This window comes from Pseudomonas sp. S3_B11 (assembly GCF_054667715.1).
This window is the reverse complement of record NZ_CP162749.1, coordinates 1,084,301-1,314,986: the sequence shown is the minus strand read 5'-3', so window position 1 is coordinate 1,314,986 and position 230,686 is coordinate 1,084,301. Positions and strand designations below refer to the sequence as shown.

The following is a 230,686-nucleotide window of genomic DNA, read 5'->3' as shown; positions in this document are numbered from 1 at the left end:
GGTGATTTCGTCAAGACGTACCTACCGGACGGCTACTGAACCAGGGACGAGGCCCTGATGATTTTTAGACCAGGCTTATCCGGTCTGCTTGACGGATTAAGCGGTGCTGTACCACGCTCAGGGAGCGTGGCGGAAAGTAGAACGAGAAACCTGGCGTATAGGAAAGGCCAGGTCGGCATCAGAAAGAGGCCGCGATTGCTTGGGCGAATTGCTGGTCAGACATCAGCGGTGGCTTGTATGCCGTATGGTAATAGCGTAGTGCCTGCTCAAACTGAGCGCCGCGAATCTCGCCATCTGAGCCAATGAATGCAAGCGCGTCGGCCTTGGCGGGCTTGAAGTTTCTTGCAGCCACCTCAGAAAGCCCGGTAGTTAAAGAAAGGACAGTGGTTGGAGCTAATGTGATCATCATCATCGAGTGTTCATACGAGCCTTTAGGTTCCGCGGCTGTATAAGCGCTGATTGATACCGTGATGGCGATTACCAAGGTCTTCCATGAACCCATACTTCGATACTTCCATTGCGATCAAAGGGTTGATATCGGTGGTCGCTTTTCCAAAGCGTTTCCAAACGCAACAAAAAAGGGCCCACCTTTCGGTGAGCCCTTCTAGACCGCCCAGCAGAGCGGATTTTGTTTGGTAGGCGCGATTGGACTCGAACCAACGACCCCCACCATGTCAAGGTGGTGCTCTAACCAACTGAGCTACGTGCCTGCTGTGAGGCGGCATTCTACGGAATTCCGGAGGGGTGTCAATACCTTTTTTTCACCTAACCCTATGAATATGCAAAATATTTAATTTCGCCAAGGCAACGAAGATTTTGCGGTAGCTGGCGGCCGATTTTTATCTCGGGTAGGATCGCTGCATTCGTAAAAAATATAAAACAGAGGTTGCAGAATGGCGAACACATCCTATCCAGCGTCCTATTACGCCGCGTCGGCCAACCCGGTTCCTCCGCGCCCTGCCCTGCAGGATGACGTCGAGACGGATGTTTGCGTGATCGGCGCTGGTTACACCGGCCTGTCCTCTGCGCTGTTTCTGCTGGAGAACGGTTTCAAGGTCACCGTGCTTGAGGCGGCAAAGGTCGGCTTTGGGGCTTCGGGTCGTAACGGCGGGCAGATCGTTAACAGCTACAGCCGCGATATTGATGTGATCGAACGCAGCGTTGGCCCTCAACAGGCGCAGTTGCTAGGCAACATGGCGTTCGAGGGTGGACGGATCATTCGCGAGCGAGTGGCGAAGTATCAGATTCAGTGTGATTTGAAGGACGGTGGTGTATTCGCCGCCCTTACCGCTAAACAGATGGGCCACCTGGAGTCGCAGAAGCGTTTATGGGAGCGATTCGGGCATACCCAGCTGGAGTTGCTGGATCAGCGGCGTATTCGCGAGGTGGTGGCTTGCGATGAGTATGTGGGCGGCATGCTCGATATGAGCGGCGGGCATATTCATCCGCTCAACCTGGCCTTGGGCGAAGCGGCGGCTGTGGAGTCGCTGGGCGGGGTGATTTATGAGCAATCGCCAGCAGTGCGCATCGAGCGGGGTCCCAGCCCGGTTGTGCATACGCCACAGGGCAAGGTCAGGGCCAAGTTCATTATCGTGGCGGGCAATGCTTACCTGGGCAATCTGGTGCCAGAGCTGGCGGCCAAATCCATGCCTTGTGGTACGCAGGTGATTGCCACCGCGCCGTTGGGCGATGAACTGGCTCATAGCCTGCTGCCTCAGGATTATTGCGTCGAAGACTGCAACTATCTGCTCGATTACTACCGACTGACGGGCGACAAACGTCTGATCTTCGGGGGCGGCGTGGTGTATGGCGCTAGGGATCCGGCGAATATTGAGGCGATCATTCGGCCGAAGATGCTCAAGGCCTTCCCGCAGCTCAAGGATGTGAAGATCGATTACGCCTGGACCGGAAATTTCCTGCTGACGTTGTCGCGTCTTCCGCAGGTCGGGCGGCTGGGGGATAACATTTATTATTCCCAGGGCTGCAGTGGCCATGGCGTGACGTATACGCATCTGGCGGGTAAGGTCCTGGCTGAGGCGCTGCGAGGTCAGGCTGAGCGTTTTGATGCGTTTGCGGACCTGCCCCACTACCCCTTCCCCGGCGGTCAGTTGTTGCGTACGCCATTTGCGGCGATGGGGGCTTGGTATTACGGGTTGCGGGATAAATTGGGGTTCTGAGAACGACAACACATCACCAAAGGGCTGCTTCAGCCCAACGGGGCGGTGCGACGTTTCGCTAAATCCCCTCGCCACAAGCAAGCTCCCTCACCACGGGCTTGTTCCAATCTTTCAAATCGCAAAAACAAAAAACCCCGGTCTTTCGACCAGGGTCTTTGCTATCGACTAGAAGTAGCTTTGCAGCTTGCTTCTTAGCTTCAAGGCGTTCAGTGGGCCTCGAAGCAGATATGGCGCAGCGGACGGGACTCGAACCCGCGACCCCCGGCGTGACAGGCCGGTATTCTAACCGACTGAACTACCGCTGCGTATCGCTATGGACTTGCGTCCAGTTAACTCGTCTGATCCAAACCCTTGGGCTTGAATCTCGAACCAGGCGAACCTGCTTCGGAAAATATGGCGCAGCGGACGGGACTCGAACCCGCGACCCCCGGCGTGACAGGCCGGTATTCTAACCGACTGAACTACCGCTGCGCGTCGGTGGAGGCTTTTGACAGCTTCCGTCTTGCTTTCGCAAAACTCTCGTAAAACATGGTGGGTGATGACGGGATCGAACCGCCGACATTCTGCTTGTAAGGCAGACGCTCTCCCAGCTGAGCTAATCACCCTTTGCTTCGTTGAGGCCGCGAAATTTACGCAGGTACCGAAGCTAAGTCAATAGCAGGGTTGAAGTTTTTTCAAAACAGTTTCAAACGGCACCCGCAACCGCACTTACGTATAAATCATTTTCTTGGTCATGCCGCCGTCCACCACGAACTCCTGCCCCGTGACAAAACCGGCATTGCGCGACAACAGCCACGCCACCATTGCCGCCACGTCCTCTACCGTGCCTACCCTGCCCGCTGGATGCTGGGCGTGATCGGCGTCGGTCAGCGGCTGTGCACGACGCTGGGAGGGATCGCGCGCGTCGATCCAGCCAGGACTGACGGCGTTGACCCGGATCTCCGGCCCGAGGCTGATTGCCAGGGCATGAGTCAGGGCCAGCAAGCCGCCCTTGCTCGCCGCATAGGCTTCGGTGTCGGGTTCCGATTGCGCAGCGCGGGTCGAGGCCAGGTTGACGATGGCGCCGTTGTGAGCGCGCAGATACGGCGCGCAGTGCTTGGCCAGCAGCATCGGCCCACCCAGGTTCACCGCCAGGACCCGATTCCAATAGGCCAGGTCCAGGCTTTCCAGAGTGATGTTGTGCGGGTCGGCGATGGCCGCGTTGCACACCAGCGCGTCGAGCCGCCCGAACTGCCCGAGCACCTCGGCGATACCGGTGGCGACCTGCGCCTCGTCCGCCACGTCCATGGCGATGAACCAGGCATTGTCGCCCAGGGTCTTCGCCACCTTGGAACCGCGCTCGCGGTCCAGGTCGGTCAGCACCACCTGCCAGCCTTCACAGATCAACCAGGCAGCGATGCCCAGGCCGATGCCCCGTGCGGCGCCCGTAACCAGTGCAACCCGGCCATGAGTGCCGCTCGGCGGCGTAGCCAGCTCGATCACAAGGCCGCCAACCCGCGGGCCAGGTCGGTTTGCAGGTCAGCCACGTCTTCCAGGCCGACCGCAACGCGGATCAGGCTGTCACGAATACCCGCCGATTCACGTTCCTGGGGCGACAGGCGACCGTGGGACGTGGTGCTCGGGTGGGTGATGGTGGTCTTGGTGTCACCCAGGTTGGCGGTGATGGAAATCAACCGGGTCGCGTCGATGAAGCGCCAGGCGCCCTCCTTGCCCCCCTTGACCTCAAAGCTCACCACCGCGCCGAAACCACGTTGCTGACGCAAGGCCAGGTCATGTTGTGGATGGCTCTTGAGGCCGGCGTAATGCACTTTCTCGATGCCATCCTGCTGCTCCAGCCACTCGGCCAAGGCCTGGGCATTGGCGCAATGGGCTTTCATGCGCAGGCCGAGGGTTTCCAGGCCCTTGAGGAAGATCCAGGCGTTGAACGGGCTGAGAGTGGGACCTGCGGTGCGCAAAAAGCCCACCACTTCCTTCATCTGCTCGCTACGACCGGCCACCACGCCGCCCATGCAACGGCCCTGGCCGTCGATGAACTTGGTCGCCGAATGCACCACCACGTCCGCACCCAGCTTCAGCGGTTGTTGCAGCGCCGGGGTGCAGAAGCAGTTATCGACCACCAGCATGGCGCCCTTGGCGTGGGCGATTTCCGCCAGCGCGGCGATGTCCACCAACTCGGCCAAGGGGTTGGAAGGCGACTCGACGAACAGCAGCTTGGTATTGGCCTTGATTGCCGCATCCCAAGCGGACAGGTCCGCCAGGGGCACGTAATCGACTTCCACGCCAAAGCGCTTGAAGTACTTTTCGAACAGGCTGATGGTCGAGCCGAAGACGCTGCGCGACACCAGCACGTGGTCGCCAGCGCTGCACAGGCTCATCACCACGGCCATGATTGCGGCCATGCCGGTGGCAGTGGCCACGGCTTGCTCGGCGCCTTCCAGGGCGGCGATGCGCTCCTCGAAAGCCCGCACGGTCGGGTTGGTGTAACGCGAGTAGACGTTGCCCGGCACTTCGCCAGCAAACCGTGCGGCTGCATCGGCAGCAGTGCGGAACACGTAGCTGGAGGTGAAAAACATCGGATCGCCATGTTCGGCTTCCGGTGTACGGTGCTGACCCGCGCGAACCGCCAGGGTATCGAACGCTACGCCCTCAAGGTCGCTGTCCAGCCGACCGGCATCCCAATCCTGACTCATGCTGTCACTCCTGAAATCGGTTTAAACGCAAACCGGCCCCTCAGGGCCGGTTGGTTAATCAATTGTTGTACAGATCGATGATCGCGCTGACCGCCTGAGTCTTGGCCTTGGACGCATCGTTACGTGCGTTCTCGATCTTGTTCAGGTAGGCCTCGTCGATGTCGCCGGTGACGTACTTGCCATCGAATACCGCGCAATCGAAGTGCTCGATCTTGATCTTGCCGCCACCGACCGCTTCGATCAGGTCCGGCAGGTCCTGGTAGATCAACCAGTCGGCGCCGATCAGGTCGGCCACGTCCTGGGTGGTACGGTTATGAGCGATCAGCTCATGGGCACTCGGCATGTCGATGCCGTAGACGTTAGGGTAGCGCACAGCCGGGGCCGCAGAGCAGAAATACACGTTCTTGGCACCGGCTTCACGGGCCATCTGGATGATCTGCTTGCACGTGGTGCCACGCACGATGGAGTCGTCCACCAGCATCACGTTCTTGCCGCGGAATTCCAGTTCGATGGCGTTGAGCTTCTGGCGTACGGACTTTTTCCGTGCAGCCTGGCCCGGCATGATGAAGGTCCGGCCGATGTAGCGGTTCTTCACGAAACCTTCGCGGAACTTGACGCCCAGGTGGTTCGCCAGCTCCAGGGCCGCAGTGCGGCTGGTGTCGGGGATCGGGATGACCACGTCGATGTCATGATCCGGACGCTCGCGCAGGATCTTGTCGGCCAGTTTTTCACCCATGCGCAGGCGGGCCTTGTAGACCGAGACGCCGTCGATGATCGAGTCCGGACGCGCCAGGTAGACATGTTCGAAGATGCACGGGGTCAAGGACGGGTTGGTCGCGCACTGACGGGTGTGCAGCTTGCCGTCTTCAGTGATGTAGACCGCTTCGCCCGGGGCCAGGTCGCGAATCAAGGTGAAACCCAGCACGTCCAGGGACACGCTTTCGGAGGCGATCATGTATTCGACGCCTTCGTCGGTGTGACGCTGGCCGAACACGATCGGGCGGATACCGTGGGGATCGCGGAAACCGACGATGCCGTAGCCGGTGATCATCGCCACCACCGCATAGCCGCCGACGCAACGGTTGTGCACGTCGGTCACGGCGGCGAACACGTCTTCCTCGGTAGGCTGCAGCTTGCCGCGCTGGGCCAGTTCGTGAGCGAACACGTTGAGCATCACTTCCGAGTCGGAATTGGTGTTGACGTGGCGCAAGTCAGATTCGTAGATCTCCTTGGCCAGTTGTTCGACGTTGGTCAAGTTGCCGTTGTGCGCCAAGGTGATGCCGTACGGCGAGTTGACGTAGAACGGCTGGGCTTCAGCCGACGTCGAGCTGCCCGCGGTCGGGTAGCGCACATGGCCGATACCCATGTGACCGACCAGGCGCTGCATGTGGCGCTGGTGGAACACATCACGCACCAGGCCGTTGTCCTTGCGCAGGAATAACCGGCCGTCATGGCTGGTCACGATACCGGCAGCGTCCTGGCCGCGGTGCTGGAGCACGGTTAGCGCGTCATACAGCGCCTGATTGACGTTCGACTTACCGACGATACCGACGATGCCACACATGCGACGCAACCCCTACTTAATGGATCTGAACTGAACAACACTTACTGCGGCGTTTTGGCCATCGGCAAGAGGTGTTCCTTGAACGGTATTTCAGCGGGTACGCTGATACCGCTGGCAAGCCACTGACTGCTCCAACCCAGGATCAGGTTTTTGGACCAGTCTGCGACCAATAGAAATTGTGGCACGAGCCGGGACTCCTGCCACCACGTATCCTGCTGTACCGGCCCCAGGCTCAAGAGCCCGACGGCCACGACCACCAGCAACGCGCCACGCGCGGCGCCAAAGGCCATGCCCAGGAACCGGTCCGTCCCGGAAAGCCCGGTGACGCGAATCAGTTCGCCGATCAGATAATTGATCATTGCGCCAACCAGCAAGGTGGCGATAAACAAGATGGCACAGCCCGCGATCACGCGAGCCGACGGAGTTTCGATGTATCCGGCGAGGTACTGGGACAGCGAACCACCAAACATCCAGGCTACGACTCCCGCGATGATCCAGGTCAGCAGCGAGAGGGCTTCCTTGACGAAGCCGCGGCTCAGACTGATCAATGCGGAGATGGCGACGATCGCAACGATCGCCCAGTCAACCCAGGTAAATGGCACGGTGCAGCCTACGGACGGATAAGGCGGCGCATTTTAGCAGAGCGCAGGGCTGTCGGTAAGCTGCACGATTCAAATCAGCTAAATCGCTGTCAGCCGCGCTCTGGCTGGAAGCGCACCACAAAACCCTTGAGGTTCTGCTGGCGGCTGAGCAGATCACGCAGGCGGTCGGCTTCGGCACGCTCGATCAGCGGGCCGACAAACACCCGATTCTTGCCATCGGCGGAACGGATGTAGGCGTTGTAGCCCTGGCTGCGCAGGGTTTTCTGCAAGTTCTCGGCACTTTCGCGACTGGTCAGGCTGGCCAGTTGCACCGACCAACTGACCGACAGGCCATTGGCATCCACGCGGCTTTGCGTGGTGTCCGGCTTGGTCGTGGCGGCGGTAATCGGCTGGCTTGGGGCCGGCTTGACCGCTGGAGCGGCCGGAACGGGGGCTGGGGCTGGAGCCGGAGCGACTGACGGCTTGTTCGGTGCGGCAGGCGCAGGCGTTGCGGGTGCAGGTGCAGGCGCTATCGGCATCGACGGCGCCGATTGCTCGGCCAGCTCCTCGTCGCTCGGGACAGGTTCCTGAGGCAATGCCTGGGGCTCGGGCACCGCCACGGGTTCGACTTGCACAGGCGGCACCGAAGGCGCCTGGGGCGCGGCTGGCGCGTCAACCGTGACCTGGCGTTGCTCGTCCTGACGGGAAAACAGCATCGGCAGGAAAATCACCGCCAGGGCCACCAACACCAGGGCCCCGACCATGCGCTGCTTGTACGCCTTATCCAGCAATGCCATCTGCAGCCTCCTCCGTGGAGCGCCGGGCCAACCATTGAAGGGCCTCGGCAACACAAAAAAATGATCCGAACAGCAGGATTTCATCATCGGCCGTCGCCAGGGCGCACTGCCCTTCCAAGGCATCGGCCACGCTAGCGTAGGCTTGCACTGAAGCGCCATGGCGCTGCAAGGCTTCCTGCAACTGCGCCGCGGTACGCGAGCGCGGCGAATCCAGTGGCGTCACCGCCCAATGCTGGACACTAGCACCCAACGCCTCGACAACGCCATCCAGATCCTTGTCGGACAGCAGCCCGAACACCGCCAGGCGCCGCCCCACCACGGGCCGCCGTGCCAGGCGCTCGGCCAGGTACTGCGCCGCGTGGGGGTTATGGCCGACATCCAGCAACAGGTTCAGACGCTTGCCTTGCCAATCGAACCGACGACGATCGAGGCGCCCGACCACACGGGTCGCCTGCAGCGCCTGGACGATTTGCCCGGCATCCCATGGCAAGCCCAGCAACAGGTAGGCCTGGAGCGCCAGGGCGGCGTTTTCCATCGGCAGGTCCAGCAAGGGCAGATCGTGCAATTCCACCGGATTGCCCTGCAGGTCGCTGCCGCGCCATTGCCAGTGCTGCTCGGTCATCGCCAGGTCGAAATCCCGCCCGCGCAGAAAGAACGGGCAGTTCAATTCGCGAACCTTGTCCAGCAACGGCTGGGGAGGATTGAGATCGCCGCAGAGCGCAGGCGCGCCCTGGCGAAAGATGCCGGCCTTCTCGAAGGCCACGGATTCGCGGGTATCGCCCAGGTAATCGGCATGGTCCACGCCAATGCTGGTGACCAGTGCAATGTCTGCGTCCACCAGATTGACCGTATCCAACCGTCCGCCCAGGCCGACTTCCAGCACGACCGCATCGAGACCGGCATGGGCAAACAACCAGAACGCCGCCAGGGTGCCCATCTCGAAATAAGTGAGGGTTGTATCGCCTCGCCCGGCTTCCACCGCGGCAAAGGCTTCGCACAGCTGGGCGTCAGAGGCTTCGACGCCGTTCACCTGCACCCGCTCGTTGTAGCGCAGCAGGTGCGGCGAGCTGTAGACACCGACGCTCAGCCCCTGGGCCCGCAGCAGCGAAGCCACGAAGGCGCAGGTCGAACCCTTGCCGTTGGTGCCAGTGACGGTGATGACCCGGGGCGCCGGCTTGGCCAGTCCCATGCGGGACGCTACCGTTTGCGAGCGCTCCAGCCCCATGTCGATGGCCGATGGATGCAACTGCTCGAGGTAGGCAAGCCAGTCGCCCAGGGTGCGTTGGGTCATAGCCCGGCAGGCACTGGCGGAACCACGATCGGCTCGATCGGTGCGGCGACGAATTTCGGCGTCGGCAGACCCATCAGTTGTGCCAGCAGGTTGCCCAGGCGCGGACGCAGCTCCTGGCGATGGATGATCATGTCAATGGCACCGTGCTCCAGCAGGAACTCGCTGCGCTGGAAGCCTTCCGGCAGTTTTTCACGCACGGTCTGCTCGATCACACGCGGGCCGGCAAAGCCGATCAGGGCTTTCGGCTCGCCGACGATCACGTCGCCCAGCATCGCCAGGCTGGCGGAAACACCACCGTAGACCGGATCGGTCAGCACCGAGATGAACGGAATGCCTTCTTCGCGCAGACGCGCCAGCACCGCGGAGGTCTTGGCCATTTGCATCAGGGAGATCAGCGCTTCCTGCATCCGCGCACCGCCGGAAGCGGCGAAGCAGATCATCGGGCAACGGTTTTCCAGAGCGTAGTTGGCGGCACGAACGAAGCGCTCACCGACGATGGCGCCCATGGAACCGCCCATGAAGGAAAATTCGAAGGCCGAGACCACCACCGGCATGCCCAGCAGGGTGCCACTCATGGATATCAGCGCATCTTTTTCGCCGGTCTGCTTCTGGGCAGCGGTCAGGCGGTCCTTGTATTTCTTGCCATCGCGGAATTTCAGGCGATCCACTGGCTCCAGGTCGGCACCCAGCTCAACACGGCCTTCGGCATCGAGGAAAATGTCGATACGGGCACGCGCGCCGATGCGCATGTGGTGGTTGCACTTGGGGCAAACGTCCAGGGTCTTTTCCAGTTCGGGACGGTACAGCACCGCCTCGCAGGATGGACATTTGTGCCACAGACCTTCAGGCACCGAGCTTTTCTTCACCTCGGAACGCATGATCGAAGGGATCAGTTTGTCTACCAACCAGTTGCTCATGCTTTCTTTCTCCAGTACCGGCGGCCCGAACGCTTTGGTTCGCGGCCCCGCGTATGCCCTTGAGCTAAATTCATTGTGCGGCGAGTCGAGGGGCCGCCACGGTCAGTGCAAAACATGACCTGCGTGCAACCCAACCTTCCTCAGCCATCCCGGCAACCGCACGGCGGCTACCACTTCGCTATCGGCCCACCCGGAGGCGGCACCTGCCTGCTTTGTACAGTGCTGGTATGGACGGCGGCAGTCTGCCAGCCGTCACATTGACGACTGGCTACTGCGCACAGCGGCCATGAATGCACGAATCTTTGCAGGGTCCTTGATGCCCTTGCTCTGCTCCACACCTCCGCTCACGTCCACCGCGTAAGGGCGAACCTGGCGAATGGCCTGAGCCACGTTGTCCACGGTCAGGCCACCGGCCAGGATAATCGGTTTGTCCAGGCCTTGGGGCACCAGCGACCAATCGAACGCTTCACCGGTCCCTCCGGGAACGCCTTCCACATAGGTGTCCAGCAAAATGCCGCTGGCACCGGCGAAAGTTGCGCAACTGGCGGCAATGTCATCCCCGGCCTTGACCCGCAACGCCTTGATGTATGGGCGATGCCAGCCCTCGCAATCGGCCGGGGCCTCGTCGCCATGGAACTGCAACAAACCCAGCGGCACCGCATCGAGTATTTCGCCCAACTCGCAACGACTGGCATTGACGAACAGGCCCACCGAGGTCACGAACGGCGGCAGGGCCTCGATGATCGCCCTCGCCTGCTGCACCGTCACCGCGCGCGGGCTCTTGGCGTAAAACACCAGCCCGATGGCATCGGCCCCGGCCTCGACCGCCGCCAACGCGTCCTCGACGCGGGTGATCCCGCAAATCTTGCTGCGAACGACCGGCATGGTGGGTAAAACCTCAGGCAAATCCGTGAAAGTCCCGGATGGTAGCAAATGCTGCGGAGGGCGTCAGCCGTCGAGTTCCGAGAAGCCCGTGAGGAAATGTGGCCCGATGTAACGCTCCGGCAGCTCGAATTCATCGCGATATTCGACCTGTACCAGGTACAAGCCAAACGGGTGCGCCGTGACGCCACCGGAGCGTCGGATGCGACTGTCGAGCACTTCCTTGATCCACTCCACCGGCCGTTCGCCAGCACCAATGGTCATCAGCACGCCGGCAATGTTGCGCACCATGTGATGCAGGAACGCGCTGGCGCGGATGTCGAGCACGATCATCTTGCCGTGACGGGTCACGCGCAGGTGATGCAACTCTTTGATCGGCGACTTGGCCTGGCACTGGCCGGCACGGAAGGCGCTGAAATCATGGACGCCGACCAGGTATTGCGCGGCCTCGGCCATGCGCTCGACGTCCAGCGGGCGGTGATTCCAGGTGATTTCTTCGTTCAGGTGCGCCGGGCGGATCTGATCGTTGTAGATCACGTAGCGATACCGCCGGGCGATGGCCTTGAAGCGTGCATGAAAGTGCGCCGGCATCACCTTGGCCCAACTGACGCTGACATCGTGGGGCAAGTTGATGTTGGCGCCCATCACCCAGGCCTTCATCGAGCGCTCGGCCTGGGTGTCGAAATGCACCACTTGGCCGCAGGCATGCACACCAGCATCGGTACGACCGGCGCAATGCAGCGACACGGGCGAGTCGGCGACTTTGGACAGGGCGTTTTCAAGGGTTTCCTGCACCGTCAATACACCGGAAGCCTGGCGCTGCCAGCCACGATAGCGCGAGCCTTTGTATTCAACGCCCAAGGCGATCCGGAAAAAGCCGTCGGCCGCCATTTCGGCGGCCGGGTTGTCTATGTTTGCCAAGAAATTACAGCCTGCTGAGGTACGCAAAGGCGGGCATTATAAGGCCGATGGCTTGGGATGCCAGTCCGACGGGTGATCCTGTGTTGAATGAGCTGACGCTATCGCGAGCAAGCTTTGCTCCCACCACCCCCCTGTGGGAGCCGAGCTTGCTCGCGATAGCGGTGGGTCAGCTTGCATTGATGTTGAATGTACCTTGGTCATCGAGAGCAAGCTTTGCTCCCACCGCAAATCCCCTGTGGGAGCGAGCCTGCTCGCGATGAGGCCAGTCCAAACACCCGCAAATCCCGCCACAAACAGAAACGGCAGCCTCACCGGCTGCCGTTCTTGTATAACCACTGACTCAAGCCAAGCGCGACAACATCTCCTGCGCTTCGCTCTTCTGGGTGGCGTCGCCTTCGCTGAGGACTTCGCCGAGGATGTCGCGGGCGCCGTCGTTGTCGCCCATGTCGATGTAGGCCTGGGCCAGATCGAGCTTGGTCGCCACTTCGTCGGTACCGCTAAGGAAGTCGAAGTCCGGCTCGTCTTCAGCACCGACCAGGGCATCTTCGGCGGTAAACGTCGGCTGGCCCAGGCTGTCGGACAGGCGATCCAGCTCGGCGTTTACATCATCCAGCTCGGACTCGAAGGCATCCTTGGGCGCATCGTGCGCGTCCATTTCGTCAGACAGGGACAGATCGAAGTCCGCCGGCAGTTCGAGATCGTCGGCTGGGGTGTCAGCCAAGGCTGGCGCTTCAGTCGCAGGCAAATCCAGGCCCTTGAGATCGTCGCCCAGGTCCAGCAGGAAGTCTTCGTCGTCGAGCGCCGGGATCGGGGTCGGCGCATCGGCGCCCAGGTCCAGGTCGAATTCCGACAGGTCGTCCAGGCTTTCGTTGGCTTCAGTCTGCTGCTTGAGCACCGACTCGAAACTCAGGTCGTCGTCTTCCGGGAACGCGTCCAGCTCAGCGACAGGCTCTGGCATCGGCGCAGCCGGGGTCGTTTCCAGGTCATCCAGGCTCAGGTCGAAGGCGCTGTCCAGCTCTTCGTCGGTCGGTGTCTTGTCTTCCAGCAGCTCCTTGACGTACTGCGCGTCCAGCTCTGCTGCCACTGTCGCGGCGGCCAAGCCTGCCGAGGTGGCGATCACCATGGCCGGGAAACGGCTTTTCAGCTGTTCGACCTGGGCGAAGTTTTCGCCATTGGCCACCAACTGGCGTTCCTGGGCGACGAAGGCGTCGCGGTCGCCCTGCTGACCGTAGACTTCCATCAGCTTCAGGCGCAGGTCGCTGCGCTGGGGCTCGGCCTTGATGCCTTGTTCAAGCAGGTCGGCGGCCTGGTTCAAGCGGCCGCGATCGATATGGGACTGGGCCTGGGGCAGCACGTCGTCGGAGCGCTCGGCAGCCGGAGCCACCAATGGCGCTGCGATAGGCGGTGTGACCACCACAGGCGCAACCACTGGAGCCGGCTTGGGGACTGGCGCAGGGGCAGGCACGGGTTTTGGCTCAAGTTTTACGCTTGGCGGCGGAACATCAATGCCCTCGAAGCTGCTCGGGGGCAGATCGAGCTCCGGGGAGAAGTCAGCCTCCTCCTCGAGGGCCCGGGCCATGCGCAAGTGTTTTTCCGCTTCCTGCTGGGCCTTGCGGCGACGGGCGAGCAACAACAGCAACAACAGCAGGAGCAGCGCGCCGCCGCCAATCAATCCCAGCAGGATCGGATTGGTCAGCAGGTCGTTGTATTTTTGCTCGTTGGACGCGGCAGGCGTCGGCTCGACCGGAGTGGCAGGCGGCGTCGCTTCCGGGGCTGCCTCTGGCGCAGGTGCAGCCGCCGGGGCCTGTGCCGCTGGCGCAGGAGTCAGCTCTGCGGACATTGCAGGAGGTGCCTCGCCAGCAGGAGGAACGGCGGCACCTTCGGCCTGCATCTTGGCCAGTTGGTTGTTCTTCAGCTCGATCAGGCGCTGCAGTTTGTCCAGTTGGCTCTGCAGATCCGCCATGCGGCTTTTCAGTTCTTCGTTATCCCGGCGAGCCGAGTCGAGGCTTTCCTGGGTGACTGCAAGCTTGTTGGTGAGCGCCTGGGCATCGCCGGCAGCGCCCTTGCCCTTGCCGCCCGCCTTCGCTGAGTCAGCCGACACCAGGCTCAAGTTGTCGCGGCCGGCAGCCTGTGCCGGCGCGCCGTCACCACGGCCACGCTTGGTAGCATCCAATTGCTGCTTGCCAGCACCCGCCACGCTACGACGACCCGAGCGCCAGGCGGCGTTCTGCGCAGCCACTTCAGCGATGGCCTGGGGTTGCGGCAATGCAGTGCTTTGCACCGGGTCCGGCAGGCGCAATACCTGGCCGGTCTTGAGCAGGTTGATGTTGCCGTTGATGAATGCGTTCGGGTTCAACGCCTGGATCGCCAGCATGGTTTGCTGGACCGATCCACCGTTACGCACCTTGGCGGCGATTTCCCACAGGGTATCGCGCGGCGTGGTGGTGTATTGCGAAGGCTTGGTCGCCCCGGTGACCGGCGTGGACACCACCTGAGGCGGTTTCGCCCGGGCGGCGTCGGCGGCCTGTGGCGAGAATTTGGAAGGATCGAGCAATACGCTGTAGTCGCGCAGCAGACGGCCGTTGGGCCACATCACCTGCACCAGGAACTTGACCATCGGTTCAGACAGCGGCCGGCTGGACGTTACCCGCAGGACGCTCTTGCCATTGGCGTTGATCACCGGGGTGAAGCTCAGGTCATTGAGAAAGGCCTGGCGGTCGACGCCGGCCTTGGCGAAGTCATCGGGCGAGGCCAGGCTCGGCACGACTTCGGCAGCGGTCAGTTGCTGGACGTCGAGCAACTCGATCTCGGCGACCAGAGGCTGGTTCGGCGTCGACTTCAGGGTCAATTCCCCGAGCCCGAGCGCTTGCGCCATACCGGAGGACAGCGCCGAGGCGGCCGCTATTGCTAACACCAGTTTGCGAACTTGAACCATAGCCTCTTCCTTTGTTTGAACATTCCTCGGCCAGCGAGAAGGTATTGATGCCGCTGCCGTAAGGCATTACGCGCAGCCCCGAAGCGACGGTGCGCGCGATCATTTCACTCATGCCCCGGGAAAGTCCCCCAGAGGGATGTTCGCCTTCAGCATTCCGACCAAGCATAGCGCCCAGCTAGAATCATTCGACAAATTGATGCCAAGTATCTTTTACAGCAAGTCTTTTATCAACAACTCAGCCACCTGCACCGCATTGAGCGCCGCGCCCTTGCGCACGTTATCTGACGTCAGCCACATATTTAGTTCCGCCGGATCGTCGATCCCACCGCGCACACGACCAACGTAGACCACATCCTGCCCCACCGCATCGCCCACCGCCGTCGGGTAATCGCCCGCATCCACCAGCTCGATACCGGGTGCCGCTTCCAACGCCGCGTTGACCTTGGCCAGGTCGATGGGACTGGCAGACTGCACAGTCACGCTAAAGCTATCGCCAAAAAACACCGGGGCTTGAATGCAAGTTACGGAAATCTTTAACAAAGGTTGATTCAGCACCTGGCGCAACTCGCGGACCAGGCGCTTTTCCAGCTGCGTATGGCCCTGCTCGTCCGGGATGCCGACCTGGGCCAGCAGGTTGAACGCCATCTGCCGATCAAAGAATTTCGGCTCCAGCGGACGGGCGTTGAGCAGCTCGGCGGTCTGGCGCGCCAATTCGCTCACGGCCACGCGGCCCTGGGCCGACACAGCGAGGCTGGCGGTCAGGCTGATGCGCTGCAAGTCCAGGCATTCGCGCAGCGGCGCCAGCACGACCGCCAAGGCCGTGGCCGAGGCGCTGGGGCTACCGACCTGCAACGGCTTGCTCAAACCGGCGAGCACCTGGGCGTTGGCTTCCGGCACGATCTGCGGCGCCTGTTCGGGCGGCAAGGCGCCGGACAGGTCAATCAGCGCACAACCGGCCGCCGTGGCCCGCGGGGCGGAACTCAGGGTCACCGCCGGGCCGGCGGCGAAGAACACCAGTTGGACTTTGCTGAAATCGAACTCGTCGACTTCGCGCACCCGCACGTTTTTGCCGCGGAACATCACCGAGCTGCCTGCCGATTCGCTGCTGGCCAGCAGGTGCAGGTTGCCGACCGGGAAGTCCCGCTCTTCGAGAATCTGGACGAGGGTTTCGCCGACAGTACCGGTGGCGCCGATCACGGCAATATCAAAGGACTGGCTCATGGGTCTACCTCAGGTAAAACGTGGGGAGCGGCACTTTACCGGGTGGTGGGTATGCAGGCAATTGGCCGGAGGCTTTGCAGTGCCTGGGCTGGCCTCATCGCGAGCAAGCTCGCTCCCACATGGGGTCTTCAGTGGCCACAAAACCTGTGGGAGCGAGCTTGCTCGCGATGAGGCCAGCCCTGACACACAACCGCCCCCCAATAAAAAACCCGCACCTCTCACAAGGCACGGGTTCTTTCACAGCAGCAATCGATCAACGCTCGAGCAGGATCCGCAGCATGCGACGCAGCGGTTCGGCCGCGCCCCACAGCAGTTGGTCGCCGACGGTGAAGGCGCCGACGAATTGCGAACCCATGTTGAGCTTGCGCAAACGACCCACCGGTACGTTCAGGGTGCCGGTGACCTTGGTCGGGCTCAGCTCCTGCATGCTGATTTCGCGGTTGTTCGGCACCAGCTTGACCCAAGGGTTGTGCTGGCTGATCAACCCTTCGATGTCGGCGATCGGCACGTCTTTGTTCAGCTTGATGGTCAGCGCCTGGCTGTGGCAGCGCATGGCGCCGATGCGCACGCAGATACCGTCCACCGGGATCGGGCTCTTGAAGCGACCCAGGATCTTGTTGGTTTCGGCCTGGGCCTTCCACTCTTCACGGCTCTGGCCGTTAGGCAGTTCCTTGTCGATCCAAGGGATCAGGCTGCCAGCCAGCGGTACGCCGAAGTTCTCGGTTGGGTAGGCATCGCTGCGCATCGCCTCGGCGACCTTGCGGTCGATGTCCAGGATGGCGCTGGCCGGGTTGGCCAGGTCATCGGCGACGGCGGCATGGGTGGCGCCCATCTGCTTGATCAGCTCACGCATGTTCTGCGCGCCGGCACCGGACGCTGCCTGGTAGGTCATGGCGCTCATCCACTCCACCAGACCGGCTTCGAACAGGCCGCCCAGACCCATCAGCATCAGGCTGACGGTGCAGTTGCCGCCGATGTAGTTCTTGGTGCCCGCGTCCAGCTGCTGGTCGATGACCTTGCGGTTCACCGGGTCGAGGACGATCACCGCGTCGTCCTGCATGCGCAGGCTGGAAGCGGCGTCGATCCAGTAACCCTGCCAGCCGGCTTCACGCAGCTTGGGGAAGACTTCGCTGGTGTAGTCGCCGCCCTGGCAGGTCAGGATCACGTCGAGCGTCTTGAGCTCTTCGATGCTGTAGGCATCCTTGAGCGCACCGGTGTCCTTGCCCACGGACGGGCCCTGGCCACCGACATTGGAAGTGGTGAAAAACACCGGCTCAATGAGATCGAAATCCTGCTCTTCCAGCATTCGCTGCATGAGCACGGAACCGACCATGCCGCGCCAACCGATCAGACCTACACGTTTCATCGCAACTACACCTATACAAAAGTGGGCCACCGTCGAAGCGGTGGGCCCGAAAGATTACAGATTCCGCAGCGCGGCGACTACTGCATCGCCCATTTGCTGCGTACCGACTTTGGTACAACCTTGCGACCAGATATCACCAGTGCGCAAGCCCTGGTCCAAGACCACGCTGACGGCTTTTTCGATCGCGTCGGCGGCATCGTTCAAGTTGAAGCTGTAGCGCAGCATCATCGACACCGACAGGATGGTCGCCAACGGGTTGGCAATGCCCTGCCCGGCGATGTCCGGCGCCGAACCGTGGCACGGCTCGTACATGCCCTTGTTGTTGGCGTCCAGGGAGGCCGACGGCAGCATGCCGATGGAACCGGTGAGCATCGACGCTTCGTCGGACAGGATGTCGCCGAACATGTTGTCGGTGACGATCACGTCGAACTGCTTCGGCGCACGCACCAGTTGCATGGCGGCGTTGTCGACGTACATGTGGCTCAGCTCGATGTCCGGGTAATCCTTGGCCACCTGCTCGACCACTTCACGCCACAGTTGGCTGGAAGCCAGTACGTTGGCCTTGTCCACCGAGCACAGTTTCTTGCCACGCACGCGAGCCATGTCGAAGCCAACCCGGGCGATACGGCGGATTTCGCTTTCGCTGTACGGCAGGGTGTCGTAGGCCTGGCGCTCGCCATTATCCAGCTGACGGGTGCCACGCGGGGCGCCGAAGTAGATGCCGCCGGTCAGCTCGCGAACGATGAGGATATCCAGGCCAGCAACGATTTCCGGCTTCAGGCTCGATGCATCGGCCAGTTGCGGGTAAAGAATCGCCGGACGCAGGTTGCCGAACAGGCCGAGTTGCGCGCGGATCTTCAGCAGGCCACGCTCAGGACGGATGTCACGTTCGATCTTGTCCCATTTCGGGCCGCCCACGGCGCCCAGCAGCACGGCATCGGCTGCACGGGCACGGTCCAGGGTTTCATCGGCCAGGGGCACGCCGTGCTTGTCGATGGCTGCGCCGCCGATCACGTCGTGGCTGAGTTCGAAGCCCAGGCCGTACTTGTCGTTCGCCAGCTCCAGGACCTTGACCGCTTCGGCCATGATTTCCGGGCCAATGCCATCACCTGGGAGAATCAGAATCTGCTTGCTCATGCTTTCCTCGTTTGCTCTGTCGGCACACGCCTGGGCTTTGTACCCAACGCCTGGCCGGGAAAAATGCTATCGCTCGGCCCACAGCACCAGTACATCTGTACTGAACGAACCATCGGCCTCAATTTCAAAATATTCACGCACTTCGTCACCCATCGAGCGCTGCAGCTGGAGAATCGCCGCCCGCATCACCTCGGGGGTGCGCATGCGCTCGACCCAGGAACGATATTCCAGGCGCAGGCGTTGGCGCGAGGTGCTGCGGGTGTGCAACCCCGCTTCGCTGACCTGGCGCAACCACTCGCCGGCAGAATAATCGCGCACGTGGCTAGTGTCGCGCAGCACTTCGACGCTTTGCAGGTACGTGTCCAGCAACGGCATGCCAGGCGACAGGACGTCGATGAACGCCACCACCCCGCCCGGCTTGAGCACCCGGCGCACTTCTCGCAAGGCCAGGCCCAGGTCGCTCCAATGATGCGCCGAATAGCGGCTGAACACGAAGTCGAACTCAGCGTCGGCGAACGGCAGGCGCTCAGCGGCGCCGCATACCGTGCCGATATTGCCCAGGCCACGCTCGGCAGCCGCCGTGGCGACCACGTCGAGCATCTGCTGGGACAAATCATAAGCCACCACTTCACCGGCCAGCGGCGCCACGTGGAAACTCACATGGCCGGCGCCGCACCCCAGGTCCAGCACCCGGGCATCGCCACGACCGGCCAATGCAGCCTGTAGCAGCGCGAATTCAGCGCCCTGGGCGTGCACGGCACTGCTCAGATAGGCCGAGGCCTGTTCACCGAATTGCTTTTGTACAACCTGACTGTGGGCGGTGCTGGTCATGGGGACTTCCTTTTGGTGTTGTGTTGCCTGGGCGGGCCTCATCGCGAGCAAGCTCGCTCCCACAGGGAATTTTTGGCGTTCACAAAACACCTGTGGGAGCGAGCTTGCTCGCGATAGGGCCGGTACTGCCTACATCAATCCATCAAGCATCGCGAAACAACCAAGGCTGGCTCGCCCGGTGCTTGGCCTCGAACGCGGCAATCGCCTCGCCGTCCTGCAAGGTCAGGCCGATGTCATCCAGGCCATTGAGCAGGCAATGCTTGCGGAACGCGTCGATCTCGAAACCCAGTACCTTGCCGTCAGGACGGGTCACGGTCTGGGCGGCCAGGTCGATCTGCAGTTGATAGCCGGGGTTGGCCTCGACCTGCTGGAACAGCTCATCCACGTCAGCATCGCTGAGGATGATCGGCAGCAAGCCGTTCTTGAAGCTGTTGTTGAAGAAGATGTCGGCATAGCTCGGCGCGATGATGCTGCGGAAACCGTACTCTTCCAGGGCCCATGGCGCGTGCTCGCGGCTCGAGCCGCAGCCGAAGTTCTCACGGGCCAGCAACACGCTGGCGCCCTGGTAACGCTCGGCGTTGAGCACGAAATCCTTGTTCAACGGCCGCTTGGAGTTGTCCTGGTACGGCTGGCCGACATCCAGGTAGCGCCACTCGTCGAACAGGTTCGGGCCGAAGCCGGTGCGCTTGATGGACTTCAGGAACTGCTTGGGAATGATCTGGTCGGTGTCGACGTTGGCACGATCCAAAGGCGCGACAAGACCGGTGTGCTGGGTAAAAGCTTTCATGCTGCGCTCCTTCAGATCAATTCGCGGACGTCGACGAAACGGCCGTTGACAGCCGCCGCCGCGGCCATGGCCGGGCTCACCAGGTGCGTACGGCCACCGGCGCCCTGACGGCCTTCGAAGTTACGGTTGGAGGTGGAGGCGCAATGCTCGCCCGACTCCAAGCGGTCCGGGTTCATCGCCAGGCACATCGAGCACCCCGGCTCACGCCATTCGAAACCGGCTTCGAGGAAAATCTTGTCCAGCCCTTCCGCTTCCGCCTGGGCCTTCACCAGGCCCGAGCCCGGCACCACGATGGCCTGCTTGATGGTCGAAGCAACCTTGCGGCCCTTGGCGATCACTGCCGCAGCGCGCAGGTCTTCGATCCGCGAGTTGGTGCAAGAACCGATGAACACGCGGTCGAGCTGAATATCGGTGATCGCCTGGTTGGCGCTCAAGCCCATGTATTTCAAGGCGCGGACGATGGAGTCGCGCTTGACCAGGTCCATTTCCTTGGCCGGATCCGGTACGTTCTGGTCCACCGCCAACACCATCTCAGGCGAAGTGCCCCAGCTGACTTGCGGCTTGATCTGCGTGGCGTCGAGCTCGACCACGGTGTCGAACTTGGCATCGGCGTCCGACACCAGGTCTTTCCAGGCCTCGACCGCCATGTCCCATTCCGCGCCTTTTGGCGAGAACGGACGGCCCTTGACGTATTCCACGGTTTTTTCATCGGCGGCCACCAGGCCAACGCGGGCACCGGCCTCGATGGACATGTTGCAGATGGTCATGCGGCCTTCGACGGACAAGTCGCGGATCGCGCTGCCGGCGAACTCGATGGCATGGCCGTTACCACCGGCGGTGCCGATCTTGCCGATCACCGCCAGGACGATGTCCTTGGCGGTCACACCAAACGGCAACTTGCCCTCGACGCGCACCAGCATGTTTTTCATTTTCTTGGCGACCAGGCACTGGGTGGCGAGCACATGCTCCACCTCGGAGGTGCCGATGCCATGGGCCAGGGCCCCGAAAGCACCGTGGGTCGAGGTGTGCGAATCGCCGCAGACCACGGTCATGCCAGGCAAGGTCGCGCCCTGCTCCGGGCCGATGACGTGGACGATGCCTTGGCGCACGTCATTCATCTTGAATTCGACGATGCCGTATTCGTCACAGTTATCGTCGAGGGTCTGGACCTGCAAGCGCGAGACCTGGTCGGCAATGGCTTCGATGCCGCCCTTGCGCTCCGGGGTGGTCGGTACGTTGTGGTCCGGGGTCGCGATGTTGGCATCGATGCGCCAAGGCTTGCGCCCGGCCAGGCGCAGGCCTTCGAAGGCTTGCGGCGAAGTCACTTCGTGGATGATGTGACGATCGATGTAGATCAGCGCCGAGCCATCGTCGCGCTGCTTGACCAAATGCGAATCCCAGAGCTTGTCGTAGAGCGTTTTGCCGGCCATCAGACGGTTCCTCATCAGCTTGTTTCTATGCCCCGGGCCTTGAACGAATCAATAACCCCTTGGCTTGTGAGGCTGATCCTATGGGGTTACATTAAATAACTCAAATTCATATTTTTCATACTTTGCATAACCAACTGGAATTCGACCGGAACCGCCATGGACCTCGCCAACCTCAATGCCTTTATAGCCATCGCCGAGACGGGCAGTTTCTCCGGCGCCGGCGAACGCCTGCACCTGACCCAGCCGGCTATCAGCAAGCGCATTGCCGGCCTCGAGCAACAACTCAAGGTACGCCTGTTCGACCGCCTTGGCCGTGAAGTGGGCCTGACCGAGGCCGGCCGGGCCCTGTTGCCACGGGCCTATCAGATCCTCAACGTGCTGGACGACACCCGCCGCGCCCTGACCAACCTGAGCGGCGAAGTGACCGGGCGTCTGACGCTCGCCACCAGCCACCACATCGGCCTGCACCGCCTGCCACCGTTATTGCGGGAATTCACCCGACGCTACCCCCAGGTGGCGCTGGATATCCAGTTCCTGGATTCGGAAGTGGCCTACGAAGAAATCCTCCATGGCCGGGCGGAACTGGCCGTCATCACCCTCGCCCCCGAACCCCACACGCTGGTACGGGCCACGCCGGTGTGGGACGACCCCCTGGATTTCGTGGTCGCCCCGGAACACGCATTGCTGGAAAACGGTGCGGTCAGCCTGGCGGACATTGCCTTGCATCCGGCGGTTTTCCCGGGGGGCAACACGTTTACCCATCACATCGTGCGACGGCTGTTCGAAGCCCAGGGCCTGATGCCGAACATCGCCATGAGCACGAATTACCTGGAAACCATAAAAATGATGGTCTCCATCGGCCTGGCCTGGAGCGTCTTGCCGCGCACCATGCTCGACGAACAGGTGGCGCGCATTCCTTTGCCGGGCATACAACTCAGTCGCCAGCTAGGCTATATCTTGCACACCGAACGGACGCTGTCGAACGCCGCACGGGCTTTCATGGCCTTACTGGACGCACAAATCGATTTGCCAGGGACAAGGGCATAGGTTGTGCCGCGCCTGTAGGGCCTGAAGCCTGTGCTTAACGCCCAACCCCGCTCAAGGCTCGCGAGATAATGCCCAAACCCGCTGACCACCTCCCGCCCATGCCACGCATCCAGGCGCTCGACCCGAAACGGTCCGAGCAGAGCTGGGACAGCGCGCCGCAGTTGCTGGCCGCCCTGAACGGTGCGCGGCTGGGGGCCTGGTCGTGGGACATCGAGACTGGGAAGATCAGTTGGTCCCGAGGCACCCAGGCCCTGTTCGGCTTCGATCCGCGCCAGCCATTGCCAGCGGATGTGGATTACCTGGACCTGTTGCTACCCGAAGACCGAGCCAAGGCCCTGCGTGCCTTTCATGCGGCAGTGGCCGGGGCGCCGCTGGAACAGGCCATGCACCACCGCATCGTCTGGCCCGATGGCAGCCTGCACTGGCTGGAGATCAGCGGCAGCGTGCTGCCCGACAAGCACGGTCGCCCGCGCATGATCGGGGTGATCCGTGAAATCACCCATCAGCGCGAGCGGGAACAGGCGCTGCGCAGCTCGGAAAAACGCTTTGCCACGCTGTTTCACCTGAGCCCGAACATGGTGCTGTTGACCCGCCAGGAAGACGGGATGATCAGCGAGGCCAACCAGTATTTCGAAAGCCTGTTCGGCTGGCCGCTGCACGATGTGATTGGCCGCACCACCCTGGAACTGGGCTTGTGGGTCGACCCCGGGCAACGGGTAAAACTGCTGGAGGCCATCAAGGCCAGGGGCGAACTGGCTAGCATGGAGGTGGAGCTGCGGGCCAGCAACGGCCAGATCCACACCGGCCTGCTCAGCGCGCAGAAAGTCGAACTGGAGGGCCAGCCCTACCTGTTGAGCACCTTCCTCGACACCACCGAGCACAAACTCGCCGAACAGGCCCTCAAGGACAGCCAGGAACGCCTGGACCTGGCCCTCGACTCCGCGCAACTGGGCACCTGGGACTGGCACATTCCCAGCGGCATGCTCTACGGCTCGGCCCGGGCCGCGCAACTCCATGGCCTGGAGCCCAAGCCGTTCCACGAATCGTTCGATGCGTTTTTCGAAGGCGTCCCCACGGAAGAACGCAACAACATGCGCAATGCCTATCGCAGCCTGCGCGAAGGCCCGGCGGGCAACTATCAGTTGACCTACCGCGTGCAACTGCCGGACGGCAGCTCGCGCTACCTGGAAAGCCGCGCCCGCCTCTACCGCAACGACGACGGCAGCCCCTTGCGCATGGCCGGCACCTTGCTCGACATCACCGACCAGGTGGAGCGCGAGCAGAGCCTGGCCGCCTCGGAGGAGAAATTCGCCACGCTGTTCCAGGTCAGCCCCGACCCCATCTGCGTCACCCACCAGGACAGTGGCCGGTTCCTCGAGATCAACTCCAGTTTCACCCAGACCTTCGGCTGGACCGCCAGCGACGTGATTGGTCTCGACGCCGACGAAATCGGCCTCTGGGATGCCTCGGGCAGTAGCCTGCAACGCATCGAACGGGTGATCCGCGAACAATCGCTGAGCAATGTCGCCATCGTCGTTCACCATAAGAACGGCCAGCCATTGACCTGCGTGATTTCCAGCCGGCAGATCAACGTCGGCAACCAGCCCTGCATCGTCACGACCTTGCGCGACATCACCCAGCAACAACGCTCCGAAGCCGCCCTCAAGGCCAGTGAAGAGAAATTCGCCAAGGCGTTTCATTCCAGCCCCGACGCCATCACCATCACGGAACTCGAAAGCGGTCGTTACCTCGAGGTCAACGACGGCTTCTGCCGGTTGACCGGCTACCGCGCCGACGAAGTGATCGGGCACACCGTCTACGAAGTGGGGATCTGGGCCGAAGAAAAACAGCGGGCCGCCTTGCTGGCCGAGCTGCATCTCAAGGGCCGCGTAGTCCACCAGGAGATGCTCGGGCGCAATAAACGGGGGGAAATCCTTACGGTGGAGGTGTCAGTCGAGCCTATCACCCTCAATGAAACCGCATGCCTGCTGCTGACCGCCCGGGACGTGAGCCTGTTGCGCAATGCCGAAGCCCAGATCCGTCACCTGGCCTACCACGACCCATTGACCAACCTGCCCAACCGGGCCTTGCTGATGGACCGGCTGAGCCAGCAGATCGCCCTGCTCAAACGCCACAACCTGCGCGGCGCCCTGCTGTTTCTCGACCTGGACCACTTCAAGCACATCAACGACTCCCTCGGTCACCCGGTGGGCGACACCGTGCTGAAGATCATCACCGCGCGCCTGGAAGCCAGCGTGCGCCTGGAAGACACCGTCGCACGGCTGGGTGGCGATGAATTCGTGGTGCTGCTCAGCGGCCTGGAAGGCTCGCGCAACGAAGTCAGCAAGCAAGTGCGGACCCTGGCCGACACCCTGCGCGAACTGCTTTCGGAACCGATGTTTCTCGATGGCCAGCGACTGCAGGTCACGCCGAGCATCGGTATGGCGCTGATTCCCGACCACGGTTCCACGCCCACTGATTTGCTCAAGCGCGCCGACATTGCGCTGTACCGCGCCAAGGACTCGGGGCGCAATACCTCGCAGATGTTTCACACCACCATGCAAAAAGCCGCCAGCGAACGGCTGCGCATGGAGACCGACCTGCGCCTTGCCCTGGCCCGTGGCGAGTTCAGCGTGCATTTCCAGCCTCAGGTCGATGCCCGGGACAACCGCATCATCGGCGCCGAAGCCCTGGTGCGCTGGCATCACCCGGAGCTGGGCGCCCAGTCGCCCAACGAATTCATCAAAGTGCTGGAGGACAGCGGCCTGATCCTGGAAGTCGGGACCTGGATCCTCGATGAAGCCTGCGACGGCTTCAAGCAACTGATCGCCAAGGGCAAGATTGATCCCCAACAATTCAGCCTGTGCGTGAACATCAGCCCACGGCAATTTCGCCAGAGCGACTTCGTCGAACGCATCGAAAATAGCCTCGTCACTCACGGCCTGCCCTTCTCCCTGCTGAAACTGGAGATCACCGAAGGCATCGTGATCCAGAACCTGGAGGACACCATCGCCAAGATGCGCCGGCTCAAGAAACTGGGGGTGAGCTTTGCCATGGATGATTTCGGCACTGGCTATTCGTCGCTGACCTACCTCAAGCGCCTGCCGGTGGACACACTGAAAATCGACCAGTCGTTCGTGCGCGACGCCACCAGCGACCCCAACGACGCCGAAATCATCCGCGCCATCGTCGCCATGGCTCGTAGCCTCAACCTGATCATGATTGCCGAAGGCGTGGAGACCCTGGAGCAATTGCACTTCCTGCAGGGGCTTGGTTGTCATTTGTACCAGGGTTATTTGCATAGCCGGCCGTTGCCGCTGGAGGCGTTTGAGCGGTTGTTGCCATAACTTGGAACACGGGGCCTTTGTGGCGAGGAGGTTTTATGTGGGAGCAAAGCTTGCTCGCGACTGCAGGCGACCCGGTTTCTGAAGGACCGCATCGCTTTTATCGCGGGCAAACCTTGCTCCCACAACCCCCTTGCCACAATTAATCTTCCACTGATCTCCACAATGAAAAAGGGCGCCATTTGGCGCCCTTCTTCATTTACGCTGCATCAGTTTTGCAGCGCGGGTTGCTGCTGCGCTCCGTTGATCGGGATGCGCTTGGCCTTGGCCTCTTCCGGGATCACCCGCAGCAGGTCGATGCTCAACAGACCGTTGCTCAGGCCGGCGGACTTGATCTCGATATGATCGGCCAACCGGAAGGACAGCTTGAACGCACGCTGGGCGATGCCCTGGTGCAGGTAGGTGACGCTGTCGTTACTGGCTTCACGCTTGCCGCCACTGATGGTCAGCACACCTTTTTCCACTTGCAGGTCCAGGTCTTCTTCCTGGAACCCGGCGGCGGCGACTACGATGCGGTACTCGTCATCACCATGTTTTTCCACGTTGTAGGGTGGATAGCTGCTGCCCGGCTCGTTGCGCAGGGCGGTTTCGAACAAATCGTTGAAACGGTCGAAACCTACCGAGGAACGGAACAGCGGGGCCAGCGAAAATGCAGTACTCATGATTCAAATCTCCTGAAAAATTCAGCAAGTTTTTTTGTCTCCGCGACCCGAATTCGGCATCGCGTAACCCCTATCTAGGGACTGCCAAAAACTTTTCAAGAGCTTTTTCTGAATTTTTTTCAGGCCGCCTCGGTGCGCTGCACCCCCAGCAGATGGCCAACCGCGTCCAGGTCGGTTTCCCGGCGCAAAGCGGTAAACAGCGCCACCGCTTCTGGGTAATTGCGGGTCAGCATCGCCAGCCACTGCTTCAACCGGCCCGGGGCCTGGCGCGGTGTCAACTGCCCGACCACTTGCACCCAGAAGTCCTGGAGCATCGGCTGCAGCTCGGCCCAGGACATCTCGACCACGTCCTCACCGGCCCGGGCGGCGGCGATCTGCCGGGCCAGGTCAGGACGGGAAACGAGACCACGACCGAGCATGATGTCTTCGACACCGCTGATTTCGCGGCAACGGCGCCAATCCTCGACGCTCCAGATATCGCCATTGGCGAACACCGGCACCTTGACCACTTCCTGCACCCGGGGAATCCACTCCCAGTGGGCCGGAGGCTTGTAGCCATCGACCTTGGTCCGCGCATGCACCACGATGTGCGCCGCGCCGCCTTCGGCCAGTGCCGTGGCACACACCAGCGCACCGTCCGGGCTATCGAAACCCAGGCGCATCTTGGCGGTGACCGGGATGTGTTTTGGCACCGCACGGCGCACGTGCTCGACGATTTCGTTGAGCAGTTCCGGCTCCTTGAGCAACACCGCCCCGCCCCGGGATTTGTTCACGGTCTTGGCCGGGCAACCGAAGTTCAAGTCGATAACCTCCGAACCCAACTCGCACGCCAGCGCCGCGTTTTCCGCCAGGCACACCGGATCGGACCCGAGCAACTGCACCCGCAGCGGCACACCGGCAGCCGTCTGGGCACCGGTCAGCAACTCAGGGGCGAGCTTGTGGAAATAGGCCGGCGTGAGCAGGCGGTCGTTGACACGGATGAACTCGGTGACACACCAGTCGATCCCGCCAACACGGGTCAGGACATCCCGCAGGATGTTGTCGACCAACCCCTCCATGGGCGCCAGGGCAATTTGCATGGAAACACACACTCGAACGAAAAAACGTGCGGCAGTTTACCGGATTTTGCCCACAACATCGGAGTCCACCACCAAACCCTGTGGGAGCGAGCTTGCTCGCGATGACGATGGATCAGTCGGTGAGGACCCCGGATGGTTTCAACGCAGGACCATAACCTTCGATGAATTCCGGCGGCATGCGCTTGGGCCTGCCGGTGGACAATTCGATGCAGACGAAGGTGGTCTGGGCCCGCAGCAGCGTGGTGTTGTCGCTGGGCCGAATCAGCTGGAAATGCCGGGTCATCTTCAACCGCTGGTCCCAGTCGACGATCCAGGTCGCCAATTGCAGTTCGTCGCCTTCATAGGCGGCTGCCAGGTAATCGATTTCATGTCGCACCACTGCCATGGCCCGGTCCAGGCGCCGGTACTCCACCAGATCCAGGCCCAGGCGCTGGGAATGGCGCCAGGCACAGCGCTCGAGCCAGCTGACGTACACCGCGTTGTTGGCGTGGCCCAGCCCGTCGATGTCTTCGGCATTTACCTGAAGATCAATAATGAACGGTGTTGCGCGATCCCAGCCCATGCCCCTCTCCTGGTCGAATTTGGATCGGGGCAGTGTACCGGATCCGAGCTGGACCGCTATCGCGAGCAAACTCGCTTCAAGCCGATTGCCGCGCTTGCAGACTGCGCCCGGCCAGCAGTGATAACACCCCATCAATGACACGAGGATCGGCCAGCACCCGCTGGTGCCCGCCCTGTGGCAGTCGCAGCAAACGACTGTCGAACCAGGCTTCATGGATCAACTGCGACTCCCTCACCGAAACCGATGTGTCGTCCTCGGCATGGACAATCAACCCCGGCACGTCCAGCTGGTAATGCGCTACATCCATCTTCGAAGCGGACATGCCCACATCGCTTTCCACCTGGCGAATGAACGCCGAACGCGCCTTGGGCGGCAAGCCCATCATCCGGGAGAAACCGCGCAATACCCCAAGGATGCGGGCGGGTGCGGCGATGCTGACCAGCGTCTCGGTACGCAACCCCAACTGGACAGCCAACAGGGCACTGGCGCCGCCCATGGAATGCCCGATCACAGCCTGCAACGGCGGCAGCTCAGCGGCGGCTTCGAGCATGGCCCTGGCAAACAACAGGACATTCGCCTCGCGACCCGGTGAACGACCATGGGCCGGACCGTCCAGCGCCACCACCGTGTAACCGGCGTCAACCAGGGCCGTGATCAGCGCCGCGAACTGAGTCGGCCGCCCTTCCCAGCCATGCATCAGCAAGACTGCCGGGCCTTTGCCCCAGCGCAAGGCCGAAAGACCGAAGCGCAAGGTGATACGCTCGGACGAGGCCAGCAGCGGCAGTTCCCAATCCCGCGGCGGCAAGTTGCGCGGGCGCATGAACAGCGAGCGCATCTGCTTGGCCACCAAGCGCGGAGCCACCCAACCAAGCGTGCCATTGACGCTACGAATCCAGCTCAGCCTGTTCATCGCTCATCTCCAGGGCTCGCGCCTCAGCTCATCGCACCGCCGACTTGGCGGCGCGCAGCAAACGATCCGATAACTCTCCAGGGCCCAAGGCCCGTGCCAGGGCCAGACCGCCTACCATCAAGGCGATGTCGGCCAGGGCCTTGTCGGCGTCCTCCGGGCTGGCCGCCAATTGCGCGACCATCAACTCGATGTGCTCATTGAGCACTTCACGAAACGCATCCGGCAGCCGGCCGAGCTCGCCGACCGATGCTGGGATCGGGCAGGCGTGTTCGGTGGAGTCACGGTGCTTGCGTGACAGATAGAACGCCGCCACCAGAGCGCGCCGCTCTTCGCCTGTCAGCTCGCCGTCCATGTCGGCGATCAGGCCGCGGCGCCGATTGAGCAATTGCTTGAATGCCTCCAGCATCAAGGCGTCCTTGCTTTCGAAATGGGCATAAAAACCGCCCACCGTCAGCCCGGCCGCGCCCATCACCTCGCCCACGCTCGGCTCAGCCGGCCCACGCTGGATCAGCGCATCGCTGGCGGCCTTGAGAATGCGTTCACGGGTTTGTGCCTTTTTATCGCTCATCGTCGCCTCCGAATATTACGATTGAAATATTATTCCTATAATAATTTTCCGCAAGCGGAAATTTGACCGCTGGTCAGAAGTCTATTTTCAAGGATAAGGGAATTGGCCGAACGCCAGACAAACAAAAGGGCCATTCAAGAATTGAATGACCCTTATAAAATCCCGCAGAGCGGGTAATCGTGGCGTCCCCTAGGGGACTCGAACCCCTGTTACCGCCGTGAAAGGGCGGTGTCCTAGGCCACTAGACGAAGGGGACACAAACCTTCTGACTTGATCAGTGCTGAGAACTGATCGATTCAAGGGCGGTGTGGCCAGACCTTGAACCTGTAATTGGTGGAGCTAGACGGGATCGAACCGTCGACCTCTTGCATGCCATGCAAGCGCTCTCCCAGCTGAGCTATAGCCCCAGATTTTTCGCCTCGCGGCGGAGTGACATCTTGCAACATCGCTTCTGTAAAACTGGCGTCCCCTAGGGGACTCGAACCCCTGTTACCGCCGTGAAAGGGCGGTGTCCTAGGCCACTAGACGAAGGGGACGCAAACCCTTCTATACAACTGATCAACGCTGAGTGTTGATCGCTTCAAGACCGGTGTGGCCAGGCCTTGAAGTGTAAATTGGTGGAGCTAGACGGGATCGAACCGTCGACCTCTTGCATGCCATGCAAGCGCTCTCCCAGCTGAGCTATAGCCCCTCATCGCTGAGGACGGGGCGAATCTTAAGGGCGTATCGGAGGGCTGTCAAATTTATTTTCAACAAATTTGAAAATTTTTTGCCGGGATAACAATCACTTACCGACAAACCCCGGAAAACCGGGGTATGTCCTGCCTCATTGAACGCTTACGCGATCGCGCCCAGCAGTTTTTCCCACTCCTTGTTTTCCTTCTTCGACACACCACCGAGCAGATCGATGGCCTGGCGCAGGCGGAAACGGGTCAGGTCCGGCCCGAGGATTTCCATCGCGTCGAGCACCGACACCGAGCTGGCCTGGCCGGTAATGGCGGCGAACATCAGCGGCATGGCATCGCGCAGTTTCAACTCCAGCGACTCGACCACGGCCTGGATGGTCGCGGTGATGCTGTCCTTCTCCCACTGACGCAGGCTTTCGAGCTTCCACAGGATCAGTTGCATCAACTGGCGCACCTGGTCGCCCGAAAGCTTCTTGGATTCGAACAACTTCGCATCCGGCGTCACGCCACCGGCGAAGAAGAAGCCGGCCAGCGGGGCGATCTGGCTGAAGGTCTCTACCCTGCCCTGCACATGGGGAGCGATCTTCATCATGTACTCAGGGTTCAATGCCCACTTCTGCACACGTGCGGCGAACTCTTCCACCGGCAGGTCCCGCAACCACTGGCCGTTGAGCCACGACAGCTTCTCGACGTCGAAGATCGGCCCGCCCAGGGACACGCGCGACAGGTCGAAATGCTCGACCATTTCCTGCAGCGAGAACTTCTCGCGCTCGTCCGGCATCGACCAGCCCATGCGCCCCAGGTAGTTGAGCATCGCCTCGGGCATGAAGCCCATGCGCTCGTAGAACGTCACCGAGGTCGGGTTCTTGCGCTTGGACAGCTTGCTCTTGTCCGGGTTACGCAGCAGCGGCATGTAGCACAGCTGTGGTTGCTCCCAGCCGAAGTATTCGTAGAGCAGGATCAGTTTCGGCGCCGATGGCAGCCATTCTTCACCACGCAGGACGTGGGTGATGCCCATCAGGTGATCGTCGACCACGTTCGCCAGGAAGTACGTCGGCAGGCCGTCGGTCTTCATCAGCACTTGCATGTCCATGCGATCCCACGGGATCTCGACGTCGCCACGCAGCATGTCCGGCACCACGCAGACGCCTTCGGTCGGCACCTTCATGCGGATCACATGGGGCTCGCCGGCCGCCAGGCGACGGGCGACTTCTTCCTTGGACAGCAGCAGCGCCCGGCCGTCGTAGCGCGGGGTTTCGCCACGGGCCATTTGCTCGGCGCGCATCTGGTCCAGCTCTTCAGCGGTGCAGAAACACGGGAACGCATGCCCCATGTCCACCAGTTGCTGGCAATACTGCTGGTAGATGTCACCGCGCTCGCTCTGGCGATACGGACCGTGCGGGCCACCGACGTCCGGACCTTCGCTCCAGTCGATTCCCAACCAGCGCAGGGCGTCGAAGATCTGCTGTTCGGACTCGCGGGTCGAACGCAACTGGTCGGTGTCCTCGATCCGCAGGATGAACTCGCCGCCATGCTGCTTGGCAAAGCAATAGTTGAACAAAGCGATGTAGGCGGTGCCGACATGGGGATCGCCAGTGGGCGAAGGCGCGATGCGGGTGCGGACGGTGGTCATGGCATGTCTCGGAAAGAATATAAAAGCGAAGATCAAACAGGGGGCGAATGGTAACAGGCGATGGCGGGCGGGCTCCAGTGAGAGCGGGATTTGTGTGGCCAGTCGTCAGACCGAGTCGCGCCCATCGCGAGCAAGCTCGCTCCCACAGAGACCGCGACTCGGTCCAAATGTGGGAGCGAGCTTGCTCGCGATGAGGCCCTTAAAACCGCCAAAAAACCTCAGACAGTCAGCAACCGCTCACGCAACTTGCCAATCTCATCACGCAACTGCGCCGCTGCCTCGAACTCCAGGTCCCGGGCCAGCTGGTACATTTTCTCTTCCAACTGCCGGATGCGCTTGGTGATTTCGCTCGGCGAGCGCAGTTCGGCCTCGTAACGGGCGCTCTCTTCCGCCGCCTTGGCCATGCCCTTGCGCTTCTTGCTGCGCGAGCCGGGCACGGTGGCGCCTTCCATGATGTCGGCGACGTCCTTGAACACGCCCTTGGGGGTAATGCCATTGGCCAGGTTGAAGGCGATCTGCTTGTCGCGACGGCGCTCGGTCTCACCGATAGCCCGTTCCATGGAGCCGGTGATGCGGTCGGCATACAGAATCGCCCGGCCATTGAGGTTACGTGCCGCACGACCGATGGTCTGGATCAACGAGCGCTCGGAACGCAGGAAACCTTCCTTGTCGGCGTCGAGAATCGCCACCAGCGACACTTCCGGCATGTCCAGGCCTTCACGCAGCAGGTTGATGCCCACCAGCACGTCGAAGGTGCCCAGGCGCAGGTCGCGGATGATCTCGACCCGCTCCACCGTGTCGATGTCCGAGTGCAGGTAGCGCACCCGCACGCCATGGTCGGCCAGGTAGTCGGTGAGGTCTTCGGCCATGCGCTTGGTCAGCGTGGTGACCAGCACCCGCTCTTCCACCGCCACGCGCTTGGAGATTTCCGAGAGCAGGTCATCGACCTGGGTCAACGCTGGGCGAACCTCGACTTGCGGGTCCACCAGTCCGGTCGGCCGCACCACTTGCTCGACCACGCGACCGGCATGTTCGGCCTCGTAGTTGCCAGGCGTGGCCGAGACAAAAATCGTCTGCGGGCTCACGCTTTCCCATTCGTCGAAGCGCATCGGCCGGTTATCCAGCGCCGAGGGCAGGCGGAAACCGTATTCCACCAGGGTTTCCTTGCGCGAACGGTCGCCTTTGTACATGGCGCCGACCTGGGGCACGCTGACATGGGACTCGTCGATGACCAGCAAGGCATCGGCCGGCAAATAGTCATACAAAGTCGGCGGCGGCGCGCCCGCCGGACGGCCCGACAGGTAGCGCGAGTAGTTTTCGATGCCGTTGCAGTAGCCCAGCTCCAGGATCATCTCCAGGTCGAACCGGGTCCGTTGCTCCAGACGCTGGGCTTCCACCAGCTTGTTGTTCGAACGCAGGTATTCCAGGCGCTCCTGCAACTCGACCTTGATCCCTTCGATGGCGTCCAGCAGGGTTTCCCGGGGCGTCACATAGTGGCTCTTGGGGTAGAAGGTGAAGCGTGGCAACTTGCGGATCACTTCACCGGTCAGCGGGTCGAACGCCGAGAGGCTCTCCACTTCATCGTCGAACAGCTCGATGCGGATCGCTTCCAGGTCCGACTCCGCCGGGTAGATGTCGATCACATCGCCACGCACCCGGAACGTCGCCCGGGCGAAATCCATGTCGTTGCGGGTGTACTGCAAGTCCGCCAGGCGCCGCAGCAAGGCGCGCTGGTCGAGTTTGTCGCCGCGATCCACGTGCAGCACCATCTTCAGGTAGGTTTCCGGGCTGCCCAGGCCGTAGATACACGACACGGTGGTGACGATGATCGCGTCCTTGCGCTCGAGCAAGGCCTTGGTCGCCGACAGTCGCATCTGTTCGATGTGGTCGTTGATCGAGGCATCTTTCTCGATGAAGGTGTCCGACGACGGCACGTAGGCCTCGGGCTGGTAGTAGTCGTAGTAGGAAACGAAGTACTCCACGGCGTTATTGGGGAAAAACGCCTTGAACTCACCGTACAGCTGCGCCGCCAGGGTCTTGTTCGGCGCCAGTACCAGGGTCGGGCGCTGAATCTGGGCGATCACGTTGGCGATGCTGAAGGTCTTGCCCGAGCCGGTCACACCGAGCAGCGTCTGGTGCGCCAGCCCGGCCTCGATGCCCTCGACCATCAGGCGGATGGCTTCCGGCTGATCGCCGGCGGGCTGGAAGCGGGTGACTAGCTGGAATTCAGACATGACATAACCTCTGGATTCACCCCTGTCGGCCAGCCGACAGGAACGAGAAAGACCGAAACGACTGATGTCGCCCGAGGAAAAAACTGGAATGCACACAATGTGGAGGTGAAAGCCTTCGCTTTCAAGACGAACGTCCTACACGCCTTGAAGACTTTGACGCGGCGAGAGGACTAACGGTCGAAAAAAATCGTAAAAACTTAGCGTAAAAACCGAATCGCCTGTCGCCGTGCCGGGTGATGGCCTCTATACTAGCTCCCCGTTTGTGCACCGCTCTAGTGCATTCGGCTGGAGCGCCACACCTCCCCTCACTCTCCATTAGAGCCGCGCAATAATGAGCCTGTTTTCCGCTGTCGAATTGGCACCCCGCGACCCCATCCTGGGCCTCAACGAAGCTTTCAACGCCGACACCCGTACCAACAAGGTCAACCTGGGTGTAGGTGTTTACTGCAATGAAGAGGGGCGTATTCCACTCCTGCGCGCGGTTGTCGAGGCCGAGACGGCTCGCGTGGCTCAGCACGTTTCCCGTGGTTACCTGCCGATCGACGGCATTGCCGCCTACGACCAGGCCGTGCAGACCTTGCTGTTCGGCAAGGATTCGCCGCTGATCGCCTCCGGTCGCGTCATCACCACCCAGGCCGTGGGCGGCACCGGTGCACTGAAGATCGGTGCAGACTTCCTCAAGCAACTGCTGCCTGACGCTGTCGTCGCCATCAGCGACCCAAGCTGGGAAAACCACCGCGCCCTGTTCGAAACCGCCGGCTTCCCGGTGCAGAACTATCGCTACTACGACGCCGCCACCCACGACGTGAACCGCAGCGGCCTGCTGGAAGACCTCAACGCCCTGCCCGACCGCTCGATCGTTGTGCTGCACGCCTGCTGCCACAACCCGACCGGCGTGGACCTGAGCCCGGAAGACTGGAAAAACGTGCTGGCCGTGGTCAAGGCCAAGAACCACGTGCCGTTCCTGGACATGGCCTACCAGGGCTTCGGCGCCGGTATCGACGAAGACGCGGCGGCCGTGCGCCTGTTCGCCGAGTCGGGCCTGACCTTCTTTGCCTCCAGCTCGTTCTCCAAGTCGTTCTCCCTGTACGGCGAGCGCGTCGGCGCCCTGTCGATCGTCAGCGAATCGAAAGAAGAAAGTGCCCGCGTGCTGTCCCAGGTCAAACGCGTGATCCGCACCAACTACTCCAACCCACCGACCCACGGCGCCAGCATCGTCGCCGCCGTGCTCAACAGCCCGGAACTGCGGGCCCAGTGGGAAGCCGAACTCGCCGAAATGCGCCTGCGCATTCGCGGCATGCGCGTCCAGATGGTAGACATGCTGGCCAAGGCCGCACCGCACCACGACTTCAGCTTCGTCGCTCGCCAGAGCGGGATGTTCTCCTACTCTGGCCTGACCGTTGAACAAGTGACGCGCCTGCGCAACGAGTTCGGCATCTATGCCCTGGACACCGGCCGCATCTGCGTGGCCGCGCTGAACCAGAACAACATCGAAGCGGTGACCAAGGCCATCGTCCAGGTGATCTGACGCCCTCGGCGCTGGATGAAAAACGGGAAGCCATTGGGCTTCCCTTTTTTTGGCCTGATGCTTCTGTGGCCTGCTTCTGTGGCGTGGGAGCAAGCTCTCATGGAACAAATTGCAACCATGTGATTTTAAGGCTGAAAATACATATCGATCGTTCCCACGCTCCTGCGTGGGAATGTCGCCAGGGACGCTCCGCGTTCCGCTTCTGGAGTGTGACGCAGAGCGTCACGGAATGCATTCCCACGCAGAGCGTGGGAACGATCAAAAACAGATATCTCGTGGACGTCGCTCTAGTTCCCTGCGCGACAGCGCAGCGTCGAAGACGTGGCGGGGACTCCCTCGTCACAAGAGCACCGGGCACGACACACTCGCTGAAGCTACAGCTCCGTCGCCCGCTGGCTCGCCGCATCGTCATAAACGACATACAACGACTCGGCCACCTGGCTCTTGATCGCCTTGGTGCTTTCCAGCCCCAGGACAAAGCCCTCGGCCTTGCCACCGGCGCGGTTCAACTCTTCGGCAGTGCTGGCCTGGGTGATGGCATCGTACAGTTTCTCGGCATGAGGCCCCACGCCCTTGGGCAGGCTGATCTGGGCGGTACTCACAAGAGCACCTCGGCGCGTCGGGCACTGAGAAGGCGTAACAGGTGGTTCATGGCGAGTACCTTAATGTCGGCGAATGGCCGGCAGTGCATCCTGCCACTTCCGGGCGACCATGGTAGTCCTCTCCTGCCCTGGCGGTAACTGCCAATCGTTGATTGACCGTCAAAGGGCACCGGGAATGCGCCGTCCGGCAATGGACGCTTGACTTCTCTTTTCCAATCAGTAACATACGCGCCATTCCGCGATAGCTCAGTTGGTAGAGCAAGTGACTGTTAATCACTGGGTCCCTGGTTCGAGTCCAGGTCGTGGAGCCAGACAGCAACAAACAAAAGCCCCTGAATCGAAAGATCCAGGGGCTTTTTTGTGGGTAAAAAATAGACTAATGGCCGTATAAGCCTGGCCGAGGTCGCTGCCGGAACAATAATCCGGCGCCAAAAAGGCATTATGGTCCGGATCCTGCTTTCTTTTTTCCAACAACCCAAGCTGTCACATGAGCGTCATGACCGGGCCGCAAACTGGCTCTGTCCGCCAACAACAGCTTCATAAAAACAAGGACGAAGGTATGCCCACACAAAACCCTCATCGTATCGTCGGCCTGTGCACCTCCAGCAAGGTGTACAACGTGCTGACCGAACTCAAGCAACTGGAAGGCCACCGCAGCGCCAAGTTCCTTTCCCTGCTGGCGGAAAACCTGGTGCGCAAGGGCCTGCTCAACGAGCAGGAAGTGGTGCACATGCTCGATCTGGTCGTCGATTGAGCGGCATCGATTCCTACTATTGAGCCGGTTGATTTTTCGTTACCCCCACTGAGTCGTAAGGTAACCCCATCGATTGATGGAGGTTTCCCATGCCCAAGGTTCAAATCATGTCTGTCATTGGCAGCGCAGTCCCCGCCCCACTCCGGGAGCTCGGGTTGCTGGCCTGCTGGTATCTGGTGCAAGACGGCGTGACCATCAGCGGCCCGCTGACTTCACTGCCCGCCGCCCAGGCCCTGTCGCAACGTATCGGCCCGTACCTGCTGAGCGCCTAGGCTTTATACGAAAAGTGCCTGCGCGACTTTTCATACAAAGCCTAAGGCAATTGCACCCGCGGCGTGGTTTCGACGAACAGGGCCCAACTCGACATGAACAGCGCGGCGATCAGCGGCCCGATCACGAAGCCATTGAGCCCGAACACCGCCAGCCCGCCCAGCGTCGAGACCAGCACCATGTAGTCGGGCATCTTGGTGTCCTTGCCCACCAGGATCGGGCGCAGGAAATTGTCCACCAGACCGATCACGAACACCCCGAACAGCGTCAGCACCACGCCCTGCCAGATCGCCCCCGAGAGCAGGAAATACACCGCCACTGGCGCCCAGACGAGGCCCGCCCCCACCGCCGGCAATAGCGACAGGAACGCCATCAGCACCGCCCAGGGCAACACCGTCGGAATCCCCAGGATCCAGAAGATCAGCCCCCCCAGCGCACCTTGGCTGATGGCGACCAGCAGGTTGCCTTTCACCGTGGCGCGCACCACCCGGTTGAATTTCAACTGCAGGCGGCGCTTCTGGTGTTCGGCCAAGGGAACGGCCGTGCGCACCTTGCGCACCAGCTCCGCGCCGTCGCGCAGAAAGAAGAACAGCAGGTAGATCATCACGAAGAAGCTGACCAGGAACTGAAAGGTCCCCTGCCCGAAACTGAAGGCCTGGGTGGCGAAGAACTCGCTGCCCTGCATCGCGCTCTTGACGATCTTGTCGCGCAAGCCGTTCAGGTTGCCCAGGCCGAAGCGGTCCAGCAGGTGCTGAAAGTACGGCGGCAAGGCATCCTTGAAGCGGGCCAGGTAATCGGCAATGTCCAGTTCTCCACTTTCCAGGCTCTTGTACAGCGCCGCGCCTTCCTGGACCAACAACGTACTGATGATGATCACCGGCAAGATCGCGCAGACCACACAGATACTCAACGTGAACAACGAAGTGACATTGCGGTGCCAGCCGAACTTCAACTGCAGGCGGCGCTGCATCGGCGCAAAGACGATGCCCAGGATCACCGCCCAGAACACCGCGCCGTAAAACGGCAGCAGAATCCAGATGAAGGCGATGGTGACCAGCACCAGGAGCAACATCTGGGCTTTGTTTTGCAGCATCTTTCGATTCATCAGCTTTCCATGTCCAAAGGCGGGATAAACATTAGTCCGCCAGGACGCGCCGGAGTGCCTTCGCGTTTGCCCTGTGCCTTTGATCCAGATCAATATGGCCTGGCCGAGCATGGGCTACCCTCGCCGCCTTTTGCGATCCGACGCCATCATGACCCTCGCCGCCCCCGAACTACTGGCCCCCGCCGGCACCCTGAAAAACATGCGCTATGCCTTCGCCTACGGTGCCGATGCGGTGTATGCCGGTCAGCCGCGCTACAGCCTGCGGGTGCGCAACAACGAATTCGACCATGCGAACCTGGCCTTGGGTATTGCCGAGGCCCAGGCCATGGGCAAGCGCTTCTACGTGGTGGTGAACATTGCCCCGCACAACGCCAAGTTGCGCACCTTCCTCAAAGACCTCGAACCGGTGATCGCCATGGCGCCGGACGCGCTGATCATGTCCGACCCGGGGCTGATCATGCTGGTGCGCCGGCATTTCCCGCAGATGCCGATTCACCTGTCGGTGCAGGCCAACACGGTGAACTGGGCGAGCGTCGAGTTCTGGCAGCAGCAGGGCTTGAGTCGGATCATCCTTTCCAGGGAACTGTCCCTGGAGGAAATCGCCGAGATCCGCGAGCAGGTGCCGGCCATGGAGCTGGAAGTGTTCGTCCACGGCGCGCTGTGCATGGCCTATTCCGGGCGCTGCCTGCTGTCCGGCTATTTGAACAAGCGCGACGCCAACCAGGGTAGTTGCACCAATGCCTGTCGCTGGAAATATTCGGCGCAACCGGCGGTGGAAAACGCTGTGGGCGACATTGTGCAGACCTATCAACCCGAGCCGACCCTGGGCCTTGGCGCGCCCACCGACCAGGTGTTTTTGCTTCAGGAAGCCAACCGCCCGGGAGAATCCATGCCGGCCTTCGAGGACGAGCACGGCACCTACATCATGAATGCCAAGGACCTGCGAGCCGTGCAGCACGTCGAGCGCCTGGCGCGCACGGGCGTGCATTCGCTGAAGATCGAAGGCCGGACCAAGTCGCACTTCTATTGCGCGCGCACCACCCAGGTGTATCGCCAGGCCATCGATGACGCGGTGGCGGGCCGGGAATTTGATCGCAACCTGATGACCGACCTGGAGTCCCTGGCCCAGCGCGGCTACACCGAAGGTTTTCTAAGGCGCCATGTGCACGACGAATACCAGAACTACCAGAACGGCAGTTCGGTGTCGGAGCGCCAGCAGTTCGTCGGCGAACTGACCGGCGAACGGCGCGAACGCCTGGCCGAAGTGCGGGTGAAGAACCGCTTTGGCCTGGGCGATCACATGGAACTGATGACCCCCAAGGGCAATTTCCACTTCGACCTGCATCAGTTGCAGAACGCCAAAGGCCAGGGCATCGAGGTGGCACCGGGGGATGGGCACGTGGTGTACGTGCCGATTCCCGATGCGGTGGATCTGCGGTTTGGGTTGTTGATGCGCGATGTGCGTGAGCCATAGCCCCTGTGGGAGCGAGCTTGCTCGCGATGGCGGTGCGTCTGCCAAATGAATGTTGGCTGATCCAACGCTATCGCGAGCAAGCTCGCTCCCACAGGGTTTTGTAGCGGTTTGCACCTGTGAAGCACGGCAGGAACTGCCGAAGGCTGCGATCCTTCTTTCTCGATAAGACCCGGTTGCCCAGGTGAAAACATCTGGATCGAGAGCAAAAGATCGCAGCCTTCGGCAGCTCCTGCTGCGATGGGATCAGATCCGGAACTGTCCTACCAGCTTGCCCAGGCGCTGGCCCAGGTCGGCCAGGCTGCGGGAGGTCTGGGCGCCGAGTTGGGTTTCGTCGGCGACGCTGTCCACGGCCACGGCGATCTGATGCACGCTGCGGTTGATTTCCTCGGCCACCGCGGTCTGTTCTTCGGCAGCGCTGGCGATCTGGGCGTTCATCGAGTTGATGGTGCCGATCAACTGCGCCATGGTGTCCAGGGAGGCGCCCGCCTCGTTGGCCCGTTCCGAAGTGCCCTCGCCAGCCTCACTGGAACGGCGCATCGCTTCCACCGCCGCATGAGTGCCTGATTGCAAGCGATCGATCATGCCCTGGATTTCCTGGGTGCTCTGCTGGGTCCGGCTGGCCAGGGCCCGCACTTCATCGGCCACCACCGCAAACCCACGCCCCGCCTCGCCGGCACGCGCGGCCTCGATGGCGGCGTTGAGAGCCAGCAGGTTGGTCTGCTCGGCAATCGAACGAATCACCCCAAGCACGCTGACAATCGAAGCCACGTCCTGCTGCAGGCTGTCCAGGGACACGCCACTGCTGCGGATATCGTTCACCAACGCATGAATCTGCTGGATGCTGCCGGCCACCACGCGCTTGGCCGACTGTCCTTCCTCGTCGGTCTGCTGGGCCGCGACGGCGGCGCCTTGAGCGCTGCGGGCGACTTCCTGGGCAGCCGAGGACATCTCGTTGATCGCCGTGGCGACCTGATCGGTTTCGTGGCGCTGGCGTTCCATGGCCTGCTCGGAGCGCTGGGCCTGCTCGGAAACTTGCGTCACCAGCCCGGTCAGTTGCGAGGTCATGTCGGTGATCTGCCGCACCAGGCCGTGGATCTTGTCGACGAAGCGGTTGAACGAACCGGCCAGTTGGCCGAGCTCGTCCTGGCTGGTGATGGTCAGCCGACGGGTCAGGTCGCCCTCGCCCGCGGCGATGTCGTCGAGGTTGTCCTTCATCAGGTGCAGCGGCCGCAGGATCGTGTTGGCGAGCACCAGGCCCACCACTGCAATCACCAGCAACACCACCGCGGCGATCCCGACGATGCTCAATATCACGCCTTGCAGGCGATCGTGGACCTTGGTTTCCACCAGCGCGACCTGGGCTTCGATGCCGTCCAGGTTGACCGAGCTACCGACTGCCAGGTCCCACTTGGACAGGTATTCGGTGTAGCCAAGTTTGGGCACCAGGTCTTTGCTGCCGGGCAACGGCGAGCTGTATTCGAGGTAGTGAGTCCCGTCCTTGGCGACTTTCACCAGGTCGCGGTTGACGTAGACTCCGTTCGGGTCGCGGTTGTCCTTGAAACTCTTGCCCACGCCATCGGGGCTGTTGGCCTTGAACAGACGAATGGTCTCGGAGTCGTAGCCGAAGAAATAGCCATCCTTGCCGTAGCTGATGTTCGACAGCAGCTTGATCGCCTGGGCGCGCGCTTCATTATCGCCAGGCGCGGCGGCATCGTAGAGCGGCTTGATGGCGGTCAGGCCCACCGCTACGTAGTTCTGCAGCGTGGCCTTGGCCTCGCTGAGCAGGCGCTCGCGGGTTTGCTGGACCTCTTTGCTAGCTTGCTCCTTCAAGATGAAAGCCGTGGTCAGGCTGATGATCACGGCGGACAGCAATACCGGCAGTATCGCAAGGGACAGGACTTTAGCCTTCAGGCTCAGGCGCATGCTGTTCACTCTTGTTGGTGTTATTGGCGTGGTTAGCTGTATTAACGGCACCGCGCGGCAAAACTGTAGGACAAGGTGAACAGGGTCTAAGAGAAGGGTCGATCTTGAGGGCCCCTTCGCGAGCAAGCTCGCTCCCACAAGGATTGGTGGTGTCCACAACTCTTGTGTTCACACCGATCCACTGTGGGAGCGAGCTTGCTCGAGATTGAGGTAACTCGGTATTGAGGTTACAAGACCATCGCCGCCACCCAACCAAACACCAGCAGCGGCAGGTTGTAGTGGATGAAGGTCGGGACCACGGTGTCCCAGATGTGATGGTGCTGGCCGTCGATGTTCAGGCCCGAGGTCGGACCCAGGGTCGAGTCCGACGCTGGCGAGCCGGCATCGCCCAGGGCGCCGGCAGTGCCGACGATGCAGACGATCGCCAGCGGGCTGAAGCCCAGTTGCAGGCACAGTGGCACGAAAATCGTCGCCAGGATCGGCACCGTGGAAAACGACGAGCCGATGCCCATGGTCACCAGCAGCCCCACCAGCAACATCATCAGCGCGCCAATGCCCTTGTTGTGGCCAATCCAGGCCGCCGAAGACTCCACCAGGCTCTGGACTTCGCCGGTAGCCTTCATCACTTCGGCGAAGCCTGAGGCCGCGATCATGATGAAGCCGATCATCGCCATCATCTTCATGCCTTCGGTGAACAGATCGTCAGTCTCGCGCCAGCGCACCACCCCCGACAGTGAGAAAATCAGGAACCCGACCAGGGCACCGATGATCATCGAGTCCACCAGCAACTGCACCGCGAACGCCGCCGCCACCGCAAACCCGGCCACCATCAGGCTCATTGGGTTGTAGTTCACCTTCACCTGCTCGACCCGGGCAATTTTCTTCAGGTCGTAGACGCGCTTCTTGCGGTAGGAGAACAACGACAACAGCAGGCCAAACACCATGCCCAACGCCGGAATGCCCATGGCATGGGTGACGTTGATGCCGCTGACGTCCACACCGCTGCGGGCGATGTTGGCCAGGAGGATTTCGTTGAGGAAGATATTGCCGAAGCCCACCGGCAGGAACATGTAGGGCGTGATCAGGCCGAAGGTCATGACGCAGGCGATCAACCGGCGGTCCAACTGCAACTTGGTCAGCACATAGAGCAGCGGTGGCACCAGCAGCGGGATGAAAGCGATGTGGATCGGCAAAATGTTCTGGGAGGCGACCGCGACCGTTCCCAGCAGACCGATCAGCACCCATTTGACGCCCGAGCCACCCGCGGCATCCTGGCGATCCACCAGGGCCAGGGCTTTGTCCGCCAGGGCGTGGGCCATGCCGGACTTGGCAATCGCCACGGCGAAGGCACCGAGCAAGGCGTAGGACAACGCCACCGTCGCACCGCCACCCAGGCCGGCGTTGAACGCCTTGAGCGTTGCCTCGACTCCCAGGCCACCCGTCAGGCCACCCACCAACGCACCGATAATCAGCGCGATCACCACATGCACGCGGGCCAGGCTGAGCACCAGCATGACGCCAACCGCGGCAATTACTGCATTTATCATCATTACCTCAAAGCACAGCGATGGAAAGCCACCGGACAAAAAGGTCGCGACTTTGCAGCAAGCGGCGGCAAGCTGCAAGGGCCGTGGGGCGGGTTTTCAAGTCTCGCCCCCCTGTATGAGGGGGATTTGTGGGAGCAAAGCTTGCTCGCGATGACGTTGTCACCTACAACACCTGTGCTGGCTTTAAAAATGCTATCGCGAGCAAGCTTGCTCCCACAGGTTCGCCCCACATACAGGCGGTGCCATGAATAGCTGTCAGCGCTTGGGCAACTCGATCACCACCTTCAACCCACCCCACTCGCTGTCGTCCAACGCCAGCAGGCCGCCCCAGGTGTCGACGATGTCCCGCACGATGCCCAGGCCCAGGCCGTGTCCATCGGTCTGTTCATCCAGCCGCGTGCCGCGGCTGAACACCTGGTCGCGGCGATCCTTGGGGATGCCCGGGCCGTCGTCTTCCACGGCCAGGCTGAACCCGTCGGCTGTCTCGGTCATGGTCAGGCGCACTTCGGCATCGGCCCATTTGCAGGCGTTGTCCAGCAGGTTGCCCAACAGTTCCAGCAGGTCTTCACGATCCCACGGCAGGTGCAGGCCTGGCGGGGCGACGTAGCTCAGGTGCAGGTGTTCGCCGTGGATCATGTTCAACGTGGCCAGCAACCCCGGCAACTCGGCGTCGCAGTCCAGGTGCGCGCCGGGCAAGGCATCGCCGGACAAGCGGGCGCGGTTGAGTTCCCGGTTCAGGCGCTGGCGGACCTGCTCCAGTTGCTCGAGCAACAGTTTGCGCAACTCGGGATACGGATCGAGCTTCTCGTTCGACGCCAGGCTTTGCAGCACCGCCAGCGGGGTCTTCAAGGCATGGCCGAGGTTACCCAGGGCGTTGCGCGAACGCTTGAGGCTGTCCTCGGTGTGGGCCAGCAGATGATTGATTTGCGCCACCAGCGGTTCCAGCTCCCGTGGCACCTGTTCGTCGAGTTGCGAACGCTGCCCGCGCTGCAACTGGGCAATCTGCTCCCGCGCCCGGTCCAGCGGACGCAAGGCGCGGCGCACGGTGATGCGTTGCAGCAACAGAATCAACAGCAACCCCGCCAACCCCAGCCCGAGGCCGATCTGCTGCATTCGACGGAAGCTGTCACGCACCGGTGTGTAGTCCTGGGCCACGCTGATGGAAATCGCCTGGCCCAGCCGTCGATAGTCGGTGCGCAGCACCAAGAGCTTCTGGCCCTCAGGCCCCAGTTGCAGGTTGCTGTGCAGGCCCGGGTGGTCGAGCCGGGGCAATTCCTGGTCCCACAGGGAACGGGAGCGCCAGTGCACATCGGCAAAATCGATGCGGAAATAGTGCCCGGAAAACGGCCGCAGATAGGCCGGCGACAGGCGTCGCTCATCCAGCTGCAAACCCTGCGGGCCTCGCACCAGGGCCACCAGCAGGTTTTCGCTGTCGTTGCGCAGCCCGGCTTCCAGGTAACGCTGCAAGCCCAGCTCGAACAGCCATAGACTGGTCTGTGCCAGGACCAGGCCGACCACCACCATCACACCGATCAGCCCCAGGCTCAGGCGCCGCTGGATGGATCTCACTGCGCCTGCCCGCCGAACAGGTAACCCTGGCCGCGACGGGTTTCAATCACGCTGCGTCCCAGCTTGCGCCGCAGGTGATTGACGTGGACTTCCAGCACGTTGGAATCGCGCTCGGTCTCACCGTCATACAGGTGTTCGGCGAGATGGCTTTTGGAAAGGATCTGCTCGGGATGCAGCATGAAATAGCGCAACAGGCGGAACTCGGCCGCCGTGAGCTGGATGTCGGTGCCGTCGCGGACCACGCACTGGCGGCTCTCATCCAGGTGCAACCCGGCCGATTTCAGCGTCGGCTGGTTGACCTGGCCGTGGGAGCGGCGCAGCAACGCCTGGATCCGCAACTGCAGCTCTTCAGGATGAAAAGGTTTGGTCAGGTAATCGTCGGCCCCGGCCTTGAGCCCTTCGATGCGCTCGGCCCAGGACCCGCGTGCGGTGAGGATCAGCACCGGCGTGGCCAGGCCGCCGGCACGCCATTGGGCCAGCACGTCGAGCCCCGGCACGCCCGGCAGGCCGAGATCGAGGATGATCAGGTCGTAGGGTTCGCTGCTGCCCTGATACACCGCGTCGCGACCATCGGCGAGCCAGTCGACGGCGTAGCCCTGACGTGCAAGCCCCGCCATCAGTTCGTCCGCCAGGGGCACGTGATCTTCCACCAGAAGCAGGCGCATCAGTCTTCCTTATCTTTGAGTAAGCGGCCGGTCGCGGCCTCCAGGTCCAATTCGCGCACGACGCCCTCGGTGTCCAGCAGCTCGACCTCATAAATATAGACGCCGTGTTTTTCCTCCAACTCGGCTTCCAGCAGTTTGGCCCCGGGATGCAGGTCCAGCGCCTGTTGCAGCAGTTGCTCCAGCGGCAAGATCACACCCTGCTGGCGCAGTTGCAGGGCCTCGTCCTGATCCAGGTCCCGGGCCACGGCCAGCGAACAGAACGCCAGCAGCGCCAGCGCCCATCGACTATGGGTGCGCAGATTAAGCTTCATTACGTATCCTGATGATTCTTGAGCACCTTGCCGTTGGTGGCGTCCAATTCCAGATCCCACTCAATGCCCTTCGTGTCGCGCAGATCCACCTGGTAAATGTACTTGCCGTACTCTTCGTCCAGCTCGGTATCGGTCAAGGTGGCGCCAGGGTGTTCGGCCAGGGCAGCGGCATTGAGTTTTTCGAAGGACAGAATGGTACCAGCGTCTTGCAGTTTGCGGGTTTCGTCGTCATCAAGGTCTCGTGCGTGAGCCAGGCTCGTGCCGAGGGCCATGAGGGTCGCGATGAAAAAGGCAGTCAGGCGGTTCATGGGTTGTCTCCTTTTTATAATCTTCAGCGGGGGGACTGTATCGGGGTGAACTTAACTGAAACTGAATCGCCATCATGGAACCCACATCAATGTGGGAGCGAGCTTGCTAGCGATAGCAGTCTGTCAGTAGACATTGAAGTGACAGTTCCACCGCCATCGCGAGCGAGCTCGCTCCCACAGGGTTTTGTATCGTTATAATCAGCCGCTTACCCGTATTCGAGACCGGTATGACCGCCATCCACATCAAGTTTCCCGCGCTCACCCTCAAGGCCGGCCCGCGTGCATTCGGGCGGATTCGCCAGGCCGGCTTGAACGCCGCCGACGTCGGCATCCTGCCGGGCGCTGCCGGTGGTCCGAAGGCCCTGGGCATCCAGGGGCTGGACCTGGCGCTGTTCGGCGAATGGCTGCCCGCCGCGCCCCGGGAGCGCTCGCTGATCGGGGCCTCGGTGGGTGCCTGGCGCTTCGCCAGCGCCTGCCTGCCGGACGCCGCCGAGGGCATCCGGCGCCTGGGCACCTTGTACAACGAACAAAGCTTCGCCAAAGGCGTGACCATGGCCGGGGTCAGCCAGAGCTCGCAACGCATGCTCGATGATTTGCTCGACGGCCGCGACGCTTCGATCCTCGATAACCTGCAATACCGGCTCAACATCATGGTGGTCAAGAGCCACGGCCTGCTGGCCCAGGATCATCGCGGCCGACTGGGCCTGGGCTTGTCGTCGGTGATCGCCGACAACCTGCGAGGCCGGGCACGGCTGTCGCGGCATTTCGAACGGCTGATCATCCATGACCCGCGCCTGGCCCCGCCCCTGCATCCGTTGAATGACTTTCCGTCGCGCTTCGTTCCGTTGGCCGCCGGCAACCTGCGCCAGGCCCTGCTGGCCTCAGGCTCGATCCCGATGGTCATGGAAGGCGTGCGCGACCTGCCGGGTGCCGGTGCCGGCACCTACCGCGACGGCGGTTTGCTGGACTACCACCTCGACCTGCCGTACAGCGGCGAGGACATCGTGCTGTACCCACACTTCACCGACCGGGTCATTCCCGGCTGGTTCGACAAGGGCCTGCCGTGGCGCCGGGGCAACGTCGATCGCCTGCAAGACGTGCTGTTGCTGGCGCCGTCCCGTGAATACCTGGCGCGCCTGCCCTACGGCAAACTGCCAGACCGCAACGACTTCAAGCGCTTCATGGGCGATGACCCGAGCCGCCGCCAGTACTGGCGCACGGCGATGGACGAGAGCCGCCGGCTCGGTGATGAGTTCCTGGAGCTGACGGCCAACGGCGGGTTGGGCGAGCGTTTGCTGACCCTTTAGTCAGCACGGTCGCGCAACGCCGTTATCAAACTGATAAACTCCGCCGCCTGCCTCGCGACCGATATCTAAAGAGCCCGAACCTGTGGAAATTTTCAAAGAGTTTACCTTCGAATCCGCCCACCGCCTGCCCCACGTGCCGGACGGCCACAAGTGCGGCCGCCTTCACGGCCACTCGTTCAAGGTGGCGATCCACCTGAGCGGCGACATCGACCCGCACACGGGCTGGATTCGCGACTTCTCGGAAATCAAGGCGATCTTCAAGCCGCTCTACGAGCGCCTGGACCACAACTACCTCAACGACATTCCTGGCCTGGAAAACCCCACCAGCGAGGTCCTGGCCAAGTGGATCTGGAATGAACTGAAGCCATTGCTGCCGGAACTCAGCGCCATCCGCATCCATGAGACCTGCACCAGCGGTTGCATCTACCACGGCGAATAACACCTGTGGGAGTCCGCCTGTGGGAGCAAAGCTTGCTCGCGATGAAGATGACACAGCCTCTCTGGAACCGAGGCGCCTGCATCGCGGGCAAGCCTTGCTCCCACAAAATCTAGCGCCACCATTGGGGTTACCCTACCCCGTCAGCATTGGCCTATGCTTGGTCCCCTGAGCCATTTTCAGGGAGTATCGAGCATGACCCACTGGCCGCTGGATCAGGTTTACGACTTCACCGGACACCCCATCCGCTACGCCATCCACGGCGATGGCCCGCCGCTGGTGTTTGTCCACGGCACGCCCTTCTCTTCCTACGTGTGGCACCGCATCGCCCCGCTGTTCTTCGCCACTCACACGGTGCATTACTTCGACCTGCTGGGGTATGGCCAGTCCGCGCAGCCCGATGCCGATGTGTCCCTCGGCGTGCAGAACCAGTTGCTCGCCCAACTGCTGGAGCATTGGCGCCTGGATTGCCCGGACGTGGTGGCCCATGACTTTGGCGGCGCCACAGCCCTGCGCACGCACCTGCTCAATGGCAAGGACTACCGCAGCCTGACCCTGATCGACCCGGTGGCCCTGTCGCCCTGGGGTTCACCCTTTGTCCAGCATGTACGCCAGCATGAAGCGGCGTTCAGCGGCCTGCCCGACTATATCCAGCGGGCGATCGTGCCAACCTATATCCGCGGCGCGATCAAACGGGACATCCCGGACGCAGAGCTGGCGCCCTACGTGCAGCCGTGGCTTGGCGAGCCGGGCCAGGCGGCGTTCTACCGGCAGATTGCGCAGATGGACGAGCGCTATACCCGCGAAGCCGAGGGTCTATACCCGACCGTACGCTGCCCGACCCAGATACTGTGGGGCGAGGATGACCAATGGATCCCCATCGAGCGCGGGCGGGCCCTGCACAAGCTGATTCCAAGTGCACAGTTCCACCCTGTTCCGAACGCCGGGCACCTGGTCCAGGAAGACGCGCCGGAGGCTATCGTCGCGGCGGTGTTGCGATTCCTGGCGTTGCCCCCCTCAACCTGAAGCACACCGCATTCCCCCTGTGGGAGGCTGGATCATCGGCAATGAGAGCTGTGTTCCAACTTGAATCACCGCCGCACCGCTTTCGATCCCTTCGCCCACCCAATCCCAAAGATTGTCTATAAATAACCTCGCGATCACTCGCTTGGCACGGCCGCTGCAAGCTTGCGACATCCCTCATCCGCAAGGACCGCCACATGACTCAGAACGATCCGGGCAATGACTATCCCTTGAGCGAAGTCCCGATGCACGCTCGCAAGGGCCTGGCCTCCACGGCCATGGTGCTGCTGGGTTTCACCTTTTTCACCGCCACCATGTTTGCCGGCGGCAAGCTGGGGGTGGCGTTCGGTTTTGCCGAAATGCTCACGATCATCGTCATCGGCAATCTGCTGCTGGGCCTCTACGCCGCAGGCCTGGGCTACATCGCCTTCAAGAGCGGGCTCAATTCGGTGCTCATGGGCCGCTTCTGTTTCGGCGAGGTGGGCAGCAAGCTCAGTGACTTGATCCTGGGGCTCACGCAGATTGGCTGGTACGCCTGGGGCACGGCGACTGCCGCGGTGGTGCTGGGCAAGTATTTCGAATTGAGCGAGGGCACCGTGCTCGGGTTGATGGTGCTGTTCGGCCTGGGCTTCTGTGCCACGGCCTACATCGGCTATCGCGGGCTGGAAATCCTCTCCTACATCGCCGTGCCGGCGATGATGTTGCTGTTGATGCTGTCGATGTGGGTCGCGACGGTGAAGGTCGGCGGCCTCGACGGCTTGCTAGCGATAGTGCCGACGGGCAGCCTCGACTGGTCCACCGCCATCACGCTGGTGTTCGGCACCTTCGTCAGCGGCGCGACCCAGGCGACCAACTGGACGCGATTCTCCCGTTCGGCGAAGGTCGCGGTGCTGGCGAGCCTGATCGGCTTCTTCCTGGGTAACGGCCTGATGGTGCTGATCGGCGCCTACGGGGCCATCGTCTATCAGCAGCCGGACGTGGTCGAGGTGCTACTGTTGCAGGGCTTCGCCATGGCAGCGATGGCCATGTTGCTGCTCAACATCTGGAGCACCCAGGACAACACCATCTACAATTTCGCCGTGGCCGGTTGCAACCTGCTGCGCACCCGCCGGCGCAAAACCGTAACCCTGGGCGGTGCGGTGATCGGCACGCTGCTGGCGCTGCTGGGCATGTACGATCTGCTGGTGCCATACCTGATTCTGCTGGGCACGGTGATCCCACCCATCGGCGGGGTAATCATGGCCGATTTCTTCTTCCGCTGGCGTGGTCGTTATCCGCGCCTGGCCGAGGCGCAACTGCCGGCGTTCAACTGGCCCGGGCTGTTGGCCTATGGGGTTGGCACCGTCGCGGCGTTCAATTCGCCATGGGTCGCGCCACTGGTAGGAATCGCTGCCGGCGCGCTAACGTATGTGCTATTGATCAGCGTAATGGGTACTCGCACCGCTGATGCGCCCCTACAAGACCTCTAAAGGATTCGCCTGATGCACATCATCAACGCCCGTCTGCGTAACCGTGAAGGCTTGCATGAACTGCACCTGGAAAACGGCCTGATCGCCAACATCGCCCGCCAGACCGAGGCACCCAGCCTCGGCCCGGAAGACCTCGATGCCGGCGGCAACCTGGTGGTCCCGCCCTTCGTTGAACCGCACATTCACCTGGACGCGACCCTAACTGCCGGCGAACCGCGCTGGAACATGAGCGGCACGCTGTTCGAAGGCATCGAGTGCTGGGGCGAACGCAAGGCCACCATCACCGAGGAAGACACCAAGACCCGCGCCAAGAAAACCATCCAGGCCCTCGCCGCCCATGGCATCCAGCATGTGCGCACCCACGTCGACGTGACCGACCCCGAGCTCACGGCGCTCAAGGCGCTGCTGGAGGTGCGCGAGGAAAGCCGTCACCTGATCGACATGCAAATCGTCGCGTTTCCCCAGGAAGGCATCGAGTCCTATCGCAACGGCCGCGAGCTGATGGAAGAAGCCATCCGCATGGGCGCCGACGTGGTGGGCGGCATCCCCCACTTCGAGTACACCCGCGACCAGGGCGTCAGCTCGGTGAAATTCCTCATGGACCTGGCCGAGCGCACCGGCTGCCTGGTGGATGTGCATTGCGACGAAACCGACGACCCGCACTCACGTTTCCTCGAAGTGCTCGCCGAAGAGGCCCGCAGCCGCGACATGGGCGCGCGCGTCACCGCCAGCCACACCACGGCCATGGGCTCCTACGACAACGCCTACTGCGCCAAACTGTTCCGCCTGCTCGGGCACTCGGGCATCAGCTTTGTCTCGTGCCCGACCGAAAGCATTCACCTGCAAGGGCGCTTCGATAACTTCCCCAAACGCCGCGGTGTCACCCGGGTCAACGAACTGCTCGAAGCCGGGATGAACGTGTGCTTCGGCCAGGATTCCATCGTCGACCCGTGGTACCCGCTGGGCAACGGCAACATCCTGCGGGTCCTCGAAGCCGGCCTGCACATCTGCCACATGCTCGGCTACCGCAACCTGCAAAGCGCCCTGGACCTGGTCACCGACAACAGCGCCAAGGCCATGGCCCTGGGCGAGCGCTACGGCCTGGAACCCGGGCGCCCGGCGAACCTGCTGATCCTGTCGGCAGACAGTGACTACGAAGTGATCCGCAGCCAGGGCTTGCCGCTCTACTCGATACGCAACGGCCAAGTGCTGATGAAGCGGCAGATGCCGGTGGTGGAGTTTGCGCAGCAGTTGAACTGAATAGCGGTGGGTCAGTTGCATCCAGGTTGGATGTACTGCCGCCTTCGCGAGCAAGCCCGCTCCCACAAGGGGATCCTCAGTGGACATGAATGTTGTGTCCAACACCGATCCACTGTGGGAGCGGGCTTGCTCGCGAAGACGGCATCGGCCACACCGCAAAACATCCAGAAAACGCTACGACACAAGCCGCGCCGTCCCAAACAGCCTGACCCGCACCAACTCACCCGCCTCTTCTTCCAGCAAAATCGGCGCAGTGCCCCCCGGCATCACCACACTCACCGCCCCCGCCTGCACCCAGCCCACCCGCCACGCCGCACTGGCCACGGCACTGGCGCTGGTGCCCGAGGAAGCCGTGGGTCCCTCACCTCGCTCGAACACCCGGGCCGCGATTCGCCCTTCGGCTTCGTGCCAGGCCCATTGCAGATTCACCCCCCTCGGGCACGGGACGCCGGCCCCACCGGGCGCCGCATAAGCAATCCGAGTCAGGCTTTGCGACAGCGCCGCAGCACGCATCTGCGAATTGCCCGGCAACGCCTCGACACCCGCCACCAGCGTCACGCAATGAGGATTGCCGATACTCACGAACTGGCTGTGGCCCCACGCTGGGTTCAACTGGTGAAGCGCCGCCACACGGCTGACATCGCACTGGTTGAACAGCACGCTCTCGACCTCCTGGGCGCCAACAGCCTGGACCCCGAACAACGGTTTGCCCAGGTCCAGCCAGAAGCCTTGAACGCCGTCGAACTCAGCGGCACGAACCGAGGTTTGCAACGGTGACAAGCCGTCGGGTTTATCGTGATGAACCTGCAGCACACACTCCCCCGCGCCCGGCATCAAGCCCTGCGCTTGCAACGCCTGGGAGAAAATCGTCAGGCCATTGCCGCTGCGCTCGGCCAGAGTGCCGTCGGTGTTGACGATCAACAGATCAAAAGGCGGTTCGCTCTGGAACGGACCGATCAACAGGCCGTCACTGCGATGGGCCTTGGCGTCCGGCGGCGCCTCATCCGGTGCCCAGGCGCAGAACGCGTGCACGGCAGCCGTTGCCCAGGACTCACGTGCCTGGGCAGCCTGGACGGCTGACTGGGGCAGACCAATGCCGTGGTCACGGACCTGCTGCGGTGAAACGACTCCATAGATATTGCCGCGCGCGTCGTAAAACTTCGTCATGGACCAAACCCGGTATCAGCCAGCAGGGGCCGGTACTTTATGCTGGCAAAGGCTGTGAGAGCAAAGCCTGCACGTTGGCCGGCACCTTGGGGTCGCAGTGCGGTCAGTGGATATGCAAGCATAGGCCCCTACCCGCCGCACCGCACCACACCGCCCGAAAGCCAAGGACGTTTCATGACTGCCATTACGCCCCCGCCCACCTTTATTCCCGGACGCCTGGAACAGATGTCCACCCGCATCGCCTATCTCATCGCCGGCATCGGCATCGCCGCCTGGGCGCCGCTGGTGCCTTACGCCAAGGTGCGGGCGAACCTGGATGAAGGCACCCTCGGGTTGCTGCTGTTATGCCTGGGGGTCGGGTCGATCCTGGCGATGCCGATTTCCGGCGCGCTGGCGGCGCGGTTCGGCTGCCGGCGGGTGCTTAGCGGCGGCACGATTCTGATCTGCCTGGCGTTGCCGTTGCTGGCGACGATGACCTCCCTGCCCTGGCTGGTGGCCGCATTGTTCCTGTTTGGCGCCGGGCTCGGCACCGTGGACTCGACCGTGAACCTGCAAGCGGTGATTGTCGAGCGGGCCAGTGGCAAGACCATGATGTCGGGTTTCCACGGCATGTTCAGCCTCGGCGGGATCATTGGCGCGGCGGGTGTGAGTGCCCTGCTTGGCCTGGGGCTTTCGCCGCTGGGAGCGACGCTGGTGGTCAATGGGGTGCTGCTGGTGGCGTTGTTCAAGGCTGCGCCGCACCTGCTGCCCTACGGCAGCGAAAGCTCGGGACCGGCGTTCGCCATTCCCCACGGCGTGGTGCTGTTTATCGGCATCCTGTGCTTCATCGTGTTCCTGGCCGAAGGCGCGGTGCTGGACTGGAGCGCCGTGTTCCTGACCACCGAACGCGCAGTGGATACCGCTTATGCCGGACTCGGTTATGCCGCCTTCGCGCTGACCATGACCGTCGGCCGGCTGACCGGCGATTCAGTGGTGCATCGCCTGGGGGCCAAACGCGTGATCATCTATGGCGGATCGATCGCGGCAGCCGGATTCCTGTTGGCAACCCTCGCACCGATGTGGCAAGCCGCACTGCTGGGTTATGCGTTGGTGGGCGCCGGGTGTTCGAACATCGTGCCGGTGCTCTACACCGCCGTCGGCAAACAGACCTTGATGCCAGAGGCCATCGCTGTTCCGGCCATCACCACCATCGGCTATGCCGGCATCCTTGCCGGCCCGGCGCTGATCGGCTTCGTTGCCCATGGCAGCAGCCTGAGCATTGCCTTCGGGTTGATTGCGATATCGCTGGTGGCGGTGGCGGCCAGTGGCAAAGTGTTGAAGGTCTGAGGCCTCCACGGACCTGTGGGAGCAAGGCTTGCCCCCACAGGTTCACCCCCACAGGTATTTTTCTTCTGATTACGCCTCAGGCATCTTGCGAAAGCCCACTGCCAAGCGGTTCCAGCCATTGATGGCGTTGATCGCCACGGTCAGGTCGACCATTTCCTTGGGGCTGAAATGCTCGCTCAACAGGGCATAGTCCGCGTCCGGGGCATGGGTGTCGCTCAGGCGGGTCAGGGCTTCGGTCCAGGCCAGAGCGGCGCGCTCACGGCCGGTGAAGAACGGCGCTTCACGCCAGGCAGTCACGGCGTACAGCCGACGCTCGGTCTCGCCGTCCTTGCGGGCATCGGCGGTGTGCATGTCGATGCAGAAGGCGCAGTCATTGATTTGCGAGGAGCGCAGCTTGACCAGCTCCAGCAGGGACTTCTCCAGGCCCAGCTTCGAGACGGCGGTTTCCAGGGCCAGCATGGCTTTGAAAGCGTCAGGGGACGCGGTGTAGAAATCGATGCGCGGTTGCATGGTGAACTCCAGAACAATTGGGTGTGGCGCTACGTTAGCCGTGCAGTGGCGCGGTACAAATAGCCAATTGTTGGGAAGTTCGGGTGGCCAATGGGAGACCGATGCTGATCCTTTGAGAAGAACACGAATCTATCGTGGCGAGGGGATTGTGGGAGCAAGGCTTGCCCGCGATGGGTGCGATGCAGTCCTTCAGAGATCGAGGCGCCGGTTTCGCGAGCAAGCTCTGCTCCCACACAGCGAGGGAGCGGTGCTTGTCGTTCAGATACGGTTCAAGCCCGATTGCGCAACCACTGCAGGAAGCGTTTCTTGGCGACCGGCTTGGGGGCTTCGCGGGTCAGGTTCTGGGCGAGGTGCATGCGTACGTCCAGCAGGTTTTTCATCGCGTCGTTGATGTCGCGACGGGCTTCGAGGCAAGGCTTGAGGTAGCTGTTCTCGATGCGGTACAGGGTGCAGAAAGTCTTGGCGGAAAAATTCGCCAGCGCCGCCTGCTCGGCGACGATCCCGGCTTCGCCGATCACCTCCCCCGGCCCCATGCGCCCGCCCTCGAGTGGCTGGCCGTTGCGCATGAGGGTCACGCTGACCACTCCGGACTCGATGATGAACAGATGATCGCTGACCTCCCCGGCCGCCAGGATCACATCACCCGCACGGAAGGTCTGCAGGGTCATGTTCTGGCTGAAGGTATCTTTCTCGTCCTGGCGCAAGGTAGAGAAAATGTTCGAGCTTTCCAGCAAGGCCCTGGGTCGCGACACCTCCTGGGGCACCGCGCTTTCACTGGTGGACAACAGGCTCACGCCCGACGCCTGCAAATGCCGGAACGCCAGGTCGAACAGTTGGTTGCGCACCGTGCGTTTCTGGGCCATGGAGGCAACGAACCCGCTGATCTCGTACTCCGCCCCGCCACTGCCGCTGCTTTTGAGCGTCACGCAGGGGGCCGGGACGGCGAGCAAGGAACGACAGCCGATCATCGCCCGCTCCAACGCGTCGATCACGGTTTGTGGCCGCGCGTGAGGGCTGACCTGGATACTGATGGACAAACCATGGACGTCGCTGGGTCGACTGAAGTTGATGACCTTGGCCTTTGCCGCCAACGAGTTGGGGATCACCGCCATGCTGCCCTGGGAGGTCTGCAAGCGCGTGGCTCGCCAGTCGATGTCAGTGACCCGGCCTTCGGTGCCGTCGATGGAAATCCAGTCATCGAGCTGATAAGGCTTGGTGGTGTTGAGCACGATCCCGGAGAACACGTCGCTGAGGGTGCTCTGCAAGGCCAGGCCGACGATGATCGCCATCGCACCGGACGTCGCCAGCACGCCTTTGACCGGCAAATCCAGCACATAGGCCATTGCGGCGATGACGGCGATCAGGAAAATCACCGCGCCGAGCAAGTCCTGCAACAACCGCCCGGTATGGCCGACCCGTTGCATCATCGCCGCGCCGATCAGCACCGTCAGGGTTCGCGCGGCAAACAGCCACCAGGCGATCTGCAGGCCGGTCGCGGCCAGGTGCCGCGGCACATCCTCGACCCACTGCGCCGGGACCATGGGGTTGAGGCCTTCGTTGAACAGCAGCACGCTGAACAGCGAAAAAATCACCAGCCTTGCGCCAACTTTCCAATAGATCCGATCCGCACTGACCAGGCGCCACATCAACAGGTCGAGCACCAGCAGCGCCAGGGAACAGAGCAGCGGGTGCTCGGAGATCAGAGACAGCATCGGGACAGCTCCAGGAAGGCGATTGGCGAAGATTGGCACAGAATGACCACGCTGTAGAGCTCCTCACAAAACTCCTGTGGGAGCGAGCTCGCTCGCGATTGCGGTGTATCAGCCAATGACTCATCGACTATCAGACTGCTATCGCGAGCAAGCTCGCTCCCACACAAGCTCGCTCCCACACTGGGTTCTGGGTGGCTGTTGTTTCGCGTCAGTCGTCCATCCGGCCAAAACGCCCGGAGTGGAAATCGTTGAAGGCCTGGTGGATTTCCTGCTCGCTGTTCATCACGAACGGACCATGGCCGACGATGGGTTCGTCGATCGGCTCGCCACTGAGTAGCAGCACCACCGCGTCGTTATTGGCTTGCAGGCTCAATTGGTCGCCAGCCCGGTCGAACAGGGCCATCTGCCCGGCCTCGACCCGTTCGCGACCATTGGCCTGGACCGAGCCTCGCAAGACCACCAAGGCGGTGTTGTGGCCTTCGTGCAGGTCGAGAATGAGGTTTTTCCCGGCATTCAAGCGGATGTCCCAGACATCGATAGGCGTGAAGGTCCTGGCGGGGCCTTGATGCCCTTCGAAGCGCCCGGCGATCAGGCGCAGACTGCCGGCGTTGTCTTTCAGGGCGATGTTCGGAATGTCGCCCTTGAGGATCGTCTGGTAGCCGGCCGGGGCCATCTTGTCCTTGGCAGGCAGGTTGACCCACAACTGGACCATCTCCATGAACCCGCCCTGCCGGGCGAAGGCTTCGGAGTGGAACTCTTCGTGGATGATGCCGGACGCGGCGGTCATCCATTGCACGTCGCCGGGACCGATCTTGCCGCCGCTGCCGGTGGAATCACGGTGCTCCAGTTCGCCCTGGTAGACGATGGTCACGGTTTCGAAACCGCGATGCGGGTGCTGGCCGACGCCACGACGCTCGGTGGTGGGCGTGAATTCAGTCGGGGCAGCGTGGTCCAGCAGCAGGAACGGGCTGACGTGCTTGCCCAGGTTGTCATAGGAAAACAGCGTGCGAACCTGGAAGCCATCGCCGACCCAATGGGGCCGCGGACTGGTGTAGAGGCCGATGATGTTTTTCATGCTGTGTCTCCAAAAATCAGGCGCTGCGATTCAATGGACACAGCTTAGAACCGACACCTTTGCAGCACTAGACTGCAAAAACCGGCCTTAGCGTTCTATTTAGAGAACAGCGATCAAAAAACTGTGGGAGCGAGCAGGCTCGCTCCCACATTATTTGGTGTAACTCATTCAAAGGTGATTGCGCTTGGCAAACTCCGACAGCCCCACCAAGGATTTCAGGCCGAGCTTTTCCAACAGCCGAGTCTTGTAGGTGCTGACGGTTTTTGGGCTCAGGAACAGGCTTTCGGCGATGTCCTTGCCGCGCATGCCCATGGCCAGCATGCGCAGGATGGACAACTCGCGGGCGGAGAGGCTTTCCAGGGCCTGCTGTTCGCTGCGTTGCTGAAAATCCAGCCTGACGGACATTTGTGGAAAATAGGCATAACCGGATTTCAAGGCCTGGATGGCCTTGGTCAGTTCCTTGAGGTCGCTTTTCTTGGTCACAAAACCTCGGGCCCCGGCCGAGATGCAGCGGTTGCAGAAGTGCTGCGCATCCTGGGAAGTGAACACCAGCACGCTGCATTCAGGGAACTGGGCCATGATCCAGACCAGCAGGTCCAGGCCATCGAAACCGTTCATCACCAGGTCGAGGATCACCAGGTCCGGCGCGCACTCCTTGATGAGGGCCCTGGCATCAGCCGTGCCGCTGGCGTCCCGGATGTGGGTGAACGCCTCATTCTGGCAAATAAGCCGCAGCGCCCCTCGTATGACAGGGTGGTCATCCACGATCAACACGTCTTTCAAGGCAATTCCCCAGGTCATTACAAACGGCACCGGCGCCATGACTGCACCGGACTCTTGCACAAGCGCCAGGTCCTGCCACCTGTCAGATCCGACAGTGCAGACCAGCGGTCTTCCTCAGCGTCCACGGCCCTGCCTGAGGGCACGCGTCCACGGTTGCAACGACTCACTGGCTTGAGGGTCGACCCGCTCCATCAGGCGCCGCAGGGAGGCAAGGTCAGGCAGTGGCGCCTGGCTCAGGTGCATGCTCGATCGGCGCGCGACAGGCACCGGCGACAGGCTGGCCGGTTGCGCGTTGTAAATCATCCCGTGACGAACCTGTGGGCTATAGATAACAAAATCGTGCAAGTCCAACGCCCCGCTTGCCAGCCCGGCATTGACGACAATCAGGTCGAAGGGCTCGCTGCCGTACTCCACCAGCGTCAGCAACTCTTGCACATGGCTCACGGGGACAATCCGGAAATAGCCCTGTTGATTGAACAGGCGCTCCAGCACGATTCGATGAGCATGGTGTGGGTCGGCAATCAAGATACGGAGTGCTTTGTTCGGCATGGCAAGCTTTCCAATAGCAACGCGCCAGGTAGAAACCGGCTCAAGAACATTAAGGGTCGTCAGGCTAGAGGAAGCTTTTGAAAGACGATGTAGGACTATTCCTAAAATGAAGCCAGACGAAGCCCTTGTTAGGTCTTCAGTTGTTCCGCCAGGTGCTCGATGGCTTGGCGAATATCTTCCACGGCTTGGGCGAGCAACAACGTGTCGTCGCCCCGACAAGCGTTTTCCAGCGCTTCGCAGGCGGCGATCAGGCGTTGCGCCTGAACGATCCGCGCTCCACCCTTGATCCGGTGCGCCAGGTCCGCCAGGCCCGGCAAGTCTTGTCGGCTGGACAGATGCAACAGTCGCGCTAGATCGTCGGCATTGCTGCTGACCAGTTCTTCCAGCAGTGCCCTGATGGCGGTCGTGTCGCCGCCGGTCAGTTGTTCCAGGCTGGTCAAATCGATGCCGTCGTCGGGCTGAGGCGCCCCCACGTCCGGCGTGACCGAAGCCAGGCACGCGTTGAGCGCCCGAAGACTGATGGGTTTGAACAGGCAATCGTCCATCCCGGCGTCGGCGCAGCGGTCCTTTTCCTCAGGTTGGGCATTGGCCGTGAACCCCAGGATCACCCCGGGCGAGAGGTTTTGCGCATGCTCTTCGTCGCGAATGGCCCGCGCCAGTTCATAGCCGCTCATCAAGGGCATGTTGCAATCAGTGATGACCACATCGAAGTGCTCGCTGCGCCAGGCGTGCAGACCTTCGACACCGTTCTGCGCTTCCTGGACACGATGGCCCAGGTAGCCCAGTTGCTGGGACAGCAACAAGCGATTGGCCGGGTAGTCGTCGACCACCAGGATACTCAGCGCCCGGCCCGGCACCAGCGCCTCGGCCTCGACAGGCGGCGCGGTCGGCAAGGCATCGAGCAGGGGCAGGTCCAGCAGGATCTCGACCTGCGTGCCCGCCCCCGCCGCGCTGCGCAATGTCAGGGTGCCGCCCATCATTTCGCACAACGTGCGGCTGATGACCAACCCCAGCCCGGAACCGCTGCGGGCCGACTGGGTCGTGTGGGTGGCCTGGGTAAAGGGGCTGAACAGGCGACGCTGGTCCTCAGGCGAAATCCCGCAGCCGGTGTCCTCGACTCGCAGGCAAATACCCAGGCGCCCGTGTTCAATGTCCGGCTCGCCGCGCACACTCAAGCGCACCTCACCCTGGTCGGTGAACTTGATGGCGTTGCTCAACAGGTTCGAGACGATCTGCTTGAAGCGCAACGGGTCGATCAACACGTCACGGTTGACCCCGGCGTCCAGCACCCGTTGCAAGCGCAGGTGTTTCTGCCGGGCCAGGCCCTCGAAAATCCGCGCCACCGACTCGGTCAATTCGTGCAGATTGGCCCGTTGCGGCGCCAGCGACAGCTTGCCCGACTCAATGCGAGCGATGTCGAGGATGTCGCCGATCAAGTCCAGCATGCCATGGGCGGCCCCCGACGCGACCTCGATGGCGAACCGGTCCACGATGCCTTGGTCGGCTTTTTTCAGGGCCAGTTCCAGCAGGCCGATCACCGCGTTCATCGGTGTGCGGATCTCATGGCTCATGGTCGCCACGAAGGTGGTCTTGGCCCGATTGGCGTCGTCGGCGCTTTCCTTGGCGACGCGCAATTGCTCCAGCAGGCGCCGCAGGTAAATGACCCAGCCCAAGGTCACCAGCAACAGCAGCGCAGCGACAGTGAACCCCTGGAGAATCGTGGTGCGGTTGCGCAGCCAGTAACTGTCGTCGATCACTACCTCACTGCGCCAGCGGTTGGTCAGCTCGTCCATCTCTTCGGGAGAAATGCTCAACAGCGCCTTGTCGAGAATCGAGTAAAGCTCCAATGCGCCCCGGTTCGTCGCCAACGCAACGCGCGCGGGCAAGGTGCCGACAGTACTGGTGACCTGCAGCTTGTCGCGATACTGGCGGGAGATCATGTAGCGGGCGCTGATCAACGGATTGACCGCAGCGTCCGCCGTGCCGGCGGCGACCATGGCCATGGCGTCGGCGGTGTTTTGTGCCGTCACCAACTGCACGCGGGGGAACTGCTCCAGCAGGAACTCGCGCAACACGCTGCCGCGCACCAGCGCCAGGCGCTTGCCAGCCATCTGGTCCAGGGTTAGCGGGCCCTTGGCCCGAGCGGGCACCACAAGCACGAACGGATTCGTCAGGTACGGTCGGGTAAAGCGCAACTCGTCTTCGAGTTCGGTGCTGGGTATGGCGGTCGCCAAGACATCGGCCTTGCCGCTCTTGATCTGGCCGATCAAATCGTCAACCGAGCCGCCACGCTGCACATCGAATTTCAAACCGGTGCGCAAGCTGATCCTCGCCAGCACATCGGCGCCGATGCCGCGCAAGTGGCCCTGTTCATCGAAGAACGTCAGCGGCAGGAAGTTTTCGTTGGCGGCGACTTTGATCCGTGGGTGGGCATCCAGCCAGCGCTGCTCCTTGACGCTGAAATGCAGTGCCTGCTGCCCTGGCAGGCTCACGCCGCCGGCACTCCAGCGCCGCAGGATGCTCATGTGTTCGCTGGCGGGAATGGCTTGCAGCGCGGCATTGATGATGCGCAACAGGCGCGCGTTGTCGCGACTGACCGCGAAGGCGAACGGCTGCACTTCCATGCGCGAGAAATCGGCCAGTTGAATATTGTTCAGGTAATTCTTGCTGATCAGGTAGTTGGAACTGATCGAATCCCCCAGATAAACGTCGGCCTGACCAAACGCCACGGCACCGATGGCGCTCAAGGTCGAGGGGAACAACCGCAAGGAAGCCTCGGGATAAAACGCCTCGACCGTCTCCGGCGGCAAGTAGTGATACAGCATCGCCACGCGCTTGCCCGCCAGGTCGGTGGGCAAGTCCTGGCTGTCGTCGATGCGGGCCACGAGGGTGGGCAGGTCATCGGCATAGGCCTGGGACATCGCCAGGTCCCGATCGGCGGCTTCGAAGCCGTTGGCGGTGCCGAGCATGTCGATCTCACCGCCGCGCAGGGCCTGGAGCGATTCGGCACGGGATGGATAGCGCTGGACCTGCACCTTGACGTGCAGGAGTTGCCCGAGCAATTGCGCATAGTCGGCGGTCAGGCCTTCATAGTCGCGACCATTGCCGGTGATGCTGAACGGCGCGTAGTCCGGCGCCGAGGCGCCCAGTTGCAACGGGCCCTTCTGGCGCAGCCAGGTCCAGTCGGCATCGTCCAGGGACACCGAATAATCGCTCACATTGGAGCGCCCGAGCACCTGCAGCGCCTCGGGGGCCGCGCCCACCGGTGGCACCACACTCAATGAGCCCAGCAACAGCGCCACCAGGCCTGTGCGAAGAAGCAGCATCATCTGGTCAGGGTGTTTCGCTTGGCGTAGTCGGCCCGGCGCACCGTCGACTGCACATTCAGTCAGGGTGGACCGGCTGAGGGGTTCAGACTGCCAATACGAGGGAACAGCGAACCGAGCCTTTCAAACAGCAGGAGGCTGTGAAGTGAGTGTAGGAAGTTTCTGAAGAATTTCCTGCGAGTGACCCAAGGCCAGGCCTATGACCTGTGGGAGCGAGCTTGCTCGCGATGGCGTCAGTTCAGCCAATATTGAAGTGACTGACACTACGCCTTCGCGAGCAAGCTCGCTCCCACAGGGCCTATACGGCGGCGAGCAACTGATCGCGCACCGGACGCGCCTGCCCGCGATTGTTCCCGTGCTCATACAGCGAGCCGGCGATTTCATCGGCGCGCACCGGCAGGATTGACAGCAAGGTGTCGCTCAGGCCATGGCTGGCCTGGCAGAAGCCCTGCATGTAGATCGCCGCCTTGCAGCGCTCGTCGGTGATCAGCTTGTAGTTGCGATCCACCTCGAAATCCCCCAGGTACTGAGCCAGCGGCTCCAGCAGGGTGCGGTGCATCTGCCGCTCGTAACCGGTGGCCAGCACCACGGCGTCATAGCGGCGCACGGTCAGTTCCCCGGTGGCGTTGTTGCGCACTGCCAGCTCCACGCCGGCGTCGGTGGCCGTGGCCGTGGCCTTCTCCACCGTCGTGAGAGTGCGGAACGCATGACGGGCGATGCCGGAGACTTTCTGGCGATAAAAAATCCCGTAGATGCGTTCGATCAGGTCGATGTCCACCACCGAATAGTTGGTGTTGTGGTACTCGTTGACCAGGCGCTCGCGCTCGCTGTGGGGTTGCTGGAACACCAGGTTGGTGAACTCCGGCGAGAACACTTCGTTGACGAACGGGCTGTCGTCCGCCGGCTTGAGGGCCGAGCCGCGCAGGATCATGTCGACCTGCACCGAAGGGAAGCTGTCGTTGAGGTCGATGAAGGCCTCCGCCGCGCTCTGCCCACCGCCGATGATCGCGATGTTCATCGGCTGGCCCTTCACGCACGGCTGGCTCGCCATACGCGCCAGGTACTGGGAATGGTGGAACACCCGCGCGTCGTCCTTGAACGCCTTGAACGCCTCGGGGATGCGCGCCGTGCCGCCGGCACTGACCACCAGCGCACGGCTGCTGCGGACCAATTCTTCGCCCTGGGCATTGCGGGAAATCACCCGCAGCGCCTCGACCTGCTGGTTGTGCAGCAGCGGTTCGATGCGCAGTACTTCTTCGCCATAGCGACTCTGCTCGGTGAAATGCCCGGCCACCCAGCGCAGGTAGTCATTGAACTCCATGCGGCACGGGTAGAAGGTGCCGAGGTTGATGAAGTCCACCAGGCGGCCATGGTGCTTGAGGTAATTGACGAACGAATACGGGCTGGTCGGGTTGCGCAGGGTCACCAGGTCCTTGAGAAAGGAAATCTGCAACTCGCTCTGGGTCACCAGGGTGTTGCCGTGCCAGCGGTAGTCGGCCTGCTTGTCGAGGAACAGCACGTCCAGCTCGCCCTGGACCGACCCGCGCTCCTGCAGCGCGATGGCCAGCGCCAGGTTCGAGGGGCCGAAACCGACGCCGATCAAGTCGTGAACGATGGGCGATGCAATTGCCTGTGTCATGTCCAGTGTCCTCTGGAAAAGCCCTCAACAGGGCGCGAAAAGCCTGGGGTGACCTGCCCAGCGTTTAGGGGGCCAACAAGTCGTGTGTTGAGAGGAACGAGGACAATGAAAAAAAATTTACCGCGAGGCGACCGGCGTGGGCAGATTAATGCGCGTCCCACTGCCGCACGCGAACGCGGCAGTGCTTCATGGCGTTGACGATGTGTTTTTCCACCAGCGCCCGGGAAATGCCCAGGCGCTCGGCGATTTGCGGGTGGGACAGGCCTTCGAGCTTGCGCAGCAGGAAGCTCTCGCGGCACAGCGGCGGCAGCTCGGCCAGGGCACGCTGGAGCATGTCCAGGCGCTGGCCGTGGTCGAGACTGGAATGGGGCGACGGGGTGAAGAAGCGCTCTTCGCTGTCCAGCACCTCCAGGGATTCGACCTGGCGCAGGGTATTGCGCCGATGCCCGTCGATCACCAGGTTCAATGCCGTGCGATAGAGGAACGCCCGGGGCTGTTCAATGGGGGTGTCGCTGGCGCGCTCCAGCACCCGTACATAGGCGTCATGCACCACATCCTCGGCCGCCTGGCGGTTGCCTAGCCTGGCGTTCAGGAAACACACCAGCTCGCGATAGTAGTTTTCCAACATGACTCCCGTGCGCAATGGCTGCGACCGCTATCCGTGCCCACTCGGCATGCCCGGGACAGGCAATGGCACGATGGTGGCAGATTCAATCGCGTAATTTATAGTAATTCTCATATAGATTTAAAGCTTTGGTTTGTATCCGGGCTGATTCATTCATTTGCAGTGGCGCCGAGAACCGCTGTTGTGGCGAGGGAGCTTGCTCCCGCTCCTACAAGTGTTTCACACCAGTAAATTCCCGCCCGGAACGCTCGTTTACCAGAACAGCCTCCCGTCCCTGCCCTTCCTGGGACGGGCCCGATATCACCGGCCGGAACCCCGCATGAAACGTCCCCGCCCTACCCGACGCGCCTGGCTTCTCACCTTCGCTCTGCTTCCGGCCGTGGCCTTCGCCGCGTGGCAAGCGGTCGCGCCAAGCCGGGCGCCCCTGGTCACCGCGCCCGTCACCCGTGGCGATATCGAAAACAGCGTCACCGCCCTGGGCACCCTGCAACCGCGGCGTTATGTCGACGTCGGCGCCCAGGCGTCCGGGCAGATCCAGAAGATTCATGTGGAAGCCGGCGACGAGGTGCGCGAAGGCCAGTTGCTGGTCGAAATCGACCCATCCACACAAAAAGCCCGGCTCGACGCCGGGCGTTTTTCCATCGAGAACCTCAAGGCCCAGCTCCAGGAACAGCGCGCCCAGCACGACCTGGCGCAGCAGAAATCCCGCCGCCAGCAGCAACTCAAGGCCGGCGGCGCCACCCGCGAGGAAGACGTGCAGACAGCCCAGGCCGAAGTGCGAGCGACCCAGGCACGCATCGACATGTTCCAGGCGCAGATCCGCCAGGCCCAGGCCAGCCTGCGCAGCGACGAGGCTGAATTGGGCTATACGCGCATCTATGCGCCGATGAGCGGCACCGTGGTCGCCGTCGGTGCCCGGGAAGGCCAGACCCTCAACGCCCAGCAGCAAACCCCGTTGATCCTGCGCATCGCGCGCCTGTCGCCGATGACCGTCTGGGCCGAAGTTTCGGAAGCCGACATCGGCCACGTCAAACCGGGCATGACCGCTTACTTCACCACCCTGGCCGGCGGCAGTCGGCGCTGGAGCAGCACCGTTCGCCAGATCCTCCCGGTGCCGCCACGTCCGCTGGAAGCCAGCCAGGGCGGCAGCCCCAGCGGTGGGCGCAGCGGCAGCGAACGGGTGGTGCTCTACACCGTGTTGCTCGACGTCGACAATGCCGACCGCGCGCTGATGACCGACATGACCGCCCAGGTGTTTTTTGTCGCCGCCCAAGCCAACGACGTGCTGACCGTGCCCATCGCCGCCTTGCAGGACACCGGCCAGGTGCGGGTGCTGGCCGACAATGGCGATGTCCAGCCACGCACCGTTCGCACCGGCGTCAGCGATCGGCTGCGCACCGAAATTGTCGACGGCCTGAGCGAAGGCGACCGGGTGCTGATCGGCCCGGCCAGCGGCAGCGGAGGCTGAATGAACGCGCCCCTGATCGAACTGCGGGACATTCGCAAGGCCTACGGCGGTGGCGACAGCCCTCGGGTGGAGGTGCTGCGCGGCATCGACTTGGCCATTCACGCAGGGGAATTCCTGGCGATTGTCGGGGCGTCCGGCTCCGGCAAATCCACCTTGATGAACATCCTCGGCTGCCTCGACCGCCCCACCAGTGGCGAGTACCGTTTCGCCGGCGAAGACGTCGCCAATCTGGGCAGCGATGAACTGGCCTGGTTGCGGCGCGAAGCGTTCGGTTTCGTGTTCCAGGGCTATCATTTGATCCCCTCTGGCACCGCCCAGGAAAACGTCGAGATGCCGGCCATCTATGCCGGCACCTCGGCCGCCGAGCGCCACGCCCGGGCCTGCGCCCTGCTTGAGCGCCTGGGCCTGGCCAGCCGCACCGGCAACCGCCCCCATCAATTGTCCGGAGGCCAGCAGCAACGAGTGTCGATAGCCCGGGCATTGATGAATGGCGGCCACATCATCCTCGCCGACGAACCCACCGGCGCCCTCGACAGCCAGAGCGGCATCGAGGTCATGGCCTTGCTCGACGAACTGGCGAGCCAGGGCCACGTGGTGATCCTGATCACCCACGACCGCGAAGTGGCGGCCCGGGCCAAGCGCATCATCGAGATCCGCGACGGACTGATCATCAGCGACAGCGCCAGCTCCTTGCCGAGCGAGGTGCCAGCCAACCCAAAGGCACTGCAAGCCGTGGACCTGCGCCAGCGCCTGAGTGCCGGCAGCGAACACAACGGCGCCTGGAAAGGTGAGCTGGTGGACGCGGTACAAGCGGCGTGGCGGGTCATGTGGATCAATCGCTTTCGCACCGCCCTGACGCTACTGGGCATCGTCATCGGCGTGGCCTCGGTGGTGGTCATGCTGGCCGTGGGCGAAGGCAGCAAGCGCCAGGTCATGGCCCAGATGGGCGCCTTCGGCTCGAACATCATCTACCTCAACGGCACCGCGCCAAACCCGCGCGCCGCCAAGGGCATCATCAGCGAGTACGACCTGGCCGCCCTCGCCGTCCTGCCCGAGGTGCAACGGATCATGCCGGTCAACGGTGCCAACGCCAGCGTGCGTTTCGGCAACCTCGACCACGCCAGCTATGTCGGCGGCAACGACACCAATTTCCCGAGCATCTTCAATTGGCCGGTGGCCGAGGGCAGCTACTTCAGCGAGGCCGACGAACGCGGCGCCGCGGCAGTGGCGGTGATCGGCCACAGGGTCCGGCAGAAACTGCTCAAGGATGTCGCCGATCCCATCGGCCGCTACATCCTGATCGAGAACGTGCCGTTCCAAGTGGTCGGCGTACTGGCCGAAAAAGGCGCCAGCTCCGGGGACTCCGACGCCGACAACCGTGTGGCGGTGCCCTACTCCGCCGCCAGCGTGCGGCTGTTCGGCACGCGTCATCCCGAGTACGTGGTGATCGCCGCCAAGGACGCGGGTAAGGTCCAGCAGGCCGAGCAAGCCGTCTCGCGGACGCTGTTGCGCCTGCACGACGGCAAGCAGGATTTCGAACTGACCAACAACGCCGCGATGATCCAGGCCGAGGCGCGCACCCAGGGCACGCTGTCGCTGATGCTCGGCGCCATCGCCGCGATTTCACTGTTGGTGGGTGGCATCGGCGTAATGAATATCATGCTCATGACCGTGCGCGAACGCACCCGCGAGATCGGCATCCGCATGGCTACCGGCGCCCGGCAGCGCGACATCCTGCGCCAATTTCTCACCGAAGCGGTGATGCTCTCGGTGGTCGGCGGGCTCGCCGGTATCGGCCTGGCCCTGCTGGTGGGCGGCGCGTTGCTGCTGGGCAATATCGCCGTGGCCTTCGAATGGCTGGCGGTGTTCGGCGCCTTCGGCTGCGCCCTGGTCACCGGCGTTGTCTTCGGTTTCATGCCGGCCCGCAAGGCCGCCCGCCTCGACCCGGTCGCGGCCCTTACCAGTGAATGAACCCCACGCTATGAAAGTCCACCTGACCCTCCTGGCCGCCAGTCTTTTACTGGTGGCCTGCGGCACCCCTTTGTCGGCACCAGACAGCGGCCTCCAACCGCCACCGGCCTGGCAGAACCTCGATACGCCCGGCGCACGAGCGGATAACCAGCAATGGTGGACGCACTTCGGTAGCCCGCAATTGAACCGCTTGATCGAGCAAGCGCGCCTGGACAGCCACGACCTCGCCGCTGCCATGGCTCGGGTGCGCCAGGCCGAGGCCAGCGCGGTGATCGCCGGCGCGCCGTTGCTGCCAGCGGTCACGGCCGGGCTCAACGGCAATCGCCAGCAATTGTTGCGCGGCAAGGGCTACAGCCAGCTGGATGTGGATCGGAACAACCGCACCATCGATTACTACGACGCCAACCTCAGTGCCACTTATGAGCTGGATTTCTGGGGCGGCAAACGGGCGGCCCGGGACAGTGCGTTGAAGACGTTGTCGGCCAGCCAGTTCGACCGCGCGACGGTGGAGTTGACCCTGCTCAGCGGCGTCGCCAACAACTACACCCAGGCCTTGTCCCTGCGCGAGCAACAGCGCATCGCCGAACAGAACCTGGGCAACGCCCAACGCGTACTCGATCTGGTGCAGACCCGCTACGACGCCGGCAGCGCCACGGCCCTGGAACTGTCCCAGCAAAAAAGCCTGGTGGCGGCCCAGCAACGCCGCTTGCCCCAGGTGCAGCAACAGGCCCGCGAAGCCTTGATTACCCTGGCGACGCTGCTGGGGCAACCGGTGCAGTCGGTCACACTCGACGACGACAGTTTCGACCGCCTGCACTGGCCGGCCATCGACGCTGGCGTGCCCAGCCAATTGCTAAGCCGCCGCCCGGACATCGCCGCCGCCGAAGCCCGCCTCGCCGCCGCCCAGGCCGACATCACCGTCGCGCGCGCCGCCATGCTGCCCAGCGTGACCCTGGGCCTGAGCCTCGCCACCGGCGCCGACATCGCCGACCAGTTGCTGCGCAACAACGTCTACAACCTCGGCGCCGGCCTGGCCGCGCCGATATTCAACAATGGCCGCCTGAAGGCCGAACGAGACAGGACCATCGCGCGCCAGGAGGAACTGCTGGACCTCTACCGCGCCGCCATCATCAACGGCTTCGCCGACGTCGAAAAAGCCCTGAACGGCATCAACGGCCTGGACCGCCAACGGCAGTGGCAAAGCGAAGAACTGCACCAGGCCCAGACCGCCTTCGACATCGCCCAACGCCGCTACCAGGCCGGCGCCGAAGACCTGCTTACCGTACTGGAAACCCAACGCACCCTCTTCGCCGCCCAGGACATGAACGTGCAATTGCGATTGGCGCGGGTGCAGGCGAGCGTGGCGTTGTACAAGGCGTTGGGTGGGGGTTGGCAGGTCATGTAGGCCTTTACATTTCGATCGTTCCCACGCAGAGCATGGGAACGATCGGGTCGCGGGGGGCTGTGAAGATCGTTCCTCACGCTCCGCGTGGGAACGCAGCCAGGGACGCTCCGCGTCCCAAAGAGCCGAACGCAGAGCGTCCGTAGAGGCGTTCCCACGCAGAGCATGGGAACGATCGGGTCGCGGGGGCTGTGAAGATCGTTCCTCACGCTCCGCGTGGGAACGCAGCCAGGGACGCTCCGCGTCCCAAAGAGCCGAACGCAGAGCGTCCGTAGAGGCGTTCCCACGCAGAGCATGGGAACGATCGGGTCGCGGGGGCTGTGAAGATCGTTCCTCACGCTCCGCGTGGGAATGCAGCCAGGGACGCTCCGCGTCCCAAAGAGCCGAACGCAGAGCGTCCGTAGAGGCGTTCCCACGCAGAGCATGGGAACGATCGGGTCGCGGGGGCTGTGAAGATCGTTCCTCACGCTCCGCGTGGGAATGCAGCCAGGGACGCTCCGCGTCCCAAAGAGCCGAACGCAGAGCGTCCGTAGAGGCGTTCCCACGCAGAGCATGGGAACGATCGGGTCGCGGGGGCTGTGAAGATCGTTCCTCACGCTCCGCGTGGGAATGCAGCCAGGGACGCTCCGCGTCCCAAAGAGCCGAACGCAGAGCGTCCGTAGAGGCGTTCCCACGCAGAGCATGGGAACGATCGGGTCGCGGGGGCTGTGAAGATCGTTCCTCACGCTCCGCGTGGGAATGCAGCCAGGGACGCTCCGCGTCCCAAAGAGCCGAACGCAGAGCGTCCGTAGAGGCGTTCCCACGCAGAGCGTGGGAACGATCAGTCAATGGTGTTCATCCAGTTAGGAAGGGTTAAACCGGTTTGGATTTGAGATTGCGCGCATACCACGGCCGCGGCGGCACGCGGCGGAACAGTTCGGAGAGCTTTTTGTCATCGCTGCCGAAGGTGATGCGCAGCGCCAGTTTCATGGTTTCCGGGTCCATTTCCACCGAACGCCCAACCTGCAGCCCCGGCGTGGTGCTGCAACCGTGGGTATCCGGGCCTAGCCAAGGGTCGGCGATTTCGACCCAGCGGCCCGGGGCAAACCAAGGCACGCCGTTGACCTGAAGCCGGCTCACTTCCCCCGGGTGGAAACGTTCGTGGGCACGGAACCAGTCTTCGAGGCGGTCGTCGATCCAGCCATGGAAGGCCCAGAACACCGGGTTCACGTGGGAGGAAAACGGATCGCCGAGAAAGTCGTTTTCCGGTGCGAACCAACGCTGGGCGAAGTCCGACGGGTCGCGGGCGAACGGTACCGGGTGGCCGTTGGACGGGTCGCGTGGCACCGAAGCCCAGCGCATGTGCAGCCAGTCGTGCAGGCCCAGTTCCACTTCCGAACCAAACTGGCCCAGGGTCAGCTTCGACAGGTAGCGCGGGTCGCGGTAGCGTGATTCCCAGACCTGGAAATTGCTGTGGTACGTCTCAGCGGTCTTGATGTCGCTGACCCACTGGGCGTACTGCTCGTCTCCCCTGGCCAGCCAGGTCGGCGGCAAGGCCGTGCCATCGTGGTTGTCGAGATAGCGGGCGAACCCAAGGCGATCGCGCTCAAGCTCCGGTTGCGGCAAGGGGAAGTGCGGCCACGACGGCAGCGGCTGGAACGAACGCGCCGTGCCGAGCATGTGCCGGTGCATGAAAAAGAAGTCCACGCCCGAGCCGTTGCGATCCTTGCGCTTGCCGCGAGCATCACGCTCCTGGTCCCGAGGCCCAGGCTGCCAACCGATGCCGCGCAGGGCGTTGCGCTTGTCCTCGTCCAGGGTGTGCCATTTGTCCCGGGTGGCATGCCAGAGCTGGTGGAACAGCCGATGCTCGGGCGACACCAGCCAGGCCAGCAGCGCCGGGCTCAGCGGCGTGCGCTCCCGAGCCTCGGGGAAACGCCGCTTGAGGGCGATGAAATGATTGTCCTGTTCAGGCAGCGCCAAGGGACGGTCCAGGCGCCACACACGACCACTGAGGGTGGCGCTTCCGGCATTGCCAAAGCTGGCCCAGACTTCGTCCAGGGTCATGGTGAATTCATAGTCCGGCGCGTTCTGTCGAGCACTCATCAGCCGCCAGCTCAGTTGCTTCGGGTCGGTGCCGGCCAGGTCGCCCAACACCCGATAACGCGGCTCGTCGGCGCCGCGCAAGCGTTCGGCGCTGTCGAGGTAGCCCACCAGGCCACGGCCCCTCTGGCCGATATCGAGGAAGAGCTGCAGATCGTCCTGGGGCAAGCCTTCAAGGCCGGCGTCGCGGCCGGTGAAACGGATCGTCCAGATGCCCCGCAGCGTATCGGCCCGACGCTGGCCCGCTACGTCAGCCACGTCGAACGAGGCCTCGCCGGGGGTGATGCTCGGGTCCGGTCGGGTCAGTTCGCGATGCCCGTAATACACCGCAGGCACGGCGGCACCGGTCAGCGCCAGGCCTGCCATGAACCATCGTCGAGAAATCGTCATTGCCTTACCTGTGTTCGGCCCTGGAGCGGGCTTTATCCAAGCTAGAACGATGGGGGGGCTGACAAATTTATAGGGGCTGTTACGGCCTCATCGCGAGCAGGCTCGCTCCCATAGGGGAGCTGAGTACATTCGGCAGAGGCTGGTCAGCTGAAAGGTCGCCTCGCGAGCAAGCTTTGCTCCCACAGGTGAAACCCATTGCAATTGCACTGTGGGAGCAAAGCTTGCTCGCGATGACGGCCCCGAGGGCGCCTAAATTTCCCCGCCGATCACTCGTTCTCCCCAGATAGCAAAGGCCCCCGCGCCTGTCCTTCCAAGGCGAACCTGACTGAGATCGGCAATGACAACACCTCGTTCGAAAAAGGCTCTTTTCATCGGCCCGCCCCTGGCCCTGGCGTTGGCCGTCGGTGCTGGCGTCGCGGCTTGGGACCATTGGTGGCGGGACAACCCCGGCTACCCGGTCAAGGTGATGAAAGAAGCCAGGGAACTGCACGAACGCCTGCTGTCCTTCGACAGCCACATCACCGTGCCGCTGGATTTCGGCACCGCTGGCAACGAAGCCGACAAGGACGGCAAGGGTCAGTTCGACCTGGTCAAAGCCAACCGCGGCCACCTGTCCGGCGCGGCCCTGACGGTGTTCGGCTGGCCGGAGTTGTGGAACGGACCCAACGCCCCGCACAAGCCCACCGCCGGCTTCGTCGAGGAAGCGCGCAACCAGCAGGAAGTGCGCTACAAGATCATCACCGGCATGGTCCGCGACTTCCCCAACCAGGTCGCCATCGCCTACACCCCGGATGATTTCCGCCGCCTGCACGGCGAAGGCAAGTTCGCGATCTTCATCAGCATGCTCAACGCCTATCCCCTGGGCCACGACCTGAACCTGCTGGACCTGTGGACAGCGCGGGGCATGCGCATGTTCGGCTTCAGCTACATCGGTAACAACGACTGGGCCGACTCCTCGCGTCCACTACCGTTCTTCAACGATTCGCCCGACGCCCTCGGCGGCCTGTCGGATATCGGCAAGCAAGCGGTGACGCGCCTGAACGACCTGGGTGTGATCATTGACGTGTCGCAGATGTCGACCCAGGCCCTGGAGCAAGTCGCGCAACTGAGCCGCACGCCGCTGGTGGCCTCCCATTCGGCGCCACAAGCGATGGTGGACATTCCACGCAACCTCAGCGACAAGGAAATGCAACTGATCAAGGCCAGCGGCGGCGTGGTGCAGATCGTCGGCTTCTCCCAGTACCTGCGCCCGCTGACGCAAAAGACTCGGGACAAACTCAACGCCCTGCGTGAGCGTTTCGACCTGCCGCCACTGCCCAACCTGGCGATGGCGCTGATGCCCGGCGACCCGATCATCGCCGCCTGGCCGGAACAGAAATTCGGCGAATACGCCGGCCAGCTCTACGGCATCCTCGAAGACGAACCCAAGGCCAGCCTCAAGGACCTGGGGGACGCCATCGACTACACCGTGCGCAAGATCGGCATCGACCACGTCGGCATCAGTTCGGACTTCAACGAAGGCGGCGGTGTGAAAGGCTGGGAGAACGTCGGCGACATCCGCAACGTCACCGCCGAACTACTGACCCGCGGCTACTCCGAAGCCGACATCGCCAAACTGTGGGGCGGCAATTTCCTGCGGGTCTGGGACCAGGTCCAGAAAGCCTCCCGCCCCGCCATCGCCTCGACCCAGAAGACCGTCCAGCCATGAATGAACGTCGCACTTTCCTGAAGCAGGCCGGGATCCTCGCCGCCGGCCTGCCCCTCGCCGCCAGCCTGCCCACGGCCAGCGCCGCTCCTCTGCCGCCGCTGCCGAAAAATAAATGGGCGCAACTGCGCTCGCTGTTCAACCAGGACCCGGACTACCTGCACTTCTCCAATTTCCTGGTCACCACCCACCCGCGCCCGGTGCGCGAGGCCATCGAAGCACACCGCGCCGCCCTGGATAAAAACCCGGGGCTGCTGATGGACTGGGACCTGGGCGTCACCGAAGAACGCGAGGAAAACGTCCGCACCTGGGCCGGCCGCTACCTGCAAGCGACGCCCAAGCAGATCGCCCTCACCGGCAGCACCACCGAAGGCCTGTCGATGATCTACGGCGGCGTCCATGTGGCAGCCGACCAGGAAATCCTCAGCACCGCCCACGAACACTACGCCACCCACACCATTCTCGACCTGCGCAGCCAAAGGACCGGAACACGGGTACGCAAGATCAAGCTGTTCGAGAACGCCCACGACGCCAGCCACGAACAAATCCTCACGGCCATCGACCGCAACATCCGCCCCGAAACCCGGGTGCTGGGCATGACCTGGGTGCATTCGGGCAGCGGCGTGAAACTGCCGATCGACAAGATCGGCGCCCTGGTGGACAAGCACAACCAGGGCCGCAGCGATGAGCAGCGAATCATTTATGTGGTGGACGGCGTGCACGGTTTCGGCGTCGAAGACCTCAGTTTCCCCGAGATGAATTGCGACTTTTTCATCGCCGGCACCCATAAGTGGATGTTCGGCCCACGCGGCACGGGCCTGGTGTGCAGCCGCAGCGAAGAGCTCAAGTACGTCACGCCGATCATCCCGACCTTTTCCGAAGCCACGGCGTTTTCCACGGTCATGACCCCGGGGGGCTACCACGCCTTCGAGCATCGCTGGGCGGCGGACGAGGCGTTCAAGTTGCACCTGCAACTGGGCAAGGCCGAGGTGCAGGCGCGTATCCATGCCCTCAACAGCTATCTGAAAAAACAGTTGGTAGCACAACCGCAGATCGAGCTGGTCACGCCGCTGAGCCCAGACCTGTCCGCCGGCTTCACCTTCTTCCGGGTCAAGGGCCGCGAGAGCGACGAGGTGGCCGCCTACCTGATGAAGAACCGCGTGATCGCCGATGCCGTGCATCGCGATGCGGGGCCGGTGGTCCGTACTGCGCCGGGGCTGCTCAACACGGAGGCCGAGATCGATCGCTTCATGGGGTTGCTGGGCAAGACACTCTGAACCTGACTTATCGAGAGAGATGGATGAACAGTTTTTCGCTGAAGCTATTCCCGGCACTGGCCCTCGCCGCCCTGCTGCCCTCCGGCGCCCAGGCCTCGCAACCGGGCCAGGTCTTTCGCGACTGCAAGGACTGCCCGGAAATGGTCGTGCTGCCCACCGGCACCTTCCAGATGGGCACCCCGGAAAACGAAGTGGGACGCGAGCCCGACGAAGGCCCGATGCACCCGGTGACGTTCGCCAAGCCGCTGGCGATCAGTCGTTTCCAGGTGCTCAAGGGTGAATGGTTCGCCTACCTGCGCGACACCGGCTACACGATGCCCGACGGCGACAAACGTCCCGGTCGCGCCTGCAAGGCCGGCATCCCGGACTACCAGGGCAGTGACCCGCGCAAGCAGTACACAGACCGACATCCGGCGGTATGCATGGATTTCGCCGAGGCCAATGCCTACGTGGCGTGGTTGTCGAAAAAGACCGGTAAACAGTACCGACTGGTCAGCGAGTCCCTGCGCGAATACGCAGCACGCGGCGGCAGCGCCGACCCGTTCCCCTTCCCGTTCGATGACGGCAAGGACTACAGCATCGCCCAGCACGCCAACACCTACGGCGCGGCCGACGGCTACAACTTCACCGCTCCGGCCGGCAGCTTCGCACCCAACGCCTTCGGCGTGTACGACATGCACGGCAACGTCTACGAGTGGACCGCCGATTGCTACAACGAAAACTATGTAGGCGCCCCGAGCGATGGCAGCGCCTGGCTCAGCGGTGATTGCAAGGCACGCCGCATCCGCGGCAACGACTGGGGCGAAGCTCCGGTGTTCTCCCGCTCGGGCAATCGCAACGCGGTGTACCCCGATGCACGGGGCGATTGGCTGGGATTTCGGGTGGCGCGGGATATGTAGGCGCCCCAAGTGGGAGCAAAGCTTGCTCGCGATGCAGACACCTCGATTTAACAGGGAACCGCGTCGCCTTCATCGCGGGCAAGCCTTGCTCCCACAGAATAAATTCCCCTCCTCTCAAATCGTTCTAAAGAGGGGCACAACCCAATCCAGCGTGCCTTCGCCCTAAAGCCCTCCCGGCGAACACCCGCGATGGCCTTCGCCCTTTTCATCAAGCAGGGAAACCTCCATGAGCCAACCAACACGCGGAGTGATCAATGAACTGTTCACCCTGCTCAAACCCTTCAGGCTGATTGTCGTAGGCTCCATCCTCTTGGGCATGTTGGGCGGCCTGAGCATCACCGCGCTGCTGGCCACCATCAACGACACCCTGAACGCCGCCGTCACGCCCACGTTCCAGATGCTGATGAAGTTTGCCGGCCTCTGCGCGGCGGCCCTGCTGACCTCGATTCTTTCCGACATCGGCACCAACCACGTCGGCCAGAACATCATCGCCGAGCTGCGTAAATCCCTCGGCAAGAAAGTGCTGCTGGCGCCCATCGAACAGATCGAGCGCTTTCGCAGCCATCGGCTCATCCCGGTGTTGACCCACGACGTCAACACGGTCAGCAGTTTCGCGTTTTCGTTCGCGCCACTGGCCATCGCCTTCACCGTGACCCTCGGTTGCCTGGGTTATCTGGCCTACCTGTCGCTGCCGATGTTCTTGTTGCTACTGGTGGCTCTGGTGATCGGCACGGTCGTGCAATACGTGGCCCGGGCCCGCGGCATCCGGGGCTTCGAAGACGCCCGCGAGGCTGAAGACGCGCTGCAGAAACACTACAGCGCAATCGCCGCCGGAGCCAAGGAACTGCGCATCCATCGCCCACGCCGCCAGCGCATGTTCAGCCAGCGCATCGAAGCCACCGCCGACTACATCTGCGACACCAATATCCGCTCGGTCAACACCTTCGTGGTGGCCAAGACCTTCGGCTCGATGCTGTTTTTTGTGGTTATCGGCCTGGTGCTGGCCCTGCAATCGCTGTGGCTGGGCACCGATAAGGCCGTGCTCAGCGGTTTCGTGCTGGTGCTGTTGTACATGAAGGGCCCGCTGGAATACCTGGTGATGACCTTGCCGGTGATCAGCCGGGCGAACATTGCGTTCAAGCGCATCGCCGAACTGGCCGAACAGTTTTCCTCACCCGAACCGCACCTGCTGCTCAATGACGAGCGCGTCGCCAAGCCGACGATCCAGCAGCTTGAATTGCGTGACGTGCATTACGCCTTCCCGGCGGTCGACGGCAGCCAAGCCTTCGCCCTTGGACCGGTCAACCTGTCTATCACCCAGGGCGACATTGTGTTCATCGTCGGCGAGAACGGTGGCGGCAAGACCACGCTGATCAAGCTGCTGCTGGGGCTCTATGCCCCCCAGGGCGGCGACATCCTCCTCGATGGCGAGCCGGTGCTGGCGGCCCAACGTGACAATTATCGCCAACTGTTCACGACGATTTTTGCCGATTACTACCTGTTCGATGAACTGGTCCAGGGCGATCACCAAGTGCCTGAAAATGCCAACCGCTACCTGGAACGCCTGGAAATCGCCCATAAGGTCAGCATCCGCGACGGTGCCTTCAGCACCACCGACCTGTCCACCGGCCAACGCAAACGCCTGGCGCTGCTCAACGCCTGGCTGGAAGAACGCCCGGTGCTGGTGTTCGATGAATGGGCCGCTGACCAGGATCCGGTGTTCCGCCGCATTTTCTATACCGAACTGCTGCCGGAACTGAAGGCGCTGGGCAAAACCATCATCGTCATTTCCCACGACGATCGTTACTTCGATAACGCCGACCAACTGATCCGGATGCAGGCCGGTCGGGTCGTCAGTGAAAAGGTCCCGGCAGCCTTTGCCTGAGCCTGCCCGACGCAATGCTGTTTACCGCGAGAACACCATGAACGAACTACTAGATGATGATCTGCTGACGCTGCTGCTGGAGGATGTCGCTGGCGACAGGCACGAAAGCTCCCGCCGGCTGAACCGCGCGCCCTTGTCTTTTGCCCAGCAACGCTTGTGGTTGGAGCAACAGCGCGACCCGACCCGTTCGGCGTACAACCTGCCACGCGCCCTGCGGCTGACGGGCGAACTCAATGCCGGCGCCCTGGAGCAGGCACTGAATCGCGTCATCGACCGCCACGACATCCTGCGCACCGCGTTCATTGAAATCGACGGCGCCGCGAGCCAGGTGGTCGAGTGCAACGTTTGCCTGACCCTGCACCGGGATGACCTCGGCACGCTCGACCAGCCGGCACGCACCCTGGCGCTCTCACAGCGCATCGAGCAGCATGCCCGGCAACCGTTCGATCTCACCCAGGCGCCGCTGATGCGGGCAACGCTGCTGCGGCTGCGCAGCGACGAACATGTGCTGTTGCTCAACATGCATCACATCGTCTCCGATGCCTGGTCCAACACGATCCTCATGCAGGACATGACCCAGGCCTATGCCCAGGCCTTGCTCGGCGATCCGTCAGCGCTGCCGCCGCTGCCCATGCAATACGCCGACTACGCCACCCATCAGCGAGGCGAGTACTTGCAGAGCGCAGCCTGCCAGCGCAGCGGCGAATACTGGAGCAATTACCTGGGCCACGACCTGCCCACGCTGGAACTGCCCCAGGATTTCCCCCGCGCCACTCGCCAGCAACCGATGGCCGGACGCGTGCATGTGGCGCTTGCCCCGGCAATGGCCCAGGCCCTGGAAGCATTCTGCCAACGCCAGGGGCTGACGCCTTTCGTGGTGGCGCTGGGTGCCTGGCAATTGTTGCTGGGCCGCTACGGCAACCAGAACGACTTTACCGTCGGCGTCCCCAACGCCAATCGCAACAGCCATGAAAGCCAGGACCTGGTGGGGTTTTTCGTCAGCAGCCAGGTGTATCGGGCGCGGATCGACTCGGCCCGCAGCGTGTTGGGGTTTCTCCGGGATCTACGCGCGCAGTCCCTCGCCGCGCTTGAACATGCCGACTACCCGTTGGAGCTGATCCTTGATCAGTTGCAACGTCCCGGCGTACAGGGCGCCAACCCACTGTTCCAGGTCTTGTTCAACTGGCGCACCGGCACGCCCGCACTGCCGGCGCCGCCCCGAGGTCAACTGACGCTGGAATTTCTCGATACCGGTGACAGCCAGGCCAAGTTCGACTTGTCGCTGGATGTCGACTATTCACAGCAGCAGATCGTGGCGACATTCGAATACCGCCGTGATCTCTACCGCGCAGACACCATCGAGCGCATGGCCGAGCACTGGCAGAACCTGTTGCGGGGCCTGATCGAGACGCCCGAACGCACCCTCGGCGAACTGCCATTGCTCAACACCGATGAACAGCGGCAAACCCTGGACCACTGGAACCGCCAGCCGACTCGACTGCATCGAGGACAGTGCCTGCACCAATTGATCGAAACCCATGCCGCCGCCACGGGCGACGCCATCGCCCTGACCTTTGAAGGGCAGCACATGAGTTATGCCAAGCTCAACCGACAAGCCAACCAATTGGCCCATCGGCTGATCGCCCAAGGCGTCGGGCCCGACGTATTGGTCGGCATTGCCGTCGAGCGCACGCCGCAGATGATCATCGGCCTGCTGGCGATCCTCAAGGCCGGCGGTGCCTACGTGCCACTGGACCCGTCCTACCCGGCTGACCGCCTGGCCTACATGATCCAGGACAGCGGCGTCACGCAGATCCTGACCCAGGCCCACCTGCGTGAATCGCTGGCGCTGCCCGCTGGCATCAACTGTTTGTTGCTCGACCCCGTCGCTGTCGATGGCGACTATCCCGAGCACAATCCTGACGTGCCGATGCACCCGGATAACCTGGCGTACGTGATCTACACCTCAGGCTCGACCGGCCAGCCCAAAGGCGCGTTGCTCGCCCACCACAACGTCAACCGATTGTTCCAGGCCACGGACCACTGGTTCAGCTTCGATCAGCAGGACGTCTGGTGCCTGTTTCATTCCTATGCCTTCGACTTTTCCGTGTGGGAGATTTTCGGTGCCCTGCTGCACGGCGGTCGACTGGTCATCGTGCCCCACGCCGTGAGCCGTTCGCCGGAGGATTTCTACGCCCTGCTTTGCCAGGAAAACGTCACGGTGCTCAACCAGACGCCCTCGGCATTCAAGTCGTTGTTGCAGGTCGCCTGCGCGCCTCGCCAGCCTCTCGTCCACCGGTTGCGTCAGGTGATTTTTGGCGGCGAAGCAATTGATGTGCAGAGTCTGCGCCCCTGGTTCGAACGGTTCGGCGACCAGGCGCCGCAGTTGATCAACATGTATGGCATCACCGAGACGACGGTGCACGTCACCTGGCGACCACTGTCGATGAATGACTTGCACTGCGAGGCCGCGAGCCCTATCGGCGAGCCTATCGTCGACCTGTCCTGGTATCTGCTCGACGCGCACCTGAACCCGGTGCCCAAGGGCTGCATCGGTGAGCTGCACGTTGGCCGGGCCGGCCTGGCCCGCGGCTACCACCGGCGCGCCGACCTGACCGCCACACGGTTTATCCCCGATCCGTTCGACCCTATTCCGGGTGGACGCCTGTATCGCACCGGCGACCTGGCACGCTACCGCACCGACGGCAGCATCGAGTACATCGGACGCCTGGATCATCAGGTCAAGATCCGTGGATTCCGCATTGAACTGGGCGAAATCCAGGCTCGCCTGCAAACCCTGCCGGCGGTGCGCGATGGTGTCGTGCTGACCCATGAAGGCCCCGGCGGCCTGCAACTGGTCGCCTACGTGATCGCCACGCAACCGGCCACGGCCGAGTTACGCGAAGGTCTGTTGACCGCGCTCAAAGCGCAGTTGCCGGACTACATGGTGCCCAGCCATCTGCTGTTCATCGAGCACTTGCCGCTCAATGCCAACGGCAAGCTTGACCGCAAGGCCTTGCCGGAACCGGACGCCTGTCTGTGGCATTCGAATTACCTGGCGCCCCGCACACAGTTGGAAGAAGCCCTGGCGCAGCTCTGGCAACAGTCCCTCAAGGTTGAGCGCGTGGGGATCAATCACAGTTTCTTTGAACTGGGCGGGCATTCGATCCTGGCGATCGAGCTGATTGCCCAACTCAAGGCCCGCCTGAATATCATCGTGCGGCTGCAGGAGTTGCTGGCCAACCCGAGCGTCGCCGAGCTGGCGCTGTTCATTTCGCAAAAGCACCGCGAACAGACCCCATGTCTTGTCCCCTTGAACACCACCCCCACCGGCGCGCCGCAGTTGTTTTGCCTGCATCCCAGCGGTGGCATCGTGTTCTGTTACCAGCCGCTGGCGCGCAAACTCCAACCTCGGGCGCGCACCGTTGGCGTCATGCACCGCGGCTTCAGCGAACCCCACGCAGGGCCTGAAGCCTGGCGCGAGATGATTGCCGATTACAGCCAGGAAATCGTCACGGCCCAGCCGCAAGGTCCCTATTACCTGATGGGCTGGTCGTTGGGCGGCGCCATCGCGCTGGACATCGCCGCGACGCTGGAAAGCCAGGGCCACACCGTGAGTTTTCTCGGCTTGGTGGACAGCACGATTCCTGAACACCTGTACCCGGCGACGTTGTCGCGTCATCGGCATTTACCAGGCGCTGAACAGGCCGACCCGGCCTCTCAGGATCTGCTGGAGGCCATCGAATATTTCGACCTGCTGTTTCCGACCCTCACCGAACGCACGGCGGCTTACCGGCAAGAGCACCCCGCCAGCACGGTCCAGGCATTCCATGAATGGGCCACCCGCCAGATCGAGCCGGGGCGAGGCGATTTGCTGTCAATCGTGCAGAGCGTCAAGGATGAAGTCATGAACGCCCAGGCGTTCTCCGTGCATGATCGGTTGCTGGAGGCTTTTGAGGGGTTCAGCTTCAAACCGGTGCGGGTACGTCCCAGTTGCTGGTGGACACAGGCGGAGAAAACCCCGGGGGAACTGGCATTCTGCGAAGCCCTGCTCAAGGAATACAGCCTGACGGGTGAGTTGCAATGCTCGGTGCATTCTCCGTTGCGTCATCGCAGTATGATTTTTGATGATGTGTTGCTTGATTCGCTGGTCGAGGTTTTTTTGGCCAGTACGATTGAAGGGGAAAAGCACTTAGGGTAGGTGTGTATATCCGTTTCTTCGGTAACGGCGGCTTAGGGTTCCGCCCTTATGTATGGACTCGCCTCCACTGTCTACCCGCTTTTCAACACTGCTACCCGGCTGCATCTATGTATAAGGCCTATTCGAGGAAGCCCATCTTTGGCTTCTGGCCAACATTGGTTGAGCTCGCGGTATGCCGATTACGTTCAGGCCTCGAAGGCCGGTAAGGGCGCAGGCATCGTTCCGCGACGGTCTGACCTGGGGTCAATGTTTTCTAGCAGGGGCTGGAGCGCTTTACGCCCCGGTGGCAGAACTCTGGTGATCTGTAACTTGTCGCAGCCGGCCGGCCTTAGGCCGGTTGGCTGTGATAAGTCTGGTCATTCTGTAGCAGCACCCAGATGATTCGTAGGTTGCGATTCGCTAGTCGTACCGCCGCTTCCTTACGTCCTAGCCGACTCAGCCAACGTTGCAAGCGACGATCGTCGGGCTGCTCAGAATCAGGACGTAGGTGCCTCAATACGGCGTGAGCACCCTGAACCATCAGGCTACGTATGTAACCATCGCCTCGTTTGCTCATCTTGCCCAGGCGAACCTTCTGCCCACTGCTGTTCTGATCGGGCACCATGCCAAAGTAGGCGGCGAACTGGCGTGCATCGGCAAAACGTTCGGGTTCGGTCTGCTTGGCTAGCATCGCTGTGGCGATGATCGGACCGACACCGCGTACCGTCATTAACCGTCTGGCGGTTTGATCCTGGTTCGCAGCGATCTCCAGGCGACCGGTCAATACGTTGATCCGCTCGCCTAACTGGCGCCATTCGCCCAGCAGCTCGTCGATGAGTTCGCGCAATATGTCTGGCAATGGTTGGGTGGCATCCTCCAGTATCCGAGGTAGGGTTTGACTGATAGCAACATCACCTTGTGCCAAGGCAACACCGTGTTCCATCAATAGCCCGCGCATCTGGTTACTCGTAGCTGTACGCCGACGCACATAACCCTGCCGGGCACGGTGTAATGCCTGCATGGCCAGTGCTGCAGCACTTTTGATGGGCACCGCTGTGATTTTGGTGTCCCGTCCCGCCCGTAAAATGGCCAGCGCATCGTTGCGATCATTTTTTGCGCCACTGCGGTGGTCGGCCACCAGCTGCGCCGGAAGAACTCGCGCCAGATTACCCTGCGCCTGCAGCTGTCGTGCCCATGCTTGAGCGCCGGGGCCGGTTTCCATCAGTACAACGATGTTTGCCGGCAGCTTGCGCAAGAATGCGTGGAAGGACTCACGCGACTTGATGCGTTCTTCATAAAGCACCTGGCCAAGAGCATCTTCGCCTACGACCTGAAATACCTGCTTGGCTAGATCGACTGCCACTGTCGTACAGGTCGACAGATCGGTTGAAGACAGGGACTGTTTAAGCGTCGTATTCTTTTTCATGGACTCGCCCTCGCTGTCGTTGGCTTCTTAGACTGCCACCGCGGCGCATTGACGCCTCGGCGTGGGCGAGTCCATCTAATTACGGCGGCTCACTTTTGAAAAGCCCGGAAGCCGGCCCAGTCAAAAGTAAGCAAAACGCTACATGCCCCACCACTTGGTGCCTCGCCTAGGCTCGGCATGCCCTCACTCCGGCATTGCTCCGTGGGCCGCCGCGAAGGGCCATCCATGGCCCAGAGTGTGTAAAAACCGATAAAAACATCGTCGGCACGTAGTGCCGACAGGTGTTGGCCAACTGATTAAAACCTGAAGCGTTCCTGTAGCTCCAAGCGGCCCCTACGAACGCTAGCAAGGCTTCATAGCTTGACTAACGGGGCAAAACGGCAGGCTTTCAGGCCGCCAGCGCCTTCATCAGACCCTGCGCACCAAGGATTTTCATCACTCTTTTCCAATTGTAAGCGAGCACATTCAAGCTCATTTCAGTACTGACCCCAGCCAGCCGCCGTGTCAGAAAATGCGTCGCTCCCATCCATTGCTTCAGCGTCCCGAAGGGATGCTCGACCGTTCGCTTGCGGATGATCATCATCTGCGGCTCATTGTTCAGCCGGGCCTGCATTTCCTCCAGTACCGCCTCATGTTCCCAGCGCCGAACTTTTCGCTCTCTGGCCGGTGTGCATTGCGCCTTTATCGAACAGGCTCGGCAGTTGGAGTGCCAGTAAACGTCCAGCTTCTTGCCCTTGTCGACGTAAGCGTTGCGCCAGATCAGCACTTGCTTGGCGGGGCAGACGTACACATCTTTTTCCGCGTCGTAAACAAACTCGTCATTGCCGAAGCGACCATCAAATTTGGCCCGCGAGCTCAGCGTTTTCGGCACATAAGCTGTGATCCCTGCCTCATGACAGGCCAGGATTTCTGCGCTTTTGTAATACCCTCGGTCCGCCACTACTGACAACGATTCGCTTTGCATCGCCTCACGGGCCTGCTGGGCCATCGAGCTAAGCTGATCACGGTCGTGACCGACATTGGTCACCTCGTGCGCGACGATCAAATGGTGTTTGGTATCGACTGCTGTCTGCACGTTGTAGCCCACGATGCCATGACCGCTCGTCATCATCATCGAGCGCGCGTCCGGGTCGGTCAGCGAGATCTGTTTGTCCGGCGATGCTTCAAGCTGTATTTCAATCGCCTGAAGCGCCTTCATCTGCTCCTTCAATTTGGCGATTTTCTCTTCCAGGCCGCCTTTGGGCCCTGAAGACTTGTGCTCTTCCCGATCAGCCTCATCCAGCGCCTTCAGATAACGGGCAATGCTTGATTCGATCTCTTCCATCCGGCGCTTCAGCTTGGCGCTGGTGAAATTGCGGTCGCGGTGGTTCACCGCCTTGAATTTACTGCCATCGATGGCAACGAAATGTTCCGAGAAAAGCCCCAGCTGTTGACACAGTACGACGAACTGCCGACAGACTCCTCGAATGGCCTTTCCGTTGTCTTTGCGGAAGTTGGCGATGGTCTTGAAATCCGGCATCAGGCGACCGGTCAGCCACATCAGCTCGACGTTGCGCTGCGCCTCGCGCTCAAGGCGCCGGCTTGACTGGATACGGTTGAGATAGCCGTAGATGTAGATCTTCAGCATGACTGCAGGGTGGTAAGCCGGTCGGCCCGTTTTAGCGGGGACAGCGCTGTCAAAACCCAAGCTGATCAGGTCGAGCTCATCCACGAAGACATCGACAACGCGCACCGGATTGGTGTCGCTGACGTAGTCGTCCAAGCTCTCGGGGAGCAAGGTAGTTTGATCTCGGTGTTCACCTTGGATGAAGCGTTTCATGGGCAGCCCTTGCGATGAAGTCCTGGGAGAATCATAGCAAGGTTGGCTTCGAGTTTTTACACACCCTGGGCCCAGCGCGGCTATCCCGGCATCCATGCCGGGATGCCCACTCCGCAATGCCTGCGTTCGGCCAGCGTGGTTAACGGGGCGCCGAGATCAACGTCCAGCGCGAGGCGGCCTAGTAGCCGACCTGGCTCTCCCGGTCGTACGCCCATCAGATCTGCTTGAGCAGAATCTGTGGGAGCAAAGCTTGCGCGCGAGGCGGCCTTACAGCCGGCCTGGCTCTCCCGCTCGTACTCCGATCCCATTGTGGGAGCGAGCTTGCTCGCGAAGGCGTCGGCACAGCCAACATCACAGCAAACTGATCCACCGCTTTCGCGAGCAGGCTCGCTCCCACATGGGGCTGGCGGGTGTTCACAGCATCCCCACACGACACAAAAAACCTGTGGGAGCGGGCTTGCTCGCGAAGGCGTCGGCTCAGCCAACATCATAGCAAACTGATCCACCGCTTTCGCGAGCAGGCTCGCTCCCACATGGGGCTGGCGGGTGTTCACAGCATCTGCACACGACACAAAAAACCTGTGGGAGCGGGCTTGCTCGCGAAGGCGCCGGCACAGCCAACATCACTGCAAACTGACCCTCCGCTTTCGCGAGCAAGCCCGCTTGTGTCTTGCGCTGCGATTAGACTGAAGGTGAGAGCGGTGGGCGGCAAGCTGAACGCCCGAAGTGCTTAAAGCACGTGTGGGAGCCCATGCTGCCACTCACCTCTCCACTCTGGTCATTGAGCCCGAACAGTTGAACGAGCCCACCTCGAACAGTTACAAGCGTGGGCCAAGCCAGAGCGCTCTCACCTTGAGTGTAAGAGGGTTTGGCTATGTTTTCCTATCCAGCAGGTATTGATGTTTCCAAAGACAGTCTTCAGGTTCAGGTTGATCTGTTAGATGTCGGGGTGAGTTGCCCTAACGCCGAGGGTGATTTTCCTGGATTAATTGGTTGGCTACTGCTCCATCAGGTCGGTCGCGTGTTGCTGGAAGCCACAGGCGGTTACGAACGAAACGTCATGAAAGCGCTTCAGGCTGCAGGCTTTGAGGTCATTCGGATCAACCCTTGCCGTGCCAAGAACTTTGCCAAAGCAATGGGACAACAAGCTAAAACCGACCCGATAGATGCGCGCCTCCTGGCACAATTTGCAGCGGTTATCAAATCTGCTAACAGCCGGGTCACAAGTGCCGAACAGGACGACTTACGCGCACTGGTCCAGCAACGGGAAAACTTTGTTCAGCAAAGAGATGACGACAAGCGCAGACTTAAAACGGCCTCGTCTGAGGCAGTCAAACCCGCGTTGCAGAGTCATATCGACTATCTATGTGAAGCCGTTAAGCTGATAGAAAAATTGATCCGTCAAAGCGCTGAAAGCCTGGACCGTGAAAAAGTTACTCGTCTGCGCTCGGTCAAGGGGATCGGTCTCGTTACGGCGGCTAGTGTAATGGCCTATCTTTCAGAGCTCGGCGAGGTTGGCCGGCATCAGATCGCTGCATTAGCAGGTATCGCCCCCTACAACGACGATAGCGGTACGCACAAAGGCAAACGCTACATCAGTGGCGGTAGGTTCGCCGCCAGACGCGCTCTGTATATGGCCTGCTGGTCTGTGATCAGGTTTCAGCCTGACTTCAATGCGCGGTATAAGGCGCTGCGCGAGAGAGGTAAATGCGCCAAGGTTGCGCTCATCGCATGTATGCGAGTCTTGTTGGTACGTCTAAACGCAATGATCCGGGAGGGTTCTGAGTGGAAGGGCCGCATCGCCTGAATTGTGATTATGGGAATCCCCTTCAGACTTGCATAGCCCAGAGCTGTGGGAGCCTCGCTGTCCCTGGAAAAGATGGCTAAATAAATCATCCAAGACAGTTGCTCCCACATGGGGTTGGCGGGTGTTCACAGCATCTGCACACGACACAAAAAACCTGTGGGAGCGAGCCTGCTCGCGATGACGCCAGCACAGCCAACATCACTGCAAACTGAACCACCGCTTTCGCGAGCAAGCCCGCTCCCACAGGAGAAACGCGGTCTCACCAAGAACCAGGCCGGCTGTTAGGCCGCCTCGCGGTGGACGTTGATCTCAGGCGCCCCGTTAACCACGCTGGCCGAACGCAGGCATTGTGGAGTGGGCACCTCGGCATGGATGCCGAGGTAGCCGCGCTGGGCAATGGATGGCCCTTCGCGGCGGGCCCACGGAGCAATGCCGGAGTGAGGGCACACCGAGCCTAAGCGAGGTGCCGAGTGGTGGGGCAAAAGCGCTTTGGTTACTTTCGCCTGGGCCGGCATTCCGGCTTTTCGAAAGAGACCCGCTGTAAGAGCCAGCCCTTTCAAGGTCTTTTGGCTTTAGCGGCCTTGAGCACCCGATCCGTCGACACGTGAGCATTCGCGGCTTTGCCTTCCAGCCACTCTTTGGATTTGGGCACCTTCGGGCCCCGTTTGCTCTTGGCGACGGCTTTGGGTAAGACGTTTTTCGCCAGCATCAGTAGGTACGGGGCCAGCCCATCTTCGGGGATGGGGATCGATAAGGGCTCTGGCGGCAAAGCAATCTGCATGCCCTCATATCCGCTGCGTACCTGTACCGTCAGGTGGAAAATCGATGCGTCCCAATCGTCGGGCACGGTCTGGCGATGGGCCTGTTCAACGCTGCGCTTGAGCACGGCCAAGACGTTGTAGGCCAGCACCGCCGACGCAAATCCCAGCAGGGCCGCCTTAGGGTTGCCCAAGGTTCGGATTTCACTGTCCAGCACCGATTCCAGGCGCTGGAACATCCCTTCGATGCTCCAGCGACGGCGGTACAAGTCGGCGATTTGCTCCGCACTGATCGAGTCGGGCAAGTTGCTCCAGAACAACAGCCTGGTGTCGCCAGATTCGGTCGGGGCTTGCAGGGTCAATTCGATACGCCGCCACTGGCGACCACCTTGAACTTCGATGATTTGCTCGCGCACGCTACCTGCCGCGACCGCGACAGGCTCCTGCCAGTCGCTTTCCTTAAGCAGGCGTGGATGCTTGCTCGGCTCACGAATGATGAAGCACGCCCCGGTATCTTCGCAGGCCGTCATGACGGGGAGCGTGCAATACAGTCGATCAGCCATCCACAGCTGCCCCGCACAGGCCTTTTCCAGCAAGGGCAGCACGCTGATGCGCTCGCTGGCGTAGGCATCCTCACAGGGCTGAAGATCGACGACCTGGTCCAGATCGGGGTCGTAGACCACGACGGAAAAACCAGGCCGGGCGGCGCCACGCTCACGGCGCAAAGCGCCCAGGCGTTTTTCGCTAGAAGGCAGGTGGTTGCCGTCGACGACCCGCAGTTGCCAGCCAGGCAAAATGGCTGAATGTCCCAGCTCTTTTATCGTTGGGGCCAAGCGCTCTGCGCTGCCGGTGATCAGAGCGCGCAACAGCGCAGGCTCTGTCCGGCTGATCTTGTCATACAGCGCCGCCAAACTGACAGGAAGGTCTTCCATCTGCCGCGCAGCGGCATGCAGTGAAGGCCGCAAACCCAATGAAACAAGGGACATCAGTTCAACGATGGTTGAGAACAATAGCTCACGCGGGTACTGCCGTTGACGATGTTCTTCGAACATCTGATCGATCCATTCGGCAGGAACAACCTGCTCCAGAATCACTCTGGTCATGACACTGGCCGGTGCTTTTTTCTCAAACCGCGCTAGAACTTCTGCCCACATCGCTTCTGTCACCCTGACTGAGTTTTGTGGGATTTTATCAAAGACCTTGAAAGGGCTGGCTGTAAGAGCGGAACCGCCAGTAGCCACTACCGAAGAAACGGATATGCCCCCTCCCCACGCCCAAAAAAAACGGCGCCTCCCAATTCCTGAAAGAAGCGCCGTTTTTCCAAGTGAACAACATTACGCACAAGACGTTTTTCTAGTTCTCGCGCAAATCAGAACTGCGGTTTGTAAGTCACGCTGAACATCAGATTGCGCGGATCACCAAAGTTGTTGTTGCCATTGAGCTGGTTGTAAGCGGACGTTATGTACGTCTTGTCAAACAGGTTGTTGGCATTGACCGCCAAAGCGATTTCCGGCGTCAGCTGATAGCCGACACGGGCGTTCCATACGGTGTAACCCGGGATTTCACGATCATAGTCGTAAACCATCGTGTGGCTTTGGGTGGTGAAGCCCAAGCCGGTGCTGACACGGCTCCAGTCGCCAGTGAGCTGGTAGTTGCCCCACACCCGCAGCATGTGTTTCGGCGTCCAGGTGCTGTAGATGCTGCCTTCATTGCTCGGATCCTCCAGGTACTTGGTGGTGTTGTAGGTGTAACCCGCAAACAACTGCAGATTGTCCATCACTTCACCACTGATTTCGGCGTCGATCCCCTGGCTACGCACTTTGCCTGAGGCTACCGAGCAACCCGAGCCACCACACCCCGAACCGCCGTCGTTGATCGCACGGTTCTCATGGTCGTAGCGGAAGACAGCCAGGGAGGTATTGACCCGACCATCCATCAATTCGCCCTTGAGGCCGACTTCATAGTTGCTGCCGACTATCGGCTTGAGCACCGAACCGCCGGCGTCCCGATTGGTCTGCGGCTGGAACACGTCGGTATAACTGGCATACACGGCCCATTCACGGCTCAGGTCATAGATGATACCGCCGTAGGGCGTGACCACTCCGGTTTCAGTTCCGGTGCTTGGCGTGTTGGTGACAATGCCGTTGGCCGCGGTTTCGGTTTTCGACTTGTAGCTGAAGTCATACCAACTGACCCGGGACCCCAGCACCAGCGTCAAGTCGTCGACCGGCTTGACGCGCCAGGTGCCGTACACACCTTTCTGGCGGATATCGTATTTGCTGAGGGTACCCTGGCCGCCCGGGCTATTGATCAAACTTTCATAGCTGATGTCCGGACGGTCATTGTTCAGATCGAAGATGGAGTCGCTGGTGTTGTTGAAGGTACGGGCGTAGCGATCATCCGTCTCCAACTGAGAGAAGTTGCCGCCCAGCATGACTTCCTGCTCCATCGACAAGGCTTCGAACTTGCCAGTCAGGTTCATGTCCAGACCAGCCTTCGTGGACTGGAAATCGGTCACGAAGTCGGCATATTGCACGCCACTGCCATCCGCCAAGAGACCACCACCCCTTTGGACTCGCTGGTTTTTCGCCTGGTTGTCTTCGGTCATGTACACGGCACCGACCTTGAAGGCCCAGTTGTCGTTGAAGCGATGCTCCAGATCGGTGTAGTAGGTGGTGACATCGATTTCTGACCGGTTCCAGCGCGCGCCCGTGTAAGTCGAACGCGACACGTCCGGCATCGAACCGTCGGCGTAGCGTGGCAGGCCACGGATGTTGCCGCGCGATTCGCCGTTGGATTGGCTGACCGCGAAGCCCAGGGTGGTGTCTTCGTTCAGGTCGACGTCCAGCGCGCCGTACAGCGAATGGGTCTTGCTCCACGCATGGTCGACGAACGAGTTGCTCTGGTCTTCGTCGACCACGATGCGGCCACGGATGTTGCCGGCTTGGTTCAGCGGGCCGCCGGCGTCCAATTGCAGGCCGTAGTGATCCCAGGAGCCGGCCTTGCCGGTCAGGGTCACGGTCGGTGCGTTCTGGCCACGCTTGCGCACCAGGTTGACGGCACCACCGGGGCTGCCAGTGCCTTGCAGCAGGCCGGAGGCGCCGCGCATGATTTCCAGGCGGTCGAAGAAGATCAGGTCCTGGGTCGCCCAGTTGCCCAGCGAATAGTTGTTACGCAGGATCGGCACACCATCGTATTGCCAATCGTCGATCTGGAAACCGCGTGACGACAGGATCATGCCCTGGCCGACGCCCTGCAGGCCGACGATGCCGGTGGTCTGGTTGACGGCGTCCTTGAGGCTGACCAGGTTCTGGTCATCCATCTGCTTGCGCGTCATCACGGTGATCGACTGGGGAATTTCCTTGAGGGTGTGGGTGCCCTTGCCGATGGTCACGGCGTTACTGGTGTATGAGTTGCTGCCTTCGGTGGTAGCGCCCAGCTCCTGTGCATTGACGGTGGTCGCGCCCAGTTCAAGGACTTCACTGGCGGAGCCGCGCACCAGCATCAAGGTATTGCCCTCGACGCTGTAACGCACGCCAGTACCTTTGAGCAGTTCGGCAATGGCCGCCTGCGGGCTCATCTTGCCGCTGACGCGGGTGCTCTTCAGGCCGGCCATATCAGCAGCGTTGTAGATCACTTGCTGGTTGGTCTGCTGACCGAACGCTTGCAGTGCCTGCGGCAGCGGTTGCGCAGGAATGTTGATGCTGACGTCTTCAGCCATCACCTGAGCGCTGAGGGGCAGTACGCAGACCAACCCCAGACCGGCCAACACCCGCCGCGAACGCAGGCCGCGGGACATGACGAGTGCCTTGAACAGAGGTTTCAACTCATGAATGGATGACATCGTGCTCTCTATTATTGGTAGAAGTAAAAGTCCATGGGGCCGAAGGGCCCGCCGCTCGCCAGCACACGTGAACCCGCACGGTCGATTGCCCCAGGGCAATGTCAGTGCATGGTCGACCGGCCCCTCCCCGGGCACGGTCATCTGGCTGGACGACGGCGAAATCTTTGCTGGACAAACCCGGTGCCTGGACGTCCTGCCCGACCCGATTTGCCCACATACCTAAGTAAGACGCAGCACTTGGCAAAAACCGGAATGAGTTTATTTATCATTCGCGAAAAAGATTAAAAAAAAGGCCGTCGCTGTTGGGCGACGGCCTTTTGTTTCGTGTGATGTCAGTTGCTTTGCGCAGCCCTGGCAGCTTGCAGCTGCCGAGCCTGTTCGGTCAGGCGGAGCTTTTCCTCGGGGCTCATCGCTTCCATGCGCAGGCGGACCTGGGCCATTTTCTCCAGTTGCCCCGGACTGCTCTCTAGCGCCCGCAAGGCCAGTGCCAGCGACGCCACGGTCGGATGATCGAAGACCAGGCCCGGATGAATTTCGCACTGCAACAACTTGCGAATACCGGCCACCAACTTGATCACCAGCAACGAATGACCTCCGGCGGCGAAGAAGTCGCGATCGATGCCCAATCGCTCCAGCCCCAGCAACTGCGCCATGCGTGCGGCGAGCAATTGCTCCAGCGCATCGCGCGGCGCGGCGTCTTTGTCATCCGTTGCCGCACCCGCCAACTGCTGCAATGCCTTGCGATCGATCTTGCCGTTGACCAGTCGCGGGAACGCTTCGATCAGCTGCATGTGCTGGGGCACCATCACGCTGGGCAGGCGGGCGCTCAACCCGGCACGGACGGCGTCCAACACGCCCGTCGCGCTACCCGGCTGTGCCACGATAAAGGCCAACAGTCCCTGCTCGACCGACGTCGCCGGCAGCACCAGGGCTTCGGCCACCTGCGGCATGCGCAGCAGCACCGCCTCGATCTCCGCCAGTTCAATACGGAACCCGCGCACCTTGACCTGCTGATCACGCCGACCGTACAGCTGGATCGCCCCATCCGGGCGATACCGCGCCAGGTCGCCGGTGCGATATAACCGCTGCGCCGGATCAAATGGACTCTGGATGAACGTCTGCTCATCGGCCTCGGCATGCAGATAGCCCCGGCACAGCTGCGCGCCGCCCAGGTACACCTCACCCAGCACGCCCACCGGCGCCAAGCGCAGATCGGCGTCCAGCAGGTAAACCTGGTTGTTGCCCAGCACCTGAGTCAGCGCCGCACAATCGCCGACCGCGCCGTGCAGCGACAACGGGTGAATCATCACCCCCACCGTGGCTTCGGTCGGCCCATAGTGGTTGAACACGCGACAATCGCTGCGCAACCGGGCGATGCGCTCGATCAACGTCGCGGGGATCGGCTCGCCGCCCAGGATCAGCGTAAGCGGCAGTGTCGCCTGCTCACTGTCGAGCAACGCCGCAAGGTGCGACGGCACGATTTTCAGGCAGTCGATCCGTTGCTGCTGCACGTACTGGGCAAACAACGCGCCGTCCTGCATCTGCTCATCGCTGGCCACATGCAGGGTGGCGCCATTGAACAACGCACCAAACAACGCCGTGTTGCCCAGGTCTGCCGCCACGGTGGAGCTGAAACCGACGTTTTTGCACTGCGCGAGCCCCAGGGCCTGACTGGCCTGGGCGGTGTAGTTGAGCAATTGCCGATGCTCGATCACCACACCTTTGGGCACCCCGGTAGAGCCGGATGTAAACAACACGTAGGCGATGTCGTTGCCTTTGGTGGCGAGCACCGGCAAGGGCGCTGCCGACTGACTGAGTTCAGCCAATGTCAGCGCCTTGTACGGCTGCCCCTGCCAGGCCGGCAGGTGTGTCGCATCGGTGAGCAATACAGCCGCGTCGGCCTGTTGCAGCATCAACGCCTGGCGCGCCTGGGGCCACTGCACATCCAGGGGCAGGTACGCCGCCCCTATGCGCCAGCTCGCCAGCATTGCAATCACCAGTTCCGCCGAGCGCGGCAACGCCAGCGCGACAATCGCCCCCTGGCCCAGACCTAGGTGCTTGAGGCCCTGCGCCACACGGTCGACCCGGGCTTGCAACTGGCCATAGCTCAAGTGCTGATGGGCGTCGGTCAGGGCGATGGCGTCCGGCGTACGAATCGCCAGCTCGGCGATGCGCTGCGGCAGATAACGGCCATCCGCCAATGCCTGCATCGGCGGATTGATCGCCCGCAAGCGCTGCTCTTCGCTGCGACTGAGCAAATCGAGCTGCGCCAGTGCGGTTTGCGGGGTGGCAAGGATCGACGCCAACAGCACGCCGTACTGTTCCAGCACGACGCCGGCCGAGGCGAGCGAATAACGCGAACCGGCGTAAGACAGATTGACCGCGGCAAGCCGCTGGGCATCGTCCAATTGAACCTGTAACAACAACTCGAACGCATCGGCCTGCACAAGCGTTGGCTCCGGCGCCCAGTTCAGGTCGCCACTGCTCCGGGCACCGCTCGCCTGCCCCAGGGTAAAGCCATAGGCCGGGCGTGCGTCAGGCGCCAGGTCCGGGGTCCAGTATTCCTGCCAGGTGCGATGGGCTTCGAGGCCCGCCGCCAGTTCGCTCAACCACTCGCTGAACGCCACGCTGGCGGGCAACGAAACGCAAAGCGGCAGGGTTTTCTCGAATACGCCCATGGCATTGGCGAAGTATTCATAGTCGCCACGGCTGTCATGGCGCACGCCGACCAGCGCCTGCTCAAGCCCGCTCAAACGTCCCAGCAACACCCACCAAGCGCCTTGCAGCAGCGTGGCAAGCGGCTGGCCGAGCTGCTCGGCCAGACGGTACAAAGCGTCACGCTGGGCAGGATCCAGCGTCAGCGACACGCACGCAGCGCCTGCACCGGTTTCACTGCCGGCGCTGCGTGCGGCCAACCACGGCGTGGCGATGTCCGTCTGCACGCCGTGCAGGTGCTGCTGCCAGTAGGTGCGTCCGGTGGCGGCATCTTCATCCAGCACCACCTCACTGCGCCATTCCAGGTATTGGGTGAACTCGCCCGGCGCGTCTTCCACTCCCTGGATCCCGGCGCAGGCTTGCTGCACCTGCTCAAGCAGCAGATTCAGGGACGGCCCATCGGCACTGTAGCGGGCGATGCCCAGCACCAGTTGCCATTGCCGTGGCGCCAGACGATAAAGCCCGGCCTGGAGGCTTTCCGATTCGCCGAGCACAAAAGCGCGACCCATCGAGTCCTTGATCTGCGCCTGGATGTCCTCGGCCCGTTGCTCGCTGGCCTGTACTGTCAGCGGGAAGCGAACGGCGCTGGCGGCGGCCTGACGCCAACCGTGGAAACCGGCGACTTTGCCCAGCCGCGCCAAGAGCATCGGCTGCTGCGCCAGCAGCGTATCGAACGCGACCTGCAAGCGCTGCGGATCGAGATCACCGTCGATCACCACGTTCAGCCAGCGCAACGCCTCGCCACAGGTCGCCGTGGGCGACAGTTGTTCGAGCAGCATTTGTTGCTCGGGCGTCAGCGGGAAACTCGGGTCCTGTTGATCCATCGTTACTTCGTTCATGCTCCGGTTTCCTCCAGATTGCGCCTGCCCTGAATCGCGTGCCCGGCACTGGCCGGGTTGTCCAGCGCGTTACGGTCGTACATATCGCCCATGGCTACCACGATCTTGCGCTGGCCCTCGAACGGGTCGCGGGCGTGGGCCACCAGCATGTTGTCCAGCAGGATCACATCACCTTTTTGCCAGTCAAAACGCACCGCACAGGCTTCATACAACTCACCGATACGCGCCATCACCTCGTCCTCAATCGGTGTGCCGTCGCCGTAATACACATGCCGAGGCATGCGCTCCAGGCCGAACATCGACAACAGGTCCTCCCGCACATCCGGGTCCAACCAATAGATGTGATGCAATTGCACCTGGTTGAAGAACGACTTCTCTCCGGTGATCGGGTGCGTGATGATCGCGGGCCCCGGTGTGCGGGTCTGCAACTCGTCGTTATCGAGCCAGCGCCATTGGATGCCGCCCGCCCGACAGCGGGCCTCCACTTCAAGGCGGTCTTCGGTCTTGAAGAAGTGCTGCCACGACACGTCGAGTTTGTCGGTGAAGGTGCGTACGTACAGCAAGCCTTTGTCTTCGAACTTCTCGCGAAGGTCCGCCGGCAATCGTTCATACATCAACCGGCAATCCACCACCGGGGTCGCGCCGCCTACCGGTGCGGCTTGCTCGCAATAGAACATCTGCTTGCGCGGCCAGCGGTCCTGATGGGAGCTTTCGTTGTGGAACAGGATCATCTTGCGCTCGGGATACGGCGTGGAACGGTAGGTGTTCTTGCCGCCTTCTTTCTTCGGCAGGTCGCCGTACTGACCATAAAGCCCTGGCTGTACCGCTTCGGCGAAGGCTTCAAAACCCTGGATACCGTCCAGCTCGAAACCGCGGAACAGAATGCCCGCATGTTCGGCCAGCTTTTGCTCGATCAGTGGCCGGTTCTGCTGGATCCACTCGATGACATCCAGATGGGGCTCGCCCGGCTCCAGCATCAAGGGAAAGCGCTGCGGTGCAGCCACCAGTGATTCACGCACCCGCGCCGCACGAGGCTTGGCGAGGGGTGTCACGGAACGCTTGAGAAACTTGCCCAGTTTGTCGGCCTTGGGCCCCGGGACGGTGGCAGGCGTGACGGCCGCCGCCATGTTGTCGACTGGCATGCTGATAGCTCCCAATTGAATGTCCTGATCAGCGACGATCTGTTCCAACAGGGCTGTCCAGGCCTGAATCAGGTGCTGGATGCGCTCATGTCCGAACAAGGTTGTGGCGAATTGCCAATTACCGCGCAATTGCCCTTCTTCTTCGTCAACGAACAACGCCATATCGAATTTAGAATGGGTCTCGAGCGCCGGCAGCAATTCCACGCTCAACCCGGTCATGGAGCGGGTGCGCACCGGCACGTTGTTCATCACGAACAACACCTGGAGCAACGGGTTCATGCCCTTGTGTCGCGGTACGCCCGAGGCTTCGACAATCTGGTCGAACGGCAAGTCCTGATGCTCCAGGGCGCCGAGCAGGTTGTCCTGGGTCTGCCCCAGGAAGCGCGAGAACGTGGCCGCAGCGTCGAAGCGCGAACGCAGGGGCAGTACGTTGACGAAGAAACCGATCAGCCGCTCCAGCTCAGGCTGTTCACGACCTGCCACGTCGGCCCCGACCACCAGGTCTTGCGCGCCGCAGAACCGATGCAACAACACCTGGAAGGACGCCAGCAGCGTGCTGTACAGCGTGACACCGGCCTCGCTGGCTAACCGGCGCAAGGCCCCGCTCAGCGCGGTGGAAAGCCGGAACTGCAGCGCATCGCCGTCGTAGGACGCCGTCTGGCCCCGGGGGCTGCTCAGCGGCAAGTCCAGGCGCCCTTCGTAGCCGCCGAGCCGGTGTTTCCAGTACTCGGCCTGGCGCGCCAGCACGCCCTGCTCCTCCAGCGCCTGTTGCCACAGCGCGAAGTCATGGTACTGAACCTCCAGGGGTGGCAGCGGCATCGGTTCACCCTTGAGGGATGCCTCGTAGACCTGCACCAGTTCGTTGATCAACAGCCCCATCGACCAACCATCGGAGATGATGTGGTGCATGGCGTACAGCAACACGTGCTCCGTCGGCCCCAGGCGCAGGATCCGCCCGCGCAACAGCGGTGCCTGTTCCAGGTCGATGGGGATGCGCGCGTTTTCCAGCGTCGCTCGGGCCACCTGTTCCTGCTGGGCACTGGGCGACAGGCCAGCGAGGTCGATCACCGGGAAGTCCAGTTGCACCTCATCGGCAATCAGCGCCAGCGGATCGCCTTCTTCGTCCTGGACATACGCGGTGCGCAGTACGTCATGACGGCGAGCCACATCGGCAAAGCTGCTCATCAGGTGCGCCACCGACAATTCGCCGCACAGGCGCAGCGCCATGGGCATGCCATAGGCCGACGTACCGCCGGACAATTGTTCGGCGATCCACAAACGTCGCTGCACCAACGACAGCGGTGCCGAACGTCGCGGACCATGGGCCTTGAGCCGGACCTCATGGGAGTCGCCCGCGCGGACTGGTCCATCGGCAGTACCGGCCATCAGGACCGCCAGCGCCTTGAGCTGCGGATGATTGAACAAGTCACGCAGGCTCAGCGGATAGCCTGTCAGCTTGCGCAAACGCGAGACCGCCTGGGTTGCCAGCAAGGAGTGGCCGCCGCGTTCGAAGAAATGGTCGTTACGACCGACCTGCTCCACTTCCAGCACCTCTTGCCAGATACCGGCGATCTGTTGCTCCAGTTCGCTGACGGGCGCCTCGTAACCGCTTTGCGACAACCCGGTCTCCACCGCCGGCAAGGCCTTGCGGTCGAGCTTGCCGTTGGGGGTCAGGGGCAGTTGTTCGAGGAACAGCAGGTGCGCCGGGATCATGTAGTCCGGCAGGTGTTCGCGCAGGGCGGCCTTGAGTTCATCGCGCAGGGCGCGTTGGGCTTCGGTGGCATTCAGGTTCAGCGTCGGGACGACCACGTAGGCCACCAGTTGCTGACCGCCCGGGGCGTCCTGGGCCAGGACCGCGACGTCACGCACCTCGGGCTGTTGCAGCAGCCGCGATTCGATTTCTCCCAGTTCGATACGGAAGCCGCGGATCTTCACTTGATGGTCGATACGGCCGACGTACTGCAAATTGCCGTTGGCCTGATAACGGGTCAGGTCACCGGTGCGGTACAGGCGTTCGCCGGTTGTGGAGAACGGGTTGGGCACGTATTTTTCGGCGGTCATCGCCGCGCGGCCGAGGTAACCACGGGTGATGCCCGCGCCGCTCAGGTACAGCTCCGCCGAGACGCCTTGGGGCACTGGTTGCAGGTCGGCGTCGAGCAGGTAGCTGGCGGTGTGCTTCAGGGGCCGGCCGATGTTCGCCGTGCCGCCGGCGGTGCGGCGGGTCCAGGTGGAATAGGTGGTGTCCTCGGATGGACCGTAGAGGTCGTAGACATGCGCTATCCCTTGTGGGAGCGAGCTTGCTCGCGATGGCGCCCTTTCAGTTAGCCGATCATTGATTGACCCACCACTATCGCGAGCAAGCTCGCTCCCACAGTTGGCATCTGCGTACAGATTGTCGACCAGGCTTTGCTTCAGGGGCTCTCCAGCCAGGTTGATGATGCGCACACTGGCCGGGATCTCATCGCTGCGTAGCAACGCGGCAATCGCCGAGGGCACGGTGTTGATCAGCCGCACCTGATCGCGGGCCGGCAGTTGCGGCAGTTCCAGGGCATTGCGCGCGATGATCAGCGAACCGCCGTTGGCCAGGGTCACGAACAACTCCCACACCGACAGATCGAAACACACCGACGTGGAGGCGAGTACACCCTGGATGTCATCCCGGCTGTAGACGGATTTGGACCAGTCGATCAGCGCCAGCACGTTGCGATGGGCAATCGCCACGCCCTTGGGCTTGCCGGTGGAGCCGGAGGTGTAGATGACGTAGGCGAGGTTGTCTGGCGTGACGCTGCTGTGCGGTGCGCGCAATGGATAGCGTGAAAGATCGAGCTGGTCGAGCATCAGTACTTCGGTTTCAGCCGGCACACTCAGCGTCGCCGCCACCGCTTGCTCAGTCAGCAACACCCGCGCACGGCTGTCGTCGAGCATGTAGGCCACGCGCTCAACCGGGTAATCCGGGTCCAGCGGCACGTAGGCGCCACCGGCCTTGAGCACTGCCAGCAAGGCGATCAGCAGGTGTTCGGAGCGCGGCATCGCCACGCCGACGCGCACTTCCGGGCCCACACCCAGTTCGATGAGTTTATGAGCCAGGCGATTGGCGCGACCGTCGAGCTCGCTGTAGCTCAGTTGGGTGTTGGAGAAAGTGACGGCCAGGGCATCTGGCATGGCTTCAACTTGACGAGCAATCATCTGGTGGATGCACAACGCTTGCTCGAACGGCGTGTCCAGCGGGTTCCAGTCATGGACCAGGCGCTGATGCTCATCGAACGCCAGCATCGACAGTTCACCCAGGCAGCGCTCGCCATGGGCCGTCATCTGGCCCAGCAACTGGGCCAGATGCGTTGCCAATCGCACCACGGTGGCGGGTTCGAAGCTCGCCCGCTGGTAGCTCATGTGCACCGACAATTGACGGTCCAGGCCCACCAGCAGAGTCAACGGGTAGTTGGTCTGTTCCTGGGTGAGCGGCGGACCAAAGCGCAAACCGTCCGGCGCGCCCTGCTCCAGGGCCTGGGCAATCGGATAGTTTTCGAACACCAACAGGCTGTCGAACAGCGCTTCCCCGCCCTGCCCGGCCCAGCGCTGGATGTCCAGCAACGCGGTGTGCTCGAATTCGCGCAGCGCCAGGTTTTGCGCCTGCACCGCTTGCAGCCAACTGTCCAGGGACTGCCCGGCCTGTGGGTTGGCGATCACCGGCAAGGTGTTGATGAACAGGCCGATCTGCTGTTCGATGCCCGGCAGGTCCGCCGGACGACCGGCCACCGTCGCGCCAAAAGCCACGGTGTCTTTGCCGGTGTAACGCTGCAACAGCAGCAGCCACGCGGCCTGCACCAGCGTGTTGACGGTGACTTTCGAGGCACGGGCGAAGGCTTCCAGGCGTCGGGTCAGCGTCTCGTCCAGGATCTGCACATGGTCGCCATAACCGGTACCGGCCTGGGCCGGTGGTGCAATGACATCGGCCAGCCGCGTCGGGGCCTCCAAGCGTTGCAGCACAGGCGTCCAGAACGCTTCGCTGGCCACCGCATCCTGGCGTTGCAGCCAGGCGATGTAGTCCCGGTAGCGGCTGCCCGATGCGACGACAGGTTGGCCGCTGTAGCGTTGCAGCACTTCGCCGAGTAATTGCGAGTTGCTCCAGCCGTCCATCAGGATGTGATGGCAGGTGTAGATCAAGTGGTAGCGGTCCTCTGCCACGCGTGTCACTACCAGGCGCAGCAAGGGCGCCGACTCCAGTTCGAAACCCTGCTGGCGCTGCGCCAGGGCAAGGGAGTCGAGGTCCTGGGACAGTTGCGCACTGGCGCGCCAGTCATGGAACAGGAAGGCAACGTCCAGCTGTTTGTGCACGACCTGCAGGGCACACTTGAACTCACCTTCCCAGACGAAACTGCTGCGCAGCACTTCATGGGCGTCCATGGCCGCCTGCCAGGCCTGGCGGAAGCGCTCGACGTCCAACCCTTCGACATCCACCCGCAGCTGATTGATGTAGCTGCCGGCCTGTTGCTCATACAACGTATGGAACAGCATGCCTTGCTGCATGGGCGACAACGGATAAATGTCTTCGACTTGCCGGGGCGCCAGTGGCAACGCGTCCAGCTCAGCCTGGGTCAACCCGGCCAGCGGGAAGTCCGACGGCGTGAAGCCTTGGTGCGGTGCCTGGCAGCAGTGCTCGATCAGGGCCTGCAACTCTCGGCCATAGTCCAGGGCCAGCGTCTGGATCGTCGATTCGTCGAACATCTGCGTGCTGAACGTCCAGTCGATACTCAGTTCGCCGGCGTAGACACTGCCATTGAGGGTCAACCAGTTGTCCAGCGGCGCCAGCGGGCTCTGTGGTGCGCCCGCCGATTCGCTGGCCGGGATAAACAAGCCATCGGCATCATCGGCGAATGCGCTGTCGAACTGGCCCAGGTAGTTGAAGGTAATGCGTGGCACAGGCAACGCCTGGAGGGTACGACGGGTCTGCTCATCCCCCAGGTAGCGCAGCGCACCGAATCCGAGCCCTTTGTCGGGTATCGCCCGCAATTGCTCCTTGATCGCCTTGAGCGAATCCCCTGCGGTGACAGCCGGGGTCAAGCGTACCGGGAACAGGCTGGTGAACCAGCCGACGCTACGACTCAGATCCAGATCATCGAACAACGCCTCACGGCCGTGCCCCTCCAGCTGAATCAAGGTCGAGGCGTCGCCGGACCAGCGGCCAATCACCCGGGCCAGAGCCGTCAACAACAGATCGTTGACCTGGGTTCGGTAGGCCGCCGGCGCTTGCTGCAAGAGTTGTCGGGTCTGGTTTTTATCCAGCCGCGTCTGAACCTGCGCCCCATGGCACCTGCGCAGTTCGCCCTCGGGCCGGTCGCAAGGCAAATCGGCGCGAGCGCCCTGCAGTTGCCCTTGCCAATAGGCTATTTGAGCCTGTAACGCCGCACTGCCGGCATGCCCCTGCAACCGTTGCGCCCAAGCCTGGGTGGCACTGGTCTTGGCGGGCAGTTTCAGGGCCTGGCCGGCCTGCAGTTGTTGATAAGCCTGTTGCAGGTCTTCCAGCAGAATGCGCCACGACACTCCGTCTACCACCAAGTGATGGATCACCAGCAACAGCCGCTGGCTGCCATCGGCCAGGCTCGCCAAGACCCCGCGCAACAGTGCGCCGTTCTGCAGTTCGAGACTGCGCTGGGCTTGTTCGGCCAACCGTTCAAGCGCCGCAGCATCTGCCACCTCGGCGGTCCACAACAGCGGTGAGCGTTGCCAAAGCCCCTGTTGCTCGGCGAGGCTTTGATGGCGAGCGGTCCAGGCGTCGTTCTCACGGGTGAAGGCCAGGCGCAAGGCATCGTGGTGGGCAACCAATGCCTGCAACGCCTGCTCCAGATGAGCGGCGTCCACTGGCCGCAGCCCTTTGAGCAGCACCGATTGGTTCCAGTGATGCGGCTCGGCCATGTCCTGTTCGAAAAACAGTTGCTGGAACGGCAGCAACACCGCGTCGCCCGTCACCGGGCCCTGGTCGATGCCCGGGCCGCTGTCCCCCTGGTTCGCCACGCTGGCGAGGCCCTGGATGGTCTGGTGGACGAACAGATCCTTGGGACTGAAATGAATCCCGGCCTGCCGCGCCCGGCTGACCATCTGGATCGAGATAATCGAATCGCCCCCCAGCTCGAAGAAGTTGTCACCCACCCCCACTTGCTCGCGTCCGAGCACGCTTTGCCAGATCGCGGCCAGGGTCTGTTCGAGGGCGGTGATCGGTGCGATGTAAGCCTTGGGGCTGGCGCTGATATCGGCTTTGGGCAGTGCCTTGCGTTCCAGTTTGCCGTTGGGGCTGACGGGCATTTTTTCCAGCCACACCCAGTGCTGCGGCACCATGTAGTCGGGCAAGGACTGGCTCAAATGGTCCTTGAGGCGACCTTGCAGCGCCTGGCGGACGGTGTCTTCGGCGCTCAGCAGTTCAGCGCGGGCTGGCACCAGGTAGGCCACCAGCAAGGTGCCGTCCTGGGCGATGACGACGGTTTCGCGCACCTCGGCGTGCTCGGCCAGGCGCACTTCGATTTCCCCCAGCTCAATGCGCAGGCCACGGATTTTCACCTGATGGTCCATGCGCCCGGCGTATTCAATCACGCCATCGGTGCGATAGCGCGCCAGGTCACCGGTGCGATACAGCCGCTGCCCCGTGCCGAAGGGGCCGGTCACGAAGCGTTCGGCGGTCAGCGCCGCGCGTCGATGGTAACCCCGGGCCAGGCCCTCGCCCGCCAGGTACAGCTCGCCCGTCACACCGACCGGCACCGGCGACAATTCATCGTCCAGGATGTAAGTACCCAGGTTGGCAATCGGCTGGCCGATCGGCACGCTGTCGCGACCGTCCTGGACACAGGTCCAATGGGTGACGTCGATGGCTGCCTCGGTCGGACCGTAGAGGTTGTACAGGCTGGCGTTCGGCAGTTTGGCGAACACCTGCTGCTGCGCATCCACCGGCAGGGCTTCGCCGCTGCACACGATCCGCTTCAGGCTGGTGCATTGGGCCACGTGTGGGTCTTGCACAAACGCCTGCAACATCGACGGCACGAAGTGCAACGTGGTGATGCGCTGCGCGGTGATCAGCTCGATCAGTTGCGTCGGGTCGCGATGAGCGCCCGGCGCGGCCACCACCAGCGTCGCGCCGGTCAGCAGCGGCCAGAAGAACTCCCACACCGATACGTCGAAACTGAAAGGCGTTTTTTGCAGCACGCTGTCCGTGGCATCGAGCCCATAGGCCTGCTGCATCCAGCACAGCCGATTGACCAGGGCCGAATGACGATTGCCCGCGCCCTTGGGCTTGCCGGTGGAACCGGAGGTGTAGATCACGTAGGCCAGGTTTTCAGCGTCAACGTCGACGCACGGATTGGCATCGCGACCTGCTTGCAGCCCGTCCTCGGGCTGATCCAGCACCAGGCAGCGAATGGCCTCCGGAACGGGCAACGCGTCCAGTAGATGGCGCTGGGTCAGCAGCAGGCCGATGCCACTGTCGTCGAACATATAGGCCAGGCGATCCCGTGGATATTCAGGGTCCAACGGTACGTAGGCACCGCCGGCCTTGAGAATCGCCAACAGCCCCAGGACCATTTCCACGGAACGCTCGACGGCGATACCCACCAGCACATCCGGGCCGACACCCTGATCGATCAACCGATGCGCCAACCGGTTGGCCCGGGCGTTGAGCTCGGCGTAGGTCAGGCGTTGCTCGCCGAAAACCAGCGCCGGGGCGTCCGGGGTCCGCGACACCTGCTCTTCGATCAAGCTGTGCACACTGCGATCGAGCGGGTATTGGACTGCCGTGGCGTTCCACTCCACCAGCATGCGCCGACGTTCGTCAGCGTCCAGTAGCGCCCACTGCACAACAGGGCGATGCAGGTCCTGCACCAAGCCTTGCAACAGGTTGAGCCAATGCTGGCCCATGCGCTCGATGGTGGCCGGCTCGAACAGATCCGTGGCGTAGGTCAGGGCCGCGTGCAGGCCTTGGGCGCTGTCGCTGGTGTCCAGGCTCAGGTCGAACTGCGCGGTGCGCTGCGCCCAACCCATAGGCTCGATGGCCAGGTCCGGCAAGGCAGTTGTCAACGCCGTGTCGGTTTCGTTGCGATGGTTGAACATGGCCTGGAACAGCGGGCTGTGACTCAGGTTGCGTTGCGGTTGCAGGGCATCGACCAATTGCTCGAACGGCAGATCCTGGTGCATCTGCGCCGCCATGGCCGTCTGCTTGAGCTGTTGCAGCAAAGCGGCGCCGGTCAAGTCGCTGTGGAATTCGGCTCGCAGCACCTGGGTATTGACGAAAAACCCGATCAATCGCTCGGTTTCCAGGCGCTGGCGGTTGGCAATCGGCACCCCGACGCGAATGTCGGCCTGGCCGCTGTAACGGTGCAACAACGCTTGGAAGGAACCGAGCAACAGCACGAACAACGTGATGTTTTCCCGGCGGGCCAAGGCTTTGAGGGCGTCGTTCAACGCGCGATCGAGCACGACCGGCAACCGTGCGCCGCGCATGCTTTGCTGAGCCGGACGCGGATGGTCGGTGGGCAGTTCCAGCAGCGGCTGTTCATCGCCCAGTTGTTCGGTCCAGTAGGCCAGTTGCCGGTCCCGTTCACCGGCAGCCATCCATTGCCGCTGCCAGACGGCGTAGTCGGCGTATTGCACCGCCAGGGCTGGCAACTGCGCGGACTGGCCCTGGATGAACGCCGAGTACAGGCTCATCAGGTCATCGACCATCACCTGCAACGACCAGGCGTCGGCAACGATGTGATGCAGAGTCAGCACCAGGATGTGCTCTTGCTCGCTCAGCGCCAGCAGGCCGACGCGCAACAGCGCATCGTTCAGCAGATCGAACGGGCGTTGCGTCTGCTGCTCGATAAATGCCTGGATACCGGCCTCGTCATCCACCGCCAGACGCTGCTCGACGAAGTCGACCTGCCCCTGGGCACGCATCACCTGACAGGTCCGGCCATCGTCTTCGACGAAGGTGGTGCGCAAACTTTCGTGACGCTCCAGCAGCGCTGCAAAGCTTTGACGCAGGGCGCCTGTATCCAGCGCACCGCGCAGCCGCAGCGCCGTCGGAATATTGTAGGCGGCGCTGTCGGGGTCCATTTTCCACAGGAACCATTGGCGTTCCTGGGCAAAGGACAATGGCAACGGCTTGTCCCGGGGTACCGGCACCAGCGCCAACGGTTGCTCACCGTGGCCGGCGTCGAGGGCCTGCACAAAATCCTGCAACGTGCTGTGTTCGAACAGACTGCGCAACGGCACCTCGATATCCAGCGCCCGACGGACCCTCGACACCACTTGGGTCACCAGCAACGAATGTCCGCCCAACTCGAAGAAGTTGTCCACAAGCCCGACACGCTCGAGCTTGAGTACCTCCTGCCAGATCGCCGCCACCTGTTGCTCACGCGCACTGCCGGGCGCCACATAGGCACGTTGCAACTCGCTGGCATCCGGGGCCGGCAACGCCTTGCGATCGACCTTGCCGTTGGGCGTCAACGGCAGTTGCGCGAGGAACAGCAGATGCGCCGGCACCATGTATTCCGGCAATTGCGCCTTGAGCGCGGTTTTGAGCGCGGTGCGCAATGAGGCCTCGGCATCCGCTTGTGGCACTGCGTCAATGGGCACTACATAGCCCACCAGTTGCGCGCCGGTCGGGCCTTCATGAGCCACCACCACGGTTTCCCGCACACTGGCCTGGGCCAGCAGCGCCGCTTCGATTTCCCCCAGTTCGATGCGCAAGCCGCGGATCTTGACCTGATGGTCGATACGGCCGATGTACTCCACTACGCCTTCAGCCCGATAGCGGGTCAGGTCACCGGTGCGGTACAGGCGCTCGCCCGTTGTGGAGAACGGGTCCGGCACAAAGCGTTCGGCCGTCAGGGCCGGACGCTGGAAGTAACCGCGGGCCAGTCCGTCGCCACCGATCAGCAATTCACCCGGCGCGCCAGGCGGGTTGAGCGTCAGGTCGCTGCCGACGATGTACAGCGCCGTGTTGTCCAGGGGTTGGCCAAGGAACGGACGGCTGTTTTCAGGGCTCAGCGGATGCACCGCCGACCAGATCGTGGTTTCGGTCGGGCCATAGAGGTTCCAGACCTTCGGTGAAAGCGCCAGCAGCCGTTGCGCCAACTCAAGGGGCAACGCCTCGCCGCCGCACAGGAAGGTGCGACCTGCCAGCAGCGCAGATTGTTCATGATCCAGCAACATGCGCCAGCTCGAAGGGGTGGCTTGCAGCACCGTCACGTCGTGCCGTTCGATCAGCGCCAGCACCGCCTGCGGATCCTGGTGTACGTTTTGGCCGGTCAGCACCACGCTGGCCCCGGTCGACAGCGGCCCGTAGATCTCCAAGCCAAAAATATCGAAGGAAAAGGTGGTCAGCGACAGCATGCGATCGCTGGCCGTGAGGCCTGGCTGGGCGATCATGCTGGAGACGAAATTGCTCAGCGCGCCATGGCGCACCATCACCCCCTTGGGTTTGCCGGTGGAGCCGGAGGTGTAGATCACGTAAGCCAAGTGTTCGGCGCTCAGCGCCACCGCCGGGCAGCTGCGCGGGGCCTCCTGCAGGGCAGCATCCGGCTGATCCAGCAACAGGGTTTCGAGCGTTGCCGGGATCGGTAATCGAGCCTGCAAACGGGCCTGGGTCAGCAGCAGTTCGATACCGCTGTCCTGGATCATGTAGGCCAGGCGATCCTCAGGGTACGCCGGGTCCAGTGGCACGTAGGCGCCGCCGGCCTTGAGGATCGCCAGCAGGCCGATAATCATCTCGGCGCTGCGCTCCAACGCGATCCCCACCGGCTGGTCAGGCGTCACGCCCAGGACAATCAAGCGGTGGGCGAGCTGGTTGGCGCGTGCATCCAACTGCCCGTAGGTCAGGGCCTGCCCATCGATCGTCAGCGCCAGCGCATCGGGGCTGACGCGGGCCTGTTCGGCGATGCGCTGGTGTACACACGCCGTGGAGCCATGATCAACCATACGGTGCCAATCTTGCTGCGTCAGACGCTGCTGGGTGGCATCGAGCAACGGCAACTCGCCGATACGTTGCTGCGGTGCATCGACGATGCCTTGCAGCAGGTTCTGCCAGTGACGGGCCAGGCGTTCGATGGTCTTTGGTTCGAAGAGATCGGTGGCGTAGGTCAGCTCCGCGAGCACACCCTGCCCGGTTTCATACGTGCCCAAGGTCAAATCGAACTGGGCGGTGTGCCCTTCCCACACCAGGTCCTCGATGCTCAGCTGCGGCAATTGCATCTGCCGGTCCTGGGTGTCGCTGGCGGTCTGGTGGTTGAACATGACCTGGAAGATCGGGCTGTGACTGAGGCTGCGCTCCGGCTGCAGGGCCTCGATCAACTGTTCGAACGGCAGGTCCTGATGAGCCTGGGCGGCCATGGCCGACTGCTTGACCTGGGCGAGCAGGCGGTCGAACGGCAATTGCCCATCGACATCGGCGCTGAGCACCTGGGTGTTGACGAAAAAGCCGATCAGGCCCTCGGTTTCGACCCGGTTGCGGTTGGCCACCGGCACGCCGACACGGATCTGCGGCTGGCCGCTGTAGCGGTGCAGCAAGGCCTGGAACGAGGCCAGCAACACCATGAACAGGCTGGCCCCTTCGCGCTGGGCCAGTTGCTTGAGCGCGGCGCCCAGTTCCGGCGCCAGGTTCAAGTCCAGGCGTGCACCACGAAAGCTCTGCACGGGTGGGCGCGGATGATCCAGCGGCAACTCCAGCACCGGCTGTTCGCGGCCCAGGGTCTGGACCCAATAGGCCAATTGTCGCTCGCGCTCACCGGCTTCGAGCCAGTGGCGCTGCCAGATCGCATAGTCGGCGTACTGCACGGTCAGTTCCGGCAAGACCAGGGACTGGCCGACGGTGTCGGCGGCGTAATGGCGCACCAGTTCGTCCACCAGCACCTGCATCGACCAGCCATCGGAAATGATGTGGTGCTGGATCAGCACCAGCACGTGGTCGTCCTCGGCGATGTTCAACAGCGAAACCCGCAGCAACGGCCCTTGGCGCAGGTCGAATGGGCGCGCGCTCTCGCGCTCGACGAACGCCTTGATGCTGTCGTCCTGGCTGAGCGGCGAACCGACGGGCAACGCCTCGACCGTGATGCGCAGGGGCATTTGCCGGTGAATGACCTGCACGGTCTGCTCGCCGTTCTCGATGAAGGTGGTGCGCAAGCTCTCGTGGCGCTCGACCAGGGCGTTGAAGCTGCGCTCCAGGGCCGCTACGTCCAGCCGTCCTTTGAGGCGCAAGGCACTGGGGATGTGATAGGCCGAGCTGTGGGGGTCCATCTGCCACAGGAACCACTGGCGCTCCTGGGCATAGGACAGCGCGATCTGTTCGAACCCGGAGCGGACCTCGGGGATCGGCAGATTGGCCGGCGAGACGCCCTCTTCGAGCATCTTTTCCAGGTAGAGCTTACGTTTGTCCAGCGGCAGAGTGATAAAGCGCTTGGCAATCCTCAAAGCAACACTCTTGTCCATCAGACTTCCTCCATTTCATCAAGCAGGGCTTCCAGCTTGTTCAGTTTCTGTTCATCGATCGGCCCGTCCCCGGTGTCGAGTTGCGCGACAAATTCCCCCAGGACGGGGTGCTGGAAAATCAGTTGCGGGGTCAGCGTCAACCCCAGTTCGAGCGCCATGCGCGAGACGGCATTGACCGCCAGCAGCGAATGGCCGCCCAGCTCGAAGAAGTGATCGTTCAAACCCACGCGTTCCACCGTGAGCACCTGGGCCCAGATCGCCGCGACCTGCTGTTCAAGTGCACTGGCCGGGGCGACATAACCGGCCTGCAACAGACCGGTCTCCACCGCCGGCAAGGCCTTGCGCTCGAGCTTGCCGTTGGGGGTCAGGGGCAGTTGTTCGAGGAACAGCAGGTGCGCCGGGATCATGTAGTCCGGCAGGTGTTCGCGCAGGGCGGCCTTGAGTTCATCGCGCAGGGCGCGTTGGGCTTCGGTGGCATTCAGGTTCAGCGTCGGGACGACCACGTAGGCCACCAGTTGCTGACCGCCCGGGGCGTCCTGGGCCAGGACCGCGACGTCACGCACCTCGGGCTGTTGCAGCAGCCGCGATTCGATTTCTCCCAGTTCGATACGGAAGCCGCGGATCTTCACTTGATGGTCGATACGGCCGACGTACTGCAAATTGCCGTTGGCCTGATAACGGGTCAGGTCACCGGTGCGGTACAGGCGTTCGCCGGTTGTGGAGAACGGGTTGGGCACGTATTTTTCGGCGGTCATCGCCGCGCGGCCGAGGTAACCACGGGTGATGCCCGCGCCGCTCAGGTACAGCTCCGCCGAGACGCCTTGGGGCACTGGTTGCAGGTCGGCGTCGAGCAGGTAGCTGGCGGTGTGCTTCAGGGGCCGGCCGATGTTCGCCGTGCCGCCGGCGGTGCGGCGGGTCCAGGTGGAATAGGTGGTGTCCTCGGATGGACCGTAGAGGTCGTAGACATGCGCTATCCCTTGTGGGAGCGAGCTTGCTCGCGATGGCGCCCTTTCAGTTAGCCGATCATTGATTGACCCCCCACTATCGCGAGCAAGCTCGCTCCCACAGTTGGCATCTGCGTACAGATTGTCGACCAGGCTTTGCTTCAGGGGCTCTCCAGCCAGGTTGATGATGCGCACACTGGCCGGGATCTCATCGCTGCGTAGCAACGCGGCAATCGCCGAGGGCACGGTGTTGATCAGCCGCACCTGATCGCGGGCCGGCAGTTGCGGCAGTTCCAGGGCATTGCGCGCGATGATCAGCGAACCGCCGTTGGCCAGGGTCACGAACAACTCCCACACCGACAGATCGAAACACACCGACGTGGAGGCGAGTACACCCTGGATGTCATCCCGGCTGTAGACGGATTTGGACCAGTCGATCAGCGCCAGCACGTTGCGATGGGCAATCGCCACGCCCTTGGGCTTGCCGGTGGAGCCGGAGGTGTAGATGACGTAGGCGAGGTTGTCTGGCGTGACGCTGCTGTGCGGTGCGCGCAATGGATAGCGTGAAAGATCGAGCTGGTCGAGCATCAGTACTTCGGTTTCAGCCGGCACACTCAGCGTCGCCGCCACCGCTTGCTCAGTCAGCAACACCCGCGCACGGCTGTCGTCGAGCATGTAGGCCACGCGCTCAACCGGGTAATCCGGGTCCAGCGGCACGTAGGCGCCACCGGCCTTGAGCACTGCCAGCAAGGCGATCAGCAGGTGTTCGGAGCGCGGCATCGCCACGCCGACGCGCACTTCCGGGCCCACACCCAGTTCGATGAGTTTATGAGCCAGGCGATTGGCGCGACCGTCGAGCTCGCTGTAGCTCAGTTGGGTGTTGGAGAAAGTGACGGCCAGGGCATCTGGCATGGCTTCAACTTGACGAGCAATCATCTGGTGGATGCACAACGCTTGCTCGAACGGCGTGTCCAGCGGGTTCCAGTCATGGACCAGGCGCTGATGCTCATCGAACGCCAGCATCGACAGTTCACCCAGGCAGCGCTCGCCATGGGCCGTCATCTGGCCCAGCAACTGGGCCAGATGCGTTGCCAATCGCACCACGGTGGCGGGTTCGAAGCTCGCCCGCTGGTAGCTCATGTGCACCGACAATTGACGGTCCAGGCCCACCAGCAGAGTCAACGGGTAGTTGGTCTGTTCCTGGGTGAGCGGCGGACCAAAGCGCAAACCGTCCGGCGCGCCCTGCTCCAGGGCCTGGGCAATCGGATAGTTTTCGAACACCAACAGGCTGTCGAACAGCGCTTCCCCGCCCTGCCCGGCCCAGCGCTGGATGTCCAGCAACGCGGTGTGCTCGAATTCGCGCAGCGCCAGGTTTTGCGCCTGCACCGCTTGCAGCCAACTGTCCAGGGACTGCCCGGCCTGTGGGTTGGCGATCACCGGCAAGGTGTTGATGAACAGGCCGATCTGCTGTTCGATGCCCGGCAGGTCCGCCGGACGACCGGCCACCGTCGCGCCAAAAGCCACGGTGTCTTTGCCGGTGTAACGCTGCAACAGCAGCAGCCACGCGGCCTGCACCAGCGTGTTGACGGTGACTTTCGAGGCACGGGCGAAGGCTTCCAGGCGTCGGGTCAGCGTCTCGTCCAGGATCTGCACATGGTCGCCATAACCGGTACCGGCCTGGGCCGGTGGTGCAATGACATCGGCCAGCCGCGTCGGGGCCTCCAAGCGTTGCAGCACAGGCGTCCAGAACGCTTCGCTGGCCACCGCATCCTGGCGTTGCAGCCAGGCGATGTAGTCCCGGTAGCGGCTGCCCGATGCGACGACAGGTTGGCCGCTGTAGCGTTGCAGCACTTCGCCGAGTAATTGCGAGTTGCTCCAGCCGTCCATCAGGATGTGATGGTGGGTGTAGATCAGGTGGTAGCGCTGCTCGTCGAGGCGCACGATCACCAGTCGCAACAGGGCCGGCGCACCCAGGTGCAGTTGCTGGCGTTCGCCATCGGCCAGGGCCTGCAAGCTCTGATCGCGCTGTGGATCGGCCCGCAGGTCATGCAAGCTGTAAGGCAGCGCCAGGTGTTTACTGACCACCTGCACCGGCCCCGGCAAATCCCCCTGCCAGACGAACCGCGTGCGCAGGATGTCATGGGCGTCCACCGTTGCCTGCCAAGCCTGGCGGAAGCGTTCCGGATCCAGCCCCTCGACGTCCAGGCGCAGTTGGTTGATGTAATCGCCGCTGACGTCACCGTAGACCGCATGGAACAACATCCCCTGCTGCATCGGCGACAGCGGATACAGGTCGGCGATCTGCGCCGTCGCCACCGGCAGCCCATCCAGTTGCTGCTGGTCCAGGCTCGCCAGGGGGAAGTCCGACGGCGTCACAGCGCAATGCCCGTCGTCACAGCAATGCTCGATCAGCCCTTGCAGCTCATGGGCGTAATCGTCGGCCAGGGCCTGGACGGTGGCTTCGTTGAACACCTCGCGGCTGAAGGTCCACCCCAGGTTCAGCTCGCCGCCGAACACCTGCCCGTTCAGGGCCAGGACATTGGACAGCGGCGCCTCGGCGTTCAGCTCATCGCCGGCCGACTCGCTGGCCGGCACGAACAAGGCGCCGTCGGCCTCATTGAAACTGGCGTCGAACTGGCCCAGGTAGTTGAACGTCAGGCACGGTGTCGGCAGGCGCGCCAAAGTCCCCCGCACCGCGTCATCGCCCAGATGGGCCAGGACCCCAAAGCCCAGGCCCTTGTTCGGAATCGCCCGCAGTTGTTCCTTGATCTGCTTGAGGGAATGCCCCAGGTCCGCCACCGGCGTGAGCCTGGCCGGGTACAGGCTGGTGAACCAACCGACGGTGCGGGTCAGGTCCACGTCTTCGAACAAGGCTTCACGGCCATGGCCTTCGAGCTGGATCAGCGCGCTGTCGGCGCCGGTCCAGCGCACCATGACCCGGGCCAATGCGGTGAGCAGCAGGTCATTGACCTGGGTGCGATAGGCCTTGGGCGCATCTTGCAGCAACTGGCGAGTCAGTGACGCATCGAGTCGGCTGCGCACGGTCAGCGCGAGGCGGTTCTGCTGGCCTCCCTGTGGATTGTCCATCGGCAACTGCCCATCGACGCCATCGAGCTGCGCCTGCCAGTACGCCAGCTCTTCCTGCAACGGCGCGCTGCCGGCATAGCCTTGCAGGTGCTCGGCCCAGGCCCGTGCCGAAGTGGTTTTGGGCGGCAACTGCAAGGCCTGGTCGCTGGACAACTGACGGTAGGCGCTTTGCAGATCCTCGAACAGAATCCGCCACGACACGCCGTCCACCACCAGGTGGTGAATCACCAGCAACAGCCGCTGGCTGCCATCGGCCAGCGTCGCCAATACCGCGCGCAGCAGCGGCCCGTCTTGCAGGTCCAGGCTGCGTTGCGCTGCGTTGGCAAGGTTTGCCAGGGCCTGGGCATCTGGCACGTCCGCCAACCAGAGCAGGTTTTCGCCGTGGCTGGCTGGCGAACGGTAACGTGCCTGCCAACCCTCGCCCGCGTCGGTAAAGCTCAAACGCAGGCCATCGTGATGCACCACCAGCGCGTTCAAGGCGTGCTCCAGCACCCGCGCATCGAGTCCTTGTGTCGGCTTGAGCATCACCGCCTGGTTCCAGTGCTGACGCTGCGCGATCGCCTGTTCGAAGAACAGCCGTTGTACCGGCAACAGCGCTAACTCACCGGTGACCGGCCCTTGATCGACGGCTTGGGTGGTTTCGCCCAGACGTGCCACCGCCGCCAGCGCCTCGATGGTCTGGTGCTGGAACAAGTCCTTGGGGGTGAAATGGATGCCGGCCTGACGTGCACGGCTGACCACCTGGATCGAGACGATGGAGTCACCGCCCAGTTCGAAGAAATTGTCCCGCAGGCCCACTTGCGCGAGCTTGAGCACATCCTGCCAGATCGACACCAGTTGCTGTTCCAGCGTGCTGCGCGGCGCCATGTAGGTTTGCTGCAATTGACTGACGTCAGGCTTGGGCAGGTTCTTGCGGTCGAGCTTGCCGTTGGGGGTCAGCGGCAGGCGTTCGAGCACTAGCAAGTAGGCCGGGACCATGTGCGCCGGCAACGTCGCCTTGAGTTGTCCACGCAGGTGCTCGGCGAAACCCTCCCGCACCGGTTCATCGGCCACCACATAGGCGACCAGGCGCTTGCCGCTGCCAGCGGCGCCTTCCTGGGCCACCACCACCGATTCACGCACGCTGTCCAGGGCTTGCAGGCTGGCTTCGACTTCACCCAGTTCGATGCGGAAGCCGCGGATCTTCACCTGGTTGTCGATACGGTCCAGGTAATCGAAAGTGCCATCGGCGCGTTGGCGCACCAGGTCGCCGGTGCGGTAGAGCAAGCCGCCGCTGCAGCTGAACGGGTCGGCGACAAAGCGCTCGGCGGTCAGGCCCGGACGCTTCAGGTAACCCCGCGCCAGCCCGGTGCCACCCAGGTACAGTTCGCCGGCCATGCCCTGGGGCAGCAGGTTCAAGTCGGCGTCGAGCACGTAGGCGCTGCGGTCGCCGATGCGGCTGCCGATGGGTGCATAGGCGGCGCCACAGGTCACGTCACGACCGGCTTTCCAGATCAATGGGGTGACCACGGTTTCGGTCGGGCCATAGCCGTTGATGATGAAGTCCGGATCGAGGGCGCGCTTGACCCGTTCGAAGCTGGCGTTGGGCACCGCATCGCCGCCGAAGCAGTAGATGCGCACCTTCGGCGGGTTGCCCTCGCGCTCGGCGTGCTCGGCCAGTTGTTGCAGGTACACCGGCGGGAACGCCACTACCGTCACGCCGTGCTCGCGCATCGCGTTGTAGGTCTGTTCCGGGGTCCACAGGCTGTCGTCGCGAATCAGCAGCGAAGCACCGTGGGTCAGGCTGGTGAGCCAGCGTTCATGGGCACCGTCGAAGGCGAACGACATGAAATGGAATTCGCAATCACTGTCGCGCATCTCGTAGCGCTCGCCGATGGCCTGGCAGTGCATCGCCAGCGGACCATGGGCCACGCTGACACCTTTGGGGTTGCCGGTGGAACCGGAGGTGTAGATGACATAGGCCAGGTTCTGCGGATCGATACGCACGGCTGGGGCGTTGCTCGGTTGCAGGCTCAGGTCCAGGCGATCGAGTTCCAGCAACTGGGCGGCGCCTGCCAGGGGCAACTGCGCCGACACTCGGGAGTCGGTGAGCAACAGCGCCAGCCCGGAATCTTCCATCAGGTACGCCAGGCGTTCGCGTGGGTAACTGGTGTCCAGCGGCACATAGGCCGCGCCAGCCTTGAGCACTGCCAGCAGCGCGACGATCACCCCTTCGCTGCGCGGCAGGGCCACACCAACGCGGGTTTCCGGCCCCACGCCACGGGCAATCAAGGCGTGGGCCAACTGGTTGGCGCGCCGGTCGATGTCGCCATAGCTGAAACGCTGGCCGTCGAAGATCACCGCCGTAGCCTGGGGCTTTTGCGCCGCCAGATGGGCGATGCGCTGATGCACGGCGATGCCGGTCGGGTACGGCTGCGCAAGGTTGGCGGCCTGTTGCCGGGCCTGTTCCTCGGCGCTGACCAGGGCGATTTGCCCCAGGTTGCGCACCGCCGACTCGGCGAAGCGTTCCAACAGCTGCAACAGATGCGCGCTGATGCCTTCGATGGCCGCAGGGCTGAAATGTGCCCGGTCAAAACTGTAGTGCAGCGCCAGGGTCTGGCCGAGGGTCACGGCCACGCTCAACGGGTAATGGGTTTGCTCCAGGTGAGTGACTTCGCCAAACACCGCGCCCTGCCCGGCACCTTCTGCCAGGGCCTGGGCAATCGGGTAGTTCTCGAACACCAGGATGTTGTCGAACAGCGCCTCGCCGCCCTGCCCGGCCCAGCGCTGGATGTCCGCCAATGGCGTGTGCTCGAATTCCCGCAAGCTGAGGTTCTGCGCCTGCACGGCTTGCAGCCAGGCACCGACCGACTGGTCCGGACGCGGCGCGGCGATCACCGGCAAGGTGTTGATGAACAAGCCAACCTGTTGCTCGATGCCCGGCAGATCCGCCGGACGCCCAGCCACGGTGGCACCGAAGGCGACGCTGTCATGGCCGGTGTAGCGTTGCAGCAGCAACAGCCACGCCGCTTGCACCAAGGTGTTGAGGGTGACTTTCTGTTGGCGGGCGAATTGTTCCAGGGCCTGGGTGCGAGAAGCGTCCAGGGTCTGGAAATGGTCGCCGTGGCCGCTGTGGATTTCGCCGACGGATATGACGCGCGCCAACCGGGTTGGCTCTTGCAGGGCTGCCAACTGGTCGGTCCAGAACGTCTCGCTCAGTTGAGCGTCCTGGCGTTGCAGCCAGGCGATGTAGTCGCGATAACGCCCGACATTGGCCTTGGGCAAGCGACCGCTGTAGCGCTGCAGGACTTCGCCGAGCAGTTGGGCGTTGCTCCAGCCGTCCATCAGGATGTGGTGATGGGTGTAGATCAGGTGCCAGCGCTCGGCCTCGGTCTGCACCAGCACCAGGCGCAGCAATGGCGCCTGGGTCAGATCGAAGCCCTGGCGGCGCTCGGCCTCGGCGCGCTCATTCAAGGCCTCGGCGAGGTGATCGCGCCCGCGCCAATCGAGGGCCGTGAACGGCAACTCGACTTGTCGACGGACGATCTGCAACGGCTGCTCAAGATCGCCCTGCCAGACAAAGCCGCTGCGCAAGATTTCGTGGGCGTCGAGGGTGGCCTGCCAGGCGTCAGCGAAGCGCTGGGCATCGATGCCCTGGACGTCCACCCGCAACTGGTTGATGTACTCCCCCGCCGCCTGCTCGTATAAGGTGTGGAACAGCAAGCCCTGCTGCATCGGTGACAGTGGATAAAGGTCGTCCAACTGCCCGGCGGGCACCGGCAGGCTGTCGAGTTGTGCCTGGCTGATGCGTGCCAGGGGAAAGTCCGATGGCGTGGCCTGCGGCGTTTCCAGCGCGCAGCAGTGTTCGATCAACGCACCCAGTTCGGCGAGGTAGTCAGCGGCCAGTGTCTCGATGGTCTGGTGCTTGAACAGCCGCTCGCTGAAACCCCAGTTCAGGGACAGCTCACCGCCGTAGACCTGGCCTTCCACCGTCAACCAGTTCGCCAGCGGCGCCCGGGCATGTTGCGCCGCGCCACTGCCTTCGCTGGACGGCACGAACAGCGCGCCGTCGTCGAACTGCCGGTCGAACTGGCCCAGGTAGTTGAAGGTGATACGCGGTGCCGGCAAGGCCGCCAGTTCGGCACGCACTTCAGGTTCGCCCAGGTAGCGCAGCACGCCGTAGCCCAGGCCCTTGTCCGGGACGGCGCGCAGTTGTTCCTTGATGGCCTTGACCGAGGCACTCAACGCCGGCGCCGGGCTGAGGCTGACCGGGAACAGGCTGGTGAACCAACCGACGGTACGGGTCAAGTCAACGCCATCGAACAGGTCTTCGCGGCCATGGCCTTCGAGTTGGATCAGCGTGCTGCCCTGGCCGGTCCAGCGGCAGATCGTACGGGCCAGCGCGGTCAGCAGCAGGTCGTTGACCTGGGTGCGGTAGGCCTTCGGCGCCTGCTGCAGCAGTTGACGGGTCTGTTCGGCGTCCAGGCGCACCTGGACCTTGCGCTCGTCACGGGCCTCCAGCAGCCGCTCGGGGTAATCACACGGCAAGCCGTTGCCCGCTGGCGCATTGCCCTGGGCGCGCCAGTAATCGAGGCTGTCCATGAAGCCATCGAGATGCCCGTGCAGGTGCGCGGCCCATTGCCCATAAGCGCTGGTTTTGGCCGGTACCTGGATCGCCTGACCGGCCTGCAATTGGCTGTAGAACTGTTGCAGATCGTCCAGCAAAACACGCCACGAAACACCGTCCACCACCAAGTGATGAATCGCCAGCAGCACGCGCTGGCTGCCATCGGCCATGTCCACCAGCAAGGCCCGCAGCAGCGGCCCGTCTTCCAGGTCGAGGCTGCGCTGGGCGTCGTCGCACAAGGCGTTGAGCTGTTCCACCGACGTTGCCTGGCGCTGCCACAACAGGCTGACCGCCGACGGCTCGGCATAGGCTTGCTGCCACTCTCCGTTCACTTGGATAAAGCGCAGGCGCAGGCTGTCGTGGTGCTCAGTCAAACGGGCCAGGGCCGATCCCAATGCCACGACGTCGAGGCGCTCGCCAGGCACCAGCAACAGCGACTGGTTCCAGTGTTGCCGCTCGGGAATGTCGCGCTCGAAGAACCAATGCTGCACCGGCGTCAACGGCACCGCGCCGCGCGCCAGGCCCTGATCGATCCCATGACTGTCACCCTGGCGCGCTACCAGTGCCAGGCTGCGCAGGGTCTGGTGTTGAAACAGCGATTTGGGATTGAGCACGATCCCGGCCTGCCGCGCACGGCTGACCACTTGCATGGAGACGATGGAGTCGCCGCCCAGCTCGAAGAAGTTGTCTTCCAGGCCGATGCTGTCGAGGTTCAGCACGTCCTGCCAGATCGCCGCGAGGGCTTTTTCCAGCGGACTGCTGGGCGCGACAAATTCGCGTTGCTGCTCGCTGCCATCAATGGCCGGCAATGCCTTGCGGTCGAGTTTGCCGTTAGGTGTCAGGGGCAGTTGTTCGAGGAACAGCAGGTGCGCCGGGATCATGTAGTCCGGCAGGTGTTCGCGCAGGGCGGCCTTGAGTTCATCGCGCAGGGCGCGTTGGGCTTCGGTGGCATTCAGGTTCAGCGTCGGGACGACCACGTAGGCCACCAGTTGCTGACCGCCCGGGGCGTCCTGGGCCAGGACCGCGACGTCACGCACCTCGGGCTGTTGCAGCAGCCGCGCTTCGATTTCCCCCAGTTCGATACGGAAGCCGCGGATCTTTACCTGATGGTCGATACGGCCCTGGTATTCGAGCACGCCATCGGCGCGGTAACGGCTCAAGTCCCCGGTGCGGTACAGGCGTTCGCCGGTTGTGGAGAACGGATTGGGCACGTATTTTTCGGCGGTCATCGCCGCGCGGCCGAGGTAACCACGGGTGATGCCCGCGCCGCTCAGGTACAGCTCTGCCGAGACGCCTTGGGGCACTGGTTGCAGGTCGGCGTCGAGCAGGTAGCTGGCGGTGTGCTTCAGGGGCCGGCCGATGTTCGCCGTGCCGCCGGCGGTGCGGCGGGTCCAGGTGGAATAGGTGGTGTCCTCGGATGGACCGTAGAGGTCGTAGACATGCGCTATCCCTTGTGGGAGCGAGCTTGCTCGCGATGGCGCCCTTTCAGTTAGCCGATCATTGATTGGCCCCCCACTATCGCGAGCAAGCTCGCTCCCACAGTTGGCATCTGCGTACAGACTGTCGACCAGGCTTTGCTTCAGGGGCTCTCCAGCCAGGTTGATGATGCGCACACTGGCCGGGATCTCATCGCTGCGTAGCAACGCGGCAATCGCCGAGGGCACGGTGTTGATCAGCCGCACCTGATCCCGGGCCGGCAGTTGCGGCAATTCCAGGGCATTGTGCGCGATGATCAGCGAACCGCCGTTGGCCAGGGTCACGAACAACTCCCACACCGACAGATCGAAGCACACCGAAGTCGAAGCCAACACACCCTGAATGTCATCGCAGCTGTAGACGGATTTGGACCAGTCGATCAGCGCCAGCACATTGCGATGAGCAATCGCCACGCCCTTGGGCTTGCCGGTGGAGCCGGATGTGTAGATGACGTAGGCGAGGTTGTCTGGCGTGACGCTGCTGTGCGGTGCGCGCAATGGATAGCGTGAAAGATCGAGCTGGTCGAGCATCAGTACTTCGGTTTCAGCCGGCACACTCAGCGTCGCCGCCACCGCTTGCTCAGTCAGCAACACCCGCGCACGGCTGTCGTCGAGCATGTAGGCCACGCGCTCAACCGGGTAATCCGGGTCCAGCGGCACGTAGGCGCCACCGGCCTTGAGCACTGCCAGCAAGGCGATCAGCAGGTGTTCGGAGCGCGGCATCGCCACGCCGACGCGCACTTCCGGGCCCACACCCAGTTCGATGAGTTTATGAGCCAGGCGATTGGCGCGACCGTCGAGCTCGCTGTAGCTCAGTTGGGTGTTGGCGAAGGTCACCGCCAAGGCATCTGGCATGGCTTCAACTTGACGAGCAATCATCTGGTGGATGCACAGCCCTTGGTCGAACGGCGCGTCCACAGGGTTCCAGTCATGGATCAGGCGTTGGTACTCATCAGCTTCAAGCAACGGCAACTCAGCGACGAGCGCGCGGCTGTCGGCAACCATGCCTTGCAGCAGTCGCGTCCAGTGCCGGGCCATGCGCTCGACCGTGGCGGCGTCGAACAGATCGTTGGCATAGGTCAGCGCCGCGTGCAGCTTGCCGGCCTTTTCCCAGGTGTCGAGGGTCAGGTCGAACTGCGTGGTGCGGCTCTGCCATTCCAGCATCGACAACTCCAGCCCCGAGGCCGTGCGAATACTGGCGATGTCGGCCACTTGCGGCTGGTGGTTGTACATCACCTGGAACAGCGGCGTGTGGCTGAGGCTGCGCTCCAGTTTCAGGGCTTCCACCAACCGTTCGAACGGCAGGTCCTGATGGGCCTGGGCGCCGAGGGCCGCTTCCTTGACCGTGCGCAACAACTCATCGACACGGGTCTGGCCGCCGAGCTCGGTGCGCAATACCTGGGTGTTGACGAAGAAACCGATCAGCCCTTCGGTTTCCGCGCGGTTGCGGTTGGCGATGGGCACGCCGACGCGGATATCGGTGTGGCCAGTGTAGCGATGCAACAGTACGTTGAACGCGCCGAGCAGGAGCATGAACAGGGTGATGTTGTGCTGCTGGGCGGTGGTGCGCAGTTGCTCAGCTAGCGCCGGCTCCACGGCAAATTCAAAACGCGTGCCGCGATAGCTGGGCATCGCCGGGCGCGGGTGCTCGATGGGCAGTTCCAGCACGGGGTGTTCATCGCCCAGTTGCGCCTGCCAATACGCCAGTTGACGCGCCTGCTCACCGGCCTCCAGCCAGCGCCGCTGCCACAGGGCATAGTCGCTGTACTGGATCGGCAAGTCGGCCAGTTGCGGCGCCACGCCCGCTTCATGGGCGTCGTAGCAGCGGATGAACTCGTCGATCAGCACATTCATCGACCAGCCATCGGAGACGATGTGGTGCAAGGTCAGCAGCAGCACATGTTCCTGTTCATCGAGCGTGAGCAATTCGACCCGCAGCAAAGGGCCGCTGGACAAGTCGAAGGGCCGCATCGATTGTGCTTCGGCGGCCCGGCGCACCGCCTGCTCGCGTTCGGCAGCCGGCAAGGCACTGAAGTCCTTGCGCCCGATCGCCAGTGCCGTGCTGGAGGGCACTTGCAGGAGGCTGTCGTCGGCCTGGCGCTGGAACACCGTGCGCAGGGTTTCATGCCGGGCCACCAGGCTGGCGAAAGCTTGCTCCAGCGCCGGCAGGCTCAACGCGCCCTTGAGCCGCACCGCTCCCGGCAGGTTGTAGGCGCCACTGCCCGGCTCCAGTTGCCAGAGAAACCACATGCGCTGCTGGGCATAGGACAAGGCCTGGCGATCCTCGTCCTCGACGCCCTGGGGGATGGGAAAACCGCTGAACTCCACGCCCTCCTTGTCCAGCGCGACCAGGAACATCCGGCGCTTTTCCAGGGGCAACCCGATAAACCGGCGAGCAAGTTTCAAGGCGTCTTCAGCATTCATTTCTGGGATATCCGGAATCAGTGGGCACAAGGCACAAAGGCAAGTCGTCCCTATAAAACGAATGCAGACCGGAAAAATTAGCGTTTGAGAATTTGTGTCAGGAAGAGAGGTTCTGATCGTTCCCACGCTCTGCGTGGGAACGCATCCGGTGACGCTCTGCGTCACACAGAGGACGCAGAGCGTCCGGGGCGGCATTCCCACGCAGGAACGTGGGAACGATCGTCACGGGCTCAGTGGATCAGGCGCTGATGGCCAACCCATGCCGCCTATGATGCACGCTCAACTGATCCTTGATCAGCCGCAGCACCTTGGCCTCGTGCTCATGAATGAAGAAGTGCCCACCGGCCAGCATGTCCACCGAAAAGCTGCCCGTGGTTTCCTGGCGCCAGCCAATCAGTTGCTCCGTGGTGGCCTTGTCGGTGGTGCCGCCGAGCACATGCACCGGGCAGTTGAGCGGTGGTCGCAGCCGCGGCTGGAAACGTCCGCACAGCAGGAAGTCGGCCCGCAGGACCGGCAAGGTCAGGGCCATCAGCTCTTCATTGGCCAATATCTCTTCGCTGGTGCCGTTGAGGGTGCGCAGTTGCTCGATCAGTTCAGCGTCGGTTTTCGGCTCGGCGAAACCGCGGTCATAGTCGGCGCGCATCGTCGGCGCTGCGGTGCCGGACGCAAACAGCGCCACCGGTTCCGGGCAGCCGAGCTCACGCAGGGCATGGCCGATCTCGCAGGCCAGCAGCGCGCCCAGGCTGTGACCGAACAAGGCGTAAGGGGCCTGGAGCGTCGCGGACAATTCCCGCGCCAGTTGCATCGCCAACAGCCCCATGTCGGTGTGCAGCGGCTCGTCGAAGCGCGCCCCGCGCCCCGGCAGTTCCACCGGCTGCACGTGCAGCCATTGCGGCAACTTGCGCCGCCAGCGGCTGTACACCATCGCGCTGGCGCCGGAATAAGGCAGGCACAGCAGGGTCAGTTGGGTCACTGCGGTTTTCTCCGATCGGTCGTGTAAAGAAGATAACGAAATCGTAACCCACCGATTTAGTCAAAACCGTGACGTTCGCTACGAGATGACAGCACCTTGTGGGAGCAAGGCTTGCCCGCGATGAACGATAACGCGGTTCATCTTCCCACCCGACCTTATACTGGCGATACCTCGAACACTGCACCACACAGGAGAACGCCATGGGCTGGTCCGCCAAGCAATACGTCGCCTTCGAACAGGAACGCACCCGTCCGTCCCGAGACCTGCTCGCCGCCATTCCTCCCACCCAGGCCGGCTCGGTGATCGACCTGGGTTGCGGCCCGGGCAATTCCACCGAGCTGCTGGTGGAACATTTCAACAGCGCCACGGTGCGCGGCCTGGACAGTTCCAGCGACATGGTCGACGCCGCACGCAAACGCCTGCCCGCCGTGGCGTTCGACACCGCCGACATCGGCCAATGGGATGAACCCGGGCCGTTCGACGTGATCTTCGCCAACGCCGTGCTGCAATGGCTGCCCGACCACGCCACCCTGCTGCCCTCGCTGGTGGGCAAACTCGCCCCCGGTGGCAGCCTGGCGATCCAGATGCCCGACACCCTGCACCAGCCCTCCCACCGCCTGATGCGGGAAATCGCAGCAAGCGGGCCTTGGGCCAGCCAACTGGCCGGGGCGGCTGATTCTCGGACCGAGGTGGAGGACGCCAGCACCTATTACGCGATCCTCAAACCCCACTGCAGCCGCGTCGATGTGTGGCGCACCACCTACCATCACCCCCTGGCCGGTGGCGCCGCAGGCGTGGTGGAATGGTTCAAGGGCAGCGGCTTGCGGCCGTTTCTCGACCCGCTGGATGAGACGCAACGCGAGCAGTATCTGGCGCAGTACCTCAAGGCGATCGAACAGGCTTATCCCACCCTGGAGGATGGAACGGTGCTGCTGCCGTTTCCCCGGGTGTTCATGGTCGCGACGCGCTAGGGCGACGGTCGATGACGCGGCGACGGGGCCTAAATTTCTGCTCCAGGCCCTCGTTACCTGCTAAGACCAAAAACCCGCAAGAGTGACCGCCGTGGACCTGCAAACCATCCTGGGCAAGCTGTTCGCCAATGCCGGCGCCGTAGGTATCGAAGGCGTCTTCCAATTCGTGTTCGGCCCGCACCAGGCCTACTGGTCCGAGGTCAAGGCCAGCAGTCGCACCCAGGCCGGCCGCCACAGCAGCCCCGACGTCACCATCGAGGTGGCGGAAAAGGACTTCCTCGGGATCATGGCGGGCCTGGCCAATGTCGAGGAACTGTTCGCCAGCGGGCGCCTGAAGATTGGCGGCAACATGGGCCTGGCGACGCTGCTGCCGCAGATCATCGACCATGCCCGACATGGCGGTGGCGTGGTGGAAAAGGTCGACATGAACAAGCGCTACCCCACCCCGTCGCGCTTCAGCGAAAAACTCACCGCCAGCCTGCCGACCCAACGCAGGGTGGAGCGTCGTCCCCGCAGCGAGCTGTCGGTACAGGAGTTTCAAGCGCGCTATCTGCCCCACGGCATTCCGCTGGTCATCAGCGATGCCTTGCAGGACTGGCCATTGTTCAAGCTCAGCCGCGAAGAATCCCTGGTGCATTTTGCCGAGCTGCAAGGCATCACCCGCCACGGCGACTACGTGAAGAAGACCTTCTCCACCGAGCGGGATTTCCGCTCCACGTCCATGGCCGACTTCATCGCCTCCCTCGACAGCCCGGCGACCAAGGGCGCCGACGGCGAACCACCGGCCTACATGGGCAACAACATCCTGCCGGCGCAACTGATGGAGCAGATCAAGTACCCGCCCTACTTCGACGCCTCACTGTTCATCCCACCGCGCATCTGGATCGGCCCCAAGGGCACCCTGACGCCGCTGCATCGCGACGACACCGACAACCTGTTCGCCCAGGTCTGGGGCCAGAAAACCTTCACCCTCGCCGCGCCTCACCACCGCGAAGCCCTGGGCACCTGGTCCACTGCGCCCCAAGGCGGGTTGGACGGCTGTGATTTCAACCCGGACGCGCCGGACTACCAACGCTTCCCCCACGCCCGCGACGTGACCTTCATGCGCGTGACATTGGAGGCTGGGGATTTGCTGTTTTTGCCGGAAGGTTGGTTCCATCAGGTGGAGTCGGTGTCTACGTCGTTGTCGGTGAATTTCTGGGTGAATTCGGGGCGGGGTTGGTAACAGCCGGTCTGAAGCAACATTCTTTGTGGCGGGGTAATTGTGGGAGCAAGGCTTGCCCGCGACGAAGGCAATGCGGTCTTTCAGAAATCGAGTCGCCTGTTTCGCGAGCAAGCTATGCTCCCACAGTCCCCTTGCCACAGGTTTGTGTTTGAATCTGGAATATGAAGACCGCTTCACCCAAATGAACTCTGCACGCCTCACGCCAGTCAGCAGGTAAGGCCCTCAATTCAAGGTGCTAGACCATGCAGATATCCCTCGCCCGACAGGTTGCCCTGGTCACCGGCGCCAGCTCCGGCATTGGCGCAGGCGCGGCCAGGGCGTTGGCAGATGCGGGTGCCGCGGTGGTACTCAACTACCACTCCAGCGCCGGCCCGGCCGAAGCGCTGGCCCGTGAAATCAACGCCACCGGCGGCCGCGCCATCGCCGTCGGGGCCGATGTGTCGAAGGAGCCGGACGTCGAACGGCTGTTCGCCCAGACCCTCGAAGCGTTTGGCGCGCTGGACATCCTGGTCGCCAACTCCGGCCTGCAAAAAGACGCCGCCACCGTCGACATGACCCTGGAAGACTGGAACACCGTGATCGGCACCAACCTCACCGGCCAGTTCCTCTGTGCTCGCGCCGCGCTGCGAATTTTCACCCGCCAGGGCATTCGCCGGGGCGTGTCCCAGGCCGCTGGCAAGATCATTCACATGAGTTCGGTGCACCAGCGCATTCCCTGGGCGGGCCACGCCAATTACGCTGCGTCCAAGGGCGGGGTCGATCTGCTGATGCAGAGTCTGGCCCAGGAAACCAGCCACCAGCGCATCCGCATCAACAGCATCGCCCCCGGCGCCATCCGCACGGCCATCAACCAGGATGCCACCGAGGGCGAGCAGGGACAGAAACTGCTGGAGCTGATTCCTTACGGTCGCGTCGGCGATGTGGAGGACGTCGCCAACGCGGTGGTCTGGCTGGCCTCGGACTTGTCCGATTATGTGGTGGGCACCACGCTGTTCATCGATGGCGGGATGAGCCTTTATCCGGGGTTTCGCGGCAATGGCTGATCATGACGAACCGCAAAGCCCCATCGAGAACCACGGCATCATCGGCGACATGCGCAGCGCCGCGCTGATCAACGACCGAGGCAGCGTCGATTTTTTCTGCTGGCCGGAATTCGACAGCCCATCGATCTTCTGTTCGCTGCTGGATACGCCCGAAGCGGGGATTTTCCAACTGGCCCCGGACCTGCCGAATGCCCGTCGCCAGCAGATCTACCTGCCCGACACCAACGTGCTGCAAACCCGCTGGCTGAGCGACGGCGCCGTGGTGGAAGTCACCGACCTGCTGCCCATCGGTGACAGCGAGGATGATTTACCGGTGCTGATGCGCAAGGTGCACATGACCGTCGGCAGCGCGACGTTTCGCATGCGCTGCGCCGTGCGGCATGACTACGCCCGGGCCGCCACCACGGCGCGCCAGGACGCTGCCCACATCTGTTTCGAGGCGCCGGGACAACCGAGCCTGCGCTTATGCTCCGATCAGCCCATGACGCTGGACGGCAATGCGGCGGTGGCCGAGTTCACCCTGACGCAGGGCCAGAGCGCCGAGTTCCTGCTGGGTGGCATTGACGATCCGCGCCTTCAGGACGATGTCAGCGCGATCTGCCTGGAACGCACCCTGGCGTTCTGGCGCGGCTGGATCGCTCAGTCCACCTACCGGGGACGCTGGCGGGAAACGGTCAACCGTTCGGCCCTGGCGCTGAAGCTGCTGACCTCGCGCAAACACGGCGCCATCCTCGCCGCCGCCACCTTCGGCCTGCCGGAAACCCGCGGCGGCGAGCGCAACTGGGATTACCGCTACACCTGGATCCGCGACGCCTCGTTCACCGTCTACGCGTTCATGCGCCTGGGCTTCGTCGAAGAAGCCAACGCCTACATGCGCTGGCTGCGTGGCCGGGTCAGCGACTGCCGTGACCAGCCGATCAAACTCAACATCCTCTACGGCCTGGACGGCAGGCTGGAACTGCCCGAAACCGAGCTGCCGCACCTGAGTGGCTTCGGCAACGCCCGACCGGTACGCATCGGCAACCTGGCCTACAAACAGGTGCAGTTGGACATTTTCGGCGAGCTGATGGACGCGGTGTACCTGGTCAACAAATACGGCGAAGCCATCTCCCATCAAGGCTGGAAACACACCGTCGACGTGGTCGACCAAGTGTGCAAGGTCTGGCAGGACAAGGATGTGGGGATCTGGGAAATGCGCGGCGACAAACAGCATTTCCTGCATTCGCGACTGATGTGCTGGGTCGCCGTGGATCGCGCCATCCGCCTGGCCGAAAAACGCTCCCTGCCCGCCCCGTTCGCCCGCTGGGACGAGACGCGCCAGGCCATCTACCAGGACATCTGGACAAACTTCTGGAACGACGAACACCAGCACTTCATCCAGCGCCTGGGCAGCACCGCCCTGGACGGCTCGATGCTGTTGATGCCGCTGGTGCGCTTCGTCAGCGCCCGCGACCCGCGCTGGCTCTCGACGCTCGACGCCATCGAAAAAAACCTGGTGCGCGACGGCATGGTCTATCGCTACCGCAACGACGATAGCCCCATCGACGGCCTCAGCGGCATCGAAGGCTCATTCGCGGCCTGCTCATTCTGGTACGTCGAATGCCTGGCCCGCGCCGGCCGCGTGGAAAAAGCCCAGCTGGAATTCGAACAACTGCTGCGCTACGCCAACCCGCTGGGGCTGTACGCCGAAGAATTCGACAGCCACGGCTACCACCTGGGCAACACTCCCCAAGCCCTGACCCTCCTGGCGCTGATCAGCGCGGCGAGCTTCCTGGATCGCAAGTTGAGCGGGGAGAAAACTCATTGGCAGCCGTGAACCGGGCTGCCCTTCAGACTGAGCACAGTCCCTGTGGCGAGGGAGCTTGCTCCCGCTGGGTTTGTGATCGTTCCCACGCTCCCACGTGGGAACGCCGCCAGGGACGCTCCGCGTTCCGCTCTGGAGGGTGACGCAGAGCGTCACGGGATGCATTCCCACGCAGAGCGTGGGAACGATCATGGTGTACTGGCTATTGTGTCGACTCAGCCAGTTCGAGGTCATCCAGCGCACGATTGGCCAACAACTTGGCCAGCCCGATCAACTGCTGAATCCCCAGCGCAACATGCCGCACCAGTGTGATGAGGGAATTTATCCCGCTGGGCTGCCCCCTGTAGGAGCTGCCGAAGGCTGCGATCTTTTGATCTTTCACTTGAGACTCAAGGGGCTGGGGAAAGATCGCAGCCTCGTTGCACTCGACAGCTCCTACACAACTCCTACGGCCCCATTTATCACCACGCCCCGTTAAGAAGTTGCCAGCCCCCCAAACCCCTCCTAAGATCGATGCTCTCACGGGTGCAGCGGAGCTGCCCGATAAAAACCCGACTCAAGGATCTGACATGACCCATATCAAACGCCCCATCACCACCCCACCCCGAACAGGCCTGACCCGCGAAGACCTCTGGGAGGGCCAGGACCGGGGCCTGATCAAATGCTGGGAAATCGGCCGCGACCGCGGGGTGAAGTTTCCCGAACTGGCGCAACGCTGCCTGGCCGGTGAATTGCCTGTGCTGGGCTGGAAAGGTGGCGTCAGCCGCAGCCTGAAGAAAAACGAAAAATTCGGCTGCCTCAAGTACCTCGCCCAATGGCAGGGCCTGCGCGGTGAAGACCTGGACATCGACCTGACCCAGGAGCGCACCCTCACCTGTTCCAGCACGAACATGATCGTGACGTTTACGCCGGATCGGGCCAAATACGTGAACCAGGAACCCGCCTGATCGCAATCGGGCAATGCCGGAGGCCAACATGAACCTCGATCCCAAGGTCAACTTCGCCGTGACGCCGCTGTTACGCATCGCCTACGAAGAACACGGTCCCGCCAGCGGCGAACCCATCATCCTGCTGCACGGTTTTCCTTACGATCCCAGGGCTTTCGATGAAGTCGCGCCCGCCCTGGCCGAGCGTGGATACTGGGTCATCGTGCCCTACCTGCGCGGCTACGGCCCGACCCGGTTCAACAATCCGGCCATCTTGCGCTCCGGCCAGCAAGCGGCACTGGCCCAGGACCTGCTGGACCTGATGCACGTACTCTCCATCCCTCAAGCGACGCTGTGCGGCTACGATTGGGGCGGTCGGGCGGCGTGTATCGTCGCGGCGCTGTGGCCCGAGCGAGTTCGCTGTCTGGTGACGGGCGACGGCTACAACCTGCAGAACATCCCACGTTCCAAGCAGCCGCTGGACCCGGAAACCGAACATCGCCTGTGGTACCAGTACTATTTCCACACGGCGCGGGGTGTCGAGGGCCTGACCCGGAACCGACGTGAACTGTGTGAATTGCTCTGGCGCCTGTGGTCACCGACCTGGAAACGTGGCGCCGAACTGTATCCCCTCAGTGCTGCGTCGTTCGACAACCCGGACTTCGTCGACGTGGTGATCCACTCCTACCGTCATCGCTTCATGTACGCGCCGGGCGACCCGACGCTGGAGTGGATGGAGGAACGGCTGGCGGCACAACCGGCCATCAGCGTGCCGAGCATTTCCCTGTGCGGTGCCGACGACGGCGTGGGGCCAGCGCCGGAACACGATGAAGACGCCGAACACTTCACAGGTTTTTATGAGCGCCGCGTGCTGGCCGGTGTCGGCCACAACATCCCACAGGAAGCCCCCGAGGCCACGCTCAAGGCATTGCTGGAACTACTTGAGGGCTGACGGCGAACCGCTCGCGATAGGCCTGTGGCGTCACCCCCATGGCCCGCAAAAAGCTGCGGCGCAAGGTTTCCTCACTGCCGAAGCCACACTGCGCCGCCACCCGCTTGATCGACACAGCGGTGTCGGACAACAAGCGGCGAGCGGTTTCCACGCGAATCAACTCCACCGCCCGCGCCGGAGTCTGGCCGGTGTCGGCGCGGTAGTGCCGCACAAAGCTGCGTTCGCTCATGCCGACCTTGGCGGCCAGGCTCGACAGGCCCAGGTCACGGGTGAGGTTTTCGGCGATCCAGGCATGCAGGTCATCAAACCGACTGCCTTGCTTTTGCAGCGACAACGTCACGCTGAACTGCGATTGCCCGCCGGGACGCTTGAGGAACACCACCAGGTGCCGGGCGACCTCCAGCGCCACCGCGCGGCCCAGGTCCTCCTCCACCAGCGCCAAGGCCAGGTCGATGCCGGCCGTGACCCCGGCCGAGGTCCAGACCGGGCCATCGTTGATGAAAATCGGGTTGGGTTCGACCCGCAATTGCGGATGCTGCTCGGCCAGTTGTTCGCAGCGGGTCCAGTGCGTCACCACGCGCCGCCCGTCCAGCCAACCGCTGGCAGCCAGCAGGAACGCCCCGGTGCACACCGACGCCACCCTTCGCGAACGCAGGCCGTGCTCTTTGACCCAGGCCACCAGCGCCGGATCCTTCGCCGCTTCGTACACGCCCCAGCCACCGGCGATCAACAGCGTGTCGCTGCCTTCGCTCGGCAGCGGCTCGGCTAACAGCGCCAACCCTGCCGAGGACATTACCGCCCCGCCCCCCACAGCGATGACCGTGGGCGTGTAGGGCAACGGCAGGCCTTGCTGGCGAGCCAGGTCGTTGGTCGAGGCAAACACTTGCAAAGGCCCGGTGACATCCAGCACTTGCACGTTGGCGAAGGCCAGCACATGAACGGTTTTCGGTGGGTTGGGCATATTGGCGTGATTCGTGGGTTTATTGGCGTATACGCCAGAGCCTACGGATCTAAAGTAAAACCGTCCACCCCTCGGGCATCATCCAAAGGAGCACGCGACATGACGCTGCAGATCGGTTTGCTGTTATTCCCCCAAGTCCAGCAGTTGGACCTGACCGGCCCTTATGACGTACTGGCCTCGTTGCCAGACGTGAAGGTCCACCTGATCTGGAAGGACCTGGCGCCGGTCACTGCCAGCACCGGGCTGGTGTTGTTGCCCACCACCACGTTCGAGGACTGCCCGAAGCTCGACGTGATCTGCGTCCCCGGCGGGACCGGCGTCGGGCCTCTGATGGAAGACGAGCAGACGCTGGCCTTCATCAAGCGGCAGGCCGCCGAGGCGAAATACATCACGTCCGTGTGCACCGGTTCGCTGGTGCTGGGTGCGGCGGGCCTGTTGCAAGGCAAGCGCGCCACCACCCATTGGGCCTATCACAGCCTGCTGCAAACCCTGGGCGCGACACCGGTCAAGGATCGCGTAGTCCGCGATGGCAACCTGCTCACCGGTGGCGGCATCACGGCCGGGGTCGATTTTGCCCTGACCCTGGCCGCCGAACTGTTCGACCAGGACACCGCCGAACTGGTCCAGCTGCAGCTCGAATACGCCCCTGCCCCACCGTTCAACGCCGGCAGCCCGGACACTGCACCAACGCGCGTCCTGGAAGAAGCCCACCGGCGTACCGCAGAATCGTTCCGGGTCCGCTCGCAGATTGCCCAACGTGCTGCGGCGCGGTTGGAACTGGTGTAACGCTAAGTCCCAACCAGGCATGACTGTGCTGTGCTGTGCTGTGCTGTGCTGTGCTGTGCTGTGCTGTGCTGTGCTGTGGGAGCAAAGCTTGCTCGCGAAACAGGCGCCTCGATTTCTAAAAGACCGCATCGCCTCTATCGCGGGCAAGCCTTGCTCCCACCCAGCCAACCGTGGATTCATCACCCTTCCTGGCAATACAACACCATCCCCGCGTGATACAGCACCCCCTCACGAAAATCCCCATCGGCGGTGAAACCGGTGTCGTCGTGGTATTCGATATGGTCGTCCTGCAACCAGTAGTCGCCCTGGTACGCACTCTCACGCAAACCCCGCGCTTCGTCATAGCGTCCGCCCGGCAGCAGCCGATGGCGAATCACGCCATCAGCCGTCACCCACAGGCCGACAAATTTGTCCTGGTCTCCAAAGGCCTTTCTCATGGGACATCTCCTGTCAGGTAAAACGCGGTTCAAAACGGGCTGGCGGTGGGGCGCACGATCAGTTCGCTGACGTCCACATCCGCCGGTTGTTCGATGGCGTAGGCGATCGCCCGGGCGATGGCTTCGGCCGGAATGGAGATCCTGCGGAACTCGCGCATTTCGGCACGTCCACCTTCATCGGAAATGCTCTCGGCCAGTTCCGATTCGGTCACGCCAGGGGAAATCACCGTCACGCGCACATCTCCCCCGACTTCCTGGCGCAAGCCCTCGGAAATCGCCCGCACGGCAAACTTGGTGGCGCAATACACGGCGGCAGTCGGGCTGACGGCGTAGGCGCCGATGGACGCGATGTTGATGAACTGGCCGCTGCGCTGGCGCTGCATCAGCGGCAAGCCGGCGGCGATGCCGTGGAGCACGCCACGGATGTTGACGTCGATCATGCGGTCCCACTCCTCGACTTTCAGCGCCTCGAGCTTGGAGAGCGGCATGACCCCGGCATTGTTGATGATCACGTCGACCCGACCGAACCGCTCGACAGCAAAGTCGATCAGGTGCTGGACATCGTCGCGGCGGGTCACGTCCACCGCTTTGCAGACCGCTTGCTGGCCGGCGGTTTCGAGTTCCTGCACCAGCGTTTGCAAACGATCGATGCGCCGGGCGCCAAGCACGACACGGGCACCGCGAGCCGCGAGCAACCGCGCCGCCGCTTCACCAATCCCGCTGCTGGCGCCGGTGATGACCACTACTTTGTTTTGAATATCTGACATGATGGTTTCCTCGTCTGGATGTGTTGGCCCCGGTGGGAGCGTTTTGACAGGTCCAGATTAGGGAACCGACCGAGGTCGGGGTTAGCCGGATCCTCCTGCGCACTTGCACGATGCTGTGGCGATAAAGCCGACTCTGGCCGACAGCCGTGCAATCGGCTTTACTAGCGCGGTCCACTCAATTTGGCCTGGGAGATTGATCGGCATGTCGGTATCCACGTCCATCCACATCGCGCCAGACGACGGCGTCAGCCAGCGCCGCACCGAATTAGCGAGCCTGATGAAGCGCTTTGCGCCGGAATATGGCGTCCACCCTACGGCCATCGAGGCCTTGCACCTGATCCGTAGCGACCAGCCGACCGAAGCCCTGCACACCGTGCACAAGCCTGGTTTATGCGTGATTATCGAGGGGCGCAAGGAAGTGCGCCTGGCGGACGAATGCTACGTGTATGACCCGCTCAATTACCTGGTCGTCTCGGTGACCCTACCGCTGGCCGGCCAGGTGATTGAAGCCAGTCCTGAACGCCCCTACTTGTGCATCCGCCTCGACATCGACCCGGCACAGATCTGCCGCCTGATGGCCGACGCCAGCCCTATCGGCGTGCCGGCCGAAAGAACCGGACGCGGGTTGTTCCTGGACCGTATCGATGCGCCATTGCTCGACGCGGTGTTGCGCTTGCTGCGACTGTTGGACAGTCCGGACGATATCGCCACCCTCGCGCCTTTGGCCCAACAGGAGATTTTCTACCGACTGCTACGTGGCGCCCAAGGCCAGCGCTTGCACGAAATCGCCATTCCTGACACCCAGACCCATCGCATCAGCCGTGCCATCGAGTGGCTCAATACCCATTACGCCGAACCGTTTAGCATCGACAGCCTGGCACAAATGATCAATCTCAGCCCTTCGGCGCTGCATCACCGCTTCAAAGCCGTGACCGCCATGAGCCCGCTGCAATATCAGAAACAACTGCGCCTACAGGAAGCCCGACGGTTGCTGTTGGCGGAGAACAGCGACGTTTCGTCAATTGGCTACAAGATGGGGTATGAAAGCCCTTCGCAGTTCAGCCGTGAATACAGCCGTCTATTTGGCGCCTCCCCGAGCAAGGATATCGCTCGTTTGCGCGCCCAGGCGCTGCAAGCCAGTAGCGCCTGATCCTGCACACAAACAGGATCAGGCAAAACCAGGGCAGTATCCGTCTAACGCCCGCCCCCGCCTCGCCCCTAATCTGAACCCATGCAGCAAGACAACCATCGCCGCTGCAACGGGTTCAGCAGATCACGACATCTGAACGACCCGGCACTCAACCCTTGATATGACCGGAGTCTTTACCATGAAAACGCTCAACACCTTGATCGCCGTTACCACCTTCGCCCTGAGCGCCAGTGCGTTTGCCTTGCCGAGCCAGCAGCAGGACCGTTTCTTTACCCAGGCTAGCGATTACCAGCAGCCTGTGGCCGCTGATGGTGCGGATCGGACGCCTGGGGGCCAGACCCTCGCTGCCGATGGCGCGGACCGGACGCCTGGGGGCCAGGCTCTCGCTGCCGATGGTTCCGACCGCACCATGACCCGGCGGTTGGCATGATCAGGCCACTTTTTCACAGACGAAAAAAACCCGCCTAGGCGGGTTTTTTGAGGACCAATTTGACTTCCTGTCCGGCATTCCATGCCTGGTCCAATCATCCATGACCCCGAGCACTCCCTGTACCCAGTGGATGAACATAGATTAGGCCCATCGGCATCTTGGAAAAAGACGAGAAAGCAGCAACGGCGTGTAAGCGTTTCGCTATAGGACCTTCCCGGATTTTTTGCGGGCGAAAAAAAACCCGCCGAAGCGGGTTTTTCCAAGACCATTACGACTCCCTGTCGATAGCTTTCCTTGCAAGGTCGATCGTCCCTGATCCTGAGCACTTTCTGTGCTTCAGTGGATGAGTCCAGATTACGCCTCGGATCCAAAACGAAATAGACGACATAGCTACCATCTCGTGTAAGACATTCGCTATACCGCTCCCCTCCGAAAACCCTTAGCCCCTCAGCAGCCCCCGATCAAGACTTGCTCAGGAAGGCTTCAATATTGGCCATTTGCTCGTCCCAGCCACGGCTGTCCATGCGAAAAGCCTTGAGCCGGCGAGCCTCGGGAATGTTGTTGAAACCCGACTCCACGACTTTGAGCAAGGTACCGCCATCCATGTCTTCGAGTTCGAATAGCACCCGGGTTTCGGACTCTTGAGAGTAATCCACCTGCGGCTCGACAGCGTAAGGATGCCAGCGAAACGAGAACACCCGCTCAGGCTCCACCCGCTCCACGGCTACGTCCCAGATGAGATGCTCGTAACCTGGATAAGTGATTTGCCCCTGGGTACGCTCCCCTGCCACAAACCGTTTCCCCTCAAGGGCGACACCGAACCATTGGCCGAAAGCTTCGGCATTGGCCAGGGCTCGCCAGACGTGAGAGCGCGGAGCCTTGAGCAGGATCTTTCTTTCAATGCGGTCGGATGAATGCATGAGTCACCTCCTGTGTTTCAACAGTAGGCTTGTAAGACCACAAGGCCAACCAGAAAGTTGTATCAGGATCACCTTCTCTAAAACTCTATGGAGCGATGTAAACTCACCCGGCGTTTTCACCCTCCTCAAGGAGAGACCAAACATGTCCCCGCGCTTGCTTCTGGCCCTGATGCCGCTGCTTTTCGTCACCGCTGCTCAGGCCGACGACTGTGCCGACGCCACCACTCAAGGCGAAATGAACCAATGTGCAGCCAAAGAAAACAAGGCCGCCGACAACGAGCTGAACAGCTTGTACAAGCAGATCACGGCACGCCTGAAGGACAATCCGGAGGCCAAGCAGATGCTGGTCAAGGCGCAGCGTGCCTGGATAGGCTTCCGTGACGCCGAATGCAATTTCTCCGCCTCCGGGGTCGAGGGCGGTAGCGTCTACCCGCTGATCTACAGCAACTGCATCACCACCCAGACTAAGGCCCGGGTCGAGGCATTCAAGAACTATCTCAAGTGCAAGGAAGGGGATCTGAGCTGCCCTGTACCCGAGGCTTAAGGGCCGGATGCAAAAAAGGACGACCTCTACAGGTCATCCTTTTTTGGCCAACGATTTTTATTTCAGGCAAAAACAAAACCCCTACCTGCGTCAGCAGATAGGGGTTTCGGAATTTAATCTTGACGATGACCTACTCTCACATGGGGAAACCCCACACTACCATCGGCGATGCATCGTTTCACTGCTGAGTTCGGGATGGGATCAGGTGGTTCCAATGCTCTATAGTCGTCAAGAAATTCGGGTACTGAGTCGTGGCCAGTTGGCCTCGCTTCAGCAAATTGGGTATGTGATAGCTTCGGTGTTTTGTGAGATTCGAACTTTCGGTTCGTTTCGTCTTCACACACCGCAATCTGGTCTCTTTGCCTTGGGCTTGGAGTTACAAATTGCTTGGGTGTTATATGGTCAAGCCTCACGGGCAATTAGTACAGGTTAGCTCAACGCCTCACAGCGCTTACACACCCTGCCTATCAACGTCGTAGTCTTCGACGGCCCTTCAGGGGACTCAAGGTCCCAGTGAGATCTCATCTTGAGGCAAGTTTCCCGCTTAGATGCTTTCAGCGGTTATCTTTCCCGAACATAGCTACCCGGCAATGCCACTGGCGTGACAACCGGAACACCAGAGGTTCGTCCACTCCGGTCCTCTCGTACTAGGAGCAGCCCCTCTCAAATCTCAAACGTCCACGGCAGATAGGGACCGAACTGTCTCACGACGTTCTAAACCCAGCTCGCGTACCACTTTAAATGGCGAACAGCCATACCCTTGGGACCGGCTTCAGCCCCAGGATGTGATGAGCCGACATCGAGGTGCCAAACACCGCCGTCGATATGAACTCTTGGGCGGTATCAGCCTGTTATCCCCGGAGTACCTTTTATCCGTTGAGCGATGGCCCTTCCATACAGAACCACCGGATCACTAAGACCTACTTTCGTACCTGCTCGACGTGTCTGTCTCGCAGTCAAGCGCGCTTTTGCCTTTATACTCTACGACCGATTTCCGACCGGTCTGAGCGCACCTTCGTACTCCTCCGTTACTCTTTAGGAGGAGACCGCCCCAGTCAAACTACCCACCATACACTGTCCTCGATCCGGATAACGGACCTGAGTTAGAACCTCAAAGTTGCCAGGGTGGTATTTCAAGGATGGCTCCACGCGAACTGGCGTCCACGCTTCAAAGCCTCCCACCTATCCTACACAAGCAAATTCAAAGTCCAGTGCAAAGCTATAGTAAAGGTTCACGGGGTCTTTCCGTCTAGCCGCGGATACACTGCATCTTCACAGCGATTTCAATTTCACTGAGTCTCGGGTGGAGACAGCGCCGCCATCGTTACGCCATTCGTGCAGGTCGGAACTTACCCGACAAGGAATTTCGCTACCTTAGGACCGTTATAGTTACGGCCGCCGTTTACCGGGGCTTCGATCAAGAGCTTCGCGTTAGCTAACCCCATCAATTAACCTTCCGGCACCGGGCAGGCGTCACACCCTATACGTCCACTTTCGTGTTTGCAGAGTGCTGTGTTTTTAATAAACAGTCGCAGCGGCCTGGTATCTTCGACCGGCGTGGGCTTACGCAGCAAGTGCTTCACCCTCACCGGCGCACCTTCTCCCGAAGTTACGGTGCCATTTTGCCTAGTTCCTTCACCCGAGTTCTCTCAAGCGCCTTGGTATTCTCTACCCAACCACCTGTGTCGGTTTGGGGTACGGTTCCTGGTTACCTGAAGCTTAGAAGCTTTTCTTGGAAGCATGGCATCAACCACTTCGTCACCCAAAAGGTAACTCGTCATCAGCTCTCGGCCTTGGAATCCCGGATTTACCTAAGATTCCAGCCTACCACCTTAAACTTGGACAACCAACGCCAAGCTGGCCTAGCCTTCTCCGTCCCTCCATCGCAATAACCAGAAGTACAGGAATATTAACCTGTTTTCCATCGACTACGCTTTTCAGCCTCGCCTTAGGGACCGACTAACCCTGCGTCGATTAACGTTGCGCAGGAAACCTTGGTCTTTCGGCGTGGGTGTTTTTCACACCCATTGTCGTTACTCATGTCAGCATTCGCACTTCTGATACCTCCAGCAAGCTTCTCAACTCACCTTCACAGGCTTACAGAACGCTCCTCTACCGCATCACTTACGTGATACCCGTAGCTTCGGTGTATGGTTTGAGCCCCGTTACATCTTCCGCGCAGGCCGACTCGACTAGTGAGCTATTACGCTTTCTTTAAAGGGTGGCTGCTTCTAAGCCAACCTCCTAGCTGTCTAAGCCTTCCCACATCGTTTCCCACTTAACCATAACTTTGGGACCTTAGCTGACGGTCTGGGTTGTTTCCCTTTTCACGACGGACGTTAGCACCCGCCGTGTGTCTCCCATGCTCGGCACTTGTAGGTATTCGGAGTTTGCATCGGTTTGGTAAGTCGGGATGACCCCCTAGCCGAAACAGTGCTCTACCCCCTACAGTGATACATGAGGCGCTACCTAAATAGCTTTCGAGGAGAACCAGCTATCTCCGAGCTTGATTAGCCTTTCACTCCGATCCACAGGTCATCCGCTAACTTTTCAACGGTAGTCGGTTCGGTCCTCCAGTTAGTGTTACCCAACCTTCAACCTGCCCATGGATAGATCGCCCGGTTTCGGGTCTATTCCCAGCGACTAGACGCCCTATTAAGACTCGCTTTCGCTACGCCTCCCCTATTCGGTTAAGCTCGCCACTGAAAATAAGTCGCTGACCCATTATACAAAAGGTACGCAGTCACCCAACAAAGTGGGCTCCCACTGCTTGTACGCATACGGTTTCAGGATCTATTTCACTCCCCTCTCCGGGGTTCTTTTCGCCTTTCCCTCACGGTACTAGTTCACTATCGGTCAGTCAGTAGTATTTAGCCTTGGAGGATGGTCCCCCCATATTCAGACAAAGTTTCTCGTGCTCCGTCCTACTCGATTTCACTTCTAAGATCCTTTCGCGTACAGGGCTATCACCCACTATGGCCGCACTTTCCAGAGCGTTCCGCTAAAATCAAAGAAGCTTAAGGGCTAGTCCCCGTTCGCTCGCCACTACTAAGGGAATCTCGGTTGATTTCTTTTCCTCAGGGTACTTAGATGTTTCAGTTCCCCTGGTTCGCCTCTTGCACCTATGTATTCAGTACAAGATAACCATCTTATGATGGCTGGGTTCCCCCATTCAGACATCTCCGGATCAAAGTCTGTTTGCCGACTCCCCGAAGCTTTTCGCAGGCTACCACGTCTTTCATCGCCTCTGACTGCCAAGGCATCCACCGTATGCGCTTCTTCACTTGACCATATAACCCCAAGCAATCTGGTTATACTGTGAAGACGACATTCGCCGAAAATTCGATCTGGCTCTAAGAGCCACTCACAAATTTTACCTTAGCCTGATCCGTTACCAGTGAAAGTAACGTCCAGTCTATCTTTCTATCACATACCCAAATTTTTAAAGAACGAACTAGTCAAAGACTAGAAATCAACATTCACCATCGAACCGATGGAATGCTCATTTCTAAGCTTTATACAATCGAAGCAGTAGTGGTGGAGCCAAGCGGGATCGAACCGCTGACCTCCTGCGTGCAAGGCAGGCGCTCTCCCAGCTGAGCTATGGCCCCGTATTTCTACAGGCGTTTCCCACACAAAATTGGTGGGTCTGGGCAGATTCGAACTGCCGACCTCACCCTTATCAGGGGTGCGCTCTAACCAACTGAGCTACAGACCCAATTTCGGGCTGCTTCTTTCGTCTTCTTCAATGAATCAAGCAATTCGTGTGGGAGCTCATGAAGCAGCTGCGGTCGTCGATTAAGGAGGTGATCCAGCCGCAGGTTCCCCTACGGCTACCTTGTTACGACTTCACCCCAGTCATGAATCACACCGTGGTAACCGTCCTCCCGAAGGTTAGACTAGCTACTTCTGGTGCAACCCACTCCCATGGTGTGACGGGCGGTGTGTACAAGGCCCGGGAACGTATTCACCGCGACATTCTGATTCGCGATTACTAGCGATTCCGACTTCACGCAGTCGAGTTGCAGACTGCGATCCGGACTACGATCGGTTTTGTGGGATTAGCTCCACCTCGCGGCTTGGCAACCCTCTGTACCGACCATTGTAGCACGTGTGTAGCCCAGGCCGTAAGGGCCATGATGACTTGACGTCATCCCCACCTTCCTCCGGTTTGTCACCGGCAGTCTCCTTAGAGTGCCCACCATAACGTGCTGGTAACTAAGGACAAGGGTTGCGCTCGTTACGGGACTTAACCCAACATCTCACGACACGAGCTGACGACAGCCATGCAGCACCTGTCTCAATGTTCCCGAAGGCACCAATCCATCTCTGGAAAGTTCATTGGATGTCAAGGCCTGGTAAGGTTCTTCGCGTTGCTTCGAATTAAACCACATGCTCCACCGCTTGTGCGGGCCCCCGTCAATTCATTTGAGTTTTAACCTTGCGGCCGTACTCCCCAGGCGGTCAACTTAATGCGTTAGCTGCGCCACTAAGAGCTCAAGGCTCCCAACGGCTAGTTGACATCGTTTACGGCGTGGACTACCAGGGTATCTAATCCTGTTTGCTCCCCACGCTTTCGCACCTCAGTGTCAGTATCAGTCCAGGTGGTCGCCTTCGCCACTGGTGTTCCTTCCTATATCTACGCATTTCACCGCTACACAGGAAATTCCACCACCCTCTACCATACTCTAGCTCGACAGTTTTGAATGCAGTTCCCAGGTTGAGCCCGGGGATTTCACATCCAACTTAACGAACCACCTACGCGCGCTTTACGCCCAGTAATTCCGATTAACGCTTGCACCCTCTGTATTACCGCGGCTGCTGGCACAGAGTTAGCCGGTGCTTATTCTGTCGGTAACGTCAAAACACTAACGTATTAGGTTAATGCCCTTCCTCCCAACTTAAAGTGCTTTACAATCCGAAGACCTTCTTCACACACGCGGCATGGCTGGATCAGGCTTTCGCCCATTGTCCAATATTCCCCACTGCTGCCTCCCGTAGGAGTCTGGACCGTGTCTCAGTTCCAGTGTGACTGATCATCCTCTCAGACCAGTTACGGATCGTCGCCTTGGTGAGCCATTACCCCACCAACTAGCTAATCCGACCTAGGCTCATCTGATAGCGCAAGGCCCGAAGGTCCCCTGCTTTCTCCCGTAGGACGTATGCGGTATTAGCGTCCGTTTCCGAGCGTTATCCCCCACTACCAGGCAGATTCCTAGGCATTACTCACCCGTCCGCCGCTCTCAAGAGGTGCAAGCACCTCTCTACCGCTCGACTTGCATGTGTTAGGCCTGCCGCCAGCGTTCAATCTGAGCCATGATCAAACTCTTCAGTTCAAACATCTTTGGGTTTTGAGAAAACCCTAAACTTGGCTCAGCAATCGTTGGTTACATCTTTGATTTCTCGCGGAGTAACTTGTGATGCTGATAATCTGTTGACTAGCAGTCTGACTCCACAAGCACCCACACGAATTGCTTGATTCAGTTGTTAAAGAGCGGCTGGCTGAGTCTTTCGTCTCAACCGAGGCGCGCATTCTACAGCGCCCCGTGTATCTGTCAAGCGGTTATTTTAAGAAGTTTTCAAAGTTTCCTTTGCAACTTCAACCACTTGCGCTTCCGATCTCTCGTTAGCGGGAGGCGAATTCTACAGCGTTACTCGCTGCTGTCAACACCTCTTTTTCACCGCTTTCGACCGAGAAGATCGAACCGCTGATAGAGCCAAACAACACCGCTCTATCTGCTCCTTCCGGGCTTCAATGAACTGAAGCCCAACACCTTCGAAACCTACTTAACTCATTGAATATCAAGGAGTTTTCCGTTTCGACTGCGCCGGAAGTGGGGCGAATTATAGACTCCCAGAATCTGCCGTCAACCCTTAATTTGATTTTTCCATCTTTAGCCCGACACGACACTTAAATCTGCCCGGTATATAGACGGAATCGCTGCATATGCGCAATATACTGCTCAAAACAGCCCCCCGCCTTTATTCTGGACGACACTTCGTAATGACGCCCCCTCCACATCGCAGCCTGGCCTCCACCCTGTACCCGGTTGCCCTGCTATTAATAGCCATGGCTTCCATCCAATCAGGAGCCTCCCTCGCCAAAAGCATGTTCCCGGTAGTGGGCGCACAGGGCACAACGACGCTGCGACTCATTTTTGCCAGCCTCATCATGCTGTTATTGCTACGTCCCTGGCGCGCCAAGCTCACCGCCCAATCCCTGCGCACTGTGATCGTTTATGGAATGGCACTGGGCGGCATGAACTTTCTCTTCTATATGTCGGTTCGTACCGTTCCACTGGGCATTGCCGTGGCACTGGAGTTCACCGGGCCTCTGGCAGTCGCCATTTACGCCTCGCGCCGGGCAATCGACTTTCTCTGGATCGCCCTGGCAGTCGTTGGCCTGCTTCTGCTTATACCGACCGGAGCGACCAATGCCGGTATCGACCTGCTTGGAGCCGGCTATGCGCTAGGCGCAGGTTTCTGCTGGGCGCTGTACATCCTGTTTGGCCAGAAGGCTGGCGCGGACAATGGTGTGCAAACCGCCGCACTGGGGGTGATGATCGCCGCCCTGTTCGTCGCACCGATTGGTATCGTGCACGCGGGCGCCGCATTGCTCACACCGAGCCTGATTCCAATCGCCATCGGCGTCGCCATTCTGTCTACGGCCCTGCCCTACACCCTGGAAATGATCTCCCTGACCCGAATGCCAGCCCGCACTTTCGGCACGCTGATGAGCGTCGAACCGGCAGTCGCGGCCCTGTCGGGGCTGGTCTTTCTGCAGGAGTACTTGTCCTTGGCCCAATGGTTAGCCATTACCTGCATCATCCTCGCGTCGGTCGGCGCAACGATGACCATGGCCAACACTGCGAAACCTGCCGTCGCGGCAGATTGAAGCAGGATTTAACGAAGGTCTGGTATTTGCCACGCATTTAGGCCATGTTTAGACCGGTAACCCAATGTCAAACATGGATTTTTCATACAGGACGTCATGAACGCTTCAAGCAAGAGCGAACACAATCGTACGTGGACACAAGATTCACGACGATTATAAGGACAGGAATGAAACGAATTTTGATACTGATCGCCGTACTTGCAGTAGCGGGCTGTGCGGCAACATCGAAAACTGAAGTCAAACGCGGTAAAAAAGGCCTGCACATCAACTGCTCCGGCCTATCCTCATCCTGGGATCAGTGCGCCGCCAGCGCCGCCAATTCATGTGCTCCCAAGGGTTACAAGGTCATTGCCAAGTCCGGCGACGTCGTCGAGGAACCCGGGGACTATCCCTTCGGGCTCAATCCCGCTGGCTATACCAGCCGCAGCATGATCGTCATTTGTAAATAGGTCACGTCAGTCGAGCCCTTGCTCGGCCATTCGGCGCCTAATCTCCTCATGACTGGACTTGAGGACGTCACGCTGGACCTGCGGCGTGACCAGCATCCGCGCAACTACCAATGCTCCCACGCATTGAGACAGGATGGCCCAGGCCAGACTATCGCTTCCCAATATCCGCGCCCAGCTTTCGTGCAAACGACAGATCCACGTTTGCGCCGTCTCCCTCACCTGGACATCCGATCGCGCGATCTCGGCCCCCAGCACTGGCAACGCACACCCTGCATCGGGCTGCTCAACATGGCTCATGCTCAAGTACTGCTTGAGGCAGCGCTCCAGCTTCATTGAGTCCATGGCACCGTCGCCACTCAGACGATCCAGGCTTTGGGCCAACTCCCGCTCGACAATGGCCTTGAAGAGCTCATCCTTCGATGAGAAGTGGCTATAAAACGCGCCGCCGCTCAACCCGATCGCTTTCATCAAGCCATCGACACCGACCGTGGAGAAACCCGACTTCTTGGCGGAGACGGCACTGCTGGCGAGCAGTTTCTCGCGGGTTTCCATTTTGTGATTGGCTGAATATCGCATGGCCCTGCCCCTGATTGCTTATCTTGACGCTTGTCGGATCTTAGCATAACGTCCGTTTAGTTAACGATCGTTTACCAATGAGGCTGACCATGAATAACAATAGAGTCGTACTGGTTGTTGGCGCGGGCGACGCCGCGGGTGGCGCGATTGCCAGACGCTTTGCACAGGAAGGTTTTGTTGCCTGTGTTACTCGCCGCAGCGCCGACAAACTCGAACCCCTGGTGGATGGAATTCGTGCCCAAGGCGGCGAAGCCCACGGGTTTGCCTGTGATGCGCGTAAAGAAGACGACGTGATCGCACTCATCGAGCAAATCGAGAACCAGATCGGCCCGATCGAAGCCTTTGTGTTCAACATCGGCGCCAACGTCCCCTGCAGCATCCTCGAAGAAACCGCGCGCAAGTATTTCAAGATATGGGAAATGGCCTGTTTCTCAGGCTTTCTCAATGCACGGGAAGTGGCCAAGCGCATGGTCAAGCGCCAGCGCGGGACGATTCTGTTTACCGGGGCAACGGCGGGATTGCGCGGCGCTTCGGGGTTCGCCGCATTCGCGGGCGCCAAACATGGCATACGGGCACTGGCCCAGAGCATGGCCCGTGAGCTGGGGCCGCTGAATATTCACGTGGCCCACGTGGTGGTGGACGGCGCCATCGACACCGACTTCATCCGCGATAATTTCCCGGAAAAATATGCCACCAAGGATCAGGACGGCATCCTGAACCCTGAACACATCGCCGACAATTATTGGTACCTGCACAGCCAACCCCGCGACGCCTGGACCTTCGAGCTGGACCTGCGGCCCTGGAGCGAACGCTGGTAACCCCTCCCCTCACAACAACAAGAGAGCAGATTCCATGAGCAAATCGGTGGAGTTTTACTTCGATCTCGGCAGCCCGACCACTTACCTGGCCTACACCCAGTTGCCGACGCTGTGCGCGCAGACCAACAGCCAGTTGATCTATCGTCCGATGTTGTTGGGCGGCGTCTTCAAGGCAACCGGCAATGCATCACCGGCGACAGTGCCGGCCAAGAACCCTTACCTGTTCAAGGACCTGAATCGCTTCGCCAAACGCTACGGCGTCGCCTTCAAGTTCAATCCACACTTCCCCATCAACACGCTGCAGCTGATGCGCGCGGTGACTGGCATGCAGTTGCGCCAACCTGAACGCTTCGAGGCCTTCATCGATTGTCTGTTCCGCGCCTTTTGGGTGGATGGCCGCAACCTCAACGACCCGACGACTGTCGCAGCGGTCCTGAACGAGGGCGGTTTCGATGCCGACTATGTGCTGGCATTGACGAACGACGAGCAGGTCAAGCAAGCACTCAAGATCACCACTGAAGAAGCCATCGCACGGGGCGTGTTCGGCGCCCCGAGCATGTTTGTCGGCAACGAGTTGTTCTTCGGCCAGGATCGGTTGGACTTCGTCCGTGAAGCCCTCGCCTGATCCTCTACTTCAAATCGCTATCGTTCGCGTGTTGAGCCATTGCAGTGCGTCACCGTCCAGCCACGGGCTCAAGCGACGCTGAACCTCGGCGTGGTAGGCGTTGAACCAGTCTTTTTCGTCCTGGGTCAGCAGCGAAGGTTCCAGGCAGCGGGTGTCGATCGGACAAAGGGTCAGGGTTTCGAACTCAAGGAACTCGCCGAACTCGCTGCTTCCGGCGTCACGGTTCAACACCAGGTTCTCGATGCGCACACCCCAGCGACCGGGGCGATAAGTGCCCGGTTCGATGGAGGTGATCATGCCCGCCTGCATCGCCGTTTGCGGCGCGGCAGCGGCTTGATAGGCAATCACCTGCGGGCCTTCGTGGACATTGAGAAAATAGCCGACGCCATGACCTGTGCCGTGGCCGTAATCCACCTGCTCCGCCCAGATCGGTGCACGGGCGATGGCATCCAACAACGGCGAAAGAATACCCCGCGGGAATTTGGCCCGGGACAGGGCAATCACGCCCTTGAGCACGCGCGTGCAATCACGTTTCTGCTCAGTGGTGGGTGTGCCGACCGGCACCATGCGAGTGATGTCAGTAGTGCCCCCCAGGTACTGGCCGCCGGAATCGATCAGCAACAGGCCATCACCTTCGATGACCGCATGGGCTTCTTCCGTGGCGTGGTAATGAGGCATCGCGCCGTTGGCGTTAAAGGCGGCGATGGTGTTGAAACTCAGGGAGACGAAGTCCGGCCGGCGCGTGCGGGCGGCGGTCAGGTGTTCGTCGATGGTCAACTCGGTGATGCGCTCGCGACCCCAGGCCCCTTCCAGCCAGGCGAAGAACTCACAGAGCGCCGCGCCATCCTGCTCCATGGCCCGACGGATGTGTTCGGCATCGGCCAGGCTTTTGCGAGATTTGGCCAGCGTCGTTGGATTGAGCCCTTCGACCAGCTTCACGCCGCTGCCCAGGTTATCCAGCAAACCGACCGTCACCCGCGCCGGATCGATCTGCAAGCTCGCGCCGTCCGGCACTTCGCGCAACGCGGCGGCGGCTTCGCTGTAATCGCGCAGGGTCACGCCGTCCTGTTCAAGAACGGCACGCAGCGCTGCGTCAACCTTGTCCAGGGCCACGAACAGCGTTGCCTGTTGCTGGCTGATCAAGGCAAAGGAGACGAACACGGGGTTGAACGACACATCCGCGCCGCGCAGGTTGAACAACCAGGCGATGTCATCCAGCGTGGCGATGAAATGCCAGTCGGCACCACGTTCCTTGAGGGATTCGCGCAGCTTGGCGAGTTTCTCGACCCGGTTGACGGTCGCCTGGGGTGGTAAATGGGCATAGACCGGCTGATCCGGCAAGCTTGGACGATCGCTCCAGGCCTCCTGGAGCAGATCGATGTCGGTACGCAACCGCGCGCCGCGCTCCGCAAGCTTGCCACCCAGGGTTCGAGCCGACGCGACGGCCATGACCGCACCGTCAACGGCGACCACCCCACCCTCAGGTGTTTGTTCGGCCAGCCAGTCCAAGGGGCCGGGCTGGCCAGGAATGAGCTTGACCAGCTCGATACCACTGCCCTCCAGCTCCTTGGTGGCCTGCTCCCAATAACGGCTATCGGCCCAGACGCCAGCGAAACTGCCGGTCACGATCAAGGTGCCCACCGAGCCGTGGAAGCCCGACAGCCATTGCCGTCCCTGCCAATAGCCCGGCAAGTATTCAGACAGATGCGGGTCGGCTGATGGCACCAGCAGCGCATGAATGCCCTCTCGGCTCATCAGTTGGCGGATTTGGGCCAGGCGCTGGGGAACCAGTCCATGGGGCAAAGGCTCGGTGCTCATTGTTTCTCCTGCTCATTGATATTGTTGTTCGATGCCGAAGACGGCTTATGGAGTCGTGACCCAGAACGCCGGCGCAGTCGCGCACGCTGCCTGGATCAACCGCACCGCCTCGTCGATATCCTGTTCAGTGGTAAAGCGGCCCAGGCTCAAGCGAATGGTCCGCCCGGCCGCACGCGCATCGTGCCCCAGGGCGAGCAGCACGTGGGACGGGCTGTTCTGCGCCGAATTGCAGGCCGAGGTCGCGGAAAATGCAATCGATGCGCCCAACGTCGCCGGGTTGAACTCACCTTCGTTGAAGGTCAGGCTCAGCGTGTGGGGAATCCGGCGGCTCGCACTGCCGTTTATACGCACACCGGGCAAGGCCAGTAGCGGCTCAAGCAAACGATTGCGCAATCGGGCGATTTTAGCGAGTTCTTCGTCGAATGCCCCGCCTGCCAGTTCGAATGCGGCGCCCATGGCTGCGATCTGGTGGGTCGCCAGGGTCCCGGAGCGCAAACCGCCTTCATGGCCTCCGCCGTGAATCTGTGCCGACAGCCGTGGCCGGGCACGGTCGCCAACGTAGAGCGCCCCGATGCCCTTGGGGCCGTAGATCTTATGCGCGGAAAAAGACATCAGGTCCACCGGCCAGCGAGACAGGTCGATCTGCACCTTGCCGGCGCCCTGGGCTGCGTCCACATGAAACAGCGCACTGTGCTCGCGAACGATCTCGCCGATGGCGATGACGTCGTTGACGGTGCCCAACTCGTTGTTCACCAGCATCAGCGACACCAGGAACGTGTCTTCGCGCAACGCGTCACGAACCGCTTGCGGGCTGATCAGGCCCTCGGCGTCCGGCGCCAGCCAGGTCACCGCGACGCCGCTCTCTTCGAGCTGGCGCGCCGTATCGAGAATCGCCTTGTGCTCGATCAGACTGGTGATGACATGGCCGGCGGAACCGCCACGCGCCTGGGCCACCCCTTTGAGGGCCAGGTTATTGGATTCGGTAGCACCGGACGTCCAGACAATCTGTTCGGGCTGAGCCCCGACCAGTTGCGCCACCTGCTGGCGGGCACGCTCTACCGAGCGCCGGGCCTCCTGGCCGAAGGCATGGGAACTGGAAGCCGGGTTGCCAAAGTTGCCGTCAAAGCCCAGACACTCGACCATGACCCGGATGACCCGCTCATCCACCGGCGTGGTGGCGGCGTAGTCGAAATACAAAGGACGTTTATTCATAGGAAACTCGCAGAGCCTGCTCCGGGATCAGGCGCCCTCGTTGGGTTCGAGACTAGCAATACCTGATCAAAGACCTTAAAGAAGTCGGACTTCGTTTAAAAGTGCGTAGGAACGCTCCTGAACAGCGAGCTTAGCAGGCATCGCGGCGAAGCTCAGCCCTCAACTGATGCTTTCGAGCAACAATGGATACAGCGAAGCGACCAACAGCAGCGCCATGCCCCAGTTGAACACGCGCAACCAGCGACGATCACGCAACAGGTTGCGCAACAGGCTGCCGCACACTACCCACAGGCTCACGCTTGGCAGGTTGATCAGGGCAAACACCGCCGCAATCACCAACACGTTGAAGAAATACCCCTGGAGTGGCGTGTACGTACTGATGGCACCGATGGCCATGATCCAGGCCTTGGGATTGACCCATTGGAACGCCGCTGCGCCCCAGTAGCTGATCGGCGTATTGTCCCCCGCCTGGCTTTCCGAAACCGGACCGGAGTGGGCGATTTTCCACGCCAGGTACAACAGGTACGCCGCGCCGATGTAGCGCAGCGCGGTATAGAGCAGTGGATAAGTCTGGAACACCGCGCCCAGGCCAAGGCCCACCGCCAGCACCAGGGAAAAGAAGCCGCAGGTAATACCCAGCATGTGAGGAATGGTGCGGTTGAAACCGAAATTGACACCCGAGGCCAACAACATGGTGTTGTTAGGGCCAGGCGTGATCGAGGTCACCAGGGCAAACAGGGCGAAGCCCAGCAGCAGGTCAAGCGAAAGGGTCATTTCAAGTCAGTCCATCAGGGCGGTCAGTCAAGTCATGACCCTACCCCACGCCTTGGCGCAAACCCACGGACAGTTGGGCAAAACTTTAAGCGGTACAGTCCCTCAGCTTGACCGGCCTGGCTGTTGCTCGACCCGCTCGGCACTCATCTGGCCCTGATCGTCGAAACCCACGTTTTTCTGCGACGAACCGAGCAACTCGGCTTTTTTCGCGTGGTACTCATCGAACGAGAGGCCGCGACGATTCAAGGCTTCAAGAGCCAGTTCGCGGGTCTCGTCGGCGGTGTAGGGACGCAGCTCCGGGGAAGAACTGGCGCAACCGCCCAGGAGAGTGGCGGTCAACAGCAGCAAAACAACAAAGGTACGGTTCATGGCAAGTGTCCGGTGTTCTGGAGTTGGGCGATGAACAAAGGCTACCCGCCAGCCCTGCGCCGCAGAAATCAACCCTCTCGATAGTGGCTATTGCCTTTGCGGATCAGCCGCCGCATTCAGTCAACCAACTGGCAATGCAGCGCGTGGTCCAGGCTGCGCTCGATGTTGCGCAGCACTTGGAACGAGCCGAACGTCACGGCTTTGGCTCGATGAGCCTGGATCAGCCGCCAGAAATCCTGCTCGCCACTTTCGAAGCTTTGAAGCGCCGCCTCGCCTGCCTCGCGGGTTTGCCACTGCAAATAGTTGAGCACCCGCCGACCATCCTCGCTGGCCTGGATACTGGCATTCAGGAACCCCTGGTGATCCCGAGCCAGGCGCTCGGTCTGTTCCGACAAGGCGGTTACCAGCGCCTGCTGCCATTGAGGCTCGATATCGAATTCCATCAACTGGGTGAAACTGCGATTGTTCCTTGGTGATTGCATGAACGGTCCCCTCTGCACGTAAGGCGGATCTTGCGATCCGAACGCGTGCAGGGTAAAACCTCAAGTTAACTAGAGGTCAAGCAGTGAATTGAGGCGATGACGCAGATCGATGTCCACAAGGAACTTACCGTTGGCCAAGTGGCCGCACGCAGCGGCGTGGCGGTCACGGCCCTGCACTTCTATGAATCCAAGGGGCTGATCAAAAGCACGCGCAACCAGGGCAATCAACGTCGCTACTCACGGGCAGTCTTGCGCCGCGTGGCGCTGATCAAGGTTGCCCAGCGCCTGGGCATTCCCTTGGCGGAAATCGGCGAGGCGTTGAAAAACCTGCCGGACAACCGTGCGCCAACGGCCGCCGACTGGCAGACCTTGTCGGCGCAGTGGAGCCGGGACCTGGACGAGCGCATCAACCAATTGATGACGCTGCGCGATCGACTCAACGGCTGCATCGGCTGCGGATGCCTGTCGATGGAGGCTTGCCCGCTGCGCAATCAGGGCGACGTGCTAGGCCAACAGGGACCGGGGGCGCATCTGCTGGAATAGTCGTGAGACGTTCGTCGGGCCGAGGGCCTGTATACGGCTGCTGGCCTATAGTGGATGGGCGCAAAACCGACGAAGACTCTCTTCGCCTCCCATAACAACAAGGAGAACCGTCATGGGCGTCAAAGCCATTCCCGAAGGTTTCCACAACATCACGCCCTACCTGGGCATTCAAAAAGCTGCCGAAGCCATCGATTTCTACAAAAAAGCCTTCAATGCCACCGAGGTCATGCGCCTGGCCATGCCCGACGGCGGCATCGGGCATGCCGAACTGCGGATCAACGGGTTTCCGATCATGCTCGGCACGCCTTGCGACCAGGGCCCGCTGAGCAACCCGGACCAATCGCCATCGGTCGGCCTGCATTTATATGTCGAGGACGTGGACAGCGCCTTTGCCCAGGCCATTGCTGCCGGTGGCACAGTGATTTCCGAGGTCAAGGACCAGTTCTACGGCGATCGTACCGGCACCTTGAAAGATCCCTATGGGCATCTCTGGTTCCTGGCGACGCACAAGGAAGATCTGAGCCAGGAACAGATCGAGCAACGAGCCAGGGAGATGTTTCAACAAGGCTGACGTACCATTGCTCCCGCGGGGTTACGCCCCGTAGGAGCTGTCGAGCGCAACGAGGCTGCGATCTTTCCCCTGACACTTGAGTCTCAAGCGAAAGATCAAAAGATCGCAGCCTTCGGCAGCTCCTACCACGCGAAACATTTTCTTTCATCTTCCTCTTCGGGATTTCCATCGCTCGTTCGTCTTAATTAGATGCAGTAGGCCGCGTCGGCAAAAGCCACGGTCTGCTTTTTTGCGGTTCACGGTATTGCGAAGCCCGTAATACCGAACCTTTCATCGAATCAAGACGTTCAATCATGTCGAAGAAGTCCCGCTCCAAACTCTGGTTCCTGGTCCATAGCTGGCTGGCATTGCCCATCTGGTTTTTCGTGCTCATCGTTTGCGTCACGGGCACCCTCGCGGTGGTCAGCCAGGAGATTGTCTGGCTGGTCAACCCCGAGATGCGCGCCAGCAAGCCCTCGGACGATGCCCAACTGCTCAGCTATGACCAGGTGATCGCCGCGATCAAGCACGCCCAGCCGCAAACCCAGGTGCAAGGCATCGTCCGCCCGGACGAGTCGCACTTTGCGCTGGAGGTCAGCGTGACCTACCCCGACGGACGCCCCGACAAGGTCTACGTCAACCCCTACAGCGGCGTCATCCAAGGCTCGGCGCCGACGTTCAACTTCAGGGGATTTACCCGAGCCCTGCATGGCTGGTGGCTGGTGCCGTTCACCAATGGCTACAGCTGGGGCTGGTACCTGGTGTCCTTGTTGGGGCTGCCGTTGCTGGCCTCGTTGGTGACCGGGCTGGTGGTCTACAAGCGTTTCTGGAAAGGCTTTTTCCGTCCGACGCTGCGGATCCGCCACGGCGCACGGATTTTCTGGGGGGATTTCCATCGGCTCAGCGGCATCTGGTCGATCTGGTTCATCGCGGTGATTTCCATCACCGGCACCTGGTTCCTGATCGAAGCCTTGCTATCCGACAATCAGATTTCCATTTCCAGTGCGCCAGTCATTCCGGTGGTGGCGCGTGAAAGCGTTCCGCTGTCGGCCGATGGTCTTGCTCCGCCGCAATTGAATCTGGACCGGGCCATTGAAATCGCCCAACAACGCATCCCGGGCCTGGAAGCGAGTTTCGTCAGCCTGCCCGGCAATGCCTACAGCCATCTGGAAATCGGCGGCCGCGGCTGGTATCCGCTGATGTTCCAGACCGCCACCATCAACCCCTACAACGGCGACGTCGCTGCCTCACGGCTGCTGTCCGACCGCACGACGCTGGAATTCGTTACCGAATCCATGCGTCCGTTGCACACAGGGGATTTCGGCGGCATCTGGATCAAGCTCATCTGGTTTTTCTTCGGTTTGGTCCTGAGCATGATGGTTCTCAGCGGGCTGCTGATCTGGACCAAACGCACGGCCCTGGCCACCGCCAATGCCCTCAAGCGCAGCCAGAAATCCTCCCGTGAAACCCGCATCGCGCAGGCATTGCAGCCGTTGGTCCACCGTGAGTCGTCGGAGGGCAGCCTGTGAATCCGTCCAATACCACTTCATCACCGTCACGCCTGAGCCTGTTCTGGCACAAATGGCGCTTCCACCTCAACGTGCTGTTGTTGCTGATCCCCCTGGGGTTCATGCCCAAATATTTATCCGAAGCCGCACTGTTTCGCGGGGACGCCGGGCTTGGCGAGCGGGAAGTCGGCGAAGTCCAGGTCGGTCCCTGGAGCCTGCGCCTGGCGGAATTTCGCAACGAAGCCCCACGTGTCCAGGGACCTGCCGGGCCTATGAAACATTTCAACGCGGCCCTGTGCGAACGCTGTATCGGCGAGGTCAAGGCCACCTACCTGCGCGTCGGCAAACCTCGCAGCCTAAGGGCCGCCGGGGTGATTTTCTTCGGCTCGCCCTATCGCATGAGCGCTTTGTTGCCGGTCCCGCCAAAGACCCAGCCCGATGCCGAACTGTGGATAACCCTCGAGGGTTGGGACGGTTCGATGCACCAGGTCTCCATTCCCCTGAGCCAGGCCTCCCCGGCCACCGTCGCCTGGCTGAAGAACCAAGGACCCAAACCATGACCCTCCGCGCCTTATCCAACGGCCTGGCGTTGCTGTTCTGCGCAGGCGCAAGCACCAGCGCCCTGGCCCACAACCCGATGTGCGAATGCAAGGCCATCGACGCCGAGCAGATCCAATGTACCGGCGGTTTTTCCGACGGCAGCGGCGCGCCCGGAGTGACCCTGGACGTGATCGGCTATGACGAGACCATCCTCGTCCCGGGCAAGCTCGGCGCCGATTCGAAGCTGACCTTCAAGAAGCCGGACGCTGAGTTCTACGTGCTCTTCGACGCCGGCCCCGGCCACGTTGTGGAAATCGACCAAGCCGACATCGAGGCCCCATGACCAACACCACGACTCAAGTCATCCGCCCCGCTGGCGCGGGCCATGAAACCCTGTATGTGTTGCTGCTGTGCCTGGTCATCGTACTGGTCGCCGGGTCCGTGGTGGCCTGGCATGGCAAAGCCGAAGACACCACGCACCTGGCCTCGAACCAACTCGACGCCCGCCGCGACCTCAGCCCCGCCGAGCAGGGCATCTACGCCGACCTGCGGGTGACCCTGGATGAAATCCGCTTGCTGCGCGAAGACCAACCCACCCTGCCCGGCCCGCAAACCCTGGCCGAAGAAGGCTTCGCGCCGTTCGCACAGGACGCCAGCGCTGTCAGCCGGGGCGGCCACGCCTGGCAGCAGCTGCAGGACCAGGCCTACTTCGGCGCCAGTGCCAACTCTTCCGTCGCAGGTTCGTTTCTGATGCGCATCGGCGAAACGTCCGACGCCGCACCGGACATCTGGCTCAACCGCAGCAATGGCCTCGCGACACCTACCGCGCTGGACGACGCCGCTTTGTCCGCCGCCGGCTGGCAACAGATCGTCGCGCAATTCGATGCCGGCGTGACCCGCCAGCACCGGCACTGATCCCACGCCTTCATTCGAGAGAAGACCGTTTGCCCATGCCTATTGCATCCCAACGCCGCCCCTTGCTGCGCCTGCTGTCGATCGGCCTGCTGGCCTGCCTGTTTACCTCGCAGGCGTACGCCGAAACAGCCAAGCGCCTGCGCATCGGCATCACCCTGCACCCTTATTACAGCTATGTAGCCAACATCGTCGGCGACAAGGCCGAGGTCGTGCCGCTGATCCCGGCCGGTTTCAACCCCCATGCCTATGAACCACGGGCCGAGGACATCAAGCGCATCAGCGGTCTCGACGTGATCGTGCTCAACGGCGTGGGCCACGACGACTTCGCCGACCGCATGATCGCCGCCAGCGAAACCCCGAACGTGAAAGTGATCGAGGCCAATGAAAACGTGCCCCTGCTGGCCGCCACCGGCACGGCGGCCCGTGGCGCGGGCAAGGTCGTGAACCCGCACACTTTCCTGTCCATCAGCGCCTCCATTGCCCAGGTCAATAACATCGCCCGGGAGTTGGGCAAGCTCGACCCGGACAATGCCAAGGCCTACACCCAGAACGCCCGCGCCTATGGCAAGCGCCTGCGGCAGATGCGCGCCGCCGCCCTGGCGAAGCTGACCCAGGCCCCCAATGCCGAGTTGCGGGTCGCCACGGTGCATGCCGCCTACGACTACCTGTTGCGCGAATTCGGCCTGGAAGTGACCGCCGTGGTCGAGCCGGCCCATGGCATCGAACCGAGCCCCAGCCAGTTGAAGAAGACCATCGACCAACTGCGCGAGCTGGACGTGAAGGTGATCTTCTCGGAGATGGATTTCCCGTCCACCTACGTCGACACCATCCAGCGTGAATCGGGCGTGAAGCTGTATCCGCTCTCACACATTTCCTACGGCGACTACAGCCCCGAGAAGTACGAAAAGGAAATGGCCGGCAACCTCGATACCGTGGTCCGGGCCATCCAGGAGTCTGGCGCATGACCGTCCAGGAAACCCTCACCCTGCACCGCGTCGGCCCCTTGATTGAGTTCGCCGACGTCAGCCTGAACCTGGGCCGCACCACCATTCTCGACAGCGTGGCGTTTCAAGTGGAGCCCGGCAGCATCCATGCCTTGGTGGGCCCCAATGGTGGCGGCAAGAGTTCGCTGATCAAGACGTTGCTGGGGCAGATGCCGCACCAGGGACGCCTGAGCCTGCAATGGCCGGGCGAGCCCGGTGTGATCGGCTACGTGCCCCAGGCGCTGGAGTTCGACCGGGGCCTGCCCATGACGGTGGACGATTTCATGGCGGCGATGTGTCAGCGGCGGCCGGCCTTTCTCGGCTTGAGCAAGCATTACGCCGGCGCCATAGGACAGGCCCTGGAGCGGGTCGGCATGCCGGACAAGCGCAAGCGGCGCATGGGCGCGCTGTCCGGCGGTGAACGCCAGCGGGTGTTGCTGGCCCAGGGGTTGATTCCCTCGCCGCAATTGCTGGTGCTGGATGAACCGATGTCGGCCCTGGATGAGGCCGGCATCCAGGTGTTCGAGCAGTTGCTGCAGGACTGGCGCCAAGCCGGGATCACCGTGCTGTGGATCGAACATGACCTGGAAGCCGTCGGGCGCCTGGCCGACCGTGTCACCGGCCTGAACCGCCGGGTGCTGTTCGACGGCCCGCCCCGCCAGACCTTGACTCCAGAACGCCTGCTGACGCTGTTTTCCACCCATCCGCGCACGAACGGGAGCGCTGCCTGATGAGTTATGAAGCCTTTCGTCTGATGGTCCAGGGCTGGGCCTCGTCCGGTTACCTGCCCGAAGCGCTGGCCTATGGGTTCGTGGTCAATGCGTTGCTGGCCGGGTTGTTGATTGGCCCGGTGCTGGGCGGTCTCGGCACGCTGGTGGTGGTCAAGCGTTTCGCGTTTTTCTCCGAGGCGGTGGGCCATGCGGCGCTGACCGGCGTGGCCATCGGCATCCTGCTCGGCGAACCCTACACCGGGCCTTACGGCAGCCTGTTCGGCTACTGTCTGTTATTCGGCATCCTGCTCAATTACCTGCGCAACCGCACCGGCCTGGCGCCCGACACGTTGATCGGCGTCTTCCTGTCGGTGTCCCTGGCCCTGGGCGCCAGCCTGCTGTTGATCCTGGCGGGCAAGATCAACGTGCACATCCTGGAGAACGTGCTGTTTGGTTCGGTGCTGACGGTCAATGGCAACGACCTGCTGGTGCTGGCGGTGGTCGGCTCATTGGTGATGGCCCTGGCCTTGCCGCTGTACAACCGCATCATGCTCGCCAGCTTCAACCCGCAACTGGCGGCGGTGCGCGGGGTGGCGGTCAAGACGCTGGACTACTTGTTCGTGATCCTGGTGACGCTGATCACCGTGGCGGCGGTGAAAGTCATCGGCGCCATTCTGGTGGGCGCGTTGCTGGTGATTCCGGCTGCGGCGGCACGCCTGCTCAGCCAATCATTGAAAGGCTTTTTCTGGTGTTCAGTGCTGATCGCCACCGCCAGCACCTTGTGCGGGATTCTCGCGCCAATTGTGTTCGACCTGCCGATCCCGTCCGGCGCTGCGATCATCCTGGTGGCCGGCATCGTCTTCGCCCTGAGCGCCATCGCCCGCGGTGTCGTCCCCAGCCTCAAAGGGAATCTTGGATAAATGGTTTTTTCATTGCGACAACTGACCCTGGCCGTCGCGTTATGCGGCGTGGCTGTTACTTCGTCATTCGCCAGCGAAAAGGTCCGTCTGCTGGCATCGTTGCCGGTCACCTACGGATTGGGCGAGGCCTTGCTCAAGGGCACCGAGGTCAGCCTGGAGCGGGCCGCGCCCGCCAATTTGCCCGGCACCCGGCAGAGCGCCTACTTCAGCGGCCGTGGCGCGCCGACCTTGAGCAAACTGGCCAGCGATGCTGACGGGGTAATCGGGCTGCGCTCGCTATGGCCGGACGATCCGCTGTACCCCATGGCGCGACGCAGCAATATCCGCATCGTCGAAGTCGATGCCGCGCGCCCGGTGGACGGTGCCCTGCCCGGTATCGCCGTGCAACCGGGCATGGCCGACGGCCTGGCGAGCCAGCCGTGGATGGCCAGCCATAACCTGGGTCGCATGGCCGACGTGATCGCCGCCGACCTGGTGCGCCTGGCCCCGGCGGACAAACCGAAGATCGACGCCAACCTGGCGGCCCTCAAGCAGCGCCTGCTCAAACTCAGCGCCGACAGCGAAAAACGCCTCGCCAGCGCCGATAACCTCAGCGTGGTCAGCTTGAGCGAGCATTTCGGCTACCTGATCAGCGGTCTCAACCTGGACGCAATCAGCACCGATGTCCGGCCCGACGCCGAATGGACAGACGAAGCCCTCAAGCAGTTGAGCGCGACGTTGAAAGACAATGACGTCGCGCTGGTGCTGCATCATCGCCAGCCCTCGGATGCGCTGAAGGCAGCCATCACAGAGGGAGGAAGCCAATTGCTGGTGTTGAGCACCGACGGGGCCGATCCGGTGGCGGAGCTGGAAAGTAATGTAGGGCTGGTGGTCACCGCACTGACCGGAGGCTGACAGCAGTCCCCTGTGGGAGCGAGCTTGCTCGCGATGAGGCCAGCCCATCCAACATTGATGTCGGCTGACACACCGCCATCGCGAGCAGGCTCGCTCCCACAGGGTTCAACTCAGCTCAGGGCTTGCCCTGGCACCCGCACAAACCCTTCCATCAACACCCGCGCGCTGCGGCTCATGATGGCTTTTTTCACGGTCCATTCACCGTTGACCTGACTGGCCTCGGCGCCGACGCGCAGGGTGCCGGACGGGTGGCCGAAACGCACCGCGTTGCGTTCGATGCCGCCGGCCGCGAGGTTGACCACGGTGCCAGAAATCGCCGCGGCGGTGCCGATGGCCACCGCTGCGGTGCCCATCATGGCGTGGTGCAGCTTGCCCATGGACAGCGCCCGCACCAACAGGTCAACGTCCCCGGCCGCGACGGCTTTTCCGCTGGATGAAACGTAGTCCGCCGGCGGCGCGACGAACGCCACTTTCGGTGTGTGCTGGCGCTGGGCGGCTTCGTCCAGGTGCTTGATCAAGCCCATGCGCAAGGCGCCGTGGGCGCGGATTGTTTCGAACATGGCCAATGCCTTGGGATCGCCATTGATGGCGCCCTGCAATTCGGTGCCGGTGTAACCAACGTCCCGGGCATTGATGAAAATCGTCGGGATCCCGGCGTTGATCAGCGTCGCCTTGAAGGTGCCAACACCGGGCACTTCCAAGTCGTCCACCAGATTGCCGGTGGGAAACATCGAGCCGCCACCGCCCTCTTCCTCGGCGGCCGGGTCCATGAATTCCAATTGCACTTCGGCCGCCGGAAAGGTCACGCCGTCGAGTTCGAAGTCCCCGGTTTCCTGCACCGCGCCGTCGGTGATCGGCACATGGGCGATGATGGTCTTGCCGATGTTGGCCTGCCAGATCCGCACCACGGCCATGCCGTTCTGTGGGATGCGACCGGCGTCCACCAAACCACTGCTGATAGCGAATGAACCGACCGCCGCCGACAGATTGCCGCAGTTGCCACTCCAGTCCACGAACGGCTTGTCGATGGACACCTGGCCGAACAGGTAATCGACATCGTGGTCGGCCCGGGTGCTCTTGGACAGGATCACAGTCTTGCTGGTGCTGGACGTCGCGCCGCCCATGCCATCGATCTGCTTCTCGTACGGGTCGGGGCTGCCGATCACCCGCAGCAACAGGGCATCCCGTGCGGCGCCTGGGACGCTGGCCGCTTCGGGCAGGTCTTGCAGGCTGAAGAACACGCCTTTGCTGGTGCCGCCACGCATATAGGTAGCGGGTATTCTGATTTGCGGTGCGTGAGCCATGATGCTCCTCAAGCGGACACGCTGGGTGTCCGCAGCTGTGGTTTAAACGGCAACCGCCGATTCAAGGAAGTCCTGGGCAAAGCGTTGCAGCACGCCCCCGGCTTCATAGATCGACACTTCTTCAGCGGTATCGAGGCGGCAGGTCACCGGCACTTCGACGCGCTCGCCGTTCTTGCGAGTGATGACCAGGGTCAGCGTCGCACGCGGGGTGCGCTCGCCGATCACGTCATAGATTTCGCTGCCATCGATGCCCAGGGTCTTGCGATCGGTGCCGGGCTTGAACTCCAGCGGCAACACGCCCATGCCCACCAGGTTGGTGCGGTGGATGCGCTCGAAACCCTCGGCGGCGATCGCCTCTACACCGGCCAGGCGCACGCCCTTGGCCGCCCAGTCCCGCGACGAACCCTGGCCGTAGTCGGCGCCGGCAATGATGATCAGCGGCTGCTTGCGCTCCATGTAGGTCTCGATGGCTTCCCACATGCGCATGACCTTGCCTTCCGGCTCGACCCGGGCCAGGGAGCCCTGCTTGACCTTGCCGTTTTCCTGGGCCATTTCGTTGAACAGTTTCGGGTTGGCGAAGGTGGCGCGTTGCGCGGTCAGGTGGTCGCCACGGTGGGTCGCGTAGGAGTTGAAGTCTTCTTCCGGCAGGCCCATTTTCGCCAGGTATTCACCCGCGGCGCTGTCCAGCATGATGGCGTTGGACGGCGACAGGTGATCGGTGGTGATGTTGTCCGGCAGCACCGCCAGCGGGCGCATACCCTTGAGCGGCCGCGCACCGGCCAGCGCGCCTTCCCAATACGGCGGACGACGAATGTAGGTGCTTTGTGGGCGCCAGTCGTACAGCGGCGTCACTTTCGGCCCGGTGTCTTCCTGGATGGCGAACATCGGGATGTACACCTGGCGGAACTGCTCGGGTTTCACCGAGGCCTTGACCACCGCATCGATTTCTTCGTCGCTCGGCCAGATGTCCTTGAGGCGGATTTCCCGACCGTCCACCATGCCCAGTACATCCTTCTCGATGTCGAAGCGGATGGTCCCGGCGATGGCATAAGCGACCACCAGCGGTGGCGAGGCGAGGAACGCCTGCTTGGCGTACGGATGGATGCGCCCGTCGAAGTTGCGATTGCCCGACAACACGGCGGTGGCGTACAGGTCGCGGTCGATGATTTCCTGTTGGATCACCGGGTCCAGCGCGCCGGACATGCCGTTGCAGGTGGTGCAGGCGAACGCCACCACGCCGAAGCCCAATTGCTCCAGCTCTTTGGTCAGGCCCGCTTCATCCAGGTACAGCGCCACGGTTTTCGAACCCGGCGCCAGGGACGACTTGACCCACGGCTTGCGGACCAAGCCCAGGCGGTTGGCGTTGCGCGCCAGCAGGCCGGCGGCGATCACGTTGCGCGGGTTGCTGGTGTTGGTGCAACTGGTGATGGCGGCGATGATCACCGCACCGTCAGGCATCTGCCCGGGCACATCGTCCCACAGCCCGGAAATGCCTTTGGCAGCCAGATCCGACACCGCGACACGGGCGTGTGGGTTGCTCGGACCGGCCATGTTGCGCACCACCGACGACAGGTCGAAGGTCAGGCCCCGCTCGTATTGCGCGCCCTTGAGCTTGTCAGCCCACAGGCCTGCCTGCTTGGCGTAGGTCTCGACCAGTCGCACCTGGTCGTCTTCACGGCCAGTGAGCTTCAGGTAATCGATAGTTTGCTGGTCGATGTAGAACATCGCCGCCGTAGCGCCGTATTCCGGGGCCATGTTGGAAATGGTCGCGCGGTCGCCCAAGGTCAGGGCACTGGCGCCTTCGCCGAAAAACTCCAGCCAGGCACCGACGACTTTTTGCTTGCGCAGGAATTCGGTCAGCGCCAGCACCATGTCGGTGGCGGTGATACCCGGTTGCAGCTTGCCGGTCAGCTCGACGCCGATGATTTCCGGCAGGCGCATCCACGAGGCGCGGCCGAGCATGACGCTTTCGGCTTCCAGGCCACCGACGCCAATGGCGATCACGCCCAGGGCATCGACGTGCGGCGTGTGGCTGTCGGTGCCCACGCAAGTGTCGGGGAACGCCACGCCGTCACGCTGCTGGATCACCGGGGACATTTTTTCCAGGTTGATCTGGTGCATGATCCCGTTGCCCGGCGGAATCACGTCGACGTTCTTGAAGGCCTTCTTGGTCCAGTTGATGAAGTGGAAGCGGTCTTCGTTGCGCCGGTCTTCGATGGCGCGGTTCTTGGCGAAGGCTTGCGGGTCGGAACCACCGCTTTCCACCGCCAGGGAGTGGTCGACGATCAGTTGGGTCGGCACCACCGGGTTGACCTGCGCCGGGTCACCGCCCTGCAAGGCGATGGCGTCGCGCAGGCCAGCCAGATCCACCAGCGCGGTCTGGCCAAGAATGTCATGGCACACCACGCGCGCCGGGAACCACGGGAAGTCCAGGTCGCGCTTGCGCTCGATCAGTTGCAGCAGCGACTCGCCCAGCGTGGCCGGGTCGCAGCGCCGCACCAGGTTCTCCGCCAGCACGCGGGAGGTGTACGGCAGGCCGTCGTAGGCGCCAGGGCGAATGGCATCCACCGCCTCACGAACGTCGAAATAATCCAGCGAAGTGCCGGGCAGCGGTTTGCGAAATTCTGTGTTCATCGTCAGGACTCGGTCACGGTGGTTTCAGAAGGGTTGGCGCCGGACTTGAAGCGCCCCTGGCCACTGTGGGAGCGAGCTTGCTCGCGATAGCGGTGTATCAGTCGACATTAGTTGAATGTCAGTACGCAATCGCGAGCAAGCTCGCTCCCACAGGGTTTCGGGGGTATCCAGTTCCTGCGGCTAGAACCCTCCAGCTCAGCGTTGTTCGATTGGCACGAACTTGCGCTGTTCGACGCCGGTGTATTCGGCGCTCGGTCGGATGATGCGGTTGTTGGCGCGTTGTTCGAACACGTGGGCGGCCCAGCCGGTCAGGCGCGAGCAAACGAAGATCGGCGTGAACAGCTTGGTCGGGATGCCCATGAAGTGGTACGCCGAGGCATGGTAGAAATCGGCGTTGGGGAACAGTTTCTTCTGCTCCCACATGGTCTTGTCGATGGCTTCGGAGACCGGGAACAGCACCGTATCGCCCACTTCATCGGCGAGTTTTTTCGACCAGCCCTTGATCACCTCGTTGCGCGGGTCGTTGTCCTTATAGATCGCGTGACCGAAGCCCATGATCTTGTCCTTGCGCGCCAGCATGCCTAGGGTGCCTTCGATGGCCTCCTGCGGTGAGCTGAAGCGCTCGATCATTGCCATCGCCGCTTCGTTGGCACCGCCATGCAACGGGCCGCGCAGCGAGCCGATGGCGGCGGTGATGCAGGAGAACAGATCCGACAGAGTGGAGGCGCAAACCCGGGCGGTGAAGGTCGAGGCGTTGAATTCGTGCTCGGCGTAGAGGATCAGCGAAACGTTCATCACCTTGACGTGCAGCTCGCTCGGCTTCTTGCCGTGCAGCAGGTGCAGGAAATGGCCGCCGATGGACACTTCGTCGGTCACACACTCGATGCGCTGGCCTTCGTGGCTGAAGCGATACCAGTAGCACATGATCGCCGGGAACGCGGCCAGCAGGCGGTCGGTCTTGTCGTGCTGCTCGGAAAAGACTTCCTCGGGTTCCAGGTTGCCCAGGAACGAGCAGCCGGTGCGCATGACGTCCATCGGGTGGGCGTCGGCGGGGATGCGCTCCAAAACCTCTTTCAAGGCTTGGGGCAAGTCCCGCAACTGGCGCAGTTTACCGGTGTAGGCGTCCAGCTGTGCCTGGGTCGGCAGCTCGCCGTACAGCAGCAGGTAGGCCACTTCTTCAAATTGCGCATCCGCCGCCAGGTCGCGAACGTCGTAGCCGCGATAAGTCAGGCCGGCGCCCGACTGGCCTACGGTGGACAATGCGGTTTGCCCGGCCACCTGGCCGCGGAGCCCGGCGCCACTGAGTACTTTTGCTTCGGCCATTTGCTGTCTCCATTTTCTTGAATTTGTAGGGGAGTCGCGCCTTACTTCTTCGCCGCGAACAACGCATCGAGCTTCTGCTCGAAGGTGTGGTAGTCGATGCGATCGTAAAGCTCCATGCGGGTCTGCATGGTGTCGATGACATTCTGTTGCGTGCCGTCGCGGCGGATCGCGGTGTAGACGTTCTCGGCCGCCTTGTTCATCGCGCGGAAGGCCGACAACGGGTAGAGCACCAGGGACACGTCGGCACCGGCCAGCTGTTCGGTGGTGTACAGCGGGGTCGCGCCGAACTCGGTGATATTGGCCAGGATCGGCGCTTTCACGCGGCTGGCGAACAGCTTGTACATCTCAAGCTCGGTGATGGCCTCCGGGAAAATCATGTCGGCACCGGCCTCGATACAGGCCGCGGCGCGGTCCAGGGCTGATTCCAAGCCTTCCACCGCCAGGGCATCGGTACGGGCCATGATCACGAAGCTGTCATCGGTACGGGCATCGACGGCGGCCTTGATGCGGTCGACCATCTCTTGCTGCGAGACGATTTCCTTGTTCGGACGATGGCCGCAACGCTTGGCGCCGACCTGGTCCTCGATATGAATGGCCGCCGCGCCGAACTTGATCATCGACTTGACCGTGCGCGCCACGTTGAACGCCGAGGAACCGAACCCGGTGTCCACGTCCACCAGCAGCGGCAGGTCGCACACGTCGGTGATACGGCGCACATCGGTCAGCACGTCATCCAGGCCGGTGATGCCCAGGTCCGGCACGCCGAGGGAGCCGGCGGCCACGCCGCCGCCCGACAGGTAGATCGCCTTGAAACCGGCGCGTTTGGCCAGCAGCGCGTGGTTGGCGTTGATCGTGCCCACCACTTGCAGCGGATGCTCGATGGCGACCGCATCGCGGAAACGCTGGCCTGGCGTGCTCTTGCTGGAACTCATGACTCACCTCGTTCAGTGGCGGCGCTGTCCTGGAAATGACGCGCAATGTTGCGTTTGGACGCACCGATGTGCCGGCGCATCAATAATTCAGCCAGTTCGCCGTCACGGTCGGCGATGGCGTCTAGAATCCGGTGGTGCTCGGCGAAGGCCTGGCGCGGACGGTTAGGCGTGGTGGAAAACTGGATGCGATACATGCGCACCAGTTGGTACAGCTCGCCGCACAGCATTTGCGTCAGGGTGCGGTTGCCGCTGCCCTGGATGATCCGGTAATGGAAGTCGAAATCGCCTTCCTGCTGGTAATAACCGACACCGGCCTGGAACGCCGCATCGCGTTCGTGGGTTTCCAGCACCCGGCGCAGCTCGTCGATTTCTTCCAGGGTCATGCGTTCGGCCGCCAGGCGGCAGGCCATGCCTTCGAGGGATTCACGGATTTCGTAGAGTTCCAGCAGCTCGGCATGGCTCAGCGACACCACCCGGGCACCGACGTGAGGCACACGCACCAGCAGGCGCTGGCCTTCCAGGCGATGGATCGCCTCGCGCAGCGGCCCGCGGCTGATGCCGTAGGTGCGCGCCAGCTCGGGCTCGGAGATCTTGCTGCCAGGGGCGATCTCGCCTTTGACGATGGCGGCCTGGATACGTCGGAAGACGTTCTCGGAGAGGGTCTCCGAATCGTCCTGGGCCATCACCGGGGGTTCGAGCTGATCGAGCATATTGTCGACACCTTTAAAAACAATATGGCAAAAACTAACCAATAGCGACGTTAACGTCAAAGAAAAAATCAACATTGTCGACAATCGTCTAATAAGCCCATCCGCCATAACCGCTCGTTTGAATGCGTCGTAGCGTCCGGCCAGCGGTGGCGTCAGAAAACCACCGTGCTAGAATGCCGCGCGATTTGCCGCTCTCCTTTTATAGGGAAGGCTGCCCAGGGAGCTTGTGCAGTAATGCCAGGGCCTGAACCGATAAACGGAACGCTGCGCACCAGGATCTATGACACTCAAGCCCTTCACCGCTGCTCTTTATTTCATGTGCCTGCCGGGGCTTGCCGTGGCGGGTGAAAAAACCGTGTACGGCCTCAACGAATACGCCGCCCTGCAGGGCATCGACCTGGAGGTCGCCGCCAAGCTGGACACCGGCGCCAAGACCGCGTCCCTCAGCGCCCGGGACATCAAGCGTTTCAAGCGCAATGGCGAGTCCTGGGTGCGCTTTTACCTGGCCATCGACGCGGCCCACTCGCACCCCATCGAACGTCCGCTGGCCCGGGTCAGCAAGATCAAGCGCCGCGCCGGTGACTACGACCCGGAAGAAGGCAAGAAATACACGGCCCGGCCGGTCATCGAACTGGACATCTGCATGGGCTCGGCCCTGCGCAGCATCGAAGTGAACCTGACCGACCGCAGCGCCTTCCAATACCCGTTGCTGATCGGTTCCGAGGCGCTCAAGCGCTTCGACGCGCTGGTCGACCCCAGTCTTAAATACGCTGCCGGCAAACCCGCCTGCGCCAATGCCGCTCAAACCGCAGAGTAATTCCAATGCGCTCCCTTACCCTCCATCTGAAAATGCTGATCGCCATCCTGGTGGTGCTGGGCCTGTCGGTGACGGCCTATCAGATTTTCGTGCTCGGCATTCCGGTCACCGAAGACGCCACCGACGACTTGTGGAACATCGACGCCAAGGTCGAGTTCGTGCCCAATGCCAAGGACCCGGTGAAGATCCAGATGTTCGTGCCACCGCTGAGCCGCGACTATGTGAGCCTCAACGAGAGTTTCATTTCCAATAATTACGGCGTGGCGGTGAACCGGGTCGACGGTAACCGCAAGGTGACGTGGTCGGCCCGTCGCGCCAAGGGCAACCAGACCCTGTATTACCGCCTGGTGCTGACCAAGCGCTACAGCGCCGAGAAAACCAAGGTCAAGGGCCCGACCTTCCGCGACAGCATCGCCGTCGAAGGCCCGGAGAAACTGGCCGCCGAAGCCCTGCTCGCGCCGATCCGCCAGCATTCGGCCGACGTCGAGACATTCATCAGCGAAGCGATCAAGCGGGTCAACAACCTCAACGACGACAACGTCAAGCTGTTGCTGGCCGGCGACCCTTCCTCGGCCAACAAGGCGCGCATCGTCGAACTGGTGCTGTCCATCGCCCACGTGCCGGTGGAAAAGGTCCACACCATCCGCCTGGTGGCCGAGCAGCCGCAGACACCTGAGCTGTGGCTGCGCAGCTTCAACGGCACCGACTGGCTGTATTTCAATCCGGACACCGGCGAACAGGGCCTGCCCACCGACCGCCTGCTGTGGTGGACCGGCGATGAAAACCTGATCACCGTCGATGGCGGCAAGAAAGCCACCGTTACCTTCAGCATGAACAACAGCGAAATGAACGCCATTCGCCTGGCCAAGCTGACGGACGAGAACACCGACGCCAACTTCCTCGAATACTCGCTCTACGGCCTGCCGCTGCAGACCCAGCAAACCTTCATGATCATGGTGATGATCCCGATCGGCGTGCTGGTGATCCTGATCCTGCGCAACCTGATCGGCCTGCAGACCCTCGGGACTTTCACCCCGGTGCTGATCGCCCTGGCCTTCCGCGAGACCCAACTGGGTTTTGGCATCATCCTGTTCACGGTGATCACCACGCTGGGCCTGTCGCTGCGTTCGTACCTGGAGCACCTCAAGCTGCAGATGCTGCCAAGGCTCTCGGTGGTGCTGACGTTCGTGGTGGTGCTGATCGCCGCCATCAGCCTGTTCAGCCATAAGCTGGGCCTGGAGCGCGGCTTGTCGGTGGCGTTGTTCCCGATGGTGATCCTGACCATGACCATCGAACGCCTGTCCATCACCTGGGAAGAACGCGGCGCCGGCCACGCGATGAAAGTCGCCATCGGCACCCTGTTCGCCGCGTCCCTGGCGCACCTGATCATGAGCGTGCCGGAACTGGTGTACTTCGTGTTTACCTTCCCGGCGATCCTGCTGATCCTGGTGGGCTTCATGCTGGCCATGGGTCGTTATCGCGGCTACCGCCTGACCGAGCTGGTACGGTTCAAGGCCTTCCTCAAGGCAGACTCCTGATGTTCGGCTTCTGGAAGACCTGGAAGGCCCTGGAAGCCCGGGGCATCATGGGCATCAACCGGCGTAACGCCGACTACGTGCTCAAGTACAACAAGCGCAGCCTGTACCCCATCGTCGATGACAAGATCATCACCAAGGAACGGGCCATCGCCGCCGGCATTCATGTGCCGGAACTGTACGGGGTGATCTCCACCGAGAAGGAAATCGACAAGCTCGACGAGATCATCGGCGGACGCACCGACTTCGTGATCAAGCCGGCCCAGGGCGCTGGCGGCGACGGCATCATCGTCATCGCCGACCGCTTCGAAGGCCGCTATCGCACGGTGTCCGGCAAGATCATCAGCCATGAGGAAATCGAGCACCACGTCTCCAGCATCCTCACCGGCCTGTACTCCTTGGGTGGGCACCGTGACCGGGCGCTGATCGAATACCGCGTGACGCCGGACCAGATCTTCAAGAGCATCAGTTACGAAGGCGTGCCGGACATCCGCATCATCGTGCTGATGGGCTATCCGGTGATGGCCATGCTGCGCTTGCCAACCCGCCAGTCCGGCGGCAAGGCCAACCTGCACCAAGGCGCCATCGGCGTGGGCGTCGACCTCGCCACCGGCCTGACCCTGCGCGGCACCTGGCTGAACAACATCATCACCAAACACCCCGACACCACCAACGCGGTGGACGGCGTGCAACTGCCCTACTGGGACGGTTTCATGAAGCTGGCCGCCGGTTGCTATGAACTATGCGGGCTGGGCTACATCGGCGTCGACATGGTGCTGGACCAGGAAAAAGGCCCGTTGATCCTGGAATTGAACGCACGGCCAGGCCTGAACATCCAGATCGCCAACGACTGCGGCCTGACCTTGCGCACCCACGCGGTGGAAGCCCACCTGGAAGAACTCAAGGCCCGCGGCGTTACCGAAACCGTGGAAGAACGCGTGGCGTTTGCCCAGGCGTTGTTTGGGCATATTCCGCCGGTTGAGGGTTGAGGCTACCCCCTCTGTGGCGAGGGGATTTATCCCCTCGCCACAGAGTGTTCACACCCAAATATCTTCGATAACCCCATACTTGCCCATCTCCGACATCCCTCTAGGAGCAAATCCTACAGAGGGATTACAATCGCTCCCCCGCCTGAACGGCTGACCTGCCCCGCCCATGCCAACCTGCTCCGTACACCCGCTGCCCTACCGCGCCAACCCCGCCGAGTATTTCGCGGCGATCCGTCATGCCCCTGGCAGCGTGCTGCTCGACAGTGGCCGGCCGAGTGCCGAACGTGGGCGTTACGACCTGCTCAGCGCCTGGCCATTGGTGCAACTGGCGGTGTTGCCGGACGAAAGCGGTAGCGATTTCCTGCAACGCCTGCGTATTCAGCTGACGCTGCTAGGTGACGCGGAACTTCCGACCACGGTGCAATTGCCCTTTGCCGGCGGCCTGATCGGCTACTTGAGCTATGACTTCGGCCGACACCTCGAAACCTTGCCTTCCCACGCCAAGGACGACCTGCAACTGCCCGACGCGCGTTTTGGCGTGTACGACTGGGCGCTGGTCAGCGATCACCAGGCCGGCACCAGCCAATTGGTGTTCCACCCTCATTGTGGCGAAGGCGAACGCCAGCGCCTGATCGCGCTGTTCAGCCAGCCGACCGCGGCATCCGTTGGCGTCTTCAGCCTCGAAGGACCGATGACCCCCGACCTCAGCGCCGAAGCCTATCGACAGGCCTTCGAACGTATCCAGGCGTATATCCAGGCGGGTGACTGCTACCAGGTCAACTTTGCCCAGCGCTTCCGCGCGCCCTGCCAGGGCGATGCCTGGGCCGCTTACCAGGCGCTGCGGACGGCGTGCCCGACGCCGTTTTCCGGCTTCCAGAGCCTGCCCGATGGCGGCGCGGTGCTGAGCCTGTCCCCCGAACGCTTCGTCAAGGTCAGCGAAGGCCAGGTGGAAACCCGGCCAATCAAGGGCACCCGGCCCCGCGGCACAACACCCAGCGAAGACGCGGCCCACGCCGCCGAGCTGCTGGCCAGCCCCAAGGACCGGGCGGAAAACCTGATGATCGTCGACCTGCTGCGCAACGACCTGGGCCGCACGTGCCGCATCGGCTCGGTACGGGTGCCGGAGTTGTTCAGCCTGGAAAGCTACCCGAACGTGCATCACCTGGTCAGCAGCGTGACCGGCGAGTTGGCTGTGGGTAAAGACGCCCTCGACCTGATTGCCGGCAGCTTTCCCGGCGGCTCGATCACCGGCGCGCCGAAAATCCGCGCCATGCAAATCATCGACGAACTCGAACCGACCCGACGCGGCCTGTATTGCGGCTCGTTGCTGTACCTGGACGTGCGCGGGGAAATGGACAGCTCCATCGCCATCCGCAGTCTGCTGGTCAAGGATGGGCAGGTATGCTGCTGGGGCGGCGGCGGGATTGTCGCGGACTCGGATTGGGAGGCCGAGTATCAGGAGTCGATTACCAAGGTGAAGGTGCTGCTGGAAACCTTGCAGAACCTCTGAACAAGTCCCAGGCCTGACACAAGACCTTGTGGGAGCGAGCTTGCTCGCGATTGCGTTGGGTCAGCAGCCTTTGTGCTGGCTGATGCACCGCTATCGCGAGCAAGCTCGCTTGTATGTTTAGACTTGAAGGGGTGGGCGGGACTAAAAGCTCGATTCCGACTCTAGCCAGTACGGACCGTGGGAGACTTCTCGTCCCGCCCTTTCTACCCAAAGCGCCAATAAGGAATTCATCGGTAAACCGACGATAGAGACAAGCCAGCGCAAAGGTAGACCCCCGACAAGCACCTAAACCCTAGCTCCGAGGATTCGTCATGACAATCCTTACCTCGCAGACGGTTGTTGGTATCGATATAGCCAAGGCCGAAATTGTTGTTTATCGCTCTGATCTGCAAGCCATCGACACTATCAAGAATGATCGAACAGCCCTCAAGCGCTGGCTAAAAACGTTGCCCACCCAAAGCGCTCTTGCCGTTGAAGCCACCAATATCTATCACCTGGATACCGTCGAGCTGGCTCACGCGATGGGTCATCAGGTCTATGTCGTGGATGCTTACCGGGTGAGCAACTATCGTCGCGGCATCGGCCAAAGAGCTAAGAACGATCCTTGTGATGCCCGTCTGCTGGCGCGTTATTTGACCAATGAACAGCACGAGCTGCGGCTCTGGAACCCGCCACCGAAGGCTTACACGACATTAAAAAGCCTGCTTCATCGGCGCGCGACGCTGGTCAAGAATCACGCCGGTCTTATGTTGAGCTGGGCCGACGAACCCTTGTTAAAAAAAGCGCTGATTGCTCAGCAAAAAGCGTTCAAAGAGGCAATTCAGGCCATCCAGAAGTTGCTACAAAAAGTTAGCAAAGAGTCGGGAATTGAGGCGAATATCGACCGCTGCAAAGCCATCGAAGGCGTTGGTGAACTGGTCGCAACTGGGTTGGCGACGAGTTTTATGCGAGGTGATTTTGCGGACAGCGATGCATTTATCGCGTTTTTAGGGATGGACCTGCGGGTCGATGATTCTGGAAAAAAGAACGGTCCCCGATACCTGAGCAAAAAGGGGGATCCAGAAATACGCCGATTAGCTCATATCGCTGCAATGACGGCATGTCGCTCGCCTAGATGGAAACCGTTTTATGAGTCGTACCTGGTCAGAGGCTTCTCAAAAACCCAGGCATTGGTGGTGCTTGCTCGCAAGCTCTGCCGGGTGGCATTTGCCTTGATGAAAAATCAGAGCGAATACCAGCCGAAGCCTATGTTGCAGGGTTGCCCTGCAACATAGAATCTCCCACAGGTTTTGTACCTACAGTAATGGCGTCTGTTACAGGCTCAGGCTGCGGTTCGAAGCCTTGAGGAATTCCTGCTTCAACTCGGCAAAGCTGTGCACCGCCGGGAATTGCGGGAATTCACGGATCACGTTTTCAGGCGCATGGAACAGAATCCCCGCATCGGCTTCGCCCAGCATCGTAGTGTCGTTGTAGGAATCCCCCGCCGCGATCACCCGGTAGTACAGGCTCTTGAAGGACAGGACCGACTGGCGCTTGGGATCTTTCTGACGCAACTGGTAGCCGGTCACCCGCCCGCTGTCATCGGTAATCAAGCGATGGCAGAGCAACGTCGGGAAGCCCAACTGGCGCATCAACGGCTGGGAAAATTCGTAGAACGTGTCGGAAAGAATCACCACCTGGAAGCGCTCACGCAGCCAGTCGACGAATTCGATGGCGCCGTCCAGCGGCTTGAGGGTGGCGATGACTTCCTGGATGTCGGAAAGCTTGAGGCCGTGTTCATCGAGGATGCGCAACCGTTGCTTCATCAGCACGTCGTAGTCGGGAATGTCCCGAGTGGTTGCCCTGAGGGAGTCAATCCCGGTTTTTTCAGCGAAGGCGATCCAGATCTCCGGGACCAGTACACCTTCCAGGTCGAGACAGGCAATTTCCACAAGACACTCCCATTTTTTCTGATGTTTATCGGTTGAGCGAACAAAAGGCTTGCCGACTCTAGCCATTCGTCGAAGCCTGCGCAACGCACAGGAACGCGCCAGCCCCGACAGCTTTTGTTACCATCAGCCCCATATAGAGCGCCCAGCGCCACCGACCTGTAGGAAACCGCCCTGATGAGCCCATCGTTTGACGTCGTGGAACTCGCCACGACCTATGCCAACAAGTCCCCGCAGGACATCCTCAAACTGGCCTTCGCCGAATTCGGCGACGAGCTGTGGATATCCTTCAGCGGCGCCGAAGACGTGGTGCTGGTGGACATGGCCTGGAAACTGAACAAGAACGTCAAGGTGTTCAGCCTCGACACCGGCCGCCTGCACCCGGAAACCTATCGTTTCATCGACCAAGTGCGCGAGCACTACAAGATCGACATCGAGCTGGTTTCGCCGGACTACACGAAACTTGAACCCTTCGTGAAGGAAAAAGGCCTGTTCAGCTTCTACAAGGACGGTCACGGCGAGTGCTGTGGCATCCGCAAGATCGAACCATTGCGGCGCAAACTGACCGATGTCCGCGCCTGGGCCACCGGCCAGCGCCGCGACCAGAGCCCCGGCACCCGCAGCCAGGTGGCGGTGTTGGAAATCGACACGGCGTTTTCCACTCCGGAGCGTACCCTGTACAAGTTCAACCCCCTGTCGCAGATGACCAGCGAAGAAGTCTGGGGTTACATCCGCATGCTGGAGCTGCCTTACAACAGCCTGCATGAACGCGGTTTCATCAGCATCGGCTGCGAGCCCTGCACCCGCCCGGTGCTGCCAAACCAGCACGAGCGCGAAGGCCGTTGGTGGTGGGAAGAAGCCACGCAGAAAGAATGCGGGCTGCACGCCGGTAACATCATCGCCAAATCCAAGACCGTCTAAGCGTCCGCCGCACCCTGTACACAAAAATGTCACTACAAGTGGCATTTTTGTGTGCACTTATTACGTTACTGCCCCCAAAGGTTACACACACCTTCCCGCCTCGCCTGCCCTTCCAACTCCACTGGCGTTCGCCAAAAAATAAATACCTGTTTAAACGGTCAGTTTTAAATCACGGTATTTCAGTTAGTTACTCAACGATCATAACGAAACGAAATTAGTGCTTCTTCGAATAGATCCGTAAGTGGCATAGATCTGGCTTTAGTCGACACATGTTTTGTATACAACTTATATAAAACATACACACACTTTAGATCCGCAAGCCTGAAGCGCCCTATCCCGTACAGGCTGCAGATGCCCCGTAATCAATGATGCTCGCCCGCCGCGACGAAGATTTGTCGAGCTCCGCGCTCATGCACAGTCATCGCTGCGCCGAGAATCAGGAGCCTGCCGGAATGCGTACAAGTCTCTCCAATAACATCGCGCTGGATCTGCCCTCCACCACCACGGCCCTCGACGACAACACTGCCGCGTCCCTGGCCCTGAGCCCGAGGCTGCACAACAAAGACCTGGCGCCGACCAAGGCCGAAGGTCGACGCTGGGGTCGCTACAGCATCTTTGCCCTGTGGACCAACGACGTGCACAACATCGCCAACTACTCCTTCGCCATCGGCCTCTATGCCCTGGGCCTGGGTGGCTGGCAGATCTTGCTGTCCCTCGGGATAGGCGCGGCGCTGGTGTATGGCTTCATGAACCTGTCCGGCTACATGGGCCAGAAAACCGGGGTGCCGTTCCCGGTGATCAGCCGGATCAGCTTCGGGATCCATGGCGCGCAGATTCCGGCCTTGATCAGGGCGGTCATCGCCATTGCCTGGTTCGGTATCCAGACCTACCTGGCGTCGGTGGTGTTCCGGGTGTTGCTGGTGGCGATCCACCCGAGCTTCGCCGACTACGACCACGACTCGATCCTCGGCCTGTCGAGCCTGGGCTGGGTGTGTTTCGTGGCGATCTGGTTCGTTCAACTGGTGATCCTGGCCTACGGCATGGAAACAGTGCGCCGCTACGAAGGTTTTGCCGGGCCGGTGATCCTGGTGACTGTCGCCGCCCTGGCCGGTTGGATGTATACCCAGGCCGACGCCACCATTGCCTGGTCGATCCGCGAACCGCTGACCGGAGGCGAGATGTGGCGCAATATCTTTGCCGGTGGCGCGCTGTGGCTGTCGATCTACGGCACCTTGATTCTCAATTTCTGCGACTTCGCCCGCTCCTCGCCGTGCCGCCGGACCATCGTCGTCGGCAATTTCTGGGGCCTGCCGGTGAACATCCTGGTGTTTGCCGGGATCACCATCCTGCTCTGCGGTGCGCAGTTCCAGATCAATGGGCAAATCATTGAAAGCCCGACCCAGGTGATTGCCTCGATCCCCAACACCTTCTTCCTCGTGTTGGGCTGCCTGGCCTTCCTGATCGTCACCGTGGCGGTGAACATCATGGCCAACTTCGTCGCCCCGGCCTTTGTGCTCAGCAACCTGGCGCCCAAATACCTGACCTTCCGCCGCGCCGGGTTGATCAGCGCCGCCATTGCCGTGCTGATCTTGCCGTGGAACCTCTACAACAGCCCGCTGGTGATCGTGTATTTCCTGTCCGGCCTCGGCGCCCTGCTCGGGCCGCTGTACGGCGTGATCATGGTCGACTACTGGCTGCTGCGAAAAGGCCGCATCAACGTGCCGCAACTGTATAGCGAGGACCCAAACGGGGCGTATTTCTACAGCAATGGAGTCAACCTGCGGGCGGTGGCAGCGTTCATTCCAGCGGCGCTGATCGCGATCATCCTGGCGCTGGTGCCTGGTTTTGACAGCGTTTCACCATTCTCCTGGCTGATTGGCGCTTCGATTGCAGGGCTGCTGTACCTGATCATCGCCAAGCGCCAGCCGTACTACGAGGACGTCAGCGGCGAATCCATCGCTGTGGATAACGTCAATCATTGATTGCTCAAGCGGCCCGCCAGGTTCGGGCCACTTATTTTTATGTGTTAAGGAGGACAGCTCATGCGAATTCTCGTGGTCAACGTCAACACCACCGAATCCATCACCCAGGCCATCGCCCGCCAGGCCCAGGCCGTCGCCGCCCCGGGCACCGAGATCGTCGGGCTCACGCCGCATTTCGGTGCCGACTCCATCGAGGGCAATTTTGAAAGTTACCTGGCGGCCATCGCGGTGATGGACCGGGTGATGTCCTACGACCAGCCGTTCGACGCGGTGATCCAGGCCGGTTATGGCGAACACGGTCGTGAAGGCTTGCAGGAACTGCTCAACGTGCCGGTGGTGGACATCACCGATGCCGGCGCCAGCACCGCCATGTTCCTCGGCCACGCTTACTCGGTGGTCACCACCCTGGACCGCACCGTGCCGCTGATCGAAGACCGGCTCAAGCTGTCCGGCCTGTTCGACCGCTGCGCCTCGGTACGGGCCAGTGGTTTGGCGGTGCTTGAACTGGAGCAGGATCCGCAACGGGCGATTGAAGCCATCGTCCAACAGGCTGAACTGGCAGTGAGCCAGGACAAGGCCGAAGTGATCTGCCTGGGCTGCGGCGGCATGGCCGGGCTCGACGAGCAGATCCGCCAGCGCACCGGCGTGCCGGTGGTCGATGGGGTGACGGCGGCGGTGACCATTGCCGAAGCGCTGGTGCGGCTGGGGTTGTCGACGTCGAAAGTACGCACTTACGCGACGCCTCGGCCCAAGACCATCATTGGCTGGCCGGGGCGGTTTGGGCGGTGAGTTCACGGTTTTTAGACTGAGGTGCCCCCTTCGCGAGCAGGCTCGCTTGTATGTTTAGACTTGAAGGGGTGGGCGGGACTAAAAGCTCGATTCCGACTCTAGCCAGTACGGACCGTGGGAGACTTCTCGTCCCGCCCTTTCTACCCAAAGCGCCAATAAGGAATTCATCGGTAAACCGACGATAGAGACAAGCCAGCGCAAAGGTAGACCCCGACAAGCACCTAAACCCTAGCTCCGAGGATTCGTCATGACAATCCTTACCTCGCAGACGGTTGTTGGTATCGATATAGCCAAGGCCGAAATTGTTGTTTATCGCTCTGATCTGCAAGCCATCGACACTATCAAGAATGATCGAACAGCCCTCAAGCGCTGGCTAAAAACGTTGCCCACCCAAAGCGCTCTTGCCGTTGAAGCCACCAATATCTATCACCTGGATACCGTCGAGCTGGCTCACGCGATGGGTCATCAGGTCTATGTCGTGGATGCTTACCGGGTGAGCAACTATCGTCGCGGCATCGGCCAAAGAGCTAAGAACGATCCTTGTGATGCCCGTCTTCTGGCGCGGTATTTGACCAATGAACAGCACGAGCTGCGGCTCTGGAACCCGCCACCGAAGGCTTACACGACATTAAAAAGCCTGCTTCATCGGCGCGCGACGCTGGTCAAGAATCACGCCGGTCTTATGTTGAGCTGGGCCGACGAACCCTTGTTAAAAAAAGCGCTGATTGCTCAGCAAAAAGCGTTCAAAGAGGCGATTCAGGCCATCCAGAAGTTGCTACAAAAAGTTAGCAAAGAGTCGGGAATTGAGGCGAATATCGACCGCTGCAAAGCCATCGAAGGCGTTGGTGAACTGGTCGCAACTGGGTTGGCGACGAGTTTTATGCGAGGTGATTTTGCGGACAGTGATGCATTTATCGCGTTTTTAGGGATGGACCTGCGGGTCGATGATTCTGGAAAAAAGAACGGTCCCCGATACCTGAGCAAAAAGGGGGATCCAGAAATACGCCGATTAGCTCATATCGCTGCAATGACGGCATGTCGCTCGCCTAGATGGAAACCGTTTTATGAGTCGTACCTGGTCAGAGGCTTCTCAAAAACCCAGGCATTGGTGGTGCTTGCTCGCAAGCTCTGCCGGGTGGCATTTGCCTTGATGAAAAATCAGAGCGAATACCAGCCGAAGCCTATGTTGCAGGGTTGCCCTGCAACATAGAATCTCCCACAGGGATTTTTGGCGATCACGAAATGTGTGGTCGCTACAAAACCAGTGTGGGAGCGAGCTTGCTCGCGATTGGGGCCAACTCGATTCCAAGCCCGACTCAAACCGCACTGAACCGCCGCGCCAACCCCTGCTCGGCAAACTGCTCGATGATGAAATCCACAAACGCCCGGGTCTTGCCCGGCAACAGTTTGTGTTCGGCGTAGTAGATGGAGATGTTGCCATCGTCGACATACCAGTCCGGCAGCACCCGCTGCAGCGTCCCGTTTTCCAGGAAGGGAACGGCGATCGGCATGCTCACCAGGCCGATGCCCAACCCTTGGGCGGCGGCCGCGCAGTCGGCTTCCGAATCACTCATGGTCATGCGCGTCTTGAGCGTCAGCGGGCTGTGTTCCCGATTGCGGCTGGTCAGTTGCCAGGAACGCACGCGCCCGGTCTGTGGTGAGCGAATCAGGATGCCTTGATGCAGTGACAGATCTTCCGGTTCTGTCACGGCGGCATGCGCTTGCAGATAGTCCGTTGATGCAACCAGCACCCGATGAGCCACCGTCAACTTGCGCGCCACCACCCCCTGGGGCAGCTCGAAACCGCCGCCGATGGCGGCATCGAAGCCCTGGCCGATCAGGTCCACCTGGCGATTATCGAAATGCCAGTCGGGGTTGATCGCCGGATAACGTCGCAGAAACTCCCCCAGCAACGGCACGACATACAATCGACCGAACGCCGTGCCCATGCTCACTTTCAGCGTCCCCGCCGGTTGCCCGCCGGCGCTGGCCAGGTTGGCGACGGCGTTCTGGATGGTGTTGAAGCTGCTACCGACTTCCCCCAAGAACAACTGGCCGGCTTCGGTCAGCCTCAGGCTTCGGGTGCTACGCTGGAACAGGCGTACGCCCATTCGCGCCTCCAGCTTGGCGACGCTTTTACCCACCGCGGCCGGGGTCACGCTCAGACGTCGCGCCGCCTCGGCAAAGCTGCCGACTTCGGCACTGCGCACGAAGCATTCGATACTGTTGAAGGTCTCCATGAGCCTCACTCTAAACTTTTGGTTTAGACAGACTATAGCAATGACGGTCTACACAGCCCACGGCACCTTCTTGATACTCGCCCCATCACCGCGGCATCTCGCCCCGGCACTTTTTGGAGATCATCATGAGTAACCAAGCACTGAGCGGTAAAGTCGCCTTGATCCAGGGCGGTTCTCGCGGCATCGGCGCCGCCATCGTCAAACGCCTGGCAGCAGAAGGCGCCGCCGTAGCCTTCACCTACGTCAGCTCTGGCGCAAAATCTGAAGAACTGCAGAACAGCATCACCGCAGCAGGCGGCAAGGCCCTGGCGATCAAGGCCGACAGCGCCGACGCCGAGGCCATCCGTAACGCCGTCGCGGCCACCGTCGAGGCTTTTGGCCGATTGGACATCCTGGTCAACAATGCTGGCGTGCTGGCGATAGGGCCGCTGGATGAATTCAAACTCGAAGATTTCGACCAGACCCTGGCCATCAACGTGCGCAGCGTGTTCATCGCCACTCAGGCCGCTGCGCGGCACATGGGCGAAGGGGGCCGGATCATCAACATCGGCAGCACCAACGCCGACCGCATGCCCTTCGCCGGCGGCGGGCCCTATGCCATGAGCAAGGCCGCGCTGGTGGGCCTGACCAAAGGCCTGGCCCGTGACCTCGGCCCACGCGGCATCACCGTCAACAACGTGCAGCCCGGCCCGGTGGACACCGACATGAACCCGGCCGACAGCGAATTCGCCTCCAGCCTGATGTCGCTGATGGCTGTCGGGCGCTACGGCAACGTCGATGAAATCGCCAGCTTCGTCGCCTACCTGGCAGGGCCGGAAGCCGGTTACATCACCGGCGCCAGCCTGACCATCGACGGTGGTTTCGGCGCCTGATACAGGCATGAAAAAACGCCGGTCATGGCTTTAACCATGACCGGCGTTTTGTTGTGTAGCGCGATGGGGTCAGGCCCACTCCAACTCCGGCAGACCGCAAAGGCTGGGCTGGAACATTTTCAAGGAGCGAATGATCCCGTCGGCGTGGGCGTACTTTTCATCCGCCATGGCCGAATCCGGAATGGCAATGGCGGTCATGCCGGCGGCTTTCGCGGCAGTCACCCCGAACGGCGAATCCTCGAACACCAGGCAGTCGCGCGGCTCGACACCCAGGCGCCGGGCAGCAGTGAGGAAGATATCCGGCGCCGGTTTCGCCGCGCCGACCTCAGGATCATCCGCCGTCACGATGAAGTCGAACAGCGCGAACCATTCCCGGTGCAAGGTGGTTTTCAGTGCGAACGTGGGGCTCGACGAACTGGTGCCCACCGCAATCGGAACGTTGTGGGCCTTCAAATGCCGCACCAGTTCCTCGGCGCCGGGCATCCCCAGGGCATGAGGAAAACGCTCGCGCATCAAGGGCTCGCGGATGACCAGGAACTCTTCGGGGGTGATCGGCAATTCCAGCGCCTGAACGACGTAATTGGCCAGGTCCGTGGCCCCGCGCCCGATGATGTTCTGTTTGACGCTCCAATCGAACGTGCGCCCGTAGCGCTCGGCGATGATGGACGTGACCTCGGTGTAGATCCCCTCGGTGTCCAGCAACAGCCCATCCATGTCGAAAATCACAGCCTTGATCGGGCCAAACTCTTTCAGGGGTGCATTCATCGCATCTGATCCGTTATCAACACAACATTCCAGGGATGGCTCAGGTGCGGCCAGGGCAGCGTGTTCGCCTTAAAGGATTCAGCAGGATAACGAAGGGGGCTTGGAACCGGCAATGGGAAATCTATGGACGGGGTCCGTGACGAGGGAGCTTGTTCCCGCTGGGTTGCGCTCTGTAGGAGCTGCCGGAGGCTGCGATCTTTTGATCTTTCGCTCAGGACTCAATTGACAGGGGAAAGATCGCAGCCTCGTTGCACTCGACAGCTCCTACGGTGCAACCGAGCGGGAGCAAGCGCCCTCGTCACAAAAGCAGATCGATGCCGGATGATGGTGGGACGGCTATTGGCCCGAGCTGCCAGAGCCCGAACCACTGGCACCACTGTCGCTGGTACCGGTTCCTCCGTTGGTCCCACCGCCGGCGTCGGCACCGCCCATCGTGCTGCCTCCACTCATCGAACCGCTCCCGGTGCCGGGACTGGTGCTACTGCCGTTGGCATCGCCGCCGTTGCCGCCGCTCACGGAGCCCGGGGGCAAGGCGTTACCGTTGGCACCGGAGTTGGAGCCGGCCTCCATTTCTGAGGAAGGGGGCATCCCGCCCTTGTCCACGGGGGGCGTGCCGCCCGAAGATTCTGCCAAGGCAGCCAGTGAACTGAGCGAAAGAATCCCGGCGAGTGTCAGCGCTGTCATGTTGGACTTCATCATGGTGAGTCTCCTTTTCAAGATCCTTACCTGATGTGTGGCACGCGTGGCGGGACGATGGTGCCGCTGAATCGACAGACGGACCTGCGATCAGCTCGGCTTGCCGGAGGCATCGTCACCGGCGATGTCCGGGTCATCCGGGGTCGCTTCGACATCCTCATCGTCGCTGGGTACTTGCTCGACGCCCGCATCGTCATCGGGTGGACGCTGGTCGCGGCTCAGGGAGTTGGTGGGCGAAGGCAGCGGGTATTCCGGGGTTTCATCTTCCTCGATCAAGGGAACCTGGGCGTCATCCATCAGGGAACCGGGGTCTTCATTGCCCGGGTCATTGACCACAGGTGCGCCCGAGGAGTCTTGTTCTTCCTGGCCTTGCGTTTGCGGCGTCATGGTACACCTCGCAATTGTTGATGGATGTATGAGTTCGAAGCGGGGGGATGGCAATCGTTCCGGAGATTTTGATTTGCCGTTTTTTTTGGGGGGGGCAGGTTGGAGTGTATATCCGTTTTTTTGGTAACGGCGGCTTATGGTTCCGCCCTTACGGCGGGTCACTTTTGAAAAGCCCGGAAGCCGGCCCAGTCAAAAGTAAGCAAAACGCTTTTATGCCCACCACTCGGCACCTCGCTTAGGCTCGGTGTGCCTGAACACAAGCATTGCTACGTGGGCCACCGTGTGGCGGCCTGATAGCCGACCTGGTTCTCCCGGTCATACACCCATCACATCTGTGGGAGCAAAGCTTGCTCGCGATGGCGGTGGCTCAGTCACATGGATGTTGGGTTTGCTGGCCTCATCGCGAGCAAGCTTTGCTCCCACAGGTGATCTCGGGTGTTCATGAGTTCTATGTTCACTGCGGCCCAATGTGGGAGCGAGCTTGCTCGCGATGGCGGTGGTGCGGTTGCATAGCGGCTGGAGCTGTCTGTTGCGCTTGCTTTGGGCATCAAAAGAAGCAAAAAAAAACGGCGCTTCCCATTTCTGAAAGAAGCGCCGTTTTTTCCAGATGAACAGCATCACGGCACAAGGCCGGGTCTATTCATCCAAGCATCCGCTTAACGATGCTTTCTCTTGTGCTTGTACTTCTTGCCACTGGAGTGACGGTCGTTGTCATTGGACAGGTTGCTGCCCAACGCGCCGCCCGCCGCGCCGCCGATGCCTGCGCCGATGGTGGAGCCGGTCGAGCCGCCCAGACGGTTACCGACAACCGAACCACCAGCCGACCCCAAGCCACCGCCAATGGCCGCTTCGGTGCGGCTGCCCTTGCGAGCGCCTACGGCACTGCCGGCTGCGCCGCCAACGCCCGCGCCAATCGCGGCGCCGGTGCTGCCGCCCATCTGCTGGCCGACCACGTTGCCCAATACACCGCCCAGACCACCGCCGACCGCGGCGGTACCGTCGCCGGCAGCCATCGCGCCCTGGGCAACCACCAACCCCAGTACCAAGGTGGACAAAGTCAAACGCATGATAGAAACCTCAAAAATGCCGCATCGGGGAGAAATGGCCGGTGCGCGCGGGCGCGAGTTTACGCCAGACAGCGTCAGCCATGATGGTTGGACAACAAAACGGGGGTTTATTTTATGACATGTCTAGTCCTGAAATAGGTTTACACCTGTTTCAGTCTCAAAACGCCCGATGCACCGCATCGGGCGTTTTGTATTTCAGGGACAGATGAGGTCGCTTACGGTTATAGGTTTCTATCGATTCCTCAACCATGCGCTTGGCTTGGGCAAGGTCTTTGGGACGGTGTAAAAGAAATTCTGTTTTCAGAATCCCATTCACTCGTTCCGCTAGAGCATTTTGGTAGCAGTCGTAGCCATCAGTCATCGAACACCTGACGCCATGTTTGGCGTGCAGCTTTTGGTAGAGATCAGAGCAGTATTGCGAGCCCCGATCTGAGTGATGTACCAACGGTTGATTGGTTCTTCGGTGGCGAAGAGCTTTCGTCATCGCCCGGATGACTGACTCGGTATGCAGGCTTTCATGCACGTGATGGCCGACTATTTTGCGCGAGAACGCATCAGTGACCAGACTTACGTAAGCGACGCTTTGCTCGGTCGGTAAGTAGGTTATATCCGCCACCCAGACCTGTTCCGGGCCGGTCGCAGTGACCTGGTCAGGGCCGGGCTTGAGCCGATTCGGATGTCGACGGAAGCGATGATGGCTGTCGGTCGTCTTGTGATAAGCGCGTTTGCGTGGGACCAGTTGTCGATGATCCCGCAAAATATCGAACAACCGATCTCGGCCTACCGTTTGCGTCAGTTCAGGTTCGGATTGCATAAGGCCATGCAGCTTGCGGGTGCCCAACCGGGGCATTTCAAGGCGTGTCTCCAGCACAAACCCCAGCACCTTTTGCGCGTGGCTGGCTTGTGCGTCGTAAGCTCGATTGCGCTTGTAATACGCCTGCCGTGAGATACCCAGAAACTGGCAAGCCCTGGTGACACTCAGGCCTTCGATTTGCCCTTGGGTGAGGACTTGCCGGATCGCTTTTTTACGACAGAAACACCGTAATCGTTCTTTAGTACGTCAACGACAGCTTCAAAAAATTGGGCTTTCTGGTTGGAAAGGGCCAGCTTTTCCTCCAGCTCCTTGATTCGCTGCTCTGGTGTCAGCGGCAAATTTGGCTCGGCCATCGGTCGGTTCCTCTGGGCACGAATGGAGGCGCCTTGGCTCCAGTCCTGCCGTCCATGCTTGCGTAACCACACCAACACAGTCGACCGGCCCTGGATCCCATAACGCCGTTGAGCCTCTTTATAACTCAGTTCGCCCTTTTCAACCTGATCGACGACCGCCAATTTAAAGCTCAGCGTGTAATCACGCTGACTGCGCTTTTTTCCTGAATCCATTGGTTCCCCCTGAGGATAGGTCAGAAGGTGTAAACCTTATTCAGGACGAGACAACAGGCAAAAAAAAGCCCGCTGGGGAAACGGGCAGGTACTGCTTTCTAACGGATGAGCTGAGAGTACGTACCTGCTTGTGAAAGAAACGTGAAAGTAAATGCCAGTTGAGAAAAGATGAAAAATATTTATGTAGAGAGGCCCCTGAAGCGGAACGCGGAGCGTCCCTGGCGACGTTCCCACGCAGGAGTGTGGGAATGAAAAAAACGATCAAAAAAAAAGGGCTGCTATGCAGCCCGGCGGGAGCAAGCTCCCCTACCACGATCCGCCGTCACTTTCTGACCGGGACCCTGGGCAAGAACTTGGCCTTCTCCCCTCGCTGCACTTTGGCCACCTTCGTCCTGATGGACTTGATCGGCTCGTCACCGAAGTCCGCATGATAGGCCGACTGGCCACACTGCAACCCTTCATTGATCGGATACGCGGCAGTGTTCTCCTCGCTATACGGTGCTCCCATTGCCTTTCCCCTTCATCGAGGCCCATACCGGCAACAACCGGTTGCCTGACAATATCGACCTTCACGACAATGAGACTAGTCGGTCATCAACAGACTGTTGATTCAACAAAGCCCTTGGCCGACGAATGGAACTCACTGTTTCAAAAAGGAAACACTCATTCAGCCCCCAATATAGTCCGGTTTAGAACCCGGGAAACCTGATCCGCAGAATAGGGCTTGGACAAGAATTCAAAGCCCTCATGGCCGCTGTGGGCCAACTCTTCGCTGTAACCAGAGGTCAGCACCACAGGTAAATCCGGGCGCCGCTGGCGCAGTTCCCTGGCCAGGGCAATGCCGCTGATCCCCGGCATCACCACATCAGAAAATACCGCGTCGAATGCCATCGCATCCGGACCGACCATTTCCAGCGCTTCTTCGGCGTTGGTCGCCCAGGCAGTTTCGTAGCCCAGGTCCTGAAGGATCTGGTTGGCAAAACGCCCCACCTCCAGGTTGTCTTCCACGATCAACACCCGACACTTGCCCTTTTCCGGCAGCAGGTGGGTGAGTTCTTCCTTGACCGGCTCGTGGTTTTTCTCGGGCGCCACTTCTGGAAGGTACAAGGTGAACACCGTGCCCTCGCCCACCACGGTCGAAACATCGACGTTGCCACCGGACTGCTTGGCAAAGCCAAACACCTGGGACAAGCCCAGCCCCGTGCCCTTGCCCACTTCCTTGGTGGTGAAGAAGGGTTCGAAGATGTGCTCGAGCACTGGCGAGTCAATACCGGTACCGGTGTCCGCCAAGGCAATGGCAGCAAAGGATTGCCCGGCCCCGGCATGACCACGGATCGGCGGCATGCCACCGCCGCAACTGAGCCGAAGCCACAGCGTACCCTGGCCATTCATGGCATCCCGGGCATTGAGGGCCATGTTGATCAGCGCGGTCTCGAACTGGCTCAGATCCGCCCGGATGTAACAGGGCCGATCGCACAACTCGACATGGACCTGGATCCGCGCCCCGGTGACGGTTTGCAGCATGTCCCCCAGGCTCTGCACTTGCTTGCCCACGTCGATGACTTGCGGCTTCAACGGCTGGCGTCGGGCAAACGCGAGCAACTGGCTGGTCAACTTGGAGGCGCGCTCCACGGTTTCGGACACCGCCGTCATGTAGCGCTGCCGACGCTCCTCGGACAGGCTGGGCATGCGCAGGAAGTCGACCGAAGAACGAATGATGGTCAGCAGGTTGTTGAAGTCATGGGCCACGCCGCCGGTGAGCTGGCCGATGGCTTCGAGCTTTTGCGATTGGCGCAGCGCCGCTTCGGTCTGTTTCAAGCGCGTGGTGCGCTCCTCGACCCGTTCTTCCAGCGTCGCGTTCAATTCGGCCAGGGCCGCCAGGCCTTCGCGCACGGCAGCGTCGGCACGGGCACGCTCGATGTGGGCCCAGGATCGCTCTGTGACTTCCATCAACAGCGCCAGGTCGTTGGATGACCAGACTCGCGGCGTTTTATCGTGGATCGCCATCAGCGCGGTCAATCGCCCGCCCTTGATCAACGGCACGCAGATGGTGGCCGCGATGCCAATGGCCTGGAACGTCGCCGCTTCCTCCGGCGCCAGCTCCTTGAGGTTATCGTTGATCACCAGCGGCTTGCCAGTTCGCAGGTTAGTGACCGCCAGTCGGCCAAAATCAGCCAGTCGATAATGCCCAAGGATATGCGGCGACCCCACCCTGGCCCAATCACCACGAATGGTGAAGCCGTCCTCGTCCTCATCCATGTCCGCGTAGGCACAGTTGGACAGGTTCAGGTGCGCCGCCAGGATCCGTGTGGTGGCTGCCATGATGCTCTGCGGGTCGGTGGCGTTTGCCACGGCATTGCCGATGGCATCCAGCACGGCCAGGCGCTGGGTCATGAACACCGTGGACGTGGTCTCGGTGACCGTATCCAGCATGCCCACGACCTTGCCGAACTGGTCACGGATGGGGCTGTAGCAGAAGGTGAAATAAGCCTGCTCAGGACCGCCGCCGCGCTCGATGACCAGGGGGAAGTTCTCTATAAAGGTCGCTTGCCCATCGAAGGCGCCCTGCACGATCGGCCCGATATCGCTCCAGACCTCCTGCCAAACCTCATTGAACGGCCGCCCCAGCGCCTCGGGCTTGCTGCCGAGGATCGGCAGGAACGCATCGTTGTACAGCGTGATCAGGTCCGGCCCCCATACGATGGCCTGGGGAAAATGCGAGGCGAGGCTCAGCGCCACGGTGGTCTTCAATACATCGGGCCACTGGGCAGGCGGCCCGAGCGGCGTGTCCTCCCAAGGATGGCGGCGAACCCGCTCAGCCATTTCTCCATAGCTCTGGAGCCAATCTGTCATTGCGTTCGATCCTTCTGAGCCGCCAATACCAACGAGGGGAAAAGCTTGTGACCCCAAGCAGGGCCGTATTATCCCGCGCCGGGTGGGAATGCGCGATTGGATTGTGGGACGCATCGGGGGGCAAATGGGGGATGAAAGGCGAAAATGGGGGTGGGGCTACAGAAAGGTCCTACATATCGTTGGGAATTGGCCTGCCTATCCATCTATTGCGTCGTTTTTGTGGGGGCGTCTGTCTATAGTTTTGCCGTCGCCCAGATGGCGACCGGGTTTGGCGACCCGCAGTGGGCAAAACTATCCAGTGGAGCTTACTTATGAATCAATACATGGGCCTTACCAGCAACGCCGACGACCAACCCCTCTACGTCGATACCACCGCCCCGCTGCACATCCTGCTCGACTCAGCAGCCTACCAAATCCGTGCCGCCACCCAATTCCTGGAGAATTTGGCGATGCGCGATGAACAGACCATCGACCCCGCGACCTTGCAAGATCTGGCGCAGCTTTGCTGCATCCCACTGCGTGATGAGTGCGACGTGATGGATGTGATTGCCCGAAGATTAGATACGGCACCGGTAGGCTCCACTCTATAAGCATGCCCGCCAAATAAGCCTGCAAGCCGACAACCTGTGGCGAGGAGTCCCCGCCACGTCTTCGACGCTGCGCTGTCGCGCAGGGAACTAGAGCGACGTCCACGAGGTATCTATTTTTGATCGTTCCCACGCTCTGCGTGGGAACGCATCCCGTGACGCTCTGCGTCACTTTCCAGAAGCGGAACGCGGAGCGTCCCTGGCGACATTCCCACGCAGGAGCGTGGGAACGATCGATATGTATTTTCAGCCTTAAAAATCACATGGTTGCAATTTGTTCCATGAGAGCTTGCTCCCGCTTGAACGGCGTTGCACTCGACAGCTCCTACAGAGCCCCTGACTCATCAAGGGCTGGTGGTCCCACTTTGGTTTGCATACTAGCCTTCCAAAGGTCCGCACAAGGAAGTCGAAAAAACCATGCCTGACCACAAACAACTCCACCAAGACGGCTACGCCCTGCTCCGTCAAGCAATCCCGACCGAGTGGCTGGCCGACCTTCGTGCCGTGTTCGATGCAGGTGTGCGGCCGTCGGACCAATGGCCAGTGCCCCGCGGCATGGACTGGCGCTATTCGATGTTGGACGATGATTCGAAGATTCAGGCCGTATGTCGTCTACCCCAGCTACTGGCGGTGGCAGGTGAGTTGATCGGCGAGCGATTCTTTCTCTCCCAAGTGGAAGGACGCGAGCCCCTGGCGGGTAACGGCCACCAACAACTGCACCGCGACTTGTCAGCCCAGCGCCCAGGCGACATCGCCATCGCCCTGGCTTTTTTCGACGACTACGGCCCCGAGAACGGCGCGACACGGATCGTCCCCGGCAGCCATCGACCTGAGCCAGGCGCCCCACCCTTCGACTTCAATGACGAGTCCCGTGCCGTACAGCTTTCAGGCTCTGCCGGTGACATCCTGGTGTTCGATGTCGACCTGGTGCACGCGGGTAGCCTGAACGTGATCGGCGCACGCCGTCGTTCCATTCTGGTCAGCTATTTCTCGGAGTCGCTCTACGCGTCACACCTGGAAACCGTGGCGCTGCGCAATATTCGTATGGACACCAGCGACCGATTCGCACCGTCGGAGTTTGCTTTCGGGGGCTAGGTTTTTAGTCGATAAAAGTTATGCGCAGCGGTTCGAATCTGAGCTTTAATGCCCGTGCTTATCGACCCCATCATTCGTCTAATCAAGGAAGAAACGACATTGAAAACAGCTTTCGGCGCCCTGTTGTTGGCTTGCCTGACGACCATCGCATTTGCTGACGAAAACCCCATCGGTTTCCAATCTTCCACCCTGGATCCGCACAATGGCCGCGCACTGGAGATGGTCGTTTGGTACCCCAGCGCAACCACCGAAACCGCGCAACTGATCGCCGATAACGCGGTGTTTGTCGGCGCCTCTGCCGTGCGTAACGCGCCGCCCACTGCCGGCGAACATCCATTGGTGGTGCTCTCCCACGGATACCGGGGTAACTGGAGCAACCAGATCTGGCTGGCCAGTGCCTTGGCCCAGAAGGGTTACATCGTCGCCGCCATCAACCACCCCGGCAGCACCACCCATGACCGCAGCCCGCAAGCAGCGGCGCAGTTATGGCTGCGGCCCGTCGATCTGCGTCGGGTCATTGATGCGGTCACGACTCAACCTGAAAAATTTGGCCGGGTCGCCAATGGACGAATTGCAGCCGTGGGCCATTCACTCGGCGGCTGGACCGCCCTGGAAATCGCCGGCGCTCGCTTCGACCCAGAGCGCTTCGCCCAAGACTGCAAAGCCCATTCGCAGTTATCCAGTTGCACCGTTTACGAACAGATGAATCCCGCCAGCACCGCTGAATCAAAGGCCGAACTGGCCGCCGATTGGCGTGATAAACGCGTCACTGCGGTGGTGACATTGGACCTGGGCCTTTCACGGGGCCTGACCGATAAAAGCTTGGTCACGCTGCCTGTCCCCGCCCTGGTGATCGCGGCCGGTGTACCGTCGCGAGAGCTTCCCGCCGAGTTGGAATCTGCCAACCTGGCCAAGCGCCTACCCCAGGCGTCAAGCCGCTATGTCGAGATCAAAGACGCAAGCCATTTCAGCTTCATGTCGATGTGCAAACCTGGTGCGGAGGGGATGCTCGAAGAGGATGTGCCGGGGGATGGGATCATTTGTCGAGATGGTGATGGTCGTGCTCGTGGGGTGATTCAGCAGCAGGTTGCATCGCTGATAGCGGAGTTTCTGGCGCAGCCACCTACAGACAAAAAAGGCAGTTTGTAACCGGTGGTACTGACTCGCTGCGGCTTAACGAAAATGCCGTGGTAGGCATTTGGCATTCATGGAGGATTCTGATCGATGGCACGCGTGGGTTTGATACTGACACCCGGTTTTGCGGACTGGGAATATGCTTTCATCGCTGGAACCGCGTCCCCTTTTTACGGGATCGACGTCAGGTTTTTCGCTCCTGCTACGGGGCAGTTCCGCTCACAGGGTGGATTGGCCGTAACGGTTGATAGCAGTTTGCAAGAATGCCTGGACTGGAAACCGGATGTTGTCGTCGTCATTGGTGGAATGGTCTGGGAACGTGCAGAAGCACCCGATATTCGCGACTTTCTTCAGGCTAGTCGATCAAGTGGCGCGACAATTGCCGGAATCTGCGCAGGAACCCTGGCACTTGCCAGGGCGGGGCTTCTCGACACCGTTCCTCATACCTCGAACAGCGCCGACTTCTTGCAAAAGAATGCCGTGGGTTATGAAGGAAATGAGTTTTATCGAAGCAGCCCAGTAGCTGTGGTTGCGGACCGCATCATCACTGCTCCAGGCCCTGCCCCCGTGAGCTTCACCTGCGCAGTGTTCGAAGGTGCCGGGTTATCTTCAGAGATCATTGCTCAGTTCAGGTCGATGTTGGCGGCGGAACATGGGTAAGCGCGTCGCCCTACGTGAGCGTCTGTCAAAGTCACGTGCCCGACCCGGCCGGATTCGTTTTATGGAAGTAAAAGTAAATCCCCCTTTTCCATCCCTTTTCCCACAGGCATGCTCGGCACATTAAGCCCGACTTTCACACGGTCCAGCGCCACGATTGTCTTGAACCAGGTAACGTTGGAATTTTCGGCAAACAATCGCCGCGCCAACGTCTGGTATTCGTTCATGCTGGCAACGGTTAATACCAGGACGAAATCCACTTCGCCGGTGACGTAGTAGCACTGCTGAACTTCGGGCACCGCGAAGTGTGCCTTCATCGCCTCCAGTGCCTCGATGCTGGTGCGCTCTGCCATCACTTCCACAATGATCGTGATCGGCCGTCCTACCGCGGTGGGATCCACGATGGCTACGTTGCCCGTGATGACGCCCCCTGCCTCCATCCGCTTGATGCGGCGCTGAACGGCGGCCGTGGAAAGATTGACCTGCTCGGCCATGAGGCGCAGCGGCATCGTGTTGTCGCGCTGGACGAGGTCCAGGATGGCACGGTCGAATTTGTCCAACGATTCAAGTGCTGCGTCGTTTTTGGCCATGGCAAACCCGTGAGAAATTTTCTCGAAAACTAACAGAAAACCGCGCCCCTTTATCTAGCCAAGAGAAATATTATCTTGCCAGCAGTCTGCGTACGCAGCCTTAGTCGCAACACACACAGGATATTATTGGCATGCTCGCACTGTTCCATCTTTCCCCTGTCCTGTTGGTTACAGCCATGCTTGTCGTGCTGCGCCGGCCCCCCATGCACGCCGCCATTGCAGGCACTGCATTGGTCCTGGTGCTCTGGCTCGCCGGCGCTGCAGACGCGTGGCGCCTAGGCAGTATGGTGGCCGCCGCTCAAGATACGGCCGTGCTGTTTGCAAGTACGGCTTTCGTGATCGTTCCAGGTCTGGTCTTCGTGATTTTTATCGAGCGCATGGGCGTCAACCTCGCGCTTAGCCGATGGGTGCAGTCACTGGGGCTTGGGCGCGGCGATCAAGTAGTGTTTATCGTTCTTGGACTGGCACCGCTGCTCGAAGCGATGACCGGCTTCGGCGTGTCGTTGATCGCCACGGTGCCCCTGCTGCTCAGTCTCTTCGAGCGTCGGATCGCGCTACGAATAGCACTGACCGGCATGGCAATCATGCCCTGGGGAACACTGGGCCTGGCATCGGTCATTGGTGCTTCGTTGGTTCACTTGGACGCAACCGCGCTGGCATCGACCTCGGCACTGACCAGCGCACCGGTTTTTTTGGTCCTCAGTGCAATCGCGCTATCTCTTGCAGGCGTTCGTGACTCGCGGGAATGGAGGGCGTTGGGGGCTTTCTGGCTGCTGTTTGTTGGCGTGCTTTACAGTGCCAGTCGGTGGCTGGGGCCGGAAGTGGCCGGCGTGGCCGCGGGCCTGGTGACGGCCGCAGCGGTACTCTCTGCTGGGCTGTGGCGCTTGCGCCGCAACGATAGCGAGCGCGGTGCAGTGCAATGGCCGCGTCAGGCATGGCCGTATCTGGTGCTGATTGTCTGCATTGTCGCATTGAAGATGGTGTGGGCGATCACCTCCTGGCAGGATCACTGGGTTGTACAGGGCGCTCAGGTCACCTGGAAGCCACTCTCCTCACCAGGCCTGGCACTGGTTCTGGTGCTGATCGGACTAGGGGTTCACACGCGCCACACACAACGCCAGACAGCACTCGACGTCAGTATGCCTGCTGCGCTGGTGGCGCGGGCGAAGCGACCACTGTTGACCATTTTCTTCTTCCTCGCGATGTCGCAGATGATGGTGAAGGCCGGCTTCCTCGCGGGCTTGATGCAAATGCTGGCGGGCCTGTCGCCCGCCGCCGCGACGTCGCTGGTTGCCCTGTTTGGCGCGCTGTCAGGCTACATGACGGGGTCGAATGTTGGCGGCAACGCGATCTTCATGCCGGCCATCGCGATGTTGCCCGAATCCTCTCGCCTGTTGTTGGCTGCCGTCCAGAACAGCTCGGCAGGGCATGCAGCGCTGGGTTCGCTGTCGGTTGTCATGCTGATCCTGGGACTTGCCAAGACCCAGGCCAAGGAGGAAGGCGAACTGGTAAGGTTTGGCTTCACGCTGGTCTGTCTCAATACCGCGTTAGTCGCGTTGGGCGCGGTGTTGCTGAGTGGATGGTTTGGATAGCAGGGTATTTGCAGATGAGCACCTCTTTCTGCACTTTTTCCAGTCCCCTTTTTTCATGTCTCTTTCCCAATAGTTTCTGACTTAACTATCCTACGCCTCCACCCCAAACGGATTCGCCACGATGTATCTGCGTTCAAGCTTATTGTGCCTGTGCCTTTTCAGCAGCCTGAGCCAGGCCGCTGTCAACTGTTCGGCCCTGGCGGAAAAGATCTCCGGAACGGTGCCTGAGTTTCATCCGTCAGTGCAAGGCAAGGTCATTGGCACTGGGCGCCTGCATTTCCACGAAGCGCCAGATGAAGCCTGTGCCAATAAAAAGATTTTCGTAATCCCCGGCGACTCTCTCACCGTTTACTCCAGCCTTGAAGACGAATCATGGCTGGAAGTGAACTTCATCGCCAAGAGCGGCGACGACTATACCGGTTGGGTAAAGGCTGATCGGGTCGAGATTGGCGCACCTTACGGAGCGCCAGCAGACGATGCCGACGACGCGCCGGCGGGTGATGCTCAATAATTATCTTTTTCATTTTTGAAGTGCAGGAGAAACGATGACGGGTTCGCCAGAAGAAAACGGTCTATTCCCGGCCAGCCCACAGGGCGACCTCGACGCAGTTGATGGCACGGATTTCGACGCCTGGGCTCGCGTCTGGGCCAAGCTTGGCGTCGAATGCACGTCACGAGAGACGTACGAAGAACTCATTCGACATTACTGCGAGCCGCATCGCGCTTACCACACCCTCCAGCACCTGAAGGAATGTCTTCAAGTACGCCGATTCGTCAATGCGGCCTGCCAGGCCCCCGCCGAAATCGACCTCGCGCTGTGGTTCCATGACGCGATCTACGACCCCCTTCGCAGCGACAATGAGCTGCGCAGTGCGCAATGGTTGGACGACGTGGCACGTGATAGTGGCCTGGGCGATGAAACACGACGCAGGCTTTACGACCTGGTGATGGTGACGCGACACGACGGCGCCCCGAATTCGGCAGACGAAGCGGTGTTGGTGGACACGGATCTGGCGATCCTTGGGGCATCGTTCGAGCGGTTCGAGGAATACGACCAGCAAATTCGCCGCGAGTACCAGTTTGTGCCGCTGCCGGTGTACCGCCAAAAGCGGCGCCAGGTCCTTGAAGGCTTCCTGGCGCGCGGGCGGATCTATACGACCGCAGCGTACTTCGACGCATTCGAGCAGCAGGCACGCGCAAATCTTGCACGCGCCATCAAGCGTCTCGATTGAGGACTGGATTCAAGCGGCGAAGGGATAACTTACTCCCCGTCCCGCACCTGCATCAGCGCAAATCCCAGCAGATTCAAGCCTTTCCACAGATTCGGATTGTTCGCATCCGCGTTGTCCTGTGCGAGCCCTATACCCCAGATGTTATCAACCGGGCTGGCTTCGACAATAACGCTCGAACCGGTTTGTAGAAGGTATTCGTTCAACTGCGGATTCTGAGAGAACTTGGCCTGGTTCGCTCGAACGACGATGTCGTATCGGTGTTGCAGCCAAACCTTATCATTGAAGCCGCGCACGTTGCGGCCCAGTGCCTTGGCGGCATTAGGAGTAGGAGCGCGGAGCACCTGCGCACGAATGTCCTGATCGCCGAACAAGGCCGCTTTCTCGGCCATCATGAAGTGTTCGGCTGTCGGGTAATGTTGCCCCTCGACAATGAACCCGGCCTCGAACCATTGGCTGAAGCACGAAGCCGTAACAGCATTTTTGCTGCGCTGGTGCCCCCAGAAAAACGTAAACTTCAGATGTTCTCCAGAGTTGAAACGGGCGCACAGTTCTTTCACATGTTCAGAGTCGTTCAATGAGATGTCCTTGCTGACTGAAGATCGAAGTTACAGCTACTGTGCTGACCAAGGCCGCTTCGTGTCTATAGCGCCCACTTGCATCGCTCATAGCTTATCGAAAGTTAACATTGTTGCCTGAAGCCTTAGGCAAGACAGCCAAGATAATTCTGCTCGAATCAATAGGTCGTCTTTACCTATTTCTCTGCTTCCAGATGAAGGCCGGCTTTATCTGGAAGCATCGCCAAAATCCGCAGTCTTTAAAAAAGCTACGAACGCCCGTAAAGCTGCCGATTGGTGGCGACGACTTGGGAAGTAGAGGTAAACAGCCTCCAGGGGACAAGACCGGAATTCATCCACCCAATCAGTCTTCAAATCAACCGATCCACAACCCTCGCATTCCACAATTCCCGATACCGCTCCCGCCACCCCGGACTGCCCTTATCCAACCACTCCAACGTCGCCTCAATACTCTCAGGGCTAATGATGAAGTGATTGATATGCTCCTCGATCCGCTCTTGCGATAAATGCAGAGAATCCAGATAGCCATTGAAAGAATCCGCCAGCACCACGTACTCATCACCCTGCTGACGGCGACCGGTCCAGGCAGGTAGGCCCGCCACCATCGCCGCCACGTCCTGGCGCCCTTCCCGCAGGTCCAGCAGCAAGATACTCGCGCCGCCGTCGCGACCGATCGGCAACAATCCCGTTGCGGGGAAACCGGGCTGGGCCCGCAGTTGCTCCAGTTCAAAGGGGTTGGATTCATATTCTTTGTCCGGGTCCAGCCCGTACAGTGAAAAACTGAGCAGTTCCTCATCGCCATTGGCCAGGGTCGCCAGCACATCGTATTCCACATAGGCGCCGTTGCAGGTCTTGAGGAATTGGCGATAGTCGTCCGGCAAGCGAGCCCCCAGGCTGGCTTCCAGTTGCGTGATGGCACGCTCGGTGGCGCCTTCACGGGTGTCTTCGAGGATGAGTCCGCGGTAGTCAGTCATTGATGTCTCGAAAAAGGTATTGGGTCCTGGAGGTCTTGAAACACGCCGCGCCGCACAATCAGTCCGACACTTTGATAACAAGTGCTCCGCTTACTCGCTCGCCAGATGTCTCTCGATCAGCCTCGCCGCCTCATCTGCGTGAGTGAAGCCCAGGCTGTGATCGGCGCCAGGAAAAACGTGCAGTTCAGCGCGGGACAACAGCTGGGCAAGGTACTGGCCAACACGAACGGGGCTGATCGGATCAGCGTCGCCCCAGAGCAGCAGGACCGGCATGCGCAACTCGATCAAGCGAGACGTGAGGTCGGTGCGGTCGTCGAGAAACCAACTCGGCAGTGTCGAGTTGGCCGCCGCAAAATCCGGGCGCCAGTCGTGTGCGCCCAGCGCCGACATGTCCACCCCGCCCGAGGTGACGGTCAGCACGAGGTGGGTGATCAGCTCAGGGCGTTCAAGTGCTGCGAGCACAGCGACGATACCGCCCATGGATTGCGCCACCAGCGCTGTGGGTCGGTCGATCTCGGCCAGCACACGCGCCACCAGGTCACTCATGCCGGTCACGTCAGGCACAGGCGGCGTGTCTCCAAAACCGGGCCAGCCGATGTGTACTTGCTGCGCCGGGTGGGCCAAGCGTTCAGCGACCGGATGCCAGAACTGGGTGTTGCCCGAGGCGCCGGGCAGGAAGATGAGTTTGGCGGGGGATGCGGTCACGGGTTCGTCCTTGAAGATGGGATTGAAAGAGTCAGCAGGAGGCCAAAGGGATACCGCCAGGTTCGATGACCGGCTCCAGCATCACACCACACTCGCCCGATACAGGCTGCTCATATGCCCAACGCCCGCCGCCTGCAAACGACTCACCAGATCCTCCCGCGCCGCTCGCCCTCCCGAACGCACGTACTCCAGCTCCGCCGCCGTAATCAATACCACCGGCACCAATCTGACCGGGGACAAAGGCATGTCATCCAATTGGGTAGGGAAATCCGGTTCCGGGGCGCCGAGCAGAACGCCGGTGGAGTCGTCATCGGTCACGAAGAGCTTGGGCAGTTGATCGCCCATGTGGTGCGATTGGCTGAGCCCTGGCAGTTCAAGGGATAGCGTCCCGTATTGGTCGAGTTGGTGGGTGATGCCGCCAGCGTCGGCCACCGTTTTGGCGACGTGCTCCAGCAGCTCGAAAGCCCAGCTGCCTTTGAAAGGATCGACCTCCCCCACAGGACCATAGGCGTGCTCGGGGATATCCGCGGTTTCGACGAACAATTCCATCTCGAAGCCGTTGCCCATTCCTTCCGTATCATCGAATGGATCGGACAGGCCTTCAGTGGCGAGAATGATCGTGTCGCCACGACGAACCACGCGGTAGGCCTGGCGGGTCGAAGGCCAGTAAGGGCCGCCGGAAAAGGTCGGGCTGATCAGGTAGGCAAGGACATCCCGCTCGACCGTGCCAACAGCGCTCCAATGACGATCCAGGCACGCTGCGCCGGCTTCCCGGACGGCCAGATTGGCGGCTTCAGCCTCGGTCAGGTCGCCAAGCTCGTGGGATTGCGGCGCGGGCTGGTCGTCTTGGGTTTCAGGGGCTTTCGATGAACCGAAGAGCTTCTTGAAGAAATTCATGGGCGTTCCTTGCTGGATTTTCGCTCAACCTCGCCTGCGTCAGCACTCGCTGATCCGATGGCAGGCGTTGGGCGCATTGTGCCGTGTTGGCGTTGATATGAAAACGCGGGCAGGCACTTGCGGGCAGTTTCAACGAAAGGCGTGACAATCAGGCTATACACCGTCAAGTAACGCTGATGGTCCTGTTCTCCGGTGCCGAAACGCAAGTGCTCAGGCTGCGTGCTGGTGACATAGAGCGTGCCGAACATCCAGTCCCACAGCGACAGGTTGACGCCGAAATTGCGGTTGAGATGACGCGGTGCATCGCTGTGGTGGATCTGGTGCTGGGCCGGACTGTTCAGCACATGCTCCAGCACCGGACCAAAGGACAGCCAGACATGGGTGTGACGCAGGTTGGCCGCCAGGCTATTGAAAATGAACACCAGGTACGTCACGCCGAACAACGTGTAGCGGCTGATCTCACCACCACTGGCATACCAGAAGCCACCCGCGAAAAGACCCAGGCAGGCGGTGATGCCGAGCTTCTCGACGATTTTCTCCACAAAATGCATCCGACTCGCGGTGGCCGGCACCAGCACGGGCGCCGAGTGATGCACCTTGTGAAACGCCCAGAGCCAGCGCGAATGAAACGCCCGGTGTGCCCAGTAGTGGACGAAATCCTTCACCAGGAACACCCCCAGCCCATAAAGCAACGCGAGCGAAAAATTCTCACCGAGGCGCGGACGCGCGCCCCAGAGGTTGCTGAAAAAAGCCAGGTAATCCCCGGAGCGCAGGATGTACGGATCGACCAGATGAACAATGGGCAACACCAAGGCAATCTTGAGAATCGCCCGGACGAAGTAGTAGCGATAGTCCAGCAACGCCGAACGATGCAGGTACACCCCACGACCACCGATGAATTGCCAGAACGAACGAGCGTCAGTCAGGCGGCGGTGTTTTCTGAAACGGAACAGGCCATAGGCGACACCGTAGGAAGCGCAGAGAAACAGGACTCCGAACCGACCGTTCAAGTTGAAGATGTCGAGGAACTGCTGGGTGATGGGGGCGATTACCCATGCGCTCAGGTGTTGATAGACAAGGGAAAACGCATCCACGAAATACCGGCCTCTGTCGAAGATGCGGTATTGTAAATCAGTCGCGTTGGGATGGGCTTGGGTTTTCAGGCATTTCTGGCGGTAGCCGCTCAAAAGGATCTAGGGGCGGCCCGTTCTACCGCGACGCATATGGATGAGTGCGGTTCTACGACTGTCTGGAGAAACTCGCTCTTCAACAGCGAAGGGCAAAAAGCCCAGCTTTGGATAAAGCAGCAAGCCTGCCGTGTTTTCATTGAAACACGATACCTGCACCTCAGTGGCGTCATAACGGTCGAACGCCAGGGCCGTCATCGTTTCCACAAGAAAGGTTGCAACGCCTTTACCTCGTGCCTCTTGGGCAACGATGACATTGCCGATACAGCAAACTCCACCTGTTTCAGCCCGATAGAAGTTAGCAAAACCAACGACACGGTTCCCAGCCTCGATGACCGTCGAATCGAATCGTTGAGCGATGGCGTCAGACAGCTGAGCCTCAGTCAGAGGGTATTGAGCTTTCGGGAACATATAGAACAGTTCCCGAGCGTCCTGCGCAAAGCTGCAGAGGGTCTTGATGTCATCAGCCTTCACTGGCCGGCTTTGCAATATCATTGGGCGTCCTTGAGATCTATGCGCTTGGTGCCTTGGCTCACCTGATTTTGCTCAAACATCTGTCGGGGCGCCAGGACCGGACCGATTCCAAAAGGATGAATATGACATTGACGGTCGAACGCTTGGTCAGGATGGCAATGACCAATCCAATCAACGCGCAGATCACCTCGCGCTTACCTTCACTCGGGTTGAATCAATGCATGCTCACGGCTGGCTGCCTGTTCCAAGCCGTCTGGAATCATCAGTCGCAACGGCCACCGGCTTGGGGCGTAAATCCCTGCTCCAGGATAGAAACGCCTACCAACTCAAGCTTGACTCATCGTCCCCGAAAAACTCGCCTCCACCGGCCCGATAAGAAAGACCGCGCCCACGCCATCCCAGCGAACCGTCACACACCCGCCATCACATTCAACCTCGACGGTGCTGTCCAACAAACCACGACGAATCCCATTAACAACCGCGCCACACGAGCAAGAACCTGAACCCAGCGCGACCCCAGCACCGCGTTCCCAGATGCGCAACCGAATATGCGTGCGATCAATGATCTGGACAAAATGAACGTTGGTCCTGAGTGGGAATAGCGCGTTGGTTTCGATGGCCGGGCCGATGGTCGCGATATCAACGCTGGCCAGGTCATCGACAAAATAGGTGCAGTGCGGATTTCCCATGCTGCATGCGGCTGGACTGCCGGCAAGTGGCAACACAGCGGTGTCCAGTGCTTGCGCCAAGGGAATGTCCGACCAGTCGAAAAGCGGCGCACCCATGTCGACGGAAATGTCGCCGGTTGAGGTACGCTCGCACGTGAGCAGACCACGGTTGGTGCGTAGCGCTACCGAAGCAACATTTGCTTCGCGCATCAGCATATCCGCCGCTCCCCGTGTTGCGCTACCGCAAACGTCCAGCGCGGAGCCATCCGCGTTCCAGAACATCACGCGCGCATCGGCATCGTCGCAATCGAGCAACACCGCGAGTTGGTTGAAGCCCACGCCCAAGTTCCGATCCCCCATTCGCTGGGCCATGGCACTCGTCACCGGGTTGGCCGAATTTCGCGAATCGACAATAACGAAGTCATCGCCATTGGCATGCATCTTTTGAAAGTTCAGCGGCATGCAAACGCCCTGCTGGAGATGGAAATGGAATTACCGTCGGGTCCTTGGCGTTGGCGAAAGAGTAACCGTCCGCCCTGTGCGTAGCGCCAAACTTCAGGCCTTGGGCCAGGCACTTTGCCTTGAAACCCTCGACATCCTGGAGATCAAAGACAAGCTTTACGGTAACTTGCCCTGTTTTAACGGCCTTCCCTGCCGGGTGAACCATCAGGATCGCGCCACCGTTTGCAGGGCTCAATTCGGTGACGCGGTCATCGGTTTTTCTTTCACTGGTAAAACTGAAATGACGCTCATAAAAATCGCAGGTCGCTTGAACGTCCCGGACATACAGCATGATTCGATTGAGTGACGGTTGCATGTGTTCTTCCTTGATCAATGTCGACGATGAAACTCATGATGACGAAGCTTGATTCCGTTCAATGCGCTCCAGGTTTGGCCTTCCTTTCAAGCCACGCGTCACGCGTCATCTCCCAGACCTCCTTGAGCAACACCCCACAGACAAAATCCCCTTCCTGCGTCCCGATCAGGCGCATGCCTTCGTGCTCCGAAATCCTGCGCGAAGCAAGGTTGCCCACTGCCTTGGGCACTTGCATGACAGGGCGCCCCAGCGCTTCAAACCAATAGGCATTGATCACTTCACAAGCCTCGCGCATGTAACCCTTTCCCTGCCATTGCGGCGCCAGCCAGAAGCCACGGTTGTTGCCGGGCTGGTCGTAGAGGCTGATGCTGCCGATGCTCTGTGTCGGCTCTTCGGCAATACGGATCATCCAGTGCCACTCGCGTCCGGCTGCCATAGCGGGGAGCGCATGGTCGCGCACGTACGTCAGCGCGCCGTCATCCGGGTAAGGCCAGGGCACGCGGCTGTCCAGGTAACGGACCACTTCCCAATGGGGAAATAGCTGTTGAATTGCCGGTGCATCCGTCAGCTCAAGAGGTGTGAGGATGAGGCGGCGGGTCGGGAACGTGGGGGTGGGGCTCATGATGAAACTCCTTTTTCAACGTTATGGCGTCCTTGGAAACCCTCCACGCTAAAAGTTATCCGTCGCCCTGCACAGTTTGCTGTCCTCCAAGGATAAAGGGGGAAGCTCGGTCGTTTTCACGGACAGTTGCTTGAGGGTCACCGTGCACTTGTATCGCCCCGCGGCGTCCAGCTGGTAGTCCGCCCCTGCTTTAGGGACAAAGCGGAACATGTTGTAGCATTGAGCACCTATGTAATGAAACGCGATGGGCTGCCCGGCAGGCACCAGCAGCTCAGTCATTACCGTGGAAGATGAGTGTTTGTCGTCATCCGGCATACCCAGGCTTTCGCCGTTGCGATTGGCGTAGCCATCGCGGAACGCCACCATGACACCCGCGCCCGGCAGGCGGAAGTCCACACAATCGGACTTGGGTACAGCCCTGACCATGCCATCGCTGATCACCCGCAAGCGCGCGGTCTCGCCACCGTCAGGCGTTGAGTAAGGGGTGGAGAAAGAGCGGACATCCGACAGCGCTCCACAGCCGGTGAGCAGGGTCAGTAAGGTGAGGCTCCAGGTATATCGCAGGACGCGGGACGTAACGCGCGGAAAAATGTCAGTTCGGGAGTTGAGGGGGCGTGGCGATTGGCTCACGATGATGCTCCGTGCGGGTCAGATATCCATGGCCAACGGCGGTCGAGAGGAACGCGATGCCAGCGCGAGATTTTATAGAGGGTTCGGGGATTGGCTGCAATGGCCGATGTATCGGGCCGCGTATCATCCTGAGCTCCCGTGGATCGACAACCAACCCGGCCCCCTGATCAGCAGATAATTGCCCTACCCCTTGTCCGGCTCTTTGGCCGTCTTTCTGCGACCCTTCGAAGTCACTACTTTGTATTCACCGGCACCGGCCTCTTCCACTGAATATGCGATCAAAGAATCCCCGTGCAAAAGGTAATGAGCTGAAGTTTTACTGACGGAAAGAGGGACAGTTTCGATATGAGCCGCCACCTTTGCTGAAGTCGCGGTCAAGAAAGCACTCGGCTCCATCGCAAACCGCTCCGCCAGCGCATACGCCATCTTGTGGCTGATAGGCCTATCGCCATTGAGCACTTTGGACACCGCCGTTTTATCACCGATCTCAGGGAGGTCTGAACCGGTGAGCCCGAGCGTCTCCATCAGATCCTTGATCAATTGCACAGGCGTGCAGGTCGCCTCAAAAGCGGCATTCGACTCGCGAAACTGTTCGCAGTTGCGCTGGTAGGCCAGGATTTCGTCCTCGAGCTCAACGAGAATTTTCTCCTCAGTCTTGCTCAGTTCGCGCCCGTCGGTGAGCGCATCGAGCAGGTCGGTCGCACGCTCATAGTCGGCAGGGGTCTTGATGCCATGCACAAACTCACCGCGCAGGCGATCCAGTAACGCATGTAGCTCGCCAAGCGTTGCGATCACGGTTTGAAAGTCGTTCCGGGCTGCGCTCATCGTCTTACCCCTTTGTTTCTTGCATACCAGACGTTGGCAACGTCGTAATCGGCATGCGTGTAGATGTGTTTGACGTAGATCTTCTGCCGGGTGTAGTTGACGCCACCTATCACCCTGAGATTATTGCCGCCTACGTCGATCACCACCCAGTTCATTGCGGCTCTGGGCTTGAACAAGTCGACACCGTGCGTACCGAAAAGCTTTTGCAGGTCCGCGAACGCTTTGGGGCGCGCCATCCTCAAAATGCGCAGGCATCGATCAAGCCCGGCCTTGTCGTTCGGGTACAAAATCGCAGCGTCGTCAAAACGTGATGGCGTGAGTATATCCATGGGCTTCCTTGTCTTTGAGCCGATGGTACTCTGGTTGTGTTTTTTAACAACAACGATTTATTGGCAGCAGAGGGACTCATACAGTGGCAAGCAGGCGATTTAGCCGGCAGCATTGGGCCAAATGGGCTTATCACCTACACATCCCGAGACAAAAACATGAACCCTGTCGACTCGAACCGCCTGAAAACCTGGCAGGCCCTTTCCTCGTTCTTCCTGGATACCGAGATCGACGACCTGACCTACAACTACATCGCTCGCGTAGTCCTTGAAACCAATTATTCGCCAAAGGAAATCCACAGCATCCTGTGGAATGAAGTGTTCCCGGTGCTCGAAGCGAACCTCAGGTCCGTGGCGGGTGAATGGGCGGGATGGACGGATGAGTGGCTGCTGGAGCACATCAGTGCAAGTGATGAGCTGGAGCCCAGGAAAGGCCGCGGCAGCATTGCCAAGGAGATTGCCAGGTGTTGGAGCCAGGTCGCGACGCGGCTCCCACCCGGATACGACTGATGCAATTGCATCGCCACCTCAAGCTTCCCTGAAGTGGCCAACCTTCACCCCGTCACACACCCCTGCGGCACCTTCCCAGCAAAACTATCCACCAGACTCGCCACCACCATCTCCCCCATCCGCGTGCGGGTCTGCAACGTCGCGCTCGCGCGGTGGGGTTGCAGCACCACCTGCTCATTGCCAAACAATGCCTCGGGCACATGCGGCTCATCGACAAACACATCCAGCGCCACACCGGCGATTTCACCAGCGGTCAGCGCCGCCACCAGGTCGGCCTCGTTGACCAGTTTGCCCCGGGCCACATTGATCAGATACCCGCCCTGGCCCAAGGCACGCAGCACCTCGGCATCGATGATGGCTTCAGCCTTGTCGGCGGCGGCCGCGAGGATCAGGGCGTCGCTGTCGCGGGCCAGTTGCTTGAGGTCGGCGACGAAGGTGTGGCTCACGTCACTCATGGGCTGCAAGTCGGTGTAGCTGATCGAGCACCCGAACGCGGCGGCGCGGGTTGCCACGGCGCGACCGACCCGGCCCATGCCGACGATGCCGATGCGCATGCCGGACACCTGACGGGCCAATGGCAGCGGGGCCAGTGGCGTCGGGCTGTGGGGCCATTGGCCTGAGCGCACGTAACGGTCACCGGTGCACAGCCCGCGACACACGGCAATCAATAGACCAATCGCCAGGTCGGCGACATCTTCGGTCAGCGCGCCGATGGTGGCCGTCACGCGGATTCCGCGATCCCTGGCGTAGGCCAGGTCCACGGCATCGGTACCTACGCCGTTGACCGCCACTACTTCCAGCTTGGGCAGTTGGGCCATGAGCGCCTGACTGATGCCGGTATGCCCGCCAGTAATGACACCGCGAATATTGGCCCCGTGTTCTTGCAGATAGGCTTGTTTGTCGGCCTGTTCGAAATAGCGCCGCACCGTGAACAGCTCGTTGAGCCGGGCGTTGATTTCAGGGATCAGGATCGGGCTGAGTTGCAAGACTTCTGGCTTCATGTAGACCTCGTAACAGAATAAAAAAGACTGGCTCAACCGCGACCGGCAAACGGCATGGCCGTGGCCATGACGGTCATGTTCAGGACGTTGGCCGATAACGGCAGGCCGGCGATGTAGCGCACCGCGTCGGCGACGTGCTTGACGTCCACCATCGGTTCCACCGCGATGCTGCCGTTGGCCTGGAGTACGCCCTTGGTCATGCGCACGGACATCTCAGTGAGGGCGTTGCCGATGTCGATCTGGCTGCAGGCGATGTTGTATTCGCGTCCGTCCAGGGCCAGGGATTTGGTCAGCCCCAGCACCGCGTGTTTGCTGGCGGTGTAGGCGCTACTGAACGGTCGTGGGGTGTGGGCCGAGATCGATCCGTTGTTGATGATCCGTCCGCCCTGGGGCTGCTGCCGGCGCATCAGGCCGAAGGCGCCACGGGCGCAAAGGAAAACGCCGTTGAGGTTGGTGTCGATCACGTTTCGCCACTGCTCGAACGTCAGCTCATCCAGCGGCACGGCGGGCGCGTTGACCCCGGCGTTGTTGAACACCACGTCCAGGCGTCCGTAGACCTCGGCGATGGTTGCAAACAGCCCATCGACACTGACCGGGTCGCGCACATCAGTGGGCACCGCCAAGGCTTCGCGACCCTGGCTGGCCGCCAACTCGGCCAATGCCTGCAAGGGCTCTGGCCGGCGGCCGGCCAACACCAGTGTGTAGCCGTCTTCCATCAGGCCCAGGGCCACCGCACGGCCAATCCCGCTGCCGGCGCCAGTCACCAAAGCCACTTTCAATGTGTTGGACATGTGGGTTCTCCTTTCTCGAATTCAGTAAGACAAACGCGGACCGACGCGCATTTCCAATTCGCCAATACCGTCGATGCCAGCCGTGATGACATCACCCGGCTGCAACACATCAACGCCTGACGGACTGCCGGTCATGATCAGGTCGCCGGCCCGCAACGCCACCGATTGGGAGATGCGGGCGATCACTTCACTGACCGACCAGATCTGGCTGTCGAGGCTGTCGCGCTGGCGCTCCTGGCCGTTCACGTTCAACCACAACTCGCCATCGGGGTGCCCCGCCCGGGAGACCGGCACGATGGCGGTCATTGGCGCGGCGCCGTCGAACACCTTGGCGCCCTCCCATGGCAAACCGTTGCGCTTGGCCATGCGCTGGACATCACGCCGGGTCAGATCCAGACCCGCCGCGTAGCCCCATACATAAGCCAACGCCTGGCTCTCAGGGATGTTGGCGCCGCCCTCACCGATGGCCACGACCAATTCGATTTCGTGGGCGAACTCCTCGGTCACCGATGGAAACGCCACCTCACCGGCCGCTTCCACCACGCAGCTGGCAGGCTTCATGAAAAACACCGGTGGCACTCGGGATTCACCCTGGGTATCAGGCCAGGGATAGTTGCGGCCAACGCAAAAGACCCGGCCGACGGGAAAACGCTGCGGGGTGCCGACAACCGGCAAGGTCACTGGCAGGTCCGGGGTAAAGACATACTCGGGCATGTTCATCCTGATAAAAGTCCTGTTGGAAGCGTCAGCGTACGGCGGCAATCCCTGGCGAAGTTGGAGGAATGCCGCCTCGTGTTGGAGAAAAACGGTTTTTTCCGGGCTCAGCGCGCCTTCAGTTCAATGCGATACAAACGGCCAAGCAGCAACGAATAGGACAAGGTGCCGATCAGCGCCACGCCACCGATGAACCAGAAGGCCAAGGCGAATGAGCCGGTCTTGTGGACGATCGCGCCAATCACGATGGGGGTGACAATCCCGCCGATGTTGGCCGCCAGGCTGGTGATCCCGCCGGTCAGCCCGATCAGTTCCTTGGGCGCCACTTCCGACACCGCCGCCCACGAGGACGAAGCGATGCCCTGGGCAAAGAAGGCAACCGTCAGCACGGCGATGCAGATCACGTTCGAGTCGGTGAAATTCACCAGGACGATGGACATGCCCAGCATCGACCCGACCACCAACGGCAACTTGCGGGCAAAGGACAGCGAGTAGCCGCGACGGATCAGCAGGTCGGACACGATCCCGGCGAGCAGGATGCCCACCGTCGCGCCCACGAACGGCAGCACAGCGAAGATCCCCGCCTTGATCATGGTCAGCTGACGCTCTTCGATCAGGTACGTGGGGAACCAGGTGAGAAAGAAGTACAGCGCCGACGTGCTGGCGAACTTACCGATGCAAATCGCCCAGACCTGCCGATAGCTGAACAGCTCGGCGATCTGCCGCCAGTTGAAGCGGGTACGCTCCTGACTGCTCTTGACCAGCCCTCCCCCGGCTTCGATGTACTTGAGTTCTTCCTTGCTGACTTTCTTGCAGTTCATCGGGTCGCGATACAAAAACAGCCAGGCCACACCGAAGACGATGCCGAGTGCGCCGGTGCTGTAGAACACATGGCGCCAGTCATAAGTGGTCGCCAGCCAGAGCAGCGCACCGGTAAACAGCGCCGTGCCCAAGTACTGGCCGCACACGTAAATGCTGCTGGCCAGGCCCCGTTCACGCGCCGGAAACCACACCGTGACCGCCCGGCTGTTGGCCGGAAAAGCCGGCGCTTCCATTGCGCCGACGGCCAGGCGCAGACCGAACAGCGAAGCGAAGCCCGTGGCCAAGCCCTGGCACACGGTGACGGTCGACCAACTGATCAGCGACACCCCGTATGTGAACCGGGAACCGAAGCGATCGGCAATGAAGCCGGCGGGCACCAGTGCGATCGCGTAGGTCCAGGCAAACGCGGAAAAAATCAGGCCCATCTCGATCTTGTCCAGGCCCAGGTCCTTGGCGAGGAACGGCGCGGCAATCGAGATATTCACCCGGTCGATGTAGTTGATGATCGTCGCGATCAGCAGCAGCGACAGCATGAACCAGCGCCGCCGTGACGGCAGGCGTTCTGGTACTGCGGCGTCCCGGGCGCCGGCAACCACCGGTGCTGCGGCGGTCTGGGAGGTGTGGGAATTCGACATGAGTGGACCTCGTTATTGTTAGAAGCGTCGAAATGTTTACGAGCAGCCGAAATCAATGCCCTCGATGCCGGGGCAGAACAATCGCTACAGGAATGAAAGGTGCGAACAGCCGATGTCAGGTGTTCGAAGAGACCTTGCAACAGGATCTGTTGCAGGAGCGGTCGGGAGGGTCAGCGAGAAGCAGGAACAGGTTCATGATGTGCGCACCTTTTGATTGTTTTTGGATGGAGGGTCGGGTTGCGTGGCTCAACAGTGGTCGTACAACAAATCAAAATCAACTGAGCTGTTAGATCATTTTTCCCGTTTAAAACCGCGTCCAAGGAACCTGTCCAAAAAAATCAGATTGGTGAATTTTTTCATATTCTTTTTAAGTTCAAGTTAACTATTTGTTTTTAAAACATAAATTAACAAAGCAGAATTTATCATTCTTGGACAAGCGCCCTACATTTTCGAGAGACAGAAAATTCACGCCAACGGCCTCGTCATCGTATGACTTCTTGAAAGTCATCCAGATACACCGTCACAATCGTCATCACCGCCATGCACCGCAAAGGATTCCCTGGAGATGTCATCACCGAGCCGAGTCCCTACCTATGTCATGCAGCAACGCAGCGAATTGACGGATTTCTACATTCGCGACAAAAAGGGCCGGCGCGCCGAAACCAGCCCGCATCGCCACGAGTATTTCCAGATCCAGATCAACCTCGGTGGCGACACCGTGCAACACATTGGCAACGTCGAACGTCCGTTCCCGCGCAACACCCTGGCCTTCATCCTGCCCCACCGCGTGCACGTGATTCCGCACCCGGCCGAGAGCAACTTCATGGTGATCAATTTTTCCCAGACCTTCCTGCTGCCGCATCTGCAGTGCGACCCGATGGACCTGGAAGAAGTCTCGATTCTGCTGGCGCCGGAACTGTCGCCGTTCCGTTTCCAGGAACATTTGGACTTCATTCTGGGGGATGAGGATTTCGCCAAAGCCTGCGCGCTGATCGAGCAGATGCGTGGCCTGGACCAGAACCGTCAGTTCGGCACCCGCGAGATGCTCAAGGGCTTGTTGCTGCAACTGATCGGCAGCGTCTGCGCCTTGTACGCCGAGCCGCTCAAGCGCCTGGCCGAAGAGAACGCCGCCGAAGTCAGCCGACGCGATGCGCTGGGCCGGATGTCCGAGTACCTGCGCAAGAACATCGCCGACCCCGACCTCAACCTGATCAAGGTGGCCGCGGCGACTTACCTGTCACCGACCTACCTGACCCACTGGCTGCGCAAGGAAATTGGCAAGACCTTTACCGAGCTGGTGCTCGAACGTCGGATGCATGCGGCGCGCAATTACTTGCTCAACGGAACACGGCCAGTGGGCGAAGTGGCGAGGTTGTGCGGGTTTGCCGACGAGGCCTATTTTTCCAGGCGTTTTCGCCAGATACACGGACAGCCGCCGGGGCAGTTCAGGCGGCAGCAGTTGAACCCGGACAGTCCGCAGTTGCCGTTGAATACATAAGCCGACAATCGCGGATACGGGTCACCGCAAGATCAACACCGCGGCCACCGCAATCACGGCCACCACGCCAAAGACCATCCGCGCGATCCAGGGCGCGGTGAGCCAGACGCCGGTCACCCCGGCAATCTGCCCCACGTTCTTTTCGGTCAGGCGGAAACTCGGCTCCCGAAAAGGATTGCCGCAATGTGGGCAGGCGTAGGCCTTGTCGGAAATTCTGGAAGCGCATTCAGGGCAATCGATCAGACTCATGTGCGACCTCAGGGAGAGACGAACTTGGGGTACTGACAGAGACCACGCATCTCCAGTTTTTGTTCTGAATCGAGTAAACCTTTTGCAGAGCACACTACGCAAAAGCGAACTGCTTCACAGCCAACAAGATAGTCCAGCCACTACTGTGGGGGTTCTACGCGCCGGATAAGATCGTTCAGCACGTAAGTGTCCAGAAAGGCTGTGACTTCAATGATCTGACCATTCTTGAAGGTCATGTGCCACAGGTAGGTGTTGTTGTAGGGTTTGCGATCAAGCGCCATGGCTGTTCCGTTCCACAGAACAACCACGACATCATTCTGAGCAACGATGCTCTGCACCGTGGGGACAATCGGTGTTGCCAGTCGCGCGGTAATCGGCCGCACGACTTGGGCCAGCTCAGCCTTGCTGTTATAGACACCGGAAACAGGACTCGTCCCGGCCACGGTCCATTTCGCATTGGGCGCCAGCAGATCGAACACCGTGCCTTTGCCCTGCTGCCAGTGAGTGAACGCCTGGCGGACCAGCGTCGCATTCGCGTGCGGGGTGTTTTCCGAAGCCCAGACGTTGTTCGTAAAAAATATTAAAGACAGTGCAAGCGCCTGGACGCGCCAAGCGAAATTCATCCATCTGGTCATGATGTCCTCTCACAGCAATGCAGTTGATAAGACGCTCTTCCAGGAGAACCTTAACGGCATGTGCCCAGAAACCTTTGCCCGATACTGCTGTGAGGTTGCCTGATACTATTCAGTGGCGAGGTTCCACGAGCAGCCGTTCATCAAGCAATTTGCCGTGCCTTTCTGTCTTCAGTCTTCAGTCTTCACGACCTTCTTGCACCTGTGCTCAAACTCCCACCCCCACCGGGAAGCTATCGCCCCACGCCAGCGGAGAGTATTTCATTCCGAGAGAGAGAGGCTGGTTTCCAGAATCGCCAGGCCAGCCAGCGACTGACACTCAAGGCCCAGGCAAAAAGAGCGATCAATCCGACACTAAGCAGCATCCCATTCACGCCCGTGCTGCTGATGAGCTTGCCGGCGATAAAGGGAAACCCGAATACGCCAATGAAGTAGGACAGGCTGAAAAGCAGCAGTGCTTGTGCGGTCAGCCCGGGTGGCGCCTCGTTGGCAGCCAAGCCATTAATGACCGAATAGTTGAGACCATAACCGACCCCAAGCAAGGCGGCGGTCAACCCATAACTCAGACTGTCATGGACCCACACACCGAACCCCGTCACGGCGACCAGCATCAGCGTGGTCAGCAGGCAAGAAGTCGCGAAAGGGTCACGGCTGACCACCCACCCGGCAATCAACAACCGACAAACGATAGCCGACCCCATGAAACCGATGAAAAACAGGGAGTAGTCAAGCCCCTGACTGGCTGCATAACTGGTCTGGAAACTGCCCAGGCCACCGAAGATCGCGCCCCCCAGCCCCACCATCAAAATGGACAACGCTGAACGTGAGCGCAGCACATCCGTCGCCGATCTCAGCCCCATCCGAGCCTTATCGCCAGACCGGCGCTCCACTTCGGCAAAGCCCGTTCTCAGCCACCAAAAATACACCCCACCCAGCAATGCCGCGGCGGCGGCAAAGAAGAAAGCCGTCTGGATGGGTAACCCAACGGAACTGGCCAACTTGCCTGAAAGCGGGCCACTACCGATCCCCGTCAACATGCTGCCCGACAAAAGCGCGAAGCAATGAGTCCGCCTGGCTGGCTCGACCATCGCTGCGACCATGATGGGCCCAACCGTGTAAAACAATCCCCACCCGATCCCCAGCATCAAACCGCAGGCCAACAAACCGATGCCAAGACCCGATAGCAGCGCAAACCCCATGGATGCAATGACCAGAAATACAGCGCCAAGGGCCATGCACAGTGCAGCGCCTACGCGCTGCATCAAATGCCCCGAGGCGACCACCGCGACCAGGGTACTCGTCATGGCAACGGCAAAGACCTGCCCTGCATCGCGCTCAGTTCCCCCCAGGGAGGACACCAGCAGCGAGACCAGGAAAGTGGCGCCATAAGAAATGGACAGAAGGAAACTGGCTACGCAAAACAGGCCGAATCGATTGGAGGGCCTGCCGTTGGAGAGCGGTGGCATCGGAGTTTTCCCACGCGTTGAACAGGCCGTTTTGTAGCACGGCTACATGGGGGGATAGTCATTTGGGTGGCGGAGTCAAGGTTAGGAAATCCACACCTTTTGCGCTGCCGGCGTATCACCTGGGGGCCATTGCCCCTATCGTCATTTTTTCAGACGGCAGAAACCACAAAACCCCTGGTTTTCTTGGAAAACCAGGGGTTTTGTGTGTATCGAATTTGGCGGTGAAGGAGAGATTCGAAACTACCCGTTCGCAGTTTTCGAAGCCAAAGCCCCCGGTTTACAGGGGCTGCAGCCCGGCGGTGCGCGCAGAATCTGTCCCATGGCAGTCCCATGGCTTAAATGCATCTGGTTGCAAAAAACGGTCACAACAGGCGTTTTGAACGATTTATGTTGAGGCATGGGAAAAGGGTAATATTGGTAATACGCTCATAGAAAACAGATAAAACCCTTATAATTCAATAAGTTGCTAGACATTCAGAAAGGTAATAACTTAGTAATATTTAGGTTAGGTCATTACCTTTTTTCGTAGTAATTCCTCACGCCACCAACCCCCAACAAAACCGGGCACTTCGGCAAATATTACCTTTGCCATTACCAAATATTACCCCTTAAGGTAATAGGCTAAACCCACGGAATACGCGGGCTACTGACCAGTGAAGGGCTTTCCTAACCCAAATTACCCTTCTCCCGCCCCTGGTTCCAAAATAGCCATCAGATAGGTGTGTCCTGAAGCTGGGGCCTAGTCTGTGGATTCACGATAGGAGTCTTCGCATGGCGCATGAATATTCGCTCTCAGATGTGCTTGAAAGGATGAATGAAAATCAGCTGGCCCTTGAAGCAGCCGTGATGGAACTCACGCTCCGCCTTGAGCAACAAGGCTCAGTAGAAGCAGGCGATAACGTGCGAGCCGCCTTAGAGACGATTGGTGAGAACGCCGGGCATATCAAGCAAGGCTTGGCCCGCCTCAAAAGGTTAGAAGCCGATCAGGATAGTGACGGATTGTGAAATGCCCCTGGCTCTCTGAAACCCGCATGGTTTCTGGTCTATGGCAGCTTTTCCATTCAATCGAAAGTGGCCGGGGACTGTGAGAAAATAGATTTGCCTCGTTTCGGAAAACGACTACTTTCCTAGAATTTTCTCCTTTCTGGTCAATGAATCCGGGGAAGTTGCCCTTCCACTCTGCTCACGATAACTCGGCATCGTTTTGTAACCACGTTGCATTTTTTCGCAAAGCTTTGCACTTTGTGAAATTGCCATTTACCCCTGTGAGCCCACAGCGGGCCTGGGCTGCGTCCCTGATTGCACCATCCTCGACCTTTGCACAAAAAACAGACGTAAAGCCCGTCGGCGGGAGGGGGATAAGTGCTTTTCCATTGATTTTTTCTTCCAGGAGCAGCGTTTAACGCGTCGTTTCGTCGGCTGCTCTTTAGCCAGCAGAAACTGACCGTATACTGTTTGCATATACAGCATATTGAGAGATCACTATGAATGCGGACACTGCTCCCCTTGCTTGGACTACTGCGATCTGGTGGGCGCTCCTGCGAGACCAGGAAGCATTACTACGCCGTCCAGGAACTCACCATAAGCTACTGAGTGAGGGCGCTCAGGAGCTGCTGAAGGCCGAACAAATAAATTCGGCCGAGCTGTGCGACTTCCTTGAGTTAGCTGATGCAGCTTTGGCCTATGCCATAGAGGCACTACACGATAATGACGGCACCGAATCTGAGGAGCTGTGATGCGAATGCTGGTAACCCCTATGCGCCGAAAAGGCGTGGCCTTAACGCCGGAAGAGCGCGGCAATTACAACGCTATCAGGGGCGATGTACGGGTTGGTTCCGAAAGTCGCAGAGAGCTTGGTAGAAGTGCAACCGTTGCAAAGCTATTCGATGGCTTCACCACAAAAAACCAAGGCCTGCCCGAGCTGCTGGACGTAACCTTGGCAGGCATGGCTCCAGCAGGTTTCGTACTCAGTGGAGTTGAGATTATCGATGGCTGCGCTTATGCGCAGTCCTGGTGGTGCAGATTGGCTTAGGAAAGAGCAAACTCAGCTGGTGGACTTGCGTCGCCTGCACTGGAAAGGACGCCCCCCTCGAATACGTTCAGGAGTTCAAGAAGTGTATTTATATCGAGACGAGGCGGAACGCCTTACAGCGGAAATGCGGGAAGGGCTGGGCACAGCTCTACGAAACATCTCAGATCAATTATTGGAATTTTTAACGGATAACGATTGGGCTATGGTCATAAAGCTTCATGCAGCGATCGAAGCGACTATAACCCAAGTGATATTAGCTCATACAAATCAAGAAGTACTCCGCCCAATAATTGAGCGCCTACCCCTTTCAGATAATCAAACCGGAAAGGGTCGAATAGCGGTAGAGCTTGAGCTAATTACAAAAAGCCAATTTACATTTCTTAGAAAGTTTTCTGAACTTCGAAATAGCCTAGTTCACAGGGTTGAGAATATAGGATTTAACATTGTCGAGTATTTCGAAAGGATGGATGGAGCTCAAAAAAAATCTTGGCGAAATGCGATTGCTTGGCAGGAAGGCGGTACCAAACATGAAGTATTGTCAGATATGTTGGATACAAATCCAAAAGTTGCGATTTTTCTTTCAGTTTTCACAATGATTACGTTGCTAACGGTCACAGAGCAAGAACGACTGGTGCACCGAAAAATGGATTTTTTGTCTGAGCGCACTATGCGAGAACTTTTCGCAGAAGATAGATCAGGGGACGACAATGCTAAACTTACTATGTAAGTCGCGCCACCTAATTGGCCAGCCCTTCTATAATAAAAAGCGCAGATCATAAAATGGGACCGACAATCACAGAGGGCTTATTAAGAGACTTTATCGCAGAGGAAAATAGTGCTTTTTTAAGCTTCATAGAAAATAGTAAAAGTCACGGCCGCTGGTTGATTTCCTCCGACTTCTGCATGGATGACCCAACGTACTCTACCAAAACATGCGCCGTAAGCATCATTCCTTTAGACGAACATCCGCAAGATATATCGGATCGTATAGGCTCCGCCATACCAAAAGATTTAAAGAAGACAAAAGTCATCACCTCCGAGACCATTGAATTATTCAAAGATGAGCGTATGTTCCACTTTGTTTTCATCCTGAGTGGTCATCGAGAAATAATTTCTCAATCGAGCGAGCTTGAAAAGCTAGAAGCAACTAGAGCTTACATATTAAAAATAGTTGACTTTTTAAAGGAAAAAAATTGCCCACCCACAATACTTAAACCCTTCAAAAGTCTTTTGGAAAAATCCAAAGCGAAAAAATTTAATGTCGATCTATTTTCTGACATGATTGCCATATCCTCTATATTAGGTTTTATTTCAGCAGCGCTAATACGTCAAGGCGCTAATTTGATTGGTTTATTTCCAGACCGAGACTGTGTAACTGACTGGTGCGATGGAATATATTCCGATTTCGTTCAGATGTATGTCGGCGGCGTGCTTGAGTCAGTCGAAGGAAAAAGCTATCAATACGAAATAAAAAGGGCGATAAACGGATCATGGCTCGATAGTTTCGTTAGGCTACCTGATTTCCTTGCAGGCGTTATAGCTGGATGGGACCTAGCTAACAACACCATCATAGGAGACAAGCGAGAAAAACTTTTTATGGCAAACATAGTTGATGCTAAAAACATCAAGCTAATACACCTGCTTTATGATGGCGAGTTTCATTTAGAACACGTGACCGCAACAGGACGCTGAACAAAAAAATTTAAAAGCAAGGAGAGCGATATGCGATTTGCGATAATTAACGGGTTAAGATCCGAAGCTACCTCTAAGGCAAGAGGTGTTTGTGGCTTTTGTCAGGGCGAACTAGTAGCCCATTGCGGAAAATATAAAATTTGGCATTGGGCCCATAAAACTCTCGCTGTTTGTGATCGCTGGTGGGAAACAGAAACAGATTGGCATAGGGACTGGAAAAACAATTTCCCTAAAGACTGGCAGGAAGTTATTTTGCAAGATCCCAATACTGGCGAGCGACATATTGCTGATGTTCGCACTCCTTTTGAGGTGGTTATAGAATTTCAGCGTTCTACCATTGAGCCAATGGAAGTGAAGGCCAGAGAAAATTTTTATAAGAAAATTGTATGGATCATTGATGGTACGAGAAACGAAATGGATGTGGCTAATTTTCGCATGTCCTTATCACCTGTTGACGAAAATGCATTTGCCACATTCTATTGGTTTAGTCGAAGCAAGCTATTTCATCGTTGGTATACGAACAAGCCTGTTTTTATAGACTTCGGTGATTCTGGGTTCTGGCGTGTATGTAGGTTTGATCCCGTTAAAAAGACAGGAATATTACTGTACGTGGACAGAGGATTGTTTATTGAAGCATTAACCTGCGGTTCATCAGACTTTAGCAAAAATGGTGGACCTGCTTCGTAATGGCATTAGCTTGACGGTGTAATCCATGTCATTGCGTAATAGGTTTGACTAACTGGGCGAGTTTAAAGGATTGCACTGCCTGTGAAGTGAATGCAGCAGCATTAGATGGAATAGGCGTTGCCCCGTGGGTATGCGCAGCAAGCTGGTTATTCATTTCCTGCAGCAGATCAAGCATATCGCACACAATTCTGAACAGGTTCACTTCATCAGAGCCAATCCAGTTTTTCGGCGCCTGCAGGCGCTGACTTACCTTCGCCACACTTCGTCGCAGCCCCTGGATCTGTTCGTACATGTCGCCGCCTACCGTGGCGCTGTGCTTCTGCCCAACTACCAGGTTCAAGTCCCGCCCGGTTGCCTGATGAAAATCATCCACAGCCGCCAGACTCGCAGATCCACCCGACAGCAACTTGAGCGCCCCCAGCGCCTCAATCGTTTTCACCCCACCCACGGACTCGCTTGAATGATCATCCACCGTCCTGGTGTGGCTCTGGAACCGCTCGCGGTTATCCAGGGCTTCGACTTCCCGCTCAATGGCCTTGTCCTGGATCTTGCCATCAGTCTGGCGTAGCCAGTTGCCGTCCGCGTCCACGCGCTGCTGGGCTGCATCACTGTGCTGCCAGACCTGGTCGCCTTTTGGCACCTTGGGCATGCTCAGGCCGTGCGGGAGGATCGTTTGAATGTAGGGCTTGTTCGGCAGGCCATAGGCGAAGCACACCACCACCTGGGTGCCTTCCTCCGGAAACGCATAGATCCCCATTTCCTCGCCACCGGTGGGCAACGGCAACGGAACGCCGGTGAGCTGAGGTAACAGCGGATCCGGCTCCCCATCTGGGCCCAGGACTTCAATATCCACGGCATAGCGCGGCCGGAAGTCGTCGCAGATCCCGGCGCCGGCCGGCGCGTCGGCCACGGCGATAACCCGGGCGAAGCGCGGCAGGTGGTAACCGCCAGTCAGTTCAGGGAATTGCCGCTCTACGCTGCGGCGGATTGCGTCTTCCATCGGATGGCCATCTGGTCATTGGCGAGCGCCACGCTGGTGACGCGCTCGCCGTTGTTAATCGTTGCACCTGGTCGAAGTCCTGGAAGGGCCGCGACCATCGCGCTCTGGTTGCCCTGGTAGCCGTCGAACAGCTCCGTTGGGATTTGTAGCGGTGCCCGTATGCCGAAAAAGCTGTCGGCCCAGCTCCCCACGAACACTTCGCCATTGCCCTGTTGGTGCCAAGTAAAGTCGGGGATCCCGAACACCCGAGCCAGACTGTCCATCGCTTGGTAACCGGCGGCCAGGCTGTAGAAATATGACGCCTTGATGCCGGCGTATGGCCGATCAGGCACCCGAAAGCGCAGGCCGGTCTGCTCGCTGATCTCGGCAAGCACGGCACGCAGATCGACGTGGCGCAGGTTCATCGGCAGCGGGTTGGCCAGCACGGCGGTCAGCTCCCGGCAGAACAGCGTCTGCTCCACCGCGTTGGCGGCGGTGCAACGCTCGATGTAGCCGATGAAGTGGCGCTGCAGCGTGCTTTGGTTGTAACCAATATCCAGCGTCACCAAGCCTTTGAGCGCCGCACTGGACTGCACCGTGAAGTTCGCCCGGCCCGGGCTGGTGGCGTCCAGCCGGACGTCTTCCTTCACCAGGGCGATCGGCGCGCCGTTGATGGCCAGGACCTTGTGCAGCTTCAATTCTGCTCACTCCCGCCCAGCCACTTATCCACACGGCCCAGGACCTTTTCAAAGCCGCTCAGCGCAGGGTTGTCACTCGTTGCACCACCGCCGTCGCCTACCGCGTCACCGGGTGCGCCCTGGGCGTCAACCTTGTTGCTGGCGCGCCGGCTTTCGACCTTCTCCGGATTGGATTCGCGCTCGCTCAGCGTGAACTGGACAAGCCAGGCCTTAAGGCTGTCGGCCTCCCGGGCGCTGACGCCTTCGGAAAACTCCACCTGGCGCACGCCGAAGGCCTCGGCGGTGTCGTTGACGATCCGGTACAGGTGCAGCTGGCCACCGCCGGCCGTGGCTTCGGCCAGGCGCATCAGATCGGTCAATTGCACCCGATCGACAAACGGAATCATCAGCGAGACGGTGAGCGTCTTGGGCTTGAAGCCCTTGTGCGCCTTGTCGGTGTTGCTGGTCTGGCCCGACATGTCGCCGCTTTCGATACGCAGGTTGGCCGTGACCTTGAGGTTTTTCCCCTGGACTTTTTGCCCGTCGAGCAACAGCGTCATAGGCCCACCAACTCCTGTACAAAACTCAACCCGGTTTTGCTGCCCACCAGCAGCAGGCCGGCGCACTGCACCCATTCATGCCCTGGAGCGTCGCCGGCGAGCAATTGGCGGCGCAGTTCGCTGCTATTGCCTGGGCCGATCAATCGCGCCCGCATGCTGATGTCCGGGTTTCCTCCGGCCAGCAGATTCTTGAGGTCGCTCAACTGCTGATCGCGCCCCTGCTGCTGGGCGCCTTTGCGGGCAGCGAGCGCGGTCAGATCGTTCAACGGCGAGCTGTCGGCGGCATAGCCCTCCAGGACGGCCAATTGGCCCGCCATGGACTGCTTGGCGGCCTTGACCACCGTGCAACGCTCCAGTGGCAGCGTCTGCCAGCGCGGGAGCGGGCCGGGGTTGGGGATCTCCCATTTCTCGCTTTCCAGCTTCACCAGGTGTTGCGCACGGCGCTCGGTGCGCACCAGGTCGGGGATCGGCAACAAGGCATTGAACCGTGACAAGCCGCTGGCCAGCTGCTCCAGGCGTGTGCCCAGGAACAGGATCGACAGTGCGTATAGCGAACCGGCCGGGCGACCGTCGTCGGTGACGTCTTCCAGTTTTTTGCCCAGGTGCTCCAGGACGTTCGGCGCCGACAGGAAGCGTTGATAGCCTTTGCCCTGGCCGATGCCGCTTTGAAATGGAGTCACCACCAGACACGCAGGGGCCTGGCCCAGTTGTTCGGTGAGCGCAGCGCGACCGGCTGCAATGGCCCCTCGTGCCGCGCCGCCGACCGGCCCTGGGCTGGTGGTAGCCAGGCCTTGCAGCCCGGCCAAGCGCTGGGCGGTACTGGCCAGCTCGCCGCCGGCCAGGTTCTTCGCGGCGGCAAGGCCGCCCATCCACTGTGTGGCCTGCTCCGGCCAGCGCATCGTCACCGGTGCCCAAGTCATGCCGGCGGCGTCCAGGTGATGAGCTTCAAGGCTTTCAGGTCCTTCTCTGCCACAGCCTTGGCAACGGCCTGGCGCAAGGTGTCGGCGTGCTGCAACGCGGACTGTCTGAAACGCACCAGGTCATGGCTGACTTTCTGCAATTGGGCGATTGTGTGCGGTCTGAAAGCCTTCACCTGGTCCACGTCGTAACAGGGGTAAACATCATCTACGCCCAGCAACACCTGGGCGTTCAGGTTCACCTGGTCATCGATGGCACTGCTGTAGCGGTAAACCTCGCCCAAGGCGCTGGAGGCGAAACCGCCGGCGATGTGGGCGCCGCAGCCGGCGCTGATCGCCTGCAGCGTTTGCTCCTGCAGTGTGGCCAGCACGGCGTCGATATCATCGACCCATTCACCGTCTTTCCAAATCTGACTTATCCCGGGCTTTTTCATCGTGTAACCCGCCGGCACCGGTTCGAAGCCCTCCAGGGTACGGGGCTCCCCGGTTTCGATGCTGTACACAACCACACCGCCGAAGTGGTCCACCAGTTGCCAGTCTCGACCACTCCACCAGGCGGCCTTATGTTCAGGGACCGCCGGCGGTGGAATCTCCACGCACCCGCCGGGGATCATGTACACGCCCGGTTCCAGGGGCGATTCTTCAGCGGCCACAGCGCCAATGAAAATGCCCAGGTGGTCAGTTTGATAGACAAGTTTGTCGGTCATAGTCGATCTCAATATTTGATGCAGAAAAGAAGGGCCATGTTCTTCGGTCGGGTTTCTGTGCCGCCGGTAGCCGCGACCGTCAGGGCGTGGGTATGTCCACCTGCAGCCCCGATCGCGACGTTATGCGCATGTGAACCAGCTGCAGCCACGGTGACGTTGTGAGCATGTGCGCCAGCAGCAGGCAGCGCGGTTACGGGCCTGTTTGGATGGGCCTGCCCTTCCTCGACACCGCCGTTAACGTTGATCAAGGCGCCGACTCCGTTACCGGCGTGCGTGTGTTCGCCTTGGGTGTCAGTCGATGCGGTGTGCGTGTGTTGGCCCTGAGCATCCGTCGATGCGCTGTGGACATGGTTGGCTACGGCAGCGGCCGAAGCGGTATGCGTATGGGTTTGCAGCATCATGTCCTGGAAGGTGCCGAACGCTCGGCCCGCATCGATGCCACGTCCATCGTCCCAGCCCCGGGGAAACAACCCCCGCATGTCGGGCAGGTTGAACGTCGTCGAGCCGTCACCCGCGCCGTAATAGGTAGAAAGCCTCTCGAAGAGCTTTGTGAAGGTAGTCCGAGAAATCGCTGCACCGTTGCACTTGAGCCAACCTGCCGGTGCGGCACTCATGGCGAAGGCCGCGACCATGCCCACCATAGGCTCGCCGATTTGCTGATTCAGTTTGTTCAGTGCTGCCGTAGTGGCCAGGATCTGGCTGCTGTTGCTTGCGGGGTCGTCGCTTTTGGCATTGGGCAAATTACCCAGGTCCACGTCCTCTTTGGTGGTCGCCCGGGCGCGCAACTGCGCATAGTCACCGTTGCGCGCCGCCAGGTACTGAATCAACGGGCCGGGGACGGGCTCCGTCATTCTCATATCGACGATGTTGGTTGAGGAAACAAAGTTGGCGATCTGTACGCAGTAATGGCGTGCGCCGGCGGCGTCGGTATAGTCCGACTGGTCGCCATAGGCCAGCTTCCAACTGGTCACACGGTCGTTCAGCTGGCGTTCCAGGCAAACGTCCAGCCAGATTTTTCCCGACGGGATGATGCCGCTGATCGGTAGCGGTTTGTCCAGGACCACCCGGATGCCTTCGATGTAGGCGGTGCCTGGATTCAATTGGTACTCGCCCACAATCCTTGTGAAGGCCAGCGAGCTGCCAAAAAAACAGGCGCGGCCGTACAGCTCGCGATTGTTCAAGCGCTCGCGCTCATCGATGCCGGCCAGACGCACCGTAAAGTCATGCTGCCAGGTGCTGGCATCGATGGTGATGCCGGTCAAAGCCATGGCGCCGTCAAAGGCCAGCAGAAAGTTTCGGGTGACGTTGTTACCGATCTGCAGTGGCGGCACGTTTTTGCGTTTCTGCTGCAACGGCACGGTGGACACGGCACACAGCACTCCGTCCTCGTCCTCCAGGCCGATCCAATTGAAATTCCAGTCGCCGACGTCCGACCCCAGCTGCGCGCTGTACACCACCTGATTAGGGTTCACGTAGCCGGCGTTCTGCGCGGGAATGTTGTAGACATGAACGATCTGCGCCGCCGGCGGCTTGCCAGCAGCGCGATCAATCGGCGCGGCAGGGTCCAGCCCGGGCACATTGGCGAAGATAAATTTGCTGATGATCAGCGGCTTTCTTTGGCTTTGCTTCAGGGCTATTTGGCTTTCGCCGGCCAGGGTGATATTGGCGCTCACGGTACGGTCCTAGAGGCTGGCAACCAGCGTTTGCTGGTCGTCGTTGAAGTCCACCACGGCGATTTGTAGGGCCATGGGGGTGATGGTCACGAAGTCATAGCGTCGGCATGTTCGGCCGTACTGCTGGATCAAAACGCGCAGCAATTCGGGGTTGAGCGACAGCTGCGTGTTGCTGAACTTGAGCTGGATAACGTCCCAGTCCCGGTCGGGTTGACGCTCCTCGATCTCGACGTAGCCCACGCCCAGGCGCTCGAAAATACGCTTCATCCCCGCGGTACTGCCGGCGTCCACGGAGTTAATGAAGGCGTATTTCACTCGCAGGCGGAACAAGGCCTCGGGCTCGCCTTGAAAGCGCGTGACATCGCGCTGCCAAGCCCACAGGTCGAGGATGCTCATGTGGCAGGTGTCAGGATCGATCTGCGAATAAGGCCAGCGCAGCCAACCGGTGACGGTTTCCCACCAGGCCTGGGCGGCCTGAGTGAGCTTGGAAAGCTCGGTGCCTTCAAGCCAGAACGGCAACTTGAGCTTGATCAAAGGATCACCACTTTCAGGCTCTGCAGCCGGGGGATCGACAGCCCGCTGACGATATCCCCCATGGGCACAAACTTGACGGACTCGATACCCCGGAACTGCTCGTGCAGCTCCTGCGCCAAGCGGCTGATACTGAATCGCGATTGGGGATAAGTGAGCGTGGGCTGGTAGTCCCGAGGCGTGCTTTCGCGGAATGCGGCTCGCACAAATAATTCGATTTCGTGCGTGAGGTCGGCGATCTGCGCCGGCGTCTGGTTGGCAAAGGGCCAGACGTTTACCTGAAAACTGATCATTTGTTCAGGCATGACCATGGCCAGCAGATCGTCGCCATGGCCGTGGTTGCCCTGGTCGCGGATGTGCGCATTGATCTGGTCCAGGTAACTGCTGGCCGGTACGCCGGCATCGAACAGCACATAGGCGTTTGCGCTACCTGGTCCGCGTGGTGCGCCGTGTTCGAAGTAGACACCATCCGGCCGTACGCCCGGGAAAGCGGAAATCATGGCGCGATAAACGGCATCGGTGTGCCACTGGTTCACCGCCGAGAACTGGTTGCGCACCCGCAGGCGCAGCTGGTCGTTGGGCTCCGGATCTGCACCAGGTGATTCCAGCCAGCCGTCGCTGTTGACCACCTGGACGATGCCCGGTACCGGGACCGGCAAGATGGCGTAGTAACCAGGTGCAAGGTTAAAACCGCTGCCAGATTCGAGCGCCTCCACCGGCACTTCAAGTTGGAGTTGCCCCTGCTGGAAGGTCGCGGCGGCGGTCGTAATGAGCTGGTAAACGTTGCCGTTGATCGCGGCTGACTGCACCACAATGCCTTTTTCCAGATCCATCACGCCGTCAGGTGTGGTCCGCGTGAAGAGGACTTTGCCTTGGGCTTTAGTTGCCCCTTTGCGTTCGACGTTAACCGCCCAAGCCAGCGTGTCCAACCAAGCGTCTTCCGCTGTTTTGACAAAGAAGTTGGGCAGGACAGTCAAGCACAGGAAATCCAGCAGCCAAAGCACCGGTTTGGTGACCAGGGCCGTCATCACCCGCCAGAACGGCGAATAGCTGCTGGTGTTGGCCACCTTGGCGCCCTGGGCTTCGACTTCCTTTTCCCAGGCGGCTTTCAGGCCAGCCTCCGTGGTCGGGATGCCCGTTTCGGCGATCACCTTTTTAAAATCGACGCTCACAGACTTACCTCAATCGATCCGAATTTCAGAGTTTTGGCCGTGACCAAGTAGACGCCAGGCTCCTCCTGGGTAATGCGTGCCGTGCCCGGCACCAGGCGTTCGTCGTCCTCCACCAACAGCTCCAGCTGCTGGATGCAGTCGCGTTGACGCAACCGATCACGCTCGGCAACCAGGACGACCAGAAGCCCGCTGTCGCGGATCATGTGGGCGATGTCCTGGGCAATGCAGGCGCGGTCATCGATCAGTTGCGGCTGGCGCGATGGATCCAGGGCCAGGTCGTTGTCCACAATCAACAGATCCACGTACTCGCTCATCCGCCCACCGCCATGGCCACCATGTTTTCCATTTCCAGCGGCGTCATTGCCTTGCCGGTGTGGATATTCACGTTCTCCACATGCGTGCCCTTGTTCTGGTTGCTGCTGTTGTTCTGAATGCTGGTCAGCAGCCCACCAGGGGGCACCGCTGCCGGGCGCGTCGGGGAAAGGCTGGGGATGGCCGCGTTGATGGTCTGCTGGGCTTTCTGCGCGGCGTTGGCAGTGTCTGCGGCGTTGGACGCTGCATCGACGCCGGGCACCTCGGGCATGCCCCCGAAGCGCGCTTCGATGTTCACGCCCGGGATACTGTTTAGCAGCTCGATCACGCCGTTCACGGCCTGGGTGAAAATGCTGACGATGCTGTCCCAGGCGGCCCGGGCCATGCCTGACCAGCCGCCCATGGAGTCGAACCAGTCGGAAAGCTTCTGGAACTGTTCAGCGACGAATTGAAAAGCGGCCGTGTTCATCAGCGCCGTGGTCCATTCGTCCCAGTAGGAGACGGCCGCGACGACGATCGCGACCAGGGCCACGATGGCGACCACAATCCATACCACCGGGTTGGCCAGCAGCGCCGCATTGACCAGCCAGATGGCGCCCTGCCAAAGCAGCATGGCGCCGCGCACCAACGCCAGGCCGGCGCTCAAGGCATAGATCACAGTCATGTAGGCCAGGATCGCCAGCTTCTGCAGGACGAAGCCGGCGACGGTGCGCAGGTTCAGCAACTGGACGACCTTCCAGACCGACACCAGGCCCATCCAGGTCATCCTGGATACCCCCACCACCACGGTGAGCAATGACATGGCCGCCACGATGCCCATGATGGTCAGTGCCGTGATGCCGATAACGCGGGTGATGTTGGGGAACAGCTGCGACCAGCGCACCAGGGTCTTGCCGATCTCGATCATGCGGTTCATGAACGGCGTGAGCACCGGAATCAGCACCTGGCCGAACACCACGCGCATGACTTCGACCAGGGACGCCCACTGTTGCCATGGATCGACCATGGCCCTGGCCATGTTCTCGGCGTTCTCCAGGCCGCGCACCTTGCCCAACTGCTCGATGCCGTTGCGCAACCGGCTGGTGTCCTTGGCCAGTGCGCCGATCACCTGGGCGCCTTCGCCGCCGAAGGCCTCCAGCAACTTGGCCCCGGCCGAGGCGCTGGTTAGGTCGCCGAACTTGCCCTGGAGCTTGTCCAGGATGGTCATCATGGGCAGGATCTTGCCCTGCTGGTCGGTGAACTTGATGCCCAGTTTGTCCGAGGCGGCACCGATGTTTTCGAAGAATGCCTTGTAGCGTCCGCCGGCATCGCCGCCTTCCATGGTGCTGCTCAGGGTGCCGATCACCGCCATCTGTTCGGCCAGATCCACGCCGGCCGTCGTGGCGATTGCACCGGCCTCCTTAAACGCGTCCTTCATCGCTGCGCCGCTGGTGCGAAACAGCTGTACCGCCAGCGCCGTCTGGCCTCCCAGCCTTTCGACCCATTCACCCTTACCCATCGCATCGGCTTGGGACTTCTGCAGGTTGTAGAGGGTGCCGACGTATTCGCCCATGGTTTCGGCATCGGTCTTGGTGGCCTTGGCCAGCAAGTTACTGGTGTTGGTGAAAACGGCCAGTTGGTTACCGGCCAGGCCCTTGATGGCGCCCTCGATCAGGTACGCCGAGGCCACGAACTCCTGGGCGTTCTCGCCGTAGTTCACCGCGAACTCCAGGGACTTGGCATTGAGCGATGACAACGCATCTTCGGCCACGCCCAACGATCGGACATCGCCCAGGGCGCGGTTGACCTCCAGGGCCGGCTCCATGGACTCACGGATCCCGACCACGCCCGCCGTCAGCCCACCCAAGCCCAGGCCGATGGTCTTGATGTGCTTTTCGCTTTGGTCGGCCAGCTCGGAAAAGCCCATCTTCACCTTGCCCAAGGGCGCGGTGACTTTGTCTTGCAGGCTCAGGATGAAAGCCAGGCTGGCGCTACGGTCTGCCAATGTCGTTACCCGTTCAGCGCAAGAGCAATGCCGTTAGCCACGGCAAACTCCATGCGTCTCCAGTGTTCGTCCTCCAGCCACTTGGCCGTTCCCATCGCCTCCGGCGTGGGTTCGGCTCCAGGTAGCCAGCGGTTCGTCAGGGCCATGAGCTGGCCCAGGCCGTTTTCGCTCAAGCGCTCAGCGTGCTCGAGCGCTTTTTTACGATCACCTCAACGTTGGGGGCGTACTCCTCAAGGAGCGCGCCGGCGAGCTGCATCACCATCACCGGGTTGGCCAGCAAGGGTTTCAGGACGGCCTTTTGTTCCTGCAGCACGGTCGTCATCAGCAGGTTGTTGCCCGGGGCGACTTTGTTGGTCTGGGTCAGGGCGTTGAAGTACTTGGTCACGTCAGCCGGGGTCAGGTTGAAAGTGAATTCCTGTTCGCCGATTTCCAGAGTGATTTCGGTGTTCTGTTGGCTCATGGGGTGGATCTCTTGTTGAGTTGGGTTGAGGTGTTGGCCTGGTGTGCCGGCGATCGCTGGCAAACTCCGGCGGCGTATTGCTGCAGGCCGAGAATCATTTGCCGGCTGAGGGCAAGCTGATCTCGGAGGGTGAAATAATCCGGTCGAGCGTCTGCAGCGAGTTCGGGGCCTCCTGCATCAGCCACGCGGGTGGCGCCGGCGGCGGTGGGCACAGATCCGGACGCGGGACAGGTGGCGTTGACGCGCAGCCGCTGACCGCCAGTGTCAACAGCACGGCGAAGACGTTCGTTTTCAGTAAGTGCATGGTTCAGTTCCGTGGTGTTTCGTTGATCGATCGCGTCCCGCTCGGCGAGCCTTTCCCCCCTGATGCGAGCTGCTTCTCGCAGGCCGACGACCTCCGACTTCAGGCCCTTCAAGTCTTTCAGTGCTTCGTCGCGCTGATCCACAACCCGGATAAACCAATACAAGGGCACCATAGCGGTGATCAGCATCACGATCAGGGCGAGTCGAAAAGGTGGGATCGTCATTTCAGGCACAGCTCCATCTCGGCCAGTCGGCGGTTGTGCAGGCCTTGAATGAACCGCTTGCGGCCCTGGGCGTCGGTGACAAACGACCAGACAGGAGTTCTCCCATCCGGCGCCCAGGCCAGCGCCCGGCAGCCGGCAGCGATGCGGCCGGCGTTGATAAGTCCTACGGCCCGACTGGCGCAGGTGCTGGGCGTACCGACGTTGTGCGCGTGGCTACTCAAGGCATCGAAGGTGTTCTGGTCCACGTCCAGATTGGTGATGCAATCAGCCAGCTGCAGCTGCCCCTTGCTGATCACCAGTTGCTCCACCTCGGCGCACCGCTCGGGCGACCAGTAGTCGCCGACCACCACCGGAAAGGGGCTGGTGTGGCGAGTGATGCCCTTGCAGACGGTGGGCAGCCCACCGGCCAGCTTGTCCGCGTAGACGGTGTTCTGGCCGTTGCCTTCCCAGGTGCCCAGGAAGACCACCAGCGGGGCGCTGGCGAGCGCCAGGGCACCGGCCTGGATCTTTCCGCGAAGGCTCATGGGAACCACACCCGCAGCACTGCCGGCACGACCATTTGCAGTGCAGCGCCGAGCAACGTCAGGATGGTCAGCAAACGGCCAACCTTCGAAGCGATGTCATTCACCGCCACCGTCAGCGTCTGCTGGCCGGCGTTGAGTTCCGAAAGCTGGCCGGCCATGTGTTCAAAGCCTTGTTCCAGCTTGGTGACGCGCGTCGGTACGGTTTCGTGGCGGTCTTCCAGCTCACTCAATCGGTGTTCGATCACGGCCATCTTCTGTTCCATCGATCCGAGGCGAACGGCTTCAGTGGTCATGTGCGCTTACTCTTTTCGTGGCCGGCCTGGCAGGGAACGCAGCGGGTCATGCCGCCCAGGGCTTGCCGTGCAGGCGGGATCTCGTTGTCGCAGTCTTGGCAGTGGGTCAGGCTTGGCCCGACCGGCCGAGGCTGGCGCAGCTGGGCTTGAATCGCCTGGTCACGTTGGCGCTGCTCCAGCTCCTGGGCGCGGTCGAACCAATCCACCATCAGCGCAGCCCCTCGATCTCGGCAGCGTCGAGGTACGGAACGCCGTTGATGTGGATAAAGTCCGGACTGGTGACGTCGAACGGCACCTTGTGCTTGGCCTTCTCGCCGCCCTTCGGATCAATCGCCAACAGGCTGGAAATCTTCACCTTGCAGCCGAACGCCTCCACGCGCAGTTCTTCGTCCTCCCCGGCCTTGGCGAAGAACACCGCGTCAAAGGGCTTCAGGGCGCGGAAACTGCCCGCCGATCGCGCCGCGTCGATCAGCAGATTGAAGTTGGTGGTATCCAGTTCGAACTCGCCGGCGGCGGCCACGTCGCCGTCCACGGTGCCATCGGGCACGCCCCGGGTTTGTGCCACGGCCGAGTTGTCGGTGATATCCAGGGTGCAGTTCTCGACGTGCAGCGACAGGTCGCCCAGGCTCACGTCGAAGTTCTTGCCGCCAATCTTTGCCATGGCGCGTTACTCCGTTTTGTCGGTGGAAAGATCCAAGGCGATGTTCGCCGTGAGGTCTTTCGGGCAATTGAGGGGTTTGAGCTTGATGTAGGCCGCCACCTTGGTTTTGCTCAGCCAGCTCAGCACCAGGTCGCCGTCCTTCGGCGGCTCGATGTCGCCGGGGAACACTTCGCCATTGAACGTGGTGGACTTGGCCATAGCGCGCAGAGGGGCCATCAGCTGGTTGGTGTTGACCGCCATGCTGTTGGGCGTGCTGTTCAAGCGGCGATCGGCTACCCGGCGAATCAGCAGTGGCCGGATCAGGCGAGCGGCCTTGTCGGTGATGCGCAGGTATTCCACGACCTGGAAGTCACTGGCAGGGGTGTCGAGCATGTTGCCGTCGCCCCAGTACACACCCTGGTAGTCCGGGTAGGTCTGCGAAACGGAATACCGGGCGCGGTCCAATTCACTGCGCACGGCCGAGGGCAGCGGTACCTTGTCGCCGTCGATCGGCACTGGGCCGAGCCCCAGCACCGGGCCGGTGGCCACGCGCATCGGGCTGTCGGCAACACTCACAGCAGCATTGGCCAGACGTCCGGCCAATATGCCCAGATCATTGCCGTGCAGTTGCGGCACCGGCAGGACACGCGGCGCTGCCACATTGGCCACCAGGGCTTTCTGCTCGGCGACGTACTGGGCCCAGGTCTGCTCAGCGGTGATGCCGGCAGTGGCGGCCATCACAAACACACGGCGCCCGTAGGTATTGTTCAAGGCAACAGCGGCATCGTGCATGGCCGTGAATTCGGCCGATGTGGTCACCGGCTTGGTGATGATCACCGCTTCCGCCGAGATACCTTGCTGCTGGGCTTTCTCCAGGGCTTCGGACCAATTGCCTTCGGCGCCGATCGGGGCCGCCACACAGGCCCAGCGCTGGCCACCGTTGAGGCGTGCGGCGTTGATTTGGGTTTTCAGGTCGCTTGCCGGAATGCCCAGGGCCGTGTCCAGGTCGCTGTCGGTGTTCAGCGGGATGAACTGGCCGACGTTCTTGCCGGCGGGGCCAATGAAAAGGAAGTAGCGCTCAATCTCTGTTACGGCACCCTGGCCCAGATTGAGATTATCGACGGTGACTTGACCGAGTGCCATGCAATGCCTCGTTAGCGGGGTGAAGTTAGGATTTGTTGCAACACCTGGTTGATCAGCAGGCTGGTGTCGCGTTGGGTGTTGGCGCCGATGAACTGGCGTTTCGGCAGGGTGATTTCCCAGCTCTGCGCGCCGCTGGACTCGTTGCGTTCGTCGTCCAGGATGCGGATCAACAGCCCGGCCTGGGCGTAGTTCACATGTTCCTGGATCCACGCCACGGACGGTCGGGACAGCGTCTTCTTGCCAGCCTGGCGCACACGAAAGCCCAGCCGGCGCAGGCGCTTGGCCTGCTTGTCGGTGGCGGCCAGGCCCGGGGCGGTCTTGTTCCAGCGGCGCATCTGCGCGGCAGTACGGCGCTCACTGACGCCGTTGTGCTGCTGAGTCGCGACCCAACGGGTCAGGGCGTTTTTCCAGCCCAGCTCCGCCTCGTCGGCGCTCAACCGGGTGACCACCATCAGCTTGGCCAGACCAGCTTCCATCTTCTTTTTGCCCTTGCCGTCACCCTTGCGCGGGGCGAATGGGGAGCCGTCCAGGTTCTGCTGATCGCGCACACGCTTGCGGCTCATCGTCCGCACGCGCTTGGTCACCTGGTTGAGCAACCGGCGGCGCAGTTTCGGCGGCAGGCTCAGCAACGCCAGTTGCTCGCGCACGCCGAGTTGGCCGCGTACGTCGAGTTCGAACGTGCTACGCCCGGCCATCGGTGGCCACCTCGCCGCGCTCAGCGATCCACAGATCAAAAGGAACGAATGCCCAGGTCTTGCCGAAGGCCTGAATCTCGCCGGCCGGGTCCTCAGCCAGGTACTGCGGTTCGACAAACTCCAGGGTGAGTTCCACGTCGAACAGGTCATTGTCCAGGGGCTCGACGGCGAACAGCGGCGCCGGCAGTTCGTGCCGATCGCGGTCCGGGTCGTGGGTTTCCAACCAACTGCCGACCAGGGCCATCAGCCGTGCCGGATGGTCGGCGAAGCGCTCCAGGATGATCGCGGCGCGGTAGCGCATATCGCCCAGGTGCATGCCGTCCAGGTCGGGTTTCCAGACCAGGTTAAGCGTGACCTGCTCCGTCCAGCTGTCGAGCTGTTCAGGCTCGACCAGGCGACGTTCCAGCAAGTAGGCGGTCAGGCTTTGCAACTTGGTCATAGCAGCGCCGCCGTGATGCGGCCACGACCCTGCAGAGCACGGACGGCCTGTTGGCTGAAAGCCAAGAAGGTTTCGGCACGCTCGGGCGCTTCCTTGCCGGTGTTTTCCGCGCTTTCACGACGGGTGACGGTAGGAAATTGCGGCAGCGAGTTACCCTTGGCGCGGCAGTACACCGCGCGTTTGTACAGCTTCACCTGAAAGGCACGTTCCGGCAGCAGCGTGGAATCCGCGGACTCGACACACGTAATACCGTTGGCCTGCCAGCGGGCTTTGCACTTGGTCAGGTCCGTATTGACCTCGACCATGGCAGTGTTCAACGCGTCGACCAGCAGCTCGACCAGGTACTCCGCCGGCAGGCGTTGTTCCTTCTGGAATTCGGACACGGAGAGGTCCGGCCAGAAGCCGTCATTCTCGATCGTCTGTTCCACAAAGGTGGTGGGTTTCCCGGAAAAGCTCATTGCTGGCCGCTCAAATAGGGCGGGGAGCCGGTTTTCAGTGGGACGGCCCATAAATGGGCGGCTCACTTCCACAGGTCCCCGCTGGGGGGGTAGTTGGTTATTCGGTGGCCGGGGTAGCGGCCGCTTGTTTCGCGAGGGCCTTGCGGACCTTATCGAGGCGCGTGTCGTTACCGGCTTTCGGATACAGCTCGGTGGAACGTTCCAGATGCTTGAGCGCGGTTTCCCACTGCTCGGCCTCCATGGCGCGCATGCCGATCAACTTGTGGTACTTGCTCGGGATCTGCTCCGTCAGTTGCCATTCGCCGTCAACTCGGGGCAACAGGTCGGACAAATAGGGCTCCGGGCTGCGGCTGGCGTTGTATTCGGCGTAGGCCCACTCACATACGGCGTCGGCCACAAAGGTCTGAATGTCGCGGCGCTTGAAGCGCTCCGGCATCTGCTGACCCTGTTCCATCAGGAAGTCCGCCAGTTCCAGGGCGTCATCGAACTGGGCGGTGTCGAACAGCCAGATCAAGACCTGCACCGCCACGCGATTGGGGAAATTCAGCCCCGATTCGCAGTAGCGCTGTACGTACTCCTGGTACTTGGGTAGCAGTTCTTCGCGCTTGAGTGCCTGACGCCCGGCCAGGCCGTTGATGGCGCTGATGCGCGCCAGGTCCTGGTCCAGCGCCGCTTCCTGCAGCATCAAATGCTTGCGCGCATTGGCTGGGCTGTTCAGGGCTTCCGCTGGCGAGTAAGGAAGAGCTGCGGAGACGGCAGCCGCCGTAATGGCGGCGCCTCCCAAGGCGATGGTGCGGCGCTTGTGCGCAAGGGCCAGACTCACGCGACCAGCTCCACGTTTTCGGTCATGGCGAACTTTTCCAGCTGCTCGATCACGTAACCTTCGTTGCGGCTGTTGTAATCCTCGACGCGGGAGCGCTTGGGATTTTCGATGGTCTGCTTACGCCAGCTGGAGTCCTGGAAGTAGATCGACAGGTTGTCCCAACTGGTGACCACCACGCCGTTGACCGGGAAGAACGGCACGCTAAAGCTCGGCAAGCCGCCGTAGGTGGCAATCACCTGGGCTTCTTCGATGCGCTCTTTTTCGGTCGGAGTGTCGCCCTGCTTCGAATACAACTTGGCCTTGTCAGCGGCCAGCAGGTCGGTGCCGATGATTGCGATCAGGTCGCCGGCATCGCGCAGACGCTCGTCCACCAACTGCTTGGTGTCATGCACCAGGGCGTCGAGGTTGGCGTAGTCGCCACCGGCGCCGAGGGTAACCTTGCCGGCAACCTTGCCTTCCTTGAGCACTTGGGCCGGGATCTGTTCCCGGGCCTGTTGCAGCCAGCCTTTATTGACGTCCTGCAGCATCGGGTACTGCTCGATGTCGGTTTGCACCGCCGCGTGGGTGCCATGAAAACCGACCATGATGCGATCCAGCGCGATCTGTTTTTGCACGGCAGCGGAATAGCGCTGGTGGAAGTCAGGGAACTTGGCCCAGGCGTCGATTTTCGCGTAGGGCAAGCCCACATCGGACTCGGTCGACGATAGCTCGTAGGTGTCCTGATCCAGCGACGACGCATCTTTGGCTTCGCGATCGGTGGTCTTGGTGTTGGTACGGCCAGTGACCGGGCCCGACACGCCGATGAAGACTTTCTGGCCCTTGATCTCGCTGACCGGGATGACGTTGATCCGCTCCAGGAAGTCGGACTTCGCGGTGATCGCGTCATTCAGTTCCTGGGCAATGGTTGGATCGACGCTAAAGTGCTTGCTCGCCAACTCCACGCCATAGCTTTCAGCGATGGCCAACTGCAGTTCGGCGTACATCTTGGCGCCGAAGGCGCTCAGTGAATGGGCCATGTCAGAGCACCCGCTTTTTGGTGGTGGTTACCGGGCCGGGATTGCGCGGCAGGTGGCGACCATTGGGGGTATTTTTCAGCTCGTTGAACTGCTTTTGCAGGGCGGCCATGTTTGCCAGCAATGTCTTATTCGTCGCGCCGTCCTTGCGGCTGAACTCACGTTCATCCTCGGCGGTGGTCACGATGTCATCGACGGCGGCCTGCACGTCATCAATCGGCGCGGCTTCGGGCTCTGGTGCCTCTTCAGCGACGGGCTCAATCACTGCCTGAATGCCAGCAGCGACAATCAGCAGTTGAGCCAGCAGGGCTTTCAAGGCCGTTGCGGTAGCTTCATCCATAGGGGGTTCGGTCTCGGTTGTGGATTGCGGGGGGACTTCGGTGGTGCGCTCTTCAAGGCCGAAGCGCTTGAATAAGCCCGTGAACATGCTGAACAGCTTGGCCATGTCGCCTTGCGGCTCTTCGTCACGCAGGGAGCCAAGGGGGACAGAGGCCGCGAAGTGGACCGGTTGACCGGTTTTGCGGGAGAAATAGAGTTCTTGGGTGCCAAGGCTCGACGGTGAATCAGTCACCGCCAAGCCGACCAGATAGGCTTTGCCGGTGTTGGCAAAGTCCGGCAGGATCTCGATGCTGGAAAACAATTTCTCGCCCTGGTCGTTGAGTGCGAGCAGCTTGTCATTCGGTTTCAGCTGGGCTTCCAACGCGACCTGGCCAGGCTCCAGACCTTCGCCCTCCTCCACCAGGCGCACCGCATAAACGGTGCCGTAGGAACCTGGCCAGCGTTCATGTTCGGACCAGATCGAAGCGGTGTATTTGGCAGTGCTGTAGGTCTCAGCGATATCGCGCAATTCCTGGGGAAGGATCACTCGGCCATCAATGGTCGGGCCACTGGTGGCGACGCGTTTCCAGAACGAAACAAGGGAACGGGGCATGGGCGATAACTGCGCTCAATCGTTGAATGAGCCGCCACGATAGGGAGCTGCAAAGCCCCCAACAAACGGTTCAAATGCGCGTTCCTCCTATATTCGCGATATAGGTGAATCCCGGAATTTAACCCCACGTTTCCAACGTTTTCGCCGCATAGACTGCGGCTCATGTACTACTCGACCGAAGTTAAAGAAGCCGCCAAACGCCTGTTTCTACGCCGCTGTAAGGCCAAGGAAATTCAGGCGCAGCTCAACCTGCCCAACATCCGCATCGTCTACTACTGGATCCGCCAGGGCGGGTGGGAAGACATGCTGTCGGACGAAGAACCGCTAACGGCCGTCGGCCGGCGAATCACCCTACTCCTGGACAAAGCCAGCAGCCTGACCAAGGACGAACTCAACGAGCTGGACCGGCTGACCACCGTTCGCGAGCGCCTGTTAAAGCAAGCGGTCAAACCGTCGCCAGCGCCAGCCGGGGAATCTGCAGACGAGCCACAGGAACGCCGCCAGGGTGCGCGTGGCGAACGTTCGGGCCGTGGCGATAGCGGAGGGAAGAAACGCGAAAAGAAAGTGAAGAACGACATCAGCGGGCTGACCGAAGTCGACTTCCTGGATAAGTTCATCAGCAAGATGTACCGCTATCAGCAGGAGCTGTTCGCAGCCAAGCAAAACCCGCTGACATGCCGGATCCGCAATATCCTGAAAAG

General features: G+C 61.1%; 191 protein-coding genes, 11 tRNA genes, 3 rRNA genes and 2 pseudogenes (1 of these 207 only partly in view). 75 read left to right on the top strand and 132 right to left on the bottom strand.

Annotated features, from left to right (window positions below):
- Positions 1 to 178: 178 nt before the first annotated feature.
- Together AB4O22_RS06160 and AB4O22_RS06155 are read right to left on the bottom strand one after the other, a co-directional pair.
- On the bottom strand, positions 179 to 502 hold the full coding sequence (locus AB4O22_RS06160; protein ID WP_223471356.1) for a DUF2388 domain-containing protein: 324 nt from the start codon (positions 500 to 502) through the stop codon (positions 179 to 181).
- A gap of 131 nt (positions 503 to 633) precedes the next feature.
- Positions 634 to 710: transfer RNA gene (locus AB4O22_RS06155), tRNA-Val, on the bottom strand.
- Between the two features lie 183 nt (positions 711 to 893).
- Between AB4O22_RS06155 and AB4O22_RS06150 the strand changes: the two genes are divergently transcribed.
- Positions 894 to 2,177, top strand: coding sequence for an NAD(P)/FAD-dependent oxidoreductase (locus AB4O22_RS06150; RefSeq protein ID WP_027912980.1), 1,284 nt, complete (start codon positions 894 to 896; stop codon positions 2,175 to 2,177).
- A 228-nt stretch (positions 2,178 to 2,405) separates the two neighbouring features.
- Here AB4O22_RS06150 and AB4O22_RS06145 read toward each other — a convergent pair.
- The 19 genes from AB4O22_RS06145 to leuC all read right to left on the bottom strand — a co-directional run bounded on the left by AB4O22_RS06145 (position 2,406) and on the right by leuC (position 21,527).
- Positions 2,406 to 2,482, bottom strand: a tRNA-Asp gene (locus AB4O22_RS06145).
- 89 nt (positions 2,483 to 2,571) lie between these two features.
- Positions 2,572 to 2,648, bottom strand: a tRNA-Asp gene (locus AB4O22_RS06140).
- Positions 2,649 to 2,706: 58 nt separating this feature from the next.
- Positions 2,707 to 2,782: transfer RNA gene (locus tag AB4O22_RS06135), tRNA-Val, on the bottom strand.
- Positions 2,783 to 2,885: 103 nt separating this feature from the next.
- On the bottom strand, positions 2,886 to 3,659 hold the full coding sequence (locus AB4O22_RS06130; RefSeq protein ID WP_003203835.1) for an SDR family oxidoreductase: 774 nt from the start codon (positions 3,657 to 3,659) through the stop codon (positions 2,886 to 2,888).
- Positions 3,656 to 4,867: an O-succinylhomoserine sulfhydrylase gene (locus AB4O22_RS06125; protein WP_460095997.1), complete on the bottom strand. Its 1,212-nt coding sequence runs from the start codon at positions 4,865 to 4,867 to the stop codon at positions 3,656 to 3,658. The genes AB4O22_RS06130 and AB4O22_RS06125 overlap by 4 nt, the downstream gene beginning before the upstream one ends.
- 58 nt (positions 4,868 to 4,925) lie before the next feature.
- Positions 4,926 to 6,431, bottom strand: coding sequence for an amidophosphoribosyltransferase (purF, locus tag AB4O22_RS06120; protein ID WP_003203840.1), 1,506 nt, complete (start codon positions 6,429 to 6,431; stop codon positions 4,926 to 4,928).
- A gap of 41 nt (positions 6,432 to 6,472) precedes the next feature.
- A complete protein-coding gene (locus AB4O22_RS06115; RefSeq protein WP_003179770.1) occupies positions 6,473 to 7,033 on the bottom strand; it encodes a CvpA family protein in 561 nt (186 codons plus the stop codon).
- An 89-nt stretch (positions 7,034 to 7,122) separates the two neighbouring features.
- Positions 7,123 to 7,809: an SPOR domain-containing protein gene (locus AB4O22_RS06110; protein WP_223471354.1), complete on the bottom strand. Its 687-nt coding sequence runs from the start codon at positions 7,807 to 7,809 to the stop codon at positions 7,123 to 7,125.
- Positions 7,793 to 9,100, bottom strand: a complete 1,308-nt coding sequence (folC, locus tag AB4O22_RS06105; protein ID WP_223471353.1) for a bifunctional tetrahydrofolate synthase/dihydrofolate synthase — start codon at positions 9,098 to 9,100, stop codon at positions 7,793 to 7,795. Before folC ends, AB4O22_RS06110 begins: the two co-directional genes overlap by 17 nt.
- Positions 9,097 to 10,017 carry an acetyl-CoA carboxylase, carboxyltransferase subunit beta gene (gene accD, locus AB4O22_RS06100; RefSeq protein ID WP_003203847.1) on the bottom strand — a complete coding sequence of 307 codons (921 nt, stop codon included), beginning with the start codon at positions 10,015 to 10,017 and terminating at the stop codon, positions 9,097 to 9,099. The genes folC and accD overlap by 4 nt, the downstream gene beginning before the upstream one ends.
- A gap of 252 nt (positions 10,018 to 10,269) precedes the next feature.
- On the bottom strand, positions 10,270 to 10,902 hold the full coding sequence (locus AB4O22_RS06095; protein WP_223471352.1) for a phosphoribosylanthranilate isomerase: 633 nt from the start codon (positions 10,900 to 10,902) through the stop codon (positions 10,270 to 10,272).
- A 63-nt stretch (positions 10,903 to 10,965) separates the two neighbouring features.
- Entirely contained in the window at positions 10,966 to 11,790 is an 825-nt protein-coding gene (gene truA, locus AB4O22_RS06090) for a tRNA pseudouridine(38-40) synthase TruA (protein WP_223471386.1), read from the bottom strand.
- 370 nt (positions 11,791 to 12,160) lie between these two features.
- On the bottom strand, positions 12,161 to 14,755 hold the full coding sequence (locus AB4O22_RS06085; RefSeq protein WP_223471351.1) for a FimV/HubP family polar landmark protein: 2,595 nt from the start codon (positions 14,753 to 14,755) through the stop codon (positions 12,161 to 12,163).
- Between the two features lie 210 nt (positions 14,756 to 14,965).
- On the bottom strand, positions 14,966 to 15,976 hold the full coding sequence (locus AB4O22_RS06080) for an aspartate-semialdehyde dehydrogenase (protein WP_223471350.1): 1,011 nt from the start codon (positions 15,974 to 15,976) through the stop codon (positions 14,966 to 14,968).
- A 253-nt stretch (positions 15,977 to 16,229) separates the two neighbouring features.
- Positions 16,230 to 17,342 (bottom strand): aspartate-semialdehyde dehydrogenase, encoded by a 1,113-nt coding sequence (gene asd / locus AB4O22_RS06075; protein ID WP_003203857.1) that lies wholly within the window; start codon positions 17,340 to 17,342, stop codon positions 16,230 to 16,232.
- A gap of 54 nt (positions 17,343 to 17,396) precedes the next feature.
- Positions 17,397 to 18,479: a 3-isopropylmalate dehydrogenase gene (gene leuB / locus AB4O22_RS06070; protein WP_223471348.1), complete on the bottom strand. Its 1,083-nt coding sequence runs from the start codon at positions 18,477 to 18,479 to the stop codon at positions 17,397 to 17,399.
- Between the two features lie 66 nt (positions 18,480 to 18,545).
- Positions 18,546 to 19,310 (bottom strand): class I SAM-dependent methyltransferase, encoded by a 765-nt coding sequence (locus tag AB4O22_RS06065; RefSeq protein WP_444758600.1) that lies wholly within the window; start codon positions 19,308 to 19,310, stop codon positions 18,546 to 18,548.
- A 142-nt stretch (positions 19,311 to 19,452) separates the two neighbouring features.
- Positions 19,453 to 20,097 carry a 3-isopropylmalate dehydratase small subunit gene (leuD, locus tag AB4O22_RS06060; protein WP_003203864.1) on the bottom strand — a complete coding sequence of 215 codons (645 nt, stop codon included), beginning with the start codon at positions 20,095 to 20,097 and terminating at the stop codon, positions 19,453 to 19,455.
- An 11-nt stretch (positions 20,098 to 20,108) separates the two neighbouring features.
- Positions 20,109 to 21,527: a 3-isopropylmalate dehydratase large subunit gene (gene leuC, locus AB4O22_RS06055; RefSeq protein WP_003203866.1), complete on the bottom strand. Its 1,419-nt coding sequence runs from the start codon at positions 21,525 to 21,527 to the stop codon at positions 20,109 to 20,111.
- A gap of 156 nt (positions 21,528 to 21,683) precedes the next feature.
- Between leuC and AB4O22_RS06050 the strand changes: the two genes are divergently transcribed.
- On the top strand, positions 21,684 to 22,574 hold the full coding sequence (locus AB4O22_RS06050) for a LysR family transcriptional regulator (protein WP_223471346.1): 891 nt from the start codon (positions 21,684 to 21,686) through the stop codon (positions 22,572 to 22,574).
- Between the two features lie 68 nt (positions 22,575 to 22,642).
- On the top strand, positions 22,643 to 25,921 hold the full coding sequence (locus AB4O22_RS06045) for a PAS domain S-box protein (protein WP_223471344.1): 3,279 nt from the start codon (positions 22,643 to 22,645) through the stop codon (positions 25,919 to 25,921).
- A gap of 206 nt (positions 25,922 to 26,127) precedes the next feature.
- Here AB4O22_RS06045 and AB4O22_RS06040 read toward each other — a convergent pair whose 3' ends face one another.
- The 11 genes from AB4O22_RS06040 to uvrB all read right to left on the bottom strand — a co-directional run bounded on the left by AB4O22_RS06040 (position 26,128) and on the right by uvrB (position 34,252).
- A complete protein-coding gene (locus AB4O22_RS06040) occupies positions 26,128 to 26,580 on the bottom strand; it encodes an Hsp20 family protein (protein WP_003203872.1) in 453 nt (150 codons plus the stop codon).
- A 119-nt stretch (positions 26,581 to 26,699) separates the two neighbouring features.
- The gene (locus tag AB4O22_RS06035) at positions 26,700 to 27,659 is read right to left on the bottom strand and encodes a tRNA dihydrouridine synthase (RefSeq protein WP_460095995.1); all 960 of its coding nucleotides are present in this window, start codon (positions 27,657 to 27,659) and stop codon (positions 26,700 to 26,702) included.
- 112 nt (positions 27,660 to 27,771) lie between these two features.
- The gene (locus AB4O22_RS06030) at positions 27,772 to 28,221 is read right to left on the bottom strand and encodes an acyl-CoA thioesterase (protein WP_003203876.1); all 450 of its coding nucleotides are present in this window, start codon (positions 28,219 to 28,221) and stop codon (positions 27,772 to 27,774) included.
- Positions 28,222 to 28,297: 76 nt separating this feature from the next.
- Positions 28,298 to 29,131: an alpha/beta fold hydrolase gene (locus tag AB4O22_RS06025; protein WP_223471342.1), complete on the bottom strand. Its 834-nt coding sequence runs from the start codon at positions 29,129 to 29,131 to the stop codon at positions 28,298 to 28,300.
- 28 nt (positions 29,132 to 29,159) lie between these two features.
- Positions 29,160 to 29,699: a TetR/AcrR family transcriptional regulator gene (locus tag AB4O22_RS06020; protein ID WP_003203880.1), complete on the bottom strand. Its 540-nt coding sequence runs from the start codon at positions 29,697 to 29,699 to the stop codon at positions 29,160 to 29,162.
- A gap of 180 nt (positions 29,700 to 29,879) precedes the next feature.
- A tRNA-Glu gene (locus tag AB4O22_RS06015) sits at positions 29,880 to 29,955 on the bottom strand.
- 75 nt (positions 29,956 to 30,030) lie between these two features.
- Positions 30,031 to 30,106 (bottom strand) — tRNA-Ala (locus tag AB4O22_RS06010).
- A gap of 53 nt (positions 30,107 to 30,159) precedes the next feature.
- Positions 30,160 to 30,235, bottom strand: a tRNA-Glu gene (locus tag AB4O22_RS06005).
- 79 nt (positions 30,236 to 30,314) lie between these two features.
- A tRNA-Ala gene (locus tag AB4O22_RS06000) sits at positions 30,315 to 30,390 on the bottom strand.
- Between the two features lie 146 nt (positions 30,391 to 30,536).
- Complete coding sequence (gene gltX, locus AB4O22_RS05995) at positions 30,537 to 32,018, bottom strand: glutamate--tRNA ligase (RefSeq protein WP_014337445.1); 1,482 nt, start codon at positions 32,016 to 32,018, stop codon at positions 30,537 to 30,539.
- Positions 32,019 to 32,236: 218 nt separating this feature from the next.
- Positions 32,237 to 34,252 (bottom strand): excinuclease ABC subunit UvrB, encoded by a 2,016-nt coding sequence (gene uvrB / locus AB4O22_RS05990; protein ID WP_003203884.1) that lies wholly within the window; start codon positions 34,250 to 34,252, stop codon positions 32,237 to 32,239.
- 331 nt (positions 34,253 to 34,583) lie between these two features.
- Here uvrB and AB4O22_RS05985 point away from each other — a divergent pair, with 331 nt between their 5' ends.
- Entirely contained in the window at positions 34,584 to 35,780 is a 1,197-nt protein-coding gene (locus AB4O22_RS05985) for an amino acid aminotransferase (protein WP_028236694.1), read from the top strand.
- A gap of 374 nt (positions 35,781 to 36,154) precedes the next feature.
- On the opposite strand, the gene AB4O22_RS05980 is transcribed toward AB4O22_RS05985, so the two are convergent.
- Positions 36,155 to 36,382 carry a hypothetical protein gene (locus AB4O22_RS05980; RefSeq protein ID WP_063320300.1) on the bottom strand — a complete coding sequence of 76 codons (228 nt, stop codon included), beginning with the start codon at positions 36,380 to 36,382 and terminating at the stop codon, positions 36,155 to 36,157.
- Between the two features lie 235 nt (positions 36,383 to 36,617).
- Here AB4O22_RS05980 and AB4O22_RS05975 point away from each other — a divergent pair.
- The 3 genes from AB4O22_RS05975 to AB4O22_RS05965 all read left to right on the top strand — a co-directional run bounded on the left by AB4O22_RS05975 (position 36,618) and on the right by AB4O22_RS05965 (position 37,408).
- Positions 36,618 to 36,693 (top strand) — tRNA-Asn (locus AB4O22_RS05975).
- Between the two features lie 248 nt (positions 36,694 to 36,941).
- Entirely contained in the window at positions 36,942 to 37,136 is a 195-nt protein-coding gene (locus tag AB4O22_RS05970) for a hypothetical protein (RefSeq protein WP_003203896.1), read from the top strand.
- 89 nt (positions 37,137 to 37,225) lie between these two features.
- Positions 37,226 to 37,408 (top strand): hypothetical protein, encoded by a 183-nt coding sequence (locus tag AB4O22_RS05965; protein ID WP_003203898.1) that lies wholly within the window; start codon positions 37,226 to 37,228, stop codon positions 37,406 to 37,408.
- Between the two features lie 41 nt (positions 37,409 to 37,449).
- On the opposite strand, the gene AB4O22_RS05960 is transcribed toward AB4O22_RS05965, so the two are convergent.
- Entirely contained in the window at positions 37,450 to 38,511 is a 1,062-nt protein-coding gene (locus AB4O22_RS05960; RefSeq protein ID WP_003203899.1) for an AI-2E family transporter, read from the bottom strand.
- A 148-nt stretch (positions 38,512 to 38,659) separates the two neighbouring features.
- Here AB4O22_RS05960 and trhP point away from each other — a divergent pair, with 148 nt between their 5' ends.
- Positions 38,660 to 39,985 (top strand): prephenate-dependent tRNA uridine(34) hydroxylase TrhP, encoded by a 1,326-nt coding sequence (gene trhP, locus AB4O22_RS05955; protein WP_223471340.1) that lies wholly within the window; start codon positions 38,660 to 38,662, stop codon positions 39,983 to 39,985.
- Positions 39,986 to 40,228: 243 nt separating this feature from the next.
- Here the strand turns inward: trhP and AB4O22_RS05950 are convergent, their stop codons facing one another.
- From AB4O22_RS05950 to AB4O22_RS05925, 6 genes are all read right to left on the bottom strand, one after another.
- The gene (locus tag AB4O22_RS05950) at positions 40,229 to 41,908 is read right to left on the bottom strand and encodes a methyl-accepting chemotaxis protein (RefSeq protein WP_003203904.1); all 1,680 of its coding nucleotides are present in this window, start codon (positions 41,906 to 41,908) and stop codon (positions 40,229 to 40,231) included.
- Between the two features lie 227 nt (positions 41,909 to 42,135).
- Positions 42,136 to 43,452: a Na+/H+ antiporter family protein gene (locus AB4O22_RS05945; protein WP_460097792.1), complete on the bottom strand. Its 1,317-nt coding sequence runs from the start codon at positions 43,450 to 43,452 to the stop codon at positions 42,136 to 42,138.
- A gap of 258 nt (positions 43,453 to 43,710) precedes the next feature.
- Positions 43,711 to 45,024, bottom strand: coding sequence for a sensor histidine kinase (locus AB4O22_RS05940; protein WP_003203907.1), 1,314 nt, complete (start codon positions 45,022 to 45,024; stop codon positions 43,711 to 43,713).
- Complete coding sequence (locus AB4O22_RS05935; RefSeq protein WP_003203909.1) at positions 45,021 to 45,689, bottom strand: response regulator transcription factor; 669 nt, start codon at positions 45,687 to 45,689, stop codon at positions 45,021 to 45,023. Before AB4O22_RS05935 ends, AB4O22_RS05940 begins: the two co-directional genes overlap by 4 nt.
- Positions 45,689 to 46,000, bottom strand: a complete 312-nt coding sequence (locus AB4O22_RS05930) for a PepSY domain-containing protein (protein ID WP_460095994.1) — start codon at positions 45,998 to 46,000, stop codon at positions 45,689 to 45,691. Before AB4O22_RS05930 ends, AB4O22_RS05935 begins: the two co-directional genes overlap by 1 nt.
- Complete coding sequence (locus tag AB4O22_RS05925; RefSeq protein WP_460095993.1) at positions 46,000 to 46,308, bottom strand: PepSY domain-containing protein; 309 nt, start codon at positions 46,306 to 46,308, stop codon at positions 46,000 to 46,002. The genes AB4O22_RS05930 and AB4O22_RS05925 overlap by 1 nt, the downstream gene beginning before the upstream one ends.
- Positions 46,309 to 46,535: 227 nt before the next feature.
- Here AB4O22_RS05925 and AB4O22_RS05920 point away from each other — a divergent pair, with 227 nt between their 5' ends.
- The 5 genes from AB4O22_RS05920 to codA all read left to right on the top strand — a co-directional run bounded on the left by AB4O22_RS05920 (position 46,536) and on the right by codA (position 51,803).
- A complete protein-coding gene (locus tag AB4O22_RS05920; protein WP_028236689.1) occupies positions 46,536 to 47,615 on the top strand; it encodes a hypothetical protein in 1,080 nt (359 codons plus the stop codon).
- Positions 47,616 to 47,697: 82 nt separating this feature from the next.
- Complete coding sequence (queD, locus tag AB4O22_RS05915) at positions 47,698 to 48,054, top strand: 6-carboxytetrahydropterin synthase QueD (protein WP_003203918.1); 357 nt, start codon at positions 47,698 to 47,700, stop codon at positions 48,052 to 48,054.
- Positions 48,055 to 48,246: 192 nt separating this feature from the next.
- Positions 48,247 to 49,077 (top strand): alpha/beta fold hydrolase, encoded by an 831-nt coding sequence (locus tag AB4O22_RS05910; RefSeq protein ID WP_460095992.1) that lies wholly within the window; start codon positions 48,247 to 48,249, stop codon positions 49,075 to 49,077.
- Positions 49,078 to 49,271: 194 nt separating this feature from the next.
- Positions 49,272 to 50,543, top strand: coding sequence for a cytosine permease (gene codB / locus AB4O22_RS05905; RefSeq protein ID WP_027912969.1), 1,272 nt, complete (start codon positions 49,272 to 49,274; stop codon positions 50,541 to 50,543).
- Positions 50,544 to 50,555: 12 nt separating this feature from the next.
- The gene (gene codA / locus AB4O22_RS05900) at positions 50,556 to 51,803 is read left to right on the top strand and encodes a cytosine deaminase (RefSeq protein ID WP_027912968.1); all 1,248 of its coding nucleotides are present in this window, start codon (positions 50,556 to 50,558) and stop codon (positions 51,801 to 51,803) included.
- 174 nt (positions 51,804 to 51,977) lie between these two features.
- Here the strand turns inward: codA and AB4O22_RS05895 are convergent, their stop codons facing one another.
- On the bottom strand, positions 51,978 to 52,970 hold the full coding sequence (locus AB4O22_RS05895; protein ID WP_460095991.1) for a diaminopimelate epimerase: 993 nt from the start codon (positions 52,968 to 52,970) through the stop codon (positions 51,978 to 51,980).
- 174 nt (positions 52,971 to 53,144) lie between these two features.
- Here AB4O22_RS05895 and AB4O22_RS05890 point away from each other — a divergent pair, with 174 nt between their 5' ends.
- Complete coding sequence (locus tag AB4O22_RS05890; protein ID WP_003203927.1) at positions 53,145 to 54,296, top strand: MFS transporter; 1,152 nt, start codon at positions 53,145 to 53,147, stop codon at positions 54,294 to 54,296.
- 69 nt (positions 54,297 to 54,365) lie between these two features.
- On the opposite strand, the gene AB4O22_RS05885 is transcribed toward AB4O22_RS05890, so the two are convergent.
- From AB4O22_RS05885 to AB4O22_RS05850, 8 genes are all read right to left on the bottom strand, one after another.
- Positions 54,366 to 54,806, bottom strand: a complete 441-nt coding sequence (locus AB4O22_RS05885; RefSeq protein ID WP_223472985.1) for a carboxymuconolactone decarboxylase family protein — start codon at positions 54,804 to 54,806, stop codon at positions 54,366 to 54,368.
- A gap of 269 nt (positions 54,807 to 55,075) precedes the next feature.
- Positions 55,076 to 56,518: a mechanosensitive ion channel family protein gene (locus tag AB4O22_RS05880; protein ID WP_223472986.1), complete on the bottom strand. Its 1,443-nt coding sequence runs from the start codon at positions 56,516 to 56,518 to the stop codon at positions 55,076 to 55,078.
- Positions 56,519 to 56,726: 208 nt separating this feature from the next.
- Complete coding sequence (locus tag AB4O22_RS05875; protein WP_039012681.1) at positions 56,727 to 57,593, bottom strand: pirin family protein; 867 nt, start codon at positions 57,591 to 57,593, stop codon at positions 56,727 to 56,729.
- Between the two features lie 168 nt (positions 57,594 to 57,761).
- On the bottom strand, positions 57,762 to 58,376 hold the full coding sequence (locus tag AB4O22_RS05870; protein WP_039012891.1) for a response regulator transcription factor: 615 nt from the start codon (positions 58,374 to 58,376) through the stop codon (positions 57,762 to 57,764).
- A 114-nt stretch (positions 58,377 to 58,490) separates the two neighbouring features.
- Complete coding sequence (locus tag AB4O22_RS05865) at positions 58,491 to 58,925, bottom strand: response regulator (protein WP_028236688.1); 435 nt, start codon at positions 58,923 to 58,925, stop codon at positions 58,491 to 58,493.
- 128 nt (positions 58,926 to 59,053) lie between these two features.
- A complete protein-coding gene (locus tag AB4O22_RS05860) occupies positions 59,054 to 62,254 on the bottom strand; it encodes a transporter substrate-binding domain-containing protein (RefSeq protein ID WP_460095990.1) in 3,201 nt (1,066 codons plus the stop codon).
- 295 nt (positions 62,255 to 62,549) lie between these two features.
- Positions 62,550 to 63,890 carry a lysine N(6)-hydroxylase/L-ornithine N(5)-oxygenase family protein gene (locus AB4O22_RS05855; protein WP_460095989.1) on the bottom strand — a complete coding sequence of 447 codons (1,341 nt, stop codon included), beginning with the start codon at positions 63,888 to 63,890 and terminating at the stop codon, positions 62,550 to 62,552.
- 145 nt (positions 63,891 to 64,035) lie between these two features.
- The gene (locus AB4O22_RS05850; protein WP_003203940.1) at positions 64,036 to 64,518 is read right to left on the bottom strand and encodes a sigma-70 family RNA polymerase sigma factor; all 483 of its coding nucleotides are present in this window, start codon (positions 64,516 to 64,518) and stop codon (positions 64,036 to 64,038) included.
- A gap of 316 nt (positions 64,519 to 64,834) precedes the next feature.
- On the opposite strand from AB4O22_RS05850, the gene AB4O22_RS05845 reads away from it, so the two are divergent.
- From AB4O22_RS05845 to AB4O22_RS05835, 3 genes are read left to right on the top strand one after another with little or no spacing between them, the layout of a single operon-like run.
- The gene (locus tag AB4O22_RS05845) at positions 64,835 to 65,983 is read left to right on the top strand and encodes an efflux RND transporter periplasmic adaptor subunit (RefSeq protein ID WP_027912965.1); all 1,149 of its coding nucleotides are present in this window, start codon (positions 64,835 to 64,837) and stop codon (positions 65,981 to 65,983) included.
- On the top strand, positions 65,984 to 67,954 hold the full coding sequence (locus tag AB4O22_RS05840) for a MacB family efflux pump subunit (protein ID WP_223472989.1): 1,971 nt from the start codon (positions 65,984 to 65,986) through the stop codon (positions 67,952 to 67,954). It begins immediately after the preceding gene.
- Between the two features lie 10 nt (positions 67,955 to 67,964).
- A complete protein-coding gene (locus AB4O22_RS05835) occupies positions 67,965 to 69,359 on the top strand; it encodes an efflux transporter outer membrane subunit (RefSeq protein WP_003203946.1) in 1,395 nt (464 codons plus the stop codon).
- A gap of 849 nt (positions 69,360 to 70,208) precedes the next feature.
- Here the strand turns inward: AB4O22_RS05835 and pvdP are convergent.
- A complete protein-coding gene (gene pvdP, locus AB4O22_RS05830) occupies positions 70,209 to 71,825 on the bottom strand; it encodes a pyoverdine maturation tyrosinase PvdP (protein WP_223472806.1) in 1,617 nt (538 codons plus the stop codon).
- A 337-nt stretch (positions 71,826 to 72,162) separates the two neighbouring features.
- On the opposite strand from pvdP, the gene pvdM reads away from it, so the two are divergent.
- The 5 genes from pvdM (at position 72,163) to AB4O22_RS05805 (ending at position 81,792) form a co-directional block, all read left to right on the top strand.
- Complete coding sequence (gene pvdM, locus AB4O22_RS05825) at positions 72,163 to 73,533, top strand: pyoverdine-tailoring dipeptidase-like protein PvdM (RefSeq protein WP_460095988.1); 1,371 nt, start codon at positions 72,163 to 72,165, stop codon at positions 73,531 to 73,533.
- Positions 73,530 to 74,807 carry a pyoverdine-tailoring periplasmic protein PvdN gene (gene pvdN, locus AB4O22_RS05820; RefSeq protein ID WP_038858939.1) on the top strand — a complete coding sequence of 426 codons (1,278 nt, stop codon included), beginning with the start codon at positions 73,530 to 73,532 and terminating at the stop codon, positions 74,805 to 74,807. Before pvdM ends, pvdN begins: the two co-directional genes overlap by 4 nt.
- A gap of 23 nt (positions 74,808 to 74,830) precedes the next feature.
- On the top strand, positions 74,831 to 75,706 hold the full coding sequence (gene pvdO, locus AB4O22_RS05815; protein ID WP_028237324.1) for a dihydropyoverdine dehydrogenase: 876 nt from the start codon (positions 74,831 to 74,833) through the stop codon (positions 75,704 to 75,706).
- A gap of 226 nt (positions 75,707 to 75,932) precedes the next feature.
- Complete coding sequence (locus AB4O22_RS05810; RefSeq protein ID WP_460095987.1) at positions 75,933 to 77,591, top strand: cyclic peptide export ABC transporter; 1,659 nt, start codon at positions 75,933 to 75,935, stop codon at positions 77,589 to 77,591.
- Between the two features lie 37 nt (positions 77,592 to 77,628).
- On the top strand, positions 77,629 to 81,792 hold the full coding sequence (locus tag AB4O22_RS05805) for an amino acid adenylation domain-containing protein (RefSeq protein ID WP_460095986.1): 4,164 nt from the start codon (positions 77,629 to 77,631) through the stop codon (positions 81,790 to 81,792).
- A 328-nt stretch (positions 81,793 to 82,120) separates the two neighbouring features.
- Here the strand turns inward: AB4O22_RS05805 and AB4O22_RS05800 are convergent, their stop codons facing one another.
- Positions 82,121 to 83,152 carry an IS110 family RNA-guided transposase gene (locus AB4O22_RS05800; protein WP_124356368.1) on the bottom strand — a complete coding sequence of 344 codons (1,032 nt, stop codon included), beginning with the start codon at positions 83,150 to 83,152 and terminating at the stop codon, positions 82,121 to 82,123.
- 433 nt (positions 83,153 to 83,585) lie between these two features.
- Positions 83,586 to 85,016 (bottom strand): IS1182 family transposase, encoded by a 1,431-nt coding sequence (locus AB4O22_RS05795; protein ID WP_460095985.1) that lies wholly within the window; start codon positions 85,014 to 85,016, stop codon positions 83,586 to 83,588.
- Between the two features lie 874 nt (positions 85,017 to 85,890).
- Here AB4O22_RS05795 and AB4O22_RS05790 point away from each other — a divergent pair.
- Positions 85,891 to 86,823: an IS110 family transposase gene (locus tag AB4O22_RS05790; protein WP_460095826.1), complete on the top strand. Its 933-nt coding sequence runs from the start codon at positions 85,891 to 85,893 to the stop codon at positions 86,821 to 86,823.
- A 556-nt stretch (positions 86,824 to 87,379) separates the two neighbouring features.
- Here the strand turns inward: AB4O22_RS05790 and AB4O22_RS05785 are convergent.
- From AB4O22_RS05785 to AB4O22_RS05760, 6 genes are all read right to left on the bottom strand, one after another.
- Positions 87,380 to 88,684, bottom strand: coding sequence for an IS4 family transposase (locus AB4O22_RS05785; protein WP_460095984.1), 1,305 nt, complete (start codon positions 88,682 to 88,684; stop codon positions 87,380 to 87,382).
- A 266-nt stretch (positions 88,685 to 88,950) separates the two neighbouring features.
- Positions 88,951 to 91,425: a TonB-dependent siderophore receptor gene (locus AB4O22_RS05780; protein WP_460095983.1), complete on the bottom strand. Its 2,475-nt coding sequence runs from the start codon at positions 91,423 to 91,425 to the stop codon at positions 88,951 to 88,953.
- Between the two features lie 332 nt (positions 91,426 to 91,757).
- Complete coding sequence (locus AB4O22_RS05775; protein WP_460095982.1) at positions 91,758 to 94,979, bottom strand: non-ribosomal peptide synthetase; 3,222 nt, start codon at positions 94,977 to 94,979, stop codon at positions 91,758 to 91,760.
- Positions 94,976 to 108,571: a non-ribosomal peptide synthase/polyketide synthase gene (locus tag AB4O22_RS05770; RefSeq protein ID WP_460095981.1), complete on the bottom strand. Its 13,596-nt coding sequence runs from the start codon at positions 108,569 to 108,571 to the stop codon at positions 94,976 to 94,978. Before AB4O22_RS05770 ends, AB4O22_RS05775 begins: the two co-directional genes overlap by 4 nt.
- Positions 108,571 to 121,107, bottom strand: a complete 12,537-nt coding sequence (locus tag AB4O22_RS05765; RefSeq protein ID WP_460095980.1) for a non-ribosomal peptide synthetase — start codon at positions 121,105 to 121,107, stop codon at positions 108,571 to 108,573. The genes AB4O22_RS05770 and AB4O22_RS05765 overlap by 1 nt, the downstream gene beginning before the upstream one ends.
- Positions 121,108 to 121,345: 238 nt before the next feature.
- Complete coding sequence (locus tag AB4O22_RS05760; RefSeq protein WP_003203977.1) at positions 121,346 to 122,080, bottom strand: thioesterase II family protein; 735 nt, start codon at positions 122,078 to 122,080, stop codon at positions 121,346 to 121,348.
- Positions 122,081 to 122,280: 200 nt separating this feature from the next.
- Here AB4O22_RS05760 and tam point away from each other — a divergent pair, with 200 nt between their 5' ends.
- The 4 genes from tam (at position 122,281) to AB4O22_RS05740 (ending at position 127,135) form a co-directional block, all read left to right on the top strand.
- Positions 122,281 to 123,051 carry a trans-aconitate 2-methyltransferase gene (gene tam, locus AB4O22_RS05755; RefSeq protein WP_223472773.1) on the top strand — a complete coding sequence of 257 codons (771 nt, stop codon included), beginning with the start codon at positions 122,281 to 122,283 and terminating at the stop codon, positions 123,049 to 123,051.
- A gap of 91 nt (positions 123,052 to 123,142) precedes the next feature.
- A complete protein-coding gene (locus AB4O22_RS05750) occupies positions 123,143 to 124,276 on the top strand; it encodes a cupin-like domain-containing protein (protein ID WP_223472774.1) in 1,134 nt (377 codons plus the stop codon).
- A 242-nt stretch (positions 124,277 to 124,518) separates the two neighbouring features.
- The gene (locus AB4O22_RS05745; RefSeq protein WP_013693944.1) at positions 124,519 to 125,319 is read left to right on the top strand and encodes an SDR family oxidoreductase; all 801 of its coding nucleotides are present in this window, start codon (positions 124,519 to 124,521) and stop codon (positions 125,317 to 125,319) included.
- Positions 125,312 to 127,135, top strand: a complete 1,824-nt coding sequence (locus AB4O22_RS05740; protein WP_223472776.1) for a glycoside hydrolase family 15 protein — start codon at positions 125,312 to 125,314, stop codon at positions 127,133 to 127,135. The genes AB4O22_RS05745 and AB4O22_RS05740 overlap by 8 nt, the downstream gene beginning before the upstream one ends.
- Before the next feature lie 190 nt (positions 127,136 to 127,325).
- On the opposite strand, the pseudogene AB4O22_RS05735 reads toward AB4O22_RS05740, so the two are convergent.
- Positions 127,326 to 127,424, bottom strand: a pseudogene (locus tag AB4O22_RS05735) (DUF6124 family protein); the annotation flags it as partial.
- 268 nt (positions 127,425 to 127,692) lie between these two features.
- On the opposite strand from AB4O22_RS05735, the gene AB4O22_RS05730 reads away from it, so the two are divergent.
- Both AB4O22_RS05730 and AB4O22_RS05725 read left to right on the top strand, forming a co-directional pair.
- Positions 127,693 to 128,070 (top strand): hypothetical protein, encoded by a 378-nt coding sequence (locus tag AB4O22_RS05730; RefSeq protein ID WP_013693946.1) that lies wholly within the window; start codon positions 127,693 to 127,695, stop codon positions 128,068 to 128,070.
- A 28-nt stretch (positions 128,071 to 128,098) separates the two neighbouring features.
- Positions 128,099 to 129,001, top strand: a complete 903-nt coding sequence (locus tag AB4O22_RS05725; RefSeq protein ID WP_223472777.1) for an alpha/beta fold hydrolase — start codon at positions 128,099 to 128,101, stop codon at positions 128,999 to 129,001.
- On the opposite strand, the gene AB4O22_RS05720 is transcribed toward AB4O22_RS05725, so the two are convergent.
- Positions 128,970 to 129,962 carry a GlxA family transcriptional regulator gene (locus tag AB4O22_RS05720; protein WP_460095979.1) on the bottom strand — a complete coding sequence of 331 codons (993 nt, stop codon included), beginning with the start codon at positions 129,960 to 129,962 and terminating at the stop codon, positions 128,970 to 128,972. The genes AB4O22_RS05725 and AB4O22_RS05720 overlap by 32 nt on opposite strands.
- Before the next feature lie 99 nt (positions 129,963 to 130,061).
- On the opposite strand from AB4O22_RS05720, the gene inhA reads away from it, so the two are divergent.
- Positions 130,062 to 130,748 (top strand): isonitrile hydratase, encoded by a 687-nt coding sequence (inhA, locus tag AB4O22_RS05715; RefSeq protein ID WP_460095978.1) that lies wholly within the window; start codon positions 130,062 to 130,064, stop codon positions 130,746 to 130,748.
- Between the two features lie 179 nt (positions 130,749 to 130,927).
- Here inhA and AB4O22_RS05710 read toward each other — a convergent pair whose 3' ends face one another.
- Both AB4O22_RS05710 and AB4O22_RS05705 read right to left on the bottom strand, forming a co-directional pair.
- The gene (locus AB4O22_RS05710; protein WP_003203997.1) at positions 130,928 to 131,185 is read right to left on the bottom strand and encodes an Atu4866 domain-containing protein; all 258 of its coding nucleotides are present in this window, start codon (positions 131,183 to 131,185) and stop codon (positions 130,928 to 130,930) included.
- A 29-nt stretch (positions 131,186 to 131,214) separates the two neighbouring features.
- Positions 131,215 to 131,952 (bottom strand): SDR family oxidoreductase, encoded by a 738-nt coding sequence (locus tag AB4O22_RS05705; RefSeq protein ID WP_223472779.1) that lies wholly within the window; start codon positions 131,950 to 131,952, stop codon positions 131,215 to 131,217.
- Positions 131,953 to 132,154: 202 nt separating this feature from the next.
- Between AB4O22_RS05705 and AB4O22_RS05700 the strand changes: the two genes are divergently transcribed.
- Both AB4O22_RS05700 and AB4O22_RS05695 read left to right on the top strand, forming a co-directional pair.
- The gene (locus tag AB4O22_RS05700) at positions 132,155 to 133,102 is read left to right on the top strand and encodes an AraC family transcriptional regulator (protein WP_223472780.1); all 948 of its coding nucleotides are present in this window, start codon (positions 132,155 to 132,157) and stop codon (positions 133,100 to 133,102) included.
- A gap of 178 nt (positions 133,103 to 133,280) precedes the next feature.
- Positions 133,281 to 133,532 (top strand): hypothetical protein, encoded by a 252-nt coding sequence (locus AB4O22_RS05695; protein ID WP_038856006.1) that lies wholly within the window; start codon positions 133,281 to 133,283, stop codon positions 133,530 to 133,532.
- 461 nt (positions 133,533 to 133,993) lie between these two features.
- Here AB4O22_RS05695 and AB4O22_RS05690 read toward each other — a convergent pair whose 3' ends face one another.
- Entirely contained in the window at positions 133,994 to 134,452 is a 459-nt protein-coding gene (locus AB4O22_RS05690; RefSeq protein ID WP_003204010.1) for an SRPBCC family protein, read from the bottom strand.
- A gap of 142 nt (positions 134,453 to 134,594) precedes the next feature.
- Between AB4O22_RS05690 and AB4O22_RS05685 the strand changes: the two genes are divergently transcribed.
- Positions 134,595 to 134,996 carry a lysozyme inhibitor LprI family protein gene (locus tag AB4O22_RS05685; protein WP_013693948.1) on the top strand — a complete coding sequence of 134 codons (402 nt, stop codon included), beginning with the start codon at positions 134,595 to 134,597 and terminating at the stop codon, positions 134,994 to 134,996.
- Positions 134,997 to 135,113: 117 nt separating this feature from the next.
- Here AB4O22_RS05685 and rrf read toward each other — a convergent pair.
- From rrf to AB4O22_RS05660, 5 genes are all read right to left on the bottom strand, one after another.
- Positions 135,114 to 135,229: ribosomal RNA gene (gene rrf, locus AB4O22_RS05680) — 5S ribosomal RNA — on the bottom strand.
- A gap of 165 nt (positions 135,230 to 135,394) precedes the next feature.
- A 23S ribosomal RNA gene (locus AB4O22_RS05675) occupies positions 135,395 to 138,286 on the bottom strand.
- Positions 138,287 to 138,531: 245 nt separating this feature from the next.
- A tRNA-Ala gene (locus tag AB4O22_RS05670) sits at positions 138,532 to 138,607 on the bottom strand.
- 30 nt (positions 138,608 to 138,637) lie between these two features.
- Positions 138,638 to 138,714, bottom strand: a tRNA-Ile gene (locus tag AB4O22_RS05665).
- A gap of 81 nt (positions 138,715 to 138,795) precedes the next feature.
- Positions 138,796 to 140,332: ribosomal RNA gene (locus tag AB4O22_RS05660) — 16S ribosomal RNA — on the bottom strand.
- Together the 16S, 23S and 5S rRNA genes with 2 tRNA genes alongside form the textbook arrangement of a ribosomal RNA operon.
- Before the next feature lie 668 nt (positions 140,333 to 141,000).
- On the opposite strand from AB4O22_RS05660, the gene rhtA reads away from it, so the two are divergent.
- Positions 141,001 to 141,891, top strand: coding sequence for a threonine/homoserine exporter RhtA (rhtA, locus tag AB4O22_RS05655; RefSeq protein WP_003204016.1), 891 nt, complete (start codon positions 141,001 to 141,003; stop codon positions 141,889 to 141,891).
- A 167-nt stretch (positions 141,892 to 142,058) separates the two neighbouring features.
- Positions 142,059 to 142,340: a hypothetical protein gene (locus tag AB4O22_RS05650; RefSeq protein ID WP_003204018.1), complete on the top strand. Its 282-nt coding sequence runs from the start codon at positions 142,059 to 142,061 to the stop codon at positions 142,338 to 142,340.
- 6 nt (positions 142,341 to 142,346) lie between these two features.
- Here AB4O22_RS05650 and AB4O22_RS05645 read toward each other — a convergent pair whose 3' ends face one another.
- Positions 142,347 to 142,916, bottom strand: a complete 570-nt coding sequence (locus tag AB4O22_RS05645; RefSeq protein WP_003204020.1) for a TetR/AcrR family transcriptional regulator — start codon at positions 142,914 to 142,916, stop codon at positions 142,347 to 142,349.
- Positions 142,917 to 143,005: 89 nt separating this feature from the next.
- Between AB4O22_RS05645 and AB4O22_RS05640 the strand changes: the two genes are divergently transcribed.
- Together AB4O22_RS05640 and AB4O22_RS05635 are read left to right on the top strand one after the other, a co-directional pair.
- On the top strand, positions 143,006 to 143,734 hold the full coding sequence (locus tag AB4O22_RS05640) for an SDR family oxidoreductase (protein ID WP_460095977.1): 729 nt from the start codon (positions 143,006 to 143,008) through the stop codon (positions 143,732 to 143,734).
- 34 nt (positions 143,735 to 143,768) lie between these two features.
- Positions 143,769 to 144,359 (top strand): 2-hydroxychromene-2-carboxylate isomerase, encoded by a 591-nt coding sequence (locus tag AB4O22_RS05635; RefSeq protein WP_223472572.1) that lies wholly within the window; start codon positions 143,769 to 143,771, stop codon positions 144,357 to 144,359.
- Positions 144,360 to 144,368: 9 nt separating this feature from the next.
- Here AB4O22_RS05635 and AB4O22_RS05630 read toward each other — a convergent pair whose 3' ends face one another.
- The 5 genes from AB4O22_RS05630 to AB4O22_RS05610 all read right to left on the bottom strand — a co-directional run bounded on the left by AB4O22_RS05630 (position 144,369) and on the right by AB4O22_RS05610 (position 149,014).
- Positions 144,369 to 146,177, bottom strand: a complete 1,809-nt coding sequence (locus tag AB4O22_RS05630) for an aminopeptidase P family protein (protein WP_223472571.1) — start codon at positions 146,175 to 146,177, stop codon at positions 144,369 to 144,371.
- A 45-nt stretch (positions 146,178 to 146,222) separates the two neighbouring features.
- On the bottom strand, positions 146,223 to 147,389 hold the full coding sequence (locus AB4O22_RS05625; RefSeq protein WP_223472570.1) for a cysteine desulfurase family protein: 1,167 nt from the start codon (positions 147,387 to 147,389) through the stop codon (positions 146,223 to 146,225).
- A 159-nt stretch (positions 147,390 to 147,548) separates the two neighbouring features.
- On the bottom strand, positions 147,549 to 148,163 hold the full coding sequence (locus AB4O22_RS05620; protein ID WP_223472569.1) for a LysE family translocator: 615 nt from the start codon (positions 148,161 to 148,163) through the stop codon (positions 147,549 to 147,551).
- A 102-nt stretch (positions 148,164 to 148,265) separates the two neighbouring features.
- The gene (locus AB4O22_RS05615; protein ID WP_223472568.1) at positions 148,266 to 148,532 is read right to left on the bottom strand and encodes a hypothetical protein; all 267 of its coding nucleotides are present in this window, start codon (positions 148,530 to 148,532) and stop codon (positions 148,266 to 148,268) included.
- A gap of 116 nt (positions 148,533 to 148,648) precedes the next feature.
- A complete protein-coding gene (locus AB4O22_RS05610) occupies positions 148,649 to 149,014 on the bottom strand; it encodes an antibiotic biosynthesis monooxygenase (RefSeq protein WP_223472567.1) in 366 nt (121 codons plus the stop codon).
- A gap of 96 nt (positions 149,015 to 149,110) precedes the next feature.
- On the opposite strand from AB4O22_RS05610, the gene soxR reads away from it, so the two are divergent.
- The 10 genes from soxR to AB4O22_RS05560 all read left to right on the top strand — a co-directional run bounded on the left by soxR (position 149,111) and on the right by AB4O22_RS05560 (position 156,577).
- Positions 149,111 to 149,557 (top strand): redox-sensitive transcriptional activator SoxR, encoded by a 447-nt coding sequence (gene soxR / locus AB4O22_RS05605; RefSeq protein ID WP_003204035.1) that lies wholly within the window; start codon positions 149,111 to 149,113, stop codon positions 149,555 to 149,557.
- Positions 149,558 to 149,669: 112 nt separating this feature from the next.
- Positions 149,670 to 150,128 carry a VOC family protein gene (locus tag AB4O22_RS05600; RefSeq protein ID WP_003204037.1) on the top strand — a complete coding sequence of 153 codons (459 nt, stop codon included), beginning with the start codon at positions 149,670 to 149,672 and terminating at the stop codon, positions 150,126 to 150,128.
- Between the two features lie 293 nt (positions 150,129 to 150,421).
- A complete protein-coding gene (locus AB4O22_RS05595; protein ID WP_223472565.1) occupies positions 150,422 to 151,636 on the top strand; it encodes a PepSY-associated TM helix domain-containing protein in 1,215 nt (404 codons plus the stop codon).
- The gene (locus AB4O22_RS05590) at positions 151,633 to 152,175 is read left to right on the top strand and encodes a thiamine pyrophosphate-binding protein (protein WP_460095976.1); all 543 of its coding nucleotides are present in this window, start codon (positions 151,633 to 151,635) and stop codon (positions 152,173 to 152,175) included. The genes AB4O22_RS05595 and AB4O22_RS05590 overlap by 4 nt, the downstream gene beginning before the upstream one ends.
- A complete protein-coding gene (locus tag AB4O22_RS05585; RefSeq protein WP_003204043.1) occupies positions 152,172 to 152,498 on the top strand; it encodes a hypothetical protein in 327 nt (108 codons plus the stop codon). The genes AB4O22_RS05590 and AB4O22_RS05585 overlap by 4 nt, the downstream gene beginning before the upstream one ends.
- Complete coding sequence (locus tag AB4O22_RS05580; RefSeq protein WP_460095975.1) at positions 152,495 to 153,070, top strand: DUF6162 family protein; 576 nt, start codon at positions 152,495 to 152,497, stop codon at positions 153,068 to 153,070. The genes AB4O22_RS05585 and AB4O22_RS05580 overlap by 4 nt, the downstream gene beginning before the upstream one ends.
- A 35-nt stretch (positions 153,071 to 153,105) precedes the next feature.
- Positions 153,106 to 154,035: a metal ABC transporter substrate-binding protein gene (locus AB4O22_RS05575; RefSeq protein ID WP_028237427.1), complete on the top strand. Its 930-nt coding sequence runs from the start codon at positions 153,106 to 153,108 to the stop codon at positions 154,033 to 154,035.
- Entirely contained in the window at positions 154,032 to 154,784 is a 753-nt protein-coding gene (locus tag AB4O22_RS05570; RefSeq protein ID WP_223472563.1) for a metal ABC transporter ATP-binding protein, read from the top strand. Before AB4O22_RS05575 ends, AB4O22_RS05570 begins: the two co-directional genes overlap by 4 nt.
- Positions 154,784 to 155,683 (top strand): metal ABC transporter permease, encoded by a 900-nt coding sequence (locus AB4O22_RS05565; protein WP_223472562.1) that lies wholly within the window; start codon positions 154,784 to 154,786, stop codon positions 155,681 to 155,683. The genes AB4O22_RS05570 and AB4O22_RS05565 overlap by 1 nt, the downstream gene beginning before the upstream one ends.
- Complete coding sequence (locus AB4O22_RS05560; RefSeq protein ID WP_460095974.1) at positions 155,684 to 156,577, top strand: metal ABC transporter solute-binding protein, Zn/Mn family; 894 nt, start codon at positions 155,684 to 155,686, stop codon at positions 156,575 to 156,577. It abuts the gene before it with no gap.
- A gap of 110 nt (positions 156,578 to 156,687) precedes the next feature.
- Here AB4O22_RS05560 and prpF read toward each other — a convergent pair whose 3' ends face one another.
- From prpF to AB4O22_RS05535, 5 genes are all read right to left on the bottom strand, one after another.
- On the bottom strand, positions 156,688 to 157,881 hold the full coding sequence (gene prpF / locus AB4O22_RS05555) for a 2-methylaconitate cis-trans isomerase PrpF (RefSeq protein ID WP_003204055.1): 1,194 nt from the start codon (positions 157,879 to 157,881) through the stop codon (positions 156,688 to 156,690).
- Between the two features lie 42 nt (positions 157,882 to 157,923).
- Positions 157,924 to 160,515, bottom strand: a complete 2,592-nt coding sequence (gene acnD, locus AB4O22_RS05550; RefSeq protein ID WP_460095973.1) for a Fe/S-dependent 2-methylisocitrate dehydratase AcnD — start codon at positions 160,513 to 160,515, stop codon at positions 157,924 to 157,926.
- 195 nt (positions 160,516 to 160,710) lie between these two features.
- Positions 160,711 to 161,838, bottom strand: a complete 1,128-nt coding sequence (gene prpC, locus AB4O22_RS05545; RefSeq protein WP_460095972.1) for a bifunctional 2-methylcitrate synthase/citrate synthase — start codon at positions 161,836 to 161,838, stop codon at positions 160,711 to 160,713.
- Between the two features lie 41 nt (positions 161,839 to 161,879).
- Complete coding sequence (gene prpB, locus AB4O22_RS05540) at positions 161,880 to 162,770, bottom strand: methylisocitrate lyase (protein ID WP_223472559.1); 891 nt, start codon at positions 162,768 to 162,770, stop codon at positions 161,880 to 161,882.
- Positions 162,767 to 163,480 carry a GntR family transcriptional regulator gene (locus AB4O22_RS05535; protein ID WP_223472558.1) on the bottom strand — a complete coding sequence of 238 codons (714 nt, stop codon included), beginning with the start codon at positions 163,478 to 163,480 and terminating at the stop codon, positions 162,767 to 162,769. Before AB4O22_RS05535 ends, prpB begins: the two co-directional genes overlap by 4 nt.
- Before the next feature lie 280 nt (positions 163,481 to 163,760).
- Between AB4O22_RS05535 and rloA the strand changes: the two genes are divergently transcribed.
- The 5 genes from rloA (at position 163,761) to AB4O22_RS05510 (ending at position 169,605) form a co-directional block, all read left to right on the top strand.
- On the top strand, positions 163,761 to 164,297 hold the full coding sequence (rloA, locus tag AB4O22_RS05530; RefSeq protein ID WP_003204066.1) for a retropepsin-like aspartic peptidase RloA: 537 nt from the start codon (positions 163,761 to 163,763) through the stop codon (positions 164,295 to 164,297).
- 5 nt (positions 164,298 to 164,302) lie between these two features.
- Positions 164,303 to 165,835 (top strand): osmotic stress tolerance membrane protein RloB, encoded by a 1,533-nt coding sequence (gene rloB, locus AB4O22_RS05525; protein WP_003204068.1) that lies wholly within the window; start codon positions 164,303 to 164,305, stop codon positions 165,833 to 165,835.
- Positions 165,835 to 166,821, top strand: coding sequence for an alpha-L-glutamate ligase-like protein (locus AB4O22_RS05520; RefSeq protein ID WP_013693958.1), 987 nt, complete (start codon positions 165,835 to 165,837; stop codon positions 166,819 to 166,821). Before rloB ends, AB4O22_RS05520 begins: the two co-directional genes overlap by 1 nt.
- 166 nt (positions 166,822 to 166,987) lie before the next feature.
- Complete coding sequence (gene pabB / locus AB4O22_RS05515; protein ID WP_223472557.1) at positions 166,988 to 168,331, top strand: aminodeoxychorismate synthase component I; 1,344 nt, start codon at positions 166,988 to 166,990, stop codon at positions 168,329 to 168,331.
- Positions 168,332 to 168,642: 311 nt separating this feature from the next.
- The gene (locus tag AB4O22_RS05510) at positions 168,643 to 169,605 is read left to right on the top strand and encodes an IS110 family transposase (RefSeq protein WP_003199432.1); all 963 of its coding nucleotides are present in this window, start codon (positions 168,643 to 168,645) and stop codon (positions 169,603 to 169,605) included.
- 39 nt (positions 169,606 to 169,644) lie between these two features.
- On the opposite strand, the gene thrH is transcribed toward AB4O22_RS05510, so the two are convergent.
- Positions 169,645 to 170,262: a bifunctional phosphoserine phosphatase/homoserine phosphotransferase ThrH gene (thrH, locus tag AB4O22_RS05505; protein WP_223472556.1), complete on the bottom strand. Its 618-nt coding sequence runs from the start codon at positions 170,260 to 170,262 to the stop codon at positions 169,645 to 169,647.
- Positions 170,263 to 170,436: 174 nt separating this feature from the next.
- Between thrH and AB4O22_RS05500 the strand changes: the two genes are divergently transcribed.
- The 4 genes from AB4O22_RS05500 (at position 170,437) to AB4O22_RS05485 (ending at position 175,161) form a co-directional block, all read left to right on the top strand.
- Positions 170,437 to 171,180, top strand: a complete 744-nt coding sequence (locus AB4O22_RS05500) for a phosphoadenylyl-sulfate reductase (RefSeq protein WP_013693959.1) — start codon at positions 170,437 to 170,439, stop codon at positions 171,178 to 171,180.
- Positions 171,181 to 171,632: 452 nt separating this feature from the next.
- Positions 171,633 to 173,162, top strand: a complete 1,530-nt coding sequence (locus AB4O22_RS05495) for an NCS1 family nucleobase:cation symporter-1 (protein WP_003204080.1) — start codon at positions 171,633 to 171,635, stop codon at positions 173,160 to 173,162.
- Between the two features lie 60 nt (positions 173,163 to 173,222).
- Positions 173,223 to 173,951 (top strand): aspartate/glutamate racemase family protein, encoded by a 729-nt coding sequence (locus AB4O22_RS05490; protein WP_003204081.1) that lies wholly within the window; start codon positions 173,223 to 173,225, stop codon positions 173,949 to 173,951.
- Between the two features lie 247 nt (positions 173,952 to 174,198).
- Positions 174,199 to 175,161, top strand: coding sequence for an IS110 family transposase (locus tag AB4O22_RS05485; RefSeq protein ID WP_003199432.1), 963 nt, complete (start codon positions 174,199 to 174,201; stop codon positions 175,159 to 175,161).
- Between the two features lie 106 nt (positions 175,162 to 175,267).
- Here the strand turns inward: AB4O22_RS05485 and AB4O22_RS05480 are convergent, their stop codons facing one another.
- Positions 175,268 to 176,191 (bottom strand): LysR family transcriptional regulator, encoded by a 924-nt coding sequence (locus AB4O22_RS05480; protein ID WP_043042632.1) that lies wholly within the window; start codon positions 176,189 to 176,191, stop codon positions 175,268 to 175,270.
- A gap of 125 nt (positions 176,192 to 176,316) precedes the next feature.
- On the opposite strand from AB4O22_RS05480, the gene AB4O22_RS05475 reads away from it, so the two are divergent.
- On the top strand, positions 176,317 to 177,063 hold the full coding sequence (locus tag AB4O22_RS05475) for a 3-oxoacyl-ACP reductase family protein (RefSeq protein WP_003204087.1): 747 nt from the start codon (positions 176,317 to 176,319) through the stop codon (positions 177,061 to 177,063).
- A gap of 69 nt (positions 177,064 to 177,132) precedes the next feature.
- Here AB4O22_RS05475 and AB4O22_RS05470 read toward each other — a convergent pair whose 3' ends face one another.
- The 6 genes from AB4O22_RS05470 to AB4O22_RS05445 form a co-directional block, all read right to left on the bottom strand.
- Complete coding sequence (locus AB4O22_RS05470; RefSeq protein WP_003204089.1) at positions 177,133 to 177,828, bottom strand: HAD-IA family hydrolase; 696 nt, start codon at positions 177,826 to 177,828, stop codon at positions 177,133 to 177,135.
- A 336-nt stretch (positions 177,829 to 178,164) separates the two neighbouring features.
- A complete protein-coding gene (locus AB4O22_RS05465; protein WP_003204092.1) occupies positions 178,165 to 178,527 on the bottom strand; it encodes a hypothetical protein in 363 nt (120 codons plus the stop codon).
- 87 nt (positions 178,528 to 178,614) lie between these two features.
- Positions 178,615 to 178,821: a hypothetical protein gene (locus tag AB4O22_RS05460; protein ID WP_027911463.1), complete on the bottom strand. Its 207-nt coding sequence runs from the start codon at positions 178,819 to 178,821 to the stop codon at positions 178,615 to 178,617.
- A 405-nt stretch (positions 178,822 to 179,226) separates the two neighbouring features.
- Complete coding sequence (locus AB4O22_RS05455) at positions 179,227 to 179,532, bottom strand: hypothetical protein (protein WP_223472555.1); 306 nt, start codon at positions 179,530 to 179,532, stop codon at positions 179,227 to 179,229.
- 35 nt (positions 179,533 to 179,567) lie between these two features.
- On the bottom strand, positions 179,568 to 179,978 hold the full coding sequence (locus tag AB4O22_RS05450) for a glycine zipper domain-containing protein (protein WP_003204097.1): 411 nt from the start codon (positions 179,976 to 179,978) through the stop codon (positions 179,568 to 179,570).
- 157 nt (positions 179,979 to 180,135) lie between these two features.
- A protein-coding gene (locus AB4O22_RS05445) for an IS3 family transposase (protein ID WP_460095854.1) occupies positions 180,136 to 181,358 on the bottom strand; the annotation gives its coding sequence in 2 pieces (ribosomal slippage) (positions 180,136 to 181,007 and positions 181,007 to 181,358; 1,224 coding nt in all).
- Positions 181,359 to 181,606: 248 nt separating this feature from the next.
- Between AB4O22_RS05445 and AB4O22_RS05440 the strand changes: the two genes are divergently transcribed.
- Positions 181,607 to 181,789, top strand: a complete 183-nt coding sequence (locus AB4O22_RS05440; protein ID WP_155772350.1) for a hypothetical protein — start codon at positions 181,607 to 181,609, stop codon at positions 181,787 to 181,789.
- Positions 181,790 to 182,021: 232 nt separating this feature from the next.
- On the opposite strand, the gene AB4O22_RS05435 is transcribed toward AB4O22_RS05440, so the two are convergent.
- Positions 182,022 to 184,211 carry a GAF domain-containing hybrid sensor histidine kinase/response regulator gene (locus tag AB4O22_RS05435; RefSeq protein WP_003204102.1) on the bottom strand — a complete coding sequence of 730 codons (2,190 nt, stop codon included), beginning with the start codon at positions 184,209 to 184,211 and terminating at the stop codon, positions 182,022 to 182,024.
- A gap of 311 nt (positions 184,212 to 184,522) precedes the next feature.
- Here AB4O22_RS05435 and AB4O22_RS05430 point away from each other — a divergent pair, with 311 nt between their 5' ends.
- From AB4O22_RS05430 to AB4O22_RS05415, 4 genes are all read left to right on the top strand, one after another.
- A complete protein-coding gene (locus AB4O22_RS05430; protein ID WP_460095971.1) occupies positions 184,523 to 184,801 on the top strand; it encodes a short-chain dehydrogenase in 279 nt (92 codons plus the stop codon).
- A 414-nt stretch (positions 184,802 to 185,215) separates the two neighbouring features.
- Positions 185,216 to 185,893, top strand: coding sequence for a phytanoyl-CoA dioxygenase family protein (locus AB4O22_RS05425; protein WP_460095970.1), 678 nt, complete (start codon positions 185,216 to 185,218; stop codon positions 185,891 to 185,893).
- A gap of 99 nt (positions 185,894 to 185,992) precedes the next feature.
- The gene (locus AB4O22_RS05420; protein ID WP_460095969.1) at positions 185,993 to 187,042 is read left to right on the top strand and encodes an alpha/beta hydrolase family protein; all 1,050 of its coding nucleotides are present in this window, start codon (positions 185,993 to 185,995) and stop codon (positions 187,040 to 187,042) included.
- Between the two features lie 75 nt (positions 187,043 to 187,117).
- Positions 187,118 to 187,687: a DJ-1/PfpI family protein gene (locus AB4O22_RS05415; RefSeq protein ID WP_460095968.1), complete on the top strand. Its 570-nt coding sequence runs from the start codon at positions 187,118 to 187,120 to the stop codon at positions 187,685 to 187,687.
- Positions 187,688 to 187,746: 59 nt separating this feature from the next.
- Here AB4O22_RS05415 and AB4O22_RS05410 read toward each other — a convergent pair whose 3' ends face one another.
- The gene (locus AB4O22_RS05410; RefSeq protein WP_069971487.1) at positions 187,747 to 188,274 is read right to left on the bottom strand and encodes an Lrp/AsnC family transcriptional regulator; all 528 of its coding nucleotides are present in this window, start codon (positions 188,272 to 188,274) and stop codon (positions 187,747 to 187,749) included.
- A 131-nt stretch (positions 188,275 to 188,405) separates the two neighbouring features.
- Here AB4O22_RS05410 and AB4O22_RS05405 point away from each other — a divergent pair, with 131 nt between their 5' ends.
- From AB4O22_RS05405 to AB4O22_RS05395, 3 genes are all read left to right on the top strand, one after another.
- Complete coding sequence (locus AB4O22_RS05405) at positions 188,406 to 189,866, top strand: L-lactate permease (RefSeq protein ID WP_460095967.1); 1,461 nt, start codon at positions 188,406 to 188,408, stop codon at positions 189,864 to 189,866.
- Positions 189,867 to 189,987: 121 nt separating this feature from the next.
- Positions 189,988 to 190,377 carry a hypothetical protein gene (locus AB4O22_RS05400; protein ID WP_003204115.1) on the top strand — a complete coding sequence of 130 codons (390 nt, stop codon included), beginning with the start codon at positions 189,988 to 189,990 and terminating at the stop codon, positions 190,375 to 190,377.
- Positions 190,378 to 190,411: 34 nt separating this feature from the next.
- The gene (locus AB4O22_RS05395) at positions 190,412 to 191,098 is read left to right on the top strand and encodes an HD domain-containing protein (protein WP_460095966.1); all 687 of its coding nucleotides are present in this window, start codon (positions 190,412 to 190,414) and stop codon (positions 191,096 to 191,098) included.
- Positions 191,099 to 191,127: 29 nt separating this feature from the next.
- Here AB4O22_RS05395 and AB4O22_RS05390 read toward each other — a convergent pair whose 3' ends face one another.
- From AB4O22_RS05390 to AB4O22_RS05365, 6 genes are all read right to left on the bottom strand, one after another.
- Entirely contained in the window at positions 191,128 to 191,673 is a 546-nt protein-coding gene (locus AB4O22_RS05390) for an NADAR family protein (RefSeq protein ID WP_367862442.1), read from the bottom strand.
- Between the two features lie 350 nt (positions 191,674 to 192,023).
- The gene (locus AB4O22_RS05385) at positions 192,024 to 192,647 is read right to left on the bottom strand and encodes an SMI1/KNR4 family protein (protein ID WP_003204121.1); all 624 of its coding nucleotides are present in this window, start codon (positions 192,645 to 192,647) and stop codon (positions 192,024 to 192,026) included.
- A 90-nt stretch (positions 192,648 to 192,737) separates the two neighbouring features.
- Positions 192,738 to 193,352, bottom strand: a complete 615-nt coding sequence (locus tag AB4O22_RS05380) for an alpha/beta fold hydrolase (protein ID WP_003204123.1) — start codon at positions 193,350 to 193,352, stop codon at positions 192,738 to 192,740.
- A gap of 81 nt (positions 193,353 to 193,433) precedes the next feature.
- Entirely contained in the window at positions 193,434 to 194,249 is an 816-nt protein-coding gene (locus AB4O22_RS05375; RefSeq protein ID WP_460095965.1) for a suppressor of fused domain protein, read from the bottom strand.
- Positions 194,246 to 195,343 (bottom strand): sterol desaturase family protein, encoded by a 1,098-nt coding sequence (locus tag AB4O22_RS05370; RefSeq protein ID WP_460095964.1) that lies wholly within the window; start codon positions 195,341 to 195,343, stop codon positions 194,246 to 194,248. Before AB4O22_RS05370 ends, AB4O22_RS05375 begins: the two co-directional genes overlap by 4 nt.
- A gap of 99 nt (positions 195,344 to 195,442) precedes the next feature.
- The gene (locus AB4O22_RS05365; protein WP_003204128.1) at positions 195,443 to 195,931 is read right to left on the bottom strand and encodes a GNAT family N-acetyltransferase; all 489 of its coding nucleotides are present in this window, start codon (positions 195,929 to 195,931) and stop codon (positions 195,443 to 195,445) included.
- A gap of 101 nt (positions 195,932 to 196,032) precedes the next feature.
- Here AB4O22_RS05365 and AB4O22_RS05360 point away from each other — a divergent pair.
- Positions 196,033 to 196,203, top strand: a pseudogene (locus AB4O22_RS05360) (nucleotidyltransferase family protein); the annotation flags it as partial.
- Between the two features lie 33 nt (positions 196,204 to 196,236).
- Here the strand turns inward: AB4O22_RS05360 and dapF are convergent.
- The 6 genes from dapF to AB4O22_RS05330 all read right to left on the bottom strand — a co-directional run bounded on the left by dapF (position 196,237) and on the right by AB4O22_RS05330 (position 199,801).
- Positions 196,237 to 197,040, bottom strand: a complete 804-nt coding sequence (gene dapF / locus AB4O22_RS05355) for a diaminopimelate epimerase (protein ID WP_460095963.1) — start codon at positions 197,038 to 197,040, stop codon at positions 196,237 to 196,239.
- A complete protein-coding gene (locus AB4O22_RS05350; protein WP_460095962.1) occupies positions 197,000 to 197,395 on the bottom strand; it encodes a VOC family protein in 396 nt (131 codons plus the stop codon). The genes dapF and AB4O22_RS05350 overlap by 41 nt, the downstream gene beginning before the upstream one ends.
- A 58-nt stretch (positions 197,396 to 197,453) precedes the next feature.
- Positions 197,454 to 198,017 carry a GNAT family N-acetyltransferase gene (locus AB4O22_RS05345; protein WP_223472052.1) on the bottom strand — a complete coding sequence of 188 codons (564 nt, stop codon included), beginning with the start codon at positions 198,015 to 198,017 and terminating at the stop codon, positions 197,454 to 197,456.
- A gap of 48 nt (positions 198,018 to 198,065) precedes the next feature.
- Positions 198,066 to 198,647: a hypothetical protein gene (locus tag AB4O22_RS05340; RefSeq protein ID WP_223472051.1), complete on the bottom strand. Its 582-nt coding sequence runs from the start codon at positions 198,645 to 198,647 to the stop codon at positions 198,066 to 198,068.
- A 183-nt stretch (positions 198,648 to 198,830) separates the two neighbouring features.
- Positions 198,831 to 199,472, bottom strand: coding sequence for a helix-turn-helix domain-containing protein (locus AB4O22_RS05335; RefSeq protein WP_223472050.1), 642 nt, complete (start codon positions 199,470 to 199,472; stop codon positions 198,831 to 198,833).
- The gene (locus tag AB4O22_RS05330) at positions 199,469 to 199,801 is read right to left on the bottom strand and encodes a type II toxin-antitoxin system HigB family toxin (RefSeq protein WP_223472049.1); all 333 of its coding nucleotides are present in this window, start codon (positions 199,799 to 199,801) and stop codon (positions 199,469 to 199,471) included. Before AB4O22_RS05330 ends, AB4O22_RS05335 begins: the two co-directional genes overlap by 4 nt.
- A 156-nt stretch (positions 199,802 to 199,957) precedes the next feature.
- Between AB4O22_RS05330 and AB4O22_RS05325 the strand changes: the two genes are divergently transcribed.
- Positions 199,958 to 200,308, top strand: coding sequence for a DUF7079 family protein (locus AB4O22_RS05325; RefSeq protein WP_223472048.1), 351 nt, complete (start codon positions 199,958 to 199,960; stop codon positions 200,306 to 200,308).
- A gap of 44 nt (positions 200,309 to 200,352) precedes the next feature.
- On the opposite strand, the gene AB4O22_RS05320 is transcribed toward AB4O22_RS05325, so the two are convergent.
- From AB4O22_RS05320 to AB4O22_RS05305, 4 genes are all read right to left on the bottom strand, one after another.
- Positions 200,353 to 201,309 carry a 2-hydroxyacid dehydrogenase gene (locus AB4O22_RS05320; RefSeq protein ID WP_003204146.1) on the bottom strand — a complete coding sequence of 319 codons (957 nt, stop codon included), beginning with the start codon at positions 201,307 to 201,309 and terminating at the stop codon, positions 200,353 to 200,355.
- Positions 201,310 to 201,341: 32 nt separating this feature from the next.
- The gene (locus AB4O22_RS05315) at positions 201,342 to 202,100 is read right to left on the bottom strand and encodes an SDR family oxidoreductase (RefSeq protein ID WP_223472047.1); all 759 of its coding nucleotides are present in this window, start codon (positions 202,098 to 202,100) and stop codon (positions 201,342 to 201,344) included.
- Positions 202,101 to 202,121: 21 nt separating this feature from the next.
- A complete protein-coding gene (locus AB4O22_RS05310; RefSeq protein WP_223472046.1) occupies positions 202,122 to 202,820 on the bottom strand; it encodes a fumarylacetoacetate hydrolase family protein in 699 nt (232 codons plus the stop codon).
- A gap of 101 nt (positions 202,821 to 202,921) precedes the next feature.
- A complete protein-coding gene (locus tag AB4O22_RS05305) occupies positions 202,922 to 204,271 on the bottom strand; it encodes an MFS transporter (protein ID WP_223472045.1) in 1,350 nt (449 codons plus the stop codon).
- Positions 204,272 to 204,836: 565 nt separating this feature from the next.
- Between AB4O22_RS05305 and AB4O22_RS05300 the strand changes: the two genes are divergently transcribed.
- Positions 204,837 to 205,769: a helix-turn-helix transcriptional regulator gene (locus AB4O22_RS05300; RefSeq protein WP_027911477.1), complete on the top strand. Its 933-nt coding sequence runs from the start codon at positions 204,837 to 204,839 to the stop codon at positions 205,767 to 205,769.
- 21 nt (positions 205,770 to 205,790) lie between these two features.
- Here the strand turns inward: AB4O22_RS05300 and AB4O22_RS05295 are convergent, their stop codons facing one another.
- The 3 genes from AB4O22_RS05295 to AB4O22_RS05285 form a co-directional block, all read right to left on the bottom strand.
- Entirely contained in the window at positions 205,791 to 206,018 is a 228-nt protein-coding gene (locus AB4O22_RS05295; RefSeq protein ID WP_003204158.1) for an integrase, read from the bottom strand.
- 140 nt (positions 206,019 to 206,158) lie between these two features.
- Positions 206,159 to 206,641: a nuclear transport factor 2 family protein gene (locus AB4O22_RS05290; protein ID WP_223472059.1), complete on the bottom strand. Its 483-nt coding sequence runs from the start codon at positions 206,639 to 206,641 to the stop codon at positions 206,159 to 206,161.
- A 242-nt stretch (positions 206,642 to 206,883) separates the two neighbouring features.
- On the bottom strand, positions 206,884 to 208,116 hold the full coding sequence (locus AB4O22_RS05285; protein ID WP_460095961.1) for an MFS transporter: 1,233 nt from the start codon (positions 208,114 to 208,116) through the stop codon (positions 206,884 to 206,886).
- Between the two features lie 771 nt (positions 208,117 to 208,887).
- Between AB4O22_RS05285 and AB4O22_RS05280 the strand changes: the two genes are divergently transcribed.
- The 6 genes from AB4O22_RS05280 (at position 208,888) to AB4O22_RS05255 (ending at position 212,527) form a co-directional block, all read left to right on the top strand.
- Positions 208,888 to 209,121: a hypothetical protein gene (locus tag AB4O22_RS05280; RefSeq protein ID WP_460105699.1), complete on the top strand. Its 234-nt coding sequence runs from the start codon at positions 208,888 to 208,890 to the stop codon at positions 209,119 to 209,121.
- A gap of 479 nt (positions 209,122 to 209,600) precedes the next feature.
- Positions 209,601 to 209,852 carry a hypothetical protein gene (locus AB4O22_RS05275; RefSeq protein ID WP_460105700.1) on the top strand — a complete coding sequence of 84 codons (252 nt, stop codon included), beginning with the start codon at positions 209,601 to 209,603 and terminating at the stop codon, positions 209,850 to 209,852.
- A complete protein-coding gene (locus AB4O22_RS05270; protein WP_460106700.1) occupies positions 209,852 to 210,148 on the top strand; it encodes a hypothetical protein in 297 nt (98 codons plus the stop codon). The genes AB4O22_RS05275 and AB4O22_RS05270 overlap by 1 nt, the downstream gene beginning before the upstream one ends.
- Positions 210,105 to 210,875 (top strand): hypothetical protein, encoded by a 771-nt coding sequence (locus AB4O22_RS05265; protein ID WP_460105702.1) that lies wholly within the window; start codon positions 210,105 to 210,107, stop codon positions 210,873 to 210,875. The genes AB4O22_RS05270 and AB4O22_RS05265 overlap by 44 nt, the downstream gene beginning before the upstream one ends.
- A gap of 53 nt (positions 210,876 to 210,928) precedes the next feature.
- A complete protein-coding gene (locus tag AB4O22_RS05260) occupies positions 210,929 to 211,840 on the top strand; it encodes a hypothetical protein (protein WP_460106702.1) in 912 nt (303 codons plus the stop codon).
- 30 nt (positions 211,841 to 211,870) lie between these two features.
- Positions 211,871 to 212,527: a competence protein CoiA gene (locus AB4O22_RS05255; protein WP_460105706.1), complete on the top strand. Its 657-nt coding sequence runs from the start codon at positions 211,871 to 211,873 to the stop codon at positions 212,525 to 212,527.
- A gap of 28 nt (positions 212,528 to 212,555) precedes the next feature.
- Here the strand turns inward: AB4O22_RS05255 and AB4O22_RS05250 are convergent, their stop codons facing one another.
- The 24 genes from AB4O22_RS05250 to AB4O22_RS05135 all read right to left on the bottom strand — a co-directional run bounded on the left by AB4O22_RS05250 (position 212,556) and on the right by AB4O22_RS05135 (position 229,985).
- Positions 212,556 to 213,527 carry a hypothetical protein gene (locus AB4O22_RS05250; protein WP_460105709.1) on the bottom strand — a complete coding sequence of 324 codons (972 nt, stop codon included), beginning with the start codon at positions 213,525 to 213,527 and terminating at the stop codon, positions 212,556 to 212,558.
- Positions 213,500 to 214,204: a hypothetical protein gene (locus AB4O22_RS05245; protein WP_460105711.1), complete on the bottom strand. Its 705-nt coding sequence runs from the start codon at positions 214,202 to 214,204 to the stop codon at positions 213,500 to 213,502. Before AB4O22_RS05245 ends, AB4O22_RS05250 begins: the two co-directional genes overlap by 28 nt.
- Positions 214,201 to 214,743, bottom strand: coding sequence for a baseplate complex protein (locus AB4O22_RS05240; protein WP_460105714.1), 543 nt, complete (start codon positions 214,741 to 214,743; stop codon positions 214,201 to 214,203). The genes AB4O22_RS05245 and AB4O22_RS05240 overlap by 4 nt, the downstream gene beginning before the upstream one ends.
- Positions 214,740 to 215,663, bottom strand: coding sequence for a hypothetical protein (locus AB4O22_RS05235; RefSeq protein ID WP_460105716.1), 924 nt, complete (start codon positions 215,661 to 215,663; stop codon positions 214,740 to 214,742). The genes AB4O22_RS05240 and AB4O22_RS05235 overlap by 4 nt, the downstream gene beginning before the upstream one ends.
- Positions 215,660 to 216,367: a DUF4376 domain-containing protein gene (locus AB4O22_RS05230; RefSeq protein ID WP_460105719.1), complete on the bottom strand. Its 708-nt coding sequence runs from the start codon at positions 216,365 to 216,367 to the stop codon at positions 215,660 to 215,662. The genes AB4O22_RS05235 and AB4O22_RS05230 overlap by 4 nt, the downstream gene beginning before the upstream one ends.
- An 8-nt stretch (positions 216,368 to 216,375) precedes the next feature.
- Positions 216,376 to 218,040, bottom strand: coding sequence for a phage tail-collar fiber domain-containing protein (locus AB4O22_RS05225; protein WP_460105722.1), 1,665 nt, complete (start codon positions 218,038 to 218,040; stop codon positions 216,376 to 216,378).
- Between the two features lie 9 nt (positions 218,041 to 218,049).
- Positions 218,050 to 218,574, bottom strand: a complete 525-nt coding sequence (locus tag AB4O22_RS05220; RefSeq protein ID WP_039013060.1) for a phage tail protein — start codon at positions 218,572 to 218,574, stop codon at positions 218,050 to 218,052.
- Entirely contained in the window at positions 218,571 to 219,743 is a 1,173-nt protein-coding gene (locus AB4O22_RS05215) for a baseplate J/gp47 family protein (RefSeq protein ID WP_432779732.1), read from the bottom strand. Before AB4O22_RS05215 ends, AB4O22_RS05220 begins: the two co-directional genes overlap by 4 nt.
- A complete protein-coding gene (locus tag AB4O22_RS05210) occupies positions 219,740 to 220,057 on the bottom strand; it encodes a DUF2590 family protein (protein ID WP_460105725.1) in 318 nt (105 codons plus the stop codon). The genes AB4O22_RS05215 and AB4O22_RS05210 overlap by 4 nt, the downstream gene beginning before the upstream one ends.
- Entirely contained in the window at positions 220,054 to 222,039 is a 1,986-nt protein-coding gene (locus AB4O22_RS05205) for a phage tail tape measure protein (RefSeq protein WP_460106704.1), read from the bottom strand. Before AB4O22_RS05205 ends, AB4O22_RS05210 begins: the two co-directional genes overlap by 4 nt.
- 5 nt (positions 222,040 to 222,044) lie before the next feature.
- Positions 222,045 to 222,185, bottom strand: a complete 141-nt coding sequence (locus tag AB4O22_RS05200; protein ID WP_039013052.1) for a DUF6890 family protein — start codon at positions 222,183 to 222,185, stop codon at positions 222,045 to 222,047.
- 23 nt (positions 222,186 to 222,208) lie between these two features.
- Positions 222,209 to 222,499, bottom strand: a complete 291-nt coding sequence (locus tag AB4O22_RS05195; RefSeq protein ID WP_039013050.1) for a putative phage tail assembly chaperone — start codon at positions 222,497 to 222,499, stop codon at positions 222,209 to 222,211.
- Entirely contained in the window at positions 222,496 to 223,026 is a 531-nt protein-coding gene (locus tag AB4O22_RS05190) for a lysis protein (RefSeq protein ID WP_460105727.1), read from the bottom strand. The genes AB4O22_RS05195 and AB4O22_RS05190 overlap by 4 nt, the downstream gene beginning before the upstream one ends.
- Positions 223,023 to 223,550 (bottom strand): lysozyme, encoded by a 528-nt coding sequence (locus AB4O22_RS05185; RefSeq protein ID WP_460105729.1) that lies wholly within the window; start codon positions 223,548 to 223,550, stop codon positions 223,023 to 223,025. The genes AB4O22_RS05190 and AB4O22_RS05185 overlap by 4 nt, the downstream gene beginning before the upstream one ends.
- A complete protein-coding gene (locus tag AB4O22_RS05180; RefSeq protein WP_460105732.1) occupies positions 223,547 to 223,843 on the bottom strand; it encodes a hypothetical protein in 297 nt (98 codons plus the stop codon). The genes AB4O22_RS05185 and AB4O22_RS05180 overlap by 4 nt, the downstream gene beginning before the upstream one ends.
- Positions 223,840 to 224,052, bottom strand: a complete 213-nt coding sequence (locus AB4O22_RS05175) for a TraR/DksA family transcriptional regulator (RefSeq protein WP_460105734.1) — start codon at positions 224,050 to 224,052, stop codon at positions 223,840 to 223,842. Before AB4O22_RS05175 ends, AB4O22_RS05180 begins: the two co-directional genes overlap by 4 nt.
- Positions 224,052 to 224,504, bottom strand: coding sequence for a phage protein (locus tag AB4O22_RS05170; protein WP_039013042.1), 453 nt, complete (start codon positions 224,502 to 224,504; stop codon positions 224,052 to 224,054). Before AB4O22_RS05170 ends, AB4O22_RS05175 begins: the two co-directional genes overlap by 1 nt.
- A 6-nt stretch (positions 224,505 to 224,510) precedes the next feature.
- Positions 224,511 to 225,626 (bottom strand): DUF2586 domain-containing protein, encoded by a 1,116-nt coding sequence (locus tag AB4O22_RS05165; RefSeq protein ID WP_460105737.1) that lies wholly within the window; start codon positions 225,624 to 225,626, stop codon positions 224,511 to 224,513.
- 11 nt (positions 225,627 to 225,637) lie between these two features.
- The gene (locus AB4O22_RS05160) at positions 225,638 to 226,321 is read right to left on the bottom strand and encodes a phage virion morphogenesis protein (protein WP_045154842.1); all 684 of its coding nucleotides are present in this window, start codon (positions 226,319 to 226,321) and stop codon (positions 225,638 to 225,640) included.
- Positions 226,308 to 226,760, bottom strand: coding sequence for a phage tail protein (locus AB4O22_RS05155; protein WP_460105740.1), 453 nt, complete (start codon positions 226,758 to 226,760; stop codon positions 226,308 to 226,310). Before AB4O22_RS05155 ends, AB4O22_RS05160 begins: the two co-directional genes overlap by 14 nt.
- Positions 226,757 to 227,218: a head completion/stabilization protein gene (locus tag AB4O22_RS05150; RefSeq protein ID WP_460106098.1), complete on the bottom strand. Its 462-nt coding sequence runs from the start codon at positions 227,216 to 227,218 to the stop codon at positions 226,757 to 226,759. The genes AB4O22_RS05155 and AB4O22_RS05150 overlap by 4 nt, the downstream gene beginning before the upstream one ends.
- Positions 227,219 to 227,315: 97 nt before the next feature.
- Positions 227,316 to 228,041 carry a phage terminase small subunit gene (gene gpM / locus AB4O22_RS05145; RefSeq protein WP_460105741.1) on the bottom strand — a complete coding sequence of 242 codons (726 nt, stop codon included), beginning with the start codon at positions 228,039 to 228,041 and terminating at the stop codon, positions 227,316 to 227,318.
- Positions 228,038 to 229,057, bottom strand: a complete 1,020-nt coding sequence (locus AB4O22_RS05140) for a phage major capsid protein, P2 family (RefSeq protein ID WP_432779746.1) — start codon at positions 229,055 to 229,057, stop codon at positions 228,038 to 228,040. Before AB4O22_RS05140 ends, gpM begins: the two co-directional genes overlap by 4 nt.
- Position 229,058: 1 nt before the next feature.
- A complete protein-coding gene (locus tag AB4O22_RS05135) occupies positions 229,059 to 229,985 on the bottom strand; it encodes a GPO family capsid scaffolding protein (RefSeq protein ID WP_432779748.1) in 927 nt (308 codons plus the stop codon).
- Positions 229,986 to 230,147: 162 nt separating this feature from the next.
- Between AB4O22_RS05135 and AB4O22_RS05130 the strand changes: the two genes are divergently transcribed.
- Positions 230,148 to 230,686: the 5' end (the start) of a terminase large subunit domain-containing protein gene (locus tag AB4O22_RS05130; protein WP_460105744.1), read on the top strand. The gene runs 1,513 nt beyond the window's last position; the window shows 539 of its 2,052 coding nt (coding positions 1-539); its start codon is at positions 230,148 to 230,150; the stop codon falls past the right edge of the window.

What these genes read in the sequence shown, in the direction of transcription:
- AB4O22_RS06160 (WP_223471356.1), bottom strand. Translation starts at nt 502, where the DNA reads ATGGGTTCATGGAAGACCTTGGTAATCGCCATCACGGTATCAATCAGC.
- AB4O22_RS06150 (WP_027912980.1), top strand. Translation starts at nt 894, where the DNA reads ATGGCGAACACATCCTATCCAGCGTCCTATTACGCCGCGTCGGCCAAC.
- AB4O22_RS06125 (WP_460095997.1), bottom strand. Translation starts at nt 4,867, where the DNA reads ATGAGTCAGGATTGGGATGCCGGTCGGCTGGACAGCGACCTTGAGGGC.
- purF (WP_003203840.1), bottom strand. Translation starts at nt 6,431, where the DNA reads ATGTGTGGCATCGTCGGTATCGTCGGTAAGTCGAACGTCAATCAGGCG.
- AB4O22_RS06110 (WP_223471354.1), bottom strand. Translation starts at nt 7,809, where the DNA reads ATGGCATTGCTGGATAAGGCGTACAAGCAGCGCATGGTCGGGGCCCTG.
- folC (WP_223471353.1), bottom strand. Translation starts at nt 9,100, where the DNA reads ATGACCCAACGCACCCTGGGCGACTGGCTTGCCTACCTCGAGCAGTTG.
- accD (WP_003203847.1), bottom strand. Translation starts at nt 10,017, where the DNA reads ATGAGCAACTGGTTGGTAGACAAACTGATCCCTTCGATCATGCGTTCC.
- AB4O22_RS06095 (WP_223471352.1), bottom strand. Translation starts at nt 10,902, where the DNA reads ATGCCGGTCGTTCGCAGCAAGATTTGCGGGATCACCCGCGTCGAGGAC.
- truA (WP_223471386.1), bottom strand. Translation starts at nt 11,790, where the DNA reads ATGGCGGCCGACGGCTTTTTCCGGATCGCCTTGGGCGTTGAATACAAA.
- AB4O22_RS06085 (WP_223471351.1), bottom strand. Translation starts at nt 14,755, where the DNA reads ATGGTTCAAGTTCGCAAACTGGTGTTAGCAATAGCGGCCGCCTCGGCG.
- AB4O22_RS06080 (WP_223471350.1), bottom strand. Translation starts at nt 15,976, where the DNA reads ATGAGCCAGTCCTTTGATATTGCCGTGATCGGCGCCACCGGTACTGTC.
- asd (WP_003203857.1), bottom strand. Translation starts at nt 17,342, where the DNA reads ATGAAACGTGTAGGTCTGATCGGTTGGCGCGGCATGGTCGGTTCCGTG.
- leuB (WP_223471348.1), bottom strand. Translation starts at nt 18,479, where the DNA reads ATGAGCAAGCAGATTCTGATTCTCCCAGGTGATGGCATTGGCCCGGAA.
- AB4O22_RS06065 (WP_444758600.1), bottom strand. Translation starts at nt 19,310, where the DNA reads ATGACCAGCACCGCCCACAGTCAGGTTGTACAAAAGCAATTCGGTGAA.
- leuD (WP_003203864.1), bottom strand. Translation starts at nt 20,097, where the DNA reads ATGAAAGCTTTTACCCAGCACACCGGTCTTGTCGCGCCTTTGGATCGT.
- leuC (WP_003203866.1), bottom strand. Translation starts at nt 21,527, where the DNA reads ATGGCCGGCAAAACGCTCTACGACAAGCTCTGGGATTCGCATTTGGTC.
- AB4O22_RS06050 (WP_223471346.1), top strand. Translation starts at nt 21,684, where the DNA reads ATGGACCTCGCCAACCTCAATGCCTTTATAGCCATCGCCGAGACGGGC.
- AB4O22_RS06045 (WP_223471344.1), top strand. Translation starts at nt 22,643, where the DNA reads ATGCCCAAACCCGCTGACCACCTCCCGCCCATGCCACGCATCCAGGCG.
- AB4O22_RS06040 (WP_003203872.1), bottom strand. Translation starts at nt 26,580, where the DNA reads ATGAGTACTGCATTTTCGCTGGCCCCGCTGTTCCGTTCCTCGGTAGGT.
- AB4O22_RS06035 (WP_460095995.1), bottom strand. Translation starts at nt 27,659, where the DNA reads ATGCAAATTGCCCTGGCGCCCATGGAGGGGTTGGTCGACAACATCCTG.
- AB4O22_RS06030 (WP_003203876.1), bottom strand. Translation starts at nt 28,221, where the DNA reads ATGGGCTGGGATCGCGCAACACCGTTCATTATTGATCTTCAGGTAAAT.
- AB4O22_RS06025 (WP_223471342.1), bottom strand. Translation starts at nt 29,131, where the DNA reads ATGAACAGGCTGAGCTGGATTCGTAGCGTCAATGGCACGCTTGGTTGG.
- AB4O22_RS06020 (WP_003203880.1), bottom strand. Translation starts at nt 29,699, where the DNA reads ATGAGCGATAAAAAGGCACAAACCCGTGAACGCATTCTCAAGGCCGCC.
- gltX (WP_014337445.1), bottom strand. Translation starts at nt 32,018, where the DNA reads ATGACCACCGTCCGCACCCGCATCGCGCCTTCGCCCACTGGCGATCCC.
- uvrB (WP_003203884.1), bottom strand. Translation starts at nt 34,252, where the DNA reads ATGTCTGAATTCCAGCTAGTCACCCGCTTCCAGCCCGCCGGCGATCAG.
- AB4O22_RS05985 (WP_028236694.1), top strand. Translation starts at nt 34,584, where the DNA reads ATGAGCCTGTTTTCCGCTGTCGAATTGGCACCCCGCGACCCCATCCTG.
- AB4O22_RS05970 (WP_003203896.1), top strand. Translation starts at nt 36,942, where the DNA reads ATGCCCACACAAAACCCTCATCGTATCGTCGGCCTGTGCACCTCCAGC.
- AB4O22_RS05965 (WP_003203898.1), top strand. Translation starts at nt 37,226, where the DNA reads ATGCCCAAGGTTCAAATCATGTCTGTCATTGGCAGCGCAGTCCCCGCC.
- AB4O22_RS05960 (WP_003203899.1), bottom strand. Translation starts at nt 38,511, where the DNA reads ATGAATCGAAAGATGCTGCAAAACAAAGCCCAGATGTTGCTCCTGGTG.
- trhP (WP_223471340.1), top strand. Translation starts at nt 38,660, where the DNA reads ATGACCCTCGCCGCCCCCGAACTACTGGCCCCCGCCGGCACCCTGAAA.
- AB4O22_RS05950 (WP_003203904.1), bottom strand. Translation starts at nt 41,908, where the DNA reads ATGCGCCTGAGCCTGAAGGCTAAAGTCCTGTCCCTTGCGATACTGCCG.
- AB4O22_RS05935 (WP_003203909.1), bottom strand. Translation starts at nt 45,689, where the DNA reads ATGCGCCTGCTTCTGGTGGAAGATCACGTGCCCCTGGCGGACGAACTG.
- AB4O22_RS05930 (WP_460095994.1), bottom strand. Translation starts at nt 46,000, where the DNA reads ATGAAGCTTAATCTGCGCACCCATAGTCGATGGGCGCTGGCGCTGCTG.
- AB4O22_RS05925 (WP_460095993.1), bottom strand. Translation starts at nt 46,308, where the DNA reads ATGAACCGCCTGACTGCCTTTTTCATCGCGACCCTCATGGCCCTCGGC.
- AB4O22_RS05920 (WP_028236689.1), top strand. Translation starts at nt 46,536, where the DNA reads ATGACCGCCATCCACATCAAGTTTCCCGCGCTCACCCTCAAGGCCGGC.
- AB4O22_RS05910 (WP_460095992.1), top strand. Translation starts at nt 48,247, where the DNA reads ATGACCCACTGGCCGCTGGATCAGGTTTACGACTTCACCGGACACCCC.
- codB (WP_027912969.1), top strand. Translation starts at nt 49,272, where the DNA reads ATGACTCAGAACGATCCGGGCAATGACTATCCCTTGAGCGAAGTCCCG.
- codA (WP_027912968.1), top strand. Translation starts at nt 50,556, where the DNA reads ATGCACATCATCAACGCCCGTCTGCGTAACCGTGAAGGCTTGCATGAA.
- AB4O22_RS05895 (WP_460095991.1), bottom strand. Translation starts at nt 52,970, where the DNA reads ATGACGAAGTTTTACGACGCGCGCGGCAATATCTATGGAGTCGTTTCA.
- AB4O22_RS05890 (WP_003203927.1), top strand. Translation starts at nt 53,145, where the DNA reads ATGACTGCCATTACGCCCCCGCCCACCTTTATTCCCGGACGCCTGGAA.
- AB4O22_RS05885 (WP_223472985.1), bottom strand. Translation starts at nt 54,806, where the DNA reads ATGCAACCGCGCATCGATTTCTACACCGCGTCCCCTGACGCTTTCAAA.
- AB4O22_RS05880 (WP_223472986.1), bottom strand. Translation starts at nt 56,518, where the DNA reads ATGCTGTCTCTGATCTCCGAGCACCCGCTGCTCTGTTCCCTGGCGCTG.
- AB4O22_RS05875 (WP_039012681.1), bottom strand. Translation starts at nt 57,593, where the DNA reads ATGAAAAACATCATCGGCCTCTACACCAGTCCGCGGCCCCATTGGGTC.
- AB4O22_RS05865 (WP_028236688.1), bottom strand. Translation starts at nt 58,925, where the DNA reads ATGCCGAACAAAGCACTCCGTATCTTGATTGCCGACCCACACCATGCT.
- AB4O22_RS05860 (WP_460095990.1), bottom strand. Translation starts at nt 62,254, where the DNA reads ATGATGCTGCTTCTTCGCACAGGCCTGGTGGCGCTGTTGCTGGGCTCA.
- AB4O22_RS05855 (WP_460095989.1), bottom strand. Translation starts at nt 63,890, where the DNA reads ATGACACAGGCAATTGCATCGCCCATCGTTCACGACTTGATCGGCGTC.
- AB4O22_RS05850 (WP_003203940.1), bottom strand. Translation starts at nt 64,518, where the DNA reads ATGTTGGAAAACTACTATCGCGAGCTGGTGTGTTTCCTGAACGCCAGG.
- AB4O22_RS05845 (WP_027912965.1), top strand. Translation starts at nt 64,835, where the DNA reads ATGAAACGTCCCCGCCCTACCCGACGCGCCTGGCTTCTCACCTTCGCT.
- AB4O22_RS05840 (WP_223472989.1), top strand. Translation starts at nt 65,984, where the DNA reads ATGAACGCGCCCCTGATCGAACTGCGGGACATTCGCAAGGCCTACGGC.
- AB4O22_RS05835 (WP_003203946.1), top strand. Translation starts at nt 67,965, where the DNA reads ATGAAAGTCCACCTGACCCTCCTGGCCGCCAGTCTTTTACTGGTGGCC.
- pvdP (WP_223472806.1), bottom strand. Translation starts at nt 71,825, where the DNA reads ATGACGATTTCTCGACGATGGTTCATGGCAGGCCTGGCGCTGACCGGT.
- pvdM (WP_460095988.1), top strand. Translation starts at nt 72,163, where the DNA reads ATGACAACACCTCGTTCGAAAAAGGCTCTTTTCATCGGCCCGCCCCTG.
- pvdN (WP_038858939.1), top strand. Translation starts at nt 73,530, where the DNA reads ATGAATGAACGTCGCACTTTCCTGAAGCAGGCCGGGATCCTCGCCGCC.
- pvdO (WP_028237324.1), top strand. Translation starts at nt 74,831, where the DNA reads ATGAACAGTTTTTCGCTGAAGCTATTCCCGGCACTGGCCCTCGCCGCC.
- AB4O22_RS05810 (WP_460095987.1), top strand. Translation starts at nt 75,933, where the DNA reads ATGAGCCAACCAACACGCGGAGTGATCAATGAACTGTTCACCCTGCTC.
- AB4O22_RS05805 (WP_460095986.1), top strand. Translation starts at nt 77,629, where the DNA reads ATGAACGAACTACTAGATGATGATCTGCTGACGCTGCTGCTGGAGGAT.
- AB4O22_RS05795 (WP_460095985.1), bottom strand. Translation starts at nt 85,016, where the DNA reads ATGAAACGCTTCATCCAAGGTGAACACCGAGATCAAACTACCTTGCTC.
- AB4O22_RS05790 (WP_460095826.1), top strand. Translation starts at nt 85,891, where the DNA reads ATGTTTTCCTATCCAGCAGGTATTGATGTTTCCAAAGACAGTCTTCAG.
- AB4O22_RS05785 (WP_460095984.1), bottom strand. Translation starts at nt 88,684, where the DNA reads ATGACCAGAGTGATTCTGGAGCAGGTTGTTCCTGCCGAATGGATCGAT.
- AB4O22_RS05780 (WP_460095983.1), bottom strand. Translation starts at nt 91,425, where the DNA reads ATGTCATCCATTCATGAGTTGAAACCTCTGTTCAAGGCACTCGTCATG.
- AB4O22_RS05775 (WP_460095982.1), bottom strand. Translation starts at nt 94,979, where the DNA reads ATGAACGAAGTAACGATGGATCAACAGGACCCGAGTTTCCCGCTGACG.
- AB4O22_RS05770 (WP_460095981.1), bottom strand. Translation starts at nt 108,571, where the DNA reads ATGGACAAGAGTGTTGCTTTGAGGATTGCCAAGCGCTTTATCACTCTG.
- AB4O22_RS05765 (WP_460095980.1), bottom strand. Translation starts at nt 121,107, where the DNA reads ATGAATGCTGAAGACGCCTTGAAACTTGCTCGCCGGTTTATCGGGTTG.
- tam (WP_223472773.1), top strand. Translation starts at nt 122,281, where the DNA reads ATGGGCTGGTCCGCCAAGCAATACGTCGCCTTCGAACAGGAACGCACC.
- AB4O22_RS05745 (WP_013693944.1), top strand. Translation starts at nt 124,519, where the DNA reads ATGCAGATATCCCTCGCCCGACAGGTTGCCCTGGTCACCGGCGCCAGC.
- AB4O22_RS05740 (WP_223472776.1), top strand. Translation starts at nt 125,312, where the DNA reads ATGGCTGATCATGACGAACCGCAAAGCCCCATCGAGAACCACGGCATC.
- AB4O22_RS05730 (WP_013693946.1), top strand. Translation starts at nt 127,693, where the DNA reads ATGACCCATATCAAACGCCCCATCACCACCCCACCCCGAACAGGCCTG.
- AB4O22_RS05725 (WP_223472777.1), top strand. Translation starts at nt 128,099, where the DNA reads ATGAACCTCGATCCCAAGGTCAACTTCGCCGTGACGCCGCTGTTACGC.
- AB4O22_RS05720 (WP_460095979.1), bottom strand. Translation starts at nt 129,962, where the DNA reads ATGCCCAACCCACCGAAAACCGTTCATGTGCTGGCCTTCGCCAACGTG.
- inhA (WP_460095978.1), top strand. Translation starts at nt 130,062, where the DNA reads ATGACGCTGCAGATCGGTTTGCTGTTATTCCCCCAAGTCCAGCAGTTG.
- AB4O22_RS05710 (WP_003203997.1), bottom strand. Translation starts at nt 131,185, where the DNA reads ATGAGAAAGGCCTTTGGAGACCAGGACAAATTTGTCGGCCTGTGGGTG.
- AB4O22_RS05705 (WP_223472779.1), bottom strand. Translation starts at nt 131,952, where the DNA reads ATGTCAGATATTCAAAACAAAGTAGTGGTCATCACCGGCGCCAGCAGC.
- AB4O22_RS05700 (WP_223472780.1), top strand. Translation starts at nt 132,155, where the DNA reads ATGTCGGTATCCACGTCCATCCACATCGCGCCAGACGACGGCGTCAGC.
- AB4O22_RS05695 (WP_038856006.1), top strand. Translation starts at nt 133,281, where the DNA reads ATGAAAACGCTCAACACCTTGATCGCCGTTACCACCTTCGCCCTGAGC.
- AB4O22_RS05690 (WP_003204010.1), bottom strand. Translation starts at nt 134,452, where the DNA reads ATGCATTCATCCGACCGCATTGAAAGAAAGATCCTGCTCAAGGCTCCG.
- AB4O22_RS05685 (WP_013693948.1), top strand. Translation starts at nt 134,595, where the DNA reads ATGTCCCCGCGCTTGCTTCTGGCCCTGATGCCGCTGCTTTTCGTCACC.
- rhtA (WP_003204016.1), top strand. Translation starts at nt 141,001, where the DNA reads ATGACGCCCCCTCCACATCGCAGCCTGGCCTCCACCCTGTACCCGGTT.
- AB4O22_RS05650 (WP_003204018.1), top strand. Translation starts at nt 142,059, where the DNA reads ATGAAACGAATTTTGATACTGATCGCCGTACTTGCAGTAGCGGGCTGT.
- AB4O22_RS05645 (WP_003204020.1), bottom strand. Translation starts at nt 142,916, where the DNA reads ATGCGATATTCAGCCAATCACAAAATGGAAACCCGCGAGAAACTGCTC.
- AB4O22_RS05640 (WP_460095977.1), top strand. Translation starts at nt 143,006, where the DNA reads ATGAATAACAATAGAGTCGTACTGGTTGTTGGCGCGGGCGACGCCGCG.
- AB4O22_RS05635 (WP_223472572.1), top strand. Translation starts at nt 143,769, where the DNA reads ATGAGCAAATCGGTGGAGTTTTACTTCGATCTCGGCAGCCCGACCACT.
- AB4O22_RS05630 (WP_223472571.1), bottom strand. Translation starts at nt 146,177, where the DNA reads ATGAGCACCGAGCCTTTGCCCCATGGACTGGTTCCCCAGCGCCTGGCC.
- AB4O22_RS05625 (WP_223472570.1), bottom strand. Translation starts at nt 147,389, where the DNA reads ATGAATAAACGTCCTTTGTATTTCGACTACGCCGCCACCACGCCGGTG.
- AB4O22_RS05620 (WP_223472569.1), bottom strand. Translation starts at nt 148,163, where the DNA reads ATGACCCTTTCGCTTGACCTGCTGCTGGGCTTCGCCCTGTTTGCCCTG.
- AB4O22_RS05615 (WP_223472568.1), bottom strand. Translation starts at nt 148,532, where the DNA reads ATGAACCGTACCTTTGTTGTTTTGCTGCTGTTGACCGCCACTCTCCTG.
- AB4O22_RS05610 (WP_223472567.1), bottom strand. Translation starts at nt 149,014, where the DNA reads ATGCAATCACCAAGGAACAATCGCAGTTTCACCCAGTTGATGGAATTC.
- soxR (WP_003204035.1), top strand. Translation starts at nt 149,111, where the DNA reads ATGACGCAGATCGATGTCCACAAGGAACTTACCGTTGGCCAAGTGGCC.
- AB4O22_RS05600 (WP_003204037.1), top strand. Translation starts at nt 149,670, where the DNA reads ATGGGCGTCAAAGCCATTCCCGAAGGTTTCCACAACATCACGCCCTAC.
- AB4O22_RS05595 (WP_223472565.1), top strand. Translation starts at nt 150,422, where the DNA reads ATGTCGAAGAAGTCCCGCTCCAAACTCTGGTTCCTGGTCCATAGCTGG.
- AB4O22_RS05585 (WP_003204043.1), top strand. Translation starts at nt 152,172, where the DNA reads ATGACCCTCCGCGCCTTATCCAACGGCCTGGCGTTGCTGTTCTGCGCA.
- AB4O22_RS05580 (WP_460095975.1), top strand. Translation starts at nt 152,495, where the DNA reads ATGACCAACACCACGACTCAAGTCATCCGCCCCGCTGGCGCGGGCCAT.
- AB4O22_RS05575 (WP_028237427.1), top strand. Translation starts at nt 153,106, where the DNA reads ATGCCTATTGCATCCCAACGCCGCCCCTTGCTGCGCCTGCTGTCGATC.
- AB4O22_RS05570 (WP_223472563.1), top strand. Translation starts at nt 154,032, where the DNA reads ATGACCGTCCAGGAAACCCTCACCCTGCACCGCGTCGGCCCCTTGATT.
- AB4O22_RS05565 (WP_223472562.1), top strand. Translation starts at nt 154,784, where the DNA reads ATGAGTTATGAAGCCTTTCGTCTGATGGTCCAGGGCTGGGCCTCGTCC.
- AB4O22_RS05560 (WP_460095974.1), top strand. Translation starts at nt 155,684, where the DNA reads ATGGTTTTTTCATTGCGACAACTGACCCTGGCCGTCGCGTTATGCGGC.
- prpF (WP_003204055.1), bottom strand. Translation starts at nt 157,881, where the DNA reads ATGGCTCACGCACCGCAAATCAGAATACCCGCTACCTATATGCGTGGC.
- acnD (WP_460095973.1), bottom strand. Translation starts at nt 160,515, where the DNA reads ATGAACACAGAATTTCGCAAACCGCTGCCCGGCACTTCGCTGGATTAT.
- prpC (WP_460095972.1), bottom strand. Translation starts at nt 161,838, where the DNA reads ATGGCCGAAGCAAAAGTACTCAGTGGCGCCGGGCTCCGCGGCCAGGTG.
- prpB (WP_223472559.1), bottom strand. Translation starts at nt 162,770, where the DNA reads ATGAGTTCCAGCAAGAGCACGCCAGGCCAGCGTTTCCGCGATGCGGTC.
- AB4O22_RS05535 (WP_223472558.1), bottom strand. Translation starts at nt 163,480, where the DNA reads ATGCTCGATCAGCTCGAACCCCCGGTGATGGCCCAGGACGATTCGGAG.
- rloA (WP_003204066.1), top strand. Translation starts at nt 163,761, where the DNA reads ATGACACTCAAGCCCTTCACCGCTGCTCTTTATTTCATGTGCCTGCCG.
- rloB (WP_003204068.1), top strand. Translation starts at nt 164,303, where the DNA reads ATGCGCTCCCTTACCCTCCATCTGAAAATGCTGATCGCCATCCTGGTG.
- AB4O22_RS05520 (WP_013693958.1), top strand. Translation starts at nt 165,835, where the DNA reads ATGTTCGGCTTCTGGAAGACCTGGAAGGCCCTGGAAGCCCGGGGCATC.
- pabB (WP_223472557.1), top strand. Translation starts at nt 166,988, where the DNA reads ATGCCAACCTGCTCCGTACACCCGCTGCCCTACCGCGCCAACCCCGCC.
- AB4O22_RS05510 (WP_003199432.1), top strand. Translation starts at nt 168,643, where the DNA reads ATGACAATCCTTACCTCGCAGACGGTTGTTGGTATCGATATAGCCAAG.
- AB4O22_RS05500 (WP_013693959.1), top strand. Translation starts at nt 170,437, where the DNA reads ATGAGCCCATCGTTTGACGTCGTGGAACTCGCCACGACCTATGCCAAC.
- AB4O22_RS05495 (WP_003204080.1), top strand. Translation starts at nt 171,633, where the DNA reads ATGCGTACAAGTCTCTCCAATAACATCGCGCTGGATCTGCCCTCCACC.
- AB4O22_RS05490 (WP_003204081.1), top strand. Translation starts at nt 173,223, where the DNA reads ATGCGAATTCTCGTGGTCAACGTCAACACCACCGAATCCATCACCCAG.
- AB4O22_RS05485 (WP_003199432.1), top strand. Translation starts at nt 174,199, where the DNA reads ATGACAATCCTTACCTCGCAGACGGTTGTTGGTATCGATATAGCCAAG.
- AB4O22_RS05480 (WP_043042632.1), bottom strand. Translation starts at nt 176,191, where the DNA reads ATGGAGACCTTCAACAGTATCGAATGCTTCGTGCGCAGTGCCGAAGTC.
- AB4O22_RS05475 (WP_003204087.1), top strand. Translation starts at nt 176,317, where the DNA reads ATGAGTAACCAAGCACTGAGCGGTAAAGTCGCCTTGATCCAGGGCGGT.
- AB4O22_RS05470 (WP_003204089.1), bottom strand. Translation starts at nt 177,828, where the DNA reads ATGAATGCACCCCTGAAAGAGTTTGGCCCGATCAAGGCTGTGATTTTC.
- AB4O22_RS05465 (WP_003204092.1), bottom strand. Translation starts at nt 178,527, where the DNA reads ATGATGAAGTCCAACATGACAGCGCTGACACTCGCCGGGATTCTTTCG.
- AB4O22_RS05460 (WP_027911463.1), bottom strand. Translation starts at nt 178,821, where the DNA reads ATGGATGACGCCCAGGTTCCCTTGATCGAGGAAGATGAAACCCCGGAA.
- AB4O22_RS05450 (WP_003204097.1), bottom strand. Translation starts at nt 179,978, where the DNA reads ATGCGTTTGACTTTGTCCACCTTGGTACTGGGGTTGGTGGTTGCCCAG.
- AB4O22_RS05440 (WP_155772350.1), top strand. Translation starts at nt 181,607, where the DNA reads ATGAAAAAAACGATCAAAAAAAAAGGGCTGCTATGCAGCCCGGCGGGA.
- AB4O22_RS05435 (WP_003204102.1), bottom strand. Translation starts at nt 184,211, where the DNA reads ATGACAGATTGGCTCCAGAGCTATGGAGAAATGGCTGAGCGGGTTCGC.
- AB4O22_RS05430 (WP_460095971.1), top strand. Translation starts at nt 184,523, where the DNA reads ATGAATCAATACATGGGCCTTACCAGCAACGCCGACGACCAACCCCTC.
- AB4O22_RS05425 (WP_460095970.1), top strand. Translation starts at nt 185,216, where the DNA reads ATGCCTGACCACAAACAACTCCACCAAGACGGCTACGCCCTGCTCCGT.
- AB4O22_RS05415 (WP_460095968.1), top strand. Translation starts at nt 187,118, where the DNA reads ATGGCACGCGTGGGTTTGATACTGACACCCGGTTTTGCGGACTGGGAA.
- AB4O22_RS05410 (WP_069971487.1), bottom strand. Translation starts at nt 188,274, where the DNA reads ATGGCCAAAAACGACGCAGCACTTGAATCGTTGGACAAATTCGACCGT.
- AB4O22_RS05405 (WP_460095967.1), top strand. Translation starts at nt 188,406, where the DNA reads ATGCTCGCACTGTTCCATCTTTCCCCTGTCCTGTTGGTTACAGCCATG.
- AB4O22_RS05400 (WP_003204115.1), top strand. Translation starts at nt 189,988, where the DNA reads ATGTATCTGCGTTCAAGCTTATTGTGCCTGTGCCTTTTCAGCAGCCTG.
- AB4O22_RS05395 (WP_460095966.1), top strand. Translation starts at nt 190,412, where the DNA reads ATGACGGGTTCGCCAGAAGAAAACGGTCTATTCCCGGCCAGCCCACAG.
- AB4O22_RS05385 (WP_003204121.1), bottom strand. Translation starts at nt 192,647, where the DNA reads ATGACTGACTACCGCGGACTCATCCTCGAAGACACCCGTGAAGGCGCC.
- AB4O22_RS05375 (WP_460095965.1), bottom strand. Translation starts at nt 194,249, where the DNA reads ATGAATTTCTTCAAGAAGCTCTTCGGTTCATCGAAAGCCCCTGAAACC.
- AB4O22_RS05365 (WP_003204128.1), bottom strand. Translation starts at nt 195,931, where the DNA reads ATGATATTGCAAAGCCGGCCAGTGAAGGCTGATGACATCAAGACCCTC.
- dapF (WP_460095963.1), bottom strand. Translation starts at nt 197,040, where the DNA reads ATGCCGCTGAACTTTCAAAAGATGCATGCCAATGGCGATGACTTCGTT.
- AB4O22_RS05350 (WP_460095962.1), bottom strand. Translation starts at nt 197,395, where the DNA reads ATGCAACCGTCACTCAATCGAATCATGCTGTATGTCCGGGACGTTCAA.
- AB4O22_RS05345 (WP_223472052.1), bottom strand. Translation starts at nt 198,017, where the DNA reads ATGAGCCCCACCCCCACGTTCCCGACCCGCCGCCTCATCCTCACACCT.
- AB4O22_RS05335 (WP_223472050.1), bottom strand. Translation starts at nt 199,472, where the DNA reads ATGAGCGCAGCCCGGAACGACTTTCAAACCGTGATCGCAACGCTTGGC.
- AB4O22_RS05330 (WP_223472049.1), bottom strand. Translation starts at nt 199,801, where the DNA reads ATGGATATACTCACGCCATCACGTTTTGACGACGCTGCGATTTTGTAC.
- AB4O22_RS05325 (WP_223472048.1), top strand. Translation starts at nt 199,958, where the DNA reads ATGAACCCTGTCGACTCGAACCGCCTGAAAACCTGGCAGGCCCTTTCC.
- AB4O22_RS05320 (WP_003204146.1), bottom strand. Translation starts at nt 201,309, where the DNA reads ATGAAGCCAGAAGTCTTGCAACTCAGCCCGATCCTGATCCCTGAAATC.
- AB4O22_RS05315 (WP_223472047.1), bottom strand. Translation starts at nt 202,100, where the DNA reads ATGTCCAACACATTGAAAGTGGCTTTGGTGACTGGCGCCGGCAGCGGG.
- AB4O22_RS05310 (WP_223472046.1), bottom strand. Translation starts at nt 202,820, where the DNA reads ATGAACATGCCCGAGTATGTCTTTACCCCGGACCTGCCAGTGACCTTG.
- AB4O22_RS05305 (WP_223472045.1), bottom strand. Translation starts at nt 204,271, where the DNA reads ATGTCGAATTCCCACACCTCCCAGACCGCCGCAGCACCGGTGGTTGCC.
- AB4O22_RS05300 (WP_027911477.1), top strand. Translation starts at nt 204,837, where the DNA reads ATGTCATCACCGAGCCGAGTCCCTACCTATGTCATGCAGCAACGCAGC.
- AB4O22_RS05295 (WP_003204158.1), bottom strand. Translation starts at nt 206,018, where the DNA reads ATGAGTCTGATCGATTGCCCTGAATGCGCTTCCAGAATTTCCGACAAG.
- AB4O22_RS05290 (WP_223472059.1), bottom strand. Translation starts at nt 206,641, where the DNA reads ATGAATTTCGCTTGGCGCGTCCAGGCGCTTGCACTGTCTTTAATATTT.
- AB4O22_RS05285 (WP_460095961.1), bottom strand. Translation starts at nt 208,116, where the DNA reads ATGCCACCGCTCTCCAACGGCAGGCCCTCCAATCGATTCGGCCTGTTT.
- AB4O22_RS05280 (WP_460105699.1), top strand. Translation starts at nt 208,888, where the DNA reads ATGGCGCATGAATATTCGCTCTCAGATGTGCTTGAAAGGATGAATGAA.
- AB4O22_RS05275 (WP_460105700.1), top strand. Translation starts at nt 209,601, where the DNA reads ATGAATGCGGACACTGCTCCCCTTGCTTGGACTACTGCGATCTGGTGG.
- AB4O22_RS05270 (WP_460106700.1), top strand. Translation starts at nt 209,852, where the DNA reads ATGCGAATGCTGGTAACCCCTATGCGCCGAAAAGGCGTGGCCTTAACG.
- AB4O22_RS05265 (WP_460105702.1), top strand. Translation starts at nt 210,105, where the DNA reads ATGGCTGCGCTTATGCGCAGTCCTGGTGGTGCAGATTGGCTTAGGAAA.
- AB4O22_RS05260 (WP_460106702.1), top strand. Translation starts at nt 210,929, where the DNA reads ATGGGACCGACAATCACAGAGGGCTTATTAAGAGACTTTATCGCAGAG.
- AB4O22_RS05255 (WP_460105706.1), top strand. Translation starts at nt 211,871, where the DNA reads ATGCGATTTGCGATAATTAACGGGTTAAGATCCGAAGCTACCTCTAAG.
- AB4O22_RS05250 (WP_460105709.1), bottom strand. Translation starts at nt 213,527, where the DNA reads ATGGAAGACGCAATCCGCCGCAGCGTAGAGCGGCAATTCCCTGAACTG.
- AB4O22_RS05240 (WP_460105714.1), bottom strand. Translation starts at nt 214,743, where the DNA reads ATGACGCTGTTGCTCGACGGGCAAAAAGTCCAGGGGAAAAACCTCAAG.
- AB4O22_RS05235 (WP_460105716.1), bottom strand. Translation starts at nt 215,663, where the DNA reads ATGACTTGGGCACCGGTGACGATGCGCTGGCCGGAGCAGGCCACACAG.
- AB4O22_RS05230 (WP_460105719.1), bottom strand. Translation starts at nt 216,367, where the DNA reads ATGACCGACAAACTTGTCTATCAAACTGACCACCTGGGCATTTTCATT.
- AB4O22_RS05210 (WP_460105725.1), bottom strand. Translation starts at nt 220,057, where the DNA reads ATGAGCGAGTACGTGGATCTGTTGATTGTGGACAACGACCTGGCCCTG.
- AB4O22_RS05200 (WP_039013052.1), bottom strand. Translation starts at nt 222,185, where the DNA reads ATGGCCCTGACGAACCGCTGGCTACCTGGAGCCGAACCCACGCCGGAG.
- AB4O22_RS05195 (WP_039013050.1), bottom strand. Translation starts at nt 222,499, where the DNA reads ATGAGCCAACAGAACACCGAAATCACTCTGGAAATCGGCGAACAGGAA.
- AB4O22_RS05190 (WP_460105727.1), bottom strand. Translation starts at nt 223,026, where the DNA reads ATGACGATCCCACCTTTTCGACTCGCCCTGATCGTGATGCTGATCACC.
- AB4O22_RS05185 (WP_460105729.1), bottom strand. Translation starts at nt 223,550, where the DNA reads ATGAGCCTTCGCGGAAAGATCCAGGCCGGTGCCCTGGCGCTCGCCAGC.
- AB4O22_RS05180 (WP_460105732.1), bottom strand. Translation starts at nt 223,843, where the DNA reads ATGACCACTGAAGCCGTTCGCCTCGGATCGATGGAACAGAAGATGGCC.
- AB4O22_RS05175 (WP_460105734.1), bottom strand. Translation starts at nt 224,052, where the DNA reads ATGGTGGATTGGTTCGACCGCGCCCAGGAGCTGGAGCAGCGCCAACGT.
- AB4O22_RS05170 (WP_039013042.1), bottom strand. Translation starts at nt 224,504, where the DNA reads ATGGCAAAGATTGGCGGCAAGAACTTCGACGTGAGCCTGGGCGACCTG.
- AB4O22_RS05165 (WP_460105737.1), bottom strand. Translation starts at nt 225,626, where the DNA reads ATGGCACTCGGTCAAGTCACCGTCGATAATCTCAATCTGGGCCAGGGT.
- AB4O22_RS05160 (WP_045154842.1), bottom strand. Translation starts at nt 226,321, where the DNA reads ATGGCCGGGCGTAGCACGTTCGAACTCGACGTACGCGGCCAACTCGGC.
- AB4O22_RS05155 (WP_460105740.1), bottom strand. Translation starts at nt 226,760, where the DNA reads ATGACCAAGTTGCAAAGCCTGACCGCCTACTTGCTGGAACGTCGCCTG.
- AB4O22_RS05150 (WP_460106098.1), bottom strand. Translation starts at nt 227,218, where the DNA reads ATGAGCTTTTCCGGGAAACCCACCACCTTTGTGGAACAGACGATCGAG.
- AB4O22_RS05140 (WP_432779746.1), bottom strand. Translation starts at nt 229,057, where the DNA reads ATGGCCCATTCACTGAGCGCCTTCGGCGCCAAGATGTACGCCGAACTG.
- AB4O22_RS05135 (WP_432779748.1), bottom strand. Translation starts at nt 229,985, where the DNA reads ATGCCCCGTTCCCTTGTTTCGTTCTGGAAACGCGTCGCCACCAGTGGC.